Annotated in this window: 211 protein-coding genes, 3 tRNA genes, 3 pseudogenes and 1 other annotated feature (1 of these 218 cut by a window edge); of the genes and pseudogenes, 90 read left to right on the top strand and 127 right to left on the bottom strand. The window is 57.4% G+C overall.

The genetic code is table 11. From position 1 onward, the window contains the following. The 8 genes and pseudogenes from IPK17_RS23955 to IPK17_RS23920 form a co-directional block, all read left to right on the top strand. Nucleotides 1-142, top strand: partial view of a DJ-1/PfpI family protein gene (locus IPK17_RS23955; protein ID WP_343421502.1) — the 3' portion only. It extends 446 nt beyond the left edge of the window; the window shows 142 of its 588 coding nt (coding positions 447-588); the start codon falls outside the window, past its left edge; the stop codon is at nucleotides 140-142. After that, a complete protein-coding gene (locus IPK17_RS23950) occupies nucleotides 142-561 on the top strand; it encodes a VOC family protein (protein WP_343420219.1) in 420 nt (139 codons plus the stop codon). The genes IPK17_RS23955 and IPK17_RS23950 overlap by 1 nt, the downstream gene beginning before the upstream one ends. Nucleotides 562-585: 24 nt before the next feature. Further along, the gene (locus IPK17_RS23945) at nucleotides 586-2,415 is read left to right on the top strand and encodes an AGE family epimerase/isomerase (protein ID WP_343421501.1); all 1,830 of its coding nucleotides are present in this window, start codon (nucleotides 586-588) and stop codon (nucleotides 2,413-2,415) included. Between the two features lie 13 nt (nucleotides 2,416-2,428). Further along, entirely contained in the window at nucleotides 2,429-2,767 is a 339-nt protein-coding gene (locus tag IPK17_RS23940; protein ID WP_343420218.1) for an anti-sigma factor antagonist, read from the top strand. Beyond that, nucleotides 2,760-4,879, top strand: a pseudogene (glgX, locus tag IPK17_RS23935) (glycogen debranching protein GlgX). The gene IPK17_RS23940 and the pseudogene glgX overlap by 8 nt, the downstream one beginning before the upstream one ends. 20 nt (nucleotides 4,880-4,899) lie before the next feature. Continuing rightward, nucleotides 4,900-5,235 (top strand): STAS domain-containing protein, encoded by a 336-nt coding sequence (locus IPK17_RS23930; RefSeq protein ID WP_343420217.1) that lies wholly within the window; start codon nucleotides 4,900-4,902, stop codon nucleotides 5,233-5,235. Nucleotides 5,236-5,326: 91 nt separating this feature from the next. Next, nucleotides 5,327-5,782 (top strand): ATP-binding protein, encoded by a 456-nt coding sequence (locus tag IPK17_RS23925; protein ID WP_343420216.1) that lies wholly within the window; start codon nucleotides 5,327-5,329, stop codon nucleotides 5,780-5,782. Between the two features lie 22 nt (nucleotides 5,783-5,804). Continuing rightward, the gene (locus IPK17_RS23920) at nucleotides 5,805-7,652 is read left to right on the top strand and encodes a SpoIIE family protein phosphatase (protein ID WP_343420215.1); all 1,848 of its coding nucleotides are present in this window, start codon (nucleotides 5,805-5,807) and stop codon (nucleotides 7,650-7,652) included. A gap of 58 nt (nucleotides 7,653-7,710) precedes the next feature. Here IPK17_RS23920 and IPK17_RS23915 read toward each other — a convergent pair whose 3' ends face one another. The 3 genes from IPK17_RS23915 to IPK17_RS23905 all read right to left on the bottom strand — a co-directional run bounded on the left by IPK17_RS23915 (nucleotide 7,711) and on the right by IPK17_RS23905 (nucleotide 9,093). Further along, nucleotides 7,711-8,052, bottom strand: a complete 342-nt coding sequence (locus tag IPK17_RS23915; RefSeq protein WP_343420214.1) for a sensor histidine kinase — start codon at nucleotides 8,050-8,052, stop codon at nucleotides 7,711-7,713. A gap of 97 nt (nucleotides 8,053-8,149) precedes the next feature. Beyond that, the gene (locus tag IPK17_RS23910; RefSeq protein WP_343420213.1) at nucleotides 8,150-8,890 is read right to left on the bottom strand and encodes a sensor histidine kinase; all 741 of its coding nucleotides are present in this window, start codon (nucleotides 8,888-8,890) and stop codon (nucleotides 8,150-8,152) included. A gap of 17 nt (nucleotides 8,891-8,907) precedes the next feature. Further along, nucleotides 8,908-9,093, bottom strand: a complete 186-nt coding sequence (locus IPK17_RS23905; protein WP_343420212.1) for a hypothetical protein — start codon at nucleotides 9,091-9,093, stop codon at nucleotides 8,908-8,910. 213 nt (nucleotides 9,094-9,306) lie between these two features. Here IPK17_RS23905 and IPK17_RS23900 point away from each other — a divergent pair, with 213 nt between their 5' ends. Further along, nucleotides 9,307-9,642: a nuclear transport factor 2 family protein gene (locus IPK17_RS23900; RefSeq protein ID WP_343420211.1), complete on the top strand. Its 336-nt coding sequence runs from the start codon at nucleotides 9,307-9,309 to the stop codon at nucleotides 9,640-9,642. Nucleotides 9,643-9,715: 73 nt separating this feature from the next. Here the strand turns inward: IPK17_RS23900 and IPK17_RS23895 are convergent, their stop codons facing one another. After that, the gene (locus IPK17_RS23895; RefSeq protein WP_343420210.1) at nucleotides 9,716-11,695 is read right to left on the bottom strand and encodes a DNA gyrase/topoisomerase IV subunit B; all 1,980 of its coding nucleotides are present in this window, start codon (nucleotides 11,693-11,695) and stop codon (nucleotides 9,716-9,718) included. 167 nt (nucleotides 11,696-11,862) lie between these two features. Between IPK17_RS23895 and IPK17_RS23890 the strand changes: the two genes are divergently transcribed. From IPK17_RS23890 to IPK17_RS23880, 3 genes are all read left to right on the top strand, one after another. Next, nucleotides 11,863-11,935: transfer RNA gene (locus IPK17_RS23890), tRNA-Arg, on the top strand. An 85-nt stretch (nucleotides 11,936-12,020) separates the two neighbouring features. After that, a complete protein-coding gene (locus IPK17_RS23885; RefSeq protein ID WP_343420209.1) occupies nucleotides 12,021-12,959 on the top strand; it encodes a 1-phosphofructokinase family hexose kinase in 939 nt (312 codons plus the stop codon). A gap of 96 nt (nucleotides 12,960-13,055) precedes the next feature. Continuing rightward, nucleotides 13,056-13,703, top strand: coding sequence for a ThuA domain-containing protein (locus IPK17_RS23880; protein WP_343420208.1), 648 nt, complete (start codon nucleotides 13,056-13,058; stop codon nucleotides 13,701-13,703). A gap of 36 nt (nucleotides 13,704-13,739) precedes the next feature. Here the strand turns inward: IPK17_RS23880 and IPK17_RS23875 are convergent, their stop codons facing one another. Both IPK17_RS23875 and IPK17_RS23870 read right to left on the bottom strand, forming a co-directional pair. Beyond that, a complete protein-coding gene (locus IPK17_RS23875; RefSeq protein ID WP_343420207.1) occupies nucleotides 13,740-14,720 on the bottom strand; it encodes a zinc-binding dehydrogenase in 981 nt (326 codons plus the stop codon). A gap of 72 nt (nucleotides 14,721-14,792) precedes the next feature. Next, nucleotides 14,793-15,818: an AfsR/SARP family transcriptional regulator gene (locus IPK17_RS23870; protein ID WP_343420206.1), complete on the bottom strand. Its 1,026-nt coding sequence runs from the start codon at nucleotides 15,816-15,818 to the stop codon at nucleotides 14,793-14,795. Between the two features lie 403 nt (nucleotides 15,819-16,221). Between IPK17_RS23870 and IPK17_RS23865 the strand changes: the two genes are divergently transcribed. Then, nucleotides 16,222-16,764, top strand: coding sequence for a hypothetical protein (locus tag IPK17_RS23865; protein WP_343420205.1), 543 nt, complete (start codon nucleotides 16,222-16,224; stop codon nucleotides 16,762-16,764). A gap of 67 nt (nucleotides 16,765-16,831) precedes the next feature. On the opposite strand, the gene IPK17_RS23860 is transcribed toward IPK17_RS23865, so the two are convergent. Both IPK17_RS23860 and IPK17_RS23855 read right to left on the bottom strand, forming a co-directional pair. Further along, nucleotides 16,832-18,595, bottom strand: a complete 1,764-nt coding sequence (locus IPK17_RS23860) for a long-chain-fatty-acid--CoA ligase (protein WP_343420204.1) — start codon at nucleotides 18,593-18,595, stop codon at nucleotides 16,832-16,834. 70 nt (nucleotides 18,596-18,665) lie between these two features. Then, entirely contained in the window at nucleotides 18,666-19,070 is a 405-nt protein-coding gene (locus IPK17_RS23855; protein WP_343420203.1) for an acyl-CoA thioesterase, read from the bottom strand. Nucleotides 19,071-19,147: 77 nt separating this feature from the next. On the opposite strand from IPK17_RS23855, the gene IPK17_RS23850 reads away from it, so the two are divergent. Continuing rightward, complete coding sequence (locus IPK17_RS23850; RefSeq protein WP_343420202.1) at nucleotides 19,148-19,654, top strand: SH3 domain-containing protein; 507 nt, start codon at nucleotides 19,148-19,150, stop codon at nucleotides 19,652-19,654. Between the two features lie 6 nt (nucleotides 19,655-19,660). On the opposite strand, the gene hisE is transcribed toward IPK17_RS23850, so the two are convergent. The 5 genes from hisE to hisH are packed head-to-tail and all read right to left on the bottom strand — an operon-like array spanning nucleotide 19,661 to nucleotide 22,365. Further along, the gene (gene hisE, locus IPK17_RS23845; protein WP_343420201.1) at nucleotides 19,661-19,939 is read right to left on the bottom strand and encodes a phosphoribosyl-ATP diphosphatase; all 279 of its coding nucleotides are present in this window, start codon (nucleotides 19,937-19,939) and stop codon (nucleotides 19,661-19,663) included. Further along, the gene (gene hisI, locus IPK17_RS23840) at nucleotides 19,926-20,255 is read right to left on the bottom strand and encodes a phosphoribosyl-AMP cyclohydrolase (RefSeq protein ID WP_343420200.1); all 330 of its coding nucleotides are present in this window, start codon (nucleotides 20,253-20,255) and stop codon (nucleotides 19,926-19,928) included. Before hisI ends, hisE begins: the two co-directional genes overlap by 14 nt. Then, the gene (hisF, locus tag IPK17_RS23835; protein WP_343420199.1) at nucleotides 20,252-21,028 is read right to left on the bottom strand and encodes an imidazole glycerol phosphate synthase subunit HisF; all 777 of its coding nucleotides are present in this window, start codon (nucleotides 21,026-21,028) and stop codon (nucleotides 20,252-20,254) included. The genes hisI and hisF overlap by 4 nt, the downstream gene beginning before the upstream one ends. Beyond that, nucleotides 21,029-21,751: a 1-(5-phosphoribosyl)-5-[(5-phosphoribosylamino)methylideneamino]imidazole-4-carboxamide isomerase gene (gene hisA / locus IPK17_RS23830; protein WP_343420198.1), complete on the bottom strand. Its 723-nt coding sequence runs from the start codon at nucleotides 21,749-21,751 to the stop codon at nucleotides 21,029-21,031. Then, the gene (hisH, locus tag IPK17_RS23825) at nucleotides 21,748-22,365 is read right to left on the bottom strand and encodes an imidazole glycerol phosphate synthase subunit HisH (protein WP_343420197.1); all 618 of its coding nucleotides are present in this window, start codon (nucleotides 22,363-22,365) and stop codon (nucleotides 21,748-21,750) included. Before hisH ends, hisA begins: the two co-directional genes overlap by 4 nt. 239 nt (nucleotides 22,366-22,604) lie before the next feature. Here hisH and IPK17_RS23820 point away from each other — a divergent pair, with 239 nt between their 5' ends. Both IPK17_RS23820 and murA read left to right on the top strand, forming a co-directional pair. Beyond that, nucleotides 22,605-23,432, top strand: coding sequence for an SAM hydrolase/SAM-dependent halogenase family protein (locus IPK17_RS23820; RefSeq protein ID WP_343420196.1), 828 nt, complete (start codon nucleotides 22,605-22,607; stop codon nucleotides 23,430-23,432). 3 nt (nucleotides 23,433-23,435) lie between these two features. Beyond that, nucleotides 23,436-24,749 carry a UDP-N-acetylglucosamine 1-carboxyvinyltransferase gene (gene murA / locus IPK17_RS23815; RefSeq protein ID WP_343420195.1) on the top strand — a complete coding sequence of 438 codons (1,314 nt, stop codon included), beginning with the start codon at nucleotides 23,436-23,438 and terminating at the stop codon, nucleotides 24,747-24,749. On the opposite strand, the gene selB is transcribed toward murA, so the two are convergent. The 3 genes from selB to IPK17_RS23800 all read right to left on the bottom strand — a co-directional run bounded on the left by selB (nucleotide 24,746) and on the right by IPK17_RS23800 (nucleotide 29,894). Beyond that, nucleotides 24,746-26,593 carry a selenocysteine-specific translation elongation factor gene (gene selB / locus IPK17_RS23810; protein WP_343420194.1) on the bottom strand — a complete coding sequence of 616 codons (1,848 nt, stop codon included), beginning with the start codon at nucleotides 26,591-26,593 and terminating at the stop codon, nucleotides 24,746-24,748. The genes murA and selB overlap by 4 nt on opposite strands. After that, nucleotides 26,594-27,802, bottom strand: coding sequence for a coiled-coil domain-containing protein (locus IPK17_RS23805; RefSeq protein ID WP_343420193.1), 1,209 nt, complete (start codon nucleotides 27,800-27,802; stop codon nucleotides 26,594-26,596). Nucleotides 27,803-27,866: 64 nt separating this feature from the next. Next, complete coding sequence (locus tag IPK17_RS23800) at nucleotides 27,867-29,894, bottom strand: amylo-alpha-1,6-glucosidase (RefSeq protein ID WP_343420192.1); 2,028 nt, start codon at nucleotides 29,892-29,894, stop codon at nucleotides 27,867-27,869. 133 nt (nucleotides 29,895-30,027) lie between these two features. Here IPK17_RS23800 and IPK17_RS23795 point away from each other — a divergent pair, with 133 nt between their 5' ends. Next, entirely contained in the window at nucleotides 30,028-30,291 is a 264-nt protein-coding gene (locus IPK17_RS23795) for a ubiquitin carboxyl-terminal hydrolase 14 (protein WP_343420191.1), read from the top strand. A gap of 215 nt (nucleotides 30,292-30,506) precedes the next feature. Here IPK17_RS23795 and IPK17_RS23790 read toward each other — a convergent pair whose 3' ends face one another. Further along, complete coding sequence (locus tag IPK17_RS23790; RefSeq protein ID WP_343420190.1) at nucleotides 30,507-30,983, bottom strand: Lrp/AsnC family transcriptional regulator; 477 nt, start codon at nucleotides 30,981-30,983, stop codon at nucleotides 30,507-30,509. A gap of 269 nt (nucleotides 30,984-31,252) precedes the next feature. Between IPK17_RS23790 and IPK17_RS23785 the strand changes: the two genes are divergently transcribed. From IPK17_RS23785 to IPK17_RS23770, 4 genes are all read left to right on the top strand, one after another. Beyond that, a complete protein-coding gene (locus IPK17_RS23785) occupies nucleotides 31,253-32,602 on the top strand; it encodes a DUF4118 domain-containing protein (RefSeq protein WP_343420189.1) in 1,350 nt (449 codons plus the stop codon). Nucleotides 32,603-32,647: 45 nt separating this feature from the next. Further along, on the top strand, nucleotides 32,648-33,802 hold the full coding sequence (locus tag IPK17_RS23780; protein ID WP_343420188.1) for a deoxyguanosinetriphosphate triphosphohydrolase: 1,155 nt from the start codon (nucleotides 32,648-32,650) through the stop codon (nucleotides 33,800-33,802). A gap of 27 nt (nucleotides 33,803-33,829) precedes the next feature. After that, nucleotides 33,830-35,092, top strand: coding sequence for a protein kinase domain-containing protein (locus tag IPK17_RS23775; RefSeq protein WP_343420187.1), 1,263 nt, complete (start codon nucleotides 33,830-33,832; stop codon nucleotides 35,090-35,092). A gap of 78 nt (nucleotides 35,093-35,170) precedes the next feature. Beyond that, on the top strand, nucleotides 35,171-35,854 hold the full coding sequence (locus tag IPK17_RS23770) for a helix-turn-helix transcriptional regulator (RefSeq protein ID WP_343420186.1): 684 nt from the start codon (nucleotides 35,171-35,173) through the stop codon (nucleotides 35,852-35,854). A gap of 36 nt (nucleotides 35,855-35,890) precedes the next feature. Here the strand turns inward: IPK17_RS23770 and IPK17_RS23765 are convergent, their stop codons facing one another. Continuing rightward, a complete protein-coding gene (locus IPK17_RS23765; protein WP_343420185.1) occupies nucleotides 35,891-37,462 on the bottom strand; it encodes a LysM peptidoglycan-binding domain-containing protein in 1,572 nt (523 codons plus the stop codon). A gap of 130 nt (nucleotides 37,463-37,592) precedes the next feature. Here IPK17_RS23765 and IPK17_RS23760 point away from each other — a divergent pair, with 130 nt between their 5' ends. The 4 genes from IPK17_RS23760 to IPK17_RS23745 all read left to right on the top strand — a co-directional run bounded on the left by IPK17_RS23760 (nucleotide 37,593) and on the right by IPK17_RS23745 (nucleotide 41,771). Then, nucleotides 37,593-39,536, top strand: coding sequence for a DUF2207 domain-containing protein (locus tag IPK17_RS23760; protein WP_343420184.1), 1,944 nt, complete (start codon nucleotides 37,593-37,595; stop codon nucleotides 39,534-39,536). Nucleotides 39,537-39,550: 14 nt separating this feature from the next. Next, nucleotides 39,551-40,069 carry a hypothetical protein gene (locus tag IPK17_RS23755; protein WP_343420183.1) on the top strand — a complete coding sequence of 173 codons (519 nt, stop codon included), beginning with the start codon at nucleotides 39,551-39,553 and terminating at the stop codon, nucleotides 40,067-40,069. Nucleotides 40,070-40,133: 64 nt separating this feature from the next. Next, the gene (locus IPK17_RS23750) at nucleotides 40,134-40,667 is read left to right on the top strand and encodes a hypothetical protein (protein ID WP_343420182.1); all 534 of its coding nucleotides are present in this window, start codon (nucleotides 40,134-40,136) and stop codon (nucleotides 40,665-40,667) included. A 12-nt stretch (nucleotides 40,668-40,679) separates the two neighbouring features. Then, entirely contained in the window at nucleotides 40,680-41,771 is a 1,092-nt protein-coding gene (locus tag IPK17_RS23745; RefSeq protein WP_343420181.1) for an SPFH domain-containing protein, read from the top strand. 57 nt (nucleotides 41,772-41,828) lie between these two features. Here IPK17_RS23745 and IPK17_RS23740 read toward each other — a convergent pair whose 3' ends face one another. From IPK17_RS23740 to IPK17_RS23730, 3 genes are read right to left on the bottom strand one after another with little or no spacing between them, the layout of a single operon-like run. Next, the gene (locus tag IPK17_RS23740; RefSeq protein ID WP_343420180.1) at nucleotides 41,829-43,688 is read right to left on the bottom strand and encodes a glycosyltransferase family 39 protein; all 1,860 of its coding nucleotides are present in this window, start codon (nucleotides 43,686-43,688) and stop codon (nucleotides 41,829-41,831) included. A 2-nt stretch (nucleotides 43,689-43,690) separates the two neighbouring features. After that, on the bottom strand, nucleotides 43,691-44,410 hold the full coding sequence (locus tag IPK17_RS23735; RefSeq protein WP_343420179.1) for a hypothetical protein: 720 nt from the start codon (nucleotides 44,408-44,410) through the stop codon (nucleotides 43,691-43,693). Between the two features lie 9 nt (nucleotides 44,411-44,419). After that, entirely contained in the window at nucleotides 44,420-45,466 is a 1,047-nt protein-coding gene (locus IPK17_RS23730; protein WP_343420178.1) for a hypothetical protein, read from the bottom strand. A gap of 141 nt (nucleotides 45,467-45,607) precedes the next feature. Here IPK17_RS23730 and yajC point away from each other — a divergent pair, with 141 nt between their 5' ends. Genes yajC through IPK17_RS23710 form a run of 4 tightly spaced genes read left to right on the top strand, consistent with a single transcriptional unit; the run spans nucleotide 45,608 to nucleotide 49,254 of the window. Then, complete coding sequence (gene yajC, locus IPK17_RS23725) at nucleotides 45,608-45,934, top strand: preprotein translocase subunit YajC (protein WP_343420177.1); 327 nt, start codon at nucleotides 45,608-45,610, stop codon at nucleotides 45,932-45,934. Further along, on the top strand, nucleotides 45,927-47,339 hold the full coding sequence (secD, locus tag IPK17_RS23720) for a protein translocase subunit SecD (RefSeq protein WP_343420176.1): 1,413 nt from the start codon (nucleotides 45,927-45,929) through the stop codon (nucleotides 47,337-47,339). Before yajC ends, secD begins: the two co-directional genes overlap by 8 nt. 4 nt (nucleotides 47,340-47,343) lie before the next feature. Then, on the top strand, nucleotides 47,344-48,303 hold the full coding sequence (gene secF, locus IPK17_RS23715) for a protein translocase subunit SecF (protein ID WP_343420175.1): 960 nt from the start codon (nucleotides 47,344-47,346) through the stop codon (nucleotides 48,301-48,303). A 3-nt stretch (nucleotides 48,304-48,306) separates the two neighbouring features. Continuing rightward, complete coding sequence (locus IPK17_RS23710; protein ID WP_343420174.1) at nucleotides 48,307-49,254, top strand: MDR/zinc-dependent alcohol dehydrogenase-like family protein; 948 nt, start codon at nucleotides 48,307-48,309, stop codon at nucleotides 49,252-49,254. On the opposite strand, the gene IPK17_RS23705 is transcribed toward IPK17_RS23710, so the two are convergent. The 3 genes from IPK17_RS23705 to IPK17_RS23695 are packed head-to-tail and all read right to left on the bottom strand — an operon-like array spanning nucleotide 49,251 to nucleotide 52,401. After that, on the bottom strand, nucleotides 49,251-50,477 hold the full coding sequence (locus IPK17_RS23705) for a sensor histidine kinase (RefSeq protein ID WP_343420173.1): 1,227 nt from the start codon (nucleotides 50,475-50,477) through the stop codon (nucleotides 49,251-49,253). The two genes, IPK17_RS23710 and IPK17_RS23705, sit on opposite strands and share 4 nt — an antisense overlap. Further along, nucleotides 50,474-51,232, bottom strand: a complete 759-nt coding sequence (locus IPK17_RS23700; protein ID WP_343420172.1) for an NAD-dependent protein deacylase — start codon at nucleotides 51,230-51,232, stop codon at nucleotides 50,474-50,476. Before IPK17_RS23700 ends, IPK17_RS23705 begins: the two co-directional genes overlap by 4 nt. Nucleotides 51,233-51,243: 11 nt before the next feature. After that, nucleotides 51,244-52,401: a CpaE/TadZ family protein gene (locus IPK17_RS23695; RefSeq protein WP_343420171.1), complete on the bottom strand. Its 1,158-nt coding sequence runs from the start codon at nucleotides 52,399-52,401 to the stop codon at nucleotides 51,244-51,246. A gap of 133 nt (nucleotides 52,402-52,534) precedes the next feature. Here IPK17_RS23695 and IPK17_RS23690 point away from each other — a divergent pair, with 133 nt between their 5' ends. Both IPK17_RS23690 and mutL read left to right on the top strand, forming a co-directional pair. Then, complete coding sequence (locus tag IPK17_RS23690; RefSeq protein WP_343420170.1) at nucleotides 52,535-53,575, top strand: sensor histidine kinase; 1,041 nt, start codon at nucleotides 52,535-52,537, stop codon at nucleotides 53,573-53,575. A gap of 57 nt (nucleotides 53,576-53,632) precedes the next feature. Then, nucleotides 53,633-55,387 carry a DNA mismatch repair endonuclease MutL gene (gene mutL / locus IPK17_RS23685; RefSeq protein ID WP_343420169.1) on the top strand — a complete coding sequence of 585 codons (1,755 nt, stop codon included), beginning with the start codon at nucleotides 53,633-53,635 and terminating at the stop codon, nucleotides 55,385-55,387. Nucleotides 55,388-55,398: 11 nt separating this feature from the next. On the opposite strand, the gene IPK17_RS23680 is transcribed toward mutL, so the two are convergent. The 3 genes from IPK17_RS23680 to IPK17_RS23670 all read right to left on the bottom strand — a co-directional run bounded on the left by IPK17_RS23680 (nucleotide 55,399) and on the right by IPK17_RS23670 (nucleotide 58,830). Continuing rightward, nucleotides 55,399-56,460, bottom strand: coding sequence for a hypothetical protein (locus IPK17_RS23680; RefSeq protein WP_343420168.1), 1,062 nt, complete (start codon nucleotides 56,458-56,460; stop codon nucleotides 55,399-55,401). Continuing rightward, nucleotides 56,453-57,790: a LysM peptidoglycan-binding domain-containing protein gene (locus IPK17_RS23675; protein WP_343420167.1), complete on the bottom strand. Its 1,338-nt coding sequence runs from the start codon at nucleotides 57,788-57,790 to the stop codon at nucleotides 56,453-56,455. Before IPK17_RS23675 ends, IPK17_RS23680 begins: the two co-directional genes overlap by 8 nt. Nucleotides 57,791-57,858: 68 nt before the next feature. Beyond that, nucleotides 57,859-58,830, bottom strand: coding sequence for a glycosyltransferase (locus IPK17_RS23670; protein WP_343420166.1), 972 nt, complete (start codon nucleotides 58,828-58,830; stop codon nucleotides 57,859-57,861). Nucleotides 58,831-58,951: 121 nt separating this feature from the next. Between IPK17_RS23670 and IPK17_RS23665 the strand changes: the two genes are divergently transcribed. Beyond that, nucleotides 58,952-59,170: a HEAT repeat domain-containing protein gene (locus tag IPK17_RS23665; RefSeq protein ID WP_343420165.1), complete on the top strand. Its 219-nt coding sequence runs from the start codon at nucleotides 58,952-58,954 to the stop codon at nucleotides 59,168-59,170. 41 nt (nucleotides 59,171-59,211) lie between these two features. On the opposite strand, the gene IPK17_RS23660 is transcribed toward IPK17_RS23665, so the two are convergent. The 3 genes from IPK17_RS23660 to IPK17_RS23650 form a co-directional block, all read right to left on the bottom strand. Next, the gene (locus tag IPK17_RS23660) at nucleotides 59,212-61,827 is read right to left on the bottom strand and encodes a valine--tRNA ligase (RefSeq protein WP_343420164.1); all 2,616 of its coding nucleotides are present in this window, start codon (nucleotides 61,825-61,827) and stop codon (nucleotides 59,212-59,214) included. A 47-nt stretch (nucleotides 61,828-61,874) separates the two neighbouring features. After that, nucleotides 61,875-62,124: a binding site (T-box leader), on the bottom strand. Between the two features lie 46 nt (nucleotides 62,125-62,170). Continuing rightward, on the bottom strand, nucleotides 62,171-62,824 hold the full coding sequence (gene udk / locus IPK17_RS23655; protein ID WP_343420163.1) for a uridine kinase: 654 nt from the start codon (nucleotides 62,822-62,824) through the stop codon (nucleotides 62,171-62,173). 59 nt (nucleotides 62,825-62,883) lie between these two features. After that, nucleotides 62,884-62,955: transfer RNA gene (locus tag IPK17_RS23650), tRNA-Thr, on the bottom strand. A 128-nt stretch (nucleotides 62,956-63,083) separates the two neighbouring features. On the opposite strand from IPK17_RS23650, the gene IPK17_RS23645 reads away from it, so the two are divergent. Continuing rightward, nucleotides 63,084-63,587 carry a DinB family protein gene (locus IPK17_RS23645; RefSeq protein ID WP_343420162.1) on the top strand — a complete coding sequence of 168 codons (504 nt, stop codon included), beginning with the start codon at nucleotides 63,084-63,086 and terminating at the stop codon, nucleotides 63,585-63,587. Between the two features lie 31 nt (nucleotides 63,588-63,618). On the opposite strand, the gene purH is transcribed toward IPK17_RS23645, so the two are convergent. Together purH and purB are read right to left on the bottom strand one after the other, a co-directional pair. Continuing rightward, nucleotides 63,619-65,157, bottom strand: coding sequence for a bifunctional phosphoribosylaminoimidazolecarboxamide formyltransferase/IMP cyclohydrolase (gene purH, locus IPK17_RS23640; RefSeq protein ID WP_343420161.1), 1,539 nt, complete (start codon nucleotides 65,155-65,157; stop codon nucleotides 63,619-63,621). A gap of 2 nt (nucleotides 65,158-65,159) precedes the next feature. Beyond that, on the bottom strand, nucleotides 65,160-66,566 hold the full coding sequence (purB, locus tag IPK17_RS23635) for an adenylosuccinate lyase (protein ID WP_343420160.1): 1,407 nt from the start codon (nucleotides 66,564-66,566) through the stop codon (nucleotides 65,160-65,162). A gap of 136 nt (nucleotides 66,567-66,702) precedes the next feature. Here purB and IPK17_RS23630 point away from each other — a divergent pair, with 136 nt between their 5' ends. Next, a complete protein-coding gene (locus IPK17_RS23630) occupies nucleotides 66,703-67,989 on the top strand; it encodes an NAD(P)/FAD-dependent oxidoreductase (protein WP_343420159.1) in 1,287 nt (428 codons plus the stop codon). 62 nt (nucleotides 67,990-68,051) lie between these two features. Next, nucleotides 68,052-68,357 (top strand): hypothetical protein, encoded by a 306-nt coding sequence (locus tag IPK17_RS23625; RefSeq protein WP_343420158.1) that lies wholly within the window; start codon nucleotides 68,052-68,054, stop codon nucleotides 68,355-68,357. A 34-nt stretch (nucleotides 68,358-68,391) separates the two neighbouring features. On the opposite strand, the gene IPK17_RS23620 is transcribed toward IPK17_RS23625, so the two are convergent. Together IPK17_RS23620 and IPK17_RS23615 are read right to left on the bottom strand one after the other, a co-directional pair. Further along, nucleotides 68,392-69,396, bottom strand: a complete 1,005-nt coding sequence (locus IPK17_RS23620) for a GNAT family N-acetyltransferase (RefSeq protein ID WP_343420157.1) — start codon at nucleotides 69,394-69,396, stop codon at nucleotides 68,392-68,394. A 135-nt stretch (nucleotides 69,397-69,531) separates the two neighbouring features. Then, nucleotides 69,532-70,674 (bottom strand): ABC transporter ATP-binding protein, encoded by a 1,143-nt coding sequence (locus IPK17_RS23615; protein WP_343420156.1) that lies wholly within the window; start codon nucleotides 70,672-70,674, stop codon nucleotides 69,532-69,534. Between the two features lie 156 nt (nucleotides 70,675-70,830). Between IPK17_RS23615 and IPK17_RS23610 the strand changes: the two genes are divergently transcribed. The 3 genes from IPK17_RS23610 to IPK17_RS23600 are packed head-to-tail and all read left to right on the top strand — an operon-like array spanning nucleotide 70,831 to nucleotide 73,227. After that, the gene (locus IPK17_RS23610; RefSeq protein WP_343420155.1) at nucleotides 70,831-72,069 is read left to right on the top strand and encodes a competence/damage-inducible protein A; all 1,239 of its coding nucleotides are present in this window, start codon (nucleotides 70,831-70,833) and stop codon (nucleotides 72,067-72,069) included. Beyond that, the gene (locus IPK17_RS23605; RefSeq protein WP_343420154.1) at nucleotides 72,059-72,673 is read left to right on the top strand and encodes a beta/alpha barrel domain-containing protein; all 615 of its coding nucleotides are present in this window, start codon (nucleotides 72,059-72,061) and stop codon (nucleotides 72,671-72,673) included. The genes IPK17_RS23610 and IPK17_RS23605 overlap by 11 nt, the downstream gene beginning before the upstream one ends. Next, on the top strand, nucleotides 72,670-73,227 hold the full coding sequence (locus IPK17_RS23600) for a hypothetical protein (RefSeq protein WP_343420153.1): 558 nt from the start codon (nucleotides 72,670-72,672) through the stop codon (nucleotides 73,225-73,227). Before IPK17_RS23605 ends, IPK17_RS23600 begins: the two co-directional genes overlap by 4 nt. A 49-nt stretch (nucleotides 73,228-73,276) precedes the next feature. Here IPK17_RS23600 and lepA read toward each other — a convergent pair whose 3' ends face one another. The 5 genes from lepA to IPK17_RS23575 are packed head-to-tail and all read right to left on the bottom strand — an operon-like array spanning nucleotide 73,277 to nucleotide 79,627. After that, nucleotides 73,277-75,082 (bottom strand): translation elongation factor 4, encoded by a 1,806-nt coding sequence (gene lepA, locus IPK17_RS23595; RefSeq protein ID WP_343420152.1) that lies wholly within the window; start codon nucleotides 75,080-75,082, stop codon nucleotides 73,277-73,279. Between the two features lie 50 nt (nucleotides 75,083-75,132). Then, nucleotides 75,133-75,915, bottom strand: coding sequence for a TlyA family RNA methyltransferase (locus IPK17_RS23590; RefSeq protein ID WP_343420151.1), 783 nt, complete (start codon nucleotides 75,913-75,915; stop codon nucleotides 75,133-75,135). 3 nt (nucleotides 75,916-75,918) lie between these two features. Then, nucleotides 75,919-78,144: a trypsin-like peptidase domain-containing protein gene (locus IPK17_RS23585; protein ID WP_343420150.1), complete on the bottom strand. Its 2,226-nt coding sequence runs from the start codon at nucleotides 78,142-78,144 to the stop codon at nucleotides 75,919-75,921. Beyond that, the gene (locus IPK17_RS23580) at nucleotides 78,128-78,727 is read right to left on the bottom strand and encodes a hypothetical protein (RefSeq protein WP_343420149.1); all 600 of its coding nucleotides are present in this window, start codon (nucleotides 78,725-78,727) and stop codon (nucleotides 78,128-78,130) included. The genes IPK17_RS23585 and IPK17_RS23580 overlap by 17 nt, the downstream gene beginning before the upstream one ends. A gap of 3 nt (nucleotides 78,728-78,730) precedes the next feature. Further along, entirely contained in the window at nucleotides 78,731-79,627 is an 897-nt protein-coding gene (locus IPK17_RS23575; protein WP_343420148.1) for a PrsW family glutamic-type intramembrane protease, read from the bottom strand. A 73-nt stretch (nucleotides 79,628-79,700) separates the two neighbouring features. Between IPK17_RS23575 and IPK17_RS23570 the strand changes: the two genes are divergently transcribed. The 3 genes from IPK17_RS23570 to IPK17_RS23560 are packed head-to-tail and all read left to right on the top strand — an operon-like array spanning nucleotide 79,701 to nucleotide 82,950. Beyond that, nucleotides 79,701-81,293, top strand: coding sequence for an ABC transporter substrate-binding protein (locus IPK17_RS23570; protein ID WP_343420147.1), 1,593 nt, complete (start codon nucleotides 79,701-79,703; stop codon nucleotides 81,291-81,293). Further along, on the top strand, nucleotides 81,290-82,183 hold the full coding sequence (locus tag IPK17_RS23565; protein WP_343420146.1) for an ABC transporter permease: 894 nt from the start codon (nucleotides 81,290-81,292) through the stop codon (nucleotides 82,181-82,183). Before IPK17_RS23570 ends, IPK17_RS23565 begins: the two co-directional genes overlap by 4 nt. Then, entirely contained in the window at nucleotides 82,183-82,950 is a 768-nt protein-coding gene (locus tag IPK17_RS23560) for an ABC transporter permease (RefSeq protein WP_343420145.1), read from the top strand. Before IPK17_RS23565 ends, IPK17_RS23560 begins: the two co-directional genes overlap by 1 nt. On the opposite strand, the gene IPK17_RS23555 is transcribed toward IPK17_RS23560, so the two are convergent. Genes IPK17_RS23555 through IPK17_RS23545 form a run of 3 tightly spaced genes read right to left on the bottom strand, consistent with a single transcriptional unit; the run spans nucleotide 82,907 to nucleotide 85,560 of the window. Beyond that, complete coding sequence (locus IPK17_RS23555) at nucleotides 82,907-83,722, bottom strand: isopentenyl phosphate kinase (RefSeq protein ID WP_343420144.1); 816 nt, start codon at nucleotides 83,720-83,722, stop codon at nucleotides 82,907-82,909. The genes IPK17_RS23560 and IPK17_RS23555 overlap by 44 nt on opposite strands. 12 nt (nucleotides 83,723-83,734) lie before the next feature. Beyond that, nucleotides 83,735-84,670 carry a mevalonate kinase gene (gene mvk / locus IPK17_RS23550; RefSeq protein WP_343420143.1) on the bottom strand — a complete coding sequence of 312 codons (936 nt, stop codon included), beginning with the start codon at nucleotides 84,668-84,670 and terminating at the stop codon, nucleotides 83,735-83,737. After that, on the bottom strand, nucleotides 84,667-85,560 hold the full coding sequence (locus tag IPK17_RS23545) for a decaprenyl-phosphate phosphoribosyltransferase (RefSeq protein ID WP_343420142.1): 894 nt from the start codon (nucleotides 85,558-85,560) through the stop codon (nucleotides 84,667-84,669). The genes mvk and IPK17_RS23545 overlap by 4 nt, the downstream gene beginning before the upstream one ends. Nucleotides 85,561-85,655: 95 nt before the next feature. Between IPK17_RS23545 and mvaD the strand changes: the two genes are divergently transcribed. The 3 genes from mvaD (at nucleotide 85,656) to IPK17_RS23530 (ending at nucleotide 89,162) form a co-directional block, all read left to right on the top strand. Next, complete coding sequence (gene mvaD, locus IPK17_RS23540) at nucleotides 85,656-86,639, top strand: diphosphomevalonate decarboxylase (RefSeq protein ID WP_343420141.1); 984 nt, start codon at nucleotides 85,656-85,658, stop codon at nucleotides 86,637-86,639. Nucleotides 86,640-86,722: 83 nt separating this feature from the next. Then, nucleotides 86,723-88,165, top strand: coding sequence for an RIP metalloprotease RseP (rseP, locus tag IPK17_RS23535; RefSeq protein WP_343420140.1), 1,443 nt, complete (start codon nucleotides 86,723-86,725; stop codon nucleotides 88,163-88,165). 4 nt (nucleotides 88,166-88,169) lie between these two features. Then, nucleotides 88,170-89,162 (top strand): HEAT repeat domain-containing protein, encoded by a 993-nt coding sequence (locus IPK17_RS23530; RefSeq protein WP_343420139.1) that lies wholly within the window; start codon nucleotides 88,170-88,172, stop codon nucleotides 89,160-89,162. A 47-nt stretch (nucleotides 89,163-89,209) separates the two neighbouring features. On the opposite strand, the gene IPK17_RS23525 is transcribed toward IPK17_RS23530, so the two are convergent. After that, nucleotides 89,210-89,536 (bottom strand): SCP2 sterol-binding domain-containing protein, encoded by a 327-nt coding sequence (locus IPK17_RS23525; protein ID WP_343420138.1) that lies wholly within the window; start codon nucleotides 89,534-89,536, stop codon nucleotides 89,210-89,212. 109 nt (nucleotides 89,537-89,645) lie between these two features. On the opposite strand from IPK17_RS23525, the gene IPK17_RS23520 reads away from it, so the two are divergent. The 3 genes from IPK17_RS23520 to IPK17_RS23510 are packed head-to-tail and all read left to right on the top strand — an operon-like array spanning nucleotide 89,646 to nucleotide 93,216. Then, nucleotides 89,646-90,890, top strand: coding sequence for a TolB family protein (locus IPK17_RS23520; RefSeq protein ID WP_343420137.1), 1,245 nt, complete (start codon nucleotides 89,646-89,648; stop codon nucleotides 90,888-90,890). Nucleotide 90,891: 1 nt separating this feature from the next. After that, a complete protein-coding gene (locus IPK17_RS23515; protein WP_343420136.1) occupies nucleotides 90,892-92,439 on the top strand; it encodes a LasA N-terminal domain-containing protein in 1,548 nt (515 codons plus the stop codon). 39 nt (nucleotides 92,440-92,478) lie between these two features. Beyond that, the gene (locus tag IPK17_RS23510) at nucleotides 92,479-93,216 is read left to right on the top strand and encodes an SH3 domain-containing protein (protein WP_343420135.1); all 738 of its coding nucleotides are present in this window, start codon (nucleotides 92,479-92,481) and stop codon (nucleotides 93,214-93,216) included. Nucleotides 93,217-93,279: 63 nt separating this feature from the next. On the opposite strand, the gene IPK17_RS23505 is transcribed toward IPK17_RS23510, so the two are convergent. Continuing rightward, nucleotides 93,280-93,699: a HesB/IscA family protein gene (locus tag IPK17_RS23505; RefSeq protein ID WP_343420134.1), complete on the bottom strand. Its 420-nt coding sequence runs from the start codon at nucleotides 93,697-93,699 to the stop codon at nucleotides 93,280-93,282. A gap of 93 nt (nucleotides 93,700-93,792) precedes the next feature. After that, nucleotides 93,793-94,431 carry a helix-turn-helix transcriptional regulator gene (locus tag IPK17_RS23500; RefSeq protein WP_343420133.1) on the bottom strand — a complete coding sequence of 213 codons (639 nt, stop codon included), beginning with the start codon at nucleotides 94,429-94,431 and terminating at the stop codon, nucleotides 93,793-93,795. A 123-nt stretch (nucleotides 94,432-94,554) separates the two neighbouring features. On the opposite strand from IPK17_RS23500, the gene pheA reads away from it, so the two are divergent. The 5 genes from pheA to IPK17_RS23475 all read left to right on the top strand — a co-directional run bounded on the left by pheA (nucleotide 94,555) and on the right by IPK17_RS23475 (nucleotide 100,387). Next, nucleotides 94,555-95,409 carry a prephenate dehydratase gene (gene pheA / locus IPK17_RS23495; RefSeq protein ID WP_343420132.1) on the top strand — a complete coding sequence of 285 codons (855 nt, stop codon included), beginning with the start codon at nucleotides 94,555-94,557 and terminating at the stop codon, nucleotides 95,407-95,409. 3 nt (nucleotides 95,410-95,412) lie between these two features. Continuing rightward, nucleotides 95,413-96,504, top strand: a complete 1,092-nt coding sequence (gene asd, locus IPK17_RS23490; protein WP_343420131.1) for an aspartate-semialdehyde dehydrogenase — start codon at nucleotides 95,413-95,415, stop codon at nucleotides 96,502-96,504. A 64-nt stretch (nucleotides 96,505-96,568) separates the two neighbouring features. Beyond that, nucleotides 96,569-97,771 (top strand): NAD-dependent epimerase/dehydratase family protein, encoded by a 1,203-nt coding sequence (locus tag IPK17_RS23485; RefSeq protein WP_343420130.1) that lies wholly within the window; start codon nucleotides 96,569-96,571, stop codon nucleotides 97,769-97,771. 82 nt (nucleotides 97,772-97,853) lie between these two features. Continuing rightward, complete coding sequence (gene hisD / locus IPK17_RS23480; RefSeq protein ID WP_343420129.1) at nucleotides 97,854-99,164, top strand: histidinol dehydrogenase; 1,311 nt, start codon at nucleotides 97,854-97,856, stop codon at nucleotides 99,162-99,164. Further along, on the top strand, nucleotides 99,161-100,387 hold the full coding sequence (locus IPK17_RS23475; RefSeq protein WP_343420128.1) for a phosphotransferase: 1,227 nt from the start codon (nucleotides 99,161-99,163) through the stop codon (nucleotides 100,385-100,387). The genes hisD and IPK17_RS23475 overlap by 4 nt, the downstream gene beginning before the upstream one ends. Here IPK17_RS23475 and hisG read toward each other — a convergent pair. From hisG to IPK17_RS23455, 4 genes are all read right to left on the bottom strand, one after another. Further along, the gene (gene hisG, locus IPK17_RS23470; RefSeq protein ID WP_343420127.1) at nucleotides 100,384-101,385 is read right to left on the bottom strand and encodes an ATP phosphoribosyltransferase; all 1,002 of its coding nucleotides are present in this window, start codon (nucleotides 101,383-101,385) and stop codon (nucleotides 100,384-100,386) included. The two genes, IPK17_RS23475 and hisG, sit on opposite strands and share 4 nt — an antisense overlap. Continuing rightward, on the bottom strand, nucleotides 101,382-102,722 hold the full coding sequence (locus tag IPK17_RS23465; protein ID WP_343420126.1) for an ATP phosphoribosyltransferase regulatory subunit: 1,341 nt from the start codon (nucleotides 102,720-102,722) through the stop codon (nucleotides 101,382-101,384). The genes hisG and IPK17_RS23465 overlap by 4 nt, the downstream gene beginning before the upstream one ends. Before the next feature lie 85 nt (nucleotides 102,723-102,807). Next, on the bottom strand, nucleotides 102,808-103,512 hold the full coding sequence (locus IPK17_RS23460; RefSeq protein WP_343420125.1) for a L,D-transpeptidase: 705 nt from the start codon (nucleotides 103,510-103,512) through the stop codon (nucleotides 102,808-102,810). Nucleotides 103,513-103,540: 28 nt separating this feature from the next. After that, the gene (locus IPK17_RS23455; RefSeq protein ID WP_343420124.1) at nucleotides 103,541-103,831 is read right to left on the bottom strand and encodes a hypothetical protein; all 291 of its coding nucleotides are present in this window, start codon (nucleotides 103,829-103,831) and stop codon (nucleotides 103,541-103,543) included. A gap of 67 nt (nucleotides 103,832-103,898) precedes the next feature. On the opposite strand from IPK17_RS23455, the gene IPK17_RS23450 reads away from it, so the two are divergent. From IPK17_RS23450 to IPK17_RS23440, 3 genes are all read left to right on the top strand, one after another. Next, complete coding sequence (locus IPK17_RS23450; protein ID WP_343420123.1) at nucleotides 103,899-105,137, top strand: SH3 domain-containing protein; 1,239 nt, start codon at nucleotides 103,899-103,901, stop codon at nucleotides 105,135-105,137. Between the two features lie 15 nt (nucleotides 105,138-105,152). Next, nucleotides 105,153-105,509 carry a response regulator gene (locus IPK17_RS23445; protein ID WP_343420122.1) on the top strand — a complete coding sequence of 119 codons (357 nt, stop codon included), beginning with the start codon at nucleotides 105,153-105,155 and terminating at the stop codon, nucleotides 105,507-105,509. A 146-nt stretch (nucleotides 105,510-105,655) separates the two neighbouring features. Further along, a complete protein-coding gene (locus IPK17_RS23440) occupies nucleotides 105,656-106,918 on the top strand; it encodes an LCP family protein (protein ID WP_343420121.1) in 1,263 nt (420 codons plus the stop codon). Here IPK17_RS23440 and IPK17_RS23435 read toward each other — a convergent pair. Both IPK17_RS23435 and IPK17_RS23430 read right to left on the bottom strand, forming a co-directional pair. After that, nucleotides 106,915-107,529, bottom strand: coding sequence for a YigZ family protein (locus IPK17_RS23435; protein ID WP_343420120.1), 615 nt, complete (start codon nucleotides 107,527-107,529; stop codon nucleotides 106,915-106,917). The genes IPK17_RS23440 and IPK17_RS23435 overlap by 4 nt on opposite strands. Then, a complete protein-coding gene (locus tag IPK17_RS23430) occupies nucleotides 107,526-108,644 on the bottom strand; it encodes a hypothetical protein (RefSeq protein WP_343420119.1) in 1,119 nt (372 codons plus the stop codon). Before IPK17_RS23430 ends, IPK17_RS23435 begins: the two co-directional genes overlap by 4 nt. A gap of 87 nt (nucleotides 108,645-108,731) precedes the next feature. Between IPK17_RS23430 and IPK17_RS23425 the strand changes: the two genes are divergently transcribed. The 3 genes from IPK17_RS23425 (at nucleotide 108,732) to IPK17_RS23415 (ending at nucleotide 112,297) form a co-directional block, all read left to right on the top strand. Continuing rightward, nucleotides 108,732-109,439, top strand: coding sequence for a queuosine precursor transporter (locus IPK17_RS23425; RefSeq protein WP_343420118.1), 708 nt, complete (start codon nucleotides 108,732-108,734; stop codon nucleotides 109,437-109,439). A 205-nt stretch (nucleotides 109,440-109,644) separates the two neighbouring features. Continuing rightward, entirely contained in the window at nucleotides 109,645-110,307 is a 663-nt protein-coding gene (locus IPK17_RS23420; RefSeq protein WP_343420117.1) for an LON peptidase substrate-binding domain-containing protein, read from the top strand. 49 nt (nucleotides 110,308-110,356) lie between these two features. After that, nucleotides 110,357-112,297: an alpha-amylase family glycosyl hydrolase gene (locus IPK17_RS23415; RefSeq protein WP_343420116.1), complete on the top strand. Its 1,941-nt coding sequence runs from the start codon at nucleotides 110,357-110,359 to the stop codon at nucleotides 112,295-112,297. On the opposite strand, the gene IPK17_RS23410 is transcribed toward IPK17_RS23415, so the two are convergent. Further along, nucleotides 112,284-113,339, bottom strand: a complete 1,056-nt coding sequence (locus IPK17_RS23410) for a methyltransferase domain-containing protein (RefSeq protein ID WP_343420115.1) — start codon at nucleotides 113,337-113,339, stop codon at nucleotides 112,284-112,286. The genes IPK17_RS23415 and IPK17_RS23410 overlap by 14 nt on opposite strands. A 54-nt stretch (nucleotides 113,340-113,393) precedes the next feature. Between IPK17_RS23410 and IPK17_RS23405 the strand changes: the two genes are divergently transcribed. After that, a complete protein-coding gene (locus IPK17_RS23405; protein WP_343420114.1) occupies nucleotides 113,394-114,233 on the top strand; it encodes an SH3 domain-containing protein in 840 nt (279 codons plus the stop codon). Here the strand turns inward: IPK17_RS23405 and IPK17_RS23400 are convergent, their stop codons facing one another. Further along, nucleotides 114,234-115,403: an App1 family protein phosphatidate phosphatase gene (locus IPK17_RS23400; protein WP_343420113.1), complete on the bottom strand. Its 1,170-nt coding sequence runs from the start codon at nucleotides 115,401-115,403 to the stop codon at nucleotides 114,234-114,236. It lies immediately after the preceding gene. Nucleotides 115,404-115,490: 87 nt separating this feature from the next. Further along, complete coding sequence (locus IPK17_RS23395) at nucleotides 115,491-118,343, bottom strand: helicase-related protein (protein WP_343420112.1); 2,853 nt, start codon at nucleotides 118,341-118,343, stop codon at nucleotides 115,491-115,493. An 80-nt stretch (nucleotides 118,344-118,423) separates the two neighbouring features. On the opposite strand from IPK17_RS23395, the gene IPK17_RS23390 reads away from it, so the two are divergent. Further along, nucleotides 118,424-118,771 (top strand): hypothetical protein, encoded by a 348-nt coding sequence (locus tag IPK17_RS23390; RefSeq protein ID WP_343420111.1) that lies wholly within the window; start codon nucleotides 118,424-118,426, stop codon nucleotides 118,769-118,771. Here the strand turns inward: IPK17_RS23390 and IPK17_RS23385 are convergent. The 13 genes and pseudogenes from IPK17_RS23385 to IPK17_RS23325 form a co-directional block, all read right to left on the bottom strand. Next, nucleotides 118,768-119,559, bottom strand: coding sequence for an ABC transporter permease (locus IPK17_RS23385; RefSeq protein WP_343420110.1), 792 nt, complete (start codon nucleotides 119,557-119,559; stop codon nucleotides 118,768-118,770). The genes IPK17_RS23390 and IPK17_RS23385 overlap by 4 nt on opposite strands. After that, nucleotides 119,549-120,487: an ABC transporter permease gene (locus tag IPK17_RS23380; protein ID WP_343420109.1), complete on the bottom strand. Its 939-nt coding sequence runs from the start codon at nucleotides 120,485-120,487 to the stop codon at nucleotides 119,549-119,551. The genes IPK17_RS23385 and IPK17_RS23380 overlap by 11 nt, the downstream gene beginning before the upstream one ends. A 1-nt stretch (nucleotide 120,488) precedes the next feature. Further along, nucleotides 120,489-121,529: pseudogene (locus IPK17_RS23375) on the bottom strand (ABC transporter ATP-binding protein). Continuing rightward, entirely contained in the window at nucleotides 121,522-122,964 is a 1,443-nt protein-coding gene (locus IPK17_RS23370; RefSeq protein WP_343420108.1) for a gamma-aminobutyraldehyde dehydrogenase, read from the bottom strand. The pseudogene IPK17_RS23375 and the gene IPK17_RS23370 overlap by 8 nt, the downstream one beginning before the upstream one ends. An 87-nt stretch (nucleotides 122,965-123,051) precedes the next feature. Continuing rightward, nucleotides 123,052-124,197 (bottom strand): ABC transporter substrate-binding protein, encoded by a 1,146-nt coding sequence (locus tag IPK17_RS23365; RefSeq protein WP_343421500.1) that lies wholly within the window; start codon nucleotides 124,195-124,197, stop codon nucleotides 123,052-123,054. Nucleotides 124,198-124,342: 145 nt separating this feature from the next. After that, nucleotides 124,343-125,200: an ABC transporter ATP-binding protein gene (locus tag IPK17_RS23360; protein ID WP_343420107.1), complete on the bottom strand. Its 858-nt coding sequence runs from the start codon at nucleotides 125,198-125,200 to the stop codon at nucleotides 124,343-124,345. Between the two features lie 29 nt (nucleotides 125,201-125,229). Then, nucleotides 125,230-126,018 carry an ABC transporter permease gene (locus tag IPK17_RS23355; protein ID WP_343420106.1) on the bottom strand — a complete coding sequence of 263 codons (789 nt, stop codon included), beginning with the start codon at nucleotides 126,016-126,018 and terminating at the stop codon, nucleotides 125,230-125,232. 15 nt (nucleotides 126,019-126,033) lie between these two features. Continuing rightward, nucleotides 126,034-128,268, bottom strand: a complete 2,235-nt coding sequence (locus IPK17_RS23350) for an alpha/beta hydrolase (RefSeq protein WP_343420105.1) — start codon at nucleotides 128,266-128,268, stop codon at nucleotides 126,034-126,036. Continuing rightward, nucleotides 128,265-129,071: a hypothetical protein gene (locus tag IPK17_RS23345; protein WP_343420104.1), complete on the bottom strand. Its 807-nt coding sequence runs from the start codon at nucleotides 129,069-129,071 to the stop codon at nucleotides 128,265-128,267. Before IPK17_RS23345 ends, IPK17_RS23350 begins: the two co-directional genes overlap by 4 nt. Then, complete coding sequence (locus tag IPK17_RS23340; RefSeq protein ID WP_343420103.1) at nucleotides 129,058-129,597, bottom strand: RNA polymerase sigma factor; 540 nt, start codon at nucleotides 129,595-129,597, stop codon at nucleotides 129,058-129,060. The genes IPK17_RS23345 and IPK17_RS23340 overlap by 14 nt, the downstream gene beginning before the upstream one ends. 70 nt (nucleotides 129,598-129,667) lie before the next feature. After that, a complete protein-coding gene (locus IPK17_RS23335) occupies nucleotides 129,668-130,513 on the bottom strand; it encodes an ABC transporter permease (RefSeq protein ID WP_343420102.1) in 846 nt (281 codons plus the stop codon). After that, nucleotides 130,488-131,507 (bottom strand): ABC transporter permease, encoded by a 1,020-nt coding sequence (locus IPK17_RS23330; RefSeq protein ID WP_343420101.1) that lies wholly within the window; start codon nucleotides 131,505-131,507, stop codon nucleotides 130,488-130,490. The genes IPK17_RS23335 and IPK17_RS23330 overlap by 26 nt, the downstream gene beginning before the upstream one ends. Nucleotides 131,508-131,586: 79 nt before the next feature. Continuing rightward, nucleotides 131,587-133,158 carry an ABC transporter substrate-binding protein gene (locus IPK17_RS23325; protein ID WP_343420100.1) on the bottom strand — a complete coding sequence of 524 codons (1,572 nt, stop codon included), beginning with the start codon at nucleotides 133,156-133,158 and terminating at the stop codon, nucleotides 131,587-131,589. An 84-nt stretch (nucleotides 133,159-133,242) separates the two neighbouring features. Here IPK17_RS23325 and IPK17_RS23320 point away from each other — a divergent pair, with 84 nt between their 5' ends. The 6 genes from IPK17_RS23320 to IPK17_RS23295 all read left to right on the top strand — a co-directional run bounded on the left by IPK17_RS23320 (nucleotide 133,243) and on the right by IPK17_RS23295 (nucleotide 138,991). Beyond that, a complete protein-coding gene (locus IPK17_RS23320) occupies nucleotides 133,243-134,388 on the top strand; it encodes a M24 family metallopeptidase (protein ID WP_343420099.1) in 1,146 nt (381 codons plus the stop codon). Beyond that, on the top strand, nucleotides 134,388-134,702 hold the full coding sequence (locus tag IPK17_RS23315; protein WP_502748968.1) for a TIGR04076 family protein: 315 nt from the start codon (nucleotides 134,388-134,390) through the stop codon (nucleotides 134,700-134,702). The genes IPK17_RS23320 and IPK17_RS23315 overlap by 1 nt, the downstream gene beginning before the upstream one ends. Then, nucleotides 134,699-135,676 carry an LLM class flavin-dependent oxidoreductase gene (locus IPK17_RS23310; protein ID WP_343420098.1) on the top strand — a complete coding sequence of 326 codons (978 nt, stop codon included), beginning with the start codon at nucleotides 134,699-134,701 and terminating at the stop codon, nucleotides 135,674-135,676. The genes IPK17_RS23315 and IPK17_RS23310 overlap by 4 nt, the downstream gene beginning before the upstream one ends. Nucleotides 135,677-135,757: 81 nt before the next feature. After that, entirely contained in the window at nucleotides 135,758-137,407 is a 1,650-nt protein-coding gene (araB, locus tag IPK17_RS23305; RefSeq protein ID WP_343420097.1) for a ribulokinase, read from the top strand. 4 nt (nucleotides 137,408-137,411) lie between these two features. After that, nucleotides 137,412-138,062: an L-ribulose-5-phosphate 4-epimerase gene (locus IPK17_RS23300; RefSeq protein WP_343420096.1), complete on the top strand. Its 651-nt coding sequence runs from the start codon at nucleotides 137,412-137,414 to the stop codon at nucleotides 138,060-138,062. Between the two features lie 107 nt (nucleotides 138,063-138,169). Then, nucleotides 138,170-138,991 carry an acetolactate decarboxylase gene (locus tag IPK17_RS23295; protein WP_343420095.1) on the top strand — a complete coding sequence of 274 codons (822 nt, stop codon included), beginning with the start codon at nucleotides 138,170-138,172 and terminating at the stop codon, nucleotides 138,989-138,991. Between the two features lie 48 nt (nucleotides 138,992-139,039). Here IPK17_RS23295 and IPK17_RS23290 read toward each other — a convergent pair whose 3' ends face one another. The 7 genes from IPK17_RS23290 to IPK17_RS23260 form a co-directional block, all read right to left on the bottom strand. After that, a complete protein-coding gene (locus IPK17_RS23290; protein ID WP_343420094.1) occupies nucleotides 139,040-139,867 on the bottom strand; it encodes a GNAT family N-acetyltransferase in 828 nt (275 codons plus the stop codon). A gap of 2 nt (nucleotides 139,868-139,869) precedes the next feature. After that, nucleotides 139,870-141,189: an ATP-binding protein gene (locus tag IPK17_RS23285; protein WP_343420093.1), complete on the bottom strand. Its 1,320-nt coding sequence runs from the start codon at nucleotides 141,187-141,189 to the stop codon at nucleotides 139,870-139,872. After that, nucleotides 141,149-141,496 (bottom strand): response regulator, encoded by a 348-nt coding sequence (locus tag IPK17_RS23280; RefSeq protein ID WP_343420092.1) that lies wholly within the window; start codon nucleotides 141,494-141,496, stop codon nucleotides 141,149-141,151. The genes IPK17_RS23285 and IPK17_RS23280 overlap by 41 nt, the downstream gene beginning before the upstream one ends. Before the next feature lie 4 nt (nucleotides 141,497-141,500). Further along, nucleotides 141,501-142,304: a LuxR C-terminal-related transcriptional regulator gene (locus IPK17_RS23275; RefSeq protein WP_343420091.1), complete on the bottom strand. Its 804-nt coding sequence runs from the start codon at nucleotides 142,302-142,304 to the stop codon at nucleotides 141,501-141,503. A 32-nt stretch (nucleotides 142,305-142,336) separates the two neighbouring features. Continuing rightward, on the bottom strand, nucleotides 142,337-143,689 hold the full coding sequence (locus IPK17_RS23270) for an MFS transporter (RefSeq protein ID WP_343420090.1): 1,353 nt from the start codon (nucleotides 143,687-143,689) through the stop codon (nucleotides 142,337-142,339). Between the two features lie 53 nt (nucleotides 143,690-143,742). After that, nucleotides 143,743-144,243, bottom strand: a complete 501-nt coding sequence (locus IPK17_RS23265) for a PadR family transcriptional regulator (protein ID WP_343420089.1) — start codon at nucleotides 144,241-144,243, stop codon at nucleotides 143,743-143,745. A gap of 159 nt (nucleotides 144,244-144,402) precedes the next feature. Then, nucleotides 144,403-146,145 (bottom strand): beta-N-acetylhexosaminidase, encoded by a 1,743-nt coding sequence (locus tag IPK17_RS23260; protein WP_343420088.1) that lies wholly within the window; start codon nucleotides 146,143-146,145, stop codon nucleotides 144,403-144,405. Between the two features lie 156 nt (nucleotides 146,146-146,301). On the opposite strand from IPK17_RS23260, the gene IPK17_RS23255 reads away from it, so the two are divergent. The 3 genes from IPK17_RS23255 to IPK17_RS23245 all read left to right on the top strand — a co-directional run bounded on the left by IPK17_RS23255 (nucleotide 146,302) and on the right by IPK17_RS23245 (nucleotide 149,732). Further along, complete coding sequence (locus IPK17_RS23255) at nucleotides 146,302-147,138, top strand: hypothetical protein (protein WP_343420087.1); 837 nt, start codon at nucleotides 146,302-146,304, stop codon at nucleotides 147,136-147,138. A 449-nt stretch (nucleotides 147,139-147,587) separates the two neighbouring features. Then, nucleotides 147,588-148,856 carry a GNAT family N-acetyltransferase gene (locus tag IPK17_RS23250; RefSeq protein ID WP_343420086.1) on the top strand — a complete coding sequence of 423 codons (1,269 nt, stop codon included), beginning with the start codon at nucleotides 147,588-147,590 and terminating at the stop codon, nucleotides 148,854-148,856. A 63-nt stretch (nucleotides 148,857-148,919) separates the two neighbouring features. Then, nucleotides 148,920-149,732, top strand: coding sequence for an alpha/beta fold hydrolase (locus tag IPK17_RS23245; protein WP_343420085.1), 813 nt, complete (start codon nucleotides 148,920-148,922; stop codon nucleotides 149,730-149,732). Nucleotides 149,733-149,766: 34 nt separating this feature from the next. On the opposite strand, the gene IPK17_RS23240 is transcribed toward IPK17_RS23245, so the two are convergent. Then, nucleotides 149,767-150,585: an endonuclease/exonuclease/phosphatase family protein gene (locus tag IPK17_RS23240; RefSeq protein WP_343420084.1), complete on the bottom strand. Its 819-nt coding sequence runs from the start codon at nucleotides 150,583-150,585 to the stop codon at nucleotides 149,767-149,769. A 79-nt stretch (nucleotides 150,586-150,664) separates the two neighbouring features. On the opposite strand from IPK17_RS23240, the gene IPK17_RS23235 reads away from it, so the two are divergent. Next, on the top strand, nucleotides 150,665-151,366 hold the full coding sequence (locus IPK17_RS23235) for a hypothetical protein (RefSeq protein WP_343420083.1): 702 nt from the start codon (nucleotides 150,665-150,667) through the stop codon (nucleotides 151,364-151,366). A gap of 93 nt (nucleotides 151,367-151,459) precedes the next feature. On the opposite strand, the gene IPK17_RS23230 is transcribed toward IPK17_RS23235, so the two are convergent. After that, entirely contained in the window at nucleotides 151,460-151,873 is a 414-nt protein-coding gene (locus IPK17_RS23230) for a PPOX class F420-dependent oxidoreductase (protein WP_343420082.1), read from the bottom strand. Nucleotides 151,874-151,960: 87 nt separating this feature from the next. On the opposite strand from IPK17_RS23230, the gene dgoD reads away from it, so the two are divergent. Beyond that, the gene (gene dgoD, locus IPK17_RS23225) at nucleotides 151,961-153,109 is read left to right on the top strand and encodes a galactonate dehydratase (protein ID WP_343420081.1); all 1,149 of its coding nucleotides are present in this window, start codon (nucleotides 151,961-151,963) and stop codon (nucleotides 153,107-153,109) included. A gap of 69 nt (nucleotides 153,110-153,178) precedes the next feature. Here the strand turns inward: dgoD and IPK17_RS23220 are convergent, their stop codons facing one another. Further along, nucleotides 153,179-154,081, bottom strand: a complete 903-nt coding sequence (locus IPK17_RS23220) for a glycerophosphodiester phosphodiesterase (protein ID WP_343420080.1) — start codon at nucleotides 154,079-154,081, stop codon at nucleotides 153,179-153,181. Between the two features lie 209 nt (nucleotides 154,082-154,290). Between IPK17_RS23220 and IPK17_RS23215 the strand changes: the two genes are divergently transcribed. Both IPK17_RS23215 and IPK17_RS23210 read left to right on the top strand, forming a co-directional pair. Further along, complete coding sequence (locus tag IPK17_RS23215) at nucleotides 154,291-156,207, top strand: D-apionate lactonase family protein (RefSeq protein ID WP_502748967.1); 1,917 nt, start codon at nucleotides 154,291-154,293, stop codon at nucleotides 156,205-156,207. Between the two features lie 21 nt (nucleotides 156,208-156,228). Then, complete coding sequence (locus tag IPK17_RS23210; protein ID WP_343420078.1) at nucleotides 156,229-156,828, top strand: DUF1349 domain-containing protein; 600 nt, start codon at nucleotides 156,229-156,231, stop codon at nucleotides 156,826-156,828. A gap of 12 nt (nucleotides 156,829-156,840) precedes the next feature. Here IPK17_RS23210 and IPK17_RS23205 read toward each other — a convergent pair whose 3' ends face one another. Together IPK17_RS23205 and pgi are read right to left on the bottom strand one after the other, a co-directional pair. Beyond that, the gene (locus IPK17_RS23205) at nucleotides 156,841-157,932 is read right to left on the bottom strand and encodes an LLM class flavin-dependent oxidoreductase (protein WP_343420077.1); all 1,092 of its coding nucleotides are present in this window, start codon (nucleotides 157,930-157,932) and stop codon (nucleotides 156,841-156,843) included. Between the two features lie 22 nt (nucleotides 157,933-157,954). Then, on the bottom strand, nucleotides 157,955-159,604 hold the full coding sequence (gene pgi / locus IPK17_RS23200) for a glucose-6-phosphate isomerase (protein WP_343420076.1): 1,650 nt from the start codon (nucleotides 159,602-159,604) through the stop codon (nucleotides 157,955-157,957). A gap of 516 nt (nucleotides 159,605-160,120) precedes the next feature. Between pgi and IPK17_RS23195 the strand changes: the two genes are divergently transcribed. The 10 genes from IPK17_RS23195 (at nucleotide 160,121) to IPK17_RS23150 (ending at nucleotide 174,169) form a co-directional block, all read left to right on the top strand. Beyond that, on the top strand, nucleotides 160,121-161,818 hold the full coding sequence (locus IPK17_RS23195; RefSeq protein WP_343420075.1) for a PKD domain-containing protein: 1,698 nt from the start codon (nucleotides 160,121-160,123) through the stop codon (nucleotides 161,816-161,818). Between the two features lie 911 nt (nucleotides 161,819-162,729). Further along, nucleotides 162,730-166,722, top strand: coding sequence for a PKD domain-containing protein (locus IPK17_RS23190; protein WP_343420074.1), 3,993 nt, complete (start codon nucleotides 162,730-162,732; stop codon nucleotides 166,720-166,722). Then, the gene (locus tag IPK17_RS23185; RefSeq protein ID WP_343420073.1) at nucleotides 166,617-167,561 is read left to right on the top strand and encodes a TolB family protein; all 945 of its coding nucleotides are present in this window, start codon (nucleotides 166,617-166,619) and stop codon (nucleotides 167,559-167,561) included. The genes IPK17_RS23190 and IPK17_RS23185 overlap by 106 nt, the downstream gene beginning before the upstream one ends. A gap of 182 nt (nucleotides 167,562-167,743) precedes the next feature. Next, a complete protein-coding gene (locus IPK17_RS23180; protein WP_343420072.1) occupies nucleotides 167,744-168,511 on the top strand; it encodes an SDR family NAD(P)-dependent oxidoreductase in 768 nt (255 codons plus the stop codon). Nucleotides 168,512-168,829: 318 nt separating this feature from the next. Beyond that, complete coding sequence (locus tag IPK17_RS23175) at nucleotides 168,830-170,434, top strand: peptide ABC transporter substrate-binding protein (RefSeq protein ID WP_343420071.1); 1,605 nt, start codon at nucleotides 168,830-168,832, stop codon at nucleotides 170,432-170,434. A 72-nt stretch (nucleotides 170,435-170,506) separates the two neighbouring features. Continuing rightward, complete coding sequence (locus IPK17_RS23170) at nucleotides 170,507-171,445, top strand: ABC transporter permease (RefSeq protein WP_343420070.1); 939 nt, start codon at nucleotides 170,507-170,509, stop codon at nucleotides 171,443-171,445. 3 nt (nucleotides 171,446-171,448) lie between these two features. Then, nucleotides 171,449-172,345 carry an ABC transporter permease gene (locus IPK17_RS23165; protein WP_343420069.1) on the top strand — a complete coding sequence of 299 codons (897 nt, stop codon included), beginning with the start codon at nucleotides 171,449-171,451 and terminating at the stop codon, nucleotides 172,343-172,345. A gap of 13 nt (nucleotides 172,346-172,358) precedes the next feature. Next, a complete protein-coding gene (locus IPK17_RS23160) occupies nucleotides 172,359-173,201 on the top strand; it encodes an alpha/beta fold hydrolase (protein WP_343420068.1) in 843 nt (280 codons plus the stop codon). Nucleotides 173,202-173,416: 215 nt separating this feature from the next. Further along, nucleotides 173,417-173,632, top strand: coding sequence for a DUF1059 domain-containing protein (locus IPK17_RS23155; protein ID WP_343420067.1), 216 nt, complete (start codon nucleotides 173,417-173,419; stop codon nucleotides 173,630-173,632). 279 nt (nucleotides 173,633-173,911) lie between these two features. Further along, a complete protein-coding gene (locus tag IPK17_RS23150) occupies nucleotides 173,912-174,169 on the top strand; it encodes a hypothetical protein (RefSeq protein WP_343420066.1) in 258 nt (85 codons plus the stop codon). A 4-nt stretch (nucleotides 174,170-174,173) separates the two neighbouring features. On the opposite strand, the gene IPK17_RS23145 is transcribed toward IPK17_RS23150, so the two are convergent. The 9 genes from IPK17_RS23145 to IPK17_RS23105 all read right to left on the bottom strand — a co-directional run bounded on the left by IPK17_RS23145 (nucleotide 174,174) and on the right by IPK17_RS23105 (nucleotide 183,073). Then, on the bottom strand, nucleotides 174,174-174,686 hold the full coding sequence (locus IPK17_RS23145; protein ID WP_343420065.1) for a ParB N-terminal domain-containing protein: 513 nt from the start codon (nucleotides 174,684-174,686) through the stop codon (nucleotides 174,174-174,176). Nucleotides 174,687-174,986: 300 nt separating this feature from the next. Continuing rightward, nucleotides 174,987-175,178: a hypothetical protein gene (locus tag IPK17_RS23140; RefSeq protein WP_343420064.1), complete on the bottom strand. Its 192-nt coding sequence runs from the start codon at nucleotides 175,176-175,178 to the stop codon at nucleotides 174,987-174,989. A 150-nt stretch (nucleotides 175,179-175,328) separates the two neighbouring features. After that, on the bottom strand, nucleotides 175,329-177,572 hold the full coding sequence (locus tag IPK17_RS23135) for a glycoside hydrolase family 31 protein (RefSeq protein ID WP_343420063.1): 2,244 nt from the start codon (nucleotides 177,570-177,572) through the stop codon (nucleotides 175,329-175,331). A 149-nt stretch (nucleotides 177,573-177,721) separates the two neighbouring features. Beyond that, nucleotides 177,722-178,456: an extracellular solute-binding protein gene (locus IPK17_RS23130; protein ID WP_343420062.1), complete on the bottom strand. Its 735-nt coding sequence runs from the start codon at nucleotides 178,454-178,456 to the stop codon at nucleotides 177,722-177,724. After that, complete coding sequence (locus IPK17_RS23125; protein WP_343420061.1) at nucleotides 178,350-178,943, bottom strand: extracellular solute-binding protein; 594 nt, start codon at nucleotides 178,941-178,943, stop codon at nucleotides 178,350-178,352. Before IPK17_RS23125 ends, IPK17_RS23130 begins: the two co-directional genes overlap by 107 nt. Nucleotides 178,944-178,999: 56 nt before the next feature. After that, complete coding sequence (locus IPK17_RS23120; protein WP_502749402.1) at nucleotides 179,000-179,788, bottom strand: carbohydrate ABC transporter permease; 789 nt, start codon at nucleotides 179,786-179,788, stop codon at nucleotides 179,000-179,002. A gap of 85 nt (nucleotides 179,789-179,873) precedes the next feature. After that, nucleotides 179,874-180,767 carry a carbohydrate ABC transporter permease gene (locus IPK17_RS23115; protein ID WP_343421498.1) on the bottom strand — a complete coding sequence of 298 codons (894 nt, stop codon included), beginning with the start codon at nucleotides 180,765-180,767 and terminating at the stop codon, nucleotides 179,874-179,876. Between the two features lie 43 nt (nucleotides 180,768-180,810). After that, nucleotides 180,811-182,010: an ROK family protein gene (locus IPK17_RS23110; protein ID WP_343420059.1), complete on the bottom strand. Its 1,200-nt coding sequence runs from the start codon at nucleotides 182,008-182,010 to the stop codon at nucleotides 180,811-180,813. A gap of 151 nt (nucleotides 182,011-182,161) precedes the next feature. After that, nucleotides 182,162-183,073 carry an acetamidase/formamidase family protein gene (locus IPK17_RS23105; protein WP_343420058.1) on the bottom strand — a complete coding sequence of 304 codons (912 nt, stop codon included), beginning with the start codon at nucleotides 183,071-183,073 and terminating at the stop codon, nucleotides 182,162-182,164. A 220-nt stretch (nucleotides 183,074-183,293) separates the two neighbouring features. Between IPK17_RS23105 and IPK17_RS23100 the strand changes: the two genes are divergently transcribed. After that, on the top strand, nucleotides 183,294-183,896 hold the full coding sequence (locus tag IPK17_RS23100; RefSeq protein WP_343420057.1) for a hypothetical protein: 603 nt from the start codon (nucleotides 183,294-183,296) through the stop codon (nucleotides 183,894-183,896). Nucleotides 183,897-183,959: 63 nt separating this feature from the next. After that, nucleotides 183,960-184,032, top strand: a tRNA-Glu gene (locus tag IPK17_RS23095). Here the strand turns inward: IPK17_RS23095 and IPK17_RS40715 are convergent. The 3 genes from IPK17_RS40715 to IPK17_RS23085 all read right to left on the bottom strand — a co-directional run bounded on the left by IPK17_RS40715 (nucleotide 183,995) and on the right by IPK17_RS23085 (nucleotide 187,965). Then, nucleotides 183,995-185,779 carry a recombinase family protein gene (locus IPK17_RS40715; RefSeq protein ID WP_350341660.1) on the bottom strand — a complete coding sequence of 595 codons (1,785 nt, stop codon included), beginning with the start codon at nucleotides 185,777-185,779 and terminating at the stop codon, nucleotides 183,995-183,997. The genes IPK17_RS23095 and IPK17_RS40715 overlap by 38 nt on opposite strands. Before the next feature lie 220 nt (nucleotides 185,780-185,999). Further along, a complete protein-coding gene (locus IPK17_RS23090; RefSeq protein ID WP_343420056.1) occupies nucleotides 186,000-186,980 on the bottom strand; it encodes a hypothetical protein in 981 nt (326 codons plus the stop codon). 7 nt (nucleotides 186,981-186,987) lie between these two features. Continuing rightward, nucleotides 186,988-187,965 (bottom strand): tyrosine-type recombinase/integrase, encoded by a 978-nt coding sequence (locus IPK17_RS23085; RefSeq protein ID WP_343420055.1) that lies wholly within the window; start codon nucleotides 187,963-187,965, stop codon nucleotides 186,988-186,990. A gap of 629 nt (nucleotides 187,966-188,594) precedes the next feature. On the opposite strand from IPK17_RS23085, the gene IPK17_RS23080 reads away from it, so the two are divergent. Further along, the gene (locus IPK17_RS23080) at nucleotides 188,595-189,560 is read left to right on the top strand and encodes a helix-turn-helix domain-containing protein (RefSeq protein ID WP_343420054.1); all 966 of its coding nucleotides are present in this window, start codon (nucleotides 188,595-188,597) and stop codon (nucleotides 189,558-189,560) included. 210 nt (nucleotides 189,561-189,770) lie between these two features. Further along, the gene (locus IPK17_RS23075) at nucleotides 189,771-191,378 is read left to right on the top strand and encodes a hypothetical protein (protein WP_343420053.1); all 1,608 of its coding nucleotides are present in this window, start codon (nucleotides 189,771-189,773) and stop codon (nucleotides 191,376-191,378) included. Nucleotides 191,379-191,537: 159 nt separating this feature from the next. Here the strand turns inward: IPK17_RS23075 and IPK17_RS23070 are convergent, their stop codons facing one another. From IPK17_RS23070 to IPK17_RS22950, 26 genes and pseudogenes are all read right to left on the bottom strand, one after another. Next, nucleotides 191,538-193,028 carry an AAA family ATPase gene (locus IPK17_RS23070; protein ID WP_343420052.1) on the bottom strand — a complete coding sequence of 497 codons (1,491 nt, stop codon included), beginning with the start codon at nucleotides 193,026-193,028 and terminating at the stop codon, nucleotides 191,538-191,540. A 24-nt stretch (nucleotides 193,029-193,052) separates the two neighbouring features. After that, on the bottom strand, nucleotides 193,053-193,559 hold the full coding sequence (locus IPK17_RS23065) for a winged helix-turn-helix domain-containing protein (protein WP_343420051.1): 507 nt from the start codon (nucleotides 193,557-193,559) through the stop codon (nucleotides 193,053-193,055). Nucleotides 193,560-193,821: 262 nt separating this feature from the next. Beyond that, on the bottom strand, nucleotides 193,822-194,004 hold the full coding sequence (locus tag IPK17_RS23060) for a hypothetical protein (protein WP_343420050.1): 183 nt from the start codon (nucleotides 194,002-194,004) through the stop codon (nucleotides 193,822-193,824). Nucleotides 194,005-194,100: 96 nt separating this feature from the next. Further along, on the bottom strand, nucleotides 194,101-194,682 hold the full coding sequence (locus IPK17_RS23055) for a hypothetical protein (protein ID WP_343420049.1): 582 nt from the start codon (nucleotides 194,680-194,682) through the stop codon (nucleotides 194,101-194,103). Nucleotides 194,683-194,699: 17 nt separating this feature from the next. Further along, nucleotides 194,700-195,548 carry a hypothetical protein gene (locus IPK17_RS23050; RefSeq protein ID WP_343420048.1) on the bottom strand — a complete coding sequence of 283 codons (849 nt, stop codon included), beginning with the start codon at nucleotides 195,546-195,548 and terminating at the stop codon, nucleotides 194,700-194,702. A gap of 883 nt (nucleotides 195,549-196,431) precedes the next feature. Continuing rightward, on the bottom strand, nucleotides 196,432-197,238 hold the full coding sequence (locus IPK17_RS23045) for a DUF4268 domain-containing protein (RefSeq protein ID WP_343420047.1): 807 nt from the start codon (nucleotides 197,236-197,238) through the stop codon (nucleotides 196,432-196,434). Further along, nucleotides 197,235-197,726 (bottom strand): hypothetical protein, encoded by a 492-nt coding sequence (locus IPK17_RS23040; protein WP_343420046.1) that lies wholly within the window; start codon nucleotides 197,724-197,726, stop codon nucleotides 197,235-197,237. Before IPK17_RS23040 ends, IPK17_RS23045 begins: the two co-directional genes overlap by 4 nt. A gap of 87 nt (nucleotides 197,727-197,813) precedes the next feature. Further along, a complete protein-coding gene (locus IPK17_RS23035; RefSeq protein ID WP_343420045.1) occupies nucleotides 197,814-198,167 on the bottom strand; it encodes a hypothetical protein in 354 nt (117 codons plus the stop codon). Nucleotides 198,168-198,192: 25 nt separating this feature from the next. Beyond that, nucleotides 198,193-199,584 carry a DUF499 family protein gene (locus IPK17_RS23030; RefSeq protein ID WP_343420044.1) on the bottom strand — a complete coding sequence of 464 codons (1,392 nt, stop codon included), beginning with the start codon at nucleotides 199,582-199,584 and terminating at the stop codon, nucleotides 198,193-198,195. Beyond that, complete coding sequence (locus IPK17_RS23025) at nucleotides 199,542-201,077, bottom strand: DUF499 family protein (protein WP_343420043.1); 1,536 nt, start codon at nucleotides 201,075-201,077, stop codon at nucleotides 199,542-199,544. Before IPK17_RS23025 ends, IPK17_RS23030 begins: the two co-directional genes overlap by 43 nt. 15 nt (nucleotides 201,078-201,092) lie before the next feature. Beyond that, nucleotides 201,093-202,286: a TIR domain-containing protein gene (locus tag IPK17_RS23020; RefSeq protein WP_343420042.1), complete on the bottom strand. Its 1,194-nt coding sequence runs from the start codon at nucleotides 202,284-202,286 to the stop codon at nucleotides 201,093-201,095. Between the two features lie 237 nt (nucleotides 202,287-202,523). Beyond that, on the bottom strand, nucleotides 202,524-203,678 hold the full coding sequence (locus tag IPK17_RS23015) for a TIR domain-containing protein (RefSeq protein WP_343420041.1): 1,155 nt from the start codon (nucleotides 203,676-203,678) through the stop codon (nucleotides 202,524-202,526). 6 nt (nucleotides 203,679-203,684) lie between these two features. Then, nucleotides 203,685-204,407 carry a hypothetical protein gene (locus IPK17_RS23010; RefSeq protein ID WP_343420040.1) on the bottom strand — a complete coding sequence of 241 codons (723 nt, stop codon included), beginning with the start codon at nucleotides 204,405-204,407 and terminating at the stop codon, nucleotides 203,685-203,687. A 502-nt stretch (nucleotides 204,408-204,909) separates the two neighbouring features. Then, the gene (locus tag IPK17_RS23005; RefSeq protein ID WP_343420039.1) at nucleotides 204,910-206,553 is read right to left on the bottom strand and encodes a DUF1156 domain-containing protein; all 1,644 of its coding nucleotides are present in this window, start codon (nucleotides 206,551-206,553) and stop codon (nucleotides 204,910-204,912) included. Then, on the bottom strand, nucleotides 206,550-207,665 hold the full coding sequence (locus tag IPK17_RS23000; RefSeq protein ID WP_343420038.1) for a TIR domain-containing protein: 1,116 nt from the start codon (nucleotides 207,663-207,665) through the stop codon (nucleotides 206,550-206,552). Before IPK17_RS23000 ends, IPK17_RS23005 begins: the two co-directional genes overlap by 4 nt. 17 nt (nucleotides 207,666-207,682) lie before the next feature. Next, nucleotides 207,683-210,265 (bottom strand): helicase-related protein, encoded by a 2,583-nt coding sequence (locus IPK17_RS22995; protein WP_343420037.1) that lies wholly within the window; start codon nucleotides 210,263-210,265, stop codon nucleotides 207,683-207,685. 22 nt (nucleotides 210,266-210,287) lie between these two features. Further along, nucleotides 210,288-210,938 (bottom strand): DEAD/DEAH box helicase, encoded by a 651-nt coding sequence (locus IPK17_RS22990; RefSeq protein ID WP_343420036.1) that lies wholly within the window; start codon nucleotides 210,936-210,938, stop codon nucleotides 210,288-210,290. A 348-nt stretch (nucleotides 210,939-211,286) separates the two neighbouring features. Next, nucleotides 211,287-212,006 (bottom strand): site-specific integrase, encoded by a 720-nt coding sequence (locus tag IPK17_RS22985; RefSeq protein WP_343420035.1) that lies wholly within the window; start codon nucleotides 212,004-212,006, stop codon nucleotides 211,287-211,289. Nucleotides 212,007-212,840: 834 nt separating this feature from the next. Continuing rightward, the gene (locus IPK17_RS22980; protein WP_343420034.1) at nucleotides 212,841-213,095 is read right to left on the bottom strand and encodes an SUMF1/EgtB/PvdO family nonheme iron enzyme; all 255 of its coding nucleotides are present in this window, start codon (nucleotides 213,093-213,095) and stop codon (nucleotides 212,841-212,843) included. Continuing rightward, nucleotides 213,059-214,945: an NACHT domain-containing protein gene (locus IPK17_RS22975; RefSeq protein WP_343420033.1), complete on the bottom strand. Its 1,887-nt coding sequence runs from the start codon at nucleotides 214,943-214,945 to the stop codon at nucleotides 213,059-213,061. Before IPK17_RS22975 ends, IPK17_RS22980 begins: the two co-directional genes overlap by 37 nt. Before the next feature lie 111 nt (nucleotides 214,946-215,056). Next, nucleotides 215,057-215,422, bottom strand: a complete 366-nt coding sequence (locus IPK17_RS22970) for a toll/interleukin-1 receptor domain-containing protein (RefSeq protein ID WP_343420032.1) — start codon at nucleotides 215,420-215,422, stop codon at nucleotides 215,057-215,059. A 7-nt stretch (nucleotides 215,423-215,429) separates the two neighbouring features. Next, nucleotides 215,430-215,927, bottom strand: a complete 498-nt coding sequence (locus IPK17_RS22965) for a hypothetical protein (RefSeq protein ID WP_343420031.1) — start codon at nucleotides 215,925-215,927, stop codon at nucleotides 215,430-215,432. 19 nt (nucleotides 215,928-215,946) lie between these two features. Continuing rightward, the gene (locus IPK17_RS22960) at nucleotides 215,947-216,135 is read right to left on the bottom strand and encodes a hypothetical protein (protein ID WP_343420030.1); all 189 of its coding nucleotides are present in this window, start codon (nucleotides 216,133-216,135) and stop codon (nucleotides 215,947-215,949) included. A 101-nt stretch (nucleotides 216,136-216,236) separates the two neighbouring features. After that, nucleotides 216,237-216,644, bottom strand: a pseudogene (locus tag IPK17_RS40710) (formylglycine-generating enzyme family protein); the annotation flags it as partial. Nucleotides 216,645-216,929: 285 nt separating this feature from the next. Beyond that, on the bottom strand, nucleotides 216,930-217,844 hold the full coding sequence (locus IPK17_RS22955) for an nSTAND1 domain-containing NTPase (protein WP_343420029.1): 915 nt from the start codon (nucleotides 217,842-217,844) through the stop codon (nucleotides 216,930-216,932). Next, nucleotides 217,801-219,207: an ATP-binding protein gene (locus IPK17_RS22950; protein WP_343420028.1), complete on the bottom strand. Its 1,407-nt coding sequence runs from the start codon at nucleotides 219,205-219,207 to the stop codon at nucleotides 217,801-217,803. The genes IPK17_RS22955 and IPK17_RS22950 overlap by 44 nt, the downstream gene beginning before the upstream one ends. Before the next feature lie 183 nt (nucleotides 219,208-219,390). Between IPK17_RS22950 and IPK17_RS22945 the strand changes: the two genes are divergently transcribed. The 3 genes from IPK17_RS22945 to IPK17_RS22935 all read left to right on the top strand — a co-directional run bounded on the left by IPK17_RS22945 (nucleotide 219,391) and on the right by IPK17_RS22935 (nucleotide 223,477). Then, the gene (locus IPK17_RS22945) at nucleotides 219,391-220,209 is read left to right on the top strand and encodes a TIR domain-containing protein (protein WP_343420027.1); all 819 of its coding nucleotides are present in this window, start codon (nucleotides 219,391-219,393) and stop codon (nucleotides 220,207-220,209) included. Further along, nucleotides 220,166-222,838: an SUMF1/EgtB/PvdO family nonheme iron enzyme gene (locus IPK17_RS22940; RefSeq protein ID WP_343420026.1), complete on the top strand. Its 2,673-nt coding sequence runs from the start codon at nucleotides 220,166-220,168 to the stop codon at nucleotides 222,836-222,838. Before IPK17_RS22945 ends, IPK17_RS22940 begins: the two co-directional genes overlap by 44 nt. Nucleotides 222,839-222,991: 153 nt before the next feature. Continuing rightward, the gene (locus tag IPK17_RS22935) at nucleotides 222,992-223,477 is read left to right on the top strand and encodes a transposase (RefSeq protein WP_343420025.1); all 486 of its coding nucleotides are present in this window, start codon (nucleotides 222,992-222,994) and stop codon (nucleotides 223,475-223,477) included. Nucleotides 223,478-223,586: 109 nt separating this feature from the next. Here the strand turns inward: IPK17_RS22935 and IPK17_RS22930 are convergent, their stop codons facing one another. The 10 genes from IPK17_RS22930 to IPK17_RS22885 form a co-directional block, all read right to left on the bottom strand. Next, nucleotides 223,587-225,410 carry an SUMF1/EgtB/PvdO family nonheme iron enzyme gene (locus tag IPK17_RS22930; RefSeq protein WP_343420024.1) on the bottom strand — a complete coding sequence of 608 codons (1,824 nt, stop codon included), beginning with the start codon at nucleotides 225,408-225,410 and terminating at the stop codon, nucleotides 223,587-223,589. Next, complete coding sequence (locus IPK17_RS22925) at nucleotides 225,343-226,458, bottom strand: TIR domain-containing protein (protein ID WP_343420023.1); 1,116 nt, start codon at nucleotides 226,456-226,458, stop codon at nucleotides 225,343-225,345. The genes IPK17_RS22930 and IPK17_RS22925 overlap by 68 nt, the downstream gene beginning before the upstream one ends. After that, nucleotides 226,455-226,832: a hypothetical protein gene (locus tag IPK17_RS22920; RefSeq protein WP_343420022.1), complete on the bottom strand. Its 378-nt coding sequence runs from the start codon at nucleotides 226,830-226,832 to the stop codon at nucleotides 226,455-226,457. Before IPK17_RS22920 ends, IPK17_RS22925 begins: the two co-directional genes overlap by 4 nt. Nucleotides 226,833-226,903: 71 nt before the next feature. Then, complete coding sequence (locus IPK17_RS22915) at nucleotides 226,904-227,290, bottom strand: toll/interleukin-1 receptor domain-containing protein (RefSeq protein WP_343421497.1); 387 nt, start codon at nucleotides 227,288-227,290, stop codon at nucleotides 226,904-226,906. 141 nt (nucleotides 227,291-227,431) lie between these two features. After that, nucleotides 227,432-227,674: a hypothetical protein gene (locus tag IPK17_RS22910; RefSeq protein WP_343420021.1), complete on the bottom strand. Its 243-nt coding sequence runs from the start codon at nucleotides 227,672-227,674 to the stop codon at nucleotides 227,432-227,434. Between the two features lie 176 nt (nucleotides 227,675-227,850). Further along, nucleotides 227,851-228,060, bottom strand: a complete 210-nt coding sequence (locus IPK17_RS22905) for a hypothetical protein (RefSeq protein WP_343420020.1) — start codon at nucleotides 228,058-228,060, stop codon at nucleotides 227,851-227,853. Between the two features lie 860 nt (nucleotides 228,061-228,920). Continuing rightward, a complete protein-coding gene (locus tag IPK17_RS22900) occupies nucleotides 228,921-229,076 on the bottom strand; it encodes a hypothetical protein (RefSeq protein ID WP_343420019.1) in 156 nt (51 codons plus the stop codon). Between the two features lie 197 nt (nucleotides 229,077-229,273). Further along, nucleotides 229,274-229,585, bottom strand: a complete 312-nt coding sequence (locus IPK17_RS22895; RefSeq protein ID WP_343420018.1) for a hypothetical protein — start codon at nucleotides 229,583-229,585, stop codon at nucleotides 229,274-229,276. A gap of 117 nt (nucleotides 229,586-229,702) precedes the next feature. Further along, on the bottom strand, nucleotides 229,703-230,029 hold the full coding sequence (locus tag IPK17_RS22890) for a hypothetical protein (protein WP_343420017.1): 327 nt from the start codon (nucleotides 230,027-230,029) through the stop codon (nucleotides 229,703-229,705). A 198-nt stretch (nucleotides 230,030-230,227) separates the two neighbouring features. Further along, nucleotides 230,228-230,515: a hypothetical protein gene (locus tag IPK17_RS22885; RefSeq protein ID WP_343420016.1), complete on the bottom strand. Its 288-nt coding sequence runs from the start codon at nucleotides 230,513-230,515 to the stop codon at nucleotides 230,228-230,230. Between the last annotated feature and the right edge of the window lie 171 nt (nucleotides 230,516-230,686).

The following is a 230,686-nucleotide window of genomic DNA, read 5'->3' as shown; positions in this document are numbered from 1 at the left end:
TAACATGGGCGCGAATTACCTTGATCAGGATCTCGTAGTCGATGGCGATCTGGTCACCGCGCGTACAGGCGGCCACTGCCATCTGCTCGCTCGCCAGATCATCGACATGCTGTACGAAAAAGAAGGGAAAACGGTGCGATAATGGCATTCTCTCACATTGGCCTGAGCTGCCTCGACCCCATCGCCATTGAACGCTGGTACACCAAGTATCTCGGCTTTAAACGGGCGCGTGTGATCCCGCTCGGCGCGGATCAACTGGTGTTTATCAAATCGGGCGATATGTATCTTGAATTGTTCAAGACGGCCGATAAGCGTCCGCTGCCCGCTCCGGAAAAGGACGGCTATCCGTTCGACGGCTTCCGCCACATCGCGTTTCAAGTCGACAACATCGACACTGTGCTCGCCGCACTGGGCGCGGACGCGAAGATCACGCTGGGGCCGCTGGACTTTAGCGACTTTATCCCCGGTTGGCGCACTGTCTGGGTTGCCGATCCCGAAGGCAACATCGTCGAAATCACCCAAGGGTATCAGGATCAGGACAATCCGCCTGCTCTGGACTAGTCTGCCTGCGAGTAGAGAAGAGGAATACCAGTGAAAATCGATTTTACTTTTTCAGATACGATTACCGGGTATGTCACCCATTTCAATCGTGTCGAACGCTCGGTCAAGATCAGCACCTCAGATGGGCGCGAATTCAAGGGCATTCTGACGCCCGCGACCTATGCGCGCATCTCGCAGAACCTCGAAGAACCGTATGCCGACGCGACGGGACGCCTGGCTGAACTGCTGACCCCCGGTCAGCTTGTTTACGCGTACGGCGTGTTCTACCCCGATGGCGCCGAAGGCGATTACACCTTCGAAATTAAGTCGATGGTGTTCCCTGGTAACGGCCCGTCGGTGTATCGCCACGAAGAACAGGACTGGTGGATTAAGCAGATTCGCTCAATCGGCCATTCATACCTCAAGTGGCAGTTCAACCACCCGAAAGAAGCGATCGACTACCGCAATTACCGCACGTTCCTGCATCTGGCGGGCGGCAAGAAGGGCGACTTCCTGCAGGAAACGGACACCATCTCGCGCCTTGTCTACGGGTTTGCCTCGGCGTTTCTGCTGACGGGTGAAGATGCGTTCCTCGAAGGCGCGGAAAAAGGCACGCAGTACCTGCGCGACCACATGCGCTTCTATGATGCCGAAGAACAACTGATCTACTGGTATCACGGCGTGCAGGTGAGCGGCGATCAGGAACAGAAGCTGCTGACCTCGGAATTCGGCGACGACTACGACTCGCTGCCCGCGTACGAGCAGATCTATGCCCTCGCTGGCCCGATCCAGACATACCGCGCGAACGGCGACCCGCTCATTCTCGCGGATGCGGAATTGACGGTCAAACTGTTCGACCGCTTCTTCAAGGATCACGAAAAGGGCGGTTACTTCTCGCATATCGACCCGATCACGCTGGATCCGCGCGCGGCATCGCTCCAGCACAACCGCGCCAAGAAGAACTGGAACTCGGTCGGCGACCATGCGCCCGCGTATCTGATTAACCTCTATATCGCGACGCACGACCCGAAGTACGCCGACTTCCTCGAAGACACGTTCGACACGATCACCGAACACTTCCAGGACTACGAACACAGCCCGTTCGTGCAGGAAAAGTTCTACGAGGACTGGAGCCACGACCAGACGTACCTGTGGCAGCAGAACCGCGGCGTCGTCGGCCACAACCTGAAGATCGCGTGGAACCTCACCCGTATGCAGGGTCTGAAGTGGAAAGACAGCTACGCGGAATTCTCGAAGAAGATCGCCGGTCTGATGCCGCAGGTCGGCATGGATATTCAGCGCGGCGGTTGGTACGACGTCGTCGAACGTACCCTCCAACCGGGTCAGAAGTTCCACCGCTACGTGTGGCATGACCGCAAGGCGTGGTGGCAGCAGGAACAGGGCATCCTCGCCTATCTCATCATGTACGGCGTGTACAAGGATGAAGAATACAAGCGTCTGGCCCGTGAATCGGCGGCGTACTACAACGCGTTCTTCCTCGATCACGACGACGGCGCTGTGTACTTCAATACGCTGGCGAACGGTCTGCCGTACCTGCTCGGCAATGAACGCCTCAAGGGCAGCCACTCCATGAGCGGTTACCACTCGATGGAACTGTGCTATCTGGCGGCGGTGTATCAGAACCTGCTCATCAGCAAGAAGCCGATGGACTTCTACTTCAAGCCGTACCCGAAGAGCTTCAAGGATGGCATCCTGCACGTCGAACCCGACATTCTGCCCCCCGGCTCGATCTGTATCGAGTCCGTGGAAATCGACGGCAAGCCGTATACCGACTTCGATTCGGCGGGTCTGACCGTGAAGTTGCCGGAAACGGAAGAACGAGTCAAGATCAAAGTTCGAATCGTACCCGTCTAACTACGGAGACCTTATGGACGTTCAGGTTAAGCCGTTTCAGGATGCAACTGTTGTCGAAGTGGTTGGTGATATCGACGGCAGCACCGCACCCATGTTGCAAGAACAGATTCTGGCGGTGGCCCAACCGGGCTGCCGCCTCCTTGTCGATATGAGCCGCGTTGGCTTTATGTCCAGCGCGGGTTTGCGCGTCATGCTCATCCTGCACCGGACAATTTCCGGCGGGAAGGGGCATGTGGTTCTCGTTGGCCTGTCGGAAGACATCAAAGATACGATGTCGGCGACTGGCTTCCTGAAGTTTTTCACGACCGCCGATACGCTGGAAGCAGGCTTACAAGCGCTGAACAATGGTTGATCGTATCGATATTTACCCAACTCATGTCCACGATGGGTACAAGCTCAGACCGGGGCAACCGCTGCCGTTCGGGGCAACCATCGTGCCGGGGGGCTCAACTTCTCCATCTTTTCCAGCCATGCGACGTCCTGTACGCTGGTGCTCTTCGAGAAGGGCGCAGATAAGCCGCTGGTCGAAATCCCCTTCCTTGATGAGTTTCGTATCGGGAACGTGTACTCGATGACCGTGTTCGATCTCGACTATGAAAATATCGAATATGGTTTTCGCATGGATGGCCCGTGGGACCCCAAGAACGGCCACCGTTTCGATAAAACGAAGATCCTGATGGATCCGTACGCCCGGGTTATTGGCGGACGCGATACGTGGGGTGTCAAGCCGGACTGGGACAATGTGTATCAGCACCGTGCACGCCCCGTGCTGAACGACTTCGACTGGGAACACGACAAGCCGCTGGAAACGCCCATTGAGGATCTCGTGATCTACGAGATGCACGTGCGGTCGTTCACTCGCGACGAATCGTCCAAGGTCGAGGCGGCGCCGGGTACATTCGCAGCGATGGTCGAGAAGATCCCCTATCTTAAGTCGCTGGGGGTGAACTGCGTCGAGCTGCTACCCGTTTACGAGTTCGACGAGTTCGAAGACAGCCGCCCGAGCCCGATCACCGGGGAAATGCTCTATCAATACTGGGGCTACAGCACGGTCGGATTCTTTGCGCCGAAGGCGGGCTACGCTGCGACCGGCAAGTACGGGATGCAGGTGGACGAGTTCAAGAACCTCGTCAAAGAACTGCACGCCAACGGCATCGAAGTCATGCTGGACGTCGTGTTCAATCACACGGCGGAAGGCAATGAGAACGGTCTGTATGTCTCCTTCCGCGGCATCGACAACAAGATCTATTACATGCTGACGCCGGATGGCTACTACTTCAACTTCAGTGGCACGGGCAATACGCTCAATTGCAACAACCCGATTGTGCGCAACATGGTGCTCGACTGCCTGCGCTACTGGGCCGCAGAGTATCACATCGACGGCTTCCGCTTCGACCTCGCGGCCATTCTCGGGCGTGATCAGAACGGCGCGCCGCTCTCGAACCCGCCGCTGCTCGAACAGCTCGCGCATGACCCGATTCTCGCCAAGTGTAAGTTAATCGCGGAAGCGTGGGATGCTGGTGGCCTGTATCAGGTCGGATCGTTCCCAGCCTATGGGCGTTGGGCCGAGTGGAACGGAAAGTTCCGCGATGCTGTGCGCCGCTTCGTCAAGGGTGACGATGGGCTGGTCGGCGAAATGGCGTGGCGCGTTCAAGGGTCGCCGGATTTGTATGCCACACGCGGCCCGACGGCATCGATCAACTTCATCACGGCGCACGACGGTTTCACACTGATGGATCTCGTGTCATACAACGACAAGCATAACGAGGCCAACGGCTGGAACAACTCGGACGGCGCGAACGACAACAATAGTTGGAACTGCGGTTGGGAAGGGCACACCGACGACCCGGGTATTGTGCAGATGCGGCATCGCCAGATGAAGAATTTCGCGACGATCCTGATGGTGAGTCAGGGCGTGCCGATGATCCTGATGGGCGACGAAGTCGGACGGACGCAGAACGGCAACAACAACACCTACTGCCAGGACAACATCCTTAACTGGTTTGACTGGAACCTGGTGGATAAGAATGGCGATCTTCTGCAGTTCTTCCAGAAGGTGATCGGCTTCCGGCGGGCGCACCCCGTGCTGCGCAGTCGGACGCACTTCGCCCATTCCGATTATGTCGGAAGTGGTATCCCAGACATCAGCTTCCACGGGACGGAAGCGTGGCGTCCCGATTGGTCGGGCAACAACCAACATACGCTGGCATTCATGCTGTCGGGCGACCACGCCAAGGGCGGCAAGGTGCACGACGATCATATCTACGTGGCGATCAATACCTACTGGGATGCGCTGAGCTTTGGCCTGCCGCAGCTTCCGCGTGGCAAACGCTGGCATATGGCGATCAATACCTCAATGCAAGCGGGCGAAGATATCTGGGCTCCAGGCAAAGAACCGCTGCTGGGCGATCAGGGTCATGTGTGGGTCGGCAATCGTTCCGTCATCGTCTTGGTAGGTCGCTAACTCAAAGGAGAATGTGAGCAATGGCTTTTGAAGCAACTCTGAACTTGGAAAACGGCATCGCGAAGATTACGCTGGTGGGGGAACTGGACGCGAGCGTCGCCCCGATCTTTCAGGAGAAGATTCAGGAAGCGGCCAACGCGCACGCGCAGAAACTGGTCCTGCTGATGCAAGGGCTGAGCTACATGTCGAGCGCGGGGCTGCGCACACTGGTGTTTGCCAAGCAGAAGATGGGCGCTCAGGTGAAAATCTATCTGATCGGCACGCAGGAACAGGTCGTCGAACCGATCAAGCAGACGGGCTTCCATTACAGCGTGATCATGCTGGAGACCTACGATCCGACAGTGATCGAAGGCTAAGAGGGCTTCTACGCGACCGCACGGGGGCGTTGGATTTCCAACGCCCCTTTCTCTCTCCGCAGAAGTAGTGTTCCTAACAGCAGGCAAAACGATGTCCGATCAAAAAATACCCGCAGTTGTTGTTTCTGGAAGATCGGCGGATATGGGGGAGTCCCTCAGTGCGATCCGTCAATTTGTCAGCAGTGCGTCGCAGCAGGCTGGGCTAGACAAGCAAGCTGTCTACAAGTTAACATTGGCGGTCGATGAAATCGCCGCAAACATCTTCATCTACGGTTATCGAGATACCGTCCCTGATGCGAAAATCGGGATTGCTGGTCAGATCAGCGATGGACTCCTCACCGTTCGTCTTGAGGACAGCGCCCCGGCCTTTGATCCCGTAGAACACCTGAAAACCGCAGAATTTGATCTCGATGTGCCAATTGATGAACGGATCCCGGGTGGATTGGGGATCAAACTGGCCATCGATAACGTTGACGCGTTTCGCTATGAGTACCTTGATGGGCGAAACTGCAACATCTTCATGATGAAACGCCCAGGCAAGTCGTAATATCACAGAGGGTCAAGAACTTATGTCCAACGCCATATACCGCGTGCTGGTCATTGATGACAACATCGAGAACCGTAAACAACTGGAAAATCACCTCAAGACCAAGGGGCATCTCGTCCAAGTCGCGGGCGATGGACAAGAGGGCTTGGACATGCTGTGTGCCCAGAGCTTTGACTTGATTTTGACCGGGATTAATCTGCCGAAGCTCAATGGCTTTGAACTGCTCGAGCAGATGAACGCGCATCCTGACCTGAAAAACCTCCCGGTCATCATCATTTCGGCAGTGTCGGATATGCAGGCCGTCACCCGCCTGCTGCAGCTCGGGGCAGACGACTACATTCATGAACCGTATTCGCCCGAGATGCTCGATATCCGCATGCACATTCTGATGGAGAAAGTCCTGCTGCAAAAAAGTCAGGAACTCCACATGAAGCGCTCAGAGCGGATGGCGGAGCTGATGGAGAAGGTGATTTTGCCGGTCGGTATCGCCTTATCGACCGAACCGAACTTCGATCACCTGACCGAACGCATTCTGATGGAGGCGAAGCAGATCTGTAACGCCGACGCCGGGACGCTCTACATCCGCACGCATGATGATAACCTGCGATTCGCGATTGCGATCACTGAATCGCTGGGAGTGCATGTGGGCGGCACGAGCGGTCGACCGATCTCATTTTCGCCGCTGCCGATGTACAACCGGGCGACGGGCGAACCTAATCACCACAATGTAGCGACCTACGTTGCGCTGACGGGCAAATCGATTAACATCCCGGATGTATACGTCGCTGAGGGTTTCGACTTCGCCTCGACCAAAATCTTCGACAAGCAGAACAGCTACCGCACTGTGTCGAGCCTGACGGTGCCGCTCAAAGATAACAAGGCGGAAGTGATCGGCGTGCTCCAGTTGATCAATGCGCGCGGCGAAGATGGTACGATTGCCGCCTTTGACGATTACAATCGGCTGGTGGTCGAGTCGCTCTCGTCGCAGGCGGCCATTGTGATGAACAATCATCTGCTGGTGCAGCAGCAGCAGAAAATGGCGAAGATCGAGAACGATATCGAAATCGCGCGGCGCATTCAGAACAACTTCCTGCCGAACCAACTGCCGGTTGTCCCTGGTTGGGAGATTGGTGGGCGCTTTCAACCCGCGCGTGAAGTCGCGGGTGACTTCTACGATCTCTTCATGATGATGAATGAGCGCCGCCTCGGCATTCTAATTGCGGACGTGTGCGATAAGGGCGTGGGCGCGGCGCTGTTTATGTCGCTGACGCGCAGCCTGATTCGCGCGTTTGCCATGATGAACCACAACGTCAACTGGGCGGAAAACCTGTTTGATGACAGCGGAACTACTCTGGGGCGGAACAAGTCCAGCCGCGTGGCGATTCGCGCCAATGCGCTCAAGACAGCGGTCGTAGATACGAACGAATACATCACGACGCATCATCTCGATCTCAATATGTTCGCGACGATGTTCTTTGGCATGCTTGACCCGGCGACGGGGACGCTGCTGTACATCAATGGCGGCCACTGCCCGCCGATGATTATCAGCCCGACGGGCGAGATCAAGGCGCGCCTTGAACCGACCGGGCCAGCGGTCGGCATGTTCCCCGGTGCGGAGTTCGAGATCGCTGATGCGCAGCTCGATTATGGCGATATGCTGTATGCGTTCACCGATGGGGTGACGGACGCGCGCAACCCGGCGGGCAAGCTGTTCCATGAAGCCGGCTTGATCTCATTGGTGCATCCGCCGCTGGATTCGGCAAAGGGCTTCCTCGACCGCGTCGATAATGCGCTGTACAACCACATCGCAGATGCGATTCAGTTTGACGACATCACGATGGTAGCGGCGCGGCGCGAACCGAAAGCGTAACCGAGGTTTCGGTACACATGGATCAGATGGGGCGCAGTGATGCGCCCCGTTTGCTTGGTTAAGCCTGCGTCAGCGGTAAGTACACGCGAAAGCGGGTATCCCCCGGTTGGGAAGTTACGCGAATATCCCCGTGGTGGCGGTTGACCACAATCCGATACGCGATATCAAGGCCGAGTCCCGCGCCCTCGCCGACGTTCTTGGTCGTGAAGAAGGGTTCGAAGATGCGTGGGAGGATGTGCGGCGGAATGCCCACCCCATTGTCGGTGATTTCGACCACCGCACACTCGCCTTCAACTTCTGTATGAATATGCACACTGCCGCGCCCGTTTGTGGCGTCGACGGCATTGTCGATGATGTTGGCCCAGACCTGCTCAATATCCCCCCATGTAGAGTGGGACAAGCGGGACATTCGACGCATAGTCGCGTGTGATGGTCATGTTGCGCAGGGCGTGCCCGAAGATGACCAGCGTGTTGTCGAGTACGTGATGGAGGTTCGCCTACTGCAGCGGGCTCTCGTCGAGCGCTGAATAGGCGGTCACGGCGTTGATCATCTCGGAGATCCGCACCGTGCTCTGTTCTAGCGTTGTCAGGATGCTGCGCATGGTCAGCATCCCGTCGATCCAGACTACTGCTTCGTCGAGTGCGTCGTGCGGGATAATCTCGGCGAGCGCGTCCAAATCATCAACCTGTGTGTGCCCCTGCGCTAATGCAGGTGCAAGTTCCCACGCATTGTCGATCCCGCGGTCTTCCAGCCACTGGCTGAGCTTCTCTTCAAGGTCACTTTGCTCCAGCGCGTTCAATCGGGTGGCGTGGTTCCCCCGTGCGACCAGCGTATTGAGCAGACCAGTGATCGCGCTGATCTGCTCCGCCGAGAGGTTAAGCTGAGACAGATTCAAGAGGAGCGATTGCAGCATCGACAGCGCTTCAGGGAGCTGCTTGGCGGCGCGCAGGCTGGCGGCGGCGGGGTTATTCAGCTCGTGCGCTAAACCCGCCGACAGGCGACCAAGGGCGGAGAGCTTCTCATTCTGCTGCAAGACAGACTCGGTATCGCGAACGCGCGTTACCATCGTGATCAGCAGGAGGCGCGCGACAGGTGAGGTGTTGAGATCGGCGAAGAGCGCCGGCGCAAAGCGCAAAAAGCGGCTGTGTTGAACTGCGCGCCCGGTCGCCGTGTGGTTGAGTCCGGTCAGAATCGAGATCTCGCCAACGAACACCCCGGGCTGATACTGTTCGAGCACGACAGGTCGTCCGCCGATCAGTTTATTGATTTCGGAGTTCCCCTTCCGAGCAGGACGTAGAGCCCAGAGGCAGGATCGCCTTCGGCAAAGAGGATGTCATCGGCTTCCAGCGCGAGTTCTTCGGCGGCCGGTAGGAGTGCTAACAGGTCTGCGTCCGAGACGCCGTCGAAGGTGTGCATCTGACGCAGGGCTTGCAAGACCATAGGGTAGGCTCCTTCATCAACCGTCACTGGATTTAAGCGTTTGAATGGTCTCATTGTAGCCGATTTTGCTGGATACGTGGCACCAAAAAGGCATTGTCACCCGCAGTACAGTGAGGATGAGTGAAAGGAGAGAAAAGGCGCGTAAGTATGCTCGTTTCTGGTCGGTCGCTTTAAATTTCTAGAACTGCTATAGGCGACAGGAGGTCGGAGAGCATGACCAAGCGAACTCAACTTGCACAAGAGTATTACAGTGCATTCGCCACCGGTGATCGAGGCTTTTTCGAGGAGCATCTGGCCGATACATTCACATTTTCGGCTCCGCCAGACCCTCATCTAGACCGGGCGGGTTACTTTGAACGGTGTTGGCCGGGTGCGGGTACGGGGCAGACGTTTAACTTTATTCGCCTGATCGAGGTTGGTGAAGAAGTGATTCTGACCTATGAAGCGCGACAACCGAACGGTGAGACAGGCAGAAACACTGAAATTCTCACGTTTGAAGGCGACAAATTGATCCGTGCCGAAGTCTACTTTGGTTGGAAGGTAACCTAAACCCGCGTGTGCGCTTCAGGAAAACGGACGAGCCGTACGGCTCGTCCGTTTGTGTCTTGATGCGAATGCTGGTCTAGATGTCGAGGTTGCGCACCGTTTTGGCATGCGTCTGAATGAAGCGGCGGCGTTCCGGGACGCTGGTGCCCATCAGCATGTCAAATACGCGATCCGCTTCTACGGCATCATCGATGGTGACCTGCAGCAGCGTGCGCCGTGCCGGGTCCATCGTGGTCTCCCACAGCTGTTCCGGGTTCATTTCACCGAGACCCTTGTAACGGCTGACCTTCACCTTATCGGGTTCCTTGTAGCGGTGGAGCGCGCGGGCGAGGATTTCGTTTTCACCCATGCCGGCTTCCATGTACAGGTATTCGATATCTTTGCCCGCTTGCAGGCGGAAGATCGGCGGTTGGGCGATGTAGAGATGCCCTTCAGTGATCAGCGATGTCATGTGGCGGAAGAAGAACGTCAACAACAGCGTGCGGATGTGGCTGCCGTCGACATCAGCGTCCGTCATGATGATGACGCGGCCATAGCGCAGGGAATTGATGGTGAAGTCTTCGCTGATGCCAGTCCCGAGCGCGCTGATCAAGGACTTGATTTCGTTGTTGTCGAGCATCTTGTCGAGGCGGGCGCGCTCCGTGTTGAGGATCTTGCCACGCAGCGGCAGAATCGCCTGAAAATGGCGATCACGGCCCTGTTTGGCGGAGCCACCGGCGCTGTCGCCTTCGACGATGTAGACTTCGGCGTTGTCGCCATGCGACGAGCAGTCGGCGAGTTTGCCGGGCAGGGTAGAGCTTTCCAGTAGACTGGGACCGCTGCGCACCAAATCACGCGCCTTGCGGGCGGCTTCACGGGCGCGCATGCTGGTCATGCACTTTTCAACGATTTTGCGTGCTTCACGCGGGTTCAATTCGAGGAATTCGTTGAACGCCTCGGTCACGACCGATGACACCGCGCCCTGCACTTCGGGATTGATCAGCTTGACCTTGGTCTGGCTCTCAAACGAGGGATGCGGGTGCTTGATGCTGACAATCGCCGTGATGCCTTCGAGCGTGTCCGAACCGGAGAAGTTGCTATCTTTCTCTTTGAGTAGGCTGGCCTTACGCGCGTAACGATTGATCACACCGGTAATAGCCGAACGCAAACCAGTCAGGTGCATGCCGCCGTCCGGCGTGTTGATGGTATTGGCGAACGCCAGTTCCGTGATCGCGGCCGTGTCGGTGTACTGGAAAGCAACTTCCACGCCGATATTGTAGGGCGCTTTGCCCTCAGGCGGCGTGATCGTCACTTCGCGATCCATGTAGACCACCTGATGGATCGAATCGCGAGTGCGGTTGATGTAGCGCACAAAGGATTCAACCCCGCCCTCGAAGTAGAAGGTGGTTTCCTTGGGAATTGGACGAATACGCTCGTCGCGCAGCGTAATGCTCACTTTGCGCGTGACGAAGGCCATTTCACGGAAGCGCTGCGCCAGCGTCGAAAAGCTGAACTCGTTGTGTTCCAGAACTTTGAAGTCCGGTTTAAAGGTGATGGTTGTCCCGGTGCTCTCGTCGTCGGACAGCGGGCGAGTCTGCTCGATATCGCCAACGGGGTGCCCTTCGCGGTAGGTCTGCTGCCACAGGTAACCATCGCGGAATACCTGTGCCACCAACTGTTCAGAGAGCGCGTTCACCGCAGTGACACCGACGCCGTGCAAACCACCGCTGACCTTATAGGCGCTGTTGTTGAACTTGCCACCCGCCCCGACCTTGGTCAGTACAACTTCCAATGTCGAGATGTCCGGGTACTGCTTGTGTCGCCCTACGGGGATGCCGACACCGTTATCTGAGATCGATACCACATTGTCGTCATAGAGAGTCACGACGATGCGATCACAGCGGCCAGCCAGCGCTTCGTCGACGGCATTATCCACGACTTCGTAGATGAGGTGGTGAATTGCGCGTATATCTGTCCCCCCAACATACATACCGGGGCGCAGTCGAATATGCGCTAATGGATCGAGCGCCTGAATGCTGTCCTCGTTATACACCGGGGCAGTGACTTTGTCCGCCATTCCAACTCCTATACGCGAGATTTTATGGTGAAAATGGAAACGTCCTTTCATTAATTATACCCCACGTTGGGGCGGAGTTCAATTCGCAAAAACAAGTGTTCTAACTGCTGCGGGAGCGTCTGCCTTGACAGACAAGCGGAACACTCCTAGAATCGCAAGTGTGTGCTGCCCCTGTAGCTCAATGGACAGAGCAAAGACCTTCTAAGTCTGAGGTTGTAGGTTCGAATCCTGTCAGGGGCGCTGTTTTTCTTCACTTGACCCTCGTGCGTCCGGCTATCGTCTGACTGGCGATTTGGTTGAGCGCTAACCCACCTGAGTACAACTTATGATCCTGTGTGTGAACCTGAATGCGGCCATCGACAAGACGATTGTGGTGGATCATTTTGAGTTGGGACAGATCCATCGACCGAAGTCGGTGCTGTCGCTCGCGGGCGGCAAAGGCTGCAACGTCGCGCGCGTGTTGAACACACTCGGTCAACCTGCAGCTGTCACCGGGTGGGTAGGTGGTTATGCTGGCCAGTTTATTTTGGCCCAGCTCCGACAGGAAGGGGTGCGCGACGCATTTGTAACGACCGCCGTTGAGTCCCGCACTTGTACCTCGGTCGTGGATGCGAGCACCAACGTGATTACGGAGATCTACGAGTCCGGCGTGCCCGTGCAACCTGAAGAAGTGGAAATGCTGCTGGCGACGGTGGAGGGGTGGCTGAGTAAGGCGCAGCTGCTCGTGTTGAGCGGCAGTCTGCCGCCCGGCGCACCGCGCAACATCTACGCGCAGTTGATCGATCGGGCGCGGACGGCGGGTGTTCCCACCGTGCTCGATGCCAGCAAGGATGCACTGCAGCTCGGCTTACTGGCGCAACCTACGTATGTTAAGCCCAATCAGACAGAACTGGCCGAAATATTGCAGACCCCACTCGATACGGTTGAACAGCAGCGCACGGCGGCGCAGGAAGTTGCACGACGGCACCAGACGACGGTCATCCTGTCACTGGGCAAACACGGCGCCTTGCTGACCGATGGCGAGCTTATGTGGCAGGCCGTCCCGCCGCCAGTTCACGCCATCAGTGCGGTTGGTTCCGGTGACTCGCTGGTCGCGGGCTTCACGTCAGCGGTCGTGAGCGGCAGCAGCCTCCCTGACGCACTGCGATTGGGGGTCGCTTGTGGGACGGCGAACACATTGATGATCGGTGCCGGGCGGTTGCAGCGCGGTGATGTTGATGCCATTCGTCCGGGCGTCACGGTCACCCAATTGGAAACATCCTAGGCCAGCGATCAAGCTTTGGAAGTTCAGAGGACGCTTATTGGCAGATCGATTGTCCGCGTGCGCGGCAATCGGAATGAAGCAGGAGATACATGAATTATGGCGAAGAAAGCGTTGTTTGTCGCAGGCGGCTGGGATGGTCACACACCCTTCGAGTCGGCGAATGTGTTTGCGAGTCTGCTGCGTGAGGCCGACTACGAAGTGGAAATCAGCGATACGCTGGATGTATACCTCGATGCGGAGAAGCTGCGCGGCCTCGATTTGATCGTACCCACGTGGACGATGGGCAAGATTACCGGTGAGCAGGCCAAAGGCTTGCTAAATGCGGTCGCAGAAGGCGTCGGTGTGGGTGGGTGGCACGGCACAATGGGCGACTCGTTCCGTGAGAACACCGACTACCAGTTTATGGTGGGTGGGCAGTGGGTCGCGCACCCCGGCAACATCATCGACTACAAGGTGAACATCACCAACCACGGCCACCCGATCACACATGGGTTGAGCGACTTCCACATGCACTCCGAACAGTACTATATGCATGTCGATCCATCAAATCAGGTGCTGGCGACGACCACCTTCACGGGTGATTATGTTGGCTGGATCGCCGGAACGGTGATGCCGGTCGTGTGGACGCGGTCGTGGGGGATGGGGCGGGTGTTCTACTGCTCGCTCGGCCATGTGGCGAAAGACTTCGATGTGCCCGAAGCCCGCGAAATCGTGCGGCGCGGGCTGTTGTGGGCGAGCAAATAGTGCAGATAGGCGGCGCGATCCACCGGGATCGCGCCGCTACTCAATTAGCTGGGTGACGATTTTGCCGCGGACGTGCCGCCGTTCGAGGGCGAGCAAGGCTTCGGCGGTCTTTTCAAGAGAGACCACCTGCGTCACCATGGAGTGAATAACTTTGGCCTCCAGCATGTCCATCAAATTGGTGAGATCCACACACATGGCGCGCTGCCACGGATAGTCGTGCTGCAGATGCGCGCCGCCGAGCATAATAGAATGGATAGAAACAGCCTTGCCAAAGTCGAGAGCATTGACAGGCGGTGTGTCATCGATACACATCAGGTGACCGTTGAAGGCGAGTAATTTTAGGCCAACTGCCGCACTCTCGGCCCCCAACGTATCGATCACGATGTCTACGCCACGCCCTTGGGTGATCTCCAACACACGCTCCACCACATCCTCAGTTTGATAGTCAATCACGTGGTTCGCGCCGAGGGTGCGCACGTAGTCATGGTTGCGCGCAGACGCCGTCGTGATCACTTGGACGCTGTGGAGCCGCGCCATCTGAATGGTGAAGCCGCCCACGCCGCCCGCGCCAGCCTGAACGAGCAGGGAACTGCCCGCGCGGATGGTCGTTTTGTGATACAGTGCCTGATAGGCGGTCATGCCGGCACAGGGGAGAGCCGCGGCATCCACAAAGCTGACGGAGTCGGGGATGCGAGCCGTCACATGCGCCGGAACAATCGCAAACTCGGCTAGTCCGCCGGGCCGCGACAAGTCACCGTGATAGGCGATGCGGTCGCCGAGCGACCACGGCTCCGCTCCCGGACCGAGAGCGTCAACCGTGCCGGCGACGTCGAGGCCAAGGATGAACGGGTACCGCCAAGCCGGGTGACCGCCGCGCGCGAGTTTATAATCGACCGGATTGAGGCCGACCGCGTGAACGCGGACGCGCAGTTCTCCTGGCCCGGGTTCTGGGATCGGGGTTTCACCGATCCGAAGATGTTCAAGGGCACCGGGGCGATCAAGTAGTAAAGCGCGCATAGGTTGGCTCCTCAAGTGGAAAATGCGAGGATACCAGAGACAAAAAATGCCTGCAAGCGCAGGCATCTGGGTCTACAGGGTCATGATTTGCTGGTATAAGCGGTTTGTTTCATCGGAGACGACGATTCCGGCGCGTCCGAAGTCGTCGCATAGGCGTTGATAATGGGCGGCGGCCTCGCTGCGCCGACCGAGCTTCGAGAAGAGGTTCATGACTTCGCGATGCAGGTCTTCACGCTGATTGTCTTCACTCAGCGCGCGCTGGTAAAGCGACAAGGCGTGTTCGGGGCGATCTTCGGCGAGGCGATACTGGGCCATATTCATCAGGGCTTCGAGGTAACCAGCGCGGAAATCGGCGCGGCGATCCTGAATCCAGCCATCGTTATGCCCTTGCAGGAAGGGCCCACGGTACAAATCGATGGTGCGCTGCCAAGCGGCCAAGGTATTGCTGCTGCGTTGATCGCGCGCGTCCATCAGGTGAGCGACGTAGTGCATCACATCATAGTAGATGTCGAGATCGGGATTGACGCGGTAGTAGCCTTCGTCATGGACGAGGACATCCATGTCCAGTGCTTTATGCAAACGGCGTTTGGTGACATGGAAAACGTTTACCGCTTGATCCATGTCGAGTTCCGGCCAAAACGCCTGGCAAATCTCCGAGCGGGTGATCACCGGTCGATCCAACGCAAAGAAGAAGAGCAGGCGGGGCAGGTGGCCTTCCCACGAGTCGATGGGCTGGTCATTGAGCAAGACGAAACCGGGACCCAGCGCATAAACCTCCAGCATTTTGGAGCCTTTGCCCTGAATCTCGTAGAAGTCACGGCGGATCACCTGCTCATCTTCAACGATGACCGCGTCGCCGCGCGCGATCATCGAGACCCACGGTAAACGGGGCAGGGTGCGGCTGTTGATGATCAGCTTGCAGTGTTCGGGTAAATGCGCGGTGAGCTTTTCGATGAACATCTGAATGTCATCCGCTTCATCGCTGCGATCATACTCGTCAAGGATTAAGTAGAAGGGTTTTTCGCTTAACTCGCCGATATCGCGCGCAAAAGTTGTAATGATTGCATTCAGGTTGCTCTCGCTTTCGGAGGGCAGCATATTCAAATGCCGACCGAAGGTGGGATGTTGATTGGCGAGATCGTGCGTAATACCAGACAGGAATGAAGAAAGATTTATATCATCTGGACCAAGGGCATAATAGAACGCGGGAAATTCAGAGGAGTTGATTAAGCGCGCCACCAAGAGCGAACGATAGCGACTGCGTGGATGGAGCAAGGTGACCCGGGCGGCTTCTGACTGCTCTTGGAAGGTTTCAAACGATTGCTCTAATACCCGATGAAGCTTCATTGGAGTTATAACTCCCCCAGACGTCAGTAAAAAGATGGCTGTATCATATCATATAACATAAGCGCATTGCTAATGTTTGTCAACGAAGGCCTTATTGGTTAATTGAATAGAATATATCAATGTCACTTACAGAATTCTACAAAGGGTTTGGCAGATGAAGCCACCACGGACATTAGGTGTATCACTGGCAATTCTCGCCAGCGTCATGTTATTCACCGTGCTGCCACTGCTGCAAGTGGCCGCGCCCTTGATCATTCAATATCGCTTGAGTCAAGTTGATCTGCCGTCACCCGATGGAACGGGAACAGTGCGGCCCGTTGCGGTGGGGAGCGAACTGGAGGGGGGGGCGAACGGTGCGACGGCATTTCAAGTGGGCACCAGTGCGCTGTTCCTCGTGATCGCCATCGGCGCGTGGCTTGGTCGGCCCCGCTGGATTCGCGGCGTCATGCTCGCGGCGGTGTTGACTCTGCTCACGGTGACGGTGATCACGAGCGTCGCCACATTGAACGCCCCACCGGATATTAACAGTGGTCTGGATTCCGGTCAGAGCCTGACGACGCCGCTGATCTATGCGCGTTTAGCCCTAAGCGGGTTGATCACCTTGTACGTGCTGTGGTACCTGAACCGGGGGCCAGCGCGCGCTTTTTACCGGGGCTATTACTTGCAGCGCGGTGAAACGACTGCTCCGCTGAGCTGACTTATTCAGCCGGTACGTTAAAAGAACAAGACGGGAAATCTCCCGTCCTGTTGAATGCTTGAACGAACTAGCTTTGCGCTTTTTCGCGTTCGGCTATTTCCATCTGCACCAACTCGCGGCGCAGTGTCTTGCCGACGGTTGTTTTAGGCAGCGCGTCGACAAAGGCGAAGCGCGTCGGACATTCGTACGGCGCCAGCGACTTGCGCGCGTGCGCAACGAGGTCGTCGGCGGTCGCGGTCTGACCGGGACGCAGCACGACCCACGCCTTGAGCGCCTCCTGCCCGTCTTTCTCGGGGTGCGGAATGGCGGCGACGCCGACTTCGAGCACGGCGGGATGGCTGGCGATCACTTTTTCGACGTTGTTCGGATAGACATTAAAGCCGCCGATGAGCGCCATGTCTTTCTTGCGGTCGACGATGTAGAAGTAGCCGTCGTCGTCCATGCGGGCGATATCGCCCGTGTACAACCACTTTTTGCCATCTTTCTCGCGCAGGGTATTGGCCGTTTCCGTGGGCATGCCATGGTAGCCGACCATCAACTGCGGCCCGGTCATGACCAGCTCGCCAATTTCGCCGACGGGCAGATCGGTCACGCCGTCGTCCAAGCTGACGATGCGCATGTCCATGTCGGGGAAGGGCAGGCCGATGGAACCGGTGCGATTTTCGCCGTTGAGCGGGTTGGCGTGGGTAGCCGTCGGCGCTTCGCTCATGCCAAAGCCTTCCAGCAGCTTGCCGCCGCTCAGACCTTCAAACTCGCGTTTGGTGGAGGGTGGCAGCGGTGCGGAACCGCTCATACACACGCGAATGCTGCGTAAACTGACCTTGCCGGACTTGACGGTGGCATGGTTGTTGAGCGCGTTGTAGAGCGCCGGGACACCCATGAAGATAGTGGGCTTAAATTTGTCGATGGTGTCAAGCACGTCATCCAGATCGCGGGCATTCGGCACGAGCACGATGCGCGCACCGAGCGTCATGGCGAAGCTGACTACGGTCACGAGACCGTAGACATGGAAGAACGGAATCGCGCCGAGGAAGACTTCGGAACTGCTGGTGCCACTTTTATCGCCGCCGAGCAGCACTTCGCGGCACTGCAGCGTATTGGCCACCAGCGCTCTGTGGTTCGACATGGCGGCTTTCGGGATGCCCGTTGTGCCGCCCGTATACTGGAAGATCGCAAGATCGGAACCGGTCACCGTGACACTCGGCTTACGCCCAGCAAACTTCGTGAGCAGTGCTTGCAGCCACTGATCGCCGGAGGCTAATGCATCGAGAAAATGCCCGCCTTTTTTCTCTTTGGCGATCTGGAACAGGACGCGGGCGGCAGAGGGCAAATACTCTTTAACATTGGTGACGATGACGGTCTTGAGTTTGGTGCGCGGCTGAATTTCTTTAATGGTCTTGTAGAACATCGAAAGCGTGATGACGATCTCCGCGCCACAGTCGTTGATCTGGGCCTGCATCTTTTCGGCGGGATAGGTGGGATTGGTCGCCGAGACGACGCCGCCCGCCTTTAACACGCCGAAATAGCTGATGACAAAGGCGGCCGTGTTCGGCATCACCAAGGCGACTCGATCTCCTTTTTTGAGACCGAGATCGATGAGTGCGACGGCTAAGGCATCCGTCGCTTGATCGAGCTGCTCGTAGTTGATTTCCGCTGCCACACGTCCGAGAACTGGGAGATGCGCACTGGTGACGAGAGCGACGTTCTTGGGGTACTTGTTGGCACTGTCTTTCAGGAAGTTCTGGAGCGGAATATCGGGATACGGTTCGAGGGAGTGAGCCACCCCCGGATCGTATTTTTTCAACCACGGGCGTTCAGTATAAGTAACCATAGGCGTCTCCGTGCCAATTTAATCTAACTTTGATTAGATTATATGGCGGATACGCCTTACAGTCAAAATTCTATGAGTCGCCCCAGCGCCGCCACTGCTCGGGGATGGTCGTGACCTTTCCCTCGTGGGTGATACAGATGTGCTTGCTGAAACCTGTAACTAACGTCTCGTGTGTATCCGCGTGGATAATTTCATAGGCGAACGTGAGCGTGCGGCTCTTCATTTCGTCGATCCAACAGCGGACGATAATCTGGTCGCCATACTTGGCAGGTTTCACATAACGGGCGTGGACTTCAGAAACGGTCAGGTAGAGACCGCTGCGTTCAAAGCTGGCGTAGTCGCTGCCGCGCTGGCGCGCGTAGTTGCTGCGCCCTTCTTCGAAATAGACGATATAGCTGGCATGATGCACAATTCCCATGGCGTCGGTCTCGGCGTACCGGACGTGCAGTGTGACTTCCTGAACAACTTTCTCCAAAGCCTAACCCCTTTCTTTGGTGGGCATGTTATATTACGTGTAGTCATGGATCAATCAACAACTCGGAGGAACCTACGTTGACCGCACGCACGCTCGTCATTACCGCAGCATTGATCGTTCTATCGTTAATTCTAGCGTCGTGTGGTGGCGGAGCAACGTCTACCCCGACCAGCGTCCCGCCGACCGAAGCACCCGCCACGCAAGCGGCGACGGAAGAGGTCGCGGCTACGCCAGTGCCGACCGACGAAGTTGTGACGACGGAAGAACCAGCAGCGGAGGCGACCGCAGACGCCACCGAAGCAGCAGGCATCGCTGAAGCGGCGGGCGGTGTAACGCTCACAGTGATGCAGGAAAACACCGCGCTGCGCGGTGGCCCCGGTACGAACTATGAAGTGATTGTGCGCGTAACGGTCAACGCATCCTACCCGGTGGTCGCGACCTATGGCGAAGGTCGCAACCAGTGGTATCAGATCACGCTCGAAGATGGAACATCAGCATGGGCGTGGGCGCGCGTCGTGACGCTGAACCCGGCAGATGCGGTTGTTCCGGTTGCCGCCGAAGTGCCACCCCCACCGGCCTCGTAGTCACGGCTAGCGGCTGTGCCGCCGTTCGAGTTCGGCATACACATCCTCCAGCGTGATGCCGCGCTCGACCATCAAGACCAGCGTGTGATAGAACAGATCGCTCAATTCCGCGATCTGTTCGTTTTTTCCCTGCCCGAGCGCCGCGACAATCACTTCCGTCGCTTCTTCGCCGACCTTCTGCGCGATTTTGTTGACGCCTTTGTCAAACAGTTTGTTGGTGTAGCTCTCCGGCTTCGGGTTCTGCTGGCGATCCCGGATGATCGCTTCAAGTTCATTTAACTGCATCGGTGATATCCTCTAGCGTGCGGAAGAAACAAGTTACAGCGCCCGTGTGACAGGCAGGGCCAGCCGGATCGACGAGAATGAGCAGCGTATCCTCGTCACAGTCGACGAGAATTTCGCGGACGGTCTGAGTATTGCCGGAAGTCGCCCCTTTGTGCCACAACTCGCCCCGGCTGCGGCTCCAGAACACAGTTTCGCCCATTTCGAGCGTTTTTTGGAGTGATTCGGCGTTCATGTAGGCGACCATAAGCACTTGCCGGGTGGTGGCATCCTGCACCACGGCAGGGATCAAGCCCTGACTATCCCACTTGAGGTTCACAGCGGCTCCCAACCCGATAAACGCATCGGCACACCCGCGGCGGCGAGGTAGCGTTTAAGGTCGCCGATGCGGATCTCGTTGTAGTGGAACAGAGTGGCGGCGAGTGCCGCATCGGCGCGCCCGATGGTCAGCGCTTCGCAGAAGTGTGCCATCGTGCCCGCGCCGCCGGAGGCGATCACCGGGATGGAGACGGCATCGCTGATCGCCTGCGTCAGTTCGAGGTTGTACCCGGCCTTCGTGCCATCGCGATCCATGCTGGTGAGCAGAATTTCACCCGCGCCGCGTTCCTGTACCTCTTTCGCCCAGTCGAGCGCATTCTTGCCTGTCGGGATGCGCCCCCCATTGATAAAGACTTCCCAGCGACCATCCACCCACTTGGGGTCAATGGCGACGACGATGCACTGACTGCCGAACGCCCATGCCCCCTGATTGATCAGGTCGGGAGTGCGCACGGCGGAGCTGTTGATCGAGACTTTGTCCGCACCCGCGAGGAGGGTAGCCCGGATGTCGTCGATGGTGCGGATACCCCCGCCGACGCAAAAGGGGATGAACAGGCTGTCGGCGACGCGGCGCACCATGTCGAGCGTGGTATTCCGGTTTTCGTGCGAGGCAGTGATGTCGAGAAAGACGAGTTCGTCCGCGCCTTCCTGATCATAGATCACAGCCTGTTCGACCGGGTCGCCTGCGTCACGCAGGTCGACGAAGTTAACGCCTTTGACGACGCGCCCATTCAGCACGTCGAGGCAGGGGATAATGCGTTTAGCCAGACTCATCTAGCGTCCTTCCGCCGCTTCCAACGCGGCTGCCAGCGTGAATTTCTTCTCGTAAAGCGCCATGCCAATCACCGCGCCAGCGATCTGCTGACTTTGGGCGAGGGCGCGAATGTCATCCACGCTGCTGACACCGCCGGAAGCGATCACCTGCAACCCGGTTTCGCGCGCCAGACGCACGGTTTCTGTGACATTCACGCCGACGAGACCGCCGTCGCGGCTGACATCGGTGTACAGGGCGTGTTTGACGCCGCGCGCGACCATCTGCTTTCCGGCCTCGACCGGCGTGAGGTCGACGGTAGTTTGCCAACCGTGCGTGGCGATCTTGCTGGCACGGGCATCGAGGGCCACACAGACCGCATCCGCCCCCCAGCGCTCAATGGCCTGCGTGATGAGTTCAGGCGTTAGAAAGGCGGCCGTGCCGATGACGACGCGGTTCGCGCCCGCATTGAAGGCACGTGCAATGTCGTCCAGCGTGCGCAGACCGCCGCCAAACTGAACTTTCGCACTAAAGGCGGCAATGCGTTCGAGAATGAGACTATTGTCGTTGGCCTGGGCAAACGCACCGTCGAGATTCACCATGTGAATCCACTGCGCGCCCGCCGCAATCCACTTCGTAGCCGTCGTGGTCGGGTCGTCGCTGAAGACCGTCTGGCGGTTGGGGTCGCCTTCGCGCAGGCGCACCACGTGGCCGCCGCGCAGATCAATGGCTGGATAGATGATCATGACGGGGTGTACTCCAAGAAATTGGTCAGAATTTGCAGGCCAGTTCGCTGGCTCTTCTCCGGGTGGAACTGCACGCCAAACAGATGGCCGCGCGCGACGCCTGCTGTGAAGGGAATGCCGTAATCGACGGTGAGAATCACGTCGTCAGGATTGGCGGGCACGCAGTAATAGCTGTGCACGAAGTAGGCGTAACTCTCCGCGCTCAACTTGTTCAACAGCGGCGACGGGCGGGTCTGCTGGAGGTTGTTCCAGCCCATGTGAGGGACTTTGTGACCCGGTAAATCGTCAAAGCGGGTAACACGCCCGGGCAGCAGGCCCAAGCCCTCGTGATCACCCATTTCGTCGCTGGTTTCGAAGAGAAACTGCATCCCAAGGCAAATGCCGAGGTAAGGGATACCCGCGTTCACCGCGTCACGCAGCGGTTGAATGAGTCCTTGTTCGCGCAGCTTGAGCATGCCCGCGCCGAAAGCTCCCACACCCGGCAGAATGATTTTGTCCGCGCCGCGCAATTCGTCCGGCTGATGGACGAGGCGGATGTTGGCAACGCCGAGCGCGTGGAGCGCATGCAGCACACTGCGTAAGTTTCCGGCTCCGTAGTCGATGACCGCTAACATAGCCCTCCTTAAAAACAAAAAGCCCTGCGAGGTGCAGGGCTATGCTCAAAGCAAAACTATCAGTGAGACGACTAGTCCAGCACCCCGTGGAGCATATGCAGATGATGATGGTTGTGCTGGCGTTGGATACTGTACATGTGTCACCTCAGACGGAAAAGAGTATAACGGCTCGCTGTAAGCTTGTCAATGCGGCGCAAGTCGTTACAATAGCGGGCTTGTATCAGGAGAAAACAACTATCGTGATCGCACTGCTCACCGATTTTGGCGCAGCGGATATCTACGTTGGCGTGATGAAAGGCGTGATTTTGTCGATTGATCCGCAGGCGCAGATCGTCGATATTACCCACAGCATTCAACCGCAAAACGTGCGGCAGGCCGCCTTCGCGCTGCTCAACAGCTATCGCTATTTTCCCGAAGGTACAGTCTTTCTGGTCGTGGTCGATCCGGGCGTCGGGACAGATCGGAAGCCGATTGCGATTCATGCGGGCAAGTACAAGTTCGTGGCGCCGGACAATGGGGTGTTGAGCTATGTCCTGTATGAACTGCGCGATGCCTTTGCTGTCGAACTAAGCAATCCGACCTACCAGCTCACGGGCGTGAGCAGCACGTTTCACGGACGCGACATTTTCGCGCCGGCCGCCGCGCATCTCGGCAAAGGGGTGGCGCTGCGGGCGTTGGGCACACCACTGCTCAACCCGATTGCACTGCCAGAACCCCAGTTAGGTATCAACGGCAAGCGGATTACGGGTGAAGTCATGCACATCGATCACTTCGGCAATATTGTCACCAGCATCGGCAGTTTGCGCTGGGTGGCGCCGGAGCGCTTGACGCTCAACCCGCGCTTTGGTGAATTCGCGACGCAGCCCATTCCCGCGGCGACGGCGACCGTTGAACTCGGCGGGGTGACGCTGACCGGTATCCGTCACGCGTTTGGCGAAGCCGAGCGGGGTGAACTGATCACAATCGTGGAGAGCAACGGATTCCTTGAGATCGCCGTCAATCAAGGCAGCGCAGTGGCGCGGCTCGACGTGACTATCGGCGACCGCGTCGAACTACAGATAGGATAACTGATGCAGCAATTTGTGATCGAGGGCGGGCACGCGCTGGCAGGCGAAGTGACGGTCAGCGGCAACAAAAACGCCGCGCTCAAGATGCTGCCCGCGTGCATTCTGACCGATCAGCCCGTGGTTCTGCAGAACATGCCGAACATCGGCGACGTGCGGACATTGATCGACATCATGCGCGCGCTGGGCGTGCAAATCGAGTGGATTGGGGCGAACGAACTGCGGGTGCACGCTCACGAAATCGCGACGACGGCCATAGATCCGGTATTGGCCGGGCGCTTGCGAGCGAGCATCGTGCTGGCCGCGCCCATGCTGGCGCGCTGTGGGCGGGTCAATCTGCCGCTCCCCGGCGGGGACGCCATCGGCGAGCGGCGGCTCGATATGCATGTGTTCGCGCTGCGCAAGTTAGGCGCACAGGTGAACTATGACGGCCAAGCGTTTGACATGGTCGCGGATAAACTGGTTGGCGCGGACATCTTGCTGACAGAGGCGAGCGTCACCGCGACTGAGAACGCGATTATGGGCGCAGTGCTGGCACAGGGGACGACTATCATCCGCAATGCTGCCAGTGAGCCGCACGTGCAGGACCTGTGCAATATGCTGGTGGCGCTGGGCGGCCAAATCGACGGCATTGGCTCGAATCGTCTGACGATACAGGGCGTAGCCCGGCTCAACGGCGGCGCTGCGCGCATCGGCGCGGACTATATTGAAGTAGGGAGCTACATCGGCGCGGCAGCGGTGACGGGTGGGGAAATCACCATCAAGCAGGCGGATCCGCAGTATCTGGATATGGTCGCGCTGGTGTTCGAACGTCTGGGCGTCCACTGGGAGACCCGCGGTGAAGATATCTTCGTTCCCGCGACGCAAGCGCTCACCGTGACGCCGGATCTCGGCAACCGCATCCCCATCATCAAAGCGCAGCCATGGCCCGCCTTCCCGCCCGATCTGATGAGTATTGCGCTGGTGGTGGCGACACAGAGTGCCGGATCGGTGTTATTCCATGACTGGATGTACGAAAGCCGCTTCTTTTTCACCGATAAGCTGATGCGGATGGGGGCGCGCATTACGCTGTGTGACCCACACCGCGTGCTGGTGCAGGGGCCAACGCGCTTCAATGGGGTGCCTTACATTTCCAGCCCCGATATTCGCGCAGGGATGGCGATGCTGCTGGCGGCCTTGAGCGCCAAAGGTGAAACGCGGATTGCCAACATTCAGCAAATCGACAAAGGTTACGAGCGCATAGAGGATAAGCTGACCGCGCTCGGCGCGCAGATCAGCCGCATCAATGTGGGTGAACTGCCCGCCGAATTCACGCTTTAGCGCCGAACACGTCCATCACCTTGACGTTTGGTCACCCCGACCGCGTCAAGGTGTTCCAATACGGCGACGGCCAACTTGCGCGAGGCTGCGAGCTGATCGCGCAGTTCGGCGACGGTGATCGACCCGCGCGCATCAATGTGCTCCCCAATCGCTGCGACCAATTCCGCATAGCGCGTTTGAGTGAGGAGCACGTCGTCACTTAAGCGCACAAGCTGACCCTGATCGATGAGCGCATACAGAACATCCGCGCTGACGAGTGACTCGGCTTCTCCGAAAGAGGGGAGCGCCGCGAAGTCGCCAGCCAGCCGCTGCAGTAGCTGCCGGATCAATTTGGTTTGCGCATAGTCAAAGACCACAGTGTGCGTTTGTAGACGAAGCAGGTCAGTCTGACTGACCACCTCGGGCAATTGCTCAAGATACACACTGAGTTCAGCTGATGTGAGTTTGAGATGGCTGCGCAGTTCCTCCCGCGGCATCCCTGATCGCAGTGGGAATGTGGCGTGATAGCGTGCGAGGGTTGTGAGGAGCCGCGCGCGCAGGAAATTCCATGCCTCCATCGACAGCAGCGAACCGTCGCCAAAACAGGCGACGAGGTTCTGGTCTTGCGCTGCCCCGAGTGCCTGAGCGAAGTCCACTTCCGATAATCCGAGTGTGCGCCTGAGCGTTTCGGGCCGTGAGAGTGCCGGAGCGGCCAGCGCCAGCCGCTCCGGCGGTGTGCCGCTGAGCCGCACATGCAGTGCGGCAATCACCGTGGGCTGATAGCGACGCCAGCGCTGCTGCGGCTGGGCATCGAGGATCACCCCCCCGCCTATGGTTTGCGCCGGGGATGGACGCCGCAGGATGAAGCGGTCGCCAGCACTCACGGTAATGGGGCGTTCGAGTTCTAGCTGTACCCAACTGGTCATGCCCGGTTCGATCACATCTTCGGCGAGGAGTCGGACGCGCGCGACAGTTTCGGCTGCGCCAACATAGAGCTTCACTTGGGCGTCGTGCTTGAGTACGGCACTGGCCGTCGGCAAATACTGGAGATGGGCATCGACACGCTGTGTGGGCGGGTAGAGATCGGGCAGCGTTACCACGTCGCCGCGCTTGATCGCGCCGCGATCGATGCCCGAGAGGTTCACAGCGACGCGGCTTCCGGGAAGGGCGGTTGGCACCTGCTGTTGGTAGGTTTGCAGACCGCGAATGCGTCCCTTTTGGCCTGTGGGCTGCAGGACGATTGAATCGCCTACCTGCAGCGCGCCGCCGAGCAGCGTTCCAGTGACCACGGTGCCGAAACCGCTGATGGTGAAGATGCGATCCACAGCGAGGCGGGGCAACCCGAGGTCGGGGCGGGGTACGGGCGTCAGCGCGACAAGCTGATTGAGGAGTGTTGGAATGCCCGCCCCGTTTGATGCGGACACGGGCAGAATCGGACTGGCGGCCAAGGATGTGCGCGCAAAGTGCTCGCGGATGTCAGTCTGAATCAGTTCCAGCCAGTCGGCATCTTGGACAAGATCGGTTTTGGTCAACGCGATCAGGCCGTGACGCAAATCCAGAAGGTCAAGGATGGCCAGATGCTCCAGCGTCTGGGGCATGACGCCTTCATCCGCGGCGATGACGAACAGCACAGCGTCAATGCCGCCGACGCCCGCGAGCATATTGCCGATGAAGTCGCGATGCCCCGGCACATCGATGATCCCGAGTAATTCGCCGTTGGGAAGCGGCAGCCACGCGAAGCCAAGATCAATCGTCATGGCGCGCGCTTGTTCTTCAGGTAGGCGATCAGGGTCAATCCCGGTTAAGCGACGAATGAGCGTCGACTTGCCGTGATCGACATGTCCAGCCGTACCCAAGACGCGCACTTACTTGGTCCCGTTTGTGCCGTTCGCCGGCTGCGGTTTGGCCGCGCCCGCCGTATCATACGTGAGCAGCAGCGCCTGGTACCGTTCGCGGTAGAGTTGGGCGCGTTCGCGTTCCAGATTCCACAGGCGCGTCAGGCTGTCTTGCAGCGGCGGGAACAGCTGCTGGACTTCGTCGAGTTTTTGAACGAAACGCTCGAAGTCCTTATCATGCATACGCCAGACTTCATCGTTGGAGAGCGTGAACTGCTTCCAGCGTTTCTGGTCGTCGGAGCGCCAATCGTTCCATTCCTGACGGAAGCGTTCTTCGCTGAGGCGCTGCATTTCGGCAACTTCGTTAATGCGGCGTTCCAAGCGATCGCCGATGCGCTCGAAGTCGTCGATAATCTTCTTCATGTCGCGGTACGCTTCCGCCCACGATTCGAAGCGTTCGATGTTGCGCTGCATGACGTTTTCTTGCTCGCCGAAACGCTTGAGTAGATCGGCAACCTGCTGGTCGCGCTGCTGCTGAAGCAGCGTCTGCTGGTCGATGAATTGCTGCATTTGCTCGCGGCGGTCGCGGTCACCGTTCTGAATCTCTTGAATTTTGCGTTCATTGCGCAGCGAGAGGTCTTCCAAGAGCGTGATTTTGGGTTTCTGTGCGTCGATTTGCTTACGCAGTTCCGGTTGTTCCGATTCGACTTCCGAGATACGGCGGGCATCCTGCCGACGCTGTTCTTCAAGATAGGCGAGGCGACGATCCGGGTCCTCGAGGCGCTTATATAGGTCGTCCACACGCGTTTGCAGGGTCGCGGCGATGCCTGCGAAACGGTCTTTTTCGACATTCATCGCGGGGAGTTCGGTCACCTGCCGCTCCAGCTTGCTGAGCTTGTCGGTGAGTTCACGAACCGGGCGCATGAGCGCTTCGCGAGCGAGTTCGGAGCGGCGTTCGGCTTCGCGTTCCGCGGTCAGGCGCTTCGCTTCGACGCCTTCGATCATCTGCTGCATCTCTTTGCGGATCTGATCGCTGACGTCGGCCTCACGACCGGTAACTGCGACCTGCCCACGAATGACGCTCTGATCCGATTCAACGCTGCCAACGCGCCGCAGCAGCGCATCCAAGGCGTCTTGCTGCTGCGCCAGACGCTCCTGCAGCGTGGCAATCGTCGCCTTATCGCGGCGGCGTTCTTCGTCAAGCCATTCAATCATGCGCGCTGCCTGGTTTATATCCATGCTCAACGCTTTCCCCTAACACTAAGTCGAATTCGCTTGATTATATCACGTTCGAGCGAGGGTCTCATCTACACAACTGCCATGCGCGCAGCACTTCGGCGACACCCCAGGCCTGCGCCAGACAGCCACCCGGATCGTGTGGCGGATTACCACTAAAGACCTCGCTGATGGTGCCGAGGCCGTGCTCGTTGAGGTGGTTGGCATAAGCGAACAGATAGGCACGCGCGGCGGCTTTGTCACCGTAAACGCGCAAGTGGGCTTCGACAAAGGCGCCGATGAGCCAGCTCCAGACCGTACCTTGATGATAGGCCGCGTCACGCAGAAAGAGATTGCCTCGAAACGCGCCTTGATAGTCCGGGTGATTGGGGGCTAGGCTGCGTAAACCGAATGGGGTGACGAGTTGGCGCGCGCACACATCGACAACCTGACGCTGTTGGTCCGGGGTGAGCGGCGAATGGGGTAGAGCGACTGCGAATAACTGGTTAGGCCTGAGAGTGGGATCAGGTAAGCCCTCGGGCGTATCGATCCCGTCAAAGCAGTAACCCGCATTCGGATTCCAGAAGCGCGCGAAACTCGCTTGAACGCGGGCAGCGAGTTGCGCATAGTCATTTGGAACTAGACCAAGATACGTACTGAACTCGGCCATCGTCAGCAACGCGTTGAACCATAAGGCGTTGATCTCCACCTGTTTACCCGAGCGCGGTGTAACAACCCAGTTCGGCGTCTCTACACCGAACATCTGCAATATGGCCAGGAAGGCGGGCAGCCACAGCGTTTCGGGGGCTTGGAGCAACCGGTCATAAGGTAGATAGCGTGTGTGCAGCTTGACATCCATCCACGTAAGCTGGACATCATCAGTGCCAGCGGCCAGCAGACCATCGAGCGGATCGACATGAATGCCAAAGCGCGTTCCGCGGTCGTGCCACGCGATGATATCGACGAGTACCGGATAAAGGTCGCGCAGCAGATCAAGATCCTGTGTGACGCTGACATAGTGGCGAATGGCTTGAAAGTACCAGAGGGTCGCGTCGACAGTGTTGTATTCAGGCTGTTCCCCGACATCCGGAAAGCGATTCGGCAGCATGCCCTGATCGACGAAGCGAGCGAAGGTGCGCAGAATGTTCGCTGCGACCGAAAAGCGTCCGGTGGCCAGCGCGAGGCCGGGTAGTGCGATCATAGTGTCGCGTCCCCAATCGCTAAACCACGGGTAACCCGCCAGCACTGTCAAGCCGTCGAGATGCCCGGGTAAAGGACGCGCGACGATGAACTGATCGGCCGCCAGCACTAGCTGCTGAATCCACGACGGTTCCGTCTGGAAGTCACTTTGTGCAAGGAGAGACTGTTCCCGCTGGCGGTACGCTTGGAGACTGGCTGCGGTGTTCATGTCGGGAATGGGGTGCGTGCTGGCGGCGAATGCGACCGTCTCACCACGGCGGAGCGTAACGGTAAAGGCCCCAATTGCATAGCTGTCATCCCGATCATCGAGCCCGCGAGCGGTCTCAAAACTCAAGGGGCGGTCGGGCAAGTAGTCGACTTGTGGTTCGAAGTGAACATCTGCGGTCGCCAGATGCAGCGGAGGCAGCCCATTGGCCATGTGGACGACCACCCCATGCGGCGTAATCGTCACTCGCGGTGACCAGGGAGGTCGGTGGGTATTGAAGTGCGAGTCGCGGCAGTTGACAACGGGGCGCACGGTGAGTAGGCACGGTTCTAGCCCGCGTGTCAACTCGTAGCGGATGTGAGTGGTATTGGCCCCGTGGTCCATCCAGACGCATTTTTCTAGCAGCGCATCGGCGAAAGTGTAGGTCCAGACCGGGAGCGTCCCGTGCAGTGTAAAGCGGATCAAGTGTGGAGAAGAGGTAGAATCGCTGGTCAGCGGATAGACACGCTCATTATAGGTGACCGATTCAGCGAATTGGCTCAGTAACAGCGTCCGTCCGAGCGGCGGAGTGAGCGCGGCAATGAGCAGGCCGTGGTAGCGACTGCGCACCTGACCCGACAGCGACCCAGAGGCATAGCCGCCAATGCCGTTCGTCACCAACCACTCTGGTTCAGCGGTTTGATGCAAGTGTTCACGTCCAAAATCAAGCATAAGGACTGCTCCTGGGGTAGGGGAGGGGGATTAGTCAAACCAAGGTTGAGCATACCCGGCGGCGATCAGCTTGACAAAACTCGACGGCATCCCCTATAGTCACTGTAATTGAGGAAAGGATGGGTAGACCGGAATGCAGTCGTGTGAACATGTGAAGCAAATTCAGAACGTGACGCCGAATACCAAAGGGTGTGAGGAATGTCTGCAGATGGGTGACCGTTGGGTGCATCTCCGCGTTTGCTTGATCTGCGGGCATGTTGGCTGCTGCGACTCGTCAAAGAACAAACATGCGACCAAGCATTATCACGCGACAGGCCATCCGATGGTGAAGTCGCTTGAGCCGGGCGAGGTTTGGGGTTACTGCTACGCCGACGACATCTTTTACGAAGAGATCTAGTCTGTTACACAACGCGAATTACCTGCAAACACCGTCGATCAAGGCGGTGTTTTTATTTGTACTTTCCACCGCAGCGAAATGTCATCAGCTCGTTGGTGTCTGATTTGCGCATAGTCATTAGACAGAAACACATTAGCATCAAGCAACACAAAAGAGCAGAACACTCCACCCCCACACTTTACCCTAGGCAATCTGCACAATCCAGCGAACAGTTTTCATTCCAGAGCGAGCGCGGTCGTGTATTTGATCTCAGTCAGGACAATACTCGTAGAAATGCGCGCAATACCGGGAATGGGCGTGAGCTTCTCCATGAGAAAAGTCTCTAGTTCTTTGCGATTGCGCACAACAACTTTCAGGAGATAGTCAAATTCACCGGTCACAAAGTAACATTCAAGAACCTCAGGCATCGCCTGTACAGCCTCGCGGAACAAATTGATATTATCCATCTGATGCATCTGCAGCGTAACGTTGATTAAGCAGAGCATGTCATAGCCAACTTTTTCGCGATCAAGAATAGCCACATACTGACGTACGTAACCAAGTTCTTCCAGCCGCTTAATACGAGCATGCACCGCGGGTGGCGACAACGAAATTCGTCGGGCCAGCTCGACATTGCTCATAGCACTGTCTTCCTGAAGTTCCTTTAAAATCGAATTGTCTAGATCGTCAAGCTCTTCCAAGTAATCCTTCATCGAATCCCCACAGTGTTGCTAAGCAACTGCTAGACAGAAAAGAAGCATCATACACGCTCACCAGCAATCTAAAGCAAGCATCAGTCCACCCGAATGCGTGCACTGTATATCTCTCAAATCGTTTTTGCAAATGATTCCCACACCAAGCACCAAGCAGTTTCATCACGAACTAAACGTAATGAATGCTATAATAAAGCAAATCCTCACTGGATCTGAGCGCCCATTCACATTGCAGCCACAGCGCGGACCAAGCTATTTGCGGAGACAGCATGTCCACAAATCGACGTTCCCAAGCAGCTGCTTACCTTATAGCGTTCTGTTCCATTTTGTTTGCAGCTATTTTCAAGCTCATCTTGGTTAGTGAGTTGGCTACGGACACGCCGTTTATATTATTCTACGGCGCGATTGTGATCACAACGTGGTATGGCGGCCTCGCTCCGGGTATTTTCGCCAGTGGGCTATGTGTGTTGCTGTCGATCTTCTTCTTCCTACCGCCATACTTCACCTTAACGCTCTCCGATCCGGAAAGCCTGTTCCGCATCAGCCTGTTTTTGTTTGAAACCACCATCATCGTCTATCTGATCCATTCGCTGCGCAAAACCCGCGAAGATAATAGTCTGCCGCAGACACAGACACCCCCTACACACGCGAAGGACGACGCACTGCTGCTCGACATGATCCAGATTACTGCACCAATTGGCATGGGCTTCTGGGATACACAGCTGCGATATGTGCGTGTGAATCCGGTGATGGCGGCCCTCAGCGGCATGAATCCTGCTGCGCACACGGGGAGAACCGTTCTCGAAGTCCTGCCCGAACTCGGCGAAGGCATGCAGTATTCGCTTAAAACGGTACTTGAAACTGGTATGCCGATCCTGAACCAAGAGATCGCCCAAACTCGGCAGAGCATCTTTGGCGAGACGCAGCAGCATTTTCTGATGAGTTACTATCGAGTGCGCGATAGTCATGGCAAAACATTTGGGGTGAGCGCCATCCTGGTTGATATCACCGAACGAAAAAAGGCCGAAGAGGAAAAGGCGAAGCTGATCGACGATCTGCAGCGGCGGCGCGAACAACTCGACTTCCTCATGCGCGCCAGCGAGATACTAAATTCTTCGCTGGATTATGAGGCAACGCTGCGGTCACTGGCGGCACTCACTGTGCCGACCATCGCCGACTGGTGCGCGGTAGATATTCTGGACACGAACGGGCTGGTCCAACGGCTGGCGGTCACGCACATTGATCCGGAGAAAGTGAGCTGGGCGTATGAACTCAACAGGAAGTATCCGCCCAAACCGGACGATCCTCGAGGTGTTTATCACCTCATTCGTCGCGGAGAACCGGAACTCTATGCCGATATCCCGGATGAACTACTGGTTACCACGGTGGAGAATCCCGAAGTACTGGAGATCATCCGGAGCCTCGGGCTGAAATCGGCAATGAATTTACCCCTGACAGCGCGCGGGCGTGGGTTGGGGATGCTGCAATTGGTCATGGCGGAGTCCGGACGGCACTACAGCCACGAAGACTTCATCCTTGGTCAGGAACTGGCACAACGCGCTGCCATCGCGATTGACAATGCTCGCTTGTTCCGCGAAGCCACGCGTTCGAACGATTAATCGCTAGAATAGGCCAAGAGCCGCACAGTTTATGGGGGAGTGATCGTGCTAAACCGGGAACAACTCGAAGACAATGAAGCCCTGATTCTGGCCGACTATGCCGCACTCAGCCGCAACCAGCAGGGACGACTATATCCGGAGTCCGAGTCATCGTACCGCACCGCTTTTCAGCGTGACCGTGATCGGATCATTCATTCCGCAGCCTTTCGCCGTCTGGAATACAAGACACAGGTTTTCGCCAATGATGAAGGCGATTACTATCGCACGCGCCTGACACATACGCTGGAGGTCGCGCAGATTGCGCGAACCATGGCACGCGCCTTGCGGGCCAACGAAGATTTGGTCGAAGCCATTTGCCTTGGGCACGATCTCGGTCATCCGCCATTTGGTCACTCTGGTGAAGATACGCTTAATAAACTGATGCAAGATCATGGTGGGTTCAACCATAACTACCAAAGCTATCGCGTTGTGACAGAGTTGGAGCGCCGTTACCCCCAATTTACAGGGCTAAACCTCACGCGTGACACATTGTTCGGGTTGGCGAAGCACGAAACCGACTATAATCTGAGTGAGCGGGCAGGACTAGACCCGAAACTACGAGGGACGCTGGAAGCGCAGATCGCCAACATCACTGATGAACTGGCCTACAATGCTCATGATCTCGACGACGGATTGAATGCGGGATTGATCGAGCCGGGGGAATTAGCAGAACTGGAGATCTGGCGACTCTTGTGTGATCGTCTGCGCTACACAAGCTATCCGACACAGTTGGATGAGATTGCCCGACATGAATTCATCCGTGAACTAGTGGGCGTGTTCGTCGACGATGTGTTGGTAACGACAACCGCCCAGCTTGAAGAGGTGAAGCCAACATCACCGCGTATGGTCCAGGAACAGGGTGCGAATCTGGTGTGCTACAGCGGCGCGATGCACAGCATGGAGAAATCACTCAAAGCATTTTTATACGAAAACATGTACTATAGTTTCCGCGTCGTGCGGATGAAACGTCGCGCTGAACGCTTTATCGAACAGATTTTTACGACACTGGTTGCCGATCCGCGCCAGCTTCCGAAAGAGTGCCAGACCGATCTGAAGACCTACCCGTTACATCGGGTGGTAGCCGACTATATCGCCAGCATGACGGATCGCAGTGCGGTGCTCGAGTATCGCCGATTGTTTGACCCATTGATGCGACCTTGACAGGGCCGAGGTGAGTGAGGATACCGGATGACACATGAAACAGTCTTAAACGGACGCTATCGACTTGTAGCTCAGCAGGGCTCGGGCGGGATGGCGGTCATCTACAAGGCCATTGATCAGGCGTTGGGACGCACGGTCGCCGTGAAGATTCTCCGTCCTAGCCTCACCAATGATCCGGCTTTCCTCGCGCGTTTCCGCAATGAAGCACGCAGTGTGGCAAATCTCGCGCACCCGAACATCGTGACCGTGCATGACGTTGGCAGCGATGGCCCAACTCACTATATCGTCATGGAATTCACCGAGGGGCAAGACCTCAAGCGGATCATCAAAGAGGCGGGCGGACTGCCGATGGAGCGGGCATTGAACCTCGCAATTCAGATTTGCGCGGGGATCGGTTTCGCCCATCGAGCCGGACTCGTCCATGCGGACGTGAAGCCGCAGAATATCCTCGTCACTCGCGAAGACGTCGTCAAGGTGACGGACTTCGGGATCGCGCAGGCGCTCAGTGATGCGCAACCGGGTGAGCGCCAAGCAGTCGTGTGGGGGAGCCCGCACTACTTTGCGCCAGAACAGGCGCGCGGTGAAAAACCGTCGCCCGCCGCCGACGTCTACTCGATTGGCATAGTGATGTTTGAAATGCTCACCGGACGCTTACCCTACTCGGGCGCGAATCAACAGGAACTGGCGCTCGCGCATATCCGGGAACGCATTCCCATGGTGACCGAGTTCAATCCCACGGTGCCAGAAAACCTCGCCAAAATCGTCTACAAGACCATGAGCAAAGACCCGGTGGCGCGCTATCGCCTCGCGGACCAGCTCGGTCACATCCTGATCAGCTACCGGGATCGCGGACGCGAAGCCCCGGTGATCGCTGTGCAACCAGCGCCCGCACCTATACCTCAGGCGCCGCCAGTCATGCCGACGATTCCCGCGTCACGCCCGCCGCAGCAACCGACTATTCCGCCTGCGCCAGCGCAAGTGCCGCTGCAAGTCGGCGAGCCGCTTCCAACCGCGCGCTATGATCTCGCGCCGAACGCGCCCGCCAGCGGCGCCCCCTTCCGCCAGCATCCACCACAGCCAGGGGCGATGCCAGCGGGTAACAGTCGGCCATTCCCAACACAGGGCGTGAGCGGCAATACCAGCGGCTATTTTGTGCCGCAGCAAATGCCGCGCCGGGAAAGCAGTTCAACGTTGGACATTCTGACGATTGGGTTGGCGATACTGGCGTTTTTCGCGGTTGCCTGCCTCATTCCACTGTACATTGCCGTTTTTCAAGCCCAGTTTGGTTGACATCAGCGCACTTTTTGACATGGTGCTATACTGCTTCTTGAAGCCTTTCGACGACAAAGGCCAAGAAAAGGGAAGCGTATGGCGACTCGTCTGACAAACCGTGCCGAACGACTGATCGCACTGGAACAACTGCTGTTCAGAAGCACAGCCGGCTTGCGCGCGGTCGAAATTGCGGATGCCTGTGGCGTTGACCGTCGTACTGTTTATCGCGATCTGGCGCTGTTGGAAGAAATTGGCGTCCCGGTGTTCCAACGCGATGGACGGTTTTTCATTGACCGGGAGCATTATCTCGCGACGCTCCGTCTCAGCATGGATGAAACCGTCGCACTGCTCGTGGTGGCGACCGAAAGCACGCACCAGAGTCCCCATCTCGGGTCCGCAATAGCCAAGCTCGGTCAGGTGCTCCCAACTCCGTTTACTGACAAAGACACGCGGATTGATCCGGCGGCGGCGCCGCTCCTCGAAACAATTGACGAGGCGTGGCGGAATCGGCGTGGGATCAAAGTGTGGTATACGGGGCGTGATGGCATGAAACTCCGCGTGTGCGAACTGACCAACTACTTCATGCGCCCGAAACACGGTGAGGAATACGAGGTTTTTCTGGTAGGCCTCGACAGCTTTTCGGGACGGGTTCGCGCACTCAAGTTCAATCGCCTACGGAAGATTGAGGCGATCGGTCATCAGGAAACCGAAGAAGAACCGCGCCGCCATCCGTTCTACGTACGCGGTTCCTCAAAGACAGACGATATGGAATTGGCCTAAGGGCAGGGCATCCACGCAAAGATGCCCTGTTGACTGCTACTGCGCGGGGGTAAATAGAATCCGCACAATGTCGTAGATCGGTCTTGCCTGACCTGTGACATCGATCAGACTGTAGTAGCAGTCGACGCCGACCGCGCACCCGTTCAGATTGGTCAAAATCATTGGGCCAACAAAGCCCAACTGCGCGCCGACTTCAAACGCCCGCCCTGTATATAAGCTCTGTTCTTCCAACGTGTTATAGCTAACGTAGATTTGTTCGTCCGGCGGCGGAGCGGTATCGGCACTGCTGCCCCAACCAAACCCAGTGATCCAGAGCTGTGATGCGGTGTCACCGTTCTGCGTCATGATTCCGCGGTAATCGCTCAAGGTACTCAGGAAGTAATACGGAGCAGCATCGACAAAGCTTGGCTCAGTCGACTGGCAGCAGACGATATCCGGCGAGTTGCCGAAGCCTAACGGGAGCGCACCGACAGCATCACTGAAGTCACGCAGCCCGGCGCTGTATAACCCGGTCAGGTACTCGCGATCATTCACTGCGATTTCCGTACTCGTTCCAACTGGAAACAGTCCAGCACTGACCACTCGTGCCGCCATGTCGGCAGTTCTGATAGCCGTATAGCTCGCGCGGAGCAATTCACCGTAAGACGCCGGAGTTAGGGGATGCAGCGGGTTATTCCAGCGCGCGCGCAGATTCGGCTCAGACCAGATCTCGTAGCCATCGACTACTCCCGCATAGTGATCGGCGAGAGCCCCGGCAAAGGTGGCAAAGACGGAGAAGTCATCCGGCGGGCTATTCTCATCGACACCCGCCCAGGCTGGGGTAGTGCTGATCGTGAACAGGATATTCACACCAGCGGCATCCAGCGTGGCGACGACATCGTCCAGCAGGGTGACATCGACGGCACCTTCTGTGGCTTCAAGGTCACGCCAGTACACGTTGACTTTTGCCCAGTTGAGACTGAGCGCCGTCACATCAGCGACGACGCCGGCAACATTGTCATCCGGGAAAAAGACCTCCACGCCGTACCCAAACGGCAGAGCGGGCAGGGCAAACGGATCGACCACTTCTGGAGTTGAGGTAGGGACAGGGGTAGCATCTGCCCGCGGGGGGATGATCAACCGCTGGCCAACGGAAATAACATCCGGATTCGGCAAGTTATTCGCCCGCAGAATCATGCCGACAGTGATGCCATTGCGCTGGGCGATAATGGCCAGCGTGTCACCGGGCTGCACAACATAGGTCGTCCCGACCACAGTGGGCGTCGCGGATGGGACAAGAGTCGCGGTCGGCACCGCGGTGGGCGGCAGTGTGAGGGTGGGCACGACGGTCTCAGCTAGAGCCGGGGTGGGTGGGGTCGCGGGCGTAGCGGTCGGCTCGCCAGAGGGGATGATAATCGTTTGGCCGGCGATGATGAGTTCCGGATTGCTGATGTTATTCGCTCGCATGATTTGGCCGACAGTGACGTCGTAGCGCCGCGAAATGGACAATAAGGTGTCGCCACGCTGAATGACATAGGTGATGGGCTCGGGGGTGCTCTCCTGAGCGACCAGCGGCGCAACGAGCGACAGAGTCGCGAGCAACAGCCCAAGGACTAACGCTAATCTCAACACAAATACTCCTTTACAGACCTGAATACAACTTTTCTGGATATTACACGTAACAGTCCATAGGCGCTACGTATGGCGTAGGCTAAAATTCAGGTTCATAATGTGCATGTTTTGCAATCAAGGAGGCGTCATGCATAGGAAGTGGGTTGCAGCGATTGCGTTCGCCATACTGCTCTTGGGAATCACGGGAGTCTCAGCGCAAGATAGCCGCACACTGATCTGGCAGCGATGGGATGTTGTTATCGACAACATAGACACCGAAAATAATGTTTATCGTGTCACCGAACATTATGAAATCGAGTTCAGGGGGACGTTTAGCTTCGGCGTGCGCGATATCGAGCATGATATGCTCGAAGATATTCAGAATATCCGCATCACCGACCGCGGCACAGCGCTCCGCTCCGGCTGCCTAAACCAAGCCGGGACCTTCTGTGCCCGCGAAACGGGTTCGTCAACCGATATCACCTACAACTTTGCTACCCCAATTGCGAGCGGCAAAGGCATCTTCGAAATCAGCTATGAGGTCGTCGGCAACCTACTGATTTACGAAGGGGGCGATCAACTGTGGTGGGATGCCGTGCCGAGCGACCACTTTGGCTACCCGATCCGCGCCTCGACCATCACCGTCCAACTACCGGAAGGGTTCGCACCGCGCAAAGATATCGACCCAGTCGTGACCTATGGCGCCACCGGCGATATCACCGTGGAAGGCACGACGGTCACCGCGACGGCGACCAACGGGATTGGCAGTTCGGAATCATTCAGCATCCGCGTGCAGTACCCGCATAATCCCAACGCTCGCGTGCCATCGTGGCAGACAAGCTTCGACCAGGATTTGGCGACGCGCCCGCTCATCAATATTGGCGTGATTCTGGCCAGCGTGCTCATTGGTCTCGGTCTGCCGCTGTTGTTCTTCGTCCTCTGGCAAACACGCGGACGCGACCCGAAAATCGGCCCGGTGCCGACCTTCTTAAGTGAACCCCCGTCGTCGCTGCCGCCCGCCGTCGTCGGCACGCTGATTGACGAGCGGTCAGATCCACGCGATGCGATCTCGACAATTGTCGATCTCGCTCAACGCGGCTACATGGTGATCGAGGAACAGCAGCAGGAAGGCTTATTCGGCATCGGCACCACGCGTGAATTCACATTCAAGCGCACCGATAAACCGCTCACTGATCTGCGCCCGTATGAAAACCGCATGATGAACCGGCTGTTCAGTGGGTCGACGCTGGAACGGGGGATGAATTCCCTGCGCAATACGTTCTACACGACCATTACACAAATTCAGACAGATCTCTATGGCGAGTTGGTGAAGGAAGGGTTCTTCAAGTCCAACCCGAATAATACGCGCGGCGTCTGGTCGCTGATCGGCGTTGGCTTGATCGTGCTGACTATCCTCGGCGCGTCGATGATTCTGCCGCTCATCGAAGGCCTCACGGAGTTTGGCTTCTGCATCCCGGGCGCACTGTTCATGGCGGCCGCCGCGGCTTTCGCCTTTGGCAGCGCGATGCCCGCCAAGACGCGAAAGGGGGCGGAGGAAGCCGCCAAGTGGAAGGCCTTCTACGAATACCTGTCCAATCTCGACAAGTACGGCAATGTGGATGAGGCTGCGCAGCGTTTCGCCGAGTACCTCCCCTATGCCGTAGCCTTCGGCATCGATAAGTCATGGGTCCGGCGCTTCAGCCAGTCGACATCGGCCAGCATTCCGCCGTGGTACTATCCGACTTACCTTGGCGGGCCGTGGCGCCGCGGCTACCGCGCGGGCACGCCGATCTACGGCGGGCGCGGGTTTGGCGCTGGCGATCTCGGTGACAATCTCCCCGGCGATCTCGTGAGCGCGGATGGTGGGTTCTCGCTGGATCAGATGTCGGGTAATTTGTCGCAGGGGTTGGAGTCGATTTCGTCCGGGTTAACGTCGATGCTCGACTCGGCGTCCTCGGTGATGACGAGCCGTCCACAAAGTACGACCTCTGGCAGCAGCGGACGCTGGAGCAGCGGTGGACGGAGCTTTAGCGGCGGTGGTGGGTTCCGGAGTGGTGGCGGCGGCGGCGGTGGTCGCAGCGGTTTCGGTTGATAGGGGAGAACACAATGAACAACAGCCGTTTGAGCGGAATCATTCTCACCGTCGTGGGGCTCGGCGTCGCCTTAATCGCCGGGTTGTGGATCGCGTCGCAAGTCGCTTCAGAGTCGCTCAGCTCAGGTGGTGCCATTGTCGGCGCAGGCTTGGCCTTCATTCCGGTCGCCCTGTTGGTTGGCTTTGGGCTGTACATGTTCGTTAAAGGCGGCCAACAAGCGCAAGAAGATTCGATGATGCAGAAGCAGCGCCAATTGTTGGACATCCTCAAGAGCCGCGGACAGGTCGCCGTGCCGGATATGGCGCTCGAAATGCGCGTCAGCGCCGACCAGGTCAAGGATATGGTGCATCAGTTGGTGGGCTTGCAGGTTTTCAGCGGCTACGTCAACTGGGATGAAGGCGTGCTGTATTCCGCCGATGCGCGCAATTTGCGGGAACTTGACAAGTGCAAGAACTGCGGCGGCGAGATCAAGCTGGTGGGGAAGGGCGTCGTCGCCTGCAAGTTCTGCGGGACAGAGTATTTCCTGTCCTAATTTTCGGGGGACGCAAGCTGCGCGACCTAACTTAAGATTACAAGGGTAGAAGGAGCAAGAATCCGTGTCTGACTTGTATCAGCAAATCATGAATCAGCGGGGCTCATTTGAACAACTGCTGGAACGCATTCCCGGTTTTCGCGGTTATCTGGATAAAGCCCACCGCCGCACTGCCGACCGCATGCTGCGCGACCACATCGCCAGCCTGATCGCCGCACGTATCGGTCGCCTTGTCCAAATTGAAAAGCGCCTGCTCGACAACGGCGGTCTCGGCTACATGAGCAAGACAGCCAGCATCAAAACCAAGCTGCAAACCTACCATGATCGGGTGAAAGCTGCCGCGCCGGGCTATTCGGGCTTTATGGAAGCGATCAAGGTCGGCGAGCACGAACTCGATCAGCTCTACAGTTTCGACGAAGCGCAGGTGCGCTACACGGATCGGCTGGATGAAGCGCTCAGCGCCTTAGAGAATGCGACGACGAAAGAAGCTATCGACGGCGCGCTGACCGAACTTGACAATCTGACTGTCGAAGCGAACCAAGCATTCGATCTGCGTGATGATGTCCTGACGAACTTGAGCAAAGATTTATCGGCCTAAAGGAGCCCTGTCATGCCTCGGATTATTGATGTCATTGATCACACCAACGTAGCGACCGATGAGCTGGCCTACCGCGAACCACAGCAGGGGAGTGGCGATTGGCGGATGGGCTCCCAGGTCATCGTGAATGAAAGCCAGGCGGCGGTGTTTGTACGCGGCGGCGAAGTCCTTGATGCGCTCGGCCCCGGTCGCCATACGCTGTCGACCGCCAACCTGCCGATCCTCGCCGGCCTTATCGGGCTGGCGACCAGCGGCCGGACGCCGTTCACGGCAGATCTGTATTTCGTCAATCTGAAGGATATGCCGCAGGTAGGGTGGGGCACCAACCCGCCGATTGTGCTGGAAACCCCGGGACGCGGGATGGGCGTCGTGCTGCTGCAGTCGCATGGCGTGATCGATATTGGCGTGGACGACGCGGTGCGCTTCGTCAAGCAGTATGCCGTTGGTCGGGCGCAGCTCCGGCTGAACGACATCAAGGATCGCATTCAGGCAATGCTGCTCGGCGAAATCGCGACGCTGATCAGCACATCGGGCCTGCAAAGCGTGCCGGATGCGAATAAGCTGCTCGGCGACCTGGAAGGCGCGATGCTCGCCAAGCTGAACGAGAAGTTCGCGGCGCTCGGCATGCGCATCAAGGCGTTTGAAGCCAATCCCTTCCGCGCGAAGGAAGATGTGACTCTCGAAGAGATCCGCAATTATGTGACGGCGGAAGCCTACGAACGCTACGCCAACGAACGCCGCTTTGGGATCGCGTCGGATGCGGCACGGAATCAAGGCATGGGCGGCGCATTAGCAGGCGCAGGTGTTGGTTTGGGCGTCGGTCAGCAGATGGGCAGCGTGCTCAACCCGGACGCAGCCGCCATGCAGCAGAAGCTGTTGGAACAACAGATGATGATGCAGCAGATGATGATGAACAACATGCAGCAGAATCAGCAACCTGCCGCCCCAGCAGCACCCGCTGTCAACCAGAATCCGCAGACGAAGGAAGAGATTCAGGCGCTGCTCGATTCGCTGGATGCACAGCTGGTCGCAGGGAAGCTTTCGGAGACAATCTACAATCGGTTGGTCGAGAAGTGGCAGAAGCGCCTCGACGAATTGGGTTAACACCGGCAAATCTCAGCGAGCAAACAACACGGGCGTCATATGACGCCCGTGTTTGCTTTAAGGCAGAGTTAGCGTTTCCAGCGCCACGTGATCCGCCTGGTCGGTGGTCAAACGTACGCCAGTATCCGGATTATACCAACCAATCGCAATCTGATACTCGCCTGTAACAACATCCGTTAGGGGCAAAGTATAGACATCGCGATAGACCGCGTTCAACGGCCAGTCGAGGGCGTTCAAGCGGCCATCTTGCGGGAATTGATCGTCTTGAGTTACAGGTTGCGGCTGCACAGCGCTGAGCACATGCACAAAGGACTTGAGCGCCTCCGCGGACGCCGTCAGCGGACGCCAGTCCAACCAGACGGTCAAATGACCGTCTGGCTCACGCCACAGGTCATAGCTGACCAACTCCACGAGCGATGTACCGTTGATATCAGCGAATACAGCAAGCGGCTCGCTGGCAGCATTCGCCACAGCCCAGGGCATAAACTGCGCAATGGGCAGTCTTGGGACGCTGGTGTGCCGCACTTGCTGCAGCTCTGCATTGAGCCAAGCGAGCGGGACAGCGCGATTCGTCCAATCGGGCGGCTCAGCCACATACCACGTCGACCGATGGGCGGCGGTCTGCTCCGCCAGCACCATTTCGATCTCGTCGGCGGGCTGACGCGGGTTGGCCGGGAGATAGATCAGGTCACCGGCTACGGCGTATTCGTTGAAGTAGAACGTGAAGGCTTCATCAGCGGCGGCCTGAATCACAAGGTCGTCAGCTTGTGTGTGCGTATTGAGATAACTTGCCAGCGCCCGCCAGTCAGGTGACTTGAAGGTTTCCGGCACGAAGTAGTAGTGATACAGGCTGAGGCCGGAGACGGCGAGAATGGCGATACACAGCGCAACACTCACAATGCGGCGCATCGGAACAGCACGAATGGGCAGATAGACGATCAAGACGGCGAGCAGCAGCGTGTAAGCCGGGGCGGCGGTGAGCACATAGCGCGGCGTGAACACGTTCAACTTGGTCGAAACGATGCCCAAGAAGAGCAGGGGCAGCGTGCCGAGCAAACCTAACCAGATTGCCAACTGGCGCTTGCGCCGCCACAACACGACCCAACCCACAATGAGAGCGAGGAGCAGGGCGATCCACAATACCGCTTTGAGCTCGGGTGGCAGCGTTTCGCCAAAGGTGAGCGTCGGGACAAACCATGTCAGCCACAGCGGCGGATCAAGTCGTCCGGTTGTGCCGCCGTAGCCACTGCCAAAGAGCAACCGTTCCTGCAAGTACCAGGGCGCGAGCAGCAGACCGATCGCGATTTGTGAGCCGATCCATTGGATGAGTAAGCGCCGATCACGCCAGTGGGTGATGAAGACAAACAGATTCAGTACGACCAGCGCGAAGAGCTCAAGGTAGTAGATGTAACCCGCCGTCGCTGCGGCGAGAACGTAGAGCAGCCAATCGAGTCGGCGGTGCTTGTCGAGCGCGCGCAGCGCCAACCACGCCGCCAGCGGTGACAGCGCCGCCCAGATTGCGTAATTGCGCGCATCCTGCGCGTGCCAAATCTGGTACGGGTGGATCGCCCAGAAGAGCGCGGCCACATAACCGAGGCGGCCACCGCCGAGGCGCTTGCCGAGCGCATACAGCACGGGAACGCCGAGCAGATTCAGTAGGGCGGGGAGGTAACGGACCGTGAACTCCGTGGTGCCAGTCAGCATGCCCCACCCGCGAAACAGCGCGTAACTGAGCGGGGCTTGCGGATCGATGGTGGCGATATTGGCAATGGTCTGCGCGAGCGGCTCACGCACCCAGTGGATCACGGTGAAGGCTTCGTCGCCGCGCAGCGGGACGTGATTAATCTGGTAGAGGCGCAGGGCAAAACCGAGCAGAATCAGCGCCGTGACCAGAGCAAGATGCGTGAGTCGGCGCATGGCTAGCTGACGGTCGCCGCCTCGAACGCTTCGATCTGCGCCGGAGTGAGCGTCTTGTACTTCCCCTTGCCGAGATCGTACAGGTATTCCTTGATACCGCCGTTGTCTTGACCACCATCCGCCGATACAATCGGCACGGAGGTCTCGCCGACTTCCACTTCGACTTTCGGATCAATGAAGACGATCAACGGCTGCACATCGATTTCACCGGCAATCGGTTGAAGCAGTTTTTTCACGTGTTCCGCGGCGGTTTTCGCCTCGATCGTTGGTTCGCCGACGCTGTCGAAGCGGAGCAGGCTCAGGAAACGCGCGATACCCACCTGCTTGCGCGACCAGCAATCATTGTGCACGCTGAACTTGCCATCGTGATACATCACATGCAGTGCAAAAACGCCCTGTGGCACAATCAGCACATGCCGCGCCGGAAAGTGCCAGTAGCTGTACATGACGGAATTTTTGCCGATCCCCTTGAGACTTTCCGGGATCACGGCTTCCGGACGCGGGACGCGCACCCAAAGATTGGCCAGACGTACGGAGATGACCGTGATGATCAGCGCGATCAGCAAAACCACAAACGGCAGTACGACGGCGAAGAAAATGTCCGCCGGTTGGCTGTTCAGGAAGAACAGCCCCACCAGCGGCACACCAAACGTGACGAACATGAGATACTGTGCGATCTGGCGCATCCGAGCCGCCAGCTTTTCGTTGATTACGACGCGCACACCTGATCCTTACGTGCCGGAGACGACACTGGGTACAAAGTACGAGAGATTGCCACCGTGCCGAACCTCAGCACACACCAGATCACCGTAGATGACGGATGGGAGAATGCTCCACGTCCGCGGCGCGCCCCATGCATTTCCAACCACGGCCGTGCTCAAATCTTCGGCGGCGGGGCGAATGCAGTGCGTTACGCGAATATCCATGCGCCCCGAGACAAGATTGCCGTTCGGGCGGTAGATCTGAATGTCATACAATGGGCCGCGGCGCACATACCCGAGCGGTGATGATGGAGCCTGCCATGCGGGAACTTCCTGACAGTGCAGGTTGATTTCATCGCGGTTGCTGATGATTTCGTCAGCGGTATCCCAGAGGGCATTGCCACAGGTCGGATAAGCTGACATCGAGGCGGTGTTGACTGCCGTGCCCTGCGGTGTAGTCCCTGCGGTGCCCGTGGTCGAACCACCCGCGCCAGTGATTTCCGCCGTGATGCGCGCCTTGCCATTCATATTGATATTCACGGGCGCGGTGCCATCCGCCGGGCCAAGAACGCTGGCCGACGCCAGATTGTTCAGGTCAAAGCGGCCACCGGGCGTCCACGCCCAGTAGGTGAGCACAGATGTTCCCGAGGTATCCGCGTAGAAGCTGAAGTCAACCGGCAAATAGAAACCGATCCAGATCACGGGTTGGTTGACGGTGATCGGCGTGGGCAGCACGACGGTGAAAACACCCGAGGTGGTGATCGTCGCCTGCGTTGTTCCCGCGAGCGTCGCATCAATGGGCGAACCACCGTTTGCATCCTGGTACACAACCACGTCGACGGGTGTGCTCGCGACGGGCGTATTGACCGAGATACTGATGCGATCAATCACGGCCGGGCGCGCGATGCCGAGCGATTGCAGATCGAACCCATTCATCACGAGAGACGGTTCGCCAGAAATAAACCAAGAGGCGTTGCCGTCACCAGAATTGACGGAAATCACACGTTCACCCGCGCTGACGGGCAAAACGGAGAGCAGACCAAGCAGTACGAGCAGCAGTAAACTCTTTTTAACCATGTGGTTTTCCCCTAACTGCGAACGTCATGCGCCGTATTGTAGGCGCAGACGACGATCTGGTCAAGAAAACTGAAGATCCGCATCGGTGGTTGTAATGCCCATAAGTGGCGCTATAATTCTCCGGGCTTTCAGGGAGGTGTGATGCAAGAAATCGTCGTTTTAGGCGTGGTGATGGTTCTGGCGCTCGGAGCTTACTGGTCGCTGGTCATCTTTCCGCGTCAGCGTGACTTTCAAAAGCAGCAGCAGTATGTCAGTTCGCTCAAACCGGGTGACGAAATGATCACATTTGGCGGCTTGATCGGCAAAGTGACCGAAATTGATGAAACGACCGGCGTTGCACGGGTCGAGATCGCTGACGGCGTAGTCGTGCGGATGATCGCAGCTTCCCTTCTCCGACCATATGACCCCGAGGAACTAGCGGAGAATATCCGCAAGAGTATGAATCAGGGGAAAGAACCGAATGAGTAGCCACTTTCGTTGGCTGATTGTTGTATTACTGATCGCTGCATTCTGCGTGTGGGTGAGCCTCCCGGAAACTACCGGCATTCACATTGATACCAACGACGACGGAACCACCGACGTCAATCTTAACGTTCAGCAAAGCCTCGGGCTGGATCTGGTAGGCGGGCTCCGGGTGCTGCTGCAAGCTGAACTTCCGCCCGGATCCTTCAGTGCGGAAGATTTACGCCAAGCCGCGAACAACGTGGCCCGGCGTGTGAACGCGCTCGGCGTCACCGAACCCACCGTGCAGGTTCAGGGCGCGGATCGTATTCTGGTCGAGCTGCCCGGTGTCACTGACCCGGAACAAGCCATTGGCACCATTCGCCAGACGGCACTGCTAGAATTCGTCAATATGACGGGCCTCGGCAGCCGCGTGCGCGAATTTGAAGGGCATCCGGTGCTGACGACCCAACAAGTCCAACTGCGCGATCAGCGTGGTGGGGCTGAGGGCAGCACGACGACGAACGAAACTCCGTTAGTGAATCCGACGAACGGTCAACCGTTTGAAACCGTGCTAACAGGGGCAGGGCTGCAGGCTGCCTCGGCGCAGCTCACCCAGACTGGCGACTGGATCATCAACTTTGAACTGACCGCGGACGCGGCAACCATCTTCGGCCCTTATACGGAAGCCAACCTCGGTCAACCGCTCGGGATTGTGCTGGATGGCGTGCTGCTCAATGCGCCGACGATTCAAGCGCGGTTGGACACGGGCGGCATCATTCAGGGTGGATTTACGCAGGAAGAAGCCCAGCAGCTCGCGCTGCAGCTCCGTTCGGGCGCGCTGCCAATTCCGCTGCGCGTAGAAAGCGCCGAAACCGTTGGGGCGTCACTCGGTCAAGAGTCCGTGAACCTGAGTATTCGAGCGGGCATCATTGGCGTGATCATCGTCTTCCTGTTTATGGCGATCTACTATCGCGTGCCGGGCATTGCCGCCGATCTCGCCCTCGTGATGTTCATCTTGCTGAACTACGCTGTCTTCAAGCTGGTCCCGGTCACGCTGACGTTACCCGCGATTACTGGGTTTCTGATTTCGATTGGCACAGCCGTCGATGGCAACATCTTGATCTTTGAGCGTATCAAAGAAGAACTCCGCGGCGGAAAGCCGCTCGAAGACGCCTTGAGCGCCGGTTTTAACCGTGCGTGGCAGTCGATCCGCGACTCGAATTTCTCGACGATCATCATCTGCGGGGTGCTCTACCTGTTCGGTCAGACGCCCGGGGCGAGCATTGTGAGTGGCTTCGCCGTGACACTAGCACTCGGTCTGATTATCAACCTGTTCACCGCCGTGCTCGTTACCCGCACATTCCTAAATCTGTTTGTCAGTGTACTACGCCAACCGCTCAAGGAGCGGCACTGGCTGTTGGGGGTGTAGGCAGATGTTCAGCTTAGTCCAAAAGCGCCGATTGTTCTTTCTCATTTCAATGGCAGTGATCATCCCCGGCGTGCTGATCATGCTGTACTCGCTGTTCACCACCGGCTCACTGTTCCGCTTGAGCAATGACTTCGTCGGCGGCAGTATCTATGAGCTGCGGTTCACGGAAGCGGGGGCCGACGAAACCGCGATCCGTGATGTGTTCCAACAGTTTGGCAATACGGACATCAGCATCCAGAGCCTAGGGGCGACGGATGAACATCGGTGGTCGGTGCGCGCCAACTTTCAGGACGAAGAAGTTCAGACCAACATTCTCAATGCGTTGGAAGCGATTACGCCGCTGGATCGTGCCAGTCTCCGCGTCGAACAGGTCTCCGGGACAGTCGGGCAGGAAGTCAGTCAATCGGCGTTCCTCGCCGTGATTGTCGCTTCCGTAATTGTGACGGGCTTTGTCGTCATCGCCTTCCGACAGGTACCCAATGCGTTCCGCTACGGCGTGTGCTCAATCATTGCGATGGTGCATGACGTGCTGGTTGTGTCGGGGATCATGTCGCTGGCCGGGTTGCTCTTTGGGTGGGAAGTCGATGCGTTGTTCCTGACGGCGGTCTTGACCGTGCTTGCCTATTCGGTGCAGGATACGATTGTCATGTTCGACCGGATCCGCGAGAACATCCCGAAGCACCTCGGCGAACCGTACGAAGTGATCGTCAACCGCAGCATTCTGGAAACAATTCATCGTTCGCTCGCCACACAGTTGAATGCGTTCTTCATCATGATCGCGATTCTGCTGTTCGGCGGCGAGTCGATCAAGCAGTTCATTGCTATTCTCTTTGTCGGTTTGCTGACGGGGACCTATTCGTCGATTTTCATCGCCGTGCCGCTGCTGGTAGCGTGGGAGAAGGGCGAAATCGCGTTCATCAATCAACCGAAGAAGGATCTAACACCGTTAGAAGGTGAGGCGTAAATTATGCGGGCAGTCACCCTAGATGGACAGCTACGAGTCGATCATCACGCAGCGATGCCACAGGTGACGGGAGATCAAGCCTTAATCAAAATACGCCGCGCTGGAATCTGCAATACCGATCTGGAACTCGTCGCGGGCTATATGAACTACTCCGGCATTCTCGGTCACGAGTTTGTCGGAGAAGTGGTTGACGGCCGCGGAGTTGATGACCTCATCGGACGCCGCGTCGTCGGAGAGATCAATGTGGCTGATGGTACCTGCGACCTGTGTGCGCGGGGTATTCCCAGTCAATGCCGCAACCGCAGTACTGTCGGGTTAGATCGGCATCCCGGTGCTTTCGCGGATTATCTGGCACTCACGTGCCAAAACTTGCACGTCGTACCGGATCAGATCAGCGACGATCAGGCCGTGTTCGTCGAACCACTGGCGGCAGCGCTACAAATCTTCGAGGCTATCCACGTGTCGCCGCGTGACCGAGTCGTCTTGATTGGGGCGGGAAAGCTCGGCATGCTGGTCGCGCAGGTGATGCGTCTCATTGGCTGTGACCTGTCGGTCGTGGTACGCCGCGAACAGCAGGCGCGTTTGCTCAATCACTGGGGCATTGACGCCGTAGATCGCGTTCCACCACAGCAGGCGCAAGTCGTCATTGATTGTACGGGCACAGCCGCAGGCTTCTCGTCGGCGCTGGATATGGTCGAGCCGCGCGGAACGGTGGTCCTAAAAAGTACGTACACGGCGCTGCCGCAGGCAGACTTAACCCGTGTTGCGGTGAATGAAGTTCGCGTGATTGGCAGTCGCTGTGGCCCATTCCCGGCGGCACTGCGTCTGCTCAGCCTCGGGCTCGTGGACGTCGATTCGCTGATCGAACAGCGCTACACGCTCGACGAGGCGCTGGAGGCATTCAGCGCGGCGGCGCAACCGGGCAAATTGAAGGTTCTGCTCGACTTCTAAGAGGATAACGGCAGCGTGACGAAGAAATTCGAACCGCTGCCAACTTCACTTTCCAGCGTGATCATGCCTTTGTGGGCTTCAATGATGTGTTTGGCAATGGCGAGACCGAGACCCGTCCCCTGCGCTACATCTGCCGTCTCTTCCACGCGGTAGAACTTCTGGAACAGTTTCTTCTGGCTTTCTTTAGAAATCCCATACCCGGTATCAGCGACGGATAGTTCCGCGAACGGCTCATCATGGCGGATACTCAGGTAGGTGGCCACTTGAATGCTGCCACCCTCGCGATTGTACTTGATCGCGTTCGTGAGCAGATTGAGGATGACCTGCTTAATCTTGCCGCGATCTCCTTCGACGAGGAAGGGTTCGATCTGCGCCTGGATCTCGATGGTCTTGTCCGCTGCCTGCTGCCGGACAATGTCGATGCATTCGTTTAGCAGCACGTCAAGGTCAAACCGCTGTATATTCAAGCGCACGCGCCCCGATTCGAGACGCGCCAAATCGAGGAAATCACTCGTCATCTGGATCAGCCGCTCAATCTCACCCTGCATGGTCAGGATGGTGGTGCTTTTCTTGTCTGCCGGGAGTTCTGGACGCAGCAGCAGCGACATGCTGGTCCGCAGTGCAGCGAGGGGACTGCGCAATTCGTGCACCACTTCCGCCATGAAGTCGCTTTGCTGAAACAGACGCGCGTTCTCAATCGCAATAGCGGCCTGCGTTGCCAGCATCGAGAGGGTTTTCACATCGTCGTCGTTGAAGCGCTCGCCTGTACGCTTATTCACCGCCTCGAGCGCGCCGATCACGCGATTATGAGCGCGCATCGGTACGGCGAGTAGATTCCGGGTATGAAACTTGAGCTGGTCATCGACGTTGCTGTAGAAATTCGAGTCTTGGCGCACATCTTCGATGACACGGGGTTCACCGTGGCTCACCACCCATCCAGCAATACTGCCTTCCATCGGCACCACAATCGACTCAACATCACTGCTGTTGAGCGTGCCCACCAACTCGAAGCGCAGCTCGCCAGTGACCGGATCAATCAAAAGAATCGAGGCAGACTCGGTCTCGGTGAGTTCAGTGGCCGCGGCGATGATGCGGCGCAGCAGCGAAACATGATCGAGCATCGAGTTCAACTGCTGGCCGATTTCGACAATCCGCTCATAGCGGGCAAGCAACCGATCAAAGGTGCGCGAGTCGTTGCCCTGAGAGGCGTTTGTCACCGTCATACTATCTTCTCCAAGCGATCCAGCATGGCGGGGAGCACCTCGGCACAATCCCCATGAATCACGCACGTTGCTTTGCTATCAATAAACGTCTTGTCGTAATTGATGATAAATAGTTTAGCTCCATTGCGCAGCGCGAGCAGGGGAAGGTCGCTGGCCGGAGCAACTTCTAATGATGATCCGATCACGAGCATCAAATCCGTGTGCCGGGCGGCGTCTTGAGCGTTCTGGAGCTCACGATAAGGGAGCTGCTCGCCAAACAGGATGACATTCGGTTTGAGGACGCCGCCACATTTAGGGCAGCGGGGCAGGATCCGATCGTCGAGATAGCGCTCAAGGATTGGTTCGCCGGGATACACCGCAAAGCACGTCACACACGTCGCTTCTCGCATATGGCCGTGCAGCTCGTAGATCGTACGATTGCCAGCCCGCGTATGCAGCATGTCGATATTCTGGGTAATGATCGCCTTGAGTTTGCCCATCGTTTCGAGCTGCGCTAGAGCTTGATGCGCGGGGTTGGGGCGTGCGTTGAGCGTGAGACGAGCCAGAGGGTAGACCCAGCGGTAAAATGCTTCCGGATTTTGGCGGAACCCATAGATGCTGGCGACTTCAAGGGGATCGACACTTTCCCATAGCCCATTGTGGGGACTGCGAAAGTCCGGGATCCCGGAAGGCGTACTAATCCCCGCTCCCGTAAACGCGATCATGGAGCGTGACTGGGACACGTGGTAGGCAAGGATGTCAATTGGGTCTTGCATAACAACTTCGCCTAGGATTGTTCGCCTACGGGTAAGCGAACCCGATTGTGCAAGTCTTCCGCCAATTTAATCAACTGTGTCGAAACCACCGCGTTCGGCTGGAACATCACGGTCGGAACGTTCGCCTGCATCGCCTGAATCATCAAGTCAGAGGCCAGCGAGATAATGCCACGCAGTTCATAGCCGAGGTACTGCTCGACATCGCTCCATGAGGGCGGCGTCGAAGAAGTCGCGCGGCTCACGACGACCACATGCAAGCGGTTCGGGTCGTTGCGCCACGTCATAATTTCCTGGATGATGTCGCGGGCCATCGTCAACGTAACCACCAGCGGATCGACGACGAGCACAATCTGATCCATCTCACGGAGCAACCGTTGGCTGAGGGGGCTCAGCCCCGAGCCAAGGTCAAACACGGATGGCCGACCCATGCTGCGCAAAGAACGTACCACGGCGACAGCGGCTTCCGGCGTGAAGGCCAACTGAGCTTCGGTAGCGCGCGCCGACGACAGCAGCGCTCGCAGACCCGAAGGGTGAGTGACGAGATCGTTTTCAATCGCACGCGGTCGGATTTCTTCAGCGGGTTTGCTCAGCACGTTTGCCATACCGTGCGAACGCGCCAACCCGATGGAGACGCCCAAACTGCCCATACCCAAGCGGAAATCGGCAATGATCGGCGTATCGCCAGCGAGCAACCGCGCTGCGGCAATATTCACCGCCAGCATGGTTGTGCCGACGCCGCCTTTTGCCCCAAGCACACCGATCGCTGCCCCCCGAGCCACGCCTTGGGGTTTCGCTGCGGCGCTCCGCGCCAGTATAGCTTTGACGCGGGAAGCGAGCTCTGCGGGATGCGTCGGCTTGGTGAGGTAGTCGTCCGCTCCGGCCTCAAATCCGGCGACTTTATCGTCGATCAGGGTTTTGGCGGTGAACATAATGATCGGGATACGCTGGGTGTCCGGGTTTTTGCGCAACCGGCGCGTCACTTCGTACCCATTCATATCCGGCATCATGATGTCGAGGATAATGAGGTCAGGCCGCTCATTCGCAGCTTTGGTGAGCGCTTGATTACCCGCGCTGGCAGCGATGACCTCGTAGCCATTACGCTGGAGCATCAGTCCGATTAACTTGAGACTGTCGATATCATCATCGACGACCAGGATTTTTTCAGGCATCGTTAAACCAGAAGGCTGAATGGATCGCAACTATTTCTAAAGAAAGTCTAGCATGAATGGTGAGGAGGCGCAAGCAACCCCAATCCGGTATAATGAGGGGGAGTACGCTGCGTTGAGCGTCAGAGGAATTTCCATGAATCTTGAATTGTCCCATCGCGTTCTCTCGTTAATCCTGCTGAATCTCCCCGATCCGGTGCTCGTGTTTGATGGTCAACAGCGCCTACTGCTCATGAATCCGGCCGCCGAGACGTTATTCGGTCAATCGGAGTCGGGTACGGAACTGCGCACGATCCTCAAGGCGGAGGAACTGATCGCCTACATGCTGGAGCGTCAATCGTTACCGGAATGGACCGCGGCGGATGGGCGGGTGTATGTGCCCCGGCTCGACGAAACCCGCGACCAGCAGGGAAACGCCGATGCAAGCGTGCTGATTCTGCGCGATGTAACCCAGTTCAAAAAAGTCAGCCGCAATCAAGCCGAATTCATGCGGATTGTGTCGCATGATATTCGTTCTCCCCTGACCTATATTCAGGGCTTCGCCAACATGTTGGCGATGGTTGGCCCGGTCAATGAGAAGCAGGAGCATTTCGTTGAAAAAGTCTTGTCTGGCATCGCCCAGATCACGTCACTGGTGGATAACATTCAGGATGCGGGTCGATTTGATCTGGAAACTGGCTTCTACGAGATGAATCGCGATCAGTGCGATCTCGACGAGATGGCGCATCGCATCGTGCAGAATCACCTGGTGCCCGCGGAAAAGGGTGAACTGGCCATTACGGTCGAAGTGGCCAACAATGTCCCCGTCATCAACGCCGACAAAAATATGCTGGAACGCGCGTTGACCAATTTGGTTGATAACGCCATCAAGTACACGCCGAACGGCCAGCAGGTCCACGTGGCGGTCTACAGTGAGAATAACAGTGTGATTATTGCCGTGACCGACACCGGCTATGGTATCAGCATCGAGAATCAGAAGCTGCTGTTTCAACGCCATGTCCGGCTCGCGCGGCAAGAGCACAAACGGATCAAGGGGAGCGGGTTGGGGCTCTTCATTGTGAAGAGTGCGGCGCAGCGCCACGGCGGTGATGCCTGGGTGCGCAGCGAAGAAGGCAAAGGCAGCACGTTCTACCTGAGCATTCCCCTCAAGGACGAAAACCTGATCATCCACAATTGAAAGCTCCCACCGCATCCGCTAGCATAAAGCGAACAGACGTTCAATAGGTGAACTCGTATGGCGATTCATGTGCTGTCCCAAGATGTCGTGGCGCAGATTGCGGCGGGTGAGGTGGTCGAACGGCCGACCTCGGTCGTCAAAGAGCTGCTGGAAAATTCGCTGGATGCCGGGGCACGGCATATTCGCCTGTCAATCACCGGAGACGGACGCAAGCGCATTCAAATCAGCGACGATGGCTGCGGCATTGAAGCGGCGGAGATAGAACTAGCGTTTCTACGCCACGCGACCAGCAAATTGGAGACCGCCAGCGATCTCTATCGCATCCAGACGCTGGGTTTTCGCGGTGAAGCGCTCGCAAGTATCGCCTCAGTCAGCCAGATCAAGCTCACCTCGCGGAATCAAGCGGAAAACATCGGGACGGCGCTGGTGGTCGAAGGTGGTGAAATTCGGCAGCGCAAGCCGGTGGGGGTGCCCGCAGGCACAGTCATCACCGTGGAGAATCTGTTCTACAATACGCCCGCGCGTCTCAAGTTCCTCAAAGGTGAGATGAGCGAGAAACGCCAGATCGCATCGGTGGTGACGCGCTACGCGATGGCCTACCCCCAGGTCGCTTTTCATCTGGAACAGGATGGGCGTGAAGTCTTTCGGACGAACGGCAGCGGAAATCTCGCCGATGTGATTGTCAACGCGCTCGGCCTCGATCACCTGAAGAATATGGTCGAAGTCGACGATTCGCACAATGATATGGCGGTCTATGGCTTTGCCTCCGCGCCGAGTCTCAACCGGGCGGATCGGTCGCGCATCACCCTGTTCGTGAATGGGCGCTATGTGCAGGATACCGGGCTCACCCATGCGGTCGTGCAGGCCTATCACACGCTCCTGATGACGGGACGCTATCCCATTGCGATTCTGATGTTGACTCTCAATCCCGAGGACGTCGACGTGAATGTGCACCCGACGAAAGCGGAAATCCGCTTTCGTGACCACGATGCCGCCTTCAGCGCCATGCAGCGCGCGGTGCGCCGCGCGATCATCGGCGGGGCGCAGACGCCCACCATGCGCGGCCAAGCACCGCAGTATCACCAGTTTGAAGAACAGCAGCGGTTAGAACTGCCTATGGAGTCACCGGGGCAGCACGCGCGGCAGCGGATGCAGCCGGATTATGCGGAAAACGACGACGATCCGACCGCAATTCCCATTGGCTTGGGGCAGCCAGCACAACCGCGCACCCTGCCGATGCTGCGCGTGGTGGGGCAGATTGCTGCCAGTTACATCGTCGCAGAAGCTCCGGCGGGGATGTATCTCGTCGATCAACATGCCGCGCATGAGCGGATTCTCTATGAACAGTTCATGGCGGAATATACCCGGCAGAAAACGGTCGCGCAGTTGGCCTTGACGCCCGAAAGCGTGCAAGTTGCGCCAGCCGAAGCCCGCTTGATCGAGGAAAAGCTGCCGCTGCTGAGCGAACTCGGCTTTCAACTGGAACCGTTTGGCCCGAACATTTTCATCGTGCGCGCGGTTCCGGCAATTTTGTCCGATGTCGAGCCGAGCGAATTAATTCGCGGGATCATTGATGATCTGGAGCAGGGCAATAAGCCGGGTATGGAATCGATTGAAGACAAGATCGTCATGCGCGTATGCAAACAAGCCGCTGTGAAGGCCGGGCAAGTGCTCAGTTACGAGCAAATGCAGGGACTGATTCGCCAACTAGAACGCTGCCAGTCCCCGCTTACCTGTCCGCACGGACGCCCGACGATGATTCACATGAGCAATGATCGCCTCGCGCGCGAATTTGGACGCCTCGGCGCGTGAGCTAGTTTCGTTTAGCGACTCTGCCAGGTGAAGCTGTGCCAGGCGCCTTCGCTGATGAAGCGGTAAGCCCCTTGCTCATTGGGTACGGCGACGGACACGCGCCAGCGCATGACGTGCGGTTGCCCATCTGCTGGAATCAGTGATTCGGGCAGGCGGTACGACGTATTGCGCGTCACATCTATTTGCTGCACCCCCGACACGGTATCCTGAATCTCCACCAGATACGTCTCATTCGCGTTGAGAATACCGACGCTCAGCCACTGGAGCGCAAAGCTGACCGGTGAGACGACTGCGTCCTGCTGCGGGAAGAAGGCGATGGGCGGGATGTAAGTGGGCGTCGGCGTGGCCGTTTCATTGCCCGAGAAAGTCGGTGAGAGGGTCGGCGTCGGCGTTAGGGCGGGGACACTCACGACATCGCCGGGGCTGAGGATCACCGTGCAGTCCGGGCCACCACTTGGGTTATCGAAATCACAGTTGAAGAAACCAAGCTGCGGGTTGAGCGTCGCCATAATGGGCAGCGTCGTATTGTATTGCTGGGCGATCCCAAGAATCGTGATGCCTTCCTGCACCGGGACCTGAATAATCTCCGTGTCGACCGGAAGGCGAATCTGCGCGACTTGTGGCGGCTGCGCCGAGGCGGTCAAGGCGAAGCCTTCGGGCGTAAACGTCGCGGTCGGGAGCGGAATTGTGATCGACGAACCGGCGCCCGGCAGGCGATCCTGACTCGTGATGTTTGGGTTGAGGCGAATGACTTCGTCGATGACCGCGAGGTCACGATGACCAAATAACTGGACGATGTAGATGAGCGTGTCGCCTTGCTGAATGACATACGTGGCATACGGATTTGGCGTTTCTGTAGATGTCGGGGTCGCCGATGGTGGTTCCGGCGTGGCAGACGGCGTCTCGGTCGCGAGCATGGGCTCTGCAGTGGCGGTGAGCGTGGGACTCGCGGTCGGCGTGCTGATCTGCTCGGTGGGGGGTGGAGTCGGCGTTTGCCCTGTCGGGATCGATTGCAGTTCACAGGCAGCAAGCAACATCATCGCCAAGGCGATGAGCATAATTGATTTATTCATTGCGCGATTCCCATGTGAAAAGCCGGGTACCTGTCGTGAAAATCGGTTGATTAGGTGATGAGTGGCGCACGACGCTGATTGACCAGCGGAAGTCGTGCCAGCGCGCGTCGGTGCCTTGCCATTCCGGCGGAACAATGAAGTAAAGCTCGTCTGTCTCGCCCGTATAAGTCGTATTGGCGGTCAAGTCTTCCATCGTAATCACGTAGACTTCGTCCGCGCCGAGCGTGCCTGTGCCCACCCAGCGCAGCGTGATCAAGGCGTCACGCTGAAAGAGCGCGCGGTCGGGCGGATTGAACAAGTTGGGGGCATTGAACGTCGGCGTGAGCGTCGGCGTGGGTGTTTCGCTGCCCGAGAGTGTTGGCGACAGAGTGGGCGTCGGCGTGGGGGCGGGGACACGCATGTTCTGCCCGGCGACAAGCAGCACGGTACAGGTCGGCCCACCGCTGTCCAGACTGTAATCACACTGCGAAAACGTGATTTCCGGGTTCAACTGCGCCAAAACTTCCGCACTGGTGCGGTACGTTGACGCGATGACCAGCATGGTTTCGTTCGGCTGAACCTGATGCCACATGATGCCGGGGAGCAGGGTTTCCGTGGGCATAACCAGTGGATCTTGCAGATCGACGGCATCGGCGAGCGGCGCTTCATCGGTCGGCGCGGCGGTCGAGGCGTTCGCCACCGTGAGGGCTTCCGGATCGGCAGCGCCCGCATTCGGATCGGCCGTCAGGGTCGGACGCGGAATCAGGATGTCTTGCCCAAGCTGGATGAGTTCCGCCGAGGCTAGATCGTTAATTTCGAGGATTAGGGGCATAACGTCGAGGCTGCGATGCCCACAGGCCCACGCCATGCTGATCAGATCATCACCGGGGTCAACGTGCTGGACGCACGGCCCTTCGGTGGGGGTGAGCGTTGGCGAGGGTGGGGGAGGCGTCACGGTCGCAAAGATGACCGTGGGACGCGGCGTATTGGTCACGACGATGCTCTCTTGCCCGAGGACCGGGGCTTGCGTCGCATTGGCCGTGGTCGGCGTCGGCGCCGGGCGATTATTGAACATCCCCTGACCAACAAAGAGCACAATTGCGCCGCACAGCAGCAGGGCGACGGTTAATAAGCCGCCGAGGATGAAGACCTGCCCACGGTTAGAAACCTCGCCTTCCAGCAGGTCGGTCTCGCCATAGCGTCGATCATAAGCGGGTTGCGCCGGGGTAGTTTTCGGGCGGTCAGAAGTTGGCTGAACATCAGTCAGCGATGTGCCACATGTGCTGCACATGACCGCGTTGCGATGCGCTGCTGTGCCGCAGATTGGACATAGCTTATAGGATTGAGCCAAACGTTCACCCTCGAGTCGGTACTTGGACGCGATCGGGCGTCATTATAGCGCCGAAGCGGACTAGATTTCTAGACATGGATCGTGGCCCGGGTCGCGACAAGCGCGTCGCGGACGTGTGTACCCGCTGGCACCGTGACTTTATTGAGGATGAGCGCATTCTCGACAACAGCCCCCTCGCCGATGCTGCAACCGCTCTCCAGATAGACGTACGGGCCGATTCGGGCCGATTGGCCGATGCTCACCTGCGGATCAATACGCACGGGAGGGATCACCTGAACAGTCGGCGGAATTTCGCTCAGCAGATGACCATCCTGCTCTTCATCCAGCAAGTGGCGCTGGAGCGTGAGCAGGTCGGCATCCTGATCGATTTGCAGCGACCAGCTCGTCGGCACAATCGAAGCACTGCCGCCCTGATTGACATAGCGCTCATAAATGCTGGCGAGATCCGCGCACAGCAGCCCCCCGTCTGCAGCAGGCAGGGCGGCGAGATAATCGATAAAGGGCAACCCGCAAATGGACATATCGGTCAGAATGTAGGCTTGCCCCTCCTGATGCGGAGCAATTCGACGAACGGTAGTTGAATCGGCGAGCATCGCGTAGCGCGTGAACAGGGACTCGGTGAGGCTGGCCCCGGCACCGCTCAACATAAGAGGAACATCAGGCATGCTCATGAAGCGGCGGCACAAGCGATCGGCAAAGTTGAGATGAGCAAAGCTGTTGTAGCTGGTGAGCACAAAGGGTTCTGTATGCTGGCGAGCGATTTCGCCAAGCGTTTGGGTGAGCGTCTGGCTGGTGGATTGGAGCACAAAATCGACCGTGGCATTGGCAACCCAATGCGCGTTCAGAAATGCGGCGACCGCGCCTTCCTGCTCACCGACAATGACCGTGTAATTGCGCACGCCGCCGCGCAGTAAGCGATCCATGACGCGCACGACGAGCGGTTTTCCGAGCGCCGGGAGCATGGCGCGAGGTCGATTGTAAGTCAGCTTGCTCTGATGCGCCGCATTGCCAATCGCCACCACCACCGCATGATTGATCACTGAAGATCTCCCGTTGCCTCGCCAATCCTGACCGATTATAACATGGGGGAATGAGGCGAAGTATTGCGCTCTGGCGGATACATGTGCTGTTATAATATGTAAGACTGCGAAAGGAGATGACGTGAGCGTCAATAAGAAATTAGTGGCTTATCATGTTGGCCGACTTAAAGACAAGAATGTCGATGTCCGGCTCAAGTCAATCGAAGAACTGAAAGAGCTGGGCGACCCGGAGGCGTTGGGCGCCTTACAGGAAGTCTATAAGAATGACAGCGATCAGGTGGTCCGCAAAGCCGCTCAGGAAGCGGGACGCGCGCTCTTTGTTAAAAACCAGCATAAGTAAACACAGCGGGGCGTGCTCAGCGCCCCGCTGTGGTCTATCAATTACTTACACAACCCCGCAATGCGTTCGGTGAGTTGTTCGGCGCTCGCTTGCAGGCCGGCTAGACGCGTCCGCTCACGTTCGACCACGTCCGGTTTCGCGCGGCTGACGAACTGCTCGTTGCCCAGCGTCGCCTGCACCTTCGTGATCTGTTCGACTAGCTTGGTGTGTTCTTTAGTCAAGCGCTCGCATTCCGCCGCCACGTCCACAAAGTCCGCGAGGGGCAGGTAAACCGTCACATCCCCCACCACCACGGTTGCGGCTTGTTCAGCAGGTGCTGCGCCGCCCGTAAGAATCTGCAAGTCTGGCACGTTGCACAGCCGCGCGAAGAGGTAACGGTACTGGTCGAGCGCCGCGGCATACTGCTTTGACTCCGCCTGCGCGCCGATCTTGCGCGACGGTTCGACTTTGTACTCATCGCGCACATTGCGGATGCCGCGCACGAGATCGATGAGCGTGACCATGGTCGCTTCGGCGGCGTCATCAAAATATGACTCGTCGGCTTGCGGCCAGCTCGCCACGATGAGCGCGTCACCTTCGTGTGGGATGAAGCTCCACAGCTCTTCCGTCACGAATGGCATGAAAGGGTGCAGCAAACGCAGCGAGGTGTCGAGCACAGTCAGGAGCACGCGGCGCGTGTTGGTCTTTTCGGCATCACTGCCCTGATAGAGTGGGTACTTGCTGATCTCGATATACCAGTCGGCGAATTCGCTCCACAGGAAGTCGTCAATCTGGCGACCCGCTTCGCCATATTGATAGGCATCGAACAAGCGCTGTGTCGTAGCCACTAAGCGCTGCAGGCGGCTCATAATCCAGCGAGAGGGCATATCCAGTTCGCTGGCGGGCGGCGCACCGAAGGGTACATCACCGTCAAGGTTACTGGTGACGAAGTTGGTCATCTGCCAGATCTTGTTCACGAAGCGCCAGTTTCGTTCCACGCGCGCCGTATCCAGATTGATATCGTTGCCCGGTGTGCCACCGGTCGCCAGCGTGAAGCGCAGCGGATCCGCCCCGTACTGCTCGACCATTTCGAGCGGGTCGATCACATTGCCGAGGGTCTTGCTGATCTTGCGCCCGAGCTTGTCACGCACCAAGCCGTGCAGATACACGGTCTTGAACGGCGGCTTGTCCGTGAACCACAAGCCCATCATGATCATGCGCGCCACCCAGAAGAACAGGATATCGTAGCCCGTTTCCATCATCTGGGTGGGGTAGTAGCGTCTAAGATCGGCGGTTTGCTCCGGCCAACCGAGCGTGCTGAACGGCCACAAACCGCTGCTGAACCACGTATCGAGCACGTCTTCTTCCGGCGTCCATGTCACGCTGGCGGTCGTCGCTGGCGCGGTTTTGCCCACGTACACTTCACCATTCGAACCGTACCACGCAGGAATGCGATGTCCCCACCACAACTGGCGGCTGATGCACCAGTCTTCGATGTTCTCCATCCAGTGATAGTAGACCTTTTCGAAGCGCTCGGGCACGATTTCGATATCGCCATTCCGCACCGCATTGATCGCTTTTTCGGCCAGCGGCTGAATCTTCAGGAACCACTGGGTGCTGATCATCGGCTCGACGACTTCGCCACCGCGCTGGGAACGCGGCACGACCATCGTGTGATCTTTCACCTCGATGGTCATCCCGGCGAGCGTCATGTCCGCCCAAATCTTCTCACGCGCCACAAAGCGATCCAGCCCGGCATATTGGCCGCCGTTCTGGTTGATCGTCGCGTCGCGGTTCATGATGTTGATGATCGGCAGATTGTGCTTCTTGCTCAGCTCGTAGTCGTTGAAGTCGTGCCCCGGTGTCACTTTGAGCGCGCCTGTGCCGAACGTGCGGTCCACGTATTCATCACCGATCACGGGAATGCGGCGGTTGAGCATGGGCACGAGCGCCATCTTGCCGATCAGGTGCTTATAGCGTTCGTCTTCCGGGTGCACTGCGACCGCCGTATCACCGAGAATGGTCTCGGGACGGGTGGTCGCCACTGGGAGATAGTCGCCATCTTCGAGCGGGTATTTGAAGAAGTAGAGTTTGCCTTGTTCTTCTTCGCGTTCCACTTCGAGATCAGAGACGGCCGTCTTGAGTCCGGGGCTCCAGTTCACCAACCGCGGCCCGCGATAGATCAGACCTTGCTCATACAGCGTGATAAAGACTTCCTGCACTGCGTTGGAGAGACCCTCGTCGAGCGTGAAGCGCAGGCGATCCCAATCACAGCTCGCGCCCATGCGCTTGAGCTGCTCGATGATTTCGCCGCCATACTTCTCTTTCCATTCCCACGTGCGGGCGAGAAATTCCTCGCGCCCAATCTCTTCGCGGCTCGTCCCCTGATCGCGCAGCATCTTTTCGACCTGAAGCTGCGTCGCGATGCCTGCGTGATCGGAGCCGGGCACCCATAGGGCGGCTTTGCCCCGCATGCGTTCATAGCGAATCATGAGGTCTTCGAGCGTGGTGAAGAGGGCATGCCCGGTGTGCAAGCGCCCGGTCACATTGGGCGGCGGCATGGAGATCACATACGGTTCGGCATCTGGCGGCGCAACTTCCGGCTTGAACCAGCCGTGATCCTGCCACCACCGATACAGGCGGGACTCTGCTTCTTTGAAATCGAACGTTTTAGGCATAGGACGGTTTGTCATTGACGCGCTCCCAATAGAAAAGCCCCATTCATCACAAGGGCGAATGGGGCTTCGGGTTCGCGGTACCACCTTGTTTTTCTGCATCACTCGAGCCCAGGTGAACTCAAGCCGAGCAGAAATCTCTGACGCTGTAACGGGCGTATCCCGGCGCTGTTTACTCTAGTTCAACAGCACAACTCGCGGGCGACCTTCGGATACTCTCTGCGAACAGGCTCTCAGCCGGTGACCTGTATTCTCTGGCGCAGCGGGGAGTAACCTACTCCTCCCGGTCATCGTTCTTAGGAACGTTGATTGTGGTGTTTAGTATATGTCGCGGAGCGCGGCGGCGTCAATCCCCGCTTGCTTCGGGCTGCGGCGGGCGGAGCAGGGCGCGAATGCGATCGGACACCATATCGATAGCAACCATGTTAAAGCCGCCTTCGGGGATGATCACGTCGGCGTAGCGCTTGCTCGGCTCGACAAATTCCATGTGCATGGGCCGCACGCTCTGCAGGTACTGGTTGATCACCGACTCGGCGGTACGGCCGCGCTCGGCGATATCGCGTTTGAGACGGCGAATGAAGCGAATATCGGCGTCAGTATCCACGAAGATTTTCACATCAAACAGCGGGCGCAGCGTTGGTTCGGCGAAAATCAGGATGCCTTCGACGAGAATGATGGGCTGCGGTTCGACATGCTGCGTGTGCAACGTGCGCGCGTGGCGCGTGAAGTCATAGACGGGAAGCTCGGCAGGCTGCCAGTTCTGCAACGTCATGATGTGCTCGCGCATAAGCGGCGTATCCAGTGAATCGGGATGATCGAAATTCACTAAGCCACGGTCGGCTGCGGGAATGTTGTTGAGATCTTTGTAATAGGCATCGTGAGGGACATAAGCGATATTGTGACTGCCGACACGTTCAAGGATCGCGTTGGAGACGGTGGTCTTACCAGAACCGGTCCCCCCGGCGACTGCAATCGTGACCGGACGCGGGCGCTCACTCATGCTCGTAGCTCCTTCAAAAAAAAGCCCGCGAAGGCAAGTTACCTAGGCGGGCAAATCAGAGCCACCGAAGAGAGTCGAACTCTTAACCTCTCGCTTACGAAGCGAATGCTCTGCCATTGAGCTACGGTGGCGCTCATTGAAATTAGTATAGCAGACCGGGCTTGACCGTGACAAGAGTGAAGATTCGGCGGTAAGAGTTTAGAACGTTTGTACAAAAACAGAATCACAGGTAGACTTCTCAAAAAAAGGAGATATCCAAATGGATGATAGGTTGAAGGCGAGCATCTGGCAGCAGTATGGTGCCGCGCTTGATACGCTCGATGATGCGCTGCGTCTATGCCCTGACCACCTGTGGACGGTTCAACTCTGGAACGACGATGAGGATGCGCGTTACGGTCAATGCTGGTTTATCGCCTACCATACTCTATTCTGGACTGATATGTACCTGACGGGCACGTTGAGTGGCTTCAACCCGCCGTTGCCCTTCATAAGAGGAAAGCTTCCGGACACACCATACACCCAAGAGCAGATCAAGAACTATTTGGATCAATGCCGCGCCAAGGGCAAAGCAGTTATCGAGGCGCTGACCGATGAGCAGGCATATCGGATTTGCACCTTTGATTGGATGGAGCCCACTTTTCTGGAACTGCAAATCTACAGTTTGCGTCATATCCAAGAACATGCTGCGCAATTGAATCTTGTACTGGGAGAGCACGGCGTTACGGGGCAAGATTGGGTTGCTCAGGCGAGGGACAAGGCTTAAGCCGGCTTGCTCCTCGCCTGAGTCCCGCAGGCTAGTGCCGGAAGTGGCGCACGCCGGTAAACACCATCGCCATGTTCGCGGCATCGGCGACAGCGATCACGTCGTTGTCGCGGATCGAGCCGCCGGGCTGAATGACCGCCGTCACGCCCGCGGCCGCCGCCGCTTCGACGCCATCGGGGAAGGGGAAGAAGGCATCGGAAGCCATAACCGATCCAACCGAGCGACTACCCGCTTTCGTTACTGCCAGCTTGACCGAGTCGACCCGGCTGGACAAGCCACCGCCGACGCCGACGGTCGCGTTCTTGATGCCGAGCACAATCGCATTCGATTTAACGTGCTGCACTACTTTCCAGTTGAAACGCAGCGCCTCAATTTCATCGGCAGTCGGTTGGCGTTTCGTGACAATCTTGAAGTTGGTGCCTTCGGGATCACCGAGATCGACGCTCTGCACGAGAAAACCGTGGAAGACGCTGCGAATCTCCAAGGCCGTGCCATCAAACAACGCAGGGACTTGCAGTAAACGGCAGTTCTTGCGTTTCTCCGAGAGAATGACCGTGGCTTCAGGGGTGAAGCTTGGCGCGGCAATGGCTTCGACGAACAGCGAGCCGAGCGCCGCGACGAACGACTCATCAACCGGGCGGTTCACGGCGATCACGCCGCCAAACGCCGACACTGGGTCGGATTCGAGCGCCGGCGGGAATGCGGCCGTGATGCTCTCAGCGGTGGCGACGCCGCACGGCGTCAGGTGCTTGACGATAACGACCGTTGGGGTGCTGTAGCTCCCGACCGCGCGCCACGCAGCGTCGAGGTCAAGAATGTTGTTATAGGACAACTGCTTGCCGCCCAACACTGTCCCGCCGAGTGGGCCAGCGCCTGCGACCCGAGTGTAGTGCGCGGCAATCTGGTGGGGATTCTCTCCGTAGCGCAGCATATCGTCGCGCTGAATGCCGAGCGATAGGTGCTGTGGCAGCGACTCATTGAGGAGACTGACCGTAACATCCTGCGCGAGATAGCTGTGAATAGCAGTGTCATAATCACGAGTATGAGCAAAGGCTCTCACAGCGAGTTCACGGCGTAAGGCCAGCTCCGCGCCTTCCGGGGTGGCCAGTGCTTCGGCGATGCGCTCGTAGTCAGCCGGAGACGAAACGACGATCACGTGGAAGAAGTTCTTGGCGGCGGCACGCAGCAGCGTCACACCGCCGATATCAATTTCTTCGATGGCATCTTGCAGGGTGATACCCGCTTTCGTGACCGTCTCCTGAAAAGGGTACAGGTTGCACACCACCATATTGATCGGCGCGAAATTCTGGCGTTTCAGGTCTTCGAGGTCTTCGGCGCGGTCTCGAGCGAGAATGCCGGCGTGAATGGCTGGATGCAGAGTCTTGACGCGTCCACCGAGCATTTCCGGCACCTGTGTCACCTGTTCGACGGGGGTGACCGGGAGACCCGCTCCAATTAAGGTGCGTTCGGTGCCGCCACTGGCGACCAAGTCCCAACCGAGTTGAACGAGTTTTGCAGCGAATTCCACCAAACCAGTCTTGTCATAGACGCTGAGCAGTGCGCGGGGCATGGCTAGTTATCCTTCAGGGTTTGAGCAATGGTAAACGCAAATTGACGGGCGCGCGCCGGAGCATCGCCAAGATGAGCAGTCGCATCTAGCAGCGCGCGAATCGTTTCGGATGAGAGATAGGTCGTGAGGACTGGATGACTCGCCAGCGCGTCGACAAGTGGATTGGGCTGCCCGGCAGAGATCAGCTGCCATGCAGCGATGCTTTCTTGACGCAGCACTTCATGCATCGCCTGCCGATCCGCCCCGGCTTTGACGGCGGCCATGAGGACACGCTCCACCGCCGAGAACACGCCAAAACGGGCAAAATTGCGCGCGGCTGCTTCATGGCTAATGACCATGCCGGCAAGAATACGTTTCGCGACTTTGAGCATTTCGTCGGTCGCGAGAAAGGCGACGGGTAGGATTTCGCGCCGATTGGCCGAATCATCCAGCGTGCGTTCAAGCAGCGAGTGGCTGGCGTTGTTCCACGCCACATCGACCAGCGCGGCGACCATGCGCCCGAGGCTGTTCATCTTCTCGGCGTTAATGGGGTTGCGCTTGAAGGGCATCGCCGACGAGCCGACCTGTTTGGAGCCAAACGGCTCATGCCACTCGTCGATAACCGGGGATTGCAGCAAGCGTAAGTCAAACGCGAATTTATACAAACTGCCCGCCGCACCTGCCAAGGCGCTGATCACCTGCCAGTCCTGCTTGCGCGGGTAGGTTTGCGAAGCGATAGGGTAGGCGGGTAGATCGAGATTGCTCATGATGAGGCGTTCGAGGTCGCCTGGCGTGATGCCGGTGCCGTGAAGCAGTTCAGCGTAAGCCGCGCCCGTGCCCACAGCGCCTTTGAAGCCCTTGCCGCGCAAATTCGCCCGCACGCTTTTGAGTGTGAGGTAATCGTCAACGAGATCCTGAGCATACAGCGCGAGGCGATAGCCCATCGTCGTCGGTTCGGCAGGCTGAATGTGGGTGTAGGCCATAATGGGCTCGTCGGCGAGCGCCGCAATCTTGTCAGCGAAAACGGCCAGCAGGTCACGCAGCGCGGCTAGGATGAGGTCGAGACTGTCGCGGATGCGCAGCACATCGGCATTGTCTTCGATATCGGCACTGGTCGCGCCGAGGTGAATGATGCCACCACCGATGCGGCATTGTTCCGCAAACGTCTGGACTTCCGCCATCAGATCATGGTGAATGTCGGCTTCGATAGCTTCGGCGCGTGCAATGTCAATGTCATCGACATGCGCGGCGAGATCGGCAACCTGTTCAGGCGTTACCAAGCCCGCGGATTGCTCCGCTGTGGCTAAGGCAACCCACAGCCGCCGCCACAACCGCCGCTTGTGTACTTCACTCCACAGGTGGCGCATCGCACCTGTGCCGTACCGCCAAGTGAACGGAGATAGAAACGTATCGTGTTGGAAAGTCGTCATGTGGTCTTCCAGAATGAATACGCGCGGATTATACCCCTAATCCTCGGGAGATAGCCAAAATCAGCCTAAAGTACAGGTAAGCAGGCGCCAGTTTCTGATATAATGTGAATATATTCACAAATCAGGATAATCGCACATGTTGAAACGAGTCGTGATCATCGGCGCGGGCTTTGGCGGCTTGCACGCCGCCCGCGAACTGGCCAATCGCAATGTCGACGTGCTGCTCATCGACCGCAACAATTACCACACGTTCACGCCGCTGCTCTATCAAGTGGCCACCAGCGGCCTCGACGCTGGCGAAATCGCGCATCCCGTCCGGCCTGTGTTTCACGGGGCCGCCAACATCCGCTTTCTGCGCGGAGAAGTCACAGCCATTAACACGGACGACCAGAGCGTAATGGTGCAGGCCGAAGACGGCGAACGCACTGAACGGTACGACTATCTGCTAGTCGCGGCAGGCAGTGTGACGAACTTCTTCGGCAATGCAGCCGTGCAGCAATACGGTTTTGAACTCAAATCGCTGGAAGACTCGCTCAAGCTGCGCAATCACATTCTGCGGTTGTTTGAGCGCGCTGTCTGGGCCGAAGACCCGGCTATGCGCGCGGCGCTGACGACCATGGTCGTGGTGGGCGGCGGCGCGACCGGACTTGAAATGGCCGGGGCATTGTATGAGCTGTTTACGCAGGTGCTGCAGCGCGAATTTGCTGGACTGACGCCGCGCGTCGTGCTGGTCGAAGCGACCGACAAGGTGCTCGCCCCGTATCCTGTCGAATTGCAGGTTGCCGCCCGCGAGCAGCTCGAATCGCTCGGCGTTGAGGTTATGCTCGGCAGTCCGGTGCACGAGATTGCGGCTGACCACATTATCCTGAGAGATGGCCGCGTCATTCCAACCCACACGTTGATCTGGGCGGCGGGCGTCAAGGCGTCACCGCTCGCGGCGCTGCTCGGCGTACCGCTGGAGCGGGGTGGGCGCGTGCGCATAAACCCGACGACAGAGGTCATCGGCCTGAATCACGTTTATGTGGTCGGCGATATGGCCTATCTGGAAGATGCACATGGACAGCCGTACCCGATGCTCATCCCGGTCGCCAAACAGCAGGGGATACTGGCAGCGCGCAACATTCTACGCGACCTGCAGGGCTGGAAGCAGCATGACTTTCACTACATCGACCGCGGCATCATGGCGACGATTGGGCGCAGTCGCGCGGTCGCGTACATCTTCAACCGCATCAAGCTGCGCGGGTACATTGCCTGGATTGCTTGGCTCGGCCTCCACCTGATCACGCTGCTCGGCTTCAAGAATCGTCTGCAGGTGTTTCTGCATTGGGTGTGGAACTACTTCACCTATGATCGCTCGGTGCGCCTGATTCTGAATGACCCGGCGGCGAGACCCACACCCAAAACCGATCCTGGCACTGCATAGCGAATCGCTCAGGATGTCGCTACAATGGATGATCGATTAACCGGATCGAGGAAGATAGGGCAATGGCAGAACAGATCCTGCTGAACAAGCGTGATGCAAAGGCCAAACCGCATCTGGAGCAGTTTGCGCCGGTGTGGATAGTTGAAGAAAAGGTCATCCTAGAGGATGAAGCGGTGCAGTTCAATGTGGTGTTCCAGCACAACGAGTACGGTTGGGTCAACCGCCGCTACCGCTTTGATGGATTTAACGGCGTGCTGTACCACAAGGGGCAGCGCATCCTGAGCGAAGATGAAGCCTTGAAGGTTCAGGCCGGGGAACCGTACATCAGCACGGTCGTCACCGACATCCCGAACGCGTACGGTGGGTGAGCAGAGTAGGGCAGGGGAACCCCTGCCTTTTTTGTTACTGCGCCTTGAGCTTGTAGACCGTCGTGTCGTGTCCGCCCATACGATACTTGTAGATTTCGTTGCCGCGCAGAAAATCGAAGACCGTCTTGTGGGATTCGATGGCGTGGCGGATGTTATAGGCCAGCAGCACAATCCCCGCACTGAGGTTACCGGTTTCGTCAGGCAGTAACCCCGAGTTATAAACCAAAGCGCGGTTGTTGTAGTCGAAGTCGAAGTAGGTCGCCGACGGCACACCATTGATCACCAAGAAGCTGAGCTTCAGCCAACCACATTGAAACGTCATCGGCGCCAGCCGCTGGAAGAAGGCGAGATTCTTCGGATTATCGAGGAAAAGTGCCTTTTCCGGATGGCTGGCGCGCATCAAAGACAAGAAGCGCGTAATTTCCTCATCCAGATTGTGGGTTGAGTCGACGATATACCAGCCAACCTCCGCTTCGCTTTCGGCCTTGCGCACTTTGCGGCGCACCTCATGCCGCTGCTTTTTGTCCAGCATCCCTAGGTAGCTTTCCCAGTCCGTCGGTAAGTTAATCACGGGGCAGACTTCCTGAAAGACAACTTCGACGTTGAAGCCCAGTTCTTTGAGACGCTCCGGGAGGATTTTCAGAGTGGGGGAGGCTTCGGGAATATTGCACAAATTGATGCGGTCGTAACTGAGCCGATGCTCAGCCAGAACTCCGGCGAAGAGCGCTCCGACTTCGCTAACATGGTCGGGATGCGCGATGATGTCGACATAATCGGTTACGTCAACACAGCCAATGGTGCGGACAACGCGTTCGCCATCTTTGACCTCGATGAACCACGAAGCGATGCCGACGAGCTGACCATCATCGGTGCGACACGTCACGATGAACAGTTCGCCTGCACGATAGACATCCCACCATGTTGATTGCCATTCCCACGTGCAAAAAATCACGTCTGAGGTGCTGTGATGGAGCAGCTCATTCCATTCGGCTTTCAGTTCCTCAAATACGCTGCTATCGCGATAGACCGATAGTTTCACGAACGCCCCCAAAGTGAGTTAAGAATCACAGCGATGCCATTATAGTTGAGCTAAGCGTCAACAGGGTGAGCATCCAATTAAAAAGCCGTCCATTAGACGCAACGGACGGCTTTCATTCTTACAGAGGAAAAAGGCTTAGGCTTTTTCGGGCTGGGCCTGCTTGTATTCGTAGGCCAGCGACAGTTGGGTATCCGCATCAAAGATGTGCATGTTGTCGATGTTCAACGCGACGCCAATGCGGTTACCAACGCGCGCGCGCGTGCGCGGATCGGTACGGGAGATGAACGTCTTGCCGCCATCTTCCAGATACAGAATGATTTCGTTACCCATCTGTTCGACCACATCGACGTTGGCTTCAATCAACGCCGGGGTGATACCGGTGGGCAGATATTCCGCATCATGGATGTCTTCCGGACGCACGCCGAGGATGACGCGTTCGCCATTGCTCGCACGGGCGCGGAACGGTTCGGCCTTGGCCGCAGGGATCTTGATCTGGAAGCCAGCGGTATCGACGACCACACCACCATCCTGAATGCGCAGGGTGCCATCGAAGAAGTTCATCGACGGGCTGCCGATGAAACCGGCGACGAAAATGTTGCGCGGGTTGTGGTACAGGTTGTAGGGCGTATCGATCTGCTGCAGTTCACCGGCGCTCATCACGCAGATGCGGGTACCCATCGTCATCGCTTCCACCTGATCGTGGGTCACGTAGACGAAGGTCGTGCCGAGGCGCTGATGCAGCTTGCTGATGAAGGAACGGGCTTCCACGCGGAGCTTGGCGTCCAAGTTGGAGAGCGGTTCGTCCATCAGGAAGACGGCGGGTTCACGAACGATAGCGCGACCGACGGCGACACGCTGACGCTGACCGCCCGACAACTGACGCGGACGACGATCGAGCAGGTGTTCAATGCCGAGGCTCTTGGCCGCATCACGCACACGTTCGTCAATCACGTTCTTCGGGGTTTTGCGCAGGCGCAGACCGAAGGCCATGTTGTCATACACGGTCATGTGCGGGTACAGAGCATAGCTCTGGAACACCATCGCGACGTCACGATCTTTCGGCGCTACGTTGTTCACCACGCGATCACCAATCAGGACTTCGCCTTCGCTGATCTCTTCCAGACCGGCCAGCATACGCAGGCTGGTGGATTTGCCACAGCCAGACGGGCCGACGAGGATCAAGAATTCTTTGTCAGCGATTTCAATATTGAGATCCTTAACTGCGACCGTATTGCCAGCGTAACGCTTCCAAACGTGTCTAAAACTAACACTTGCCACGAGGGATCCTCCGTAAGAGAATAGTCGTACTACACTATCGGATGAAATTCACTTGTTGTTGAATCTGCACAAATAAGTTGCCTTGTTGCAAATTCCAACTCTCAGATCAAAATTATAGTGGTGTCCTGAGTTTTTGCAAATTTTCAAGAGAAATTCATGAAATCCAATCTCAACGCTGAAATTATCGCCATCGGTACCGAAATCCTCCTCGGCGAGATCACTGATACTAACTCAGTTTTTCTGGCCCGGGGGCTGCGCGATATCGGAATCAACCTGTATTACATGACATCTGTCGGGGATAATGAAGTACGCATTGCCAACTCAATCCGGCTTGCGCTCAGCCGGGCCGATGTGGTAATCACGTGCGGCGGCCTCGGTCCCACCATCGACGACATGACCCGACAGGGGGTCGCCGTTGCCACCGATCGCGGTCTGACATTTCAACAGCATTTACTCGACCAGATTGCGGCTCGCTTCGGCACTTTCCGTGTGCAGATGACGGAAAACAACAAGCGGCAGGCGTACGTCCCCGATGATGCCATCATCATTGAGAACCCCGTCGGCACCGCCCCCAGCTTCGTCGTCGAAGTTGGCGACAAGTGCGTGATCAGTCTACCGGGTGTGCCCCGCGAAATGAAATTTCTGTTCACTGAGAAGGTAGTCCCCTACCTGCGCGAACGCTACGGTCTCACCAGTGAAATCATCAAGGCCAGATTGCTCAAAGTTGCAGGCATTGGTGAGAGTCAGCTCGGCGAAATGATCGGCACGGAATTGCAAGAAGCAAGCAATCCGACCGTTGGGCTGGCGGCGCACAGCGGGCAGATCGATGTGCGCATCACGGCCAAGGCCACGACCGAGTTTGAAGCCGACCAGATGATCGGCGAAGTCGAGGCGCAGCTCCGTGCGCTCATCGGCAGCTACGTGTTCGGTGTGGATAAAGACACCATCGAAAGCGCGCTCGTCAATCAACTGCGGGCGGATGCCAGCGGCATCGCGGTGACAGAAGTCGGCATTGATCCGGTGATCAGTGGTCGCATTGAGAAAACCGATGGCGGGGTAGGGGTGCTGCTGAAGGTTGAGCATTACGATACACCAGATGACTTAGCCGCGGCTCTGAAGACATCGGCGCAGCCCATTCGGACATTGGCTGAACAGGCCGCCAAAGCGCTGGCGGCGGCGGCTCAAGCCAGGGTCGCGGTGGCGGTGGTGGCGTTCCCGGATATCAACGAGCAGGCGGACAGTGGTGAAGGCAGCGCCCTCGCTGTCGTCGTCGGGGATCAAGTGCGCTCACGCGTATACGGTTTCGGCGGCGAATCGGAAACAGCGAAACAGTGGACTGGCACCTGGGCGATGTCGATGGCTTGGCGCATGTTGAGGGAAATGAATGGCGCGTAGCTTTTACGAAAAACTACAGGCGGCCCAGACTGAGCGCGCGAGTGATCTTGCGCTGCTGTTGTCGCCGAAGTTTCTAAAGATGCCCGCGCCGATTGCGCGCTATGACGATCCGTTTTTGCCGTTCGGCAAAGCGGTCGTGGATGCGACGCGCGATCTGGTGTGCGCCTATATCTTCGATTTGGCGGCGTACCTGACCCACGGTGCAGCAGGCGCAGTCGCGCTGGAACGAACTATCGCTTATGTCGGTGCCGATGGCAGCACGATCACGATTTTGCACGGGCCATTTTGGGGTAAAGACTACGTCGAAGCCGCTAGTGACCGCGCATTTCACGTCGACGCGGTGACGTTGGTCAGCGAAGCCGACATACCCGCTTACCTCAGCGAACCCGGCATGGCGGCTTTTCTCGTGGCACAGGAGTTCACGCAGACACTGTATGGCGCGGGGATCTACCATCCGCAAGATCACTGGCTGCGCTTTTATGACCGGAAACAGCCCCCGCTGAAACTCCGTGTGTTGGGCGACAAAGCCCTGTACGGAGACGGCACGGACAACTTTGCGGCGACGATTCGCGCTGCGGTGAGCACAGAGCGCGCCAAAGCATGATTGGGCAGCGGCTGATTCACGCTGGACTGATCCAATTCGGCGCTTTTCCCCGAAATGGTGATGTCATTCCGTTTGACCTCGCACTGCCGCTGGTGGCGTCCTACCCTGACCTGCTGCGCGATCTGGCGAACACCGCCGCCGAGCGTCTTGACGGCGTCCCGATGACACGCCTATTGGCGACCAGCGAAGCCGTGCCGTTTGGCGTCGCGCTGTCACTGCGACTGGGCGTGCCGCTGGTTTACAGCAAGGGCATGGGTTCGAGCCCAGTAGATGATCTTGTCGGCGCGTACGATATTGGGCATCCGGCGCTGCTGGTGACGAACAGCGTGGGCTTTGATCACTCGGTTGAAGCATTGGTGAAAGGCGCGCGGCGCGTCGGGCTGGAGGTTCACACGCTCGTTACGCTGCTCGAAGGCCGTCCACCCGCTTTGGAGGAGCTAGGAGTGAACGTCATTTCCCTCGCGCGCCTGGGCGACCTCGTCGATCAGCTCCGCGCGACTGGCGATATTCCGCGCAGGCAGGCGGCGCTGATTCATCAGTGGATCACCCGGTAAGCACAAAATACGGCGCGGAGGGAAGTATCCACTCCGCGCCGTATCGGCACTAATCCTCTTCGTCGAGGCTAAGGAGCGCCATAAACGCTTCCTGCGGGACCTCGACGGCGCCGATCATCTTCATGCGGCGCTTCCCCTTCTTCTGCTTTTCAAGCAGTTTCTTCTTACGGGTGATATCACCGCCGTAGCACTTGGCCAACACGTCTTTGCGGATGGCTTTCACGTCCGCGCGGGAAATTACCTTCTTGCCAACCGCCGCCTGAATGGGGACGACAAACTGCTGGCGCGGGATGAGCTCTTTGAGTTTGCTCACCAATTTCTGCCCTTTATGGTAGGCGTCATCTTTGTGCACAATAATCGCCAGTGCGTCGACCGGATCACTGTTCACAAGGATGTCTAGTTTGACCAAATCTTCAGGCTGATACTTGTCGAAAGAATAGTCAAGACTCGCATAGCCGCGTGTGATGCTCTTGAGACGATCATAGAAATCGACGATCAACTCGGAGAGGGGCAGACGATACGTCAGCATGACGCGCGTTTTGTCGAGATACTCCATCGTGATGAACTGCCCACGCTTCTTGATGACGAGATCCATCAGCGAACCAATGAATTCCTCTGGCGTGTAGAGCTGAATCTTCATCCACGGTTCGCGAATTTCCTCAATTTCGTTGGGGTCAGGCAGGAAAGCCGGGCTGTCGATGGTGATCGTTTCGCCGGATTTCTTGAGAATCTGGTATTCCACGCTGGGCGCAGTGGCCAGAATGTCGAGATCGTACTCGCGTTCGAGCCGCTCCTGCACAATTTCCATGTGGAACAACCCGAGGAACCCCACGCGGAACCCGAAGTTCAGTGCCTGCGACGTCTCCGGCTCGTACTGGAGCGAGGCATCATTGAGCTGCAGTTTCTCCAGCGCATCCCGCAGTTCGGCATAGTCGTCGTTGTCTGTGGGGTACAGACCAGCGAAGACCATTGGCTTAACCTGCTCGTAACCGGGGAGGATTTCCGTCGCGCCATTGACAGCCAAGGTGATCGTATCGCCGACACGACATTCGCGCACACTCTTAAAGCCTGTTGCCACATAACCGACTTCGCCAGCGCTCAGACTATCAATTGGTTTCATGGCCGGGTTGAAGATGCCGATTTCGACGGGTTCAAACTGGGCTTGCGTAGCCATGAGTTTCAGTACATCACGTTTGCCGAGTGATCCATCGATAACGCGCATGTAGGCGACGACTCCTTTGTAGGAGTCATAGTGTGAGTCGAAGACGAGCGCGCGGAGCGGTGCAGCCAAATCACCTTTGGGCGGCGGCACTCGCGCAATGACCGCTTCAAGGACATCCTGAATGCCGATCCCTTGCTTGGCTGAAATGCGAATGATGTCTTCGGCGGGAAAGCCGATCAGATTTTCGACTTCCTGCGCGACCGAGTCGGGACGCGCGGCAGGCAGGTCGATTTTGTTGATGACCGGGATGATCTCCAGATCCTGATCCAGCGCGAGATACACATTCGCAAGAGTTTGCGCTTCGATTCCTTGGCTCGAGTCCACGACGAGGATCGCGCCTTCACACGCTTGCAGCGCGCGGCTGACTTCGTAGGTGAAGTCGACGTGGCCGGGGGTGTCGATCAGGTTAATTTCGTACTCTTCGCCATTTTTGGCGGTGTAGGTCATGCGCACGGCAGACGCCTTGATGGTCACACCGCGTTCACGCTCCAAGTCCATGCTGTCGAGGAGCTGCTCCTGCATATCACGGGCGGCAACCGTGTTCGTGAACTGCAGCAGGCGGTCGGCGAGCGTGCTTTTGCCGTGATCGATATGAGCAATAATGCAGAAATTACGAATATTCTCGCGCTTCATCGGGCATCCGTTTCAAAATTCAGCCAGCAGGAAGTATAGCAGATGGACGGCTAGAGTTGAACCGCCGCTTGAATGAGTGGATCGAGCGGCTTCGACGGCTGATCCGTGCCCCACGCCAACCACGCCAGAAACTCGATGTTTCCCGCCGGCCCCTTCAGCGGCGAACGGATCACGCCCTGAACTGACAAACCGATGTCGGCAGAGAAGGTCAGGACTTCAGTGAGCACGCGCACGTGCACTTTGGGATCGCGCACAACGCCGCCTTTGCCGACGTCTGCTGGCCCCGCTTCGAACTGCGGTTTAATCAGTGGAATGATGTGCGCGGTCGGCGTTAGCCAGCCTTTGAGCACAGGCAGCAGGAGTTTCAGCGAAATGAAGGAGGCATCGACGGAGATGAAACTGACGCGCTCGGGCAGCGCCTCGACATAGCGGACGTTCGTCCGTTCTATGTTGACCACGCGCGGATCCTGGCGCAGGGTATAGGCAATTTGTCCATAGCCAACATCCAGCGCGTAGACTTTCGCCGCTCCGTACTGCAGCAGGCAGTCGGTAAAACCGCCAGTACTCGCGCCAACATCCGCACAGACACGCGCCGCGATATCGACCGGGAAAGTATCAAGCGCCGCTGCCAGCTTGTCGCCACCCCGGCTGACAAAGCGAGGTTTTCCCTTCACCGTGAGTTCAGCATCCAACTCGATGCGCGTTCCCGGTTTGTCAACGAGATCGCCATTCACGAGTACTTCGCCCGCCATAATCATCCCGCGGGCCTTTTCGCGGCTGGGAGCGAGGCCGCGTTCAAACACAAGGACGTCGATGCGTTCTTTGTCGGCCATAGCTTAACCTCGCGTCAAATAGATGGGCACGTCGACGACACCGGCGTCCGGCGCGACTTCGACGCCATCGGCGAGCACCGGAATGTAGCCGGAGGCGACAATCACCACACTGTAGGGCGTATTGGGTTGGAGCGGCCGATCCAATTGGAAGCGACCATTGCGATCAGTTATGGCGAGCGCATAAATCTGCTCCTGACTCCAGTCGCGTGTGAACTCGGCAGCGGAAAAGTCCGCGCTCACCAACACGAAGGTCACACCGGGAATGCCATCACCGGTGACGGCGTCGAGAATCTGACCGCGCATCTGAATACCGCTGGCCTGAGCGAAACGGTCAATAGGCAATTGCCCAATGCCCACGCGCGCCTCGGTGTCGGCAAACACGAGCTCGTTGATGAACAACTCCATCCGGTACGTTCCATCGGGCACACCGCCGGGAGCGGATAATTCCAGCAGGTAGTCTTCGCCGCTTTCCGTCCCCACCCACGGGCCAGTCCGTTCGTAAAAAGTCTCGTCATCAATCGACCAGCGCATCGTCCATAACGTACCGGGACGAATTTGCTCCCAGTCGAACAGCGCGTAGATTGACTCGGTACCCGCCGTAAAGTTATTGACGGGAGCGGCGTCGATGGCCTCAGCCTGCGTCGACGCGGTGGTGAAGTGGCTGTTAGCAAAAATGCGCGCGACAGCGCCTTGCTGGGCGCCCGCCAAGGTGAAGTCAGAGATCGCCGCCAGTTTATTGTTGATATACAGCGCCAAACGGTAGCTGCCGGGCAGCAAGCCGTTAGGGTCCTGTACGCGAATTGTCTGCGTGCCATCCGCGCCGCCTGACCAAACGTTGCTCTCGCGATAGACTTCGCTGCCTTCAAAGTACCAGATCGCCGTCCAGGGCGCGCCGTCGACCATGTTGCGATAGATGAAACGCGCACTGGCCGTGCTCCCCGTCGGCAAGACGAAGCCTTCGCCAAACAAATTACCCTGTAAATCTTCGACACCGAAGACGACATCGGAGAATAAGGGGATGAGTTCCGCCGAACCGCCCACGTTGATACGGGCACTGTCGATGGGAATACCGTCGATGAACAGCGTGAAGTCATACAGTCCGTTCGGAATTGGCTGCCCGGTCGTACCGATATACCACAAACCATTGCGCCCACCACTCCAACGTACCGGCGAGAGGCTGAAGGTGGGGTTTTCCACGCCTTGAATCGTCACGCGCATCTCATAGACGGACTCCGGCGTCATATCCTGATACGAGAAGAAGAGATAAAGGCTGTCTGTCCCGGCGGGTAAGCTGCTGCTCACGCTGGTGGGCATGCCAGCAGCGTTCACCGATGGCGCGAAAAACATCCCGCTGAAAGTCGGTGTGCCGCCGACCGTGGAGCGGTCGAAAAATTCAGTCACCGTATCAAGGCTCAGCTCCAGTGATGCCGCGCGCAGCAGCGGACGGGCAAAACTGGACGGCCGCAACGCATTGATCACGCCGCCAACGGGCACACAGACATCGTTCGTATTGACCAACCCGTCTTGATTGCTATCTTGAAGGGTGATACACCGCGACTGGGGCGAATCCGGGGTGACGGGGGCAGTCGTCGGTACGCCGATGAGCCGGCCCTGGGCGTCGTACGCGCCGCCACCCGACATCGTGCCGGGGATTTCCAGCCCGGTTTTGATCCATGACTTCGAGCCGCCGCTCGGTTCCGCCGTAAAACCAATTACTGTACCGCGGAGCAGGCCAACAGCGTCATCACCAAAGCTCGGATAGCCAACCACTGTGATCGTCTGATCCAACGTCAGCGACGCTGAGTCCCCTAACTCGACAAATGGCAAGGCGAGTGTCGAACGTTCAACGATGCGCCCGTCGTTCTGACGGGTAATTCGCAGCAGCGCTAAGTCCAACCCCGCATCGGCTTGCACAATCTGCGCCTGATAAACAGGCACCGGGGCTTCGTCCGCCCGCACGCTCAGCGAAACTATCAGCGTGTTACCCGGGCAGTTCTCACCCTGAACCGTATTATGCGCATTCGTAAGGATCAAACCGTCGCGGCTGACGAGCGTGCCAGTGCCAACGCAGCGGATGATCAGTTCCTCGCCCACACTGCTCGCCTGCATGATGAAGACGGTGGCGCGCTGAATGCGCTCAAGGTCAAACCCAGTCTGTGCGGTCGCGGGTACGACCCAGCACAAGCTGAACAGCACCAGCAGTACCAGACGTTTAGAATTCGAGATCATTCAGAAACCTCTCGAAAATGGGCAGGTTATCCTCGTATGTCTCTACGCTAGAGAGAAACGTCACAATGATCGCTTGCCCGCTTTGGATGGTGATGACATCTAGACCCTCGACAACCTGCGGTAGACTTTCCAGGAAGGGATTTGCTTCGCTGGCAACAAAGACATAGGTCATCGCGGTTGCCTGCCGCTCATTCGGCAGAATGTAGGGATTGGTCGATAACACATCATAGGCGGAGAGGGCAGGGGCACGATTGAGCGTTAATGTGTCGAGAAGGTTACGTGCGGTTGTATTGATGGTGACGGGTTGTACGGCCACCTGAATAGTCGTCTTAAAGCCGGTCTGCGCCATATCGCGCACCCGAAACACATAATCCCCGCTCGTGTCGAGCAGCCAGTTCTGCGGATAGTACGCGCGAATTCCGGCGGCACTATTCGCATAGGGGATGGTCGCGGTGAGAGTCGCTGAGCGCAGGTTGAAGCCAATGATCACGGCAAACACGCCATAGATCAAGACGAAGTAGTGACTCCAGCGTTGGCGCGCTGTAAGGCCGCTTGGGCGGGATTGAACCTCAATAATCGTCATCGGCTAGACCTCACGAGCCGCAGCTTCACGGGCACGACGCTCCGCCGCATTGAAGAGAAAGGACACGACAAAGGCTACCACGACCAGCAGACCGATCGAAATGGCTAAGCCGAACACAACGCCCGGCGCCGAACCAACCAGAGAAAACCCGGCGTTGACGAGGCCGGAGCGCAGCGGAATTACCGCGCCATTGAGCAACGCGGCCAATCCGATCATGCTGGTCAACAGGAAGGGGTTTGGATTGTCGAAACGCACCTCGGCTAACCCATACGCGGCGATCAGGCTGCCGACAAAATTCAGCGTAACGTAGTTCACGATCTGAATGATGGCTACATCCGGAGTGACTACGTTGTTGAGGACAAAGCTGAGATTCAGCACGGTAGAATACCCGATGGCACTGGCGAGCGTGTAAGCAACACTGTCAAGGCGCACACGGTACTCTGTGTCCCACGCGAGATACCGCACGACGATATACTTCAGCACTTCCTGAATGATGCCGACGGTGAACGTGTAGCCGATGATGCGGTTCGTCGCGTTCGCCAGCGACAGCCACCGATCGGGCTGAAGGACATGGTCAAGGAAGGGCAGGGCGATAGCATTAGCCACCAGCGCCGTGATAAGCGCGACGAACAGGAGACGGCGGCGCGGTTCGGTCGCAGACCGCTCACGCCACACGGAGAAGACCAACCAAAGCCCTGCGGGCAGCAGTGCGAGCAATACATTAAGAGGCTGCAAGACGGCCTCGGGCAGCCGCACGCTGAGGAATGAGAAGGCAATGTACAGGACGGCGGCAGCGCCGAAGAGAATCCCGCTTTCCAAGGCAAGACTCCACCAGACGCGGCGATAGGGATAAATCTCTTCGATTTCGTCAGGTGGTGTCAGCAATCGATAGTTGGTCAAGAAAAGCCTTACCTCTCATCACAACGTCCGCTAAAATCCTAGCGCACTGCGCCAAAGCGGGAAAGGTTGAAATATGCTGGAGAAAGCTTTGCGGATCTTAGTCGTCCTGCTGGCATTGATGGTGAGCGCCTGCGCCAGCGCCAATGAAGCGCAACCGGGTAATCGGATCATTTACGGTCTTACCCTCCAACCGAGCGGCTTTGATCCCCACATTCACGCCTCATCCGAACTAGGTATTCCGCTGCGGTCAGTTTATGACACGCTGGTCTACCGCGACCCGACGACGGGCGAATTTGTCGCTGGTCTGGCGAGCAGTTGGACGGTGTCCGCCGACGGGCTCAGCTACACGTTTTCACTCAAACAGAATGTGAAATTCCACGATGGCACGATGTTCAACGCGCAGGCGGTCGCCGCAAATCTGGATCGGATCGTCAACCCGGAGACCGGGTCACAGAAGGCGGCGGCGCTGCTCGGGACATTTGCGAGCTATGAAATTGTCGACGATTACACGATTCGCCTGATTCTCAGCCAACCCTACAGCCCGCTGCTCGACTCGCTGAGTCAAGTCTACCTCGGCATGGCAAGTCCAACGGCGCTGAACCAGTATTCGAACGAACGCTATCAGTTCAACCAAGTCGGAACCGGGCCATTTCGCTTTGTTGAGTATGTCCCCGGTGATCGATTGGTGATTCGGCGGAACCCCGACTATGCGTGGGGACCAGCCTTCTACACCGCACCGACGGCCGAATCAGTTGACGAAATCGAGTTTCGCTTCTTCACAGATACCGCGACACGCGCGCTGGCGCTCGAAGGAGGGGACGCACAAATCATGGGTGAACTGCTCCCCATTGACGCACGCGCGCTGGCGGTCAGTCAAGAGATTGAACTGCTGCCCGTCAGCGTTCCGGGACAGCCGCTCCAGTTCCTGCTGAATACGAGCATCGCGCCGACCAATGATCTATCGGTGCGCCGCGCATTGATCTTGGCGACCAATCGCGAAGCCATTATCGACGCCGTATTCCAGCGGTTTTCCCCGGTCGCATGGGCGCCAATTGCGGCCAGCACCGCGTTTTACAATGCCAGTCTGGCGGGCGCGTATGATTACGACCCCGGCCAAGCCCGATCTCTCCTCGGCACGGCGGGTTTGGTCGATAGTGACAATAACGGCTACCTCGATGCGAACGGCGCAGATCTCACGCTAAATATGCTGGTGCCGCCGTGGGGTTTGATTCCCGACGTCGCGCAGCTCATCCAAGATCAGTGGCGTGAAGTGGGTATTCGCGTGGAACTCGAAACCGTGCCGACGCGCAGCGCCTTAATTGAACAGGTGAACGAGGGCGCGTACAACCTCGTCGCCTTCTATGACTTTGGGGAAGACCCCGCGTTCCTCAATCGTTACTTCAGCAGTGACGGAACCAACAATTGGTCGCGCGTTGCTGATGCGGAACTCGACCGGGTGCTCACGGACGCCCTCACGCAAGCAGATCCCGCGAACCGCGCGGCGCTCTACGCGGAAGCGCAGCGGATTATCATGGATCAGGCGCTGGTACTCCCGATTCGTGACTATGTGAACCTGAATGCCGCGCAATCGACCGTACATAACCTTACGTTTGACGCGTATGGTTGGTTCCCCTTGCTCAACAACGTCACGGTGAGCGGCGGGTGATTAAGCCGGTATTTGCTGGACTCGGTGTGCTGTGGTTGGCGGCAACGCTCGTGTTTTTTGCGCTCCGCTTACTCCCCGGGGATGCAATTAGTGCCCAAATCTCCGAAGGCGGGCTGAGCGCGGCGCAGATTGCCGAGCGGCGCGCGGCGCTTGGTCTCGACCGCCCCGTGCTCATGCAGTACGGGCGCTGGTTGGCCGGGCTGCTCTCCGGCGATCTGGGCGTGTCGCTGCTGGACAGTCGTCCAGTGACGGAGATCGTCGGGCAGCAGTTGGCTCCAACCCTCGCGTTGGCGGTGTCCGCCCTGCTCACTGCGATAATTCTCGGGTCTGGTCTCGGAATCGCAGCGGGTCTGGGCATGGAAAGCGCTCGACTGGTGCTTACACTGGCCTTGAGCGCGCCGATCTATTGGACGGGAACGCTCGCGATCTGGCTGTTCGCGGTTGTGCTCGACTGGCTGCCCACTTCCGGCGGCTCCGGCACCGGAAGTCTGGTTTTGCCGTCACTGGTCTTGGGACTTCACACCGCCGGCAGCATCGGTCGGGTGATTGCGGCAAACGTGAACGCAACACTTGACGCCGATTTCATTCTGACCGCCCGGATGAAAGGACTTACCGAGCGCTCAATCATGGGGCGGCATGTGCTGCGTGTGAGCCTGCTTCCAGCCGTCAATGTAGTGGCACTGCAGGCAGGGTTTCTGCTGAGCGGTGTCGTGATCACCGAAACGTTGTTCCTACGCCCCGGCGTGGGGCGCGTTCTGCTGGATGCCGTGCTGCGCCAGGATTATCCCGTCGTACAGGGAATCGCCCTGTGGATCGCGCTGGTGTATTTAGCCGTCAACACCGCCGCCGACGTAATTGTCCGCCAACTTGATCCGCGAGTCGCGGCCTGATGCGCCTCTTCCTCGCTCTCATAATCATCGTCTTGCTAGCGCCACTGGCGGCGACGCATGACCCGCTGGCAACTGATACCGAGACGCAGCGTCAGGCGCCCAGCGGCGAACACTGGCTGGGTACCGATGGGTTAGGTCGTGATGTTTGGAGCCGCGTCGTGACTGGCGGTGGGCGGACGTTTGGGGTTGCTGCGCTGGCCAGCAGCATCGCGCTGCTGCCCGGTGTGCTCGGTGGTTTGCTACTCAGTGCTGCACCCCGCTATTGGGGTGAAATCACCGATCTGGGTCTGAATGCTATTCTCGCGTTTCCAAACCTAATTCTGGCATTGATCATCCTGACGTTAGTTGGGCAGGGAGCGCTGCCGCTCGCGCTGGCCGTCGGGTTGGCGCAAATCGCACCAACCATCCGAGTCGTGCGCGGCGCGGTCGTTGCGATTCGGGGGGAGGGCTATCTCGACAGCGCCCGGGCGTTGGGTGCGTCGACCAGGCGCTTACTGTTGGTCCATGTGCTGCCGAATATCGCGCCGACACTGCTCGCCTATGCCGGCGTGGTGTTCAGTTACAGCTTGCTCAACAGCGCTGCACTGAGCTTTCTCGGTCTCGGAGGAGAACCGGGTGTGCCTGATTGGGGTGTTCTACTGGCGGAAGGGCGGCAAGGCTTCCGGACCGCCCCATGGATCGCATTATCGGCGGGAATAGCCATCACCACCAGCGTGATGATTGTCAATCGCGCCGCGGATCAAGTGGCACGTCATCCGCGCAGATAAGCGTTCCCGGTTGTTCCTTACCAACTAACGCGGCCTCGATCAACCCGGATGTGTTTCCGTTGAAAATACGGATTGAGAGATTGGGAACCGCTTGCGTCAGCGCGACCATATCGCGGACTTTAGTCTCCATCCCTCCGGTCACATCGGTACCGGAAGACCCCCCAATCGCCCGTTCGACTTCGGGCAGTGTAGCGGGCGTGATGCGCGAAATCACCGTGCCCGCCTCATCGTAGACGCCGTCGACTTCCCCGAGCAGGAAAATACGCTGGACGGGAAGCTGGCGCGCCAGATAGAAAAACACAGTTTCCGTTGACACAATTGTGCCGCCGCGCGTATCGTCGAGCGCCACGTCCCCATAAACGAGAGGAACCAGCCCGTGATTCAGGGCGTGGGCAATTGGATCAGAAGCCATGTCGACTAAAACGCCATCATGACTCCGCGCCGAGGCCGACGGTTGGAACCTCCAGACGGGAACGCCCGCCGCATGCAGGGTTCTGGCCATCAGATAATTCAATTCGGCGGCGACGGTCGCAACATGCGCAAAACCGCGCCATTCTTCCGGCGTATGGACGCCTTGCATGGTCTGGTAGCGTTTGGCGACCATATGCCCGAACGAGCCACTGCCGTGACCGATCAGTAGGCGCAGATCCGGGCTTTGCGCCAGCGCCGACTGCACTTCGGCGGCGACCCGTGCCGCGACCGCTTCACGGTAACTGTTTTCAACTCGCTTGTCGGTAATGAGTGAGCCGCCCAATTTCAGGAACGTGAGCATTTACAGCTTCTCCTAAGCGATGGTGGTTTGAAAAACTCGCGCCGCGCCTGCCGTTAATAGAGCCTGTTCAACATGATGAGCATGCTCTGGCGTGACGAGAGCGATCATGTTGCCACCGCGTCCGCCGCCCGACAGCTTGGCTCCGAGCGCGCCCGCGTTTTGGGCAGCATCGACCAGTCGATCAACTTCAGGCGAAGAGACCGTCAGCAACTTCAAGAGTTCGTGATTCGCGTTCATTAAGCGTCCAATGGCTGCGGCATCACCCCATTCGATAGCGGATCGGGCTTGCTCGCTAATTGCGCCAATCTCACGGATCGTTTGCTCCGTTGGTTCACGGTTGGCCTCAACCAGCTTACGGACGTCGCCCACCGCGATTTTGGTCGATGCGCCCACGCCCGTATCACCAATCAAAAGCGTGAGCGGCGCACCGATGGTCAGCGTCTCAAGGGTCTTATCGCGCACAAAGTAGACAGGACGTTCGTAGACAATCACTGTGTTGTCGATGCCGCTCGGCGTGCCGTGATGAATTTTCTCGACTTCATAGACCAAACGATTAAGATCGGATTCCGACAGGGGGCGGTCAAGGACGAGACACAAAGCGCGCGCCAGCGCGGTCGATACAGCTGAACCACTGCCTAACCCACTGGCAATGGGGATGCGTGAGCGTAAACAGATTGTCACATCAGGTGGCTCGACGGCCAGCGTTGTAAGCACCAGCTGCGCGGTGAGCGTCAGCGCATTGTCGACGGATTCGGCGCGAATATCGACGGGTAGACGCTGATTCAAGTCCGGTGCGTCAATGTGCAAACCATGAACGCCTACCGGATTGGTTTCGACCGTTGCGTAGGCACGTAAGCTGGAGACCGGCGCTGCAATCGCGGGTTGACCATACACAGCGGCATGTTCGCCGAATAGAATCACTTTCGCAGAGGCACTAGCTTCAATCATGCTCGTATCGCTGGTAGGTACAGGATGGCGACAAATGTCAACCCCCATAGCAGAATGGCAATCAGCAGTGGGCGGTCTTTCAACAGGACTTCGTCGGGTGCGCTGCCTTCGCCCTTGACGTGAATCAGGTAGAGATAGCGGAACAGCGCATAGAGCACAAACGGGACGGTCAACAGGGCGAGGTTCGTCCCGGCGAGCAGGATCGAAGGCGCTTCAATCGTGTAGAGAATATAGGTCACGAGTGTGGCCGTCGTCACCATGCGCAGCATATCGTCGAGCAGGGGCAGGTTGTAGCTGTCGAGCGTAGCCCGAACGCTGCCCGCTTTATCGGCCAGCATGACCAATTCCTGCCGGCGCTTGCCAATGACGAGGAACAGGGCGAGTAGACCAATTGACGCGTATAACCACGGAGAGAACGCCATGACCTGGACAAGCGTCACCCCCGCCAAAACGCGCAGGATGAAGCCGGAAGCCACGGCGAAGATATCCAGCAGGACGATGTGCTTGAGATAAAAGCTGTACAGCAGATGAATAATCAGGTACGTCAGAAGAACCGCGGCGAAATAGGGGCTCAGCGCGAAGCCGATGCCCAGCGTGGCAATGACGAGGATGATCGCTGAACCGATGGCAATGGGTACCGGGAGTTGGCCAGAGGGAATAGCACGGAAGCGTTTTTTCGGATGCTGGCGATCCGCCTCAATGTCGACCAAATCGTTAATAAGATAGATCGAGCTGGAGATTAGGCATAGGAGGACGAACCCCAAGGTGATGCGCAGGAAGGCATCAACATTGAAGAGCTGCCCATCGAACACGATCCCGGCGTAGACGACGACATTCTTCGTCCACTGCTTCGGGCGCATGGTTCGAATTAAGCCGATGAGTGCTTGCAAAGAGTCCCCCTTGGAAGCGCAAAATCACAAGCTGGGATTATATCAGATGTCCCCGTTCCGTATAATAGACGCCTATTTGACGAAGGAGAACCAGCATGGGCACAGCTACGGCGCGCGCCAACGCCAATATCGCATTCATCAAGTACTGGGGCAATCAGAATGATCAACTGCGTTTGCCAGTTAATCCATCGATCAGTATGAATCTCGGTGGGTTGTATGCCGAAACGACTGTCACGTGGGACGGGGCGCTGAACACCGACTCATTCGCTTTAAATGGCAAGGAAGAGAGCGGCGGCGGTCTGGAGCGCGTGTCAACACATTTGGATGTGCTGCGGGCGCGGTTAGGCTTCGCGACACGGGCACGAGTGGAGTCAGCGAATAACTTCCCCACAGGCGCGGGGATTGCGTCATCGGCAGCAGCATTCGCAGCGCTGTCGGTGGCGGGTGCTGCCGCCGCTGGCGCTCAGCTCAGCGAGCGGGAACTGACGACGATTGCGCGGCTTGGTTCAGGGTCGGCATCGCGCTCGGTGCCAACGGGATTTGTCGAATGGTACGCCGCGGATACGCACGAAGGCTCCTTTGCTCAAAGCATGGGTGCGCCGGAATACTGGGATATCGTCGATGTGATTGCGGTGGTTAGTAAGAAACACAAGGACGTGGGGTCAAGCGCAGGGCATAAGTCGGCGAATACGAGCGATTTGCAGGGCGCGCGGGTCGCTGGGGCAGGGGAGCGGTTTGCGATCTGCCGGCAAGCCATCCTCGACCGGGATTTCGCCACTTTCGCCCAAGTCGTGGAGCATGACAGTAACCTGATGCACGCCGTGATGATGACCAGCCGTCCGCCGCTGTTTTATTGGCTGCCGCCGACCTTGGCAATCATGGAGGCCGTACGTCAATGGCGCGCCGAAGGTCTGCGCGTGTGCTACACCCTCGATGCAGGTCCGAACGTGCATTGTATTTGTGTTAGAGAGGATGCGCAGAGGGTAAGCGATCGACTGCGAGCCTCATCTGATGTTCTGGACGTATTGGTCGCGTCACCCGGCGCAGGTGCCCAAGTCACTACCGTAAGTATTCCATAAGCATTGGCCGGACTGCTTGATTACGAAGCGTATTCAGCCGTATAATGTTGGTCAGGTTAGAGACCATATAAAGGCCACCTTGGATGTTGGATTTTCTGGTTGGAAACGACGCGCTCTCGGCGATAGTAGCGTTCGTACTCGTGTTGATCCCGGCAGTGTTGATCCACGAGTTGGGACACTTTCTAGCTGCAAAATCGGTCGGGATCACGATTCTGGAATTTGGTATCGGTATGCCGCCGCGCATGGTAAAGCTGTTCACACTGGGTGGAACCGACTATACCCTGAACTGGCTGCCCTTGGGGGGCTTTGTGCGCCCGCTCGGCGAAGATATCGTCGCGCAGAAAGGTTCTGATGCGACTGAGCAGGACCGCATGGAAGCCGAACAGCGCGGCTTTGAGAAGACGATGTCGGTGAATGAAGCGAAGCCACTGCCGCGGATCTGGTTTTTCTCGGCAGGTGCCATTGCGAACTTCATTCTCGCGTTCATCATGTTCGTCATCATCGCCCTGATGGGTGTTCCAGAAGTGACAGGCGGTTTGGTGAGCGTCGAATCGCTCACAGCCAACTCACCGTTGGCTGCATCTGGTTTGCAGCAGGGCGACATCATCGAGTCGATCAATGGTGAACGTTTCGCGAGTGATGATGAGCTGATCGAGCGCTTGTATGCGCTCAACGGGCAAGAAGTCACTCTGGGTATCGTGCGCGGTGAGAGTCAAGAAGCAATCTCGCTGACCTTTACGCCGGAATTCACGGGGGCTCCCGCGGTCAACAACACGTACCCGCTGGTTCTCGCTGTAGCGGAGAACTCTCCGGCCGCAAATGCCGGTCTGCAGGACGGCGACATTGTGCTGCGCTTCAACGGTGAAGAACTGACTGGAATCACATCGCTTCAGACGCTCACCCGCGAGCATCTCGATCAAGAAGTCACGCTGAGCGTGCTGCGTAATTATGCCGAAGAACTCGACATTACGCTGACGCCGCGCGCCAATCCACCGCAGGGTGAAGGGGCGATGGGCATCAACATCGGGGAAGCCGGGCTAGAACAGAACCTGGGATGGGTGTATCTGCAAGGGGAAAAGCGCGAACTCGTCTCGCAGACGCTCGGCGGGGCTATCAGTTACTCGTTTAGCCGTATTGGCGGCGTGGTCAACGAGATCGCGAGCATTCCCGGGCGCATCATCAACCAGACAGCCGATCCTAATTCGCTGCGTCTGACGAGCCCGCTGGGTATCAGTCAGGCAGGCGCGGTCTTTCTGCAAGAGAGCATCGAGCAGAATCAGCCGGGCATCATCCTCGAATTCATGGCGCTGATCAGTTTAGCACTGGGTTTGACGAACCTGCTGCCGATCCCGGCGCTGGACGGTGGTCGCATTCTGTTCGTCCTGATTGAACTGGTGCGCGGTCGGCCAATCGCGCCCGAACGTGAAGGTATTGTCCACTTGGTTGGGCTGGCGCTCCTGCTATCGCTGATGGTAGTTGTGCTGCTCAATGATATCGCCAACCCGCTCACAGATTTGCTGAGGTAGGGAATTGACTAACTACGATCTCGATGATCAGAGCCAAACCCAACGTCCGGACATTGAAACGACACTCAATGATCTGCGCGATGGGGAAGAAAACAACCATGTTGCCGCAACCGTCTTTTACGGGTTATCGGGGCTGCAAGCGGAAGAATTGACCGCGCTCAGTGCACTGTGGGACAGCCTGTCGCCCGATTATCGGCGGCACGTCGTCAGCGAACTAGCCGAAGCCGCAGAGACGAACTTCGATCTCGACTATGACGTACTCGGTCAGTTTGCACTGAACGACGATGATGAAGATGTGCGGGAAGCCGCGATTGAACTGCTGTGGGAGAACAACTCACTCAATGTCATGGAGCGCCTCATCGATATGGCGCACAATGACGCGGCGACCCATGTGCGTGCAGCGGCAGTGAGCGCCCTCGGCAGCTTCATCCTGTGGCGCGAACTCGAAGAACTGCCGATTGAGGAGACCATATCGGCGCTCGACACAGCTCTAGAACTGCTCAACGATCCTGAGGTCGATGTGCGTCGGCGCGCACTCGAAGCAGTGGCCAATAGCAGTCACGAAATTGTCGCCAGCGCTATCGAAGCAGCTTATAAGAGCGATGAGCACAAGATGCGCGTCAGCGCCGTCTTTGCCATGGGGCGGACAGCCGATGAAACGTGGCACGACGAGGTTCTGGCCGCGTTGCAGAGCGATGATTCGGAATTACGCTACGAGGCAGCCCGGGCAGCAGGCGAACTGATGCTTGAAGATGCGATCAAGTATCTGCGCAAGGTTGTGCTGGACGACGACCGGGAAATTAAAGAAGTAGCCATCTGGTCGCTGGGTGAGATTGGCGGCGCAGAGGCAACTAAAGTGCTGCAGCGGTTGCTGAAGGATGCCGAAAACAGCGACGACGAAGCGCTGATCGATGCCATTGAAGACGCACTGGGCAGTTCGACACTGGGCAGTGCCTCGTTCTACATGTTGCAGCACTACGACGACGACCAGAAGTAACGAACATACAAGAAAAAACGCCCGGTTTGGTCCGGGCGTTTCTGTGTTTAGCTGATGAGCGGCATCAATTTGAGAGCGAGGTTTGTATCGCCTTGAATTTTGATTTTGCCCGTCATGAACGCCTGCATCGGGTTTGACTTGCCGGCGATAATCGCCAGAAAATCATCGGCGTTAGCCCGCAGCGTCATCTTCGGGTTTTCCGCCTGTCCCTCACCGTGAGTCGCGCCGGTATCTGCGATGCGCAGCCAGTACATACCACCATTATCGCCGCTCAGATCGAATTGAATGGTCGCGTTGATGCCTTGCGACTTGCTGGGGTCGAACTTGTTGACCATCGTCTGAAACAGACCGGCGATTTCTTCACGTGATGCCATAATCATGTACTCCTCAATTTAACGTCTCTCTTAGACGCTGTGTCGAGAAAAAACTCAGGGTAGTATACAATTAAACGAGGTAAAGCTCAAAATTGCTCAGGGGGAACTTATGAAGCGAGCGGTTAGCGCTTTCATCATGCTGCTCTGTCTGCTGAGTGGCGCGGTTAATGCCCAAGATGCGAACCCGTTCATACCGGGGAAAATCGCGTATGTTGGCAGCGACTTCAACGTGTATACGTTAAGCGGCGAAACTCGCACCGCGCTCACGGACGATGCGGGTCTCGACGGCGACCGCGTACGCTATTACCAATTTCCGACGTGGGCGACCGATGGCCGCTTGGCCTATTTTGAGGGTGAAATCACCGCGCAGCGTCAGATTACAACCGAGGTCTTTGTCTCCGCCGATGGCCTGACGCCCGGCGCGAGTGTATACGTCGGCACCGATGAGAACTTCACGTATGCCTATTGGTCACCGAGCGCGTGTGGCGCAAATTGCTTTGATCTGGCGGTGCTGCTCGGTTCCGGTCAGCAAAGCGGGTTCCTTGTGAACGTGATTCGCGATGCCGTCGACTCACCGAGCGTGACGCAAGTTGGTACGGGCGCGCCGTTCTACTACAGCTGGAGCCCCGATGGTCAGCGCATGGTGTGGCAGCGCAATAACCGCCAGATTGATATCTACGATGTCACCACCAATGAGATTGATCGCACCCTCGATGTCGCTCCCGGCGAGTTCTTTGCGCCTGCTTGGTCGCCCGTCGACGACCGGGTCCTGTTCGGCGTCGCGGGTGACGCTGGCACGGATCTGGCGGTCGAAGCCAACGGTGAACTTGAGACGCTTGCCGAAGGTTTGGCCGGACCCATTCGGTTCGCGTGGTCGCCGGATGGCAACCTGATTGCCTACAAAGACGCTGAAAATGCGCTGGTGGTTATCGATGCGATCACGGGAGAGCGCATTGCTGCGTCCGACACCGCCGACGTCGTCGCCTTCTTCTGGGCGCCTAATAGTCAGCGCATCGCCTACGTGACGCTGCCGTCGGACACGGGTTCATTTAGCGCTAAGCCCAGTGCACAAGATACACAGCTCCCGGTACTCAGTTGGGCCATTCTCGACGTTGGCAGCGGCGCAGTCCGGCGTTATGGAGAATTCACCCCAACATCTGATGAACTCTATGTGCTCAGCTTCTACGATCAATTCGGGCAGAGTCATCGCATCTGGTCGCCGGACAGCCGCCATCTCGTCTACAGCGAACTGAACGCGGACGGTGTGCCGCAAATCATGCTGTTAGATACTGAGTCGAACTTCGTGCCGCTGTCCGTCGCCGAAGGCTTTGTTGCCGTCTGGAGTTTTGAGTAGCGTGTACAAGCGGTATCTCCCGTGGGTGTGTCTGGCGCTCGCTGCTCTAGCGTGCGTCAGACTGCAGCCCGATAGCACGGTCGTCATTACGGCGACGTTTCAAGGCAGTACACCGGGCATTGTGCAGTCACAGGTTCCAGCGCCGATTCCGCTGCCGCAGGGAACGCTGATTGTCCCAACGCCCAATCCAACCCGCAATTTGGGGGCAGCATCCGGCGCGGGAGAGTATGTCGTGCAACCTGGCGACTCACTGAGCGGCATCGCAGCGCAGGCCGGTGTGAGTCTGGAAACGCTGCTGGCGCTGAACAATCTGGTCGATCCCAATATCATCGAGGTTGGTCAGGTGATTTTGCTGCCTGCGCCGCCCGACGAGTTTACGAGTGCGCTGAAATTGCTGCCCGACAGTCGCTTAGTGCGTGCCCCGGGCAGCAGCAGTTTCGATGTCTTCGCTTTTGTCGCCAGCCAACCGGGCTACATTCGCGTTGCGACCGATATCGTTAAAGAAGCCACATATACGGGCGCGCAGATTGTACAGCGTGTCGCACTGGAATACAGCGTCGATCCCCGCTTGCTGCTCGCTCTGCTGGAGTTCAAGTCGCAGTGGCTGACGAACGCCAATCCCAGCGATCAGGCGAAAACTTACCCCATGGGCGCTCCAGCATCGCCACTCGGTTTTGACCGCAACGGCCTGTATCGTCAGCTCACTTGGGCGGCTGATCAATTAAATCTCGGTTACTACGGCTGGAAAGTGCGCGGCCTGCAATTACTCGAATTTGAGGACGGTACGCGCTTGCAGTTTGCGCCCGACCTCAATGCGGGAACGGTCGGCCTACAGTACATGCTGGCTCAGTTCACCAGCTATGCTGCGTGGCAGCAGCAGGTGAGTGCCAGCGGTTTCCTGCAAACGTATGTCGGTTTGTTTGGCGATCCGTTTGCTGGAGCGATCGATCCGCTTGTGCCCGGCGACATCACACAACCTACGCTGACATTCCCATTTCCCAGCGGCGAAACGTGGTATTTCACAGGCGGTCCGCATGGTGGTTGGGGGAGCGGCAGCGCGTGGGCGGCCATCGACTTTGCCCCCCCAGATGACATCACTAAAGTCTCGTCAGCTTGTTACCAATCCGCTTTCTATGCGACGGCCGTGGCATCTGGTGTGGTTGCGCGCACTGACGAAGGCACGGTAATCCTCGATCTTGACGGTGATGGGGACGAATCGACGGGCTGGACGATTCTGTACCTACACATGGCGGCGCAGGATCGCATTCAGGCCGGAACCGCAGTAAGCGTTGGGGACCGCATCGGCCATCCTTCGTGCGAGGGCGGCTTTTCGACGGGAACGCACATGCACATCGCGCGACGCTACAACGGGGAGTGGATCCCGGTCTCGTGCGACGCATGCGCCGACCCGCGCCCGGCATTTAATCTCAACGGATGGACCGTCGTCGGGTATACGAATCAAGAGTATCAGGGGTACATGTTCCGCGGCAGTGACCGCCGCGTCGCTGATCAAGGCCGCACCAACACCGAAAATCAGGTGGCATGGTGATATAATGGTGCGCGTTTGTCCAATAAGCTGCGAGTTAAAATGATTCGTCGTTTAGCCATTGTCACGCTGATCTTGGTGTTTACCGCGGGCGGAATTCTCGCTCAGGATGCGACGCCAACACCCGCCGTGATCAACCTGTCGGCGGCCGCACCCGTCGCGCCCGCCGTCGAATCTGCAATTGCGACGCCAACGCGCACCCCGGCACCACCAAGTGGCGCGCTACTGGAAGCGAAGGAAATCGCCAATGTCCGCGCCGAACCCAGTACCGAGGCCACGCAGCTCGGTACGATCCGCGCCGGGGAGACCTACCGGATCATTGGTCGCTATGTGCGCTGGTTGCAATTTGAATTCCCGCAGGCGCCCAACGGACGTGGTTGGGTGTATGACGAGCTGGTAAACATCACCGGTGATGCCAGCACGATTCCGGATATCGACCTCGCGGCACAAGCGACGCCCGATCCGCTGTTGGACGGCCTCACGCAGACTGCGGCGGCTATCACCCTGACTCCCGGCGGCGGTCTTACGGCAACGGTTGTCGCCCGCGTCGGCGTGATCAGCACCAATGAAACCCCAACGCGCGAAATTCTGCCCACGTTCACATTTCCACCGGAAATGGTCGCCATTGCGCCGACCGCAGGCGTGGCGGAGACAGCCACACCACAGCCCATCAGCGTACCACTGGCTGATGGCACGGCATTGCCGCCCCTTGTGCCGATTCTCGTGCTGGGGGGGCTTGGATTAGTCGGGCTTGCGCTGAGTTCCCTCCGGCGAGGGTAGGCCAGTCAGCCGGCAATAAAAAAAGGCGACCAAGCGGTCGCCTTTTTTGTACTCATATACTCGTCAGTGACTGCAGCTTCCGCAGCCACAGCCCGAGTCTTCAGTGTCGGCACTGTCCTTCGACTTGAAGGAGTGGCCGCAGCCGCAGCTCGACACCGCATTCGGGTTATCAATCCGGAAGCCCCCGCCCATCAAGCTGTCGACGAAATCAATCGTCGCGCCCTCAAGGTACATCAAGCTTGTAGGGTCAACTACCAGGCGGACCCCATCAGCCGCATCGACAACGGCGTCGAATTCACGCGGTTCCTTCTCAAACGACATGCCGTACTGGAGGCCAGAGCAACCGCCGCCCGACACAAAGACCCGCAGAGCATAGCCGGGAATGTTCCGCTGCTCAAGCAGCGAATGAATCATCTGCTGCGCCGCGGGGGTCACGGTCAGAATTTGAACGTCAGTCGTGATCAGTGGGTCGTTGACAACCATGAATAATTTCCCCTCTCAAGCTCTCATTGTGATTGTGCTGATAGTAGCATAACTGACCACAATCGTCAATTAAATAGACGATCATCATGAAAATTAGTGTTCATTTGTCATGACCGGGATCATATAGGAGCAGGTCGCATCACCGTCCGAAACGTGGGTAATCCGGCGCGGCACGATCCCGAGCAGGGAAGAAATCAATCGCATATCCATCTGACACAGCGTACCCGACTCGTCGCCCAGACCGTGATAGGGGCAGTTCGATGTCGTGAGGAGAAACCCATCGTCCGCGCGTTCCCAATTCGCCTCGTAACCGTTCTGGTTCAAATAGTCGACCACGGCATCGAGACGATCCACGAGCGGAAGGTTCGGAACGACCGCCTCATGCGCCATAGTGTCAGCTACGCCTTCCAGAATCACGTTGATGCTGTCCTTCGGCAGCTGCTTTTGCAATTCAGTGAGCAGACTGGCCGCGAGACGCTGGTAATTGTTCGGAAACAGGTCCTTAGCTTTCTCGGTCAGGGCGTACACGTACTGCGGGCGTCCCGGCGAACTCCTGCGCTTCAGTTCCGGCGAGGTGATGAGTCCATCCTCCTGTAAGCGCATCAGATGGTGGCGGACAGTGACAGCCGTGATGCTCCCCCGGCGGCGCTGTAATTCGTCGACGATTTCATCTACCGTAGCGTGGGAACGTCGTCGCAGAATATCGAGTATCAACCGCCGCGTCTCTTGCATAGCATCTATGCCTTTGAATAAAACTCATGCTGATGATAAAAATAGTGTAGCATTGTCTAATTCCCCCGTCAAATTTGACGAGAATCCGACGGTATGTTACGCTTGCGCCTCGCTTTTCTCGTGATGGAGGAAATCATCTTGCAGGAATGTGTCGCCTTTCAAGGCATCCACGGCGCTTACTCGGAACAAGCCATTCGTCAGCACTTTGGCGACACGGTCACGACTTATCCGACTCCGACTTTAAGCGACTTGTTTGAGACGATGCAGTCACGCAAGGTGAAATACGCCATGCTCCCGGTCGAAAATGCGCTCGCCGGTGCTGTGAATCAAGCCTATGAACTGCTGATGGACTCCGATTTACGCATTCAGGCCGAGGTCATTCTCCATGTGCATCATGCCCTGCATGCGCCAAAAGGTGTAACTATCGACCAGATCAAGCGCGTACGTTCCCATCCACAGGCGCTGGCGCAGTGTGACAAATTTCTCAAGCGTCACAAAATTGAGCCGGTGCCGTGGTACGACACTGCGGGTTCGGCGAAGGATTTAGCCGCGGAGACCGCTGACGGTGAAACCGGCGCGATTGCGAGTGCGCTCGCGGGCAAGCTTTATGGACTGGATACCCTCGCGTCGGAAATTGAAGACGTTCCTTTCAATTTTACACGCTTCTTCCTGCTGGCTGATGACGATCCGCAGCACGGAGAATTCAACAAAACTTCACTGGTGTTTGCGACCCGTAACCGCCCGGCAGCGCTGTATGAGTGCCTCGGCGAGTTCGCACAGCGCGGCATCAACCTGACTAAAATCGAATCGCGTCCCCGGCGGAACCGTCCCTGGGAACCGATTTTCTTCCTCGACATCGAAGGACACTGGCAGGACCAGCAAGTCCAGGAAGCCCTCGCGCGTCTGCTTCAGCGCGCTTCATTCGTGAAAATGCTCGGGTCTTACCCGGCTGTCAAGAACCAATCCGTAGGAATCTAACTTATGCAGAAACTTGATGTCGCAGTTCTGGGCGCAACGGGCGCCGTCGGTCAGCGCTTCGTACAGCTGCTGGATAATCACCCTTGGTTTCGCGTCGCTGAAGTGATCGGTTCCGACCGCAGTGCGGGTCATCGCTACGGCGATATCGCCCGTTGGATTCTCGATGGTCAGCCCCCGGCCTCGGTTGCCGACTTGCAGGTCAAGCCGCTTGATGCAGAGCTTACGTCGCCGCTTGTATTCTCTGCACTGCCAAAAGAAGCCGCCGAACTCCGTGAATTCGCGCTCGCCGAGGCAGGGCATGTCGTGAGCACAAATGCGTCGGTCAACCGGATGGTCGACGATGTGCCGCTGCTGCTGCCCGAAATCAACGCGGACCATATCGGTCTGATCGACGTTCAGCGCCGCCGCCGTGGTTGGACCACGGGCGCGCTCGTTGCCAATTCCAACTGCACGATTATGCCCGTCGTGATGAGTCTGGCGCCGCTGATGCCGTTTGGCGTCACAAAAGTGATGATAGTGAGCGCGCAGGCGATCAGCGGCGCAGGTTATCCCGGCGTCCCGTCCCTCGATATCATCGACAATCTGGTTCCCTACATTGGCGGTGAAGAAGAGAAGGCCGAGACCGAACCTCTTAAGATGCTTGGGCACTTCGACGGTGAACGAATTCTTGATCTGGATGCGATCGCCAGCGCGACGTGCACCCGCGCGCCCGTCATTGATGGTCACTTGGTTACGGTGGCGGTCGAACTCCGCGACAAGCCGTCGCTTGAAGCCGTAATTGAGGCGTGGAATTCGTTCCGTGGCCCGGACCCCGTGCCGTCGCTGCCAAGTGCTCCCGCTCAGCCAGTCATCTATATGCCGCAGGCGGATCGTCCGCAGCCGCGTCGTGACCGTAACGCAGGGAATGGTATGGCTACTTCGGTTGGTCGCCTGCGTCCCGATCCGCTGCTCGGCTACAAGTTTGTCGCGCTGTCGCACAATACCATTCGCGGCGCCGCGGGCTGCGCGATTCTCAACGCCGAATTACTGGCAGCACAGGGGTATCTCGGTGACTTTCAACCGGTCAATCGTAACGTGGAGTTAACACGCTCCTAACGTAGCTTTCGCGCGCTTTTGGGGTTTCTAATCAATGTTGAGTATCTGCGTGGAGGCTTAGTTTATGCGTGTTTTCATTGCCGGTGTTGACGGCTATTTGGGGTGGGCACTCGCACAGTATCTCACGGCCCGTGGACATGACGTAGCTGGGGTGGACAACTACGCGCGGCGTCAGTGGGTTGACGAGATGGGCAGCGTCAGCGCAATCCCGATTTACAGCATGCCCGACCGTCTCGCGGCGTTCCGTGAACACTACGGCAAGGAGCTGTTGTTCCGCGAAGGTGATTTGCTCGATTACCAGTTCCTGCGCGATTTTCTCTCGGACTTTCAGCCGGATGCGATTGTGCACCTCGGCGAAATGCCGTCGGCGCCGTATTCGATGATCGATCAGGCGCATTCAATCTATACCCACACGAATAACGTCAATGGCAGTCTGAATGTGCTCTGGGCGATGCGCGAAGTCTGCCCGGAAGCGCATCTCGTCAAGCTGGGCACGATGGGGGAATACGGTACGCCGAACGTGGATATTCCCGAAGGCTTCTTCGAGATTGAGTATCGCGGTCGTAAAGACCGTTTGCCATTTCCGCGCCAGCCCGGCAGTTTCTATCACCTGACGAAGGTGCACGATACCAATAACACGATGTTCGCCTGCCGCATCTGGGGCTTGAGCGCCACCGATATCATGCAGGGCGTGGTCTTCGGCACGCAGATTGACACGATGGGCGCTAATCCGGTGCTTCGGTCACGTCTCGACTTTGACCAATGCTTCGGTACGGCGATCAATCGCTTTGCCTGTCAGGCGGTAATCGGTCACCCCCTCACAGTCTATGGTGTCGGTCATCAGAAACGCGGTTTCTTGCCCATGCGCGATTCGATGCAGTGCCTGACCATTGCCATCGAAAACCCGCCCAAAGCCGGGGAGTATCGTGTGTTCAACCAGTTCGAGGAATGTTATACTGTCGACGAATTGGCCGAAAAAGTGCGTGAAGCCGGGAGTGCTGTGGGTCTCGACGTGGATATCGAACACTTTGATAACCCACGCACCGAAAAAGAAGAGCATTACTACAATCCTGATCGCCAGCACCTAATCGATCTCGGCTATAAGCCGACACACGATGTCGTGGCCGAAGTGAAGATCATGCTGCAAGATTTGCTGCCGCAGCGGGATCGCATCATGGCCAAGCGTGAGATCGTCGTCCCCGATATTCGGTGGGATGGCACGCGCCGCCGGTCTGGTGTAATTAGCGCCTCGCCCGTCAAGTCGTAGTTCTGACACGATTGTTTTGCCGGTTACAAGCGCGGGGTGCCATTGGACTCCGCGCTTTTGTTTTGTTCAAGGGAGACCTCCGTTGATCCAGTTTCTAAAACTTGCCGAACTTTCTGCCGAGGCGCGCGAAAAGCTGCTGCGCCGCGCGGAAAAAGATATCCGTGATTTGTTTCCGTTAGCCCAAGAAGTCATTGACCGTGTCGCGCGTGAGGGTGATGCCGCAGTCGTGGACTATGCCCGCCGCTTCGATGCCAAGAACTTCGAAGTCTCGATGCTGCGTGCCACCCCTGAGGATTTTGCTCAGGCGCGGGCTGCTCTCGAACCGGAGGTGATCGCGGCGATTGAAGCTGCCCACGAAAATATCCAGCGCTTCCATGAACACCAGATGCCAGAACCCATGTGGTTCACCGAGGTACAACCGGGGATTATGGCAGGTGAGAAGGTGACGCCTGTGACCAGCGCCGGTTTGTATGTACCCCGGGGCAAGGGCGCGTTCCCTTCGGTTATGTTGATGCTGGCGACACCGGCACGCGTGGCGGGCGTACCCCGCGTCATCGTTGTCACGCCGCCCACGCCCGAGGGCAAAGCCGATGCGGCGTCACTCGTCGCGGCGGAAATCTGCGGTGTCGATGAGGTGTATGTCGTCGGCGGGATGCAGGCTATCGCAGCGTTGGCCTACGGAACGGAGACCATCCCGAAGGTGGCAAAGCTGATTGGCCCCGGCAGCAGCTATGTATCGGCGGCGAAACGTCTGCTGTATGGCACGGTTGATGTCGGTCTTCCGGCTGGTCCGAGCGAGTCGATCATCCTGACCGACGAAACTGCCGATGCCCGTCTGGCTGCGCTGGATTTGCTGGTCGAAGCCGAGCACGGGCCGGAATCAGCAGCGATCCTCGTCACGCATAGCGAGGAAGTCGCTCGGCAGGCGTTGGAGATTCTCCCATCGTACATCGCCGAACTGCCTGAATGGCGGCGCGCCTTCGTCAACAACGTGTTATCGAACTACGGTGGCATCGTCCTAACCAACAGCCTCGACGAATCGATTCAATTTGTCAACGACTATGCGCCGGAGCACCTCGAAGTGCTTACAAGTGAGCCGTTTGTGACGCTGGGCAAGCTCAAGAATGCGGGCGAAATCCTGCTCGGTCACTATACGCCCATACCGACGGCTAACTACTGCCTCGGTTTGAACGCGATTCTGCCGACAGGTGGTTTTGCGCGCAGCTTCTCGTCCGTCAGTGTCTGGGACTTTCTCAAACGCACGGGCGTTGGCTATTTGTCGGCAGAAGGGTATCAACGCCTCCAGGGCATTACCGCGACGTTGGCCGACTATGAGGACTTTCCTGCGCACGCCATGGCTATCCGTAAGCGCAATCAGATTCTTGGAATATGAGCGATATTCTCGCACAAATTCAGGCGCTTCAATTCACCGATAAGGCGGCAGCAGAAGGCCTGCTGACCGCCTTTCTGCGTGACACCCTGAAGCTGGATGTCATTGCGGTTGAACTGCGTCCGTTGGCCGTCTCCCTTAATTCATTTAACGGCTTTATGACTCTGGCGGAGGGACGCCGACTATTCTTCAAGACGCACATCGAAGCCGATGGCATTCTCAACGAGTATTATCACGCGGGTCAACTGGCTGAGGCGGGCTATCCGATTCTCCAGCCGATCTACAGCTCAACCGAAGCGGGTAAGCAGCTTCTGATCTATGAGGTGATCAGTGAACCATCCGTTTTTGACGTAGCGTGGGCGATTGAAAATGGTGACGAGACGCACTTCGAGGCCTTGCGCGTCGGACAGAATCAGCTCGACGATCAACTCTTCCAGGTTTATCTCAGCACGCTAGCGTGGCAGCCCGCGCAAGCCGCAGCGAAAGCGCCCGTACATCAGTTGTTCTATCATCGCCTGACAGGTGGTCGCCTAGCGCGGTTCTACGCGCCGGAGACAGCCATTCGTCTACCCAATGGCGACCATACAATGGAGAAAGTGCGGCGTGCCCGTTGGACGATTAACGGCCAGCACTACGAACAGACACTCGATGACGTCATTTCACGGGCTATTACGCTGCTCACTCCGGAGCAAGCAGGTGCGGCGGTTGTCGGTCATGGCGATGCGCATAATGGCAACGTCTTCTTTCGGCAGCCTTCACTCCTGTACTTCGATCCGGCCTTTGCCGGACGGCATCATCCACTGCTGGATCTGACCAAGCCGCTATTTCATAATGTATTCGCCATGTGGATGTACCATCCGCAGATGAAAGCAGCACAAACCACACTCACCTTGGAACGCAATGGCGATGACTGGCAAGTCACGCACGACTATGCCGTCCATCCCGTTCGTGATTTGTTTCTGCGCAGTAAGGTCGAGCGGGTGCTCGTTCCCACGCTGCGCGAACTCCAGCAGCGTGATTGGCTGACGCCGCATTGGCGCGCCTATCTGAAGTCAGCGCTGTTCTGCTGCCCATTCCTAACCATGAATCTCACCGACACTGCCAAGTTTCCGCCGGCAATCAGTTTGCTGGGTCTGGCTATGTCGATCGAGATGGGTGCCGAAAGCGTCGGAACCCGCAGCAGGATCGATCAGACGTTGGATGAAGTAGAACAGGCGCTGAACTAATCAGCGCCTGCGAGGAACTCTTGCAACTTGTTGAAGGTGGGCGAGCTCTCCAGAAACACATAGCGCACCGGGATCACTGAAGCCTGTGTCCCTCCGAGCTCCCGAAGATATTCGACGGCGGACAGCAAATTCTTGTTCGACACGATGATGGTGACGGTGTGCCAACCACCCTCGGCGCTGTAGATCGGCGCAATTGTCGGGCCCTGCAGGCCGCGTGTAAGCGGATTTTCGACGATCCGGGCGGCAATGGTGTCGACGCTGTCGCCCCGCATGTTTACAGTGACCTGTGAATAGCTTCGACCTTGCAGCGCTGCATCGATGTGTTCGAGCATTACCCGCGCCGCATTCAGAACCACCGGATCTTGCAGTGCCTGTCGATTGCCCACCAAACACGCCTGGGATTCGACAATCACGCCATCAGACAGCGGCTTAAGGTGATTCTCGCGCAGCGTCGTACCAGATTGCATCAGGTCTACAATCACATCGGCATAACCGATCGTCGGCGCGACTTCGATTGCCCCCTCGGCATTGAGGATGGTGAAGTGGTGAATACCTTGCTCATGCAAGTACTGGCGGGTCAGGTTGGTGAACGTCGTGGCCACCCGTAGGTTTCGCCGCTTATACTCGCGAAAATCAAGCGCGACTTCGGCTAAATCGACGATACTCTCCACATCCACCCACGACTCAGGCACGGCGACCAGTAACTTGCAGTATCCATAGCGCAAATCAGGATGAATGACGATCAGATCGTCATGGGGATGCTCACGCACAACATCATAACCCGTCACACCGAGTTGGGCGGTACCATCCGACACTTTGTAGACGACATCGGTCACACGTTGAAACAGAACATCGACCGATGGAATCGTCGGGATCGAGCCGGTGTACTGCCGCGGATTCGGTTTATCCACACGCAAGCCACAATCGCTCAGGAAACTGAGTGTAGGGTCGGCAATCGCGCCTTTACTTGGCAGGGCCAGCGTTACGCGATCCATCATTGCAAATTCTCCACGAGTCGGCTGAGTTGATCGAGCTGATAGTCATTTCCGGCATGGCGTAAGCTGCCATCCGCATTCACCGTAGCGGCAGTGTCCGCTTCCGCGTCAGTCTGCGAGATAATTTCGGCGGGAATGCCGTTGCGCCGCAGCATCTGCGCCCACTGCACAGCCTCAACAGCCCGGTTCGGCGCAAAACTTATCGTCACAATTTGATCGAACTCGGGCTCGATCGCTGTAGCCTCCACCAGTTGGTCAACATAGTAGGCGAAACCCACGGCCGGAGTCTCATGCTCACCGCCGATCAGGCGCGTCAGCTCGTCGTAGCGACCGCCGCCCGCAAGCAGCACATCGCCGTGAATTTCGAAGACAAGCCCAGTATAGTAATCCCAGTTGCGAGCCAATCCCGGCTGAATGAGCGTACGTTCTACAGGGATGCCGTAAACGCTGAGCAGCCTGATCGTTTCCCGCCACTGTTCCAGTGTCTGCAAGGCGTCTGCATCTTCGGCGTCAATAAGGCGCTCGATCTGCTGAAACGCGCTTTCGGCATCACCGATGATGGCGCTCCAGAGTTCGAGGAAGTCAAGCGCCGCGACGATTTCGCTGCGTTCGGCGGCGCGCTGACGCTTTTGCAGCAGACGACGCACAATGTCATCGCGAGTGCGACCGCCCATGGCTGTCCCATGCTGCGTAGCATCCAGCAGTACGTCGAGCATTTGCTGGGTGTTAACGACATTGAGATCGACATCGGCGGAAGCCGATTCCGGTCGAATTAACAGCAGTCGATCCAGTTCAGCCAGAATGCGTTCTTTGCCGTACTCCTTCAACGTGTGGAGATGATTGAGCAGGAAGCGTTCTGTGCGCGCATCAAGGTGATAGCGTTTGAGGAGTTGACGCATGAGTTGCACGTGGCCGATAACGATGCGCCAATCCCGAATACCAACATCGTCGAGACCGCTGGCGGCCATCGCCATGATTTCAGCATCCGCAGACACACCAGCCATGCCAATGAGTTCGGCGCCCAGGCTCATTTTTTGGAACTGGCCGCCGTCATCTTCAAAGGTGGCTCCAGCAAACTGCCAGCGCGCAATTGAGGTTCGCTGTGAGGTGAGGTAGGCGTGTGCGGCGGCGGCGGTGAATTCTGGGCGTAGGGCTAGTTGCTGACCAAAACGTTCAAAAGTGAACAGCCGACCGATAATCTGATCGCCGGCGCGGGTGAGAAACAAGTCGGCCGAGTCGAGGATCGGCGTTTCCAAGATAGCGTAACCAAAGCTGCTCATAACCGCTTGTAAGCGTCTAATGAGCCAGTTCGTCTGTTCAAAAGTGCGGCGCTGCTGCACGCTCCTAAGCCCCCTCTGTGACAATGAGACCTAGATTATGAAATAGTCAGGGAATAAAAAAAAGCCCCTATACGGGGCAGATTGTCTAGCGATATTGTCCACTGCTGTACACGTACACGGCCGCACCGGTATCTTCGGGAACGGTCAGGTCGATTTCGTCCGCCGCCCAGTTGTATAACCACTGCGCATCTGTGATCGACAGGTTCACGCAACCGTGACTGTGGCGATAGCCGAAACCATCGTGCCAGTAAGTGCCGTGCAGGCCGATATCATGATCGAAGTACATCGTCCAGGGTACTTCTTCCAGATAGTAGAAATCCGGCTGACCGTCGGCGCCGCTCATCACGGTGCGTGGATAACGAACGTATACGTGAAACAGACCTTCGTTGGTCGGCCAGTCGGACAAACCCGACGAGATGAGTGTGGCAAAGACAGGCGTGTTGTCCTCATAGGCAATTGCGACCTGCTCGTACAGGTCAACGCTGACCCATTTGTGCGTATCAATCTCAGCCGAACGTTCCACGGGCAGTATTTTCGCGACCAGCGTCTGGTGTACCCATTGATCGACGCCAATCTGATACCAGCGCCAACCGTCAATTTCGACGAAGCTGTACAGGTTCACCAACGTGTAGCGCAGGACGGCGAGGTCGCCCTCGGTGGGCTCGGCGCCCGGCGTGCGGCTCGGCACAACATTGACGAGAATCCATGCTACTGGATATTCCGTGTCTTCGGTGATCAGCACGCCAGCGAATCGCGAAGGCAGAGCTTGGCGCAGGTTCTCGGTGAGCACCCATTGCTGATCATTGATCAGGGTCCAGTTATACTAGTTGGCTGACCACGTTACCATTTGGCGCATCATAAATATCAATTGGATTCAGCACTCGCTGATAGATGCGATCAGTGACGGCTGTGTCATTGGTTGCCAGTGGCTCGACGAGCGGTTCGGGATAGGACGCGATGGTGTCGGGCGAAAGTCCTGCGCACAACCCGGCAGTATCGCCTTCGCAGTTGTCAGCCAAGGCTGGAAGAACAAATACCACACTCAGAATGAAAAAGGCCAAGAATAATCGCCTGCGCATCGGATGTCCTTTGAGAATAGCTGTTATCATGCTGCTTTCTTTATAGCAGAAGTGGGGGAAACGCTTCAACGTCTGTTACCCTACGTATTCTCGCCGGATGTCCTACAGCGAAAAAGCCGAATTTATCTTACAATATTCGGTGTTCATGCAGATTCGACTTCTGGGGGGAAATCTTGTGAAGAAAATAGCGCTGCTCGTCGTCTTGCTCTCATTTGTCTTTGGAACGGTGATTTACGCTGGTGGAGTAGGGCAGCAGCTAGAAATCCCACTCCTCGTCGTCAATACCAGTTTTCTGAACGCGCGCAGTGGGCCCGGCCCACAGTTCACCGTTATCACGACTTTGGTCGGCGGGACGGAATTACCGGTGCTCGGCAGCAACAGTGATCAGACGTGGTACTTGGTGACCACCGCTGACGGGAACGCGTGGGTCGACGTGTCTTTCACTCTTGCCCGTGGTTCCTTCGCCTATGTGCCAGAAATCGAGGTTCCGGCCGCACCGGTCGCTTTGGCTACGCCGCTCACTATCGGCCTGCCCGGTACTGGTTCGGCCAGCACCGGAGGAACGCAGCCGGCTATTGGATCGACGAGCGACGAGCGCTATCGGGCCGTGCTTCAGGTCAGTTCGGTTAATCTGCGTAACCGACCCGCAGAACAGGGTGGGGTCATTGCAACCTTATTCCGCAATGACGCCCTCGACTTCGCGATTCTTGGTATGGCCAACACCGCTGGGGTCAACTGGGTCCAAATCGTCGTTCCGAATGTTGGCATCGGTTGGATCGAAGCGCCGAAAGTGGCGATGCGCTTGTCGGCAATCAATTACCAGGTCGTCATTGTGACCGCAGGCCCCGTGAATCTCTTATCTGCGCCGGGCAGCACCAATGCCAGCCTGCCGCCACTCTTCAATGGCGAAGAAGCCTTTCTCATTAATGCTAGCGGCAACCTTTATCAAGTAGAATTGGGGAATGGATTGTCTGGTTGGCTGCCGGTGAATACTGTCACCATTCGCACGGGCACCACCTCGGATGTGCTGCACGGAACGACGCAGGTCGCTGCTGCCGACGTGACGACTGCGGCTCAATCGTCGCCGATTCCGGTCCCGGTGCTGGAAGCAGGGCGGGTGGTTATCAACACGAGCTACCAGAATGTACGCACAGGCCCGGGACCCCAATATGCCTCGATCGCCGTGGTTGCCGGAGGTACTGAACTGCCAGTCGCCGGTGTAACGGAAGATGCGTCGTGGTATCTGGTGACTGGGGATTTCGGTCAGGGCTGGGTCTCCCAAGAGTTTGTAGTGTTCCGGGGCGCGTTTAGCGCGGTTCCGGTGATTGCTTATTAGTTCGGACGAGGTATCATGCGGATTATCTACGTTGAGGACAACTTAGCCAATGTGGCGCTCATTGAGCGAATTTGCCACATGAATAACGACGAATTGGTCACCTATAGCGAAGCAGACAGCGCGTTACAGGAGATCAATCCGGGGACTGCCGATTTGATCCTGATGGATCTGAATCTGGGTACGCGCAGCATGGACGGTCTTCGGCTCACCCGGTTGCTGCGCCAGAAAGGCGTCAGCGAACCGATTATCGCCATCACCGCCTACGATACGATGGGCTACGCCGATCAGTACGTAGCGGCGGGCTGTAACGACTATGTGCGCAAGCCAGTATCAGTCCGGAGTATGTTGAACCTCATCAACGGATATCGCTAAGCCTCCCAAGACCCCGCCGACCAGCGGGGTCTTTTATCTACGCTTCGCCCACGCTCGGACGGCGTTTCACCTATAACCAGACTGCAGCGCAAAATCTCTGCCTATACTGGGATCATCGCTCAAACGCACAGCGCGCAAGGATAGTCATGAAACTGCGCCTCTTCTTTCTACTTTCATGTTTGTTCTGCTTGTTATCGGCTCATTCGCTCGCTGCTCAGGATGTGGTTATTCCTGAACCTGTCCCCCTAGTGGATGAGGGCGCATACGACATCATCAATTTCCTGTTGATCGGCGGTGACAGCGCCGATACTCGCTATACCGGGCGGACTGACGTGATTATGGTTGTGTCGGTAAACCGTACGACAGGCACGGTCGCCTTGCTATCGATTCCGCGTGATCTGTATGTCTATATCCCGGGCTATCGTGTCTACCGTATCAACACAGCGTATCCCTACGGCGAGTCCGTCGACAGTGTTGGCGGTGGGGCAGGGTTGCTTAAGGAAACCATCGAGTACAATCTCGGTCTGCACATTGATTACTACGCGTATGTAGATTTCGCAGACTTCCGTCGGATCATCGACGATTTGGGTGGCGTGGAGGTCTCGGTCGACTGCGCGTTGAGCGACTGGCGTTTGATTAGTCCGGAACTCGATCCTAACTTTGAGGAAAGCTGGGAACAGTTTACGCTGCCGGTCGGTGTCCATGCGATGGATGGTGATCTCGCGCTGTGGTTTGCGCGCAGTCGACGTACCACCAGTGACTTCGACCGTGGACGGCGCCAGCAAGTCATCCTGCGCGCACTGTGGGGCAGAATACGCAGTCTCGACCTGTTATCCCAGCTTACGGAGGTCTGGTCACAGGTTGTGGAGACGGTCGAAACCGATATTGCTCTTGACGATATGCTGACTTTAGCGCCGCTGGCGGCGACCATCAATACCGATCACATCTCATCTTACACGTTTCACCCCAATGTCGAGGTCATGTTCTCGACTTCACCAGAAGGTTCAAGCGTCCTAGTACCCGATAGAGCCGCCGTCGCATCCTTAATGCAACGTGTAATGCAACCTGTAGCCGAGCATCAATTGGTTCAGGAAGGAGCGCGCGTCGCCATCCTCAACGGGAGTGGGGTAGGGGACTTAAGCGAAGTAGCCGCAGATCGGTTGGCTTGGGAAGGGTTTGTGCCGCATATCTTGAACGAAACCGCATCTTATCAGCCACATACGACAGTGGTTGACTATACGGGCAGCACAAAAGGGAGCAGTCTGGGTGTGCTGCTGGGCGCCCTGCGTGTCGATCCAGCCAACGTGATCAGCGAACCCTCACCAGAACGGGAAGTCGATTTCCAGGTTATTCTCGGTGGCGATTACAATTCCTGCACGTATGGCGCGATGCCCGAGGCCGACGATTAAATGCTGCCGAAGTCAATCGGAACCACGCGACCTGAGGTCAGTTCAGACACGGCGTACGAGAACGGTTTCGTTTGATCACTTGGGAATTTGGCGAGTATGGTCACGGCTTCGGCAAATGATTCTTCCTCTACCTCACCCTCATGCTGCGCGATCAGGCGCTTGACCTGCTCAAAAACAGGGTAGGGAAGTTCAAGACCGAGCAGTGTTCGCTCAATTTTGCGGATGACGGCGAGTGAGCTGAAACCTTCTTGGGCCGCATCCGTGTAGGCGCGCACCAAGCCGCCAGTGCCGAGCTTGGTGCCGCCGAAAAAACGTGTGACCACAACAACTGTATCCCCGATATCTCTGCCGCGTAGAACAGCCAACACCGGCGGACCGGATGTCCCTGTCGGTTCACCATCATCGCTCACGCCTTCGATGATGGAGTTGCCATAGCCTACACGGAAGGCATACACGTGATGATTTGCATCCGGCATTTCCGCGCGGATGCTGCTGATAAACGCCTTCGCCGTGTCGACCGATGGTGCATAGCCAATGCTCGTATAGAAGCGAGAATTCACGACCAAAATCTCGGTGCGATGCTGTCCCGCCGGGATCAAGTAGCCATTCATGCGAAGTCCGGGTTCGATTGAACATACATATGGAAGAGGGGCGGAAGGATTTCGAGCTTCTGTCCCGATTCGTCGAGCTTCAAGATCCCTTTTTGCAGCAGCATATGTACGGCAAATTCGCTTTCGGGATTGACATTATATGCACTTAGGCGCGCCACAGCCTTCAGCACCTGCTGCTCAGATCGATTCAGGCTGGACCAGATGGTGCGACATTCAGCGCGGACGGCGGGCTTAACGGCGAGCGCCTCCAGTAATTGATTCCGTGAGAGCGCATTGAGATTGACATTGACAAACTCGTCAAGTGAATTCACGCTTACGCGTAGAATGCCGGCATAACGTCCAGTTATGTCGAGCAGCAACCCGTTCACATTATCGGAATAGCTGCGCTGCCGCCGCCGCGCAAGTTCGCTCAACATCGCGCGTCCGTCAGTGTCATTATACGGCCCAACGTAAATCGTATTGTCCGTGAACAATTCGGTGAACGGTTCGATATCCAGGACCGGGATCGCAAACCGTTCCACCAGTGTCACGAGTGGTGACCGGGTGAGGGTGATATACATCAACTGCCGCTTATTTGAATCACGAATGCCGCGCAGCGTCTGAAAGAACTTGACTGGCAGCTGGCGCAGCATTTCGTCGAATTCGTCGAACATGAAGGCAATGGTATAGCCTTTGCGCATGAAATATTCGAGACCAAGCTCAAAATAGCGCAGCGCCATATAGGTGAAGAGGGGATTAGTCCCATCTTGGAGCGCCTGATACGTATCGAAGAACTGTTTGGCTTCCTCGTTAGTCAGCATTTCAAACGGGTAGAATGCGAGAAACAGACGATGCATCATCAACTCATACCCGGCCCAGCAGCGGACAGGATCATCCCTATCAGCGGGAAGGGGACCAAGCATGTTCGCATCGACGATGATCGTCTTGAATTTGGCTGCTTTGTCGCCGATATAGTGCTTTTGCACCTCGGGATCATCCAAGTGCTGCAGCAGGTTCGACTTCCCGACACTGCCAATGCCCACGAGCGCCGCAGAAGTGGCACCTGACCAGCATTTGGCGATCGCCTCGAGCTCCTCTTTGCGAAAGTTGACCGGTTGTTTACGCGTTGATCCCATGTTGTCGTCCCTACAGGTTGAATGTTGTTTAATTCTAATGCAGATGCGAGAATAAGTTGAGCCAGTTTTCAGCGACCGAGAGCCTCCATGGAACGACGTTACAAGTACATTGATCTGATCACTGTTCTGTTTGTGACCGTATTGCTGCTGAGCAACATTCTGAGCAGCGCCAAGATCATTGATCTCGGCGTCTCGTTGCTCGGACTGCAGTTCATCTTCGATGCGGGCACGCTCGTATTTCCCATCTCATACATCTTCGGTGATGTGCTGACCGAAATCTACGGCTATCGGCGTTCACGCCGCGTTATTTGGAGCGGGTTCTTCGCGACGGCGCTGATGGCCTTCTTTGTGTGGTTGGCTGGTGTGTTGCCGGGCGAGTCGCTGTGGGCGGAGACAGTAGGCCAGTCGGCGTACGATGCGGTTCTGGGCAGTATCTGGAAACTCGCGATTGCGAGTCTGATTGCCTATTTCTTTGGCGAGTTTGTCAACAGCTATGTACTGGCGCGGATGAAGGTTCTGATGCAAGGGCGTTGGTTGTGGGCACGGACCATTGGCAGTACGATTGCAGGTCAAGGTGTCGACACAACGGTCTTCTTCGTCATCGCGACAGCGCTCGGTGTTTTCCCGATCGAGTTGATGCTGTCACTAATCGTCAGCAACTACATCTTCAAGGTGTCGATTGAAGTGATCTTCACGCCAATTACGCTGCGGGTGATACGCTGGCTCAAAACATCGGAACAGGAAGATGTCTACGACCACAATACCAATTTCAACCCCTTCCGCTTTGATGTGTAAAACAGTCTAGGTTTTTGCGGGTCATTTATTCGTCCCAAGCAATTACTATGTGATAATCACCATTATCATTAGTAAATGCAACTTGCGAGAATCGACGTTGTGTAGGACCAATTACCATGAGAAGTTCTGCAGAAAGATCTGGAGATCGGGTTGAATCTCGCTACAATGAGCGCAGAGAGCGATTGTAGAGAATCGATGCCAACCCATGTCAAGCTTGCCACTGTTCCCGCTGAACACGGTGCTGTTCCCGGGGATGCCCATCACATTGCACATCTTTGAAGACCGTTACAAGCTGATGATCAACGAGTGCGTGCATGAGCATCAACCGTTTGGCGTGGTGCTGCTGCAAAGCGGCTCAGAAGTCAAAGGTCTCAGCGCTGCTGAGCCGACTCCATACAGCATCGGCTGTACAGCGCATATTGCCCAAACCCAACCTCTGGGCAGCGGTCGCATGAATATCGTTGCCATTGGTCAGGAACGCTTTCAGATTACACAGCTCGATCACTCCAAACCCTACCTGACTGGTGAAACCGTGCCCTTTCCTCTCGAAAATATGCAACCCGCCCTGCTCGCCTCAGCTGTCCAACGCCTGCGCCCATGGATCGAGCGGTATCTAAGCGTCCTGGAACAGGCCGAAAACGTGCGCATCGCACCGCACCAGCTCCCGGAAGAAGACATTCCCCTCGCCTACCTGGCGGCATCGCTGCTCAAAATCGATTTACACGAGAAACAGCGGCTGTTAAGCGTCGATTCCGCCCTTCAATTGGCTGACAACGTGCGCGCCATCTACCGTAAAGAAGTGACGCTCTCAGAAGTTGCCCTTGTGCAGCCCGAAACTGAATATCGAGGCCCATTCTCGGCCAATTAGCTGCTATAATGTGGCCCGATTAGGTTCTACAGCTACAGGTCGAGTAACAATGGCTTACGATCAACTCTGGCTCACCGAACAGGCTAACTTATCGCTGGAGCGACTGCTTCCGCGTATACAAGCGAAACTAGAACGCGGCGCTGATGCAGAAGTTCTGCTGAGACGTCTGTCTCAGCACTTCCCAAACTTCTTTCGCCACTTTTATGAGCTTTACGGTCACCAATATGACTTCTTTTTTCACCTAGAACAGACGCTGCTGAGCGTTGTCGAGGTGTACCAGGCGCGGCCCAACGAGCTCAAGGCACTGGATCAGCAGCGCGAACATGATCCACTCTGGTTTCAGAGCGAGAAAATGATGGGCGCGGTCGGCTATGTCGATCTTTTCGCGGGTGATTTGAACGGTATTCGCGAGCGAATACCCTATTTTCAGGAACTCGGCCTCACTTATCTACACCTGATGCCGCTGTTTAAGGCTCCGGAAAAGAACAGCGATGGCGGTTATGCGGTGAGCAGCTTCCGCGAAGTCAACCCCACCCTCGGCACAATGGAACAACTCGCCCTTCTCACTCGTGACTTACGGGAGCACGGCATCAGCCTCGTGTTGGATTTTGTCTTTAACCACACTTCCAACGAACATGATTGGGCGTTAAAAGCCCTCACTGGTGATAAATATTACCAGAATTATTATCGCATGTTCGATGACCGAACCGTCCCGAACCAATATGAACCCAATTTGCGTGAGATTTTCCCGGAGCAAGCACCGGGCAGCTTCACTTTTCTCCCGTCAATTAATAAGTGGGTATGGACAACATTTTACGCCTTTCAGTGGGATTTGAACTACGAAAACCCTGCGCTGTTTCGGGCAATGCTGGAGGAAATGCTCTTTCTCGCCAATCAGGGTGTTGAATTCCTGCGTCTCGACGCTGTTCCTTTCATCTGGAAGCAGATCGGGACGAATTGTGAGAATTTGCCGCAGGCGCACACGCTGATTCGTGCCTATAACGCGCTCGTGCAGATTGCTGCCCCTGCCCTGCTCTTCAAATCAGAAGCGATTGTGCACCCGCGCGATGTCCGGAGTTACATCGGCAGCGAAGAATGTCAGATCTCGTACAATCCGATCATGATGGTCTCGATCTGGGAAGCACTGGCGACCCGGGAAACCGACTTTTTCCGGCATACGATGAACAAGCAGTTCCCCCTGCCCCATGATGCGACCTGGATCAATTATCTGCGCTCCCATGATGATATTGGCTGGGGTTTTGCCGACGAAGATGCCGCCGAACTCGGCATCAATGGTTTTGACCACCGTTACTTCCTGAACTTGTTCTATACGGGGCGCTTCCCAGGAAGTTTCGCCTCGGGTGTTCCGTTCAACTACAATCCACGCACGCAGGACATGCGCATCTGTGGCACGCTGGCGTCTCTAGCCGGGCTGGAAAAGGGTTTGGAGTCCGGGGATGCCGCCTATATCAGTACGGCGGTTCAGCGCATTCTGATGATTCAAAGCCTAACGTTGTGCGCTGGTGGTATCCCTCTCATCTATCTTGGCGATGAAATCGGCACGATCAACGACTATTCCTATACCAATAACCCTACCAAGAAAGACGATAGTCGTTGGGTTCACCGTCCTGCTGCCAATGCCGAACGCTATGCCCGCCGGCAAGACACAACGACCGTCGAAGGCCAGATATTCCAGACCGTCAAGCACTTGATCGAACTACGTAAATCGCTTCCGGAGCTTGCTAACGGTAACACACGCTTCATCAACACAGGTAATCGACATGTACTGGGCTTCACCCGCCACGAAGCGATCCTGATCCTCGCGAATTTTTCTGAGTTCCCCCAGACAACCGACAAAAGCACTTTACGCGCAGAATGGCCGGTTGTGAATCGGGTCGTCGACCTCATCTCGGGTGAGACGTTCGGAGCCGATGACCCAATTCGCTTGGCGGCATATCAGTTCCGTTGGCTTAAGGTCAAAACGACATGAGTGTGCGCCTGAGGACATAGATGCGCGGATGTAGTCCGCGCAGATTGATCTGGATCGATTGTTCGTTCGTCCAATACGGCGATTCGCGCAGCAGTCGATCCAGTAAACGCATCTCGTGCGTAATCAACGTAAACTGACCGTTGGCTCGTGTTACCCGTGCCGCTTCATTCAAAGCACGGGGGTACATTTCCACATTCGCCGTATGACTGCCGCTCAATTGGCCAAAAGGCAAATCAGCGACCACGTGGTCGACACTGTTGGTCAGCAGCGGCAGACTCGTCATGTCTCCGAGCAAAAGTTGGATTGCTGGTTCGCCGGCTGCGGTGACATTCGCTTGAGCGCACTGCAGAGCATTGTTATCGATGTCGACACCAATCACACGACCGGCCTTCCCGTGTCGCAAACGCTCGATCAGAAGTGTCGCCGAGCCACAGCCGATATTGAGATAGACGTCATTTGGTCGATGCTTGCCCAGCCGGATCAGCGCGTGACCCGTCGCTGAATTCAGCGCACCTTCCCAATTGCACACCCGCCAACTCCGCGTGACCTGGGGGCGCGCCGACACGCGTACCAGCGTTTGCCAACCAGCGCTACTCGGGCGAATTCGGATTAACAGATCTCCGCGGTCATCAGCGAGAGCTAACCCTGTTTGCGCAGCAATTTCCTCCTTGATCCGTGTCATCACTGACGAATCAGACCCGGCTGCGGCGACTGAGAATGATCGGTAGGAATTCGGGTTCAATGCCCGCACCGATTCAATCTGCTCCAACAGACGCCGAAAGTGTGCGTCACCCAGCAAGGCGCGCGGGCGCGGCACTGCATAGTCGCAAACCACATAGGCAGCATAGATCGTCTGCAAGCGGCGCAGCTCACCTAGGCTACCTGTCAATGTAAATCGCACCTCGCCAGGGCGGTCAGCAGGCACAAGCGCAACTGCCGCGCCGAAAAGTTCTGTCAGTTCGCCCTTGGTGATGTGCTCTAGTCCTTCCGTCACCTCGACTTCGCAGAAGTACCGTGCAGAATTGTCTTGTTTGCGCTTCATCGCTGCCTCTTGGTTTACAATGGTTGCGTTTGCAGTCATCGGAGGGCTTTTGTGATGTTCCGATATCTTATCGCGCTTTCCCTCGTGTTGATCACGGCCACCGTGACGGCTCAATCGACCACGGCACTCTCTGCTCACGTCTATCGTACAGTAAATGTGCGGTCGGGGCCGGGAACTCAGTACGCCATTATCGGACGTTTATCGGGTGGAATGGAAGTGTCAGTCACCGGACGCAGTGATGCCGAGAGCAATTGGCTGGCATTGGAGTTCGAGGGGCAGCAAGGATGGGTTGCGTTCTTCACGGTGACACTGAATGGCGATCCGCAGCAGTTACCCATTTTTGAGCCAGCCCCAACGTTACCAGTCACCGACGAATTCGCACAAGGCGATTCGGAAGCGTTGAGTAACGTCTACGTCACAGTGTTTCGCCGCGTCAATGTGCGGTCAGGTCCCGCGGCTACCACTGACCGTCTCGGCGTACTGTTTCCCGGCAGTCAAGCCGATATTGTTGGCCGTACCGCCGATAACCAATGGCTGTTGATTTCGTATAATGCCGAGGCGGGTTGGGTCGCGTATTTCGTTGTGACTGTTACCGGAGATTTAGACAGCGTGCCTATCTATGCCGAGGATGCGCTGAGCACGGGTACAGTTGCCGCAACGGCGGCGACCATCACGGTCATTACGCGCTTCAACAGCAATCTGCGCCTGCAGCCGGACTCAGCATCGCCCGTGCTCGCGGTAATTCCGTTCGCTACCGCGCTGCAAGTCGAATCGCGAACGTCGAATCGTACGTGGATCCGGGTGAATTATGACGGTGAAAGCGGTTGGATTCTGGCTAGTCTCGTCAGCGTAGTCGGCAATGCAAATCTTGCAGATGTTCCCGTCGCCGACTAATCACGAAATGTCGTCGAACATCGCTTCGATGGGCGTTGTCTGCTGATCGGCACGCTTCTCCTCCTGAATCGCCGGAAGTGCTGCGGGAGCGATATACCCGCGGTTCAAGGCGTGCGCGGCGGCAGCAGCGGTGTCCGGTATGAGCAGCATCTCAGTACCGGATGCCGCTACCTGCTCGATGATCCGCTGAACCTCGCGGTCGCGCCGCTGCATACTCACATCGCGAATGTAAATGGCTTTGACACGACCCGGATAGCGCTGGACGACCTTAAGGTAGATTTCAGCGTCTTGCTCACCACTATCACCGATTAATATGAACGGCAGCTGCGGATGGGTTTCGAAAAGCATGTGTATAACCTCTGATTTCTGCTTGACTCCGTTCGTCCGCACCAATTTAGTCGGCGTCAATCCGATGTCAGACAAAAAGAACGTCCCCATCGGGATGCCGCGTACTTTAAAGAAATCGACGAGCAGATCGTAGAGGTTCCACGGACTGTTCGACACGTAGAAAAACGGGTTGTACTCCGCGGTCGCTCCACTCCCCTGCCCTACCCCACGCTGAAGTGCATGGTAGAACTCAGAAACGCCGGCGAATGGCAAGCGCGTATGCGAATTGTAGAGAAACGTATTCCGCGCCAACTTGAGGAGATTGACAACATCGCTTTTGATTACTGTGTCATCGAGATCGCTGATAATTCCGAACCGGGCGGTGCCGGGCGGAACGATCACCCGCGCTACGGTGCGTGCGCTTTCTTGTTCAGCATAGTCGATCAGCTCGACGGGCACATCGTGCCAGATCACTCCATCGAGGAGCGGCGGATCGAGCGCGATCTCTAGACGAAAAAACCCCTCATCATCGGCGCGGGTCTCATAGACTTTACCGTCAAAATAGGCGCGCACGCGCGCATGCGGAATCTCCTGACTGTTGAAGCGGCGGTACATATTGCGCAGATTACGCCAGGTTGTATCCGTATCACGGGCGTCGAGCACGCTGTAATCCTCAATGGCGCGTCCGCGCACGTAAAACGTTTCTCGTGTTCCGTGGCCGATATACGCGAGGATTTGGACAGGGGCAATGCCACGTCGCTGCCGCCGACGAAACTGGAGGCTATCAAAGTAGTCATCTATGCTGCCGACAATGTGTGTGAGCGCCTGTTTCCAGTTCGCCATCCCCTCTGCCCTTTGTGCCTTGACCGCTGAATTGCGATTATTATAACACAGCAGAGGGATGGCCTCTGTGAGGTTATCTGGAGAATCTTACTCGTCGAGGAAGTCGTCGCGATTCCCGCGGCGATCCGCGTAGCAGCTATCACAAATCCGGAAGCGATGCCCCTTGGGCAGTGGCTTGCCACAGCTCACGCACAGCCGCGCCGAGTCCAGTCGGCGCAGCAGCGCGCCATCAATCGCTTGTGACCATTCCGCGCGCAGAATCCGCACCTCAGGTGCATCTGGCGCATAGCGCATGAACTCCGGACGGCGCGACAGCCACAGGTAGATGTCGGCGCAGGCTACGCTCGCTTCCGCATTCGCTAAGTCATAGTTATTGACAATGTCTGCGGGCGGCATCGGCGGCATCGGCATCGTTCCATGCGCTAGGATACTCTGCGCGCAATCATACCAGTATGAGCGAGTATTCTGGCGCGTCGGTGCATTGATCAGACGCATCGCCGCCGCCAAACCGAGCTGCGCCACTTCCTGATCGGTAAGCATTGCCGCCAGTTCGATGCGCTCCGTCAAATCTGCCGTTTTGATGGCGCTGCGCAGCGCTTCCGGAATCGACTGCAGATTTGACCACTGCATGAGCCGTTCCGCGAGGCTGCCGGGGATCATTTCCAGATCCTCCACCGTCGGAGCGACATGCGCGTGGGTGAGCGGTTCCGGCGCAATCTTGTAGAGCTGCCGAATCAACTTCAAATCCTGCTTGTTGGTCGCGCCAATCTCCCCGAACTCACTATACAGGTAACGACCAGCGCGCCCGCCAATCTGCTGGACTTCGCTTGGTGTGAGTGAGCGATTCTGCTTGCCGTCAAACTTGCTGACTTCGTAGAAGACAACGTAGTCTGCTGGCAGATTCAGCCCCATACCCACGGCATCCGTTGCTACGCAGATGTCGGTCTGCCCGGTGGCAAAACGCTCCGCCTGCTTGCGCCGAACCTCCGGTGGCAAATTACCGTAGACGACTGACACCGTACGTTTCATGCGTTCCAGCTCAGTCTTGAGTTGGAGCACGCTCTGCCGGGAGAAGGCAATCAAAATCGTCTTTGGCGGGAGCTCGCGCAAGTTAAAGTAGCGCTCAGCCACCCGGATCGGGGTTAGGCGTTCATGTTCTACCACCGTCAGCCGCAGCCCCGCCGACACTGACATCTGCTCGATCAAGCTGCGCCCAAACGGCGGGCTGATTACGCGAATCTCCGGCGATTGTGCCTCCATAAAGGCCCGCGTCCACGCCCAACCGCGATCAGGATCGGCAAGCATATGCGCTTCGTCGATAATGACACAGCGGCCACTCTCGTTGGGATTGAACATCTCGACCGTGGCGGCCGTAAAGGTTGCGCCAGGAATTGGAATGTACTCTTCACCTGTGAGTAAGTTACACGGCACGCCCTGCGCATTCAAGCGGTCAAAGATTTCGAACGCCAGCAGACGCAGCGGCGCTAGATACCAACCGCTGCCTGCTTCGATCAGCGCTTGCAGCGCGTGATACGTTTTGCCGCTGTTCGTTGGCCCGACATGCAAGAAAATGTTCTGCACCAACCGACCTTCATGCTGCCAAGTGGGAAATGCGGCAAGGAGTCGTTTCCGGAGTTCGCGCCGACGTTCACGTTCAGATTCCGCTTGTGCCCGCAGTGTCGCATAATCGAGTGGCTCGCGCGTACTGCCATTCTCACGCTCGGGTCCGGTTGTGCGGCGCTCCAACATCTGCTCACGCAATAGTTTGCGGAATTCGCGTAATGTATCGGGCAATCCCCATTTGCCGCGTACGTCCCGCCAACGCGGACGCCGCTTATTCTGTTCGAGCTTCTGCAGACGGTTACGCAAGGTCGAATAGCTGACACCCAGCACCAGCGCAACCTCGCGGGTCTTCACTTCCTCAAATGCGGAAATCTGCTCACTGTACTGAGGGTCGCGGTACGCCGCTTCAACTTCATCGGCGGGCAGGCGCACTTTCTCTTCCGGATCAGTGAACGACGGGATCGCGCCTTCTTCAATCGCCAGCAGCAGAGTTTCTTCATGTACGCCGAGCCGCCTTGCCGCCGCGCTCAGGAGATAAGAACGTGCGATCACTTGACTGCGCAGACTGCCCGCTTCCTTAGCGCCGGGGCGCACGTAATCGCCGGATTCGTCTAGCGCTTCCTGCCAATCCTCATCTTTAATCTTAGTGGCGTCATTCGCCGCTTTCAGCGCATCGTCCGCATTCGCATTGCTGAGGCGGACCCATGTTGCACGGTACGGTTTGACCTTCAGCGGGACAATGTAGGCTGTGAAGTCCCCCCATGACAGCAGCTCGCGGTAAAGTTCCGCGCCAAATACCGTGATCAGTTCTTCCTCGGGCGCGGTCTTGCCCGGTTTTGCTTCCAGCGTCGCCAGCAAGCGCTCATGCGGTTCGCGCAAACTCTCGCGCCGCCGGAGCTCATCAATCGTCCCTGGACTGATACGGAGCGGATCGTAGACAAAACCCTCACGCTGCCGCAGAATATTCCGATCTACCAAGGATTGCAGTGTAGAGGGCGCGCCGCTGATATCCACAGCGCGCGCATACCCGGATGTGCGATTGAGCTGTTCGATTAATTCCGCCGCTTCCGGATCTATTGCCAGTAGCGCAGCCCGCTCCGCAATCCGTTCCGTGATCGGCGCGTCGGTTAGCGTACCATCATCGCTCATGGCTGGGAATGCAGGACGGCTCCAATTGGAGTGATCGCGCACTGTTTCGCGGCCCACGCGGGCGGAATCAAAGTAGTAGTCCCGCTCGCGTCCCACCGTACTCGCCTGCTTAGTCAGGTTTTTGTTGCTCGTTTTCAAGCGGTTCACCAGCGTCGCCCGGTGGATGAAGCCTTCAGGCACCCGCTTGAGGATCTCTTCGATCAATTCAGGTGTAGGTTTAATGCTCATTGTTATCTCGTCAGTTTCCCCTCGCACATGTTATATCATATAAACGTTAAAAGAAAGGACGAGACGGGTATGAGGTACGTATGAAGGATTTGCCAGCGTTTACACAGCGACCGCTAGAGCGCGTGCAGAGATTTGCCGAGCTCGTGCTCACCAACGAGTACCAGACGCCGCCGCAGGCTCATCTGCGCCAGTTGATTGCGTACCCGGATGGACACTACCGAGCGGTGTTCGGGCACGGATATTTTATTCTGGTGGAGGGCCAGACTGAACCATCAAAATCCCAGTGGAACAGCCTCAAAAAAAAGTTTAAGCGCCATGAGCCATTGGCGTTTATCTTCAAGGAGCATGGTGAGACCACGTGTGGCGAAGCCGAAGCGCGCTGCTTGTACATCGACTTCGGCTTCTTAGCCAACACAGATCGCGTTTAGTTGGTCGACGTATCGCGCGTGAAGCGATATGCCAGCAGGATCGGAATTAGCGTGACGGCGATGACGAAAATCGCCGCGACATTAGTTACGGGACGGTCACGCGGACGCGTCAACTGACTGAAGATCCAGATGGGAAGCGTTTGCTGCTGGCCTGCGGTGAAGGTCGTCACAATGACCTCATCAAAGGACAGCGCAAAGGCGAGCATGCCGCCAGCGAGCAGTGCCGTCGCGATATTCGGCAGAACCACATAGCGGAAGGTTTGCCAGGCAGTCGCCCCTAAATCCATAGACGCTTCAAGCTGTGAATGGCTCGTCCGGCGCAGTCGCGCGATCACATTGTTGTAGACGGTGACCACGCAAAATGTCGCATGACCGATGATGATCGTCCAGAGCGAGAAGTCGAGGCCGACGATGTTAATTGCCGAGCGCAGCGCAATGCCGGTAACGATGCCCGGTAGTGATATCGGGAGGATGATGACGAGTGAAATCGCATCCCTCCCGAAGAATCGACTTCGGTACAGCGCCAGCGCGGTCACCGTTCCGAGCACGAGTGCAATAATGGTGGAAATGAACGCCACACCGAGTGAGAGCTGGAGCGCTGCCCAAAAGTCGCGACGGGCAAACAGTACACCGATCCATTCGGTTGTGAGTCCCGGCGGCGGAAACGTGAACGATGCGTCTTCGGTGGTGAATGCATACAGAATAATGAGCAGCAGCGGGAAATGGAGAAATACCAGCCCGCCGATAGTTCCGATCCGCAGCAGCAGCGGTGCACGTTCAGAGCGCATCAAACGCCCCTAACCGGCGCGCGACCAGTAGGTACACGCCCATGATCAGAATTGGCACGACGGTGAGCGCTGCCGCCAGCGGAATATTTCCCGCTGTTCCTTGATGCGAATAAACAGCCTGCCCAATAAAGAAGCTCGAATTGCCGAACACGCCCGGAATGATGTAATCACCCAGCGTGAGTGAGAAAGTGAAAATGGAACCGGCGACAACGCCGGGGAACGCCAGCGGCAAAATTACCTTGCGGAACGTATAGCTGGGACGCGCGCCAAGATCGGCGGAAGCTTCAATCACGGACCGCGGAACGCGTTCCAGCGCCGCATTGATCGGCAGGATCATATATGGCAGCCAGATATATACAAACACAATGTACACGCCCATGTACGAAAACGAGAGTGACGATCCGCCAATTGCTGGGATAGCGAGCAGCCAGTCAAGCACGCCCCCCAACCCGAGCCCATTCAAAAACCACGTGACGATCCCCTCTTGCGCAAGGATGAGCCGCCAGGAGTAGATGCGCACCAGGTAGCTGGACCACAGCGGGAGCATCACGCCGAGATATAACAGTCCCTTTATGCGGTAATTTGCATACCGTGCCATGTAGTACGACAGCGGAAACGCAATTAGCGCGCACGTGATGGTCACGACGGCGGCCATCGCCACCGTTCGCAGCACGATGTCGATGTTGGTGGGGTCGCTGATCATTTGACTGTAGGTGCGGAGCGTAAACTCGCGGATTACGCGTCCGGAAAACCCATCTAGCGAGAAGAAGCTCTGCGCCAGCATCGCCGACAGCGACCCAAGATAGACCACGCCTAACCAAACCACAATCGGCAACAGCATCAGGACCAATGTGATGTTCGGGTGCCGAAAGAAATAGTTTGCCGTTCGTCGCCAGAATGAGAGCGTAGGTGCTGGTACGGTCGCCATTTCAGCCGCTCCCCGTCCTCACCACGCCGATTGGCCGATTAAACTCCTTCTTCCACATCAATTTGACCCGCCGCCCCTTTGCGGCGAGCGCATCCATCGAGGTGCTTTGCAGATTCTGCTCGACGACCGTGAGATCACCGCCGTCCAGCAGTTCGACGAGATACCGGGTATACATGCCCAGATAGACGACATCTCGGATCATACCCTCTTCGCTATACATGTCGGGCGTTGTCGGTGTATCCGGTGGGCACAGTCGAATCTTTTCCGGTCGAATTGAAAACGGTACTGGTTCACCGGTAATCTTGCGCGCAGCATCGCCTCGGACAATGTTCGATACGCCGACGAATCCGGCGACGAATTCCGTTTGCGGTCGCTCATAAACTTCCGCTGGTGTCCCAAGTTGTTCGATCTTGCCTTGGTTGAATACAGCCAAACGGTCACTCATCGTCAGGGCTTCTTCCTGATCGTGCGTGACATAGACAAAAGTGATGCCAACGCGCTGCTGAATGCTCTTTAGCTCAATCTGCATCTGCTGGCGCAATTTTAGGTCAAGCGCCCCAGCGGCTCATCGAGCAGCAGCACACTCCGCGCGCGCCAGTGCCACGCGCTGCCGCTGACCACCCGAGAGCTGCGAGGGTTTGCGGTCCGCTAAGCCTGGGAGACGCACCAACTCCAGCATCTCGCGCACGCGTTCCTGCCGTTCCCGCTTCGGCACCCGCTTGATCATCAGTCCGTAGCCAACGTTGTCGCCGACATTCATGTGCGGGAAGAGTGCGTAGTCCTGAAACACTGTGTTGACATCTCGCTCGTAAGGCGGTACGCCAACCACGCTGCGTCCGTGCAGTGTGATTTCGCCCGCACTCGGCTGCTCAAAGCCCGCGATCAAACGCAAACAGGTAGTTTTGCCCGAGCCGGATGGGCCGAGCATCGAGAAGAATTCGCCGTCATACAATTCTAGTGATACGTCATCGACGGCCTTCACCTCGCCAAAATGCCGCGAAACATGTGAAAACCGGACGGCGATCGATCGCCCCTCAGCCATTTTTCACCATGACATGTTTGGTAATGCGATAGTCATTGACAGCTTCAGCCGACAGGTCTTTCCCGAAGCCCGATTGTTTGAAACCACCATGCGGAGTCTCTGACGTGAGCGGGATGTGATCGTTGATCCACACGGTACCGAATTCGAGTTCGCGGGCAATCCGCATTGCTCGACCGATGTCTTTTGTCCAGACCGAGGCGGCTAACCCATACAGCACATCATTGCCGTATTGAATCGCTTCACGCTCGCCATCGAACGTACTAATCGTGAGGACCGGACCAAAGATTTCGCTCTGAATCACTTCAGATTTCTGGTCGGCATCTGTGATTACGGTTGGCGCATAGAAATAGCCGCTGTCGAGATCCGCGGGCACACCGCCGCCGGTGACAACCTGCGCGCCTGCGGCTCGAGCACGTTCCACGAAGCCCTGCACGCGTTCGCGCTGCGTGTTGGAAATCAGCGGTCCCATTTGCACGCCATCATCGAACTGCCGCCCAACCTTGACGCTGCGCATCCCTTCGACAATCGCTTCCAGTACATTGCTATATTGGCTCTTTTCAACATAGACACGTGTAGCCGCCGTGCAGTCCTGCCCAGTATTGAACGTCGACGTCAGGGTGGCGACGGCCGCCACATTCTCCACATCGACATCGTCGAACACAATGAACGGCGCCTTACCGCCGAGTTCGAGATGAACACGCTTGAGCGACTCACTCGCCGTGCGCATAATCTTTTTGCCTGTCCCGGTCGATCCGGTCAAGCTGACCATCCGTACAAACGGATGCTCAACCAGCGCCTGCCCCGTTTCATTTCCCCCGGTGACGATGTTCAGCACACCCGCCGGAATCCCAGCCTCAGCACACAATTCGGCAAGCATGAGGGTGGTGAGTGGCGTACCCGGTGCAGGTTTCAAGACCACCGTGCAGCCTGCCGCCAACGCTGGTCCAATCTTCCAGATCGCCATCATCAACGGGTAATTCCACGGGGTAATCTGGCCGACGACTCCCACGGGCTCGCGCCGGTACATCGACGTGAACCCCTTGGCATACTCACCGGCGGAATAGCCGTGTGTATCCCGGGCGGCGGAGGCGAAGAAACGCACATTATCGATGGCAAACGGCATGTCGGCGCCAAGACTGACGAATTGATACGGCTTGCCCGTGTTTTCGGATTCTGCGCGCGCAAAGTCCTCAGCTCGTGCCTGCAGCAAATCAGCTAACCGCCACAGCGCCAATGACCGTTCGCTCGGCGTCAGGCGTGACCAGCGACCATCATAGAAGGCGGTGTGGGCAGCGTTGACCGCCGCATCCACATCTGCTGCGCTCGCATTGACCACTTCGGCGATTGTTTCGCCTGTCGCTGGATTCTCAATCGCCATAGTGCCGCCATCGCGGCTATCGACCCATGCGCCATTGATCCAAAGTTTGTGTTTCATCGGGTATCAACCTTTTTGGAAAGACGCCGGGAACATAACCCGGCGTCCTGTAACTGCGAAGCGTTAAGTAAAAGCGATGGGGATTGTCTAGCGACCGCCGATGACCGCGATATAGCTGGTCACCCATTCATAGTACGGTACACACACGTCACCGCGCTCATCGCCACAGTTTGCCGTCGGGGTAGTCCAAAAGTGAATCTGGTCAAACTGGTCGAAACCATTGGTCGAGCAGCCTGTATCGGTGAGGAGTTCATTGCCCGTGCATGCCGCCGGAACCGAGGGCACCGAACCAAACCAGGCAGCGAGGTCTCCTTGGAGCTTCGGGTTCAACGAGTGTTCGAGCCACAGGTATGCGCAGTTCGGATGTGGGGCGTCAACGTGCATCATGGTGCTGTCCGCCCAGCCCGTCGAGCCTTCAACCGGAATTGTGCTGGCCACCGACGCACCTTCAGCCGCGAGCAGATTGACCTGGAACGGCCAGGAGCTGGTCACGACGACCCCTTCGTTGACAAAATCGTCGATCTGAATGAAAGCGTCGTGCCAGTAGCGACCAACCAGCTGGCGCTGCTGACGCAGCAGATCGAGCGCCGCGTTGAATTGGTCACGATCCAGTGCATAGGGATTGGTTATGCCAAGTTCCGGGTTGTTGGCCATGAGGTATAGCGCCGCATCGGCAATATAGATCGGGCCGTCGTAAGCCTGTACGCGCCCAGCATTGGATTCGCCATCCGGCAGCGTCTGTTCTTCGAACACCACGCTCCAGCTCGTCGGCGCTTCAGCAAACACCTCGGTGTTGTACATCAGTACGTTTGGCCCCCATTGATACGGAACACCATAATGTTCGGCAACACCATCGCCATCCGTGTCGACCGTGTGCCACGGAGCTTCCTGCAGGCGTTCATCGACTGTGCTCCAGCTCGGGATCAAATCAATATTCAGGGGTTGAACGCGCCCACCGGCCACGAGGCGTAGGCTGGCATCGCCCGAGGCGGTCACGAGGTCAAACCGTCCCTCGTTCATTAGTGTGACCATTTCGTCCGAGGTCGCGGCCGTCTTCACGTTGACCAAGCACCCGGTATCAGCTTCAAATTGGGTCACCCAATCATAGGCAGCATCGGTCTCGCCGCGCTCGATATAACCAGCCCATGCGATAATGTCGAGAGCGCCTTCCCCTGCCCCAACTTCCGTCATGGGGACATCTTGTCCCCAGGCTAGGCTCAACGGGAACAGCATACACAAACAGAATAGAAATAGCAGACCGCGTTTCATGGGCAAACTCCTTATTTATATAACTGTAGTTACATATTGTGCCGCCGCCCATTATAGCATTCTCTTGCGCCTTGCAAAAAACTGCACTCATCGCGCCGGCTCACGATTTCTATCCCATTGCCAGCATGTAACCGTCCTCAAGGCTCGGTTCCACCGCTTGAGCTTGATATTGTTCATCTGGCATACCAATCACGCGATACTGCACCCCATTCTGCAATTGCAGTGTCGAGACCACTTTCAGGTCACCCGTGGGCCGTTCGCCTGAAGTGAGAATCGACCATACCCTACCCCGCGCCAACCCAATCAACTCGCCGGGTTGACCACGGAACAACACGCGCCCTTCGCGAATGATCGCCAGGTCGTTACAACTGTGGCTGATATCCTCAATGACATGAGTGGACAAAATGACGGTACACCGACCAGCCATGTCAGCCAGTAGATTGCGGAAGCGCACCCGCTCTTCCGGATCAAGCCCGGCCGTGGGCTCATCAACAATCAGCAGTTTCGGATAACCGAGCAGCGCCTGACCAATACCGATCCGTCGCTTCATCCCGCCGGAATAGGTTTTGAGCCGCCGATCTGCTTGATCCGTCAGCCGAACCAAATCAAGAATCTCTTGGACTTGCCGCGCCCGCTCCTGTTTGTCACTGATGCCCTTGAGTACGCTGATATAGTCAAGGAATTCGCGCCCGGTGAGATTGGGATACAGTCCCAGTTCCTGGGGTAGATAGCCAAGTTGGCTTTTGACTGCTAGTTTCCCGGTTTGCGTCGTGATGTCTTCGCCAAGTACACGGACGCTGCCGCTACTTGGCTTCAGGAGACCTGCGATCACTCGCATCAAGGTGGTCTTGCCCGCTCCATTCGGTCCAAGCAGGCCGAACATACCGCTGCCAATGTCCAACGTGAGGCCACGCAGCGCCTGCACGTCACCGCTGTACGTTTTCGTCAGGCTATCAATTTCAATCATCGGGTTTATCATCCTTTCGCAGTGGTGCGTTACGGTCGCCGTCGGAGGAGAAGCAAGCCCGCAAACAACATGGCAACCTCGATGAGGCCACCCAGCAGCGATAGCGAGACGTTCGCCGAGGTTAGATGCAAGCCCTCGCTCATGCCGGGATCAATATAGGCGACGATCAGCGACAAATGGGCCGGATTAGCAAATGAGAGCACACTGGTGGGCTGTCTGGCATCGTCGGCGCTCCCAAGAATGACGGTGGCCGCGATTAACACGCAGATCACGAGTGCCGCCGCCCGAATCCGGTTTGGCTGCGTGCCGCCAAGCAGAATGCCGATACCGCTGTTGATCATGAAGACCAAGGCCGCGACGAACCACAGTTCGCCGTAGCGGATAATGTCATAGCCCGGCAGCGTCAACCACCACAACCCGCCGTTGATAAGCGCCGCCACCAGTATAATCATCAGACCCGCCAACCAGTATCCCAGCAGCTTGCCTGCGAGGTATTCTACGGGTGTCACAGGCAGGCTGTCGATCAATTCAATCGTCCGGTGATGTTTGTCCACGGGAATGCACTCGCTGGCAGCCACCGGAAAGATGAAGACCACGACGCAGATGAGCGCCGGAAATGTGAGGAAAGTCTGCACAACGCTGGTCGAGATCCCGCCCTCGACATTGAAGACCCGGGCAAACTGCCCTTCCGGCAGCGAATTCCAGATCAGGAGGCCAACACATGTGACCAACAAGGTCGTCAAAGCCAGCACTCGCAGTGAAATCCCCCGCCAGTGCAGGCGGTATTCGTAATATGTGATCCCCAGAATGTTCTCCATGCATGCGCTCCCTCGTTAATGCTTGTGGCCGTCAAACAGCAGTTGTTCCTCATCGCGCAGCCCGTGGACTGCGCTGAAAATCAGCGCCAATCCTAGTGCGCTGACACAGAGGCGATTAATCCAGTAGCCCATTTCGCTTAAATCATTGGGTTGAACGTAAGGGTGAATTCCCCAGAGAAATGGCTGGATATAATTGAGTGGAAAGAAAAGTGGCAGGGCGCCGGGCAGCAGTAGGTCACCAAAGCCGACGAAGATGAACCAGAGCACCGTGGTCATGACGAGGCCAAACGCCGCTACCCGTGATCGTATCGTGATGAAGATGGCGAGCCCGCTGAAGAGAACCGTCGGTGGGAGACAGCGCGCGACCATAATTGCCAGATCTTGACCCGGAACTAGGAGATAGCTGACAATCAGCGCTGCCAACGCGAAAACAAACTGCCCCAGACAGACGCCAACCCAGCGCTCTAAAATCAGACAGCTAACCCCGCGAGGACAAGCAGCAATCACTTCGAGGGCTGGCTCATCCTGTGGCGAAAACAACACCGCGGACTGCAACCCAACGATCAGCGGAATGGCTAAGCCGATGACCACTTCGGGTTCTAAGTTGAGGAAGGCTTTTAGCGACCCACTTGCACCGAGCAATGCCATGATCAGCGCGAGGCTCCCTAGTATCCAATACAGGTTCACCTCCTTGGCAATATGACTCCAACTGACATAACGCGGATGCTGAATGACGGCGACGATAGCCGATCCGCCGCCCCATAGACTGATTGCCCCTAAAACAACAGTAATTAGCACAATGGCTGGGCGCGTCACATGCTCAGACAACTCAAACACCAGCGCCGGAACAGTACACACGAGCGCAGGTGAGTGTGTTGGGTCGTCGAAGTAGGCAGCGGCCAGATCAAGGCCGCACTGCGTGGCCGTGACCCCATGCCCCGTATTTGCCTGTTCGATAACAACACTGTTACGCAGAGTCTCGCTCGCAAGGTGCGCCCACGCTGGCGGTGTCACCGGGTCAAACTGACCGCTCAGGAGGAGCGTTGGCACGTCACTAACTGCGGGACTATCCTGACCGGGAGTCGTATAACTGCTGTCCCAGTCCTGACATAAGGTCGCGCCGCCAACACCATACAGGGCGAAGTCTGGACTCAGCGCCGGGTGGTACTGGGCATCCAGCGCCTGCACGCGTTCCGGTGCTGTTCGACTGCCCTGATCAGAACACATCACGGCAAACAACATACCTAGACCATGACCACCAGCATTCCGGGACATTGACGTGAGCCATTCGAGTATGGAGTGGTAATTGCTAACCTCGAATTCGCTCAGAGTGGAGGGTAGTGTGCTCACAGTTTCGCGCTGGTAGAGACTCATTAGCACATATTGGCTTAACAGTTGTCCAGTGATTTGGTGCTGCGTTTGTTGGTCATCAGCTTGGATACGGACAGGCTGGGCATTCAGCGAGTCGTATAGTTCATAAAAGCGTTGTCGTAAGTTGGGGTACGCCAGGCGACACGCAAGGTCCTCTTGACAGAGACCTTCGATCTCCCCTATCGCTCGATCAAAACCGCTTGGGAGATGTTCGTAAACGTTGATCTGTAGTGGGGTAACAGAATCAAGTACAGCACTACGGATGAGTGCTGGGTGTTCATTCAGAACGGTTAGTCCCAGTCGGGTACCATAAGAGATACCGAGTAAGTTAGCGGATGAGTAACCCAGCGCGGAAATCAAGAGGGGGATATCACTGGCACTTTGTTGTGTGTTGAACACGAACGTCTCAGTCATCTCGTGTTCAATCTGATGACTACACGCAAGTATCTCACCTAGCATGACTTCGAACTCGGCGCTATCTGCCCGCAGCATAGATCCGATCTGGGGACAATCCAGCGTTGGTCGCGACAAACCCGCGCCGCGTTGATCAAAGATGATTAGGTCGCGCGACTTGAGCAGCTTTCCGTAACTGATGGCCGTCAACGGTGCCCTCATCACCGCGCTGTCTCCCGGACCGCCTGCCAGAAAGACGACCGGGTCGGGTTGCGGGTTCGGGCTGCGGACGACTGCCACTGCAAGGCGAATGTTTCCGTTCTCCGGTTCAGCATGATTAGCGGGGACTGTGACATATCCGCAGTCAATCTGGTAGTTCGTCGCATTGCCAAACGGGCACGTGGCCGGCTCAAAACCATAATCTTGTGCAGCCGGAGCACCAATTTGCGCGAGAATAGCGAGCACAATCCCAATCATCAACATCATAATTTTGCGTAGCGCTCCCGTTCAGCTCGATACAGCAGCGCACTCGCCAACAGCGCGACGGCGGCCAGCAATAGCAGAGGGCGGGTTTCCGACGCATTCAGCCCGGGCAGCGAGGCCACCCACAACCAGACATTCCCATCGGCACGCGTCCGCAGGAGCAGATGCACCGCCCACAGCGTGAGACTGAACATCAACGCGGCGAATGTGTCCAGCAAAACGATACTCAGGCAGAACGCGACACTCGTCAGAAAGGTCATTGGCGCGAACCATGCTTCGATCAAGGGCAGCAGGGACACACCTGGCAGCACGACGGCCAGAACCAGACTGCCCACAAGCGCCAGCGCCAGGTCAAACGCAAACAACAGCATCAGCCGGGTCACCAGTAACAACGTGGACGACGTAGGCAGGCTGTTCTCCAACTCCTCGATCGCGGCATCCGTCTCGTTGTACAGAAATGCCACTCCGCCCGCCGCAATGAACGGCGCGATCATGGCAAACACGAGCGAATTTGCTTGAGTGATCGTCAGGGCCACACCAATGGCCATCAACATGAAGGACGCCAACCACAATTCGCGTTGAATGACGCGCATCTGACTGTTCAGCAGCGCCCTATGCATCTGCCAACGCCGCTGACGCCGCGGCAGCTCGCGCATGAGCAGTTCGACCAGCGCTTGGTTGCTGCCTGCCCGTGGTGCTTCAATCGGTCTGGCAAGCTTCCGAACCATTGGCAGCAGCGCGGATGCTTCCGCTTCATCACCTAAATCGGCTTTTAGTTTCTCAAATAGAGACTCATCTTCCGGCATTTTCTACCTCCAGCATCTGCTTCATGCGCCCAAGCCCGAGGGAGAGGCGTGATTTGACTGTTCCCACCGGGATATGGAGCGCATCAGCGATTTCCTGCAGCGACAAATCGTTGTAGTAGCGCAGCACCAGCGCTTCTCGTTGCTGCGTCGGCAGGCTCTGCAGCGCATCCTGGACTTGCGCGATCTCATCACCAGACAGCGCCGCCGAGTCAGCTTCGGTCGCAATCTCGAATGCTTCTTCGAGCGCGTCTGTGTAGCGCGCGTCTGCGCTCTTGAAATGGTCACGAGCCAAATTGGAGGCGATGGCGTACAGCCACGGTTTGAAGGGACGCGGGTACTGATACTGGCGGATGGACCGCATCAGTCGAACAAACGTCTCCTGAGCGAGATCCTCGGCCAAGCGCCGATCACCGCCCATGCGGAACAGAAAGCCAATCAGCGCATGATGATGCCGGTCGACCAACGTCGCCAGATCCTCTGTATAACCGCGCTGAATGCCTTGTGCGAGTTCCTCGTCTGTTCGCACGCGCAGAGACTCCCGCCTTCGTTTTCTCCAATGCCCCTATTACGAGCTTACGCCCAAAAGGTTCACAGGATTAACGCAGACGGGGGTCGAAGATTTCGTGCAGGCTGTCGCCAATGAAATTTGAGGCTACGACGAGTGTCGCCATGGCGAGACCGGGGAACAACCAGGTCCACCACTGATCAAAGTAGTCGATTCCAACTGCCACCATGCGGCCCCATTCCGGCGATGTCGGCTCTGGGCCCAGACCGAGGAAACTTAAACCGGCAAAGGTCAGAATCGCGTTACCGATATCGAGCGTAGTCAGCACGATGGTCGGAGCAATACAGTTTGGCAGCACCGTGCGCGTGAGGATGTAGAAGTTGGACGCGCCGATGCAGTGCGCTGCCTCAACATACTCGTTCCGCTTCACCTTAAGCACAATGCCGCGCACTAAGCGCGCATACGACGGCCACCACACGATCACCAACGCAATGATTGCATTGCGGATATCAGCGCCCAGCGCCGCCGTGATCGCCATCGCGAGGATGATGGTCGGGAACGCCATGAACAGCTCGGTGATGCGCATGATGATCTCGTCCCACATACCGCCGACGTAACCTGCGACAGCGCCGATCACCGTGCCGAGAATGCTGCCGATTACAATCACCAGCACACCTGCCGGAATCGTGATGCGTCCGCCATACAGTACCCGGCTGAAAATATCGCGACCGAGCTCATCGGTGCCCCAGGTATGCACGTCCATACCAGGCGCTTGCAACCGGGCGCTGACATTCTGCGTCAGCGGTTGAAACGGCGCAATCTGACTGGCAAATAGAGCGGCGATCACCCACACGAGGACGATCAATACGCCCACGACCAGCAGTGGATTTCGCCGGGCAATCCTCGCAGCTTTAATTGGCGCGGATGCGCGGGTCAAGGAAGTAATAGAGGATGTCGACAATCAGGTTTACCACCACGTAGATTAACGCGATCAAGAGGCTCACACCCATAATCGCGGGAAAGTCCTGTGAAGTTGAGGCTCGGAACATATACCGCCCAATTCCCGGCCACGCAAAAATTGACTCGGTGAGCACCGCTCCGGCTAACAGTGAACCATACGATAGACCAATCACCGTGACGACAGGGATCATCGCGTTCGACAATCCGTGCCTGAGGACGATCCAGCGCTCACGCAGCCCTTTCGCTCGTGCCGTCCGCATGTAGTCGAGCCCCAACACTTCCAGCATCGACGACCGCGTAATACGACTGATCAAACCCGCGATATACAGGGCCAGCACCATACCGGGTAGTATGAGCCGCGACGCAGCATCGCGCAGCGTATTCCATTGTCCGCTCAAGATACTGTCAATGATCAACAACCCGGTGACCAACGGTGGTTCGGGTGTCCGCGCGCCCAACCGTCCCGGCCCTGCCACCCAACCGAGCTGAGCATGAAACACCGAGAGGCCAATCAAGGCAAGTACAAACACGGGGATACTCACGCCAATAAGTCCGAGGATCCGCACAACAATGTCCAACCAGCTCTTGTGCCATACGGCCGATACAACGCCGAAGGTCACCCCGATTGCCACGCCCATCACGGTCGCGACAGTAGCGAGTTCAATGGTCGCGGGCAGAAACCGGGCGATATCTTCGGCAATGGGCTGGCGTGTCTTGATGGAACGTCCGAGATTGCCTTGCAGCAGATTACCGAGATACGTGAAATATTGCTCGACCGGCGGCTTGTCCAGTCCCCATTCTGCTCGAAACGCCGCGACCAGTTCTTCGTTGTTCAGTTGGCTCTGTGGCAAATTCGCGTTGATCGGATCCGCCGGAATGGCATTCGCGATCAGGAATGACACCAGCGTTATCCCTAGCAGCAGCGGGATGGTGACCAGCACCCGGCGCAAAATAAACAAATAGATGGGCATGCCGTTTTAGCCTAATTCCAGCCTCCTGCTCTAACGAGCAGGAGGCTGGTTACTTGGATGAGACAATACTGCGACTAGACTACTCGGCGCGGCTCAACAGCGCGAGGTTGATCAGCCACTGGGGATGCCACACATAGCCCTGCAGATCCGAACGGAAAGCGGTTTGCACGTTCGGCTGGAGGAATGCCGCCCACGGGCCAGACTCACGCAGATAGTCCTGAATCTGCTGGAACAGCGCCACGCGTGCTTCAGGATCCGACTCTACCGCCGCCTGATCGCGCAGGTCAATGATTGACTGCTCGGCGTTTTCATCCGTCCAATTGGCGCGTTCGCCACCGACCTTGCCACCGGGCAGGAACGACAGCACGTCAATCGGGTCGAGGAAATCCGGGCCCCAGAACCAGTAAGCGAAGCCCTGCTGACCGCTGCGGTATTCTTCGAGGCTGACCTGGAGTTCGCCCGGGTTCAGCGTCACGTTGATACCAACTTCGGCGAGGTCGGCCTGAATCTTCTGCGCGTTGGTCTCCATATTCACGCCCTGGAACGTGAAGATCGGGTAGCTCAGCGTGATGTCGAAGCCATCTGCGTAGCCCGCTTCGGCCAGCAGCGCACGCGCCTGATCCAGATCACGGACAAACGCCTGGTCTTCGCCATAGGCGCTCAGTTGCCCAACCGCCAGCGGTGAGGCCGGCGTGATGCCACCCCACAGCGCCTTGTAACCTTCGTAGTCGAGCGCATAACGGATCGCCAACTGCACGCGCGGATCCGAGACCGGGCCGCCGAGTTCCGGATTGTTATTCATAAGCAGGAAGTGCACGATGTTACCGGGCGTCGTCGCCACCGTGACATCGGCATTGTCGCCCATTGTCGACAGTTGATCCGACGTGAGATCGAGCGCGATATCAATTTCGCCCGATTCCAGCGCTACCTTCTGGGTCGCCGCTTCGGGGATGTTCGTGATGATGATGCGATCAAAGTACGGCGCTTCACCCCAATAGTTCGCATTGCGGACGAGCACAGTCTCAACCTGCGGTTCCCAGCTTTCGAGGACATACGGGCCGGTCCCCGCCGACGTGCCATTCAGGAAGGCTTCAGCCGTGTCGGTCGTCGCTGCATCTTCCGCCGCCGAACCACCATTTTCCACTACCTGTGCATCGTTCGTGATCGCAAACGGATTCGCCGCGAGGTTCGCGAGGAAGGCAGGATCCGGCGTGCCGAGCACCACCGTGACCGTGTCCGCATCATCAGCCGTCACGCTGGCAATGTTCGCCGCGAGGAACGAGGGCGTCCCCTGCACATACTTGAGGCGATTGAACGAGAACACAACATCATCGGCGGTCAGCATATCGCCGTTCGCGAAGGTCGCCGCGGTGTTGAGGTTAAACGTATAGGTCAGGCCATCTTCTGCCACCGTCCAATCAGCTGCCAACAGCGGCACAATCGCGCTCGCATCGGCATCCGGGAAGGTCACCAGCGTTTCATACGTGACGCGATTAATGATCCCGGTCGTCTGGGTATAGCCATGAGCGGGATCCAGCGAGTCGGTGCTTTCCGCGTGACCGACCACCAGGACCTTTTCGTCTTGCGCCGACAGTCCGAAGACGCCAACGCCGAACAGGAGAATGACAATTACCAGCAAGAAACGACGCATATGCTCTCCTCAAATTGGTTATACTGTATTACATTCACCCGATGTGCACTCAATATTCTATCGAAAAGCTGGAAGAGCGCCAACATGAATTACCAAGATCGTATTACGAAGTTTCAGGGATTGCTGGGAGCGGAGGCGGATGTCGCCTTCCTTCCGATTCACACCGACCTCGATTATCTCATGGGCGTTCCCCGAGATATACCGAATTTCGGCGTCACGCTGCATCCGGGCGCATGGATCGAAGGGGCGTGGATTTCCCCCAAAAGCGATCCGGTTCTGCTGCTCCCGCGTATGTCTGCAGAGTTTGGCGGGTTGGGCAGTTTGGAAGGCGTGCAGATGCGCGTACTCGGCGATTGGGACGATCCTGCGACGCTCGTCGCCGATGTTCTGAAGAGCTTTGGGCTGTCCGCCAATCCGCGCATCGCCATCAGCGACCGTGCTCATGCCGAAACGCTCATCAACCTGCAGAAACTGTTTCCCGACGCTCGCTTTGTTTCGGCGACCGACATTTTGCGTCAGCAGCGCGTGATCAAGTCGGACGAAGAAATTGCTGTCATGCGTCAGGCTGGAGAGATCACCGAAGCCGCCTTCGCCGATGTGCTCAAGCAGTTGAAGATCGGTATGACGGAGCTTGACGTCGTTGATGAAGTTGATCACCAACTGCGTAAACACGGCGGCTTAGGGCCATCCTTCACGACCTCGCTCTACAACTCCGGACCCAATCACCCGCTCAAGTTTGGCGATCGCCTTGGCACATGGCCGCGCGTATTGACCGCACCTGTCTCCATCCTGTTTGACTTCGGCGCCGTTTACAACGGCTGGTGCTATGACTTTGGCCGCACCGTCTCCTTTGGTGAGCCCAATGCCCAGTTCCGCGAAGTCTACGAGCTGATTATGCGCTCGCAGGCCGCGGGCATTGCCGCGCTCAAGGCTGATCAAGCCACTTGTGAAGAGGTCGATGCCGCTGCCCGCCGTGTGATCGAAGAAGCCGGCTACGGCGAGGCGTTCCGGCATCGTCTCGGCCACGGCATCGGCATGGATGTGCACGAACCTCCCTTCCTGACCAAGGGTAGCAAAACCGTCGTCCGTGAAGGCATGATGTTCACAGTCGAGCCGAGCATCACCTTGTTCGACCGCTTTTCCTCGCGCGTTGAAGATGTAGTTGTCGTGCGTCCCGGCGGCGGTGAACCCTTGACCCGCGGTTTCCAGACGCTCTACGTGGTGGAATAGTGGGCAATTTTCAGCTCTACGACCTGCGCGTAACCGTCGTTGCTATCGAAGGGCGGTCGGTCTGCGGCATGCAAGTCGGCGACTATTTTGAATTGACCGAGAGCAGTCGGGTGCGCATTCCCAACGGTCAGCACTTTTGCATGTATGCCCTGAGCGCGGTGCTCCCGCTGTTGGCCGCCAAACAGCGTGTCTTGGATGCAAATGACTGGATGGACCGCGACTCACTCATCGCCTGCCCGGATCCTGACGAACGCCTCAGCATGCGCATTGAACGGATCGGCCAACGTGAACTGAACAGTGATGACTTGACATGAAAATTAGCATCGCGCTCCAAACCGACAAAACCGCCGCGGAGTACATCGCGCTCGCGCAGCTTATCAACCAGTATGACTTCGACGTCGTCAGTGTGTACTGTGATGCGCCCTTTCATCCCAGTTACGGTCCACTCCTGCTCATGGCACCGCACATCACTCGTGCGCGCCTTGGTCCGGCGGCCGTACCACCAACGCGCATTCACCCCATTGACATCGCCGCGCAAACGGCGCTGCTGGCTGATGTCGCCCAAGGCGGTGTCTATATAGGTTTGGCGCGCGGTGCTTGGCTCGCGGATCACGGCATCACAGACTCATCAATCCAGACGATTCGCGAAGCCGCCGCAGTGATTCGCTATTTGCTCGCTGGCGGCAGTGACGGCTATGAAGGTCAGATCTTTCGCCTCGCGCCGCACGTTCGCCCCCCCTACCCTACCCCATTGGAGCCGATCCCGCTGTTGATCGGCTCTTGGGGGCGCAAGTTGTGCGCCCTCGCGGGTGAGATCGCCGATGAAGTCAAAGTCGGCGGTTCAGCCAATCCCGCGATTGTGCCAGTCATTCGCAGCTATATTGCCGAAGGGAGTGCGCGTAGTGTCGGCATTGTGCTCGGTGCTGTGACGGTCGTTGACGAGGATCGTGACTTGGCTCGTGCTGCCGCTCGTCGTTCCGTTGCTTTGTACTTGCCAGTCGTTGCTCCACTCGATCCGACAGTTCAGGTCGAACCCGAGCTGGTCAGTCGTCTGCAAAAACTAGTGGAAGCTAACGATTTGGAGAGCGCTATGCGTCTCATCTCCGACGAGTTGTTACAGTGTTTCGCCTTCGCGGGCAATCCAGCCGACGTGATCGAACATGCTTTATCACTACACGCAAAAGGTGTAGCTCGCGTTGAATTTGGGACGCCGCACGGGCTGTCGTCTGCCCATGGGATAAATTTGATCGGCGAAAAGGTCATCCCGGCGCTGCGTTCAGCCATTTGACACCGTCTTCGTTTTGCGTTCTAATCGGGTTCTGTGAACGCTCACAGGTCTAGTCTACACAGCATAAAGGTTAATTCATTTATGTATACAATAGGTTTGGACTACGGTACGCTCTCTGGTCGCGCGCTCCTCGTCGACGTTCGTACCGGGGCTGAAGTCGCGACGGCCGTTTATGACTATCCGCACGCAGTCATTGATGAGGTGCTGCTGCCGAGTGGCAAACGCCTGCCGCCGGAATATGCGCTCCAGCACCCGCAGGACTACCTTGATGTCATGTACCATACCATTCCGGCCATCCTCAAGGGTATCGATCCCGCGCAGGTGATTGGCATCGGCATCGACTTCACTGCCAGCACCCCGATGCCGACGCTCAAGGACGGCACACCGCTCTGTGCGATCGACGGTTACCGCGATGAGCCGCATGCTTACGTGAAGCTCTGGAAGCACCACGCTGCCCAACCCTACGCTGATCGTATCAATGCCGTCGCCCGTCAGCGCGGCGAATCGTGGCTCAAGCGCTACGGTGGCAAGTATTCCTCGGAATGGTTCTTCAGCAAGCTGCTCCAGATCCTCGAAGAAGCTCCCGGCGTCTACGACGCGTTTGACACCTTTATCGAAGCCGCCGATTGGGTCATCTGGCAGTTGACGGGTGTTCTCACGCGCAACACCTGCACAGCGGGATACAAGATGCTCGTCCAGGATGGCGACTACCCGTCACCCGAATACTTTGGCGCGCTGAATCCCAAGTTTCAAACATTGATCGGCACGAAGGTTGGGCGTGAATTCGCGGCACTGGGCTCCAAAGCCGGGGGTCTGACTGCTGAGATGGCCGCCAAGCTTGGCCTACCCGCGGGCATTGCCGTGGCCGTCGCCAACGTCGACGCTCATGTGACCGCTCCAGCTGTCCATGCGACCGAACCAGGCATAATGGTCATGATTATGGGCACATCCACCTGCCACATGATCAGTGGTTCGGACCTGCGCGAGGTCGGCGGGATGTGCGGCGTAGTCGATGGCGGCATCGTACCAAATCTTTTCGGTTACGAAGCTGGCCAATCTGCCGTCGGCGATATCTTCGCATGGTTCGTCGATAACGCGGTGCCGCCGGAATACCAGGCTGCGGCGCAAGCGGCTGGCATCAACATTCACGACTATCTCGAACGCGAAGCCGCCAAGCAGAAAGTCGGAGAACATGGTCTGCTCGCCCTCGATTGGTGGAACGGCAACCGCTCCACACTCGTCGATACAGAACTGAGCGGCTTGCTCGTCGGCATGACGCTGCTCACCCGCGCGCCCGATATCTACCGCGCGCTGATCGAAGCGACCGCCTACGGCACGCGCGAAATCATCGAAGCCTTCGAAGCGAACGGTGTGCAGGTTAACACGTTGATCGCCGCCGGCGGCCTGCCGGAAAAGAACGCCCTGCTCCGGCAAATCTACGCGGATGTCACCGGGCGTCCGTTCAAGCTGTCGGGTTCGGCACAAGCGCCTGCGCTCGGTTCCGCGATTCACGCCGCCGTCGCCGCTGGTACATATCCCAACATTCACGCCGCCTCGGAAGCGATGGGCAAGCTCAAGGATATGGTCGTCACGCCCATTCCCGAGAATCAGGCCGTCTATGATCAGCTCTATGCCGATTACAAGACGCTCTACGACACCTTCGGACGAGGCGCCAACGATGTCATGAAGCGGCTCAAGAAGATTCGCAACGCCGCGCGAGGAGAAAGCTAAACCAATGCTCTTGGAACAACTACGTCGCGAAGTCTGTACACTGCACGCCGAACTGCCGCGTAATAATCTGGTCGCGTGGACCAGTGGCAATGTCAGCGCGCGCGATCCCGAATCCAATCTCGTAGTCATCAAACCGAGCGGCCTCACCTTTGACAAACTCACGCCCGAAAGCATGGTTGTGGTCGACATCAACGGCACAGTTGTCGAAAGCGATCTCAAACCTTCGTCGGATACCGCCTCACACTGTTACATCTACCGCCACATGCCTAAGGTGTACGGCGTAGTCCATACCCACTCGCGCTATGCGACTGCCTTCGCGGTCGTCGGCAAATCCATCCCGTGCTACACCACGGCGATGGGCGACGAGTTCGGTGGTCCGATTCCGCTCGGCGGCTTCGCCCTGATCGGCGGTGAGGAAATCGGGGAACGTGTCGTCGAGGCTCTGCGCGATTCCAAGAGCCCAGCCTGTATTCTCCAGAACCACGGCGTCTTCACGACGGGCAAGAATGCCGAAGCGGCTGTCAAAGCTGCCGTGATGACCGAAGACAATGCCGCCATTGTCTGGCTTGCGCTGCAGCTCGGCACGCCCATCCCCATCCCCGATGAAGACATCGCGAAATTGCACTACCGCTATACGAACGTCTACGGCCAGTAAAATCCAACCGGGGCGAGGAATCCTTGCCCCGTATTATTCTCTCCCCTGCGCTACGATGATCACCGTTATAATGAGCACAGACTTACTTCTGCGTTCTAGGACTGCCCATGACTCGCACACGATCTGCTCTCTTGGCTTACAATACCGTCGACCGCCTGCTGCGCGGAGACTTATTTCATACTGTAACCACCGCGGACGTCATCGAGGATCTTGCGGACTATCCTGCGGACTACCCCATTATTGGCATTGGCACAACCAGTTGGTTACGGCGCAACGGTGAAGTCATTGTCGAGGGCACACCTCGGATCCCCGCCCTGCTCTGGGCCGACCCGGAGGGCAAGGCCGTTGGCGAAATCCTCGATCTTTGCAGGCAGCATCCAAGTGCGACGGGCACACCCCTGATCACCCCACGGGTAGATGACGACGACGAGCAGGCCAATTTTCCGTTTCTGGCTATCACCGTGTGCGACCCAGCGCAAGCGCTGCACTGGGATGCGATCGACATCCCAGCGGGTAACACGCACGAATGGCTCATTGCCGAGTTGACTACACGCAATGTTGGCGTCGCAGGCGTGCATATCGAGGGTCGATTCGGCGTGGTCGAGACAACTGACGCCTACAACGTTCCCCTTGGCGGTGTCGATCTCAGTCACGGCTACAAGAATGAGGATGTGTTCCGGTTCGCCCGTTACGAGGCGGATACTTGGGTGATGAAAGGCATTTTCGCGGCCAATCCCTCCCTGCAGCCGTTTATTTCAGTGACCGGCAAGCCGCTGCATTTGCACGGCTACCGGCGCGAGGCGCGTGAAGGCGGGCACATCGTTAGCGCGCAAATCGTCAGCGTCAGCGTGACTGTTTATCCCGTTGACGACCTCATTCTGCGCATTCATGACGTGGCGCAGGCCAAAATGCCGCAGAAACTGAGCTAGACCGCGCACAAATCAAGCGGGGATGACCAATCATGCCCCGCTAGTTCCCTAAAGCTCACACAGCATCTGCACTTGATGCAGTGGCGCCCGCTGCAATCCCATCTGCTCGAAAAAGCCGCTATATTCTTCCGGGCACAACTGCGGTACTACCCACTTGCGCCCGGGATACAGTGCAGCTAGCGACCGAACCATCCGCGCCGCCTGCCCCTGCTTGCGTGCTCCCCCGCCGACAAACAACCCGCGCAGCACCGCATTCTCTGTCGAGGGGATGACGAGTGCATATGCCTCACCTAATTGGTAGGCTTTTGCCGGAGCGCCACTGCGCATGAACGTCGCCCCGGACACTTGCCATGGCAGATTCGCCGCGCCTTCACGGGCCACCTGCTTGCCGAATTCCAGCGGATCGATCTCCTGTGCCTCAGCCGCGCCCCGCGCCTCAATCTGATCAGCGGTGTAACCATACAACCGCCGCACGATTTCAAAGCCCATCCCCTTATACAGCGCGACCGCGCGCGTGTTCTGCTCGAAGGCTTCCAGCACCATGACCTTTTCCGAGCGATTCCGCGCTTCCGTTCGGAGCTGTTCGAGCAGCCAGCGTCCGGCCTTCTTGCCCTGCATTTCCGGGATGATGCCCATCGCCGCCACCCGACTCGACCAGCCTTGTCGCGCGATCAGTGCAATCCCGACCGCCTGCTCGCCCAGCATTTGGATGCGGCTCGCATTCAGATCCACATTGTCCCGCGCGATCATTGCCGCCAAACCAGTCGCGTTCATCTCGACATGCCCGGCGATATACCCCGTGAACGCCAGTGTGAACAGCGCCGCCGCATCCGCCAAGCTAACCTCAGAGACACTCTTGAGTGAATAATCCATCATGCTCATTTCTCGTTCCGTTCCCAAATCACGCTATTATGCTCACCGATTCCGTGGTCTGATGCTAGAGTGGGTTTTGTCAACCGCGGCAGCCGAATCGTGAATGTGCTCCCCTGTCCCGGCTGACTCGTCAGGCTGATATCACCGCCATGCAATCGGACGAGCTGCAGGGCGATATCCAGTCCCAGTCCGACGCCGATCTGCCGTTGATTGAGCTGGACAAATGGGACGAAGACGAGCTCTTTCTGCTCCTCCGGAATACCAATTCCCGTGTCGCGGATCGCGATGGCGACCTGTTTGCCCTCCATCCGCGTCGAGATCGCAATTTCACCGCGTTCGGTGTACTTCACGGCATTCGCGACCAGATTGGCAATGGCTTGCCGCAGTCGTACTGGATCGGCTTGTATGACTGGCAAGTCCGCAGCCAACTGCGTATTCAGTCTGACCGCCCCACTCACTAAGGGTCGATGCTCCTCCGCGATGGCTGTGCACAGCGCGTTCACATCACAATCGTCGATCTGTAAGCTAATCTTGCCCGTGGCTAAGCGCGCGCTGTCAAGCAAATCGCTGACCAGTCGGTTGAGATGCTCACCTTCCTCAACAATTTGTGCCAGATACGCGCGCTGCCGCTCGTCGAGCGTCGTTTGGGGGCGGTTGAGCAGCTTGGCAAACCCGAGTATCGAATTCAGCGGCGTCCGCAGCTCATGGCTCACTCGTGCCAGAAACTGCTGACTCTGGCCGCGCACTTCGTTCGTAACATAGACGGAATTGATCTCAACCGCCAGTTGGCTCAAAAAGCGCGAAAACTGAAACGTGAATACGGCGAGCAAGATGTCGTAACTGATCACGATATAGTTCGGTGGATTCAACTGCGCGAGCACAGGCAGCACACCGTATACCAGACTGCCCCAAAACGCCAGCAGACAGGCCATTTGGACGATCTTGCGCCGCTGCCCGTTGAGGAGCATGCCACCAATCGTATAGGGCACGATAAACGTCAACGCCGTGACCGCGCCTAAATTACGCACGAGCATCCCGTGAGTGAGCAGCAAAAAGACCGTCGCATGCAGCCAAAGCGTGGTTCTTCCCCACAGCCAACCGAGCGCGTACATGGTCGCCATCATCACGGTGAGGAGAATATACACGCCGAACGACGCCATCTGATTGCCGACGGCGGCTAGACTGATGATCCCTTCACCGAGTACCAACTGCCACCCATGCGCGATCCAGTACTGCCGAATCCGCGCCTCCGCCGCCTGCTGCACAGGGCGCGGCAGCAGATTTTCAGCGTCCGGTAACAGTGTGTCGAAGAATCTGCGCCACATAATCCGGATCAAGTGGTTTCGCTAGGTATTGGTAGGCAGGGTCTGGCTGAATCGCCTCTGCATACGCGGAGACGATAATCGTCGCAGCACCGTGCAGCGCATTGAGCCGTTTGGCGAGGGTCATGCCATCAGTATCCGGTAAATCGATGTCGAGAATGTATATCTGTGGCTTCTGTTCTTGCGCCAATCGCTCCGCTTCCGCCCCTGTCAAGGCGGTGATCAGCGTGTACGGCGTGAGATCCGCGACAATGGCCGCCATCAGCAATTGGGCGGGCGGGTGATCTTCGACGTACAAAATAGTCGTCATGCGGCTATAGATCCAAATCGCCGATCAGGTGATCCAGTCGTTCCGCTTCGGCGACGATCTGCTGCAGAAGTTCAGCGTCATTCCCGTTGATCTGGCCGTTACGGGCTAACCGTCCTTCCAACAGCCGTGCCAGCCCGAGCAAGCTGTGTAGTGGCGTCCGCAGCTCATGTCGGATCTGGGCGTCTGGTTTCGGTAGTTCCCGGAGCTGTTGCGCCGTCTGAATCGCTGCTTCGCGGGTTTCCACCCCCAGCTTAGCATAGATATTTGAGATGTGATTGCGGACTGTTCCGTCGGCCAAACCGAGCGCCTGAGCTATCTCGCCATTCGCCTTGCCAGAGGCAGCCAGTCGTAGAATGGCGCGCTCTCGGGGCGTCAGGGTGTATTTCCGGCGCGCTTCACCCAACGCCTGCGCCGCCCCGGGTGACAAAAACGGCCGTCCTTGAGCGACGGTTCGAATCGCATCGGGCAAGCGCAGCGAAAAATCATCGCTCTTAAGGATGTACCCTCCCGCGCCTGCCCGCATCAGTTCGTCGACCCAAACCGGATCGTCATAAGTGGTGAGGATGAGAATCGCCGTGTGGGGATGCGTCGCTCGCAAATCCCGCACGGCGTTGACGGGCTCAAAGGGCTGCTGACCGAATCCGAGATCCAGCACCAGCACGTCCGGCGGCAGCTGTTTGACGCGCTCCATCAGCTCGGAGGCCTTCGTCGTCTTCCACATCAGCTTGATGTCAAGAGCCTGCGCTAATTCCTGCGCAATCACCTTCAGCATCAGCGGGTGGTCGTCCATCAACGCTACGCGGAGCACAGCACCACCTCGGTCAGGTCATGCGCCGCTGATTAGGCGGGCGCGAGGTTTCTCTTGCCAAGTGTCATTATAGCCACACCGCAGAGAACCGCCAAAACGATTCCGCCAATCAGAAACGGCGCGGTCGAACCAAGTACGCTGAAGGTCGTCCCACCAATGATCGGCGTCACCGCGTTCGCCGCGCTCACCAGCGCTGAACTCACCCCCAGCGTTGCGCCAATATCGCCTTGCCCCACATTTTTGGTGATTAGGCTGTTGATACTTGGCGAAAGTATCCCACCGCCAATCGCCGCCGGCACCATCGCCACCAGAATCCAGCCTAGGCCTAACCAACCATTATTGCCATCATCGGGGATGCTAACCGATACTTCTCCCGCGGCAGCATCGCTGTCATTCTGGGTCAGTTCTTCCACCATGACCGTGCGCGAGTACCACGGAACCGGCTGCGCAGGCGTGATCGCCGTCAAGATCAGACCTGCCGCCAGCAGCGCCAGCCCCGCGAAGATCAGCTTACGTTCGCCAAAGCGTCGGCTCCACTTGCCGATAAAGTAGCCCTGCACCATGACCAGCACCACACCGACGAACACAAAAATCACCGCGTTCCCGGAAGCATTGATGCCGAGCCGATTCAACGTAAACAGGGCAATTAGGTTCTCAAAGCCGCCAAAGATCAACTGCTGAAAGAACATCAGCACCAGCAGCAGCCCGACGACTGGCAGCCGCAGCGCTTGAAAAATGTTGCTGAACACAGAACCCTTGTTGCGTTTCTCCCCCTGATTGCGCTTGTCGGCAGGCAGTGTCTCCTTGAACCAGAAGGTCGTCAGCAGCACCGAGAGCAGCGAAAAACCCGCCGCGACAAACGCCGGGACATGATAATCGTTTCCGCCAATGGCCAGCGACGCAAACGCGATGATCGGCCCAATGATGAAGCCCAACCCGAAGGCAGCCCCCAGCAGACCCAAGCCCTGCGCGCGGGTCTTCTCCGTCGTGCTGTCGGTGAGCGCGGCCTGCGCAACCGCCACATTCGCTCCCGACAGACCATCGACAATGCGCGCCAGAAAGATGATCGGCAGCGCGTTCGCCACGCCGAGAATGATGAAACCGATGAATGTCCCCAACTGGCTGATGATGAGGATCGGCTTGCGGCCAAAGCGATCCGAAAGTCCTCCCAGCAGCGGCGCGCCGATGAATTGCATCAAGGGATAGGCCGTCCCCAAAGCGCCGATCACGACTGGGTCCGCCCCAAATGACGCCGCATACAGGGGCAGTAGCGGAATGATGATCGTCAACCCCAGTAGATCAACGAGGATAATGACAAAGATCGGTAAAATACGTTTGAAGTCCAGTTTTTCTTGTTGTGCTTCTGCCGTGAGTGTTTCAGCCATGTGCCCTGTCTTCCCTCTGCTCCTATCCCATTAACGCTGACAAAGGTGTCCTGCTACCCTAACCGGGCGATCACCTCATCCAGCCAATCCAATTCCGTTTGTAGATGGCGTGCTCGGTGCTCAATCACCAACTGCGAGCTGCCTGCATGGACGGGAATCGCGCGCACGCCTTCCAGCTCGTCGGCGAGAGCCATTCGGCGTACCTGCAGAAGTTCGCACGCCTCTTGCGGCGGCAGCACATCGAGAAACGTCAGACCGATGTCCCCTGTAAACCGCGCAGGATGATGTTCGGTGAGGTTTTGCCGCAGCAGTCGCTGAAATACGGCTTCACCCTCGGCCGTTACCTGATACACGCGCCGCGGCGGGCGATTGCCCTCTTGCATTTCCGTCTGCGGAATCCAACCCTTCTCCGCCATTTTATCGAGAAGAAAATACGCGGTCGGCTTCTTCAAGTCGACGCACGACCCCATATTTTGATTGATGAACTCATGTAGCTGGTAGCCGTGCATATCAGCCCGGCGCAGCAAACCGAGCAGCAGCAGCTCGCGTTCCATATTCACTCAATTCTGATTAGTCAACTTTGACTATAAGTCGAAATTCTAGCAGGTTGATCAGCGCTGTCAATAGCGGGGCCTGCGTGTTAATGTGTTTTGATGTGTTCCACAGAGGAGCAGAACCGGGGCTGAGCGCGTGCCAGCCCCGGTGAAATCACTTTACTTCTGGTAGCTGCTTAAGGCGTCTTCAAACCACTTGAGGCTGTCGTTCAGACCACCGGGGCGGCTCCGTTGGAGCCACAGCGCCCGCTGGCGTTCGACCAGTTCACTGAGTTGCGTGTATAGGTCTGCGTCCGGCTCTGGGGCCTCGCCAAACTGCCGCAGCAGGCGCTTCGCCCCATGGAGGAGCAGTTCGCCCGCCACTCTGAACTCTTCTTTGACCAGCCCATCTTCTTTCGGATCACGAAGTCGTGCCGCTTCGATGCGACCCAGAATCACCTCAATTTGCTCCATCGCCCCGCCGACCACATGAACTGGCAGTGGTTGGCTCGGATCGGCATATTTCTCGTACCGTTCTGCATTGCGCGCATCTGAACTCTGGAGCATTTGAAACAACCATTGACTGTTGCGCTGTGGCAGCGGGATCAGCTTGTAGATGTTGCCGAGATCATACGCAACCTGTCCCATGACGTCCGCCGCATCGTCGAAGGCAAACCGATTTAGCGTCGCGGGAACATCCATGTCGACATTGGCCGCATAGCACCAACTCACCCCTGCGCCGTACGCAAACCCTAGGTAACTGACGGGCAGCGCCTGCCAATGGCCGTTATCGCCCCAATCTGTATTCAGGTAACCGACCGCATGATATTTGAGACCATGCTCCGCGGCTCGCCGCAGATTCCCCATCGTGTTGTCAGTGCGCCCGGCGACCGTGTTCCAGCTTGATGTCCCCGGACACACGTAAAACGGCAAACCGGACGCGCTGACCATCTGACATTGGGTTTCAGCGGGCTCGTAGTCTTCGTAGCCCCACACCAGCGGAATGATGTCTTTCGGCAATTCCGGCACAAGATCCGGGTGCTGCGTGATGATGTCCGCCCAGAATTGGACGCGCTTACCCTTCGCCGTGATGTGGTGATACAGCTTCAGCAGGTAATCCAGATATACGCGTCCGCCCTTTTCGGCGACCAGTGCGGCATTCTTGCCCATCCCCAGCTCAAACGGCTCATCATCGCAGATGTTGACGAACTCGCTACTGAAATTTGGTACCAATTCGTCAAACAGCGAGGCGACCAGCTCAAAACTGCGCGGATCAGACGGATCGAGCGTTGCGGGTGGTCGCAGCGTATTCATGACATCCCACGGCGCGATGAAGCCCTCGGGCTTTTCGGCGAGGTCTCGATAGCGCGGGTGCTTCAACCAGCGCTCCATGTGGCCGAGACAGCTCTGGCACGGCACGAGATCGATGTACCGTTCGTTGCAGTAAGCGTCGAGCGCCTGCACTTCCCCTGCTGTGAACGGCGACGCATCTTTCCACACCTCTTCATGCCCGGTGTAGGCAAAGGTGTGCTCCATGTACAACTGCAGCTCGTTGATCTTCCAGGCCGCCAGCTTATCGATCAACGCATAGAGCGTCTCCATCCGCTGGACACGATCCCGACTGCAATCAAGCATCACACCGCGGCGCGGGAAATCCGGCGCGTCATCGATCACCAGCGCCGGGAGCGCGTTCCCATACTGCTGCATTAGTTGATCGAGCGTCAGCCGTCCATAGTGTGCGCCGACGGGAGTGCTGTGCCGCAGCGTCACACCATCCGCGGCCACCGTGAGGTGGTAACCCTGTTCTGGAATGCTCGAATCATGGACTGTAACCAAAACTTCAAGTGGATTGCCGTTAAAGATCCCGTCACGGAGTTCGAGCTGGCGGGGTATCGGCAAAAGGAGAGGTGTTTTCACATGCATGATGAAATCGTTTTTCGCCTTACAATGTTCCTAGCGTTGCCGTCAACCATACCGCAATCCGGTCAAAATGTGAACGAATTGGTTTGAATTTGCGTCCCCGGTTCGAATGCGCTTAAATGAGCGACGTTGCATTCATAGTCCTAACGGATACACTCCATGTCAGCCCGCCATCACGCTCTCTTCAAACGCTTTCCGCTGACCAGCACCGCGCAACTATCGGTCGGCATTGTCCCTGTCCCCTACCACATTTACGATGGTTCCGGCATTTTTGTCGGTGGCACCGCGGATCTGTCCGCGGTCACTGATCTGCTGCGCACCGAACAACTCACCCCACTCCGGACGACGGACGATCGTGCGTTGATGGGCATCTGGATCTGTGATTTTGTCGACGCCAGTCTCGATCCGCACCATGAGCTCCAATTCTCGATCTTCGTCTCACGTGGTGCGTCCGCGCCCATCCCTGCCCACCCGGTCGGACTGCTCTCTGCCATGCTCACGCGCCCCGATCTACAAATGCTCTGTCATGGGTTGTGGAATAACACTCCGAAGGTCGTCGCCTACAACCGCGAACTTCTCAGCCTCAATGCCCGATCGACGACGAGCCAGATCGTCCACACAGCGACCAGCGCAAGTTTCAGCTTCGCCGACTCATCGACGGGTCAGGCGCTTCTTCATGGGCAGCTTGCGGTACCACATCGCACCAGTCCCGCCCTGACTCGCGCTCTGCTGTCACAGATGGGGTTTCTCCGAACCCTCCAGGTTACCTGGCAGCCCGCCGTTCGCATGCAAGTCGTGAACCCACTCGGCGTTGGTCTGACGCACAATGGCATTGCTGAGGCCTATACGAAAAACGCCACGAATATTATCCGCGAATTCGACTCGTCGACCGATCAACTCACAATTACCTCCCTGCCCTACGCTAACCTCGGATTCCGACCGCAGATCATCCAATTCATGACCGGCTTCAAATTCGTCTACCTTAATCCGCGCTGACAGGTCGCTGACTACGCAAGCTGCTTGTTGACAGTCCCAAAAATCGGCGCATAATGGAATCAGTAATGCAACAAAAGTAGAAAGGGACACCGAGCCTATGATTGTGCTAGACGAAGAACAATCGCATATGCTTGCCCTTTCGCCCCTTGCGGCTTAAGGGGCATAAACCTCGGAACGAGGTTTACGGCGAAGTTCCAACATGAGTGCGTTGACCATCCAAAGGTCAGCGCACTTGTTTTTTGTCCATCCTACGCACCCCGGCGTTGACGAATCGTCCCGTGCTCGCTACACTTACCTCCATGTTGACTATAGGTATGGCTCAAGTCCTCTAAGCCGGAACTCGCACAATCCGGCGCAGCCCCTCCACCAGCACTGATGCTGGTTTTTGTGCTTCCTTGACAATTCTCACCCAATTGCAAACTGTACCTGACCTCAAGGAGTCACCTGCGGTGTTCAACGCCTATACCCCCTTCCACCAACCCCTCGATAACTCACTTGTACTTCACTCTATCCGTGATATCGCTGACGCCGAGCGCCTCGCCGCGTTCAATGCCAGCAGCTTCGGCACTGATGTTGGCACCATGTCGCGCGCTCTGATTCTCCAACATCCCGCCGCCCGTCCCGATTACTGGCTGTACATTGAAGACACTTCCAGCGGCGCAATTGTCTCATCACTCTGCCTCATTCCGTGGACGTGGCGCTGCGAAGAAGTAAGGCTCCGCTCGGCGGAGATGGGTATTGTCAGCACGCATCCCGACTACCGGAATCGCGGCCTCATCCGCGCGCTCGACCAGCGTTTCAAAGCCCTGCTCGCGCGCGACGAGTTCGATCTCAGCCACATTCAAGGCATTCCGTACTTCTATCGTCAGTTCGACTATGAGTACGCCATACCCCTCGAATTGCACTGGGAGCTGGAACTCCGCCGCCTGCCTGACGGAGACCCCGATCAGCCCCTGCGCACGCGCCGCGCTGACCGTGCTGACATTCCCGCGCTCATGGATCTCTACGCTGACGCCACGCGCCACCTCGACATCACGACTGTGCGCTCCGCCGCAGGCTGGCAGTACCTGCTCGAAAACAGTGTCGGCACGGCAACCGAGATCGAGGTCTGGCTCATCCTCGATGAGTCGAATGAGGCGACCGGCTACTGCTGCCTGCCGAAGCAGGGCTTCGGCGACGGCCTGATCGTCAGTGAAACCTCACGCTTGAGCGCTGCCACGGCGGACGGACTGTTCGGATGGCTTAAGTACATCGCGGCGGAACGCGGTAAACCCTACGTCCGCCTCAATCTGCCCGCCACCAGCGATCTGGTGCAGGCGGGTCGGCTATATGGCGCCGCCTTACGCGACGACTACGCCTGGCAAATTCATATTCCGGATGCGGCTCGTCTGCTGCGGAAACTGACGCCCGTATTGGAACGTCGTCTCGCCGTCAGCCTGTTTGCCGACCTGACTGAAACCCTGCCTATCAATTTGTACCGCGACACCGTCGAATTGCAGTTCGAACGCGGTAAACTCATCTCGGTTCAGTCCATTGGCGCGGGTGATACGTGGGGCTTTCGTTTGCCGCCACTGCTGCTCGCACCGCTCGCGTTAGGCTACCACAGCCGCGCCGAACTGCGGTCGATGTATCCGGATGTCGGGATTTGGGGACGCAACCAGCAGCTTGCCGATGTGCTGTTCCCTAAACTGAACAGCTTCATCTTCACCAATTATTAGACCACGACGCGCTGACTCGCAGTTACCCGGTCAGCGCGTCGCCGCACCCTTTGGAGGTTAGCCATGTCTCAGCGTAACTGGCAGTCCGGCGAGGTGACCAGTAATGGTCTGCGCCTGCATTACACCCGCACCGGCGGTGATCTCCCGCCGCTCGTTCTCTCGCACGGCTTCACGGACAATGGCCTGTGCTGGACGCCCCTCGCCGACGCCTTGCAAGCTGACTTCGACGTGATCATGCCCGACGCGCGGGGTCATGGCCTCTCCGAAGCGCCCGAGGACGGCTACGATCAGATGTCACAAGTCAATGATCTAGCTGGCCTCATCCACGGTTTGGGGTTGAAGCAGCCGATTTTGCTCGGTCACTCGATGGGCGCGGCCACCACGATGACACTGGCTGGCACTTATCCCACCGTCCCTCGCGCTATCATCCTCGAAGACCCGCCGGATTGGTGGACAGCTCCGCCGCAGCCTGCCGGTTTCAACGACGGGATCCCGGTCGTCAAGAGCAAAACACGCGAGCAGCTCATCAGCGAGCAGCAGGTCGCCACGCCGGGATGGTCGCTAGATGAGATTGAGCCGTGGGCGGACTCTAAGCTCCAGTTGAGTTGGAATGCGCTCAATGTGCTCAAGCCCGGCAACCTGTCGCTCGATTGGACGGCGGTTTTTGGGAAGATCACCTGCCCCACGCTCTTAATCCCCGCCGATCCGGCGGTCGGCGCCGCCATTGGCCCCGCTGGGATCGCGTTCTTGCAAACGCTCATCCCGCACATCGAGGTCGCGCCCATTGCCGGAGCCGGGCACAGCGTCCGCCGCGATCAGTTCGAGGCGTATCTGCGCGTTGTTCGCGCCTTTCTCAACCGCATCGTCGCAAGTTAGTCGATTCTGGGGCGCAGGCACCTGCGCCCCCTTGTTAGGCGGTCACGGTCTGGTGCGACCATGTGAAGCACGTTTCAATGCCGAGATGATCCGACAGGAACACCACGCGCCCTTCAACCGACACCTTGCTCTCAAACTTGAGTTCCGCTTCCACATTTAGCTGAAGATTCTGCGGCGCGCGGTACAGTGTGAAATCAATCGGCGCCCCATAATGTCGTCCCATGCCGCTGTACGGACGAAACGTCGGACGCATATCCCCGCTCAGCGGATCAACCAGCCCCGCCGCGGCGAGCAGTTCGTCATACAACCAGGATCCGCGCGGGATATTGAAATCTCCACATACAATCACCAACCGTTCGGCGGGCTGCGCGTTGACCAGCTCCGCGATCTGCATTAGTTCGGTGTATTCCTGTTTGGCGAAGGGGTTGTTCCGCGTCCAGTTACCCATGTAGTTGGCGGTCAAGTGCGTGTTCAGCACCGTGATCGGCACCCCAGCTACCGTCAGATCGGTTACCAGCACGCCCTTATGCAGAATCCAGTCCATGACCGCCGGGGTATACCACAAGCCCCGCTCGTGAAAAAGCCGAAATTCGTGCTGATCGATGCTGGTGCGCGCCAGCGTGAGCAATCCGCCTTTCGGGGCATGCACGAATCCGGCATAAGCTTGCGCGACATAGCTGGTTTGGCAGCTGGTCGTCAGTAGCTGACGGTAGCGATGCGTCTGGACTTCCTGCAAGCACACCAAACCGTAAGGCGCTTCGTTCAGAATCCGGCTTAACGTTCGCAGGCGTGCTCGGGTATTCCAGCCCGGCACGCCGAAACAGTTTAGAGTGAGTAGTGAAAATGTGTCCATTCGCTCAACTCTGCGTTACCCTAGACTCAACTGCGCTCTCCATCCCCGCCCCAAACTGTTCACCTAGGGATAGGCACACATGAGTCGAACTTCCCCTGTCCGCCGCCGTCAACATCTGCTGCGTTATGGTCTCTGGTTGCTCGTAGCGCAGACCGCCTTCGCCAACCGCCAGCACTATCGTTTGGTGACAACCTGGCTGCCACATTTGCTGACCAACAGCCTATCGCTGCTGCTGCCTGATGCGCTGCGTCTGATCTTCTCATCGCGCCATCGGTCGCGCAATCTGATCGAAGCGACGCTTCTCACGATGGTGCGGGACAACCCGCGCTACGCTGTGTATGTCGCGCCATTGGCGCTCGGTTACATCGTCTCCCACCCTCGCTTCAACATCTACAAGGGCAAAATGGGGGACTTACGTGTCGCGGGCGTCGGCCTTGACGCTATTCCCCATACAGCGACCGCCTTCGCCTTCTCTGCGCTAGCCGCTGACACGGTCGATACGATGGGTTCCCACGCTAACTATGCCGGCTTGCTTGCCGCGCTGCTCCGGCGTAGTCAGCAAAGCCCCGAACTCATCTCACTTACCCTGCTCGCTTTGATTACCTTGAACTGGGAATACGGCGAATACCAGATGCAGCAGTATGAACTAGCCCGCGTCAGTGACCCGACAGCCATCAATATGCAGTGGACACCCACTGATACCGCCCGCGATGTGGTCTCCAACTTCCTCGGCTGGCTGCTCGCCATGGTGTGGCGGCGCTCCAAGCAGCGTGAAAAGTGAAGTGCTTCGCCCGCAAATCTGCGCAAGCGCGGTTGGCTATTTGTAGAGACGCACTGCGGTGCGTCTCTACACCCCTAATCTTCGAAGCTTGAGTTATGCGTAACTCGTGTTAACCTTCAAAACTTCGATCTTGTAGGTTACCCGGGTCTCTTTTCCGCGCATCGCTTCGTTGCGGGAATAGTAATCCGTGACGCCGCGATACTTCGCGCTGAGGGCATTGATGTGCTCCAACGCTCCCTCTTCCGTCTCGACTGCCACGCGCCCGCGAATCTCCATCCAGTGGTACATGTTGTCGGGCGCAATCGCCAGCAGCGTGACCGGCGACCCAATAGCCATGTTCTTGTCCTTTTGGCGGCCACGTGCCGTATTGACTCGGATGTACTCCCCGTCATAATCAAACCAAACGGGCGTCGCCTGCGGCTGCCCATCCGGCATCATTGTCACCAGTGCAATGGCGACTGGCTTATCAATCAGATCGTGGTGTGAATTTGGAATTGCGACTGCCATGAAACCTAGCCTCCAGAATCTCAATGCATATCAGCCACTGGAAATTGAGGCATAAGTATAGTTTCGTCGTCCCTGTGGAGTAAACCCATGAAGATAACTTCTCTTGAAACGTTCATTGTGCCGCCGCGCTGGTGCTTCCTCAAAATCGCCACTGATGAGGGACTGGTTGGCTGGGGTGAACCCATTGTCGAGGGTCAAGCCGCGACCGTGGCCGCCGCCGTCCACGATATGAGCGATTACCTCATCGGACGCGACCCCGACACCATCGAAGATATCTGGCAAACACTCTACCGCGCGCGTTTCTACCGCGGCGGGCCGGTCAGCATGAGCGCCATTGCCGGCATCGATCAAGCCTTGTGGGATCTCAAGGGTAAGCGGTACGGTCTGCCCATCTACCAACTGCTGGGCGGCGCCGTCCGCGACCGCATTCAGGTCTACTCCTGGGTCGGCGGAGATCGTGTCAGTGACGTCGTCACCGCGGCCCAGGATCGCGCCACGCAGGGTTTTTCCGCCGTGAAGATGAACGCCTGCGAGGAACTGCATTACGTCGATAGCTACGCAAAGCTCGAAAGCGTCGTCGAACGGGTCGCGTCTGTGCGTGCTGCCCTCGGCAGCGGTTTCGGCATCGGCGTCGACTTTCATGGTCGCCTGCACCGCGCGATGGCAAAAGTCCTCGCCAAAGAGCTTGAACCTTATCATCTCATGTTCATCGAAGAACCCGTCTTATCAGAGAACAACGACGCGCTGCGCGAAATCGCCGCGCACACATCGACACCCATTGCCACCGGGGAACGCATGTTTTCGCGCTGGGATTTCAAGCAGTTGCTGCAGCAAGGCGTGGTTGACATCATCCAGCCCGATGTATCGCATGCTGGCGGCATCTCCGAGACACACCGCATCGCGACGATGGCCGAAGCTTATGATGTCGCCCTCGCTCCGCATTGCCCGCTCGGCCCCATTGCCCTCGCGGCCTGTCTGCAAATCGATGCCATCTCGCCGAATGCCTTCATTCAAGAGCAAAGCTTGGGCATTCACTACAACGTCGGCAATGACCTGCTCGATTACTTGGTCGATCCGACCGTGTTTGACTATGCCGCGGGCTACGTGACGATCCCATCGGGGCCGGGGCTCGGCATTCAGGTCGATGAGGAGAAAGTGCGCGAGATGGCGGCCATCGGCCATCGCTGGCGTAACCCTATTTGGCGGCACGCCGACGGCTCGATCGCTGAGTGGTGATCCGGCGCAGAACCCAATGCCCAGCCAGCAAGCTGGCCTCGGGTTCTGCCTGCCGCGATGGCGCTATCCTCACGCCTGTGCTTGCAGCAGTTGCCCGAGTGCCAGCGGCGTATTGCTCGTGAACAGATCGACGCCCGCGTCGCGCAGGCGCGGTGCATTCGCCACGGCGATGGGTTTGTCTACATCCATCGTCCATGCATCCAGTTTCACATCGTTCTGCCGCAGCCACGCAGCCATGTTGAACCCTTCATCCAGGCCGCGCGCGATCAGATGATGGCTCACATACCATGTGCTCGCTTCGGGGACCTGCCGCAGTAGTATCTCACAGCGTTCCGCCAGATACGCTGCATTCGGCAGCAGCCGTTGACGTGCCAGCACGTGATCGTCGTAGTAGCCGTAACTGCCTAGGTGGAACGGTGGCTTGCGCGCATCGACCTGCCAGGCGGGATCGCGCCATTCGAGGTACAGGCCGATGTCAAAGCCGATATCCAACCACGAGGCCAACCGCCGCAGCCGCCGCAAATGCCAATCCGCGTAGGAGCTGACGATGACACGATCCCCGAGCGGCTCGACAATTCGGATCACCCGCCGCAGCCATTCGTCGTCGACGGTGGGATTGATCGCTTTGTAATCGAGCTGCAACCGGGTTCGAGCCGGCGCGCCCAGCATGGCCGCTACCACCTCAGTGAGCAGCGCGGGTACTTGATCCGAAACCACACTGCCGCCGCGCTGTTTGAGCTGCAGCTTCTTCGCTGCCTCCGGGGTGCACTCGCTGACCCGTCCCTGGCCCGTTGTCTCGGACTCCAGCACGTCATCATGGACGAGCAAAAAGTCTTCGCCTGCCAGTGGCATGATGTCAACTTCAATCGCTGCAGCATTCGCCGCGAGGCACGCCTCAACCGCATTGAGCGAATTCGGCGGGTTATGGGCAGCATCCAGCGCCGCCATGTGATGTACGATCTGATAATGCATTCGGCTCGACCTTTCGGGAATGTTCGCCTTCGCGCACCTATCCGCGGCTTAGGCACGGCGCTACCAGGATCAACTGCAACTGTTACTGTGAATTCTACTGTTCACCCTTATTATCCACGATTTTCTTTGACAGGCAGCGTGAAGCCGACCACAATTGTGCCTATTCATGCAAATGAGTCTGCGCCGCCTTGTTCCCGCAGGAGCTAAAGATGCTTCCCCGAATAGTTACTGGCACTTCGCAACCCAGTCCTGAACGCACTACTCTGCGGGCTGGCCAATTGACCATGGAGTACGAAACCGGGCAGCTGCGCTATATCCGCCTTGGCTCCCACGAGATCATCCGCGGCATTTATGCCGCCGTCCGTGACCAGAACTGGGGAACCATCCCGTTCGAACTCCGTGACTTGAATATCGACGTCCACGCCGACTCGTTCACGATCACCTTCACCAGTCACCACCAGCAGCACGACATTCACTACGTCTGGCTCGGCTCGATAACAGGCACGGCGGACAACACTATTCGCTTCACTTTTGCGGGCGAAGCCCTCTCCACCTTCAATCGTAACCGCATTGGCTTCTGCGTCCTGCATCCGATGGCGGTCTCCGGCCAGTCCGTCAACGTCGAGCACATCGACGGCACCACGGAACGCGGTGCCTTTCCGGTGTTCGTTCAGCCTCACCAACCCTACTACGAGGTGCGCGCGCTCACTCATGAAGTCCTCCCCGGCGTGCGGGCCGAGGTGCGCATGGAAGGCGACATTTTCGAAATGGAAGACCAACGCAATTGGGGGGATGCCTCGTTTAAGACCTACTGCACGCCGCATGATTGGCCGCTGCCAGTGCTCGTCACAGCGGGAGAGCGCGTCAGCCAACAGATCACGCTCCGCCTCATCGGTGATCCAGCCAGCCTTGTCGTCGAGCCGCAGGCGTCCGTGCTGCATCTCGACGAAACCGCTGTTATCGACCTCCCGCCGCTGGGTCTCGCCAGCGAAGCCTATCCCGAGCCGCTCACCCCGCGCGAAATCGACCGTCTGCGTGCGCTCAGGCTCAGCCACATCCGCTATGACCTGCATTTCGCCACAGGCGGCCTCCCGCAGTTCGATCGTGTCCGCCCAACGCTCGCGCAAATCAGCCAACGCCTCGAACTGGTTGTGCATTTCAGCGCTGGTGACGCTTTCTCCGCCGAACTCACCGCCTTGAACGACTATCTTGAGCAGCATCCAGTCACAGGCGACCTCATCATCTTCCGGGATGAGGAAAAGGTGACCTCGCCGGACACGTTTCGGGCCGCCGCCGGCGTGCTGAAGCACTCACGCCTTGGCTTGGGCACCAACGGCTACTTCACCGAGTTGAACCGCGAACGCCCAGCCGAAAATCTCGCCGACATTGTCGTCTACCCCATCAATCCGCAGGTACATGCCTTCGACAACGACACCATGATCGAGAACCTCTCTGGCTTCGCTGCCGGGGTGGCGACCGCCCGCGCCTTTCTCGGCGCGCATTCCCACCTGCACATCAGCCCTGTGACGCTCAAAATCCGTTGGAATCCCGACGCCGTCGCCCCCGACCCGGATCCACCCCCCGGCGAACTTCCGCGCCGCGTTGATCCTCGGCAGGCATCCCTGTTCGGCGCGGGCTGGACGCTGGGAGCTATCGCCTCACTAGCACACGCAGGCGCGCTCAGCCTCACGTTCTACGAGCTGGCCGGGTGGCTCGGTGTGCTGGAACGGGCCAACGGATCGCCCCTGCCCGACCGTTTTCCCTCTGTCCCGGGCGGCGTCTTCCCGATGTACCATGTGTTCGCTGCTGTTGGTGAGTTCGTAGGTGGTCAGGCCCTAGGCTTTACCTCAACCCAGCCCAAGCTGATCAGCGGCCTCGCGCTCGACCACGATGCGCGGCGGCGTCTGCTCATCGCCAATCACACCGCCGACCGCCAAACCGTCACCGTAACTGGCGTGCACGGTTCTTGGACGCTGACATCCCTCGACGAGCACACCGCCGACCAAGCCGTTCGGAACCCGGAAGGGTTTCGCGCTGCGCCCGGTCAGATGGTGGCCGCCGCTGCGGGTGCCCTAACGCTTGAATTGCTCCCGTACGCTTTCATTCGCCTTGATCAACGTCATTAGTCCGCTGCTAGGAGACCTTCTATGAGTACCTTTACGCTGCCGTCCATCCCCACCCCCCTTGATTGGCAGATCGCGCCGCTCGACTGGCAGATCGATCCCGCGCTGACGATCAAGGCTGGCCCCAAGACCGACTGGTTCATCGATCCCAATGGCACCTTCCGCATTGGCACTGCGCCGAATGCGCTGTTCGCTGCTCCCGATTCGAACTTCACGCTCAGCGCCAAGGTGACGGTCGATTTCGCGGCGACCTATGATGCTGGCGTGCTGCGCATTCACGAGCGGGATGACCTCTGGGCGAAGCTGTGCTTCGAATACTCGCCGCAGGGCCATCCAACAATCGTCTCAGTGGTCACCCGCGGCTATTCTGATGACTGTAATTCGGTGCAGATTGCGGGCAATACCGTGCATCTCCGCCTAGCCCGCCTCGGTGATGCCTTTGCCTGCCATTACTCGCTTGACGGGCATTACTGGCATCTCGTCCGGTACTTCACGTTGGGCAAGCTCCAACTGCCGCAGTTCGGTTTCTCATGCCAGTCACCGACCGGGAACGGCTGTACCGCGGTCTTTGCGGATATCCATTATCAGCCGCGCAAACTGTCCGACCTGCGCAACGGCACATAGCCAACGGACGGGTTACGACGCAGTCGTCGCGACCCGTCGCGCGATTTCGGCGCGCACAACCGGAGCCACCTTTGTGCCAAACAGCTCAATCGCATGCATGATTTTGGCATGAGGCAGCGTGCCCACGCTGAGTTGCAGCAAAAAGCGTTGATGCTGGAAGAGACTGTGCTGGAAGAGAATTTTTTCGATCACGTCATCCGGGCTGCCCACAAAGTTGGCTCCACGCAGTGTCGCGGCCGCTTCGTACTGCCCACGTTGCATCGGCGACCAACCGCGCTCCCGGCCAATCTTGTTCATCACTGCCTGTACTGCCGGGAACGAATCATCCAGCGCTTCTTGGCGGGTATCCGCGATGAACCCGTGCGAATTGATGCTCACGGGCAACTCGGCGTGACCGTATGAGCGCGCGCTGCGCCGGAAGAGTTCAACGAACGGTGTGAATCGTTCCGGCATCCCGCCAATGATCGCCAGCGCCATCGGCAGGCCGCGGCTCGCCGCCCGAACCACAGACTCTGGCGTGCCGCCGACCGCGACCCACACCGGCAGCGGATTCTGCAGCGGTCGGGGGTAAATCCCGAGGTGATCCAGCGCCGGGCGATGCTCGCCTTCCCACGTCACGAACTCGCTCGCGCGCAGCTTCAGCAGCATATCGAGCTTCTCGCTGAAGAGCACGTCATAGTCGTTCAAGTCATAGCCAAACAACGGAAATGACTCGATGAATGACCCGCGCCCGGCCATGATTTCGGCGCGTCCATTTGAGATCAGGTCGAGGCTCGCAAAGCGCTGAAACACACGAACTGGATCATCTGAACTCAACACCGTGACAGCGCTGCTCAGGCGGATAGTCTTCGTTCGTGCCGCCGCCGCTGCAAGTATCACCTCAGGTGCCGATGACACATATTCCACTCGGTGATGTTCGCCCAATCCGAATACATCCAAACCCACCTGATCGGCGAGTTCAATCTCCTCCAGCAAGTCGCGGATGCGCTGCCCCGGGCTCACCGCCTCGCCAGTCCGCGGGTCAGGCGTTACCTCGGCAAACGAATACAGTCCGAGTTCGAAGCGCTCCGTGGTTTGGCTGGCCTTCTCTGGCTGTTGTGTCACTCTGTTCTCCCATCAGGTGCGACTAGCGCATCTGCTTATATGCGTTGATTAATCCGTTCGTCGACGCATCGTGCGTGGTCACCGGGTCTTCGCCTGCCAGTTCCGGCTCAATCGCTTTGGCGAGCTGTTTGCCGAGTTCCACGCCCCATTGGTCAAACGGGTTGATATTCCAGATCACACCTTGGGTGAAAATCTTATGTTCATACAGCGCGATCAGCGCCCCCAGCGTTTCGGGCGTCAATTCGCGGTACAGTATCGAATTCGTCGGTTTGTTGCCGGGAAACGTCTTCGCCGCGACCAGCAGTTCCGGCGGGTTGGACGTGCCGCCTGCCCTCAGTTCAGAGCGCGCTTCATCCGCTGTTTTACCTTTCATCAGCGCTTCCGTCTGCGCGAAAAAATTCGCCAGCAGAATCGGGTGATGCCTGCCCTGCCCTCCGCCTAATGGATTCAACGTGCGCGCTGGTGCGAGGAAGTCGCACGGAATGAGCTTCGTTCCCTGATGTATAAGCTGATAAAACGCGTGTTGTCCATTCGTCCCCGGTTCCCCCCAGATGATCGGCCCAGTACTCACATCGACTGGTTCACCATCCACAGTGACACCTTTGCCATTGCTCTCCATATCGCCCTGCTGGAAGTACGCCGGGAACCGCGCAAGGTACTGGTCATAAGGCAGAATCGCGTGGGTTTGCGCCCCGAAGAAGTTGTTGTACCACACGCCGAGCAGCCCCATGATGACCGGGATGTTCGCTTCGAAGGGTGCGGTGCGAAAATGCTCATCGACTTTGTGAGCGCCGCTGAGCAATGCCTCGAATGCATCCATACCGACGGCCAGCGCAATCGACAGCCCAATCGCCGACCACAACGAATACCGCCCGCCTACCCAGTCCCAGAATTCGAACATATTCTCCGGATCAATACCGAATGCTCGTACTTTCTCGGTATTGGTCGAGATCGCCGCGAAGTGTTTGGCAATGGCCGCCTCATCTTGGGCCGCTTCTAAGAACCACGCGCGCGCCGAGAGCGCGTTTGTCATGGTCTCCTGTGTTGTGAAGGTCTTCGACGCAATCAGGAACAGCGTGGTCTCCGGATGAACCAGGCGCAGCACTTCCGCTAGATCCGTCCCATCGACGTTTGACACGAAATGGGTGTGCACATCACGTTTGGCATAATGCGCCAGCGCCAGCGTCACCATTTTCGGTCCCAAATCCGACCCGCCAATCCCGATGTTCACCACATCGGTGACCGCCTTGCCGGTGTAGCCCTTCCATGCGCCGCTGCGCACCGCTTCACTGAAAGTGCGCATTTTGGCCAACACTCGGTTCACGTCCGGCATAACATCCACGCCGTCCACGAAGATCGGCGTGTTCGCCCGGTTGCGCAGGGCGACATGCAGCACCGCGCGCTGCTCCGTGACATTGATCTTCTGCCCACTGAACATCGCCGCGATCTTGTCCGCCAGATCAGCCTGCCGCGCGAGGTCTAGTAAGAGCCGCATCGTTTCCGTTGTGATGCGATTCTTGGAGTAGTCGAACAGAATATCGCCTAGCCGCAGTGAAAAGCGCGTAAAACGTTCAGGATCATCGGTAAACAGGTCGCGCATCTGCTGCTCGCGTACCTGTTGATAGTGGCTGGTTAGTGCCATCCATGCCGGGGTGTGCGTCAATCCGCCCATGAACTCGGTCGCTCCTTGTTGATCGGGTCGGCCTAAGTTACCCTAACAATATGCAAAAGCAATTTTCTTAATCGAACAACATAGTGAAAGTAAACCTCTTCCCAATTTTGTATAACTTCTCAATTGTCAAGGAAATTCTACTCGACTTTCGTTTGTTGTTGGTTATAAGATGATGTCTACAGGGGCAGAAATGCACCAATAGAACGAGGTATGAGGGAGAACACATTGTTTGAATGAGCAAACTTTTGTGAGAGTTTTCTAACGAACGCATCTCCCACTTCCCCTCAGTCGCACAAGAATAAAATAAAGACACGTCCAACAAAGTACAAATTTTCACGGCAGGCTAATAGAAGATTGTTGTGGAAAATTCAGCTCTGTCGTATGCTTTCTGTAGTGGCACTGCGTTTGTTTCTTTGCAGAGATTGCCGTCGTCGTAGTATCTAAAGTCAGTTTCCCGCAGTAATTGACCACTGCGAATAGAAGTTGCACCGCTGTTATGAAGGAGTACATCGCGTAATGTACGGGAAACGTCGTCGTCATTATCGGCCTATGGCCCACGTTATTTATCTTCTGATTGTCTTTCTTGTCGCATCAGCCGTTTTGTCGCAGGCCTCAACGCCGGAGCCAACTGCTGATCCACTCTCAACGGCAGAGGCGACGGATGTTGTATTAACACCCGCTCCTCCAGATCCGGCGCAACCTCAGGAAACCGCGACCATCGAACCGCAGCAATCTTCGGTGACGCCTATTCCGACAATCGAAGCAACCGTTGAGGTCACACCCGAAGCTCCAACGGGCGACGCTATCCCGACTGTCGAGGCAACCCTCGAGGTCACACCCGAAGTAAGTGCAGAAGCAACCGAACCAGCAGCCGCTGAAGCGGATCTGATCATTATGCCTCTCGCGGTTCAAACGTTCTGTGAGATGGAAATCACGGACGCTGGCGATTCCAATGCCTACACGTACGCATTCAATGCGATCAACACGAGCAACATTGGTTCGTATCTTTGGAATTTTGGGGATGGCAGTCCGACTTCAACTTCTCCAAACAATGTTCACACTTATTCTACCGCTGGCAGTTTTGCCGTCACCTTGGTTTGCACGCCAAACAACAGCCTTCCAGACATCAGCCTAACTGGCGGCGTCAGCATCAGTTCGGGCTTGATGGCAAACTTTACTTTGACGCCCTCTACGCAATTTACGGGCGTCCCCTTCACTATTGTGACCGTCAATACCAGTATCGGCAGTCAGCTAGCGTACAGTTGGGCGATCAGTACGAATAGCGATCCCTTAATTGTCGGGGATTACATTTTCACATCGACCCAGGAAAACTTTAGCTACACCTTCAGTAACACGAGCGTGCCGCTACCACTTACCCTCTATGTTTTTCTCACCGCAACCGATGGCTCAGGTACGAGCAGTTCCGCTGTACAGTCGATTGTTATCGTTCCGCCACCACCGCTTGCTGACTTCAGTGTCACGCCAATTGTTGGTCCCGCCCCGCTCACTGTAACAGTTGCTGGGTCGGATTTAGGCGAGGGACCGATTGACACGGTTCAATGGGACACGGACGGCAATTTCGCAACAATTGAGGCAGTCGGCTTTGGCCCTCACAACTTCACATTCAATGCATCCGGAACTTACAATGTTACGATGCGCTATCGTGGGCCGGGTCTTGCGCCAGGCACATACAACACCGTTATGCGTCAGGTCGTAGCTGCCGATCCGGCATCGACAGTCAATGCGAATTTCACATGGCAGTTGATTGGAGCGTCCGGCGGTGGCGTCGAAGTCTGCTTCACCAACACCAGCACCGGGTCAGTTGCGAGTGCTGTTTGGGATTTCGGTGATGGCTCACCAACCGTTAGTTCGCTGGCTTCAGTCGTCTGTCATATTTACACCAGTACCGACATCTTCACCGCGCGTCTAACGGTCGCTAATGCCGATGCTACATCAACCTCGCAAGCGGCTTACGCGATCAGTGTCATCGAACCTCCTGTTGCATCCTTTTCGGTGAACCCGGGAACCAACATCACCTGGGGAACTCGTATCAACCTGACGGATACCAGTACTGGCACCTATGACACTATCGAATGGGATCTCGACGGTGACGGCAGCTACGAGACGACAACTGCGAACCCGACGAATATCGCTTTGACAGACCTCGGCGCAAATCAATTCGGCTCCGTATTACGGATAGCGCTTCTGGGCTAAGTTCTTTCGCCGAAGCTACGGTAACGGTTTCACGCCTTGCTGTAACCTGCTCAATTGCGGGCAACACGAATGTCGCGCCGAATTCCGCAGCCCAGACCTACACTGCTAGTGCTACCGGCCTGACAGCCACTGGTTTCCCTTCTCGTACTATCAATTATGAGTGGACTGTAACCGGGAATGGATCAGGTCTACCGCTGAATCAATCAGGTGGAAACCTCAACATTGATTGGGACACAGTAGGCTTTGGTGCGTTCACGATTCAGCTGAACGGTATCACCAGTGACGGCGCTCAATGCAATGACACGATCACGGTAAATCATAACTTCGACGCGCTCGTCTGCGACATCGCTATCAGCCCGTCGACTCCGCAGTATCCCGATGGCACCAGCTACACCCTGTCTTATACCCTAAGCGGAACGAATGGTCGAACAGTTACCGAAGCACGCTGGTACCAAGGAACAGTTCCCAATCCCAATCCCAACAATCCTGGCGATTGGGTATTCGTAGGCACAGGAACGACTTTCCCGTTCACCAATAGCTCAAGCACGCTTGGTCTGCCGCGAATTGACAACTGGCGCGTCGAGATCGACGTCGACAACACATCAGTCAGCCCGTTGTATATACCAGCATCGTCACGCTGCGACGATACCGAACAGTACACGGTGCAGAACTGGCCAGCGCTCACCTGTAACAGCATAACAGGTAGCCGCAGCCCGACTCCAGTTTCAACGGATAACGCAACTCGTGCTTTCACTTATACGGTGGCACTCGGAGGTTTAGCCGGTCGAACCAACGTCTCATACAATTGGACTGTTGACGCGAATGACGGTGTGATTGAGACAAACGGTGGGAATTCAGTTCGTGTCAGATGGGCACCCGGTGCGCTGGACGTTGGCGACGAGACACTCGGTGTGACTGTCACAGTCAACAATCCAGATGGCTCGACTTCAAGCTGTAGCATTTCGGCTACGAACATCAATGTCAGCTTACCGTCATTGACCTGTAACGTACCGATTGGTGATATCAACCCAACCGTTGGAGAAACCACGAGCTATACGCGCAGTGTTTTGAATTATTGGGGACGCAGTATCTCTGCTTTTAGCTGGGTGGTAACACCAGTGGGGACTGCTCTACCACTCACATACATTGCGAACAGTCATCCGCTATCGCTGACGTTCAACGAGCCCAACGCGTCTTACAACCTCGTCTACAATCTATCGGTCGCGGCGTCAACAGTAATCAACCCGGATACGGGCACGGCGTATGCAGGCACTTTACCCGCTGCAAGTTGTACCTCACCGGCGCTTAACGTCGGGACATACGCACAAACGGTTACATTCCAGTGCGAGAGCGGCATCAATGGTAATCTTTCGCCCAGTGCTGGCTCGCCTACGACCTACACCTACGATATCCTGATCGACAACACAAACGCCCTTTACCTGCATTTCGTGTGGACGTTGACAGCTTCGAATGGGGCAACATATACGCTCTATGATATCGATGGTTTTAATCCACCGCAGACTATCTTCGATGGTACGGTGAATTCACGGGCATTCACTCTAGCGGAACTGGCACCCCTTGGTGTTGACAACTACACGTTATCAGTGTTTGTTGAACAACATGGTCAAACCACCACCAATTACACTTGTACGCGTTCGGTCGCGCTTTCCGCGGGTGTCCTGGACGCCCAATTTACCTACACAGCGGGTGGCTGGACGAACAACGCTATGCCGGTTGGTCAGCCGATCTGCTTTACCGACACAACAACTTGGACGCCCGCAAAACCAAGTTACGCGACCACGACTTGGTCGATTAGCGGAAATCCCGCCAGCAATAGTCTAGGTTCGAACGTGTTTGACGGCACAAGTCAATGTGTAAGTTTCAACACGCCTGGAACCTATACAATTACGCTCAACCAAGATGTTCAGGGGCGACGTAGTGACAGCTATACTGTCACCTACACGGTTTACGGCCTGCAAAACATTGTGGCCAATCGCACCGGGTCCTTGTTCGGTAACACGCTCCAGTCATTCACGGCCGTAGGCACCAACCTTACGGGAGCCTACAATTGGACGTTCTTCAACTCCACAACGTCAACAACTCTCACGCGTAACAACCAACAGAACCCCTCGCTCACCCTGGCTCCCGGTGTCTGGACAGCGACCGTTGTTGGATCCGGGCCACTGGGGAATACGCAAGCTCAACTCAATTTCACGTTGGAACAGCCCGGCGGTTTGATCGCGCGCTTCAATGCCTCGCAGTACACCGGCGTTGCTCCCATGTATGTCTGCTTTACCGACACGAGTGTGAGCAGCGGCCCCAGTATTGCGCGGTGGGAATGGGATCTCGACGGCGATGGTATATTTGAAATTGACTCGCCAACACAGGTAAATCCCTGCTATACGTACTCAACACCTGGTGTGAGCACCACGGTTAGTCTACGAGTGACAAATGCGGCCACCAACAACCCGCTCATTCGCACAGCAACTAACACGATTCGCACCTACACGTTTGGCGAAAGTCAGAATACCTTCAGCATCGCGCCTCAGGGCAATGGGCAGTATTGCTTCACGGCGATTCTCGCGCCCGGCGTCATGGTTGTGAGCTGGGACTTCGGTGATGGTTCGCCGGTAGTTGTCACCAATCAGACCACAATCTGCCATACATACTCGGCATCAGGCACCTACTTCGTCAAGATGGGTATTGATGTGCCGGGTGTAATTGAACGGCCGCTCACTGTGCCGCCCAACTCGGGTTCAGCCCCAATTCTGTCGGTTAGTCACGTCTGCACGAACAGTACGCCGGTCTTCACGGTGACAAATACCGGCGGCGCGATGACCACGACCGATATCGTCCAGTACTATGATGCTGCTACCAATACACTGTTTGCAACGGAGTCTTTCCAACTCGCTGCCGGTGCAAGTCGCAATTTCTCACCGCCTTCCGGAACCTACGTTCGCTTCCAGACCGTTGACACGGGTCTGGTTGACACAGCTGAATGTGTCAATCTCGACGTTGCCGCGACATGTGGTGCCAACTCCTTACCGGTTTTCACCGTGACCAATGTTTCCACTACAAACATGTCGCAGTCCCAGGCATGGGAAATCCGTAATGTGGCCAACGTACTCGTAGCCAGCGGCACGTTCCAGTTGAACGGCTCTAATGCGAGCACAAATATCGTCGTGCCCGATGGTAGCGACCCGTATGACACCTACACTTTCACCAGCACTGGTGTTTACGAGAACCTGTCGCTCGCACATAACTGTGCGACAACGCCGGTACTGGTTGTCAGCAGCGTGTGCAGTTCGCCGCTCAGCTTCACTGTCACGAACACAGGTGGTGCAATGGTTGTTTCGCAGCCATACACCATTACGCAGGGTGGTACAACCGTCGCCTCGGGTAACCTCAGTATTCCGGCCAGCGGGAACGCGGTTATCCCCTTACCCACGAATCTTGATCCCTACCTGCCCTATGTCTTCAGCAGCAGTGGGTTCGTCACTGTGGCGGACTATACCCAGTCTTGCGCGCGTCCGGCCTTGACGGTAACGAGCGTTTGCGGCAGCCCGATTGCCTTCGCCGTGACCAATACCGGTGCAGACATGTTGCTGCCGCAGCCCTATACCGTTACACAGGGTGCCACCGTAGTCGCCAGCGGAACGCTGTCAATATCCGCAGGTGGAACCGACACCATCATGCTACCTGCAAATGTTGATCCTTATGCGGCTTACACTTTTAGCAGCAGCGGTGCCTTCGTCACAGTCAGCAACTACACACACGACTGCGGCAACCCAACCATCACTGTGACCAGCGTCTGCGGTGACCCCATTGTCTTCACGGTCACGAACAACGGCGCGGATATGCTCATCCCGCAGCCCTACACCGTCGTGAGCGGCGGCAGCACAGTCGCGAGTGGCAATCTGAACCTTGTCGCCGGAGCCAGTACCACGGTGACGCTCACCGCGGGCATCGACCCCCACGCGGCATATCTCTTTAGCAATAGCGCTGGTTTCGTGCCGATTAACTACACGCACGACTGCCCGAACCCGGTGCTCGTCGTCACCAGCACCTGCTCCAACCCGATCGCCTTCACAGTAACGAACACTGGCGCGCCGATGATCTTCTCGCAGCCCTATACGGTCTCGGGTGGAGGGAGCACGGTGGCCAGCGGCACGCTGATCCTGACCACGGGCGCGTCGATGGTCGTCACGCTGTCCGGTCAGAACCCCTATCTCCCCTACACCTTCACCAGCAGTGGGTTCGCGGGCAGCTACGGTATGACTCAGGACTGCACGGATCCGGTCTTTGAGGTGACTGGTGTCTGCGCCAACCTGGCCTCGATGACGGTGACCAACGTCGGCGGTTCGATGCTCGCCTCGCACAGCTTCACACTGACGGCGCTCGGCACCGGTGCCGACATCACGCCGCCCAGCCCGAACTTCCAGCTCGCTAACGGCCAGCAGTTCACTATCAGTGGCATCACCATAGCGGATGCGCGTGGCGGGGTAAAGTTCGACACGACCAGCTTCGGCATCGCCAAGTCGTTCACGCTCAACTGTGCCCAGGCGACCGCGTTCGCTGAATCAGCCGAATTCGAACCGCTGAGCCTCGAACAGACCACCTTGTTGGCCGACGTCCCGGCCTGCGGCTACTCCTGCCCCACCTTCCGTGTCTACCACACGGACGAAACGGGCGACTGGGAAATCTTCCGCTTGGACGGTGCCGATAAGGAAACACAGACGACGTTCCGCCGCAACCTGAGCTATGGTGAAGGGCCGGAAGTCAGCGATGTCTCCCGAGCTTGTCGCCTAACTCTGAGTGGATCGCCTTCAGTAGCAATCGTGACGGCAACCGGGAAATCTATGTCGCCTCGACCAGCGGCGATCCCGACAGCGTCCAGCGCGTGACGAGCAACAACTTTGCGCTCGATACCCATCCGGTTTGGGGACCTGGCAACTTCGTGGTCTTCGAAACGACTCGTACCGGCAGTTGGGATCTCTACATGATCGACATGAGCACGGGCCGTGTCTTCCCGATGCTTGCGCCGACGCTCGAAAGCAATGAAACCAACGCCTCGTGGTCAGCCGATGGCAGCCGCATCGTCTTCCAGAGTGACCGTGCGGACGAAAACGGCGTGCGCCAGATGCAGATCTACGAATACGTAATGGCGACGGGTGAAATCAACCGCCTCAGCGATGGCACCACCACGGATGTCGACCCGCAGTTCGGCAACTCCAGCACGCAGATCGTCTTCCGTCGCTACACCGCGACGAGCGGTGGTAACAGCACGCTGTGGGTGATGGACGCGGACGGTTCCAACGCCCGCCAGATCAGCGACGAAGCCGGTGACGCGACGAACGCCGCGTGGTCGCCGTCCGACCGCTACATCGCGTACCAGTCGGATCTCGATGGTGACCTTGACATCTACACCTACGAACTCGCGACCGGGCTGACGCGCCAGATCAGCGACAACAGCATTGCCGACTATGCTCCGGCGTGGACGTGCGACGAGCTGCGCGTATTCTTCAGCACCGACGTGACCGGTCAGCCTGACCTGTTCGAAGCGGAAGTCCAGCCGATCACCGATGGCCCCGTGGACCTCGAACTCGATGCCGAACGCCTGACGTTCGAACTTTCGGACGACATTTATCCGGAACAGGTGCCGAGCAACGAAGTCGCCAGCCGCGAAGGTCAGACGGTCACGGCCCCTTCGGCCAGCAGACGGTCTACCTGCGCCCGGACATGACGGTTACCGAAGTGGATATCTCCATTGACGAAGTGCAGCGTGAGGATTGGCGCGACCCGGGTGTGTGCCCGGCCCCGTAGCCCCTTCGCCTGCCCCAGTTTGACTCGAAGCCGTTCTCCCCGGAGAGCGGCTTCTCTGTTATAAACGCCTGGTTGATCGCGGCGACACACGGAGTTGGAAACATGGATGCTTTGCTGGATTTTACGGGCAAAACCGTGCTGGTAACGGGCGCATCGCGCGGGATTGGTCGCGCGGTTGCTCTCGCTTTCGCTGCGCGTGGCGCGCGGGTCGCCCTTAACTACCGTGGCAATCTTGCCACCGCTGAAGAGACTGCTGCCGCGCTCGCAGGCACGGGGCATCTGCTCATTCCAGCTGATGTCGCTGATCCCGCGGCGGTCACGCGCATGCTCGACTCGACCATCGAGCAGTTCGGTCGGCTCGATATCCTCGTCAATAATGCTGGTATCTACGAAGATCATCCCTTGGAGAGCAGCACCTACGAAACCTGGCTCGATGCATGGCGGCGTACGATCGATACCAACCTCATCGGCGCGGCGAACACCATGTACTGTGCCGGGCAGTATATGCTCCGGCAAGGTGGCGGACGCATCATCAACATTTCGTCGCGTGGCGCCTATCGCGGTGAGCCGGCTGCGCCCGCCTACGGCGCGAGCAAAGCCGGCATGAACGCCATGAGTCAGTCGCTGGCCAAAGCTCTTGCCCCCTACAACATCTTCGTATTTACCGTCGCGCCCGGGTGGGTTGACACCGACATGGCTGAAAGCTATCTTGAGGGACAAAAAGGAGATCTCGTGCGCCAGCAGAGCCCTCTGAATCGCGTCGCCACCGCCGACGAGATCGCGTACACGGTGGTCTTTCTGGCTTCCAGTGGCACGGACTATCTCACAGGCAGCGTGATCGATATGAATGGTGCGTCCCATCTGCGCTGACTCAGCCGCTTAGTGCAGGCCACGTGGACATATTGACAAATAGTCTCAGCTTCGTTATGTTGGTAGTCAGCGTGAAAGTTAAGGATCTTAGCCATGCGCCGCTTCCAGATACCATCCTGTTGTCTCATGTGTTCAAGTTTTCCGCGCGTGTCTGGGCTGTAGCCGGATTGCTCGTATGATCCCTCTGCTGTGTTGAAGCTGCGCCCCGGACTGATCGGGGCGTTTTTGTTCGTGTGTTCGACGCGTCCCAGTTCTCGGCAGCGCGTTCGTCAAACATCAGCTTTCGCGTTTTTCGTTACATTCATACAAGGAAGAAAGATGAAGACTAGATCCACTGCGCTCCTGTTCCTCATGTCGGTTCTTCTCGTCCTGTCTACCGCCCTTGCCCCTGTGTCCGCGCAAAGTGATACGCTGCGCTGGTCCCTCGAAGGCATCAACGATCTCGTCTCGCTGGATCCGGCCAAAGCCAGCGACTCGCAGGGTTTCACCGTGATCGGGCTGCTCTACGGCGGCCTCGTCCGTCTCGATGGCGATCTGCACGTCATTCCGGATGTGGCCGAAAGCTGGACAACGTCGGATGACGGCCTGACCTACACCTTCACTCTGCGCGAAGGCGCGGCGTTCTCGGACGGCACGCCCATCACCGCGGATGATGTCGTCTGGTCGCTTACCCACGCCCTCGACCCCAACACGGGCGGTTGGACTGGCCCCTTCTACCTCTCGAACATCGTCGGCGCGAACGCTGTCGCTGATGGTTCCGCGACCGAGCTGTCCGGTGCGGTCGCCGTTGACGCGCGCACCGTTCAGATCTCCATCAATCAACCCTCGGCCTACTTCCTCAGCCAGTTGACCTTTGGCTCGGCTAAGATCGTCTCCAAGGCGCAGGCTGAAGCTGACCCGACCGGTTGGGAGAATGCCCCGGTGACCAGCGGTGCGTATCAGGTACAGGAATGGAATCGCGGCCAAAACATCGTCCTCGCCCCGAACCCGAATTACTGGCAGGCGCCCAGCGTTTCGATCACCCTGTCGTTCAACCCGGATAGCGAAACCGCCTACCAGCTTTATCGCACGGGCGAACTTGACATCGTTGGCAGCCAGCAGAATGGCATCCCCCCGACGCACGTCGCCGAAGTCCAGTCGCTGCCGGACTTCCAGAGCACGTCACTGTTTGCCGTCCGCTACATCGGCTTCAACAACATGATTGCGCCCTTCAACGATGTGAACGTGCGCCGCGCCTTTGCCCTCGCCATCGATAAGGCGACGCTGGCGAACAACGTGCTGCAAGGCACGGTCGTCCCAACCGACCGCATTCTCCCGCTCGGCATTCCCGCCTCGGAACTCCCGATTGAGGGTCTGAGCTTCGACCCGGCGGCGGCGCAGGCCGCATTGGCTGAAGCGGGCGTCACCCCCGAATCGATTGGTCCCGTCACGCTCACCTATGGCGTGGAAGGCGACAACGAACGTGTGGTCACCGTGCTGCAGGCGATGTGGCAGGAGAACCTCGGCATCAGCGTCACGCTCGAACCGCTGGAACTCACGACCTTCAGCTCGCGCCTCAATGACACCTACCAGACGCCGGAGTCCGGCCTGCAGATGTACTACAGCGTGTGGGGTGCCGACTATCCCGATCCGCAGAATTTCATTTCGCAGCAGTTGCGCACCGATGTTGGCAACAACAACGGCCACTATTCGAATGCCGAATTCGACGCCCTCGTTGATCAGGCGGACGTGCTGGTTGGCGATGTCGATGCCCGCCTCGCGCTCTACAATCACGCGGAACAAATCGCGGTGAGCGAAGTCGGTTGGCTGCCGCTCTACAACCCAAGCCTCAACATTCTCGTCAATCCGCGCGTGCAGGGGATCGTCTTCAATGGTCAGGGTCTGATCATTCCTGACTTCTCTGCGCTCTCCATCGGCTCGTAATCGAACTCGTGTCGCTGACCGGGACTGTTCCAGTCTCCGGTCAGCGGCCTCGATCACCGCTGACGCCCAGCTATGTTCAAACTCATCCTCAAACGGCTGTTGACCCTGCCCTTCGTGATCGTGAGCATCACTTTCATCACGTTTGCGGTTGGCTACGCCGCGCCCGGTGATCCCGTGCTCGCCATGCTCGGCGGACGCACCGACCCGCAGGCGGCTGACCGTCTGCGCCACGCCTACGGGCTGGACTTGCCGTGGCAGGAACAGTACCTCAACTACCTGACGGGTTTGCTGCAAGGCGATCTCGGCTTGTCCTTCCGCTATCAGGGACGCCCCGTCAACGACATCCTCGGCGACGGCATCTCCGTCTCGATCACGCTCGGCTGCGCGGCGCTACTCCTAAGTCTGGCTGTCGGCATCCCCATCGGACTATGGGCGGCATTTCACCAGAACTCACTGGGTGATCGCGCCAGCATGGCGCTCATGCTCATGCTGTTCTCCATCCCCAGCTTTGTGCTCATCGCCGTCCTGCGTTGGATCAACTACCAACTCTATCTGCGCGGATTGCCTTCGCTTCCGGTTGCGGGTTGGGGTCGTCCGGAACACTGGGTCATGCCGACTCTCGTCCTCGCCTCCGCGAGCATGGGCTATATTGCCCGGTTGACGCGCATCTCCATGCTGGAAGTCCTTAAGCAGGATTACGTGCGCACCGCCAACGCCAAAGGGTTGCTGCCGCGTCGCATCAACTGGGTGCACGCCTTCCGCAACGCTGCCCTGCCCATCATCACTGTGATCGGCCCGTCAATTGCCTTTCTCGTGACAGGCGCTTTCGTTGTGGAAAGCCTATTTTCCATTCCCGGCATTGGCCACCTGTCGGTGCAAGCCATCCAGCAGCGCGACTACCCCGTGATTCAGAGCTCCACGGTAATCCTCGCGCTGGCGGTCTTGTTCATGAACCTCGTCACGGACCTGCTCTATTCCTTGATCGATCCGCGCGTGCAGGTAGAAGGTTAGCCGATGGTCGCAGCCGCTGTCCACATCGAAACCCGCCCGACTCCGCGCTTTTTCCGCCGCCTTTTCCAGAATCGTCTCACGCTGCTGAGTGCGCTCCTGTTTCTCGCGCTGGTACTCATCGCTGTCCTCGGGCCTGTGCTCTATCCGCAGAATCCCACACGTCCAGACTACGCCGCCATCAATGCCTTTCCCAGTGCTGAACACCTGCTCGGCACGGATAACCTCGGGCGTGATACGCTTGCCCGCCTCATGATCGGCTTGCGCATTTCACTGATCGTGGCCGCTTACGTGGAAGCCCTCAACATCGTCCTGGGTGCGACACTCGGTCTGCTGGCTGGTTTTTACGGCGGGCTGTTCGATGTTATCGTCACCCGTATCGCTGACATGTTGTTCGCGTTTCCCGGCCTCCTGCTCGCCATTCTTGTCGCCGCCATCTTCGGTCCCGCCGTCACCGAACAGTTCGGTGGTATTGGGCGCTTGCTGCTCGTCGCTGGTTCGCTCAGTTTGGTCAGTTGGCCGCTCATGGCGCGCCTCGTCCGCAGTCAGGTGCTCGTACTGCGTGAGCAGGAATTCGTAACAGCCGCCCGTTCGCTCGGCGCGAATCGCCAGTGGATCATTTTGCGTCATCTCGTTCCAAACACGGCGAGCTTAGTGGTTGTCGCCAGCACCCTAGACATCGCCAGCGTCGTCGTCAACGAAGCTGTGCTCAGCTTGCTCGGCCTCGGCATTCAACCCCCCGACCCGAGCATCGGCAAAATGATCACCGAAGCCATGCCCTTCCTCGAAGCCAATGCCTGGCAGGTCTTCTTTCCCAGCGCCGCGCTCATGTTGATCGTTCTCACCGTCTCATTCCTCGGCGACGGTCTCCGCGACGCCTCTGACCCTAGCAGCTTGACCTAGAAAGCCCATTTCAATGCATACTGAACGTTTTATCCGTGTGGGAGATCTGAATTTCTACGTGCAATCATGGGGCGACGCCGGACGCCCTCCGTTATTTCTCGTCCACGGACTAGCCTCAACCAGCCATATGTTCGACCTGATTGCTGAGCCGCTCGCCGCACACTACAGCGTTTACGCCTACGATCAGCGCGGCCACGGCCAGTCGGACAAACCGTCCGACGGTTACGAGTTCGAGCCTATCGCGCGTGACCTTGACCTGCTGGCCGACGCCCTCGGTTATGTTGACCAACCGCTCACCGTCATCGGCCACTCGTGGGGGGCATATACGGCGCTCTACTACGCCGCCACCCGACCTGACCGCACGGCCAAAGCCGTCCTGCTCGACGGTGGTATTCGTCCCCTGCGCGACCTCTTCCCGACCTGGGCGGAAGGCGAAATTGGCCTCGCTCCCCCGCCCTACGTTGACATGACGGTCGACGATATCAAGCAGTTCATCCGCAAGTGGCAGGCCGCAGGTTATCGTCCGGAAACAGAACCGCTTGCCCTCACCGTCTTCGACTTGAGCGATCCGCATAACGTCCACGCGCATCTGAGTCGCGCCAACAACATGCTGATCGCTCGCGCTCTCTGGGAGTTCGAGCCGACCAACTATTACGCGCGTACCCGCTGCCCGCTCCTCATTGTCAACGCCGTTGATCCGGGCAAATCGATCAGTCCGGAGATGCGGACTTACGCGCTCCAAGCCGAAACCCTTGCGCCGAGCGCGCGCGTGCACTGGATGATCGATACCATTCACGACATTCCGTGGCATCGCCCGCACGCGCTCACCGCCGTCCTCGCAGATTTCCTCGACTAGCGTCTCATCGGGGCGTCCGCGCTGGCCGCCCGGTTCTCGGCTTCTGGCTGCGTCCGTTTGGCGCAGGCTAACAGATCCATGAATTTCCGGTATGTACGCATACATCTTGCAAAAACCTCGCTATACTATAAATACATGTATTGGAGTTAATGATTTTGCAGGATCTTTACAAGTAATTTAATTGGCGTTCTGATCGTCATCCCACTGGAGGAAGCATGGCTGTAGCCTACAAATGCGGAGATTTACCGGGAATGGCACCGTGCCCGGCGGAGTTCACGACCGATACCGAAGCTGAACTTTGGGAGCATATCGCCGTGCACGCGCGGCGCGCGCACAACATCGACTCATCGTCCATGCCTCCCGAAATCAAAAACAAAATCAGCAGCTTGTTCCGTCGCCTTTCGGAACCAGCGAGTGACCCATCGTCTTAGGCATACACGGTTTCCGCTGCCGGGGCGCACGGTCATGTGCTCCGGCTCCGTCTGATGAATTTTACCCGTGCGCCGACTCGCGTCTGCCTCTCCCCGCCCCATGGTCGCGGCTGATTGCCATCGAACCGACCAACAAGCCTAGACCGCGCCAACCGAGCCTCAGCGGTAAATTCTTCCTATTCGTCACTATTTTTTCGTGAGCTATAATCTTACATTGACGCTTGATTCACTGTAACCTTTTGGGAGAGACGTATGCCACTACCCTATCGACGAGCGACTATGAACCGCACGAGTGGACATTCGAGCGCACATCAATCTGCCCCAGATGCCGTTTGGGAACAGATCCTCCCGGCTGTCCCGGATCGCATCAACGATCTCGGCGCTGGCATCTATGAAGCCCTCTGGTGGCGCCCTTATCCAGTGATGGATATTGAGATTCTCAAGCGCGATGAGTGTGTCGAGCTGCTCGGTCCAGCCTTCGAGCCGGAACAGCTGCCCGGTGGTCTTGGCGTTCAGTTTCGCCTACGCGGCCAGTAGCCTGTCACTCATCCCAGCCGGTGGCCTCTCTATCGAGATCGCTAAGCGTACTGTCAGGATTCAGGCACACCGGCGTAGTCCACTCAATCACGCGCGCCTCAATGGACTGTGACTGTAGTCGATGAGCCACGGACACGCGGTGATTACCATCTACCACAAAATACGAATCGCAGATTTTGTACACCTCAATTGGCTCTAACCCTTCAACTGTTGTCGCCAGCTCATACACCTTGCTCCAGCGGTCGCGCATGTCCTCGCGCTTCGGCAGGAACGACCGCGAAAATTCGGTCGCTCGTCCCACGCTCCCGATGATGTGACTCAGCGGCACTTCTCGCAGCCCCACCGACTGTTGTTCGCGCAAATGCAGCCGTTCTCGCACCTGTTCAAAGTCGAGCAATTGGGTTGGCTTGCCCAGCAGCCGCTGCCGCAGCATGTCCCAGAACACGTGGCGCAGCGCATCCTGAAATTCTGCGACGGCCTCTTGATGGTTTGTGGCTGCCTTAATCGTCAGCATCATCGCCTCCTCGTGACTCAACAAGTCACTCCTCGGTTACTATGGCGTGCCGCTGGTTCAAGTGAATTGGAGGGATGCAGAAGTGAGTGTTTCGGTGGTCAGGCACAGTTTGCAGGATAGATCACTTGAATGAGCCTGTCATTCAACTTTTGGCGGAGATCCACCTGGACAAATGTCCAGCCACCCGTATGCTGCGCGGCATACCTCCGTCGCGTGACGAAGGGTCAGCATGGTTGCGCCGCGCTTCCGCGGCTCGCAGTCAGCCTCAGGTTTTCGATCAGTTGTGAGCTGCCGCTTCTCAGTCTAGTGCTTCGACTGCAGCCCTCGAACCTGTGCGAGCAGACAAATCGCTTCTTTGCTCAGTTCAAGCGCAAGGTCTTGCTCTTCAACTGGTGTCCGTCCCTCTCCATTGAGGAGAGTCGCCGCTGTCTTGAGCAAACTCTCGGCGCGCAGACGCAGCAGTCTGGCCGTACATCCCGGGTCGTGTGCTGGCATGGTATTCCCTGTAAACTGCATCATTTTCAGAATCCTATAATGACACGATGAGTACAGCTTCACAGTATTCCAAGCCGCTGAACAACCCGCATACCAGTAAGCCCCCTATGACCTTGTTAGTACCAAGGTCATAGGTGACCCGGTGTCCATCTACTCAAATCTGAGTTCGGTGTTGCCGTCTGCCGACAGTGGAACGGCCTCGCCTAACTGGCCGCTCTCTCCCAAGAGCACCGGAATTCGCGTCCCGACGCGCGCAAACACCGGGATCCGATCCAGCGGTACATCAACCATCGTTGTCTGCTCGCCGTGGTACGCTGTCCCTGTCCAGAGGTCCCGCCACTCGCCTTCGGGCAGGTAAATTGATACCTGTGTCGTGTCGGGCTCAGTGACCGGATACACTAACAAATCGCGCCCAAAGAAATAGGCGTACGGCGACGCCTTCGGCTCGCTGAGCTGCGCCGCGCGCATCATCGGCTCACCCGTTTCGGCGCTGTGCTGCGCCTCCCGCCAGATGTACGGCATCAGGTTATGCCGCACATTTGTGAAGAAGCGGAATGTCGGGATCACCCGTTCGTCGCCCGTCCGCGCCTGCATATTCCACGGCGTGCGGTCATTTGACGGCGTGCGCTGTGCATTGTATTCCGCGTGATATTGGAAGATCGGGCAGAACGCCGCCATCGCCGTCGACCGCAGATACAGTTCCGCTGACGGAATTTCGCCGCTGAACCCGCCGATGTCCCAGCCCCAGAACGAAATGCCTGAAATCCCCGCCGATAAACCCCCGAGAATCGAATGGCGGTAGGCGTCCCATGTCGAATTTTCATCCCCCGCCCAATGCGCGGGTGAGGTCTGTGACCCGGTGAACCCAGCGCGGCTGAACATCACGCTTTCGCGGCGCGCCGTGGCGTAATCGTAGTACGCCTGCGTATACAGTCGCGGATACTCGTTCCATACGTCGACACCTGTCCGACCGTCGCCGAACACCGCCTTTGTGCTCCACAGATGTTCGCCACCATCCGTCTTGAAGCCATCCACACCCAATTCTTCGATCAGGTACGCCCGCTTCCCCAACCACCACTCCACTGCATCGGGATTGGTCACATCCCACAACCATCCACCCCGGAACCAGAATGGGCGAATCGCATGCAGTGAGCCATCGGGTTCGCGCACGCCATACTGCTGTTCCGCAAAATAGGCGCGGTCGGCATCGTGCTGCGCGTGCGCCCCATCAATTTTCTTCATCGCTGGGATCTGCCACAAAATCAGCTTGATATTTTGCGCGTGCAGCGCATCGGTCATCGCCTTCGGGTTCGGCCATTTGCCTTGTGCCGGAAAAGTGAAATCGGCGTAATGCAACCGCTGATCACCCGGTTTTGCCGCATACTGCGCATCATTCCAGATGTAAAACGTCGTCTCGTCGCTCCATGCCTCGATTACCAGCACCGATGGCGTGATTCCATGTTCAAACGTTGAGCGCACTTCCTTCTCGACGCGCGCCTGCGAATTCCACTCATTGGCGCTCATCCACAAGCCGAACGTCCACAACGGTGGCAGCGCTGGCCTGCCCGTTTTCATCGTAAATTGGCGAATAATCGCCAGCGGATCAGCCTCTTCAAACCAGTGCAGCTTCAACTGCTGATTCGCATCCAAATCCGCTTCCAGTACCCATTCATCGCTGCTGCTGGCGCACAGGTCAAACTGCATCCAGCGCGAGCTTTCCACCCACAACCCGAATCCCGCCGATGACAGCAGAAAGGGAATTGGCATATAGGCCCGTTTGCCCTGCGACTTGTACTGTTCGTACACTCGCACATCCAGCACTTCGCCGCGCTGATTCAGCGCATTGTAGCGCTCACCTAAACCATAAAATGCTTCGTCGGGACGCGCAGCGAATGTCAAGCGCACCCGTCGTGCTTGCTGACCATTGCTCAGCCATTCGATCTCTTTCGGCCCGCGACCAGCCGCAGCGGTGATGAGACTCGCATCTTTGTACTGCTCGCTGCCCGCCTGCCACGCTTCTCCGGTGATTGTATAGCTGTCATACGTAACGCCATCACCGTCCAGCGTGTAGGTCAGTGTCGCTCCCTGTGCCGGGACGGTGAGCTGCGCGCGCCACACATCCTGCTCAATCCGCACAATCCGTTCCAGAAACTCCGCGCCCACTCCATGTTCGCGTTCCTGCTGCCAGTTTGAGATCAGCTCCGCCTCGACGACTCGTGCTTCGCCGCCATCCACCGTGCTCACCACGCGCACCTGCCGCACCGCACCCGGCGGTCGGGTCACCATGCCGATGCTGAAAGGCTCTCCGGCCAACGGTTGGCGCGGTGTGCGCTCCTCGGGAAGCTGTTCATACGGGTGTTCCTGCCCGAACGGGCTGTGAATGACCTGAATCATCGAGTTATTTTCCTTTTGCGGGGAATGTTTTGGCGCATTTTGGTTGATAGGCGGCTTCAGTTAGGTACTCAAGCCGCTTTTCGCCCCTCTCCCACGCAAGCGGGAGAGGGGTCGGGGGTGAGGGGTTGCCCCCTCAGACGAGTTCTACTTTATTCCGCGATCAACGCGTCGAGTTCCGTCTTCGCCTGATCCAACGCTTCCTGCGCCGTCAGTTCGCCATCGACCACGCGGGTGATCAGCGCATTGACCGCATCCTGCATTTCGTTCTGGCGGACGATCACGGGCGGAGTCACCGGACTTTCCAGTGAAGCGAACACGGCTTCGCGGTTTTCCGGCGGCGTCACGGCGAGGTAGTCCGCAAAGTAAGCGGGTTCGTCCAGTGCGGGCAGTTCCCACGACGACGCGACGCGCACATTCGCGGCCACTTCGCTGCTGGTCAGGAACTGCGCCCACGCCGCGGCGGCTTCCGCATTATCGGTCGTCGCGCTTACGCCGACGCCATTCGCGAAGAAGTGGCTCGCGTGCTGGTTGATCATCGGTTCGACTTCCACATCCCACGCGAACGGCGCTTCGGCAAACGCCGAGAACATCCAGATGCCCGTGACGATCATGCCAAGCTTGCCGCTGACGAACAGGTCCCCATCCGACACGCCGGAGAGTTCCGCCGAAGTCGGCATCAGGTCTTCGTCCATGAAGCTGGTCATCAGGTTGAGCGTATCGACGCAGGCCTGCGAATTGATCGTCGATTCCGTCATGTCTGCATTGAAGAATTCGCATTCACCGTTCTGGGCAGCCTTCTTGTAGAATTCCCAGAACTGCACGCCCGAATAAATGCCCCACGTGTCCGCGCCCAACCCACGGATCGCCGTCGCGGCTGCGCGCATCTTCCCACGTCCATTCATTGGTCGGATAGGCGACGCCCGCCTGATCGAACAGATCCTTGTTGAAGAACAGCAGCACGGTCGAGAAGGTTTCCGGCAGCGCCATCTGCACGCCCTCATACTGGAAGGCTTCCAGCGCCCGCGGGTAGAACGGGGCTTCGGCGTCGAGATAGCTGCTCAGGTCGAGGAGCGTGTCATTCGCCGCGTACGTGACGAAGTTTTCGTAGTTCAGCTCGAACACGTCAGGCGCATCGCCGCTGACCACATCAGCCTGCAGCAGCGTGAAGTAATCGGCGAACGGCGCAGTTTCGACTTCCACAGTGATGCCCGGATTGGCTTCTTCAAACGCGGCGATGATGGTGTCCAGATCTTCGAGATGATCCGGAGCGGCGGAGAACGTGAAATACCGGATGGTGGTGTCCTGCGCCAGCACCGGGACAATCCCGATCGCCAGCACCAGCAGACCGATCAAAAACAGTTTACGCAGCATAGCTTCTAAATCCCCTTTTGCTATATACACGCAACAATCGCTGTTGCGAATGCCACCTAACCTTTAATCCCGCTCGACACAATCCCTTGAATGAACCATTTCTGTGCGAACAGGTAGACGATGAGGATGGGCAGCACGGTGATCACCGCGCCCGCCATCACCAGATTCCACTCCGTCAGCGCGCGCGGGCCAGCTTGCAGCACACCCAGCGCGACGGGCAGCGTAATCACTTCTTCTTTGCGTGCCACGAACAGCGGGAACAAGTAGCTGTTCCACGACCCCATGAAGCTCAATACGACCAGCGTCGCAATTGCCGGTAAATTAAGTGGCAGCATAATCCGCCAGAAGATCGTGAACGGATTCGCGCCATCGACGAACGCCGCTTCTTCAAAATCCTTCGGCAGTCCGAGGAAGGATTGGCGCAGCAGAAATGTTCCAAAGGCATTGAACAGACTCGGCACGATCAGCGCGGCGTAGGTATTCACCCACCCCAACTGCCGGATCAAGATGAACTGCGGAATCACCATTACCACGGACGGCACCATCATGGTGGCGAGGTAGAGCATGAAGACGATGTTGCGCCCGCGCCATTGCAGCCGCGCGAATGCATAAGCGGCCATCGCCGAAATGATGATCTGCCCGACGGTGGTCGCAGCCGCTACAAATGCGCTGTTGAAGACCACCCGCGCAAGGTCGATCCGTTCCGCGAGTCCGGTATAACTCTCCAAGGTGATCGGTGAGGGGAACAGGCGCGGCGGCGTCTCTAGGATGTACTGCTGCGCTTTGAGCGACGTGCTCAGCATCCACGCGAACGGCGTAACCATCAGCAGCACCAATCCGACCATCACCGCATAGAGCAGCCCGCGGCGCAGCGAAATCCGCGCAACCGACTTGGGCTTCACGTTCGCATCCGCTGGGATGGGCAGCGCTTTACTCGGATTCATAGTACACCCACCGTTTTTGCAGTCGCAGTTGCACGAACGTGATCAGGAAAATCAGCGCGAACAGCACCCACGACATGGCCGACGCATACCCCATCCGGTTATAGCTGAACGCGTTCTTGACGACTTCTGTCACCAGCACTTCCACCTGTCGATCAGCCGCGCTGTCGCGCATCGGCATCAGCCACACCTGATCGAACACCTGAAACGAGTTGATGAGGAGGATAATCAGCACGAAAAACATGGTTGGCGTGAGCAGAGGCAGCGTGATCCGGAAGAACTGCTGCCGACCGTTCGCCCCATCGATGCGGGCGGCCTCGTACAGCGTGTCATTGATTGCCTGCAGGCCGCCAAGATACATCACGGCAATGTAGCCGAGGTCTTTCCACACACTCGTGATCACGATAGCGATTAGCGCCGAACTGGGATCAAACAACCACGCCGGAGCTTGCACACCCAAAGCTGCGAGTGCCGGATTGATAAGTCCATACTGCGGGTTAAAAATCCACTTCCAGATCAGCGACACAACCACCCACGACGCGACCACTGGCAAAAACGTGGCCGTGCGTACGACCAGCACGCCGCGCAGCTTCTGATTCAGCAGCACGGCCAGCCCCAGCGCAAGTACAAACACCGTCGGGATGTAGAAGGCGATGAACTGCAGCGTGTACCGCAGTGCACCCCAGAACGCGTCATCGGCGAACATCTCTTGAAAGTTCGCTAGACCAATCCATTCGGGTGGGGACAGCAGGTTCCAATCCTGAAACGCCAGCGTGAACGAAGTGAGAATCGGCAGCACAATGAAGATCGATAGTCCGATCAGGCTGGGCGCGAGAAAAAACGCCACCCATTTCCATTTATGCCAACCTGTCTGCCACGCCATCATACTTAATTCACCCAATGAAAAAACTCAGTCAAATGAAGAACTATACCGCGATCCCGGCTTCTATAAGCGGTGACTCGAACAGTTTTCCCATCACAAGACTCGCCGATCCTCGGGCCCATGCGTGGTCATCTGTCGCCTCGACAATCACCTGTACGTCATCCATCAACCCGTTAAAAGTGTGCGCCTGCAGGGCATCGAGCATTGGCGCGATCCGGTAATCACCGGCAATCACCCCTTCCCCGCTCACGATGATCAGCGACGGGCACAGCAGGTTGACAATCGTCGAGATGCCAATCCCCAGAATTTCGCCAGAACGCCTCAGGGCAGCTCGAGCCAATGCATCGCCCCCATCGGCTAACGCGATGACGTCTTCCAGTGTGCGCGGCGCGTCTTGCGCCGAACGCGAGTGCCGCACATACGCTATCACTGCCGGATCAGCGGCGAACGCCTCCAGACAGCCGCGCTTTCCGCACGAACACATCGGGCCAGCCGCATCAAACGTGATATGCCCCAGCTCGCCCATCCCGCCCTTCGCACCCTGATATAGCTGGTGTTTGAGCACCATCCCCATGCCAATGCCGCGCCCAACGGTCACGACCACGAAATTCTCGATATGCCGCCCTGCCCCGAAAAGCTGTTCGCTCAGGGTGAGGGTGTTCACGTCATTTTCGATATACACCGGGAGATGCAGGCGCACACGCATCAGTTCGGCGAGCGGCAGATCGCGCCATCCAAGATATGGCGAGTAATGGACGACACCCGTTTGCGGGTACGTCACGCCGGCGACGCCTACGCCTACGCCGAGCAGCTTCCGTCGATCCACTCCCGATGCGCTTACTGTCGTCTCGACCGCCTCGGTCAACGCCGTGACAATCGTAACCGGATCATGGTCGTCAGGCATCGGCAGGTCTTGGTACCGCAGCACCTTCGATTCAAGATCCGTCAAGGCACATACGATGCGATGTTCCATCAGCTTCAAGCCGATGGCGCAGCCCGCGTCCGGGTTGAGACGCAGCAGTGTCTGCCGACGCCCACCGGTGTAGTCCCCTTCCCCACCCTCCAACAGCCAGGCTTCCCGAATCAGCTCTTGCGTGATCTGGGATACCGCGCCGACACTCAGTCGCGAAATCTCAGTGAGCTGGGTGCGCGACAGCGCGCCATGCCGCCGAACCGTGTTGAGAATCAGGTTGCGGTTGATCGCTTTGATGAGGTCTTTGTTACCACGTACAAAAGTGCTCACAGAAAGATTTTTCACTCAATGAAATAAGCTGTCTCCACTTTATACCGATTCGGCGGCGCTGTCAACCAATTTCTTGGAATCGGCCGCCTCTTCAGCCTGTAGGGGTGCACGACAGTGCGCCCCTACCTTCGCACTCTACCGGATACCGCCCTCAGGTTTCAAACAATCGCTTGGGGAGCTTGCACACCATCGTGTAAGCGGGATCAAACATATTGCCGAGGTCATACTCTACCCCGTACCCGATTAGCACATTCGCCTCAACGAGCGAATAGCCATAGCGCTGCTGCAGCCATGCGAGCATTTCCGTGGTCGCATGCTGCATCGCCTGATCCAGCGGGCGCGCATTGCCAACCGTGAAGATGTAATCCTTGTTCTCCCCGCGCGGCCACCTGGACCGCACGCCTTTCAGCACATCGACCGTGAATTTCACTTCAAACGAGGTTTCGATCCCCGTACCACAGACTTCCCCATCCCCCTGCGCCGCGTGACCATCACCGAGGTGAAAGAGCGCGCCGGGAGCAAACACCGGGAAATATACAGTCGTCCCGGCGACAAAGCCGTTGTAATCCATGTTCCCACCGTGTTCAGCCGATGTCGCCGTCGAAATCGCTTGCCCATCCATCGCCGCAACACCAAAACACCCCAGCATCGGGTTGAGCGACAGCGTGAAATGGCCGAGTTTTCCGAGGGGATCCCGCAGTGACGCCGTTCCCCGTTCACGCTCCAACACCCAGTGCAGGATCTCATTCTGCTCCGGCAAGCTCGCCACCTCATCCGGATTGACAACGTTTGTTGCTAGGCGCGGACGTCCCCATCCAGTCGCGCGGCTGGGCGCGAGATGATCAAGATACACGACGAGCGTATCTCCGACTTCTGCCCCATCAATGTAGAACGGGCCAGTCATTGGATTCCCACCCTCAGTGGCCTTCTGCTCCGACGCGTCGAGTCCCCATGCATCAACCGTCGTGGTGATGACGGAGTCCCCCGGTGCGATGTGGAGCACTGGCGCATGCGAACCCATCGTGCGGTGGTATATTGTCGGCGTGAAGTGATGAATGGTCATGGTTCCCTCTCGTCAATCTCAAATCAATCAACCCGCTGCGTGTTGATACTAACTTTTCGTCGGTAGGCTTGCCACAGAGTCCGCCATCTGGCCAGCTACGCCGAATTAACTAGAAGTGCTTGGCTTGCACCGCGACTATAATCAGGTTGGTGCACTCCCTACCTGTCACCGATTCGCGTCGGCTCGGCAGCTTGATCCAACGTTATATAGAAGGTAGTCCATGCGTAAACTTCGCCTCATTCGTATCCTTATCGGCAGCTTGCTCTGGCTCACCGTGGTGCGCCTCTCCGCTCAGCCACTTGCTCCACCTATCATTGAGCAGTGTGCCGCGCTCTTGGCCAGCGACCGCCCCATGCCCGACGGCGCTGATGCCCCCACCATCCGCATCGTCGCGCCGCGCGACGGCGAGATCATTTACGGAACTGAGGTGGCCATCACCGTTGAGATTCAGAATTTCGCGGTCGAGCTCGGCACGGGGCACTGGCATCTTTGGCTCAACGGTCAGCTGCGCGGCATGCTCTATCAAACGTCCGGCATAGTTGACTTGCGTCCGGGAAGTTATCAACTGTGCGCCAGCCTAGGTGACCCTAACCACATGGATCTGGGTATGCCAGATGGTATCACTTTCACCGTGCAGGAACCTTCTGCCGGAACACCCGTTGCCACCTTAACCGTTCCCCGGGAGGCGGCCCCCGTCATTGATGAACCCGGCGGTCTGACACCAGTCCACCTGGTGCTCATCCTTGGGCTGGGTCTGGTGGCTATTGCCCTCGGCGCTTGGTTAGGATCGCGCTTTCCTAAGCGGCGCAGTCCAAAACGCTGATCAGCGCGCCGCGTAAGTGATGCTTGATTTTTGAGGTTAGATTTGCTACGATGAGAATTGTTCGTCCCATTCGTCTAGTGGCCTAGGACGTGTCCCTCTCAAGGACAAAACACGGATTCGAATTCCGTATGGGGCATATCATTCCGCTGCCCTTGATGCGTGTCAAGGGCAGTTTTGTTTTCCCCTCTCCTACTTGCTTCCTCACCATAGAGCTCTGCACGTAGGCAGAGAAAGGTCTTAGCCCACGGGCGTAGCTCGAAACTCACAATGCGTTGGGTATCAAGGTCATAAACGATGTGATCGAACAGTGTTCGCGCAAAATCCTTCCTCTGTTCGGGGTTTCCCTTGTCCCACAAGTTGCGCATGTTCTGAATGAACTCAACACACATCGTTAGTTCAAATCTGACCTGATCTAGTTGGAACGTCCGCTGTTCCCATTCCACGATATCACGCTCGATTTTCGCTTTGCGTTCAAGATACTCTTCGCGCTCTATTTCACCCTCGCGATATTCCTCGGTTACAGCCCGTATCTTCCGCTGGCATTTCATGAGAGCAGCCTTCTTCTGTGCTTCAAACTCATGTGCTGACTCATCTCCCTGCTTTGTGTCTGAGTACTGTCCCGCAAGAGCAAGTAGATGGGGCATGATTTCGCTACTAACCGAGAGCAACTTCAAGATGCGGCCAATATCATTCTCGATAATGGTGGCGGTGACAGTGCGGTTGGTACAGCCGCACTTAACGCCTGATCTGTGCTTATAGCGGATCGTTCCATCCTTCTCAGTACGACCAGAAAGTGCAGTACGCAACTTTTCCTCTCCACTCTCACGTACACGCTGCTCACAGTGGGAACAATATGTGATATTGCTGAGAGCATAAGGATATGAACCACGCTTGACTTTGTCATCCGACGGTTCAATCGCCCTCTCAAGCTGCATCAGGGCAACTCGCTTGAGAAGCGAAACATCGAATACGGCGCGATCCTCTTTGAATGGGAATGCATCGATATCAGCTGGAATTAGGTAGCCCGGATGATCTTTTGCACTCCTATCGCGGACTACACCGCCATAGGCCGGCCAACCAGCAACTATTCGGCGCATGTCATCACCAGTAAAAGGACGGGGTTCACCTGTGCGCGCTCGATAGGCCCAGCCCTCCTCATTAATTGCGTAGGAAAGCTTCTCCATCCCGTACTTGCCGGTAATGTACAGGGACAGTATACGGTGAGTGGCATCATAGTAGCCACGCCATACAGCATCTCGCACGGGACAGACCTGCGCAGTACCTACTGCGAACTCACCATTTGGAAGCAACCATACTCCGTCATGAGTTGGTTTCAGAAAACCGTTTTCACCGCGTTTTGTGCCAAACGGAGGCATTCCGATACTGATTCCACGCTTCTGGCGGTACTGCACGCTATCCTTTGCTCGTTGGGCGATATCGTTGGCATATGCCTCGTCCTGCATAGCGATAACCGTAAGCATCATTTTGCCCATTGTGGTTGAAGTGTCGATCTCTCGCCCTGGAGCCGCCTGAACAAGTCGAACGCCAAGTTTTTCGACCCGATCCACCAATTCTCCAATGCGCCAAGTTCTACGGTGCATTCTAGAGAGGTCATTCGCGACGAGCGCGGCTACATCTGGATCACGAAGCCGCTTTTCGAGAAGAAGCCACATTGGGCGATTAGCAACTTCCCGGCCCGACTTATGTCCTTCGGCGTCGACAAACCATTCCGGCGTCCACCCATTCTTTTGACATACTTCAAGGATGTTGGCACGCTGTCGATCGGGACTTGCCTTGTCATCTTCCCCACGCGTTAACGATTGCCTGACATAGCACAGCGCAACTGTGCGTGGAACGAGTGTCGTCTTTCGTTGCAAAGCCATTTGAAACCTATGCTCCTCGTATAGCACTCCTGGAACGTGAAGAAATTAGGCTATTCAGCAATCGCAGAACGCTTATGCCGCATACGGTGGGTGTGAGAGATGTATTTGGGGCGCCGACCTATACCTTGCCATGTCACAAATTCTCCACAGCCACACTGGCACGGATAGCTTTCGCTGACGGGTGTCCATCCGATCTGAGAATAGTGGAGCGTGCCATTTTTCAGCCCGGACTCGTTTCGCTGCTCACTTGAAAAGGGGTAGTGGTCGACACTACCTCTGGAGTGTTGTTTTCCTTTGCAAATGATTTAGCTTGCTTCTCAGCGACACGAGCAAGAATGTACTGAACAGCAACAGAGTCCAACATATCCTCCGTATTGATAGCACCTGCCACTTGCTTTGACTGCATGTTAGCGATGATTTCGACACACCGGACAGCGACATAGCGTGAGAGACCCTGCGCCGCCAACACAGCCGCAGCAGCAAAGAGCAAACCGCCTAACCAAGTCATCATCTGCCCCAGACTGCTTTGGGTGGCGACATTGACGAGAGCCTGCAACCATGTTCCTTCGGCCTGCTCGATTACGCTTCTCATCGAACCGGCGAGAGCCAGTGCGAGAATCGAAAACGTCACAAGCCTTAGAAGTTGCTTGTAGCGTTGCGCCGGGGAGTTAGTCCGCGCGTTCCAGTTACGCCCAATACCGAGCCAGTAGGCAAACTGTTGAAGCCAAGTTCTCAGACTGAACTTCGTGCTCGTCTCAACGCTGAACCCAGCGCGGTTCTCAATGTACTCGATGGTGAACTCCAGCGTGAGGTTCAGAAGGACCAGCGCGGTAGCAGCAAATGATGCGAGCGAAGCGTCAGTCTCAAAGAGCGTGATGCCATGCACGACGCGTTGCTGCTCGACAATGAGCAGGAGAACGAGTACGGTTGGCACACCAAAGGCGATAATGAGCGTCTGCGTGAGCGTCAGAATGACCTCGCCTACCCCAATTAGCGCTTCGAGGAAACGAGGATAGACACGATTGAACGTATCAACCCACTGATTTGTGTCTGTCTGGCGCTGTTCGCGAATCAACTGCAACCGCTTCTGCTCGGCGACCTGCGCCCTTGCAATTGCATCGCGGTCGGCAGCCGTCAGTCGAATGCCGTTTTTAGCAGCATAATCTTCAGCGGCAGCTAGGGAGGTTATGACTTGGTTCATTCTTGGGCTATCCCCCACCACTCGTCTTACCATTCTCAGTTTCGCTTAGCTTCAACCACTTGTGATACTCAATTTCCCATCTGTCCAATGTACCTGCTTCAATACCATCCTTTACTGTAGAGACATCCAAAGTATAGAGGCTGGGAACCCTTGTATCTGCCGCTGAGTCTGGCTGCTCGCCGATGTATTCAAAGACGGCTTTTGGACCAACACCCAAATAATTCTGTATCCGATTTAGGGTTACTCCACGCTCATAGAGTTGTCGGGCATATGTACGTCGCAGCACCATTGGCGTGATTACCGTGTATTTGCCATCGACCACAATGGGATAATTGCCTACCAAAAGCTCAATACTTCTAATCGACAAAGGGGAACGACGGACATTCGTAGTCGTTTTATTAAAAGCTCGAAAGAGGGGGCCATCAGTGATATGAGCCTCTTCTAGCCAGTGCTCTACGAGCGCAAGCATCCATTCCATGTGGCCATATGGAACATAGCGAGGTTTGCCTGAAGCACTTGTTGAAGCAACATATAGTGATACGCCTTCCTCCGAGATATATCTCAAATCACTCACTTTGAGCCTATTGACTTCATTTGCTCGCACGCCCGTTACGAGCATAAGTGCAATAACCGCCGTATCCCTTATACCCACAAAGGTATTGAGACCCGGTTGCCTAATTAGGTCGTTAGCTTGTGCTTGGGTGAGTCTTGGATTGACTGAAACCTTTGGCTCGGCTTCGATGTATAAAGCATCATCAAAAATCGCAGTCCTAATAGAATATATGATTTCGAGCAAGACTTGTTTGGCTACATCCTCCTGGAGTACTTCTGAAAGGCGTGCCTCTAGTTCGCTTTTGAAGTCAGGCGAGTCGAGGAGACGATAGTATCTCATCCGCACCGTTGCGAGATGGCTCTTTCGACTCATGGGTGACAAAGAAGTGTGCTGATACAGGGCGGCTTTATATGCAATCAGATCTGGATACAACCATGAACGTTGCTGACTCTGAAGCCAACGACAGTAAGTGGTCAATCTATTCCAGATATCTTTGTTAGCCCGATCTCGTGAGTCAATTCCACGTAAGAACATGTCGGTGTTTTTGCTGAGACTATCCAGGATCTTTTGCCTCAATTTTCTCTTCGCTTTCTTTACAATAGACGCAGTTATGGTATAATTTTGGATGGAGATCAGTATGAGCTTCTCTCCATCACGTTCCTTATTTTACCGAAAAACAGCAGATCCGTCAATTACTTAGGGAACTGTAACTGGCGAGAACTATCGAACATATGTACTCAATGGGAATGGCAAACATGAATGGATTGGACCAAGTGTCAGTTACCCAGGTCGAGTTCGTACTACCGGATGAGGAACAATTTGAGAAGTTTGCGTCCTTGGTCTGCGGGGAACTGGCACCAATCTTCGGCCAAGCATTCGCCGACCCAGAAGTTACCGTGGACTTGCCGAGATCTTGAAAGTATCGGCAAGTATCGGAGCTAAGGTACTGGCAGATCTTGCCCAAGAGAAACCGAGCTCAACCGTCCGAAGTGTCCGTATAAATCCTGTAATTCCTTACATTCCAGCACTGATACACGTTTTCAAGAGAGGATGAATCACCAATGCCTATCCTGACCCCCCACTGGGACATAATGAAGCGAAACGGCTTGTTCCGCAAAGAAGAAGGCGCGGGCAGCACGCTCCGCTTTGATGTGCTGATGAGCCTACTTGGGCGCGCGAACATTCGCCTGCGGTGCTGGCCGTCCGTGGAAACCCTAATCAACGACTTGGCGGTGAACGATAAAACCGCCGTCGCTGCTGCCCTCAAATGGCTTGCCGACCACGGCGCGATTTACAACGTGCCGAAGGATAAGCGCGTCGGCAAGGAGAAGTGGCTCCTCCCGCAGAAGTATGTGTTCCAACTCACGGGCGTCGTCAAGATCGGTGATGAGGTGATGGAATACATTCTCATGCAGGAGGGTGAGCGCGAGGCGATGATCGACGAGCTGACAGAACTCGGCGCGGAATATGCCGTCGAACTCTACGGTTTGCTCGAACCCAAGCCCGAACCCGACCCTGAAGGCGAGGATGGGGTTGGTAGGGAAACCAGACCGACCTTAGAAGGGGTTGGTAGGGAATCCCTACCAAGTTCGTCGGGAATCCCTACCGAGTTGGTAGGGATTCCTAACCCCAAAGCTCTACCAGATAGCTCTACCATAAAAGCTGTAGCCCCTCCCGCTGCGCAGTCGGGGGGCCAGCCAACTTCTTCTACTGCTGGTACGAGCCGATTCCGGGGAAAAGTCGATCCCCCGACCGCTAACGGTTCAAAGCCGCAGTTGAACGAACAACTACTCGCTAACCACCTCTCGGCTGTGACCGGAAAGAGCCTCAACAAAGACCAGCGCGCCCGCCTCGCCAAACCTGTAGTTATTGTCGCCGATGGTATGAAGCGCGAATATCGCTCGCCGGAAGTTATGTACACCGATGAAAACGGTTTTTCGCAGTTCGTGGAACACCGTCTCAGCGTGTACAAGCAGAAAGGCGAGACGGATCTGAAGATCATCATCGGGGACATCTGCAACTACTGAGCGCGGCGGCGAGAAAGGCAATCCGGGCTGGCTGGCATGGAAGAAGACGCGGCCTGAGTTCAATGCCCCGCCCGCAGGCTCGGCAACGCCGCTGCACGAGAAGAAGCAGCACGAGAATCTGCCGCAGGTAATCGAGGTTAACACCGAGCCAGCGCGCACGATGTTCGATGATGACGACATTCCTGAAGCCGTGATCGGTGCGAAATAACGATGGCGAAGCAGAAGAACCCGTTTTACCAGCCGCAGCAAGTGCCGACCGATGAGGCGGTGCGCAGCGGCTTTCACTCGCTCATTGCCAACCTGATCACCCTGCCCCAGCAGGATGATCAGGGCAACGAGATTATCCCTGAGTTCTGGGATCGTTCGATTGAGATGAAGCACATTCCAGTCGAAAAGTTCCCGTGGGATATGGACTTTGAGGCGAAGGTCATGGCGCTCATCTACCAGCACTCGGTGAATGACATTCCGCCGACCGTGCCGAACCTCAAATCCGGGCTGCATGTCCAGTACAACATGCCCGTTGAGGAGATCGAGCATAAGCTGACGCCGATTATCGAGCAGCGCACGGTATTCCCCGATGTGACCGGCCTCTCGTACTGGCTGTATCAGAGCATCATGGCGTCGAATTTCGACGTGGCGCTCGACGAGGCGCGCGGCATCCTCCGCAATCCCTACGGCACGATCCAAGAGCGCCAGAACCAAGCCTTCCAACACATCACCGAGGCTGTGGAGTTCGAGGACGACCTCAGCGAGATGGAATACGCCGAGGCGCTTGAGGACTTGATTTCAGGCCGCATGGTCAAGACCTATGAAACCGTGCGGGCTGGCGGCTGGGCTGGCCCGTCGCTCAAGTTCCGGGGCTTCACGGACATTCTGGCGCATGACGGGACGATCATCTCACGGGGTGCTGTGCCGTTCCTCCGGTGGGGCAACACATCCCTTGTCACCGCCAAGACCGGGCGCGGCAAGACTCTGTTTGGCGGTTACTGGGCGGAATACAATGCCTGGGTGGGCGGGTATGATGTGCTGTATTTGCACACCGAGACGCCGACCCACCAGATCATGCAGCGTTCGGTGGCACGCCACTTACTCTACCCGAAGGATCTGCTGGAGTCCGGGCAGATCGACCCCCGCGACCCGGATAACCCGCACGCCAAAAAGCTGCGCAAGTTCATTGGCTGGTCGAAGTCCAAGAAGAAGAAGCTCGAAGGCAAGGAATATGACGGCGGCGAACTGCTGTACAAGCACATCGCCGGCTGGAATGTATTCCGTATCGCCAACTTCATCGCCACCTTCGCCCGTCGAGCGGCGGCGCGCGGCACGAAAGGCGTGTTGGTGATCGTGGACTACTACAACAACATCCCCGCGCACTCGCAGGGCAACACCGCCGATCAGCTCGGACAGATCGCCCTCACCCTCCGCAACGCCATCATGCGCGAAAACGCGAAGGTGATGCGGGCGACGGATGGCGCGGGTGGCGTTCATGCCATTGTATTCGCGCAGGAGGCTACGCAGGGTGATACGCCCTACGGCTCCACGCAAATCCTCCAGTACAGCCAGCTTCACATCAGCATCGAGCGCGAGGAGGCGACCCTAGATCTTCCAGTGACTGGAAATGGGGCGAAACAGGAAAACGACGCCATCGGTCAACCCCGATTCTTCCACCAGACAGGTGACTACAGCGGCAGGACGAAGCTGCGTATCCTGAAAGCGAACGAGGACAAGCGCCGAACCATTGAGGTGATGGTCGAGAACGCCATGAGTCGCATCTACGATGTTGACAGGAACGGGAATCCGCTCATAGACGCCATGTTCTAACTTCAAAACATAGAACTGACGGGGAATGTATCGCTTTCTGTAGACATTCCCCGTAACGGAACGGAAAGGTCATCATTCGTTCAGTCCGCGCTCCCACACTCTGTGAATTGAAAACCGTTTTCCAGAGATCTTTTCCGTAGTCCAAGCTCGGAAAGAGTTCTACCTATTGACTTCCTGTGGTTTCGGCAATGCGCCGATGACAATCGCATGATGCCGTGCCCGTGACAAACCAACATAAATGAGCGAGTCTCCGACCTCTTCGCGCCTCTGGTCCAGCTCGGTAAGAATGACAACGGCGCTCTCTAGACCTTTGTAGCGGTAGATCGTGCAGACGCGGATCGCATCGCGCATTTCGGTATCCATGTCCCACGTCAGCACGAAGTTGCCGAGCTGATCGTTCTCTTTCCAGCCGCTGCGTTTGTCGGCCGCGGGCGTCAGCACAATGATCTCCGACGGCTTAATTCCTTCCTCGTTGACCAGTCGGTGCAGCACGCGCTGAAGCTCACGCCGCGCCGCCGGTCGATCTGCCGCGGGAATGAGCTCGCCTGGGCGACCTTCAGGGCCGTTGCACACCGTCTCCTCAACATCGCGCATGTACGGCGACAGCGCCGCATGGATATGCTGTGTGTTGCGGCAGTTCTCGTCGAGGAGAAACGGTTCGCCCTCCATGGGGATGCTGCTGATTTGCGTGAAGATACGCTGGTTATCGTCGAAAAACACGTAAAACACGCCATTGTTGGAATCGACGAGGAAATCGGGCAGCGCGACCCACCACGTATCCCCGAAGTCCTGCGCTTCGTCCACGATGATCGCGTCGAAGAGGCGGTGCTGCTGACCCGAGTCCGGCGAACGGATGATGCTCACCGCATCCAGCAGCAGATCCGGGGCGTCGTTGACGAAATCGTTCCATGAATCGTAGGCTGCCCGTTTGATCCCCGCCCAATGGGTCGCGTTACCAACGAACTGGTGATACGTCGCCACCATGATCCGCTCGTGCTTGAGGTTTGCGCCGACCCAATCCGACAGTTCGCGATTGAAGCACAGGAACAGCACGCGGAAACCGCCCTCGGCGAGCTGCGTCGCCTTCTCCATCGCCAGCATCGTCTTGCCCGTGCCCGCGCCGCCGATAATCGCTGCCCGTTTATGATGCTTCAACTGGCGCAGAATGCGGAACTGATTATGCGTTAGTTCCTCAATCTTGCGGCGTTCCCGCTCGAAGATTTCGGCGACACGGGGCTGAAGTTTGCGTGTGGGCACGAGCAGTTCCACCAGTGCCTTGACTGCTGCTGCCCCACCCATACGCTGATTTGCGCCATCAGCTCGCGGCTGCCAATAGGCGAAAATCTCGCGGATGCGCCGCTCCACATCGTCGACATGGCGGATGTCGAGGAAAATCGCTTCCGGGCAATCCGGGCGAATATCGCGTTCCACCTGTGAATCCGGCAGGGCGATGGCGGGGAACAACGCGAACGACACATTCCGCGTCCGGGGATCGCTCTGCAACCAGTCGCGCAGCGCCCGACGGTTGCGATCCGCCTGCTGGCACGGGTCTTTGATCTCCACGGCCTTCCCGAAATAGTTGACCGTCGTCCACACCTGCTGATTCCCGCGCTGCTCCATCGAGATCACGCCGCCCTTGACCTCCAGCACCAGCACACTGAGCTGTGGGTGCGATCAGAAATCGACCTCACCTACCGTACCTTTATCCGACTTCGAAAACCACTTGACGCTGTGCAGCACCGTGAATTCATCCGGCAGCTTTTCGAAGGCGGCATAGAGCGCCAGTTCGGCATCGCTCGTTGTGTCATCTGACCCTGCGCCGCGCAGCACTTTGCCGCGATAGAAGCTCTGCAAGTAGCCGACGGTGAGCGGTTGTACCCCGTGATGTCCCTGCCGCCCTAATTCACGCACGCCCAGCGACGTGATGTGAAACGTGTCCTGTAGACTGTCTGTGGGATGCTGCGTTTTGGCGACAAAGCCCGCCCGCACAAAATGCGCGTCGCACCACGCTACCCGGTTGATGATCGTGAAATGGCTGCCACTCATCTGGTTGAGATCCGCCTCGCCCAGGTTGAAGTGCTTGCCGAGCCGGAACAGCATCTGCGAGCGTGTGTACGCTTGACCATCGCTGAGGATGTTCAGAAACGGGAGCAGGAAATCATTTTGAGCTGGAACAGCCATCGTTACACCTCAAAAACTCAAAGCGGACATTTATGGACTTGCTGTCAATCGCGCCGGCGCATTAGCACAACGCCAGCGACGATGAGAATGATCCGAGAACCACGATAACTGGGTCTGGAGTAATGGTGATCCCGGCACCCGGAGCGCCAGCGGGGCGAATGCCGAGGAAAGCGGCGAGAAACAACGCGCCGATGCCGGCCACAATCGCTTCGATGCCACTGCCAAAACGGCGACGATTGCGGGCACGGTTCTCAGCGCGGAATTAGCGTTCCGCTTCGTGACTGATGGGCGGCGGGGCGGGATACGCGGGAGCGATCTGATTGAGCTTGGCGAGCCACTGCTTGGCGGCGGGGTCGGTGGGCAGGGTTTCGAGGACAGCGCGCGCGGCGGCATACTGCTTCTCTTGAATGAGTTCGCGGGCGGCTTGCAGCTTGGTTTGCGACATTCTGGCTTCAGTCTCCTTCGTCATGCGGATCAGTCATGTGACATGCGCGCTCAAGGCTGCGCACTTAAATCCAAGAAAACGGTTTTCCGGCATGCTTCATGCCAGCCCATCAATCAACTGATCGATGATGCGCTTCAGCTCGTCATAGGCGACGCAGTTACCGCAAATCGCCCGCACACCGGGCAAGCCGATGCTCGTCGTGCTGGGCGTGATCCGCGTTTCAAGGTGTCGGGTGGTGGTGACGTAGAAGCCCCACTTACTGAGATCCAGCACATCTCGCGTGGGATCAGTCGAATCGACTGGGAACACCGTGAAAACATACAGGTGAGCGTGACGCCGCCGCTCCCGGTTGTTGACATTGGTGCGCGCGTCCCAGCATTCATGCGGACCAACGCGGAAGCGCAGATCTGACAACTTTGCGCCCGGTTGATGCCACGACTGCACGTAAGCCGAAGATTTCACTTCGATGTTGCAACTGCGATACACCACATCCGCACAGTCCCACTCCATGCGCGGACTCTCCAGCGTGCCGAGCAGCGCCTTGGCTACTAAGAACTCAGCAAGAATGCCGCGATTGCGGTTATTGAGCAGATCTGACATGGCCCACTGCCAGAACTCGCCCACGGTGCTGATATCCGCGATGGGGTCATCGGGACGACAAAATCGCGGGATCGACATAGATATAACTATTCCTCCTAAGGCACGAAAGTTAAGCTGCTGATATAGATTGTGGCCGCGAGTGCATCTTCCACGTCCTGACCTTTGTCTGATAGCAACCGGAAGGCGAGCCCGACAGCCGATCCCTCGTCGCGCGGAACGAACAGAATATTTACCATGCGTAAGTAGCCCAGATCCTGAATACTGTACTCATCGCGCAAGGCGAAGAGATCATCGAAGAATTCTGCCGTGTAGCGATTTGAATCAGTGACCTCACGCCACTGAATGAGCGACCATTGATTCGTCGGAACAACCTGACCGAAACCGAGGTAAGCTGTACCGTACTCTGGCAGTACCAGATAAGGATTCACGCTGATATTGGTCGACTCACTGCTCTCAATGTAGATAGTCGCCAGCAGCGCATTCATGTCGATGTCGCGCTCGTAGTTGCGCAGCACACGCTGAAGACGCGCTGTGAGTCTCGGTGAACTGTAGCCAGAGGCATCCTCAGTTGATCGCAGCTCAACCGGGTAGTGCACAAATCGTCCGCTGATACCGCCCCTTGTCGCATCGACTAACGATGGGCGCTGCGTTTGATCGCTATTTCCCGGTATCCACCCGAAGTCGCTACCATCCGTGTCGTCGCTTACGAGATCGACAGTCAAGTAGGTTGACAAGTCGTCTACACGCGGCACGGATAGCCGAGGTGTGACAAACGCCACCACCGCGAAAATGACAGTTCCGACAATGAGCAAGACTTTCCACAGCGTTACCTGACGCTGCATAAGCTTGCTCTTCTGAAAGAACAACACAATGACTGCCCAGACGAATGATCCTAGCAAACTCGCTGGCAGCGATTTGAGGAGTTCTTCGATATACAAGTTCATGGTGTTCCCTTTCGTGGGGGATAAAAAATGGATTTATAGTATGAATTTGCCGATGCTACTCCATTTATTTCCTGCCAGCTGACATCTGGCGACGAGCTGGCCCGACTACCTTGGTACAACTTCTTCTCGTTTTGTTCTTCACTAAACCAAGTCAGACACAATCAACCTGTATGTGACTTGTCGATCCCCTTCCTGGGTGGCGGGCGAGACGTGAAGAACACACCAGCGATGATGCAACCAACGCCGGCAAGAATCAGTTCAATCCCGATTCCAATCCAGCGGAGACGCTGCACACGGGCTGATTCCCTCTCGAAACGGTCTGCGTTCCCCTGCATGACGTTTCCCTTTCACATTATCAACTCCAGCTACTGCGCCGCAGGTCTGGCTCACGCTATCACTTGTTCCGGAGCGTGACAAAATACTTGTCTGCGTCGGCAAAACACATCACGCGCCGACCAGAGACGCTAGAAAAGCGGATGAGCACCGCGTCGCGGAAAACACGTATACCAGTGGTTTACAAGCAAGCCTCCATCTGCCCTGCGACCGACTGATCCGAGTGCGCATACGAGATGAAGACGTAAAGGCTGGGGACAGGTCTTGGTAGCTCAAGCGGTGGTAAGTTTGGATTATCAGACAGTGAAGGCATGGCATTACTCCGGCACCTAAATCTAGACCGAAACAGGTCCTACATCACCCGGAATCTGCACTGATTTGCGGGATCAGTTGGCCTTAGTTACCAACACACTACTTCGACTAGATCCTATCGCAACGCCGCAATCCGTGGACGAAGCGTTCTATCAAAACGGATCATCATATCGATCATCAAGTCTTGCAGGCCTTCCCGACTCACGGTCTCGCGAACTGCCATGTCCTTTGATCAGCTTCACAATACGACTGGTACGCTTGTTATCCAGTCGGCGCCACTCAAAACATCGCCGAACTCAGCTTCTATCTCATCTTTATGAGCATACAAACGGTCAAACACGGCTTTGTTCTTGTCGTAGTCTCCCACATCGATTACTAGATCAATTCCCGCGCCATCCTTCAGAATGAGGTAGTTGAACTCTATTCCGCTTCTACCGGATCCAGTTCCTAGCCAATGATCGTGACTTGGCGTCTTGTTCGAGAAAAGATGAGTTCTGGTACGGCTCCGTTCCAGTAAGGTAGTCCAAAATTCCAATCGCAGGTGATGACGATCGGCAAGTTCCTTTTTCGTTTCCCCAATTTCACGGGTCTGCTCATCAGGCGCAACCAATACAGTGAACAAAGGTGCAAATGGTGAGTCACCGATTCGCACTGCTTCAATGCGCACAAGGTAAAAGGCAAAGTCTGTACCCGTAGATTCATTGAGCCAGTCAACCACCCGCTGATGTTCAGGCCGCGGTTCAGTTGTGATCCAGATTGCGGTCTTAGCTTCCAGATTGACCAAATAGGTCAGCAGTTTTCCCAAGTGATCATGATCGCTGCGCTCAAGTTGATTTTCGACAATTACAGGATCTCCATCACTGTCTTCGCAAAGCAGATCGACATTAAAGGACCCAACTGCTTTCTCTCGCGCCACAACAGTGAGCTGCATATTCAGTCGCTGCGCCAATGCATCGATGTTAGTCTCTAGCCATACGGTGAAGTTGTGGGCTTCATGACGAAAGGCTTCACGTATCTGGACAACTTCAAGTTTGCCAATATTCATTGATATCCCTCAATACAAAGTAATGCATCTATCTGCTTCTTCAATTCGCCGAAGGGAAGTGGTTGACAGAGCCGATTCAGGCCGGCAAGCCCGATGGACTTTTGCGCACCATACTGCGTGTCCAGAGTAGTTGTAAGCACAGGATAGAACCGCCACGCCTCGACATCTAGCACATCCACGCCGCCCTGATCTAGCTCAGCATACAAGCAGAAAACATAACAGTCTGCTGCTCTGACGCCGGAAGCGGCGTAGGTGTTTGTCAGTGCATCCCAAGCAAACTTCGGCGCAATATCAAAGCGGATTGTTGAAGGTCTCGCTTGCTGCCAGCTCTGCAAGTATCCAGATGCTTTGACCTCTATACGCTTGCCCCTGTAAAGCAGATCGTACCCATCCCACTCAATACGCGGCCGTTCAATTGCCTGAAGCGCTGTACCAACAAGATACTCTGCAAAGATCGCCCGGTTACCGTTACTCAGTAGATCAGACATTGCCCAACACCAAAAGTCACCGAGCGTTGCGACGTCGCCGATGGTTCTCACTCGGATGGCGGAACTTAGGGGTGTTCATAGATAAAGTCACTCCAAACGAGTCTGTGCATCAACATCCGCTTCATCGAGTGGTTCTTCGACTGCGTTTCGTAACCAAACTGGATCAAACTGTGTATTTGACTCGGCGACGATCTCAATTTGCATAGTAACGCGATCAGATTTATCCATCAGGTTCTGGACTGCGCGAATGACCTTGAAAACTTTCGCCTTGTCTGCGCGGGCGATCAAGCGGAACCGCTTCTTTGATTCTGTGATCGGTGGTTCGATGATTGGTGGCCAAAGCTGCGGATCGGGTTGAACGGGCATCGAGTCATCTGCACCCTCGTCTGGTATGACAACTGGCGGAACATAGGTGACTTCGCGGGCAACTTCTGCGATCAACAACACCCCACTGTCAAGGTCAATCTCATCGCTCCGTAAAGAGCGCCCGATGTAGATACTCTCGATTTGGAAAATGAAAACCATTTTCTGAGAGCTGCCACACTGAGCTATAGCCGAATTTCTCATCTTGCACGCCGCGTTGAATAGCGTTCGTCACCGCATCTGCAGTACTGAGGCGCGTGAACCCGAAGAATGAGAAGAACCAATTAGCAACATCCGCCGTCTTGATGACTTGCGCCTCGTTCAGCCCCGTAAGTGCGATGAGTTTGTCGGGCGTAACGCTGTCGAACAGATGCTTACCGTCTCTCAGTGCTCCCATCACGCGATCGTGAAGCAGTGTCTCATTGCGGCTTTGCAACTCGATGAAGCGCCATGAGTACATCGTCTGTTCGGGAATGGGCAGTGCGATGCGGTCATACAGGCTGAGCATCCCGCGTTCTAGCCGTTCCCGCGCGGTCGTGTGCCGTGCTTTCAACTCTTGCTGATCGACGTTGTAATTTCTGATTTGGCGTGTGAGGGCTTCAACCGCCATGAGTTCACGTGCAGCGTTCAGGCTGTTGTCGCGGGCCATATAACCGGGAATGGCAAACACAAGGCTATTCTTGTGGTCACGCCGCGAACTTCCTGCATATTCGAGCCACTGGGTGAGCTTATCGTGTAGGCCGGCCTCGTCCAAGCCTCCATCCCATTCAAACGGCAGATACACAACTTGCAGCATGGGTACATGGTCGTTGACCATGCCGGAGTGTTCCGGCCAAATGACCGCACCGCGCGCTCCCGCGAGCGCCGATTCGAGCATCTTGCGGACGCGCCCTTCTACCTCGCTGCCTTCGAGTTTGCGAATCTCCTCGTCAATGAGCTTATTGAGGTTTGGCTGAATGTCAAAGCGATACCGTTTGCCCGTGTAGTGCAAATGCAACGTTTCGCTGCGGAGGTCATTAAGCGCCGTCGTGAGAATCATGCGATCCAATCCGGGGACAGTCGCTGCCTGAATCAAATCACTCTCAAGGACACCGCGATCTTCACCTTCTCGCGAGCCAAATGAGTACAGCATCGCAGCCGTTGCCAGTCGTGTACCGACTCGGAAACGCTGCAGGGCCGGGCTATCCGACGCAATGCGCCGATCAACGCGCGCCGCCCGTGCGCCTGACCCAATCAAGTCCGCGTTGAGCACGGAGGAGTAGTTTTCACGTTCGCCAACCTGCGTGAAGAAGGCGTTACGCGCGTTGTCCCCATCTAGCGGCACGTCGCCTGCACCGATCAACGGCTGCAAATCGCGACCGCGATCCCACAAGTCATACACGACGCTAGCGAGGAATTGGAGCGCGCCACGGGTACGCTGATAGCTGGCCAACGTGCCCCAGCGGTGATACATCAAATCGAGCAAATCTGGGTGAAACGGGTAGCTTTCGAGCACACGCTCAGCAAAGCGTTCAGCATCTGCGCGATCTGGTGCTGATCGTCGTGCGATAGACCACCTGCTGACTGACGCGCCTTACGGAACGACTCGGCGTAAGCGGACGCGACCTGGCGTACCGCGGTTTCATCGCCCAGCGACTTGAATAAGCGTCGCTGCACCACCCGCATGACCTCAGCGCCGCTGACGGGTTCGCGCTTTGCATCCACCCGCGACACCAGATGATCGAGCGTTGTGAGCAGGCTCTCCGCGCCGAGTCCTTCGCGAACACTCGCCTGCAGTGAGTAGACGAGCGCTGCGTTGCGCGACCCCGACACTGCTTCAGTCAAGCTTTTGAGGAAGATCATCAACTGGCGACCCAGTGTGCTCTCGCCAACCGTCACCGTTTGTGCCGCTTCGACGTGATTCAGCACCTCGTCCAGCAGGATGAGAGCAGGTTTGCGCAGACCGCGCAGCAGTTGCGTGAGCGTCTCGCCACCGGGAGCAGTCAGGTTGCGATCATAGTTCCGCAGCACCGCGTACCCTTGTGCCCCACCCAGTTGATACGCGATTTCACCCCACAGCGTGTGGATTTGCAGTCCGTCATCGGTAACTCGCCCCTCGCGGACACCGAATTTCTCGCACTGCACCGCCGCAACCGCGCACTCACCCGGATCGGGCAGATCCGGCAGCAAATCAACGATCTTGGCGCGATTTTTGGTGACGTGGTACAGCCCAATGAGCGTATGCGTCTTGCCACCGCCGAAGGGCGTCCGCAGTTGCAGCACGCGATCCCCGGCTCCACCGTTCAGCACTTTGAGCACATCGTTGAGCAGCGCGCGCAGCGAGTTGGTCAGGTACGTTTGGCGGAAGAATTGGTCCGCCTCGCGGTAAACCGCGGGCGTATGTTGATCAGCCCGCGCCACGCCCCACAGATCAGCCGCGTAGGTGTCCATCTGAAGATTGCCGCCGAGGATGTCGTCATGCGGGATGACGCCGTTTTCCTTCCACGAACGCAGACCACCCGTCGCAACCGCCTCGACCTTCGGCTCGGCCTTCTGGATCAAGCCGATTTCCAGCAGCAGCACCCGCATCTGCGAATAGAACAGGTTCGCCTCGTCCTCATCCACGATCTGGTCATCGCGTCCATGCGTTGCTTCGTTGCGAAAATCGCGAAAGAGCCGCGGATCGAACGCTTTAAAGTGCGGGAAACTCCGATTGAACAGCCGTTCCGCTTCCTCGATCACCTTGTTCTCGTAGAAGAATTTCCCTTTGCCGCCGAGCGACAAGCCGGCGAAGCCCTTTTCCCGAGCCGCCCGATCCCCGGTGCGCCCATATTCCTGTTCGCGTTGGAGTAAAAGCTGCTGCTGCGCCAGCGACAGGTTTTGTTTGACGCCCTCATAGAAGTCGAGATAGATATTTTCGAGGATGTTGCCGAGCACCACGACCGCCAAGTTATATTGCCCACGGTCAATGAGCGACCGTGCATCCCGCAATTTTGCTTGATAATCCATTTGGTTCTGTTCCCGTCACTTCTTCATCGGACGATTATTGAGCCTGTAGCTGTGATCGCCTTCGCGCAGAATGTACTCCCAACCTTGATCATGTTCGGCGATCCGGTCCCGCACGGCTTGCGCGACGCTGTCTAAAACCTGATCGTTCACCCACTCTTTTTCAGTCTCCGGCCACACGAATTCCGCAATTTCATCGCGTGTGCAGAGCGATCCATACTCGTTGTACAGGAGTTGCAAAAATCGGAACTGCGCCACGGTGAGCGGCGGCTTGAGGTCCACGCCGTTGATCGTCACCGTGTGGGTCGCGGCAAAGACTTTCACCACCGGGTCATGAACGACCGGAACCGTCCACCCGCGCCCACCGTTTGTTCCTTCTCCGTCGGTATCGTCGATCTTGCGCGGCGGTGGCACCGGCGCAGCCCCGAGTTCAAACTGAATAGTCACCCCGGGGATGTCAATTCGATATCCCGGTTTCAAGCTGTGCCGATACCCCGGACGCACGTTACTCCCGTTGACCGCTGTCCCGTTACGACTGCCGAGATCTTCGACGAAATAAGCCCCTTCCATCGTCGAAATCCGGATATGCGAACGCGAAACCTGCGAATTCCGCACGATGATGATGTCGCAGTCCGGTCCGCGCCCGATGATCAGCGGTGTTCGACTAATCGCGACGCGTGTACGACGTGAATCGTCCTGAAACACCAGTACCGGAACCGTTCCCGCCGCCGATCCCGGCGTCACGACGGTGATCTGGCGGTCGATGACCAGCGGTTGGTGGTGCTGCTCACCCGCTGGCTGAATCACCGTATCGTCGAGGCCGCCGGTTTGCTTGCCGTGACGCGGTAGCTCTGCCAGCAGGTGAACGAACGCGCGGTTGTAGCTATCCTGAAACCGCTTGCGCTGAAACCGCCGGAGGCGAAATGGGATTTCGCAGTCAGCCAGTTCGACTGGGATCAGCACTTTCTTCTCTTCAATCGCGTAGCTGATCTCATCCAGAACATTGTGTGAGCTGACCGCGTTCGGTGACAGCACAGCCAGCACATGGGTACACTGTCTAAGGGCGTTTTCGATAGCGACATCCCAACGCTGGCCGAGCGTAATGTCGAACTGATCCAGCCAGATCGGAACTGCGTGCTGTTTGAGCTCCGTCGTTAAGCGCAGTACGAACTCAGCATCTTTTCGGGAATAACTGACAAATACGAGACCCATCGGTTGAACCGAACCCTTTTCGTCAATAAACCAGCTCTGTAACCGCTTATCTAGTGCTGACCACTGGTCGACCATCTTTGACTGGGCTTACGCGCATCATTTTGGCGCTGGCTCCTTGGCCGCCGCGTCCGTATCAAGCACGAAGTTTTCGCGGATCCTACCACTAAGTAATCTCACGTTATCCTTGGTCACTGCACAAGGGCGTTTCTCTGCGCTTCCCGATATATTCCACGATGCTCACTCCTCAAGTGACATCGTGAACACGTAACCTTCGCCATAACCGCTGAATTCTGTAATATAGCGCCAGTCGGGATCAAGTTCAGAGAGTCGATCTTGGAGGCGCCGAACAAGATTATCCAGTCTTGCGGGATTCATCTTTCCATCCCCCCAATCCGCTGCCAACAGTTCTGCTCGACTGCATACGCCGCCAGGCGCGTTGTACAGCATTTCAAGTAGCATATATTGCTGTGGGCTCAGTTTCGCCTCGACTGCTTTTCCATTGACAATAAGCATACTTTTATCATCCAGCAGTTGTAGACGATCGCTGAAGGTCGTCTTGTTGGAAGCGCCGGAGATATCATTCAGCGGCATCGGAAATGTCGATGCTGGGCCGAAGAATTGCAGACGAACTTTGCCACCGACATTTAGATAATCACGATCGGCCAACTTGCGCTTTCCTTCAAAGGCAAGCCGTTGAGCGACGTTCCATTTCGGCTCGAGGTCTTCGAGGTAATAATTATCGCCATCAAAGGTAATGCGAAGATGGAACCGGGAGATTTCACGTGCTTTGAGGCGAATATCACACTCTGTTCCACGACCGATGAGGATGACATTCTTCCGCAGTTCATACAGATTCGAGCCATCTTTCGCGTCGTACATATACAGAGCGGCCGTATCATCGGGAAGCTGGACTTCATCGAGATTCCACAACGGTAAATTCTTAGCGGGTTTGGCTTCTACCATCTCGGCGCTTGGAACGAGTGGCGCATCTAGGGTTCGCAGATCTTCGGAAAAGCTCTGCTGCAAATGCTTTATCAGTTTTTCGCATGCAGCACTATAACCTTCCCTGAAATCCGTATATTGCAGCCGACGCAGACGAAACGGCACTTTGGTATCCGCAATCAGAATAGGAATGATCGACTTCCCCTCATCAATGGCGTAGTTCACTTCATCATGCACATTCTGAGAATCCATCGACGCTGGCGAGATGACGACCAACATATGTGAGGCTCTTTCGAGCGCACGTTCCACCTCCACATCCCACCGTTGTCCGGGTTTGATATTCAGGATATCGAGCCAGATGGGAACCTCCCGTGCGCTCAAATCCTGAGCAAGTTGAGTTACAAACGCCCGATCACTATGTGAGTAACTGACAAATACTAATGTCATCATCTCTTCTCATCGTAGGGCACTACACCATCTTCCCTCATCGACCACGCGCCGCCATGACGCCAGCAGCGAATCAATTGCGCGCTGTTCCGCCGTGCGTTCGTCGCGCACCGCGCCGGGTGTTGGTTCAGCGGCGAGCGCCCGCCCCGCCAGCGTTTGCGCCGACAAGCGCAGCAGATACTTATCCGGCATCGACTCCGCCAGCAGATCGCTGATGCCGCTGTTATCGTTCTCCGCCAGCCACAGCAGCCGGTGCAGCACGTCGATCAGCGCGGCTTTCGGCTTCTCCGCCGACGGCAAACCGAGCCGTTCGTCGTCACCCCGTTCGCGGTAATCGCGCAGGCGAACTTTGCTCCCCTTCTTCTCGACCAACCCCGACCGCCCGCGCACCAGCGACTCTGCGCCCGTGTCCAGTTCGATCCCGGTCGCCCGCGCCAGCGTGTTCACCTCGTCGAAATCGACCCACGCTTCGCCGTAGTAGCCGCGCCCCATGATGTAGAACTGCGTCGCCTTATCCGCCTTGACCGCCTCGCCGAGCAGCACGCGCACAACTTCCGCCTGCACTTCGTCCAGATACGCCGCCGCCGCCAGTTCTTCGCCGTTGGGCAGTTCGACGCGAGCATAGCGCGTGTACGGTGCGAGCCCCGCCCCCACCGCCGCGATATTCAAATCCGCCCCGGTGATGCCTTTTTCAAGGAACAACCTAACACGCTCACGAACTATCTTCTTCATTTCCGGCTCTACATCTTGGATGTATCTACCAGACTTCGCCTCGTTTTCGCGTTTGCGTGCAGCGAGAAAGAACGATGATGCAAGAGCAGCTGTATCCATGGCAACAACCCGGGATGGTCTTTCAGTATCAATAGGCCAAGCCTCTATAACCGTAAAACCTGCTCTTCTCAGAGAGTCGACTAAAGTAGACCATCCAGCAGTGGTTTTGTGTGCGTATACGGTAACAAGCGTCCCAGTTGCACTCAGGACTCGATTCGCTTCGACAAAAACGGCAGCCATCGAGTCTTCATAGAATTGCCGAGCTTTATCTCGATTATCTTCATGACGGTATAGTGCAACGATTGCTTCATTTCTCTTCGGCGTAAGCTCATTCGAGAAGTGCTCAGGATACAAAAACCCAATCGAGCGCTTCAGCCAGACGTAAAAGTAGTCCGAGAGATCGGAATAACTCACGTTGCCGTAGTATGGAGGATCAGTTACAACAGCATCGAGGCTCAGGTCATCATAAGGCAAACCGAGTTGCGGATCCACGGCTTACATTAGCAGGAGTACTTCCAATAGTTAGTAAATCGGGAAGCGTCTTTTTTACAGCTCTGATTGATGATTGCCAATCTGCTGCTACCCCACTAATCGGATTTGTTTCCGAGAAATCCCACACCATCGGTAGGGCTTGACGGGCAAATGTGTTTTTTGTACCGCGTCCGCCAGTTGAGTTGAAAGTAGACAATGTAGATGAAAAGTCCGTTAACCGACTCAACATCATTCCAAGAAATGTGGACACTGCCCTAGCGTATTCGGCATCAACAAAAGTCTCACTAAGTGCAGCATGTGCTTGATGTATCACTTTTGTGATGGTAAGCAAAGTGAGGAGTTGGCGAAATGAGAACAGCTTATAGAACTGATCTAGGCCATAAATCGTACACATACCGCCTGTCAGCTTTTCGGGCAACGGTTCATCCGGTGGCGTGATCCCTGTCTCGGCGGTCAGCGCCTCAATCCGCGCGCGGATCGCCGCTTCGTCGGGCACGGGCAGCGCCTGCTCATCCGGCGACAGGTACACCTTGCCCCGCGTCCCCGGTCGCACGCACACGGTCGCCATCATCTGCGCACCCATGCGCCCTGCCTTCCCCTCCGTCTTAATGTAGCCGCTGTCCACCGTCGAACCGCAGCGCCCGCACACGCTGTTCCCCCGCTCGCTAAACGCCGCCGGGTCAAAGCCAAACTCCTGCGGGTCGCGCACCTTCTTCACGTAAAAGGCCATGCGGTTTTCGCTCGGGTGCGGCAGCATCGCCAGCGCCACGTTGTCGCCCTTCTTCTTTTTCAGCCACGTCTGCCGCACCAGCGGCACGGTCGCGCGGCAGCCGGGGTTCGGGCAGGTCACCGTGCGCGTCCACAGGTACGCCACTGGCTGCACATACCCGAAGGGCACGTCGACGCTCGTCCCATCCAGCGGGTCTTCCTCGTCCTCATCCGCGCCTTCGGGCAGCTCCAACTGTTCCGCTTGGTCAGATGGGAACATGCGCATCTGCTTCGTGCTGCCCTTCTCGCCCAGCAGCGGTGCTTGCGGGGTGAGGCTGTCAATCTCCGGGTCACGGATCAATGGGTACAAATCGCCCACTTCGGCGCGCACCCGTTCCAGCACCCATTCGCCCCACTTGCGCACGTCGTCCGCCAGCTTCGACCCATACTTCTGCGGGTACACCAGCGTCGCCAACTCAATGATGTGCGCCACCGGGTTCAAGTCCAGCGCGTAGGCTTCGCAGCCCAACCGCAGCGCCTCCAGCGGAATCGAACCGCCCCCGGCGAACATATCCAGCACCTTCGGCGGGTTCTCCGGGTACGCCTCACGGATCAGCCGCCGCGCTTCGTCGAGCACTTCCGGTCGCACTTCCCACTTGCACAGGTCAATCACAAACTTGTTGAGCGTGTACGGCGCTTTCGTCTCATAGTCGATCAACTGCGGCTGCGCGTCCGCCGGGATCAGCGCGGCGAACACCGCGGCGCGGCTGGCGACGAGCGGTCGGCGCGCCCACCACAGATGCAGCGTGCTAATGTGCCCGTGCCGGATGCTCTTTTCGCGGCTCGCCTCCGCGCTAATCGCCTTGATCGGGATGTATTCTTCAATCAATCGCTTGTCAGTGGTCATACGCTCTGTAAATCCTTCACGGGTGCAAACGGCTTGAGTTCCTTCAAGATGCGCTCACGGTCAGCATAGGACAACTGCTGGAGTTCAGCAATCTTGGTACTCGTCCAACCATCCCCATTCTCACATAGAATCGGGAAAATCTTGCGCCCCCGCCCTAGGAAGAACTCATATTCCCATCTCACCCATTCCGACTGAGCCGAGGTCGGTGTCATGAATAGAATCAGCGCGTCACAGTCTGCTGCTGCCTGTTCCAGCTCCTTTCGCCACTCACTTCCGCCGGGGATACTGTCTTTATCCCGCCACAAGTAGATGTATTCTTCGCGCATTGCCCTACAAAGATCGTCAACATATTTCTCAGAATCGGCACGCGCGTAGGAGATAAAAAACGTTGGGTACACAGAACTCCGCTCAACAGGGAATGATTTGAGTTGTTCCTGAGTTTCACATCGAAACTCGTGAGGTACGGTTGCGTTGTAGCGCGCCAAGTTTTTTTGCGAGTCGGCAATTGCCTTTTCGTCTTTGTCGCAAAACCAATCCAGCGGCGTCTCAAACGGCGCGCCGCTGCCAGAGTTGGTCCCGTCCCGCAAAAAGGTGTCCAACACAATCCCGTCTGGTGGCGTACTATGCTCAATCAGAGTTTCGATCAATCCGACGGGACGTACAGGGTAATCAACCTGAAAGTCCTTGTCATCGTCGTAAGCTCGGTATTCCCAAACACCTTCGGGGAGTTCACGTCGGTTGTGGCCGTTTTTTGCATACCGCCGAATATATTCATAGCGTCGCCCCGCGGGCGGTTTCGTCCCGGTCGGCAGAATAACTTCTTCTCTGGCGTTGCGGCGACCAAAGGTTTCATTCAACAGGTCAACAATTGCAAGGTCTCTGCCCTGTTTCGTATGCACCAGAAGGTTTCCATCTGAACGCAGCACCCGCCAGTACTGGCGCAGCACCCGCCGCATCCACGCTTCGTCATTTGCCCCATTGGTATGCGGTTCAGTCTCCGGTTCATTCCAAGGTGGATCGACATAGATTAGGTGAATCGACTCGTCCGGAATACGTTCGAGTAACTTCAGGCATTCTGCAAAGTAAAGCGCGTTGCTTTCAAGAACCGACATGAAAAACCATTACCTCACTACACCCTCGATAACACCGAGGCCGGAATCACATAGTGCTTGACAATCGGACGCACAGCAGAACTCAGTGTCGCCGCTGGATTCTTGACCGGCAGGAGCTGCGGTTGTTGCCCTGCCCCTGCGCCCCACACCACATACAACCAGTAGCTTTCGCCGTGCCGCCCCGCCTGTATCCACTCATTTGCGCTCAGCAGCACCGGCTTGTTGTAGCCGCTGCGCCCTTTCACCTCAATGCGCCGCACCTCTTGCTTGCCGTTCGCATCCAGCGGGGACACGCTGCGAATGTCAAAGCCGCTGCCGTCTTTCAACTGGCTGATGTCGGTCGGCGTCCACCCCCGCTCGCGCTCGTGGTTCATCACGTACTCCATCGCGCGCCGCTCCACCTCCGGGTCGGAGTGAAAACCGTTTTCATCGGTCTCTTCGCCCTCAACGGAGATGGGCAGGACCAGTGCGCTCCCCAAGTAGCGCACTGGTCCCGGTCGCAGCACGCGCAGATGCTTCAGGTCGTCCAGCTTCTGGGTGCGCCGCGCATCCAGTTCATCCACGCGCCGGTAGGCTTCATCGCGGGCGATCCGGTAATGCGTCTCGCCCGACTCCACCCGGTCGGCCAGTTCTAGCGCCTTCCGCTGCGAGGCGGCGATCAGCGCGTCAAATGTCTGCACCAGATAGCTCCGCCGGATTTCGATCTCGCGTTCGCGTTCCTGCCGCTTTTCCTCCAAGCGCACCCGCTGGATCGACCCGCGCACGAAGCGTTCCAGCTTCTGCCGCACCTCCGCCGGGATCGCTTCGCCATCCGCCTCAATCGGCTGTAAATCATGCAGCACGTCCGGCGGCGCAATTTCGTAGCGTCCATCTGCCGTTTCCAGCACCACATTCAGCGCCGCGTGCTGCCTCACCGTGCGGAACGTGCCCGCCGATGGTTCTTCGCCGATCAATTCACTCGTGAAGAAGTGCAGCCGGTACGGTTCGCTAGCCAGCACATCGCCGAAGGCCGCCAGCCCACCGCGCGCCGCACCAAGCAGGCTCTCCACTGTCTCGCTCACCGCCGCAAACAACGGGTGTCCCGGCGATAGCAGTTCGGCGTCGGCATGGCTCTGGGTGTGCAGAATATCGCGCTTGTTGAACGTCACCTTGCGGTATTCCGTCCCCGCTGTGCCAAAGCGTTTCACGCTGTTGAGCGTCGTCGCCCGCAGGCGAATCGGCACATGCTCGATGCGTAGGAGCCTATCAGCCCGCCGCTCCACCGTCAGGTTCACCCGTTTCGCCGCGCTCAGGAAGAATTCTTCGACATATTCCGGCATCAAGCGCCGTTCTTCGCTGCGATAATCCCGTGCGCGAATGCGCCCCAGGTCGACGTGACTGGTCGCCATCGCCACTCCGGTCGCCTGTTCCAGCTCCCGCAGTCGTTCCGGATTGATCCGTTCGATCTGCTGGAGGTAGAAGTCATCGTTCAGGCTGCGCGGGTTATAGGCCGCTTCGCGCAGCATATCTTCCAGATCAACCTCATTCACCTTCAGCATGATGTTGATCACATCAAACACGCGCTCCCCAAACACCCGGCGGATCGACTCGAGTTTGCTCAGCAGTCGTTCCAGCACCCGCCCTTCCACCGTGTTCACCGCCACAAAATTGAAGATGAACACGTCGAGCCGCTGCCCAATCCGGTGAATGCGTCCCATGCGCTGCTCCAACCGCATCGGATTCCACGGCATGTCATAGTTGATCATCAGGTGGCAGAATTGCAGGTTGATGCCCTCGCCCGCCGCATCAGTCGCCAGACACACCTGCACCGCCGGGCTGCGAAACTGTTCCTGCGCCTCTTTACGTCGCTGCGCGTTCATCCCGCCGTGGATTTCGACCACCGAAAAGCGCGGTTGCAGCTTTTCGCGCAGATAATCGAGCGTGTCTTTGTGCTCAGTGAAGATCAGCAGCTTGCCGCGGCCATCCTTCAGCTCATGGAACTCCGCGCGGTCTAGGCATTGCAGCAGCGATGCGAGTTTCCGCTCGTCGCCGCGTTCTTCAACCCGTCGCGCCTGCTGCACCAGCGTCCGCAGCGCCGCGACTTCATCCTTCAGCACATCAATTCGGTCTGCCGCCGTGATGCTGATCGCCGCCGCTTCGTCAATCGCTTCGTCAGCATCATCGGTCTCTTGTTCCTCATCGTACACATCCAGCAGGTTCTGCTGCCTTAAGAACGCCTCGCGTTTGCCGGGTGCGAGCAGTTCCACCTCGCGTAGCACTTCATTGAAACGGTCAAAGCGCCGCTCCAGCGACTTGCGGATCGCGCGCACACTTGACGCGAGACGGCGTTGCAACACGGTTCGCGCGAGGGCAATCGGCGCTTTCTTCTTCCCGCTCTGCTTCGGCAGGTACGCGTTGATGTACTCCGTCACCGCGCGGTACAGGCGAAACTCCTCGTCCGACAGTTCGAACGGCACGGTGATCGCCGTGCGCTGCGTGAACAGCTTCTCGCCTTCAAACGTCCGCAGTTCTTCCTTAATGCGCCGCAGAAACCACGGACTCGGCGCGCTTCCTTGGTACGGCATCAGCGCCTGTTGGTTGAGTTCAGCAAATTCCTCCACCCGGTCCGGCCCCCTGAACTGATCAGAGTCGAGCAGCCGCAGGAAATACGCGAACTGCTCCGGGATTGCCGGAATGGGGTGTCGCCGTCAGCAGCACCAACCGATCAGCCTGTTGGCTGAGTGCTTCGGCCAGTGTGTAGCGTTTCGTTCGCTTGACATCGCTGCCAAACCACCGCGCCGAGCACTTGTGCGCCTCGTCGATGATGACGAGATCCCACTCCGCCCGCAGCAAGTCCGGCGCAACGTCGTCTTGCTTGGCGAAGTCCACCGACGCGATACACTGGGGAAAGCGCGCCCACACGTTCCCCGCCAGTTGGTCTTTCGCCACTTCCGAGCGGATGACCTCAAACGTCTCGTCGAACTTCGCCCGCATCTCGTCCTGCCATTGAATCGTCAGCGGTGCTGGGCACAGCACGAGCACCCGCTCAATAGCGTTCCGCATCTTCAGTTCTTTGATGAGCAGCCCGGCCATGATCGTCTTGCCGGCACCGGGGTCATCGGCGAGGAGAAAACGCAGTCGTGCCTGCGGCAGCATCCGCTCATATACAGCTTCGAGCTGATGCGGCAGCGGCTCAACGCCGGATAGGCTCACCGCAAAGTGAGGATCGTAGGTATAAGCGAGACGAATGCGCTCAGCTTCAATTAGCAGCGCAAAATCAGCCGCCGGGCACAAGGTCAGCTTTCTCGACCGACAGCATCTGGAGTGCGGCCTCAAGCTCGTCGAGTGCCAGCGTCACTCTCTAGCCGCCCCGCATTCGTTCGGACTCGAAGAAACGCCAATCCTTCCTCGAAATCTGCTGCTTCGACGAAGACCGGGGCTGCAAAATACGCAGGTATCGAGATTGTTTGGTGAACAACATCGGTTGTTTTCAAATGAATTTGTGCCCTGAAAAGTCACGTGGCTAACGTTATCGTCATTATTTTTGCTATTATGGCACAAATTGCGCTTTAGGGCAAAATACCCTTGATTCGACTTCGAGTCGAATCAAGCTGGAAAACGGTTTTCAAATTAGCGCAGACCTTAGGCGTCATCCTCTTCGAGTCGCGCGGCGATGCTCTCACTATATCGGTCGCGCTTGACCGCCACACGCTGCAAGTACACGCGTGTTGTCGCCTGATTTTGATGCCCCAACACCGTCTGCACTTCGGCCAAACTACCGCTCTCCTCACCGACCATCCGCGCGACCGTATGCCGTGTCTGGTGCAGATGAAAGTCGGCTATCCCTACCCGCTCCGCATATCGCTTGATCGCTTTGGCAAAGCCGTGCGACGTGACTGCCGCCCTACCCTTCGCTGCATTGTCGTGCCGCAGCCATAGCGGCTCATCCTCGTCAAGCTGTGGCGTATTTTCGCTTTCATTCCACCGCCCTGATGCTTTCAGATACTCGACCAATGCTGTCCGCGCTCCAACATCCCGCACTTCGGACGCGCTGTAGATGCCGCCTTTGTGCTTCGCAGTGATGACAATGCCATCGCGCTGCATCCGCACATCACCCCATTGCAGACGCACAATCTCCTCGCGCCGCTTACCCGTCGCAAAGAAGAAACGCAGCATGGCATAGTCGCGCTTCGCTTTAAGGTCTCCTAAATCAGCCTCGATTTTGACCACGCGCAGGAGCGCCCGCGCCTGCTCATCAGTGAGCGCCTTCGTCTTCTCCGACTGGTACGGCTTCGGCGCTTTCGGACGACTCAACGTGCACGGGTTGAGCTTGATCTGTTCCCGGAACGTCGGTTCAGCCATCAACCATTCGTAGAACGATGATAGTCGGCTAACGCGCGCATACACGCTCGCCGCCGATATACCTGCCGCCTCCAGATGCTCCTGCCATGCCTTGACATCGACGGGGGTGACGTCCTGCGGTGACTTTGGAATTAGGACAAAGAAGCCAACGGCCTTCCCGTCGTCCCGTCAAGGCGGTGATCTTATCGCGCCGCAGGTCGTTCTTGGCGGTCGCTCGTCGCATCTGTGCTGGCATCGGCCCACAGAGCAATCGCACTTTGGAGCGCCGGACTGATGGTTTGAGAGCTGGAAATAATTGCAGAATGGGGTGAACGAGAGACTTTCATGGGGTGAATCTGAGCCTTTTTAACCCGTTATCACCCCAATTTTACCACAATTTTGGTTACACTTCTATCCTAGTTGTGTAACCAAATAGTCTTGATAGCACTACCAGAAAGCGGCTTTCTGACCGGCGTGGCACATCGGGAGCGGATCCAAGCTGCGCCCGAGCTTGTGTATGTGCCTGACGGTGGCACCCGTGCAGACCAGACCCATCGGCGGGAGCCTTCCGCCTTCGCTGTAAGGCTTGGAAGTCTAGGCGTCCGCGAGAACTAATTCTAGCGCGAGTTCCAATCTGTCTCCCTTCTCCGAAATCGGAGGCGTGGGGGTCATTCACCAGAGATCAGAGACGGCATAGGTACGGAAACCACCAATCGCAAACCGATATACTTGTTCATGTCGTGCGGAGTGAAGAAGCGGCCCAACACACCGGCGTACTGAAAGCGATCGAAGGAACCGCCCCGCAGCGCTTTTGGTATAATACTCAAATACTTTAGAATTTCTGGCTCTTTTAAGTCATCTAGGCACCATTCCCAGATCGTCCCAATCCATATCGAATACGCCAAATGGCGATGCGCCCTGCGGGTAATTCCCGACGGCGGTCGTTCGATTCAGAAAATACGGACCAAAACCCTCTGCCTGCTCATCAAGGTTGGCATGCCCCACACGGTAACCGTTACCCCACGGGTATTCGCGTCCAGCGCTGCCCAGCGCCGCATACTCCCATTCCGTTGCTAAGGGCAGACGGATTTCGACATCTTTCCCGACCAAGCCTTCCGCGCGGCATTTCGCATCCAACCAGCGGCTAAATGCCACCGCCTGATACCCGACACGCTGTCACGTGGGTGATTACGATACGGGTTGTACTGCTCCGCCATCGGCTGCCGTTGATACGCATCCAGCATTCCCGCCCACCAGCGTGGATCGTCGTACTCACCGGAGTCGAGGAATGTCTGAAACTGGATGAATGTCACCGGGTATTTGGCGATCTTGAACAGGTACTTGATTTCGCGTTCCTGCTTGTCGTCACCATACAGGAACTTACCTACTGGCACGTTACACCACAGCAGATCAGGCAGTCCATCGGGACGCAAACCAACGCCGGGGCGATGATCATGCTCGTGGTTGAGCCGTCCCCATTCCGCGACGGCATAGGGTGAACGCCGTGCATTCAGCGCGGGTTCGTACAAGGGCTTCAAGGCAGCATTCGCGCACGGTGCGCCGCTTTCCGTCGCCACCCGGAAGGCGAGATCGGGCTGCACAGGACTGAGCCATTCAACCACCTTGGTCGCATCGCCCAACATCCCCGCCAGCAGCAGTGCCGTTTCCTCCCATCCGGTCGGCGTCCACCATTCATCGGACGGAAAATACTTGCTCGCCGGAACGCCGCGCCGCAAGTCTTCGCCCATTTCATAAGCGGCGAAATACTCTTGCAGCAGTTGGTGACTGAACCGGATCGCGTCGCTTTGCTCCAAAATGCTGGCACTCACCGCGAAATACAGCAGCAGCGCGGCGTCCGCTTCTGGCACAGCGTGACGGAAGGTTTCAAGCACAAAATCAGCGCCCACGCTCGTGCCGGTTTTTTCGCTCTGCATCCGGTACGCCAGCCCCGCCAGCGCCCGTTTCTGCGTTTCCTCCGCAATCCAAGCACGATCCGCTCTCACGGCAGTTTTGCCGCGTTCTGCCAGCAGCAGCGCGACGAAACGCCCGAACAGATCGCCTTTGTTGCGCAGCGGTTCACCGCTCAGGGCGAAGATTTCGATCACGATTTGCAGCAAGAACGGGTTGGTCACCACGCCGAGCATGTCGGGTAAAAAAAAAGTGTGTTGTTCTCGCAGGGACTGGCGCAGTTTGTCCAGCAATTTGCGCTCTGGTATCCAGCTTGATCTCGGTTTATCTTCCCCGACGAAGAACTCGTGGTAGGTGACTTCTTGCACCTTACCCTGATACCACGCCCATGCCCGCCGCGCATCATAGCCCGCCAGCGCCCAGAACAGCTTGTCGCGATCCTCATCTTCCAGATAGTTGCTCATGAACAACCGGATACGCTCCAAGTCGAGCGGCTGCACATCGATGCGCTGCAACGGGAGCTTGCGTTCGACGTAATCCAGCTTGCGGCACGAGACGATCACGACCACCTCGAGATGTCCCCGCAGCCACGCGTCGATCTGACTGTGGTGTGCGGGCGGCATTTCGTTCAGGCCATCGAGCAGCAGCACCACGCGGTTCGGCAGATAGTCGCGCAGCCGCAGCCCGCCGAACGCGCCTTCGAGAAACTGCGTGAAGTCTTCCCCGGTGTACGCGCCGAGGCGCACGAACAGCGGCAGCGAACGCTGAAATGGTTCGTCGACTTCTTCGGCGGCGGCGCTGGCATATTCATACGCCAAGCGTTCGAGCGTCGTGGTCTTGCCCGCGCCCGGATCGCCAATAAGCGCCACGCGGCGATAATTTCGTAGCCCCTCGCGCAGTTCATCAAGGCTTTCCGTTTTGACCGTCACCCCTTTTTCAGCATCCAGACTGTGATCGATCTGCTGATGAATGGCGTGACGCATCTCGATCATGCGTGCCGCCGTTGCTTTCAGCTTGACCTTCTGTTCCTCAATGCGGGCGGTTGCCGCCATATCTGTATACAAATCGCGCCAGTGATCGTACTTCTGCCCGATAGCTTGAAGATAAGCGATCTCATGCTCACGCCGGGTTTGCGGGTCAATTTCTTCGGCATTAAGGGTTGTTCAAACGGTGCAGCAGCAGCGAAAACCCACATCCCACTCTGCGAAACTGATGTAAGTGTGGTTGATGATGACAATCGGGCGGTGTCCGCCGGGGAACACCAGCGGGATGATGGGCTTCTTCTGCGTGAGGGCGTAGCCGATTTCCAGCCGCACAAAGCTGTCCGTGCGTTTGAGGTCGGGCGTCACCACGACGACGACATGCGTCGCTCTGTTGATCGCATCCTCGATTTCGCCTGTGAAATCGGCGGTCGGATCGATCCGCTGATCCCGCCATGCACTGATGCCATTAGCTTCGAGATCGTTGTATAAGCACAAACTTTCATCAGCGCCGTCTTTGCGGGCATAGGAGATGAAGACGTGTGGCATGTTCCCTCTAGGTTGTGGTTTGCGCTGCTGGCTGATCATCGAATGCAAGCTGCTGCAAATACTCGGGCACATTGACGCCGTACTGAGCGAGGTTTGCCTTCGCCCAGCGCTGCCCGTCGAGATACGCTTCCAGCGAGACGTCGTAGTACGCCGCCATTTGCTCCGGCGTGGCTTTGTTCACATCGATCCCGTAGCGGGTGAGCGCCCAATTGAGATCGCCGACGAGGCAGTAGCGTCCATCGTAGAGTTTCCCATCGGGCATGATGGTACGCCGCAGGTCGCTCATGACGACTAGCTGCTCCACGTCGATTTTTCGCAGTCTTGAGGTTACAGCGATACATCCTAACCCATTGGCCTTCAGCTTACTCAGGTTAGCGCCCTCGAACTGGGCATGCTGCAGGAACCACCCATACAGCGAGTCATCTTGCAAGAAGCCGTTATCTTCCAACTCATACAGCGCTTGCCATGTGATACTCGCATCCCGGTTCTCCAGTCGTTGGATCATCTGAGGCTTCAGTTCGGCGTTACCCACGCGCGTCTTGACGATCCATGATGTAGTACGTGGCCACCGCGCCGATCAATTCAGTGGCCAGATTACCGCCCAGACCGCGCAGATCCACCTGCCCCTGCTCATCTCGACTAGACAAGTAACCCGTGATTAGCGCGACCAGCACGAGAACCGCCATGATGCGATTGTCATTGTATTTCTGCATTTCTTGCGTTGGCTTACTGCATACTCTCTCAAATGGCAGTGTTGGTTTCGTGATGATGACTGTCCTGTAAGCAAAGCCTATTCAGGCAAACTCACACGTTTCTATCTTTCTCCGCTCTCTGCATTCGGGGAAGAGATATTCATTAGGGATGCAATAGGGGCGGCCACAACCAACCGCAAACCGAAATTATTGTAATCGCTGTAGGGATTGACGTCGTTGCGGGAGGAAGACGCAGCGTTGCGTTGACTGAAATTGAACGAACCGCCCCGCAGTACCTTACTCTTGCCGTTATTATAACCGTCTATTATACTCGGGTTCCCGTAGTCGTTCAAACACCATTCCCACAGGTTGCCTGCCATATCTAGCGCCCCACAGACTGCCGCTCCATGCGCATACATTCCAACTGCCGTACTACGACCCTGAATACCAGCCTCAGTCGTATTGGCACGAGGATACTTATCCCACTGCCCCCATGGATATTCACGTTCTTCCGAACCCGCCATAGCGGCCCACTGCCATTCTCCCTTTCCGTCGGCAACCGGATCACCGCATTATCGCCAACCTTCAGCACATTACCAGACGGATGGAGGAATTCTTGACCTTCACACTGCACTGTTAGCCAACGTCCAAAGGCGATACCCTGATACCATGATACCGAGTCGCGGGGCGCGTTGCTACCACCGTTCGTTGCATTTACTGGGGCTGTCCTGATATTCGTCTGATAAGCCAACCCCACCAGCGTGAATCAGCACACACTCCGCTATCGATGAATGCCTGAAACTGTACAAACATCGTCAGATACTTGGCATAAAGAACGGCTTAACCTCAAATTCACACTTATATTTTCCATTCGAACCAGCTCCCGGCAGCCACAGCCCCTCCGGAAGCCCGTTTTTCATGCCCACTCCACGACGAATATCCCCAATGTCATTTAAGCGCACTCCACTTGCATAGCGACGCTGATGAGACGTGTCGCTGACAACCGCTGATGGCGTCACATCGACCTGCCCGTCGCTTAGAGGATAAACATCAAACCCCAGTTCACGGTACAACCGGTACTGCTCTTGCTCGATGAAGTCGCGCTCGGTATCTCCCAAGTTGGGCTGCTGGCGCTCAATCATCGCGTACACGGGTTGCAGCCGTTCGGCAGGCCACCGCAGAAAATCCGGCTTGAGCTTTCGCGCCCACTCGTCAGCGGACGCGCGCACCTGCCGAAGCAGGATCAAGTCTTCCTGCGCTTCAGCAATCCAGTTCTTGAGCCATGTCCAACTGCGGAAGACGGCTTCGTGCGCCACTTCGACGGCATCATCTTGCGTTACCAGCAAACGCGCATCAGCAAAGGCGCGGATCAGCACCCAGTCGTCTCCTTCGAATTTGCTCAAGGTGGCACGCTGGCGGGTCGCTGTGCCGCGCTCATCGACGGTTACCAACTCGCGGAACACACGCTGCAACAGCCGATATTTGTCGGCGAGAGTCAGGTTCTCGAAGGCGGTCTCCGCCCGTTTGCCGATCGCTCCGTCTACGCCACCAATGGCACGATACGCCTCATTGGTCAATCGCTTCAGATCATGCGACGTCTGGTACAGCTCATCCAGCGCATACGCCATCAGCGCCAACGCCCCAGCGTCGCTGCCCGTCTCCGCCTGAATCCGTTCCGGCAGGCCATCATCCCATGTCAACCCGGCGCGCTCCGCTGGGCGCTTGATCATCTCGAATCAGCGCGCCCGCCGTGGGCACCGCCAACATGTAATTACCCTGATTGAGTAAGTTTGCCAACGCGGGATTATCAACTGCTTGGGCGGTGAAGTCGGAGCGCATGGTCACGACGCAGCGCATCCGCCGCGACGAGTGGATCACTTCCAACAGCGCCAGAAACGGCGCGCGATCCGCGTCACGCACCAGCGTGAACAGCTCCTCAAATTGATCGATGAAGAATAGAATTTCCGCCCACGGGGGTGCTTTCGCTTCCCGCAGCAGCGCTTCGCAGATTCTCACTAGAGCCGAAGGGTTCTTCGTGAGGCTGGCGATAAACCCCTCTTTTTCCTGCTCGATCAGGAACGGCGATACCGCGTGTTCGGGGAATGCCTCGCACAGCGCCGTGAACAAGGCTGCAAACGGACTTTCGCCCTGCCCCGGTGTCAGACGGACAAACCGCCAATCCTTGCTGCCCGTCTCCCCGCTGACAATGGCATTTGCTTTCAAACGCGGGATCAAGCCCGCCGCGACCAGCGAGGACTTGCCACTCCCCGACGCCGCCACAACGGCGACAAATCGGCTCTCCTCTACGCGCTTGACTAGGTCGCTGATTTCTTGCCCACGTCCAAAGAAGATCGGTGCGTCCAATTCCGTGAACGCCCGCAAACCGGGGAAAGGCGATCCTGTCCACAGCGGCGGCGAGGCGACACGCGGCAGTTCCTCGGCTGTGGCGCGAACTTTCGTCGTTGCATCGCTCAATGCCCCGACCTCAAACAGATGCCTATAGATAATGTCACGTAGTTCGAGCAGCAGTTTCACCCGTAAATCTTCGGGGCTGGTGTATTCATTCACACCACCCATGAGCGCGCCGGTCTTCGGATCATGAAACTGCTTGAAGAAACCCTGCACCGCCTGATACTGCGCCACCTGCTCTGCGTCATCAATATCGATACGAGGTTTCTTCGACCGCCGATAAACCAGGGTGATCGGCTTGCCCTGTTCCCGCTCAGCCGTCACAGCGTTCAGGTATTCCCATTCTGTGCCGGAGAGATACGGAGAGCCATCGTTTTTCTGATATTCGGGATGCGGCAGCGGCGTCCCCATCCTTCCCCAGAACAGCACCAACACAATGTCACATTCGGATGGTTGCGGCAGTCCTTCGCGAATGGCGGTCTGAGGGGTCAAGGTCGCGCGCATCGCTGTGCCGCTGCCCGGCTTGTCCCACGCCACCGCATGAATCGAGACTCCCCCTGCCCCACCCTGTCGGAACAACGGGTCGTATTCAAGGATGTCGAGGACTTGGAGCGCAACCGCGCGTTCTTCATTCACATCACCGGGAGGCGCCAGAAAGACACGGATTTGGGGAACAGTTTTCATTAGGTCTCTCTTCATTGTTTCAGTGGACGGCGTTGACTGTTACCAGCAATAACGCAAGTGTAGCAGAAAACCGTTTTCATCGGCACGCATAATGGCACAAATCTGACCCCGGTATGATTTCCGCCCTACGCTCACTTGCGCTAGACTAGATGCATATTAATCGAGCTATCGCGGGCGGGCGCTATGGACAAACATCTCTTCGACCGAATCGTACAAGCACTACTCCCGGAGATGGGGGACGCCGATGCCCGACGTTCACTCATCGATAGCGCGCTCTTCGGCTCCCCTGTCCCAGACCGCATTGACTGGGACGGCGCAGCCCGCCCGTTTACCGTGCGACTTGTGCGCCTGCTCTACGATTACGGTGACCTGACGCTGGGACAACCTGCGCTCGCCGCCCTACTTGAAGAAGTGCGCCAACAGGTGGGCACCGATCGACAGACGCACATTGACGCGCTGCTCACCGACTTGAAAGCCGGCCCACCCACACAGTCGATCACACCACCACCGCCGACCTTCGCCGCTGGCGAGCTATCGGTCTTCATTTCCTATGCGCGTCCGGATCAAGCCATCGCCGAGCAAGTCGAAGCCTACCTGACCGCAGCGGGCGTGCGCGTCTTCCGCGATACCAGCGAGATCCGCGAGGGCGCGAACTGGGACATGGCGATTGAAACCGCGCTCCGCGCGTGTCAGCGGATGGTCTTGCTGCTCTCGGCGGCCTCCATGCCCTACCGCAAAGAGGTGCACCGCGAATGGTTCTACTTTGACCAGCAGCGCAAGCCGATTTACCCGCTTTACGTGGCGGATTGCGATCTGCACAGCCGCATGGTCGCCTACAACTACATCGACGTACGCACTGACTTGCAAGCGGGACTCGACCGCCTGCTGAAAGAACTGGGTCGTCCCTATACACTGCCCGATGCCAGCACCGGCGCGGACAAAATTGCCGTGTTCCCGGATGCCGACGTCGAGACGCGCACGCTGCCCGCAGGCGTTCGCTGATCTGCTGCAAGCCATCCGCGACCCAGCCGGCAGTGCCGTCCTCTCCCTTGATCTAGCGAACGCCATCAAGGATTACCACCCCGCCGACCTGACCGAATACCGTCTCGGACGGATCGTGGAATGGTCGCTGCCACGTTACGCGCTCGACAATCGCTTCGTCAATCTGACGCTCTTGCTCGACAAAGGCGAAACCGATCCCCAACGTTGGCAAAAAGCCGCCGATTTCCGCTTCAACGACCTGCGCTACGTGTTGCACAAGGTCGACGACCCGGCCTTCGTGCTGCTCGGCGCGCCGGGCTCGGGCAAATCGACGCTGCTGCGCCGCTTGCAATTGGATCACAGCATGGATCGCCTGCGTGATCGAGCGGACGCCATCACCTTTTTCATCCAGTTGAACGGCTATCGCCCGCGTGCCGATGGCGTGCTGCTCGACCCGCGCGCGTGGCTGGAGTCCCGCTGGAACGAGCGCTACCCGCAGCTCCCACCCCTCGACAGCTATCTCAAGGCAGGACGAGCGCTGCTGCTTCTGGACGCCCTCAACGAGATGCCGCACCGCAGCACGGCTGAATATCACGAGCGTGTCGGGCTCTGGCGCGCCTTCACGCAGGAGATAGTGAAACTGGGCAACCGCGTGATCTTCTCGTGCCGCAGCCTCGACTACAGCGCCAGCCTGAGCAGCCCGGATTTACGTGTGCCGCAGGTCGAAGTGCAGCCGATGGACGCCGAACAAGTGCAAACGTTCCTCAAAGCCTACACCCCGGCGCATGAGACGCTCATCTGGCGCGAACTCGACGGTTCACCTCAGTTCAGTCTCTTCCAGACGCCCTACTTCCTCAAACTGCTGTGCGAACAGGTGGCCGCTACCCGCAGTGTCCCCAAAGGCCGCGCAGCCTTGTTCACCGGCTTTGTGCGGCAGGTGCTCTACCGCGAGATTAACGGCGAGTTGTTCCAGCCGGATACCCTTTTGACGGACAAAGACCACCAGAAGCTGTCGCTCGGCAAGTGGCGTAACCCGTTCGACCTGCCGGAACGCGGCGTGCTCATCCCTAAGCTGTGCGCGCTGGCCTTCTCCATGCAGGAGAAAGGGCTGGAAAGCGAAGGCGCGCAGGTTCGCATCGACTATGACGACGCCTGTGACCTGCTCGATCACGCGCGGGATGCGGACATCCTCAAAGCCGGCGTGGCGCTGAACGTGCTGGACGAGGATCTTACCCAGTCTGAGATCGCCTTCTTCCACCAGTTATTGCAAGAGTTCTTCGCGGCGCGCCAGCTGGCGGATACGCCAAACCCGGCCCTCGTGCAGGTCGAATGGCGCAGCGATCACGTCAAACCCGCGCTGGCTGAAACCTTAGCCGCCCTCGCCGATGGTGATCCGCTGCCGCCGCTCCCCCAAACGGGCTGGGAGGAGACCACGCTGACCGCCGCGCCCATGAACCGCGATCCGAACGCCTTCATCAGCGACCTGATCCCGCATAACCTGCCTTTAGCCGCGCGCTGTGCCGCCTCCGGCGAAGCGTCCATCGACCCGATGCTGGTGCGCGATCTCCAGATGCGCCTGATTGCGCGGATGCAGGACAGCGATGCCGACCTGCGCGCCCGCATCGCAGCAGGCGAGGCGTTGGGTATGTTGGGTGATCCGCGCTGGGAGCGCAAAACCGGACAACACGGCGACTATTTGCTGCCGCCGCTGGTGAGCATTGCGGACGGAGAATATCCAATCGGTGATGATGAGAGCAACAACGACTTTGAGAAGCCCGCGCACACCGTCGAGCTTGAGCCGTTCCAGATCGGCGCATTCCCGGTGACGAACGCGGAATACGCGCTGTTCATGGCGGCGGGCGGCTATGAGCAGGAGCAGTGGTGGGCGACCGACGAGGCGCGGGCGTGGCTGCGCGGTGAGGGCAGCACCGAGGGGCAAAAGCAATCATGGCGCGAATTTCGCCAGCGTATATTAGGGTGGTCGGAGGAAAGCATTCGTAATGCAACGAATTTTACGTCTCAGCAGAAAACTGATTATTTTACCCTTCGTCGTTGGTCAGATGAGCGTTTTGAGGAATGGCTGGATGAATCATTTCCTTCCGGCAAAATCTACCGCCAGCCAGAATACTGGGACGACACACGCTTCAATAATCCGGCGCAGCCCGTGGTCGGGGTGACGTGGTTTGAGGCACGGGCGTATTGTCGCTGGTTGAGCGTTCAAACGGGGCAGAATTACGAATTACCATCCGAAGCGCAGTTTGAGGCGGCAGCGCGGGGGAAGATCGGACGCCAGTTCCCCTACAGCGAGACCTTCGATTCGGCGCGCTGTAACACCTTCGAAAGCCACCTGCGCCGTACCTCGCCGGTCGGGATTTTCGACAACGCCACACCGGAAGGCGCGCTCGACCTGTCCGGCAATGTCTACACGTGGACGACTTCAATCTACGATCAGGCGGCCTTTCCCTATCCTTATCAGGCGAACGATGGGCGGGAGGACTTGAGCAGCACCAATGTTCGCCGGGTGCTGCGCGGCGGTTCGTGGAACTTCAATCGAGGCAACGCGCGCGCCGTGGCCCGCAACTACAACTTCCCGTACGTCCGTAGCGGCAATGACGGCTTTCGGTTGGTTGTGTCGTCCCCCATCCCGTAACGCTGCGCGCTGGTTGGGGCGGTGCGGCGTTAGCCGCAGGCGCGTAGCGCCAGATAAAAGAACGGGAGGGGACATTGCCCCTCCCCTACAACGTGAAACGGCCGTAGGGGCGACCCCACGTGGTCGCCCGTGTTCACCCGGAGGTGGAATCTGATGAGCTCTTATCCCCAACGCAAATCACCGCGTCTGCCCGGGTACGACTATGCGCGTGAAGGTGCGTACTTCGTGACCATTTGCCAGCAAAACCGCGCCTGCCTGTTCGGCGACATTGCCGACCAAGAACTCTGTCTTAACCCAGCAGGGGTTATGCTACGCAGGTGGTGGGAACGTCTGCCCGAGAAATTTCCGGATGCTGAAATTGATCATTTTGTTGTCATGCCCAACCATTTTCATGGCATCGTTCTGCTCAAGGGTGACCAGACGCGGCTCTCAGATGCCGTAGGTTGGTTCAAGGCAATGACCACCAATGCTTACATTCAGAATGTCAAGGAACAGGACTGGACACCATTCGAGAAACGCTTGTGGCAGCGCAGCTATTACGATCACATCATTCGGGATGAACAAGGACTAGAGATGATTCGCAGGTACGTGCTAACCAATCCTGCGCGCTGGAACGAGGATACCTTCTATGCAAGATAATGCGGGCGACCACGTGGGGTCGCCCCTACGGCCGTTTCACGTTGTAGGGGAGGGGCAATGTCCCCTCCCGTTCTTTTATCCGGCGCTACGCGCCGCCCAGCGCGCAGCGTTACGGGATGGGGGACGAACAAACCACCCGAAACCCGACATAGCTGCTACGCTCGAGCGGACGGACGTAGTTGCGGACCACAGCGCGCGCGCTGCTCTGATTGCCGCCCCACGAACCGCCCCGCAGCACCCGCCGTTCGCTGCCTTCTAAACTTATCCGTTCCGGATTGAGATACTCGTTCAAACACCACTCGAGCACATTCCCACTTAAATCATGAATGCCCTCGACCGATCCGCCATTCGGGAATATGCCGACCGCGTTTGTTTGCCTAATGCCTGTGTCCCCTGTATTCGCTTTCGCCGGATCGTACTCTCCACTATAGGGGTACAAGCGCCCATCCGTCCAGCGCGCCGCCCGCTCCCACTGCTGCTCGGTCGGCAGCGTCACCTCATATTCCAGTTCCGCGCTCAACCAACGGGTGAAGGCCACCGCATCGTACCAGCTCACGCGCTCCCGCGGGTGATTGCCATACTTAAACGCCTGATCGCCCGGCTGCGCCTTATGCTCATCATCCGCCGCCAAACCCTCCCACCATTCCGGGTTGGAAAAGCCGTCTGCTGCCACCAGAAATGCACCAAACTGCTCATACGTCACCAAGTACCGCGTCATGGAGAAGCGAGCTAATTTCAGTCGTTGCGGCGGATTATCCCTCTTATCTTGGTGACCATACATGAACTCGCCCGCCGGAATTTCAACCCAATCTAGATCGGGTAAACCGTCAGCGCGCAAGCCCACACCTTTCCGGTTGTCCACCATGCGTCCGCCAATCTGGAACGAGCCGAGCGCCCGTCCGACTGCTGCGCGTGACTCCGGCTGCGCTTCGCGCTGCACATCCGTCAGTCGTGGCAGCCACTGGTCGCGCAGTCGAGTTTTCGTGGCATCTGGTGTGTACGCACCGCTCCGACCGATGCACTGCGCGGCCACTTCCGAATTGGCGTCGGCAATCCAGTTTAGGATAGGCGTACAGTCATCGCTATACAGCCCCGCCAGCAGAATCGCCGCCTCTTCCCAGTTCGTCCGCTCCCACCACCGCTCCGGTTGCCAGATATCCGCTGCCTTAAGCCGACCGGTGCGGATTTCGCCATCCATATAGCGCGCGGCGAAATACTCTTGCAGCAGCTGGTGACTAAACCGAACTTCATCGCCAATGGCCAACAGGCTGGTGCTAACCGCGAGATACAACCGGCGGTCGTTCAAAATGTCGCGTACCGCCGCCACATTCAGCGCCGTCCCTGCCGCAGTGCCATCTTCGGCTGTGCTCGCCCGCCGGATCTGCATCTCATAAGCGATGCGCTGCAACCCTGAGAGCAGCGCCTGCCCCTCAGGTGTCACCACACCACTCTCCTTGTTCACCAGCCGTTCCCGCCCAAATAGAACTTTTACGAATTGATCGAATAACTGACCACGATTGCTCGGGAGTTCGCCCTTCGACTGAATGTACACATCGAGCAGCATACGCAGCATAAACGGGTTCCGCGCCAGCGTGAAAATGCTCGCTGGGTCGTCGCGCAGGCTGTGCCACCGATCCCAACCCGTCCACCAGCCGTTGCTGAATTCCTCTTTCCATTCCTTGCCCGCAGGCATCATTTCATCCATCCAGAAAACCGTTTCCCAGTCGCGCAGTTGGTCGGCAAACAACATTCTAAACCGTGCCTCAAAGCGCTGCGCCTCCGCCCCGACCAGTTTCCAGAAGAAGGCATCGTTCGTATCCACCGCGTGCAAGGCTCGGCGCGCAAAGTCCCTGATGCGCAGCGGATCAAGCGGACGGATCAGCACTTGGTTCAAGTGCAGGCTGATCGGGTAATCGGCCTGGCGGCAGGCCACCCACCGCCATCACCTCGGGGTGCGCCTTAATGTAAGCTTCAACCTGCGGGTATTTCGTTGCGCGCTGGTCAGCCGGAAACTCGTTCAGACCGTCGAGCAGCAGTATCGCTCGCCCCGCTGCAAACAGATCATCGAGATATCCGCCGAGCTCGCCCAGCGCCCCGCGCAAGAACGCTTCAAACGGCATGTCCGGTTTATCCCAGTTGCCCAGCTTCACCAGCAGCGGGAGCGGCGCGGCGACATCGGTCATAGCGGCGGTGTACAGCGGCTTGGCGATGGCCCGCAGCGTATGGGTCTTGCCCGCGCCGGGTTCACCCAGCACCACCACGCGCCGCAGCTCGGTGATCTTGCTTACCGCATCGGTGAACTTCTCCGGTGGCGCGTCGATTTCATTCCCAGCCCGCTCGTTCGGGCGGATCACGGCGAATTCCTGTTTCATCGCCAACGCGTCCCATGTGTCGCGCACTTCACGGCGCACCTGAGCTTCGCCGGCGAGCGAAGCATATTCAGCCAGTTCAAAGCGTTCGAGCCGGAAATCCTCGAAGCGCAGCCGATCCAGATACGCCAGTTCGTGTTCCCGCTGGGTCAGCGATCGCGACGGCGCAGTCCCACTCGGCGGCGTGGGCAGCGCGGCGATCAATGCGGCGACGGCCTGCGGGTGCGCCAGCTTGTCGAAGCGGATGCCCTGAAAGCGGTGCAACCCGAAAAAGCGGTCGTCGTCGGTCACATCTTCCAGCAGCACCGGGATGATCAGCTTGCGCCGCGTCCGTGCCCACTGAATCTCATCCCACACATAGTCGCTCTCCAACGCTTTGCGCGTACACACCACCACCAGCGCATACGACAGGTTGATCCCATCGCAGATCGCCCGCTGCCAGTCCGCCCCACCCTTGATCTTCGATGTGTCGATCCAGCAGCGATGCCCTGCCCCACCTAAGTCGCCGATCAACTGATTGGCGAACTCCTCATTCGCATGTGAGTAGCTGATGAACACGCTGGCGCTGCGCTCGTCAACGGGCGTGTCGATTGTTTGCGCCGGTGAGCTCACCGGTGAGGTACTGCCGGTTCGATGCTCGGCGCGGCGCATTGGTCGTTGAGGATCGGCAGCCAGTGATCAATCTCGGCGTACTTTTCCGCGCCGCAGCGTCCGCGCACCGTCTGAAGCAGTGCCGCCAATGAATGTTCCGCCGGGATAGAGTCATCAGCTTCCGCCAGACAGCCGATCTTCTTGAGCAAATCGGCAATGCAGCGCGACGCGAAAACCTCGGGGCTGCCCTCAAAGTTGATTTGATCCAGTGGACGTGGATCGCGCAGGAAGTAGGTGTCGATGAACAAGGCTTCCCGCTCATCCTTGTCGCGCAGATACGGGAGCAGCAGCGGCTTGATGCGGGTGATGAGGTCGGGCGGTAACGGGTTCGGCATAAAGATCGCTCTCGACTGTCAGACAGAATGAAGGTCGGAAACTTTGAAAACGGTTTTCTGATTGTCCCGCGCTAGCGCAGGATCTGCGTCAGTTCATCAACGCGCGCGGTATACACCGCCGGATCGGTGAAATCAATGTATTGCAGTGGGACCAGCTGCATTGGCATGGTATTCAGCTTCAGGGTTTGCACCAGCACCGGAATAAGTATCTTCTTGGGTGAGTACGACGAAGCAATTTGTAGTTCGGCGCGCACCATGTTGGATTCCACCGAGTTCGGCGTCAGCAGACTCACAAAATGCGTGATTTCGTCGAGTTTCGCCCGCAGCTTGCGTTCCCAATCCTCTGCCGGCTTGATACCATCCTGCTGATGACGATCCCACCACAGCTTCACTCCGCGCGCCTCTAAATCAGCCGGCCACCGCTGAACAAAGGGACGATCCTTGGAGCTGTAGGACAGGAAGGCATAGGCGGTCGAGGGCGTCGGTGAAGGACGGCAATCGTGGGCGCAGCGGGAGGTGGGGCTGGCGGTGGAGTCACGAGGCTGTCGAGGAAAGCCAGCACGTCGGCTTGTCCTTCGAGCTCTCCTTCAAGCCGGTGATCAAGCGATTGAGCGCGGGTTCTTGCCCCACTCATCATCCAGCGTGCCGTAATCCATCAGGCGCGTCACGAGTTGAATGCTGAAGACTTTAGCTTGGGTGTTAAAGTAGAGATCCCGGATAAAGCGTTGTAAGCCATACGTGCGCAGGAAGGTATCCCGCCCCTGAATATCCCGAAACTCGACCCGGTCACGCATGTACGAGATGAGGCGGCGGAACTGATCAGGCGAGAGGCGCGGGGACATCCTACCCTCCAAGATGGCTGCTAACTGACAGAAGCGATATCGCTCTATATTAGCGCGATTCGCTTCCTACGCAGACGAACCACCTTGGCATTGAAAACGGTTTTCAAAAACTTTTAGTACGAGTCTGCCTCCAGACATTCGCGGCACTGAACTGACTCGCGGATATGCAACGGATTTTATTTCTTCGCCTGCAGCCCACGAATCTGCGCCAGCAACCCAATCGCCTCGTTGCTCAGCTGATACGCCCGCTCCTGCCGCTCAACCGGCACCCGACCTTGCTCGTCAAGTAAATCAGAAGCGGCCTTTAAGAGGTTCTCAGCCTGCGCGCGCAGCCGGCTTGCCTGTCGTCCGGTCGTATTCGAATAATTGGCGGTGAACTGCATCATGTCGGCATCCCAGTAACTCAATGAGCACAGCCTCAACCTATCCCACCCTGCTGAACAGCGCGCATACCAGCCGGATTGGGTCACTTTGAAAACGGTTTTCAAAATCTGGTGGGGGCGAGGAATCGGGGCGCCTCCCCATTCCCCATACACACTCTGGCCCCCAGTACCACACTGAGAAGACAATCAGACTACAGGCTACGCAGAACGGCATACACACTCGACGCACACTTCATACCCATACTGAGGAGAGCGTCCGAGGAATGATTGGTATGCATACAAGCCGCATTTACGGGGACGCACACGCACACTTGCTTACCCGTTTGCCCGGTTCACAGCATGTGTGCAGCGGGAGAAGGCCGGAGAAGGGCTAATCATGTCCCCCTCCCCTGCCCTCCAGACTCGCACTTGTGTATCGGAACGACGCATAGCGGCCATGGAGCACGACTTATCGTTGCCCTGATGAGGAAATACGCCAGCCATGGACGGCGCTTCGGCGCTTAAAACGCACAGATCTGCATACTTTGGACCTCCAGCAGGTAGTGTGAATCCGGTGTGCGCGCCGCTTGCGGCTCTCGGATCTGCGTATAGGTCGGAAAACAAAACGCGGATGCAGGCTGGGAACCCGCACCCGCGCTTGTGCCAGCACTCCGGCCGAGGAGCGCTGACGCCAACCAGATCACGCTAGGAGCATAGAAATGTGGAGGCATCTCTGGCGTTCAGGATAGCACGCGGCGCGGGGATGAGGGCGGCTTCGGCGCGAAAGACTCATCCCCGTGATTTAGTGCAGATTTTGGAGACTGATAGAGACCCAACAGAGAGTATCCAATTTCTGCACTAATTCGCCGGCATGAAAACGGTTTTCACCGCCGCTGTCCCTCCAGTACGGTCAGTACCACCCACCCTACCCGGTTGGTGCGATACCACTTGCCGCTGGTGGCTCCCCACGTATCGAGGAGGCCGGCGAGCGCGCAGGCGTGCACGAGGTTGATGACGAACTGGCGGTTGAAAGGCTTCACCTCCGGCTGCTCCAGCAGCGCCGATCTGCAGGGCTTCGGTCGGGAAGTGGCGGAGAATCAGAACGCGTAAGCGGTTCAGGTTCGAGGAGTCAGTCATCGCCGCAGCTCCCCGTTTTGAAAACGGTTTTCAAGCTCATGGCTGTTCTCCGAGGATGACTGGAGTGCGGCCTAGACGCTCGACGAGCTTGCTGATCGGCTCAATGGCCAGCGCGGTGGCAATGCTGCTGCATCCCGCCCACGCAGTAGCAGACCATCGTCACGCTCTCCATTGAAGCGATCTCGATAAACGGCGCGGGGTTCTCCCAGTAGCGTTGCCGCAGGAGGTTGAGGTATTTGACGGCGTACTGGGTCGGCGTGATAAGCGGGTTCGACTGCCATTTGAGGAGTCGCTCAAACGCTTCCCGGTACTCCTTTGAGTCCTTGCGGTTCGCCCAAACCAGTTGCTGCACCTCGGCGGCGTAGAACCAGTGCTTGATGCCGCCCACCATGTCCCAGGTGGGGCAAGACACGCCCCCACATAACCCGGATTGGTTTCAGCGCACTTCACGGTGATGTCGAGACGGTCAGCGCCGGTGTAGAAGTAGTTCGCCGTGCGGATCACGGTTGAAAACGGTTTTCCGTGAGGGTTAGGCGCAGAGGAGCACATGACGTTCCTCCCCGGCGGTCAGCTGCTTCATGGCCGCGGCCTTCTCCAAACGGCGGGCTTTGACCTTCTCGCGGATGCGCGCCAACACCTGATAGGCCATGATGCGCTCGCGCTCCTCCTGCACCACGCCATCCAGCGCGGCATCGGCTAGCGCCCGCTTGTTCGAGATGATGTCCCACATGTAGTCGTCCACCGTCCCGTGGGCAAGATGGTAGTAGCAGGCAGGCGCTGCCTGCGTGAAGCGATGCGTCCGGCCTTCCGCCTGATCCACGTCGCCCGGTCGCCACGGCAGCTCGATAATCGCCATGTTCGCGCCCGCCGTGAGCGTAATGCCCCACGCCGCCCGCCAGCAGCCCGAGGCAGATCAGCTTGGCGTCGGGGTTGGTCTGAAACCGGTCGATGGTTTCTTGCCGCTGCTTCGCGGATACTTCCCCCACGATGAGGAGTCGGGGGTCAAACCCGCACGCTGAGGGGAATTGCTGTTCGAGGCCGTACCTGCGCCGCCCTACCCTGCTCGCTCCAGATACCCGCGCACGAGGGCTTGCAACTCCGGCGAGAACGGCTGGTCAGGCAGATTGCGCCATACATACGCCGCGCCGAAGAGTGTGACCGCGGCGCAGTCATAGACCAGCGCCGCCGTCTTCAAGTGGGTGTGGGAAGCTGAGTTGAATGATCGACCGTCTTTCTCAATCCGTGCCAGCCATTTCCCGTGCTGATACGTCACCCCTTGAAACCGGTCGTGCTGTTCTTGAACAACCGCCGGTTCAGCGAGGTTCTGCTGCTGGGTGATCAATCGGAGGTTAGCGCGGGTGTTGTTGAGCTTTGTCGTGGTCGATGTGATCGACGACCAGACCCGGCGGCGGCTGCATGATCTCGCGGTGCAGCGCGACCAGGATTTCCTTGCCGTCCACGCTGTAGCTGCGGATCGCATAGCCTTTCGAGTTGAGCCGCCAGCGGTAGTCGA

This window comes from Candidatus Flexifilum breve, from assembly GCF_016713355.1.
The sequence above is the reverse complement of the archived record's forward strand: the minus strand, read 5'-3'. Positions and strand labels throughout refer to the sequence as shown.

Excerpts from the sequence above, each read along its gene's own strand:
- IPK17_RS23950 (WP_343420219.1), top strand. The coding sequence starts at position 142 with ATGGCATTCTCTCACATTGGCCTGAGCTGCCTCGACCCCATCGCCATT.
- IPK17_RS23940 (WP_343420218.1), top strand. The coding sequence starts at position 2,429 with ATGGACGTTCAGGTTAAGCCGTTTCAGGATGCAACTGTTGTCGAAGTG.
- IPK17_RS23930 (WP_343420217.1), top strand. The coding sequence starts at position 4,900 with ATGGCTTTTGAAGCAACTCTGAACTTGGAAAACGGCATCGCGAAGATT.
- IPK17_RS23925 (WP_343420216.1), top strand. The coding sequence starts at position 5,327 with ATGTCCGATCAAAAAATACCCGCAGTTGTTGTTTCTGGAAGATCGGCG.
- IPK17_RS23920 (WP_343420215.1), top strand. The coding sequence starts at position 5,805 with ATGTCCAACGCCATATACCGCGTGCTGGTCATTGATGACAACATCGAG.
- IPK17_RS23905 (WP_343420212.1), bottom strand. The coding sequence starts at position 9,093 with ATGGTCTTGCAAGCCCTGCGTCAGATGCACACCTTCGACGGCGTCTCG.
- IPK17_RS23900 (WP_343420211.1), top strand. The coding sequence starts at position 9,307 with ATGACCAAGCGAACTCAACTTGCACAAGAGTATTACAGTGCATTCGCC.
- IPK17_RS23895 (WP_343420210.1), bottom strand. The coding sequence starts at position 11,695 with ATGGCGGACAAAGTCACTGCCCCGGTGTATAACGAGGACAGCATTCAG.
- IPK17_RS23885 (WP_343420209.1), top strand. The coding sequence starts at position 12,021 with ATGATCCTGTGTGTGAACCTGAATGCGGCCATCGACAAGACGATTGTG.
- IPK17_RS23880 (WP_343420208.1), top strand. The coding sequence starts at position 13,056 with ATGGCGAAGAAAGCGTTGTTTGTCGCAGGCGGCTGGGATGGTCACACA.
- IPK17_RS23875 (WP_343420207.1), bottom strand. The coding sequence starts at position 14,720 with ATGCGCGCTTTACTACTTGATCGCCCCGGTGCCCTTGAACATCTTCGG.
- IPK17_RS23870 (WP_343420206.1), bottom strand. The coding sequence starts at position 15,818 with ATGCTGCCCTCCGAAAGCGAGAGCAACCTGAATGCAATCATTACAACT.
- IPK17_RS23865 (WP_343420205.1), top strand. The coding sequence starts at position 16,222 with ATGAAGCCACCACGGACATTAGGTGTATCACTGGCAATTCTCGCCAGC.
- IPK17_RS23860 (WP_343420204.1), bottom strand. The coding sequence starts at position 18,595 with ATGGTTACTTATACTGAACGCCCGTGGTTGAAAAAATACGATCCGGGG.
- hisE (WP_343420201.1), bottom strand. The coding sequence starts at position 19,939 with ATGCAGTTAAATGAACTTGAAGCGATCATCCGGGATCGCCAGCAGAAC.
- hisF (WP_343420199.1), bottom strand. The coding sequence starts at position 21,028 with ATGAGTCTGGCTAAACGCATTATCCCCTGCCTCGACGTGCTGAATGGG.
- hisA (WP_343420198.1), bottom strand. The coding sequence starts at position 21,751 with ATGATCATCTATCCAGCCATTGATCTGCGCGGCGGCCACGTGGTGCGC.
- hisH (WP_343420197.1), bottom strand. The coding sequence starts at position 22,365 with ATGTTAGCGGTCATCGACTACGGAGCCGGAAACTTACGCAGTGTGCTG.
- murA (WP_343420195.1), top strand. The coding sequence starts at position 23,436 with ATGCAGCAATTTGTGATCGAGGGCGGGCACGCGCTGGCAGGCGAAGTG.
- IPK17_RS23805 (WP_343420193.1), bottom strand. The coding sequence starts at position 27,802 with ATGGATATAAACCAGGCAGCGCGCATGATTGAATGGCTTGACGAAGAA.
- IPK17_RS23800 (WP_343420192.1), bottom strand. The coding sequence starts at position 29,894 with ATGCTTGATTTTGGACGTGAACACTTGCATCAAACCGCTGAACCAGAG.
- IPK17_RS23795 (WP_343420191.1), top strand. The coding sequence starts at position 30,028 with ATGCAGTCGTGTGAACATGTGAAGCAAATTCAGAACGTGACGCCGAAT.
- IPK17_RS23790 (WP_343420190.1), bottom strand. The coding sequence starts at position 30,983 with ATGAAGGATTACTTGGAAGAGCTTGACGATCTAGACAATTCGATTTTA.
- IPK17_RS23785 (WP_343420189.1), top strand. The coding sequence starts at position 31,253 with ATGTCCACAAATCGACGTTCCCAAGCAGCTGCTTACCTTATAGCGTTC.
- IPK17_RS23775 (WP_343420187.1), top strand. The coding sequence starts at position 33,830 with ATGACACATGAAACAGTCTTAAACGGACGCTATCGACTTGTAGCTCAG.
- IPK17_RS23770 (WP_343420186.1), top strand. The coding sequence starts at position 35,171 with ATGGCGACTCGTCTGACAAACCGTGCCGAACGACTGATCGCACTGGAA.
- IPK17_RS23760 (WP_343420184.1), top strand. The coding sequence starts at position 37,593 with ATGCATAGGAAGTGGGTTGCAGCGATTGCGTTCGCCATACTGCTCTTG.
- IPK17_RS23755 (WP_343420183.1), top strand. The coding sequence starts at position 39,551 with ATGAACAACAGCCGTTTGAGCGGAATCATTCTCACCGTCGTGGGGCTC.
- IPK17_RS23745 (WP_343420181.1), top strand. The coding sequence starts at position 40,680 with ATGCCTCGGATTATTGATGTCATTGATCACACCAACGTAGCGACCGAT.
- IPK17_RS23740 (WP_343420180.1), bottom strand. The coding sequence starts at position 43,688 with ATGCGCCGACTCACGCATCTTGCTCTGGTCACGGCGCTGATTCTGCTC.
- IPK17_RS23730 (WP_343420178.1), bottom strand. The coding sequence starts at position 45,466 with ATGGTTAAAAAGAGTTTACTGCTGCTCGTACTGCTTGGTCTGCTCTCC.
- yajC (WP_343420177.1), top strand. The coding sequence starts at position 45,608 with ATGCAAGAAATCGTCGTTTTAGGCGTGGTGATGGTTCTGGCGCTCGGA.
- secD (WP_343420176.1), top strand. The coding sequence starts at position 45,927 with ATGAGTAGCCACTTTCGTTGGCTGATTGTTGTATTACTGATCGCTGCA.
- secF (WP_343420175.1), top strand. The coding sequence starts at position 47,344 with ATGTTCAGCTTAGTCCAAAAGCGCCGATTGTTCTTTCTCATTTCAATG.
- IPK17_RS23710 (WP_343420174.1), top strand. The coding sequence starts at position 48,307 with ATGCGGGCAGTCACCCTAGATGGACAGCTACGAGTCGATCATCACGCA.
- IPK17_RS23705 (WP_343420173.1), bottom strand. The coding sequence starts at position 50,477 with ATGACGGTGACAAACGCCTCTCAGGGCAACGACTCGCGCACCTTTGAT.
- IPK17_RS23700 (WP_343420172.1), bottom strand. The coding sequence starts at position 51,232 with ATGCAAGACCCAATTGACATCCTTGCCTACCACGTGTCCCAGTCACGC.
- IPK17_RS23695 (WP_343420171.1), bottom strand. The coding sequence starts at position 52,401 with ATGCCTGAAAAAATCCTGGTCGTCGATGATGATATCGACAGTCTCAAG.
- IPK17_RS23690 (WP_343420170.1), top strand. The coding sequence starts at position 52,535 with ATGAATCTTGAATTGTCCCATCGCGTTCTCTCGTTAATCCTGCTGAAT.
- mutL (WP_343420169.1), top strand. The coding sequence starts at position 53,633 with ATGGCGATTCATGTGCTGTCCCAAGATGTCGTGGCGCAGATTGCGGCG.
- IPK17_RS23680 (WP_343420168.1), bottom strand. The coding sequence starts at position 56,460 with ATGAATAAATCAATTATGCTCATCGCCTTGGCGATGATGTTGCTTGCT.
- IPK17_RS23660 (WP_343420164.1), bottom strand. The coding sequence starts at position 61,827 with ATGCCTAAAACGTTCGATTTCAAAGAAGCAGAGTCCCGCCTGTATCGG.
- udk (WP_343420163.1), bottom strand. The coding sequence starts at position 62,824 with ATGAGTGAGCGCCCGCGTCCGGTCACGATTGCAGTCGCCGGGGGGACC.
- IPK17_RS23645 (WP_343420162.1), top strand. The coding sequence starts at position 63,084 with ATGGATGATAGGTTGAAGGCGAGCATCTGGCAGCAGTATGGTGCCGCG.
- purH (WP_343420161.1), bottom strand. The coding sequence starts at position 65,157 with ATGCCCCGCGCACTGCTCAGCGTCTATGACAAGACTGGTTTGGTGGAA.
- purB (WP_343420160.1), bottom strand. The coding sequence starts at position 66,566 with ATGACGACTTTCCAACACGATACGTTTCTATCTCCGTTCACTTGGCGG.
- IPK17_RS23630 (WP_343420159.1), top strand. The coding sequence starts at position 66,703 with ATGTTGAAACGAGTCGTGATCATCGGCGCGGGCTTTGGCGGCTTGCAC.
- IPK17_RS23625 (WP_343420158.1), top strand. The coding sequence starts at position 68,052 with ATGGCAGAACAGATCCTGCTGAACAAGCGTGATGCAAAGGCCAAACCG.
- IPK17_RS23610 (WP_343420155.1), top strand. The coding sequence starts at position 70,831 with ATGAAATCCAATCTCAACGCTGAAATTATCGCCATCGGTACCGAAATC.
- IPK17_RS23605 (WP_343420154.1), top strand. The coding sequence starts at position 72,059 with ATGGCGCGTAGCTTTTACGAAAAACTACAGGCGGCCCAGACTGAGCGC.
- IPK17_RS23600 (WP_343420153.1), top strand. The coding sequence starts at position 72,670 with ATGATTGGGCAGCGGCTGATTCACGCTGGACTGATCCAATTCGGCGCT.
- lepA (WP_343420152.1), bottom strand. The coding sequence starts at position 75,082 with ATGAAGCGCGAGAATATTCGTAATTTCTGCATTATTGCTCATATCGAT.
- IPK17_RS23590 (WP_343420151.1), bottom strand. The coding sequence starts at position 75,915 with ATGGCCGACAAAGAACGCATCGACGTCCTTGTGTTTGAACGCGGCCTC.
- IPK17_RS23585 (WP_343420150.1), bottom strand. The coding sequence starts at position 78,144 with ATGATCTCGAATTCTAAACGTCTGGTACTGCTGGTGCTGTTCAGCTTG.
- IPK17_RS23580 (WP_343420149.1), bottom strand. The coding sequence starts at position 78,727 with ATGACGATTATTGAGGTTCAATCCCGCCCAAGCGGCCTTACAGCGCGC.
- IPK17_RS23570 (WP_343420147.1), top strand. The coding sequence starts at position 79,701 with ATGCTGGAGAAAGCTTTGCGGATCTTAGTCGTCCTGCTGGCATTGATG.
- IPK17_RS23560 (WP_343420145.1), top strand. The coding sequence starts at position 82,183 with ATGCGCCTCTTCCTCGCTCTCATAATCATCGTCTTGCTAGCGCCACTG.
- IPK17_RS23555 (WP_343420144.1), bottom strand. The coding sequence starts at position 83,722 with ATGCTCACGTTCCTGAAATTGGGCGGCTCACTCATTACCGACAAGCGA.
- mvk (WP_343420143.1), bottom strand. The coding sequence starts at position 84,670 with ATGATTGAAGCTAGTGCCTCTGCGAAAGTGATTCTATTCGGCGAACAT.
- mvaD (WP_343420141.1), top strand. The coding sequence starts at position 85,656 with ATGGGCACAGCTACGGCGCGCGCCAACGCCAATATCGCATTCATCAAG.
- rseP (WP_343420140.1), top strand. The coding sequence starts at position 86,723 with ATGTTGGATTTTCTGGTTGGAAACGACGCGCTCTCGGCGATAGTAGCG.
- IPK17_RS23525 (WP_343420138.1), bottom strand. The coding sequence starts at position 89,536 with ATGGCATCACGTGAAGAAATCGCCGGTCTGTTTCAGACGATGGTCAAC.
- IPK17_RS23520 (WP_343420137.1), top strand. The coding sequence starts at position 89,646 with ATGAAGCGAGCGGTTAGCGCTTTCATCATGCTGCTCTGTCTGCTGAGT.
- IPK17_RS23510 (WP_343420135.1), top strand. The coding sequence starts at position 92,479 with ATGATTCGTCGTTTAGCCATTGTCACGCTGATCTTGGTGTTTACCGCG.
- IPK17_RS23505 (WP_343420134.1), bottom strand. The coding sequence starts at position 93,699 with ATGGTTGTCAACGACCCACTGATCACGACTGACGTTCAAATTCTGACC.
- IPK17_RS23500 (WP_343420133.1), bottom strand. The coding sequence starts at position 94,431 with ATGCAAGAGACGCGGCGGTTGATACTCGATATTCTGCGACGACGTTCC.
- pheA (WP_343420132.1), top strand. The coding sequence starts at position 94,555 with ATGGAGGAAATCATCTTGCAGGAATGTGTCGCCTTTCAAGGCATCCAC.
- asd (WP_343420131.1), top strand. The coding sequence starts at position 95,413 with ATGCAGAAACTTGATGTCGCAGTTCTGGGCGCAACGGGCGCCGTCGGT.
- IPK17_RS23485 (WP_343420130.1), top strand. The coding sequence starts at position 96,569 with ATGCGTGTTTTCATTGCCGGTGTTGACGGCTATTTGGGGTGGGCACTC.
- IPK17_RS23475 (WP_343420128.1), top strand. The coding sequence starts at position 99,161 with ATGAGCGATATTCTCGCACAAATTCAGGCGCTTCAATTCACCGATAAG.
- hisG (WP_343420127.1), bottom strand. The coding sequence starts at position 101,385 with ATGATGGATCGCGTAACGCTGGCCCTGCCAAGTAAAGGCGCGATTGCC.
- IPK17_RS23455 (WP_343420124.1), bottom strand. The coding sequence starts at position 103,831 with ATGATAACAGCTATTCTCAAAGGACATCCGATGCGCAGGCGATTATTC.
- IPK17_RS23450 (WP_343420123.1), top strand. The coding sequence starts at position 103,899 with ATGTCCTACAGCGAAAAAGCCGAATTTATCTTACAATATTCGGTGTTC.
- IPK17_RS23445 (WP_343420122.1), top strand. The coding sequence starts at position 105,153 with ATGCGGATTATCTACGTTGAGGACAACTTAGCCAATGTGGCGCTCATT.
- IPK17_RS23440 (WP_343420121.1), top strand. The coding sequence starts at position 105,656 with ATGAAACTGCGCCTCTTCTTTCTACTTTCATGTTTGTTCTGCTTGTTA.
- IPK17_RS23435 (WP_343420120.1), bottom strand. The coding sequence starts at position 107,529 with ATGAATGGCTACTTGATCCCGGCGGGACAGCATCGCACCGAGATTTTG.
- IPK17_RS23430 (WP_343420119.1), bottom strand. The coding sequence starts at position 108,644 with ATGGGATCAACGCGTAAACAACCGGTCAACTTTCGCAAAGAGGAGCTC.
- IPK17_RS23425 (WP_343420118.1), top strand. The coding sequence starts at position 108,732 with ATGGAACGACGTTACAAGTACATTGATCTGATCACTGTTCTGTTTGTG.
- IPK17_RS23420 (WP_343420117.1), top strand. The coding sequence starts at position 109,645 with ATGTCAAGCTTGCCACTGTTCCCGCTGAACACGGTGCTGTTCCCGGGG.
- IPK17_RS23415 (WP_343420116.1), top strand. The coding sequence starts at position 110,357 with ATGGCTTACGATCAACTCTGGCTCACCGAACAGGCTAACTTATCGCTG.
- IPK17_RS23410 (WP_343420115.1), bottom strand. The coding sequence starts at position 113,339 with ATGAAGCGCAAACAAGACAATTCTGCACGGTACTTCTGCGAAGTCGAG.
- IPK17_RS23405 (WP_343420114.1), top strand. The coding sequence starts at position 113,394 with ATGTTCCGATATCTTATCGCGCTTTCCCTCGTGTTGATCACGGCCACC.
- IPK17_RS23400 (WP_343420113.1), bottom strand. The coding sequence starts at position 115,403 with ATGGCGAACTGGAAACAGGCGCTCACACACATTGTCGGCAGCATAGAT.
- IPK17_RS23395 (WP_343420112.1), bottom strand. The coding sequence starts at position 118,343 with ATGAGCATTAAACCTACACCTGAATTGATCGAAGAGATCCTCAAGCGG.
- IPK17_RS23390 (WP_343420111.1), top strand. The coding sequence starts at position 118,424 with ATGAAGGATTTGCCAGCGTTTACACAGCGACCGCTAGAGCGCGTGCAG.
- IPK17_RS23385 (WP_343420110.1), bottom strand. The coding sequence starts at position 119,559 with ATGCGCTCTGAACGTGCACCGCTGCTGCTGCGGATCGGAACTATCGGC.
- IPK17_RS23380 (WP_343420109.1), bottom strand. The coding sequence starts at position 120,487 with ATGGCGACCGTACCAGCACCTACGCTCTCATTCTGGCGACGAACGGCA.
- IPK17_RS23370 (WP_343420108.1), bottom strand. The coding sequence starts at position 122,964 with ATGAAACACAAACTTTGGATCAATGGCGCATGGGTCGATAGCCGCGAT.
- IPK17_RS23365 (WP_343421500.1), bottom strand. The coding sequence starts at position 124,197 with ATGCTGTTCCCGTTGAGCCTAGCCTGGGGACAAGATGTCCCCATGACG.
- IPK17_RS23360 (WP_343420107.1), bottom strand. The coding sequence starts at position 125,200 with ATGATTGAAATTGATAGCCTGACGAAAACGTACAGCGGTGACGTGCAG.
- IPK17_RS23355 (WP_343420106.1), bottom strand. The coding sequence starts at position 126,018 with ATGGAGAACATTCTGGGGATCACATATTACGAATACCGCCTGCACTGG.
- IPK17_RS23350 (WP_343420105.1), bottom strand. The coding sequence starts at position 128,268 with ATGATGTTGATGATTGGGATTGTGCTCGCTATTCTCGCGCAAATTGGT.
- IPK17_RS23345 (WP_343420104.1), bottom strand. The coding sequence starts at position 129,071 with ATGCCGGAAGATGAGTCTCTATTTGAGAAACTAAAAGCCGATTTAGGT.
- IPK17_RS23330 (WP_343420101.1), bottom strand. The coding sequence starts at position 131,507 with ATGCCCATCTATTTGTTTATTTTGCGCCGGGTGCTGGTCACCATCCCG.
- IPK17_RS23325 (WP_343420100.1), bottom strand. The coding sequence starts at position 133,158 with ATGCGTCGTTTCTTGCTGGTAATTGTCATTCTCCTGTTCGGCGTTGGC.
- IPK17_RS23320 (WP_343420099.1), top strand. The coding sequence starts at position 133,243 with ATGAATTACCAAGATCGTATTACGAAGTTTCAGGGATTGCTGGGAGCG.
- IPK17_RS23310 (WP_343420098.1), top strand. The coding sequence starts at position 134,699 with ATGAAAATTAGCATCGCGCTCCAAACCGACAAAACCGCCGCGGAGTAC.
- araB (WP_343420097.1), top strand. The coding sequence starts at position 135,758 with ATGTATACAATAGGTTTGGACTACGGTACGCTCTCTGGTCGCGCGCTC.
- IPK17_RS23300 (WP_343420096.1), top strand. The coding sequence starts at position 137,412 with ATGCTCTTGGAACAACTACGTCGCGAAGTCTGTACACTGCACGCCGAA.
- IPK17_RS23295 (WP_343420095.1), top strand. The coding sequence starts at position 138,170 with ATGACTCGCACACGATCTGCTCTCTTGGCTTACAATACCGTCGACCGC.
- IPK17_RS23290 (WP_343420094.1), bottom strand. The coding sequence starts at position 139,867 with ATGATGGATTATTCACTCAAGAGTGTCTCTGAGGTTAGCTTGGCGGAT.
- IPK17_RS23285 (WP_343420093.1), bottom strand. The coding sequence starts at position 141,189 with ATGTGGCGCAGATTCTTCGACACACTGTTACCGGACGCTGAAAATCTG.
- IPK17_RS23280 (WP_343420092.1), bottom strand. The coding sequence starts at position 141,496 with ATGACGACTATTTTGTACGTCGAAGATCACCCGCCCGCCCAATTGCTG.
- IPK17_RS23270 (WP_343420090.1), bottom strand. The coding sequence starts at position 143,689 with ATGGCTGAAACACTCACGGCAGAAGCACAACAAGAAAAACTGGACTTC.
- IPK17_RS23265 (WP_343420089.1), bottom strand. The coding sequence starts at position 144,243 with ATGGAACGCGAGCTGCTGCTGCTCGGTTTGCTGCGCCGGGCTGATATG.
- IPK17_RS23260 (WP_343420088.1), bottom strand. The coding sequence starts at position 146,145 with ATGCATGTGAAAACACCTCTCCTTTTGCCGATACCCCGCCAGCTCGAA.
- IPK17_RS23255 (WP_343420087.1), top strand. The coding sequence starts at position 146,302 with ATGTCAGCCCGCCATCACGCTCTCTTCAAACGCTTTCCGCTGACCAGC.
- IPK17_RS23245 (WP_343420085.1), top strand. The coding sequence starts at position 148,920 with ATGTCTCAGCGTAACTGGCAGTCCGGCGAGGTGACCAGTAATGGTCTG.
- IPK17_RS23240 (WP_343420084.1), bottom strand. The coding sequence starts at position 150,585 with ATGGACACATTTTCACTACTCACTCTAAACTGTTTCGGCGTGCCGGGC.
- IPK17_RS23235 (WP_343420083.1), top strand. The coding sequence starts at position 150,665 with ATGAGTCGAACTTCCCCTGTCCGCCGCCGTCAACATCTGCTGCGTTAT.
- IPK17_RS23230 (WP_343420082.1), bottom strand. The coding sequence starts at position 151,873 with ATGGCAGTCGCAATTCCAAATTCACACCACGATCTGATTGATAAGCCA.
- dgoD (WP_343420081.1), top strand. The coding sequence starts at position 151,961 with ATGAAGATAACTTCTCTTGAAACGTTCATTGTGCCGCCGCGCTGGTGC.
- IPK17_RS23220 (WP_343420080.1), bottom strand. The coding sequence starts at position 154,081 with ATGCATTATCAGATCGTACATCACATGGCGGCGCTGGATGCTGCCCAT.
- IPK17_RS23215 (WP_502748967.1), top strand. The coding sequence starts at position 154,291 with ATGCTTCCCCGAATAGTTACTGGCACTTCGCAACCCAGTCCTGAACGC.
- IPK17_RS23210 (WP_343420078.1), top strand. The coding sequence starts at position 156,229 with ATGAGTACCTTTACGCTGCCGTCCATCCCCACCCCCCTTGATTGGCAG.
- pgi (WP_343420076.1), bottom strand. The coding sequence starts at position 159,604 with ATGGGCGGATTGACGCACACCCCGGCATGGATGGCACTAACCAGCCAC.
- IPK17_RS23195 (WP_343420075.1), top strand. The coding sequence starts at position 160,121 with ATGTACGGGAAACGTCGTCGTCATTATCGGCCTATGGCCCACGTTATT.
- IPK17_RS23180 (WP_343420072.1), top strand. The coding sequence starts at position 167,744 with ATGGATGCTTTGCTGGATTTTACGGGCAAAACCGTGCTGGTAACGGGC.
- IPK17_RS23175 (WP_343420071.1), top strand. The coding sequence starts at position 168,830 with ATGAAGACTAGATCCACTGCGCTCCTGTTCCTCATGTCGGTTCTTCTC.
- IPK17_RS23170 (WP_343420070.1), top strand. The coding sequence starts at position 170,507 with ATGTTCAAACTCATCCTCAAACGGCTGTTGACCCTGCCCTTCGTGATC.
- IPK17_RS23165 (WP_343420069.1), top strand. The coding sequence starts at position 171,449 with ATGGTCGCAGCCGCTGTCCACATCGAAACCCGCCCGACTCCGCGCTTT.
- IPK17_RS23160 (WP_343420068.1), top strand. The coding sequence starts at position 172,359 with ATGCATACTGAACGTTTTATCCGTGTGGGAGATCTGAATTTCTACGTG.
- IPK17_RS23155 (WP_343420067.1), top strand. The coding sequence starts at position 173,417 with ATGGCTGTAGCCTACAAATGCGGAGATTTACCGGGAATGGCACCGTGC.
- IPK17_RS23150 (WP_343420066.1), top strand. The coding sequence starts at position 173,912 with ATGAACCGCACGAGTGGACATTCGAGCGCACATCAATCTGCCCCAGAT.
- IPK17_RS23145 (WP_343420065.1), bottom strand. The coding sequence starts at position 174,686 with ATGATGCTGACGATTAAGGCAGCCACAAACCATCAAGAGGCCGTCGCA.
- IPK17_RS23140 (WP_343420064.1), bottom strand. The coding sequence starts at position 175,178 with ATGCCAGCACACGACCCGGGATGTACGGCCAGACTGCTGCGTCTGCGC.
- IPK17_RS23135 (WP_343420063.1), bottom strand. The coding sequence starts at position 177,572 with ATGATTCAGGTCATTCACAGCCCGTTCGGGCAGGAACACCCGTATGAA.
- IPK17_RS23130 (WP_343420062.1), bottom strand. The coding sequence starts at position 178,456 with ATGCGCGCAGCCGCGACGGCGATCCGTGGGTTGGGCGCGGACACGTGG.
- IPK17_RS23125 (WP_343420061.1), bottom strand. The coding sequence starts at position 178,943 with ATGCTGCGTAAACTGTTTTTGATCGGTCTGCTGGTGCTGGCGATCGGG.
- IPK17_RS23120 (WP_502749402.1), bottom strand. The coding sequence starts at position 179,788 with ATGGTCGGATTGGTGCTGCTGATGGTTACGCCGTTCGCGTGGATGCTG.
- IPK17_RS23115 (WP_343421498.1), bottom strand. The coding sequence starts at position 180,767 with ATGGCGTGGCAGACAGGTTGGCATAAATGGAAATGGGTGGCGTTTTTT.
- IPK17_RS23105 (WP_343420058.1), bottom strand. The coding sequence starts at position 183,073 with ATGACCATTCATCACTTCACGCCGACAATATACCACCGCACGATGGGT.
- IPK17_RS23100 (WP_343420057.1), top strand. The coding sequence starts at position 183,294 with ATGCGTAAACTTCGCCTCATTCGTATCCTTATCGGCAGCTTGCTCTGG.
- IPK17_RS40715 (WP_350341660.1), bottom strand. The coding sequence starts at position 185,779 with ATGGCTTTGCAACGAAAGACGACACTCGTTCCACGCACAGTTGCGCTG.
- IPK17_RS23090 (WP_343420056.1), bottom strand. The coding sequence starts at position 186,980 with ATGAACCAAGTCATAACCTCCCTAGCTGCCGCTGAAGATTATGCTGCT.
- IPK17_RS23080 (WP_343420054.1), top strand. The coding sequence starts at position 188,595 with ATGCCTATCCTGACCCCCCACTGGGACATAATGAAGCGAAACGGCTTG.
- IPK17_RS23075 (WP_343420053.1), top strand. The coding sequence starts at position 189,771 with ATGGCGAAGCAGAAGAACCCGTTTTACCAGCCGCAGCAAGTGCCGACC.
- IPK17_RS23065 (WP_343420051.1), bottom strand. The coding sequence starts at position 193,559 with ATGGCTGTTCCAGCTCAAAATGATTTCCTGCTCCCGTTTCTGAACATC.
- IPK17_RS23060 (WP_343420050.1), bottom strand. The coding sequence starts at position 194,004 with ATGTCGCAAACCAAGCTGCAAGCCGCCCGCGAACTCATTCAAGAGAAG.
- IPK17_RS23055 (WP_343420049.1), bottom strand. The coding sequence starts at position 194,682 with ATGTCGATCCCGCGATTTTGTCGTCCCGATGACCCCATCGCGGATATC.
- IPK17_RS23050 (WP_343420048.1), bottom strand. The coding sequence starts at position 195,548 with ATGAACTTGTATATCGAAGAACTCCTCAAATCGCTGCCAGCGAGTTTG.
- IPK17_RS23045 (WP_343420047.1), bottom strand. The coding sequence starts at position 197,238 with ATGAATATTGGCAAACTTGAAGTTGTCCAGATACGTGAAGCCTTTCGT.
- IPK17_RS23040 (WP_343420046.1), bottom strand. The coding sequence starts at position 197,726 with ATGTCTGATCTACTGAGTAACGGTAACCGGGCGATCTTTGCAGAGTAT.
- IPK17_RS23025 (WP_343420043.1), bottom strand. The coding sequence starts at position 201,077 with ATGGATTATCAAGCAAAATTGCGGGATGCACGGTCGCTCATTGACCGT.
- IPK17_RS23020 (WP_343420042.1), bottom strand. The coding sequence starts at position 202,286 with ATGGGTCTCGTATTTGTCAGTTATTCCCGAAAAGATGCTGAGTTCGTA.
- IPK17_RS23015 (WP_343420041.1), bottom strand. The coding sequence starts at position 203,678 with ATGATGACATTAGTATTTGTCAGTTACTCACATAGTGATCGGGCGTTT.
- IPK17_RS23010 (WP_343420040.1), bottom strand. The coding sequence starts at position 204,407 with ATGAAGAAGATAGTTCGTGAGCGTGTTAGGTTGTTCCTTGAAAAAGGC.
- IPK17_RS23005 (WP_343420039.1), bottom strand. The coding sequence starts at position 206,553 with ATGACCACTGACAAGCGATTGATTGAAGAATACATCCCGATCAAGGCG.
- IPK17_RS23000 (WP_343420038.1), bottom strand. The coding sequence starts at position 207,665 with ATGTCGGTTCTTGAAAGCAACGCGCTTTACTTTGCAGAATGCCTGAAG.
- IPK17_RS22985 (WP_343420035.1), bottom strand. The coding sequence starts at position 212,006 with ATGGCTGAACCGACGTTCCGGGAACAGATCAAGCTCAACCCGTGCACG.
- IPK17_RS22975 (WP_343420033.1), bottom strand. The coding sequence starts at position 214,945 with ATGGCGGCAACCGCCCGCATTGAGGAACAGAAGGTCAAGCTGAAAGCA.
- IPK17_RS22970 (WP_343420032.1), bottom strand. The coding sequence starts at position 215,422 with ATGCCACACGTCTTCATCTCCTATGCCCGCAAAGACGGCGCTGATGAA.
- IPK17_RS22965 (WP_343420031.1), bottom strand. The coding sequence starts at position 215,927 with ATGATCCAACGACTGGAGAACCGGGATGCGAGTATCACATGGCAAGCG.
- IPK17_RS22960 (WP_343420030.1), bottom strand. The coding sequence starts at position 216,135 with ATGCAGAAATACAATGACAATCGCATCATGGCGGTTCTCGTGCTGGTC.
- IPK17_RS22955 (WP_343420029.1), bottom strand. The coding sequence starts at position 217,844 with ATGATCAAGCGCCCAGCGGAGCGCGCCGGGTTGACATGGGATGATGGC.
- IPK17_RS22950 (WP_343420028.1), bottom strand. The coding sequence starts at position 219,207 with ATGAAAACTGTTCCCCAAATCCGTGTCTTTCTGGCGCCTCCCGGTGAT.
- IPK17_RS22945 (WP_343420027.1), top strand. The coding sequence starts at position 219,391 with ATGGACAAACATCTCTTCGACCGAATCGTACAAGCACTACTCCCGGAG.
- IPK17_RS22940 (WP_343420026.1), top strand. The coding sequence starts at position 220,166 with ATGCCGACGTCGAGACGCGCACGCTGCCCGCAGGCGTTCGCTGATCTG.
- IPK17_RS22935 (WP_343420025.1), top strand. The coding sequence starts at position 222,992 with ATGAGCTCTTATCCCCAACGCAAATCACCGCGTCTGCCCGGGTACGAC.
- IPK17_RS22920 (WP_343420022.1), bottom strand. The coding sequence starts at position 226,832 with ATGCCGAACCCGTTACCGCCCGACCTCATCACCCGCATCAAGCCGCTG.
- IPK17_RS22910 (WP_343420021.1), bottom strand. The coding sequence starts at position 227,674 with ATGTCCCCGCGCCTCTCGCCTGATCAGTTCCGCCGCCTCATCTCGTAC.
- IPK17_RS22905 (WP_343420020.1), bottom strand. The coding sequence starts at position 228,060 with ATGATGCAGTTCACCGCCAATTATTCGAATACGACCGGACGACAGGCA.
- IPK17_RS22890 (WP_343420017.1), bottom strand. The coding sequence starts at position 230,029 with ATGGCGATTATCGAGCTGCCGTGGCGACCGGGCGACGTGGATCAGGCG.